Source organism: Acidovorax sp. BLS4, assembly GCF_032929295.1.
In the GTDB taxonomy this organism is placed as follows: Bacteria; Pseudomonadota; Gammaproteobacteria; order Burkholderiales; family Burkholderiaceae_C; genus Paracidovorax.
The window spans coordinates 836,315-1,062,200 of sequence record NZ_CP136797.1; the positions used below are offsets into that span (position 1 = coordinate 836,315).

Here is a 225,886-nt window from a genome sequence, read left to right on the forward strand (position 1 = left end):
GACCCCGATACGCGCGTCATCTGCGCGGCGCTCGAGTCCTGCCGCGATGGCGATCGCCTGCGCGCCGCTCTGCTCAAGGCCGCGCATGCCGGCAAGCCCGTGGTCATCATGAAAGTGGGGCGCACGGAACTGGGCGCGGCCGCCGCATCCACGCACACCGGCTCGCTGGCCGGCGACGACGCGGTGTACGCCACGGTGTTCGAGGAGTGCGGCGCCTGGCGCGCCGCTTCGATCGAGGAGATGCTCGACATCGCCTACCTGCACTCCACCACGGGCCGGCTGCCGCAGAACACCGATGTCGGCGTGGTCACCGGCTCGGGTGGCATCGGCATCCTGATGGCCGACGACGCGGGCGAGCGCGGGCTGCAGCTGTCGCCGCTGCCGGCCGCCGCGCGGGCCGCGGCGCTGGAGCTGCTGCCGTTCGCCGTGGCCAGCAACCCGCTGGACATGACGGCGCAGGTGACCGCCGTGCCGCAGGGCGTGCCGCGCACCGTGGCACTGATGCTGGACCAGGCCGGCTACGGCACCGTGTTCGCCTACCTGGCGCATGTGGGCCTGTCGCCACAGCGCTTCGCGGCCACGCAGGCCGAGCTGATCGCGCTCAAGCAGCGCCATCCGCACCGGCTGCTGGTGCTCGTCATGCTCTCGCGTCCCGAGGTGAATGCGACGCTGGAACAGCACGGCATCGCCGTGTTCGAAGACCCGTCGCGCGCCGTGCAGGCCGTGGCGGCGCTGGCCCACGTGCACAAGCGCCGGAGCGCCCTGCACCTGCCGCCCCCGCCGACCGGGCCTTCCGCACCACTGGGGAACGTGGCCACCGAAGACGGCGCCAAGCGTGCGCTGGCGGCCGCGGGCCTGCCCGTGCTGCCCGAGCGGATCTGCCGCAGCGCCACGGAGGCTGCCGAGGCGGCCTCCGCCATGGGCTACCCCGTGGTGGCCAAGATCGTCTCGCCCGACATCGTGCACAAGACCGAAGTGGGCGGCGTGCTGCTGAACCTGCCAGACGCGCAGGCGGTGGCCGAAGGCTTTGCCGCGCTGATGCAGCGCGCGCAATCGGCCCGGCCCGATGCCCGGCTCGATGGCGTGTTGGTGGCGCCCATGCTCAAGGGGGGCGTGGAACTGATCGCCGGCATCCACCGGGACCCGACCTTCGGACCCATGGTGATGTTTGGCTCGGGCGGCACGGCCGTGGAGCTGTTCAAGGACGTGGCCTTCGCGTCGGCACCGCTCACGCCGCAGCGGGCCCGGGCGCTGATGGAGCGCGTGCGCTCCACACAGTTGCTGCGCGGCTGGCGCGGCGGTCCGCAGTACGACGAACAGGCCCTGGCCGACGCGCTGTGCAGGCTGTCGGAATTCGCCTTCTCTCATGCTGACCAGATCGAGAGCATCGACATCAACCCGCTGGTGGTGCGTGTGCAGGGCGCCGCCTGCCTGGATGCTGTGATCGCCGTGCGCGCTTCCGCGCCAGGGGACTCCCATGGCACCCATTGAAGCGCGCCTGACGGCGCTGGAGGCCGGGTGGCAAGCCCTGGCCGACAAGGATGCCATCCGCGAATGCCTGTACCGCTACAGCCGGGGCATCGACCGCTGCGATGCGGAGGCCCTGCGCAGCGCCTACTGGCCCGACGCTACCGACCGCCACGGCCCCTACCAGGGCAGTGCGGAGGGATTCATCGACTGGGCCCTGGACAAGCTGCCGGGGGGCGGCCGGATGGTGCACCTGCTGGGCAATATCGCGATCGAACTGCGGGGCGAGCAGGCCGCGGTGGAGAGCTACTTCCAGGCCTTCCAGACGGGTACCAGCGCCCAGGGGGAGGCCGCCGAGACCTTTCTGTGCGGCCGCTACATCGACCGCTTCGAGCGCCGCGCGGGCCAATGGCGCGTGGCGGCCCGCACCGTGGTCTACGACTGGATCCGCGAGGCGCCCGCCGCCCCGGGCACCGATGCGCAGCGCTTCGGCGTGCGCATGCCTGTGGGCGCGCACAAGCCGGCGGATGCATGGTATGCACTGCTGTCTGGATTACCCGATGGATAATTTCGACGCCTGATTTTCGTTGGGTTTCAATAATGGCCTGGATAAATAATCCGGGCCATTGGCGCTGGATTTTTTGAATTTCCGGATGGGTTTCTTTGATGGTCGGTGAATACCCGTAATCGATCGGTGCATACCCTGCAATTGCTATGTAGGTCATTGAAATCAATAGGATTTTTTCTTACCATTTTTTAACCGGTCGACAGGTAATTAATGGTTTTGCTGTGGGTGGCCGGTCATGTGCCAACCCTGGCGGGTGGCGATTCATATTGCTGCGTGAGGAGACATTCGATGTCGGAAATATTCAACAAAACAGCCGGCCGTATTCGCCGGGGCATCCAGGGCACGCCATCACGCGTGCTAGTGGGCGCCATGGCCGCCTGGGCCTGTGGCCAAGCGCCGGCGTGGGCGCAACAGGCGCAGAAAGAAGAACTGCGCCAGATCACCACGCCTGCGGGCGGCATGGCCGCCGCCGCATCCAGCGTGACCCTTTATGGACTGATCGACACCAGCATCGCCTATGCCTCCGGCGCAGGCGGGCGCATCACCAAGCTGGACAGCGGGCACATGAATGGATCGCGGTTCGGTTTCCGGGGCTCCGAAGACCTGGGCGGCGGGCTGCGTGCCAACTTCTGGCTGGAGGCGGGCATCAACTCCGACACGGGTGGCTCGGGGCAGAACCAGGGCGCAGGTGCCAAGTTCTTCGGCCGGGGTTCCCTGGTCAGCCTCACGGGCGACTTCGGCGAGGTGCGGCTGGGCCGCACGGTGACCACGATCAGCTCCGAGGCGCAGGCCGTGGGCGATGCGTTCGGTTTGGGGGGCGCCGGCAACCTGCAGGGCATCCAGCCGGCCACAGGCCGCGCGAACAACACGGTCTGGTATCAGTCGCCGTCGTTGTCCGGATTCATCGGCAAGTTCTCGTACTCCTTCGGCGAGCGCACCAGTGCCACGGGCGGCACCCAGGCCGCCAACCAGGCCGCCGTCGCGTTGTTCTATTCCGGCCAGGCGCTCAGCGGCGCGGTGGCGTACACCACCTTGCGCCATCCCACGGACCTGAGCACGGTGCGCTGGCTCAACTCCAGCCTGGCCTACAACTTCGGCGGCTTCAAGCTGTTCGGCTCGTTCGCGACATTCAAGAACCCCGGCGCCGACCTCAGCCCGGCCGTGCATGCGGCACTCGATGGCAATGTGCAGTTGGCGGGCATTCCGACCGTGGGCTACTACGCCGGGCAGGACGACCGCAGCGCCTCTCTGGGTGTGGCGGTACCGTTCGGGTCCAGCACGGTGCTCGCGCAGGTCGTCAAGGTGGATGACCGCGGCCCGCTGAACCGCGATGCCACGCAGTTCGGCGTGGCTTACCTTTATGCCCTGTCCAAGCGCACCACGCTGTATGCGGACTACGGCAAGGTGAAGAACCGCAACGGCGCAGGCTACGCGCTGACGGGCGCGACGTCGCAGGCCGGCCTCGGCGACAGCGGCAACAGCGATGCCGTGCACGTGGGCGTACGCCACGCTTTCTGAGCCTGCGGCCGCGGGCAGGCCCACCTGGTGGGGACGGGGCCTGACGTGATGGCACGCGGAGCAGCAGGATTCCAAGGGCAACGGCCGCGTTGCAGCGCGGGTCGGCTGCCGGGTACCCAGCTCTGGAAGGCCCGGTTTGCAGGCTCGACGGGCCTGCGCACCGGGCTCGCAGGCGTTTCAGCCGGCGGCGGGCCGGCCCCAGCCGCCCATGGGCAGCGAGCCCATGAGCGTGTGCGCCAGGCCACCGTCCACCAGCAATTCGGCGCCATGCACGTAGGCCGCGTCGGGGCCCAGCAGGAAGGCGGCCACGCTCGCCATGTCATCGGCTCCGGCCAGCCGGCGCAGGGGCACGCGCGCTTCGCGCAGCGTGCGGGCCTCGGGATCGGTATAGGCTGCCGCCGTGCCCGGCGTGAGCGTCAGCCCGGGCGAGAGCGCGTTCACGCGGATGCCCTCGGGGCCCCACTCGGCGGCCATCTGGCGCATCAGCATGAGCGCGGCGGCTTTGCTGGCGCTGTAGGCGCCCAGCGGCGGCGTGGCATGGCTGCCCGAGATCGAGGTGATAAACAGCACGGTGCCGCGCGTGGTTTTCAGCGCCGGGTAGGCGGCCTGGGCCAGCAACAGCGGCGCGCGTGTGTTGACGGCGAAGACGCGGTCCCACATGGCCGGGTCGTACGTGGCCAGCGGGCCCGGCGCCGCGAAACCCGCGTTGCTGACCACGGCGTCCAGGCCCCCGAAGGCGTTCACGGCCTGCGCGCACAGGCGGGCCGGAAAGGCCGCGTCGGCCAGGTCGCCGCCCAGCACGAGCGCGGTGCCGCCGAGTTGCCGGATCTCGGCCGCCACGGGCTCCAGCTCGGCCAGGTGCTGGTCCGCCAGAGCGATGCAGGCGCCGCCGTGGGGCGCGGCGTTGCGCGCCAGGCGCAGTGCGATGGCGCGGCCGATGCCCCGCGCGGCGCCGGTGATGATGCAGCGGTTCATGCGGCCTCCGCTGGCGTGGTAACGCCGGGCTGGCCGATGGAAGGGAAAGGAAGGTGTGCCATGGGGTTCAAAGGTTGGAATGAAGGCTTGCGGGAAGGAAAGCGGTCCGCCGTGCGGGCCTGTACCTGTGTCGCGCGCAGGGCTGCCGGTGGTGGCGGTGGCCCGCACAATGGGCCGGCCATGCCATGCATCCGCCGCGTCGTCTCCGGAGCGCTCCCATGCCCGCCAGCACGGTGAAGTCGGCCACGCGCGTGCTGCAGGTGCTGGAACACTTCGCGCAGGTGCGCACGCCCCTGCCGCTCAAGCACATCAGCGAGGCGCTGGGCTACCCCCAGTCGAGCACCACGGTGCTGCTCAAGAACCTCATCGCCATGGGCTACCTGCGCTATGACCGCACCGAGCGCCTGTACTTCCCCACGCCGCGCGTCACGTCGCTGGGCGACTGGATCTCGCAGGCACTGTTCGGCCAGGGACGCGTCTTCGAACTGATGCACGACCTGCACGGCGCCACGGGCGAGACGGTGTCCATCGCCATGCTCAACGACATCTATGTGCAGTACATCCGAGTCATCCAGTCCACGCATGCCATCCGCTTTCACACCGACGAAGGCAGCCTGCGGCCGCTAACGCGCTCGGCCGTGGGCTGGCTGCTGCTCACCGACCGCACCGATGCGGAGGTGGAAAAGCTCGTGCACCGCGCCAACATTGCCGTGCAAGGGCGCGAAGACCGGGTGCCGCTGGAGACCATCGCCCCCGAGGTGGCCGGCGCCCGGCTGCGCAAGGCGCTCTACCTGGAGAACCTGCCGCTGCTGGGCGGCGCCACCATCGGCGTGGTGCTGCCCTGGCGTGTGCAGGGCCGCCTCGTGGTGCTGGGCATGGGTGGCACCATCGAGCGCATGCGGCCCCACCGGGCGCGCTACACCGCGCTCATGCGGCGGCTGGCCCTGCAGCTGGAGCAACCGCAGCCCGGGCCGGGCCGCGCATAGCGCACGCATTGGGCGTGGCGGTGCGGGCGGTCAGCCCGCCACCGCTGCTTCGGCCGGGGCTTCCTGGCCTGTGTGCGGCACCGGCCGCGTCAGGGTTGGGCGCTGGAAGGTGAAGTTGCGGTAGCCGTCCTGCGCGGCGGCCGCGCAGTGCTCGCGGTACTTGGCGAAGCCTCCGGTGAACAGCGTGAGGCCCTGCGGCTTGTCCTTCACGTTGGCGCCCACGTACCAGGTCTTGGCCTTGAGCAGCAGCGAGCGTTGCGACAGCGTGTAGACCAGGTCCATCCAGCCCTGCTCGGCCTGGGCCGTGGGCTCGATGGTGGCCAGGCCCTGGCCCTGCATGTGCTGCATGGCGGCGGCGATCCAGTCCACGTCGTTTTCGCTGATGCGGATGATGTTGGCCAGCGCGGCGGGGCCGTTGGGGCCGGTGGTCATGAAAAGGTTGGGGAAGCCCTCCATCATCAGGCCCAGGTAGGAACGCGCGCCGTCCTGCCACTTGCCGTTGACGGTGCGGCCGTCGCGGCCGACCACGTCGAAGGCCAGCATTGCGCCCGTCAGGCCGTCGTAGCCGGTGGCCAGGATGAGCATGTCCAGCTCGACCTCGCCGGACTGCGTGCGAACGCCCTTCTCGGTGACCTCCACGATCGGATCGTGCAGCAGGTCCACCAGGTGCACGTTGGGGCGGTTGTAGGTCTCGTAGTAGCTGGAGTCCAGGCAGGGACGGCGCGCGAAGATGGGGTAGCCGCGCGGCTTGAGCTGCTCGGCCGTCACCGGGTCCTTCACGACCTCCCCGATCTTGCCGCGCACGAATTGCGCTACATGCTCGTTGGCTTCGGCGTTGGTCATCAGGTCGCAGAAAGTGCCGAGCATGGCCAGGCCGCCGCTCTTCCAGGCATCTTCCAGCAGTTGCTGGCGCTGGCGGGGCGTCACGCTGAAAAACGCGCGGGTGGATTGCGGGCGCACGCCGCCCACGGCGCTGTTGCGCGCGGACTCACGGATGCCGGCGTAGTGACGCTTGACCTCGGCCATGTACTCGGGCGTGAGGTCTTCGTTGCGCATGGGCATGGTGAAGCTGGGCGTTCGCTGGAAGACGAACAGCTCGCCGGCCTCCTTGCCCACCTCCTGCACGATCTGGATGCCGGTGGAGCCGGTGCCGATCACGCCCACGCGAAGGCCTTCGAAGCGCACGGGCTCGTGCGGCCACCTGGCCGCGCGCAGCAGGCGGCCCTTGAAGCGCTCCAGGCCGGGGATCTCGGGGTCCTTGGGGATGGAGAGCGGGCCGGTGGCCATGATGCAGTAAGTAGCCTCGTAGACGGCCCCGCGGTCGGTCTTCACCGTCCACAGCTGGCGCTCCTCGCTCCACACGGCGCTGGTCACGCGCGTGTTGAACTGGATGTGCCGGCGCAGGTCGAGCCGATCGGCCACGAAGTTGATGTAGCGCAGCAGCTCGGGCTGGGCCGCGAACTGCTCCGACCAGGTCCACTCCTGCTCGATCTCGGGCGAGAAGGAGAAGCTGTAGTCGATGCTGGGCAGGTCCACGCGCGCGCCGGGGTAGCGGTTCCAGTACCACACGCCGCCCACGTCGCCGCCGGCCTCGAAGCCCTGGATCTTCAGGCCCATTTCCCGAAACTTGTACACGGCGTACATGCCGCCGAAGCCCGCGCCGACGATGGCGACGTCGATGCGCTGGGGCGGGGTGGGAGCGTTGGCGTTCCCGTGCGGGGTTTGCGTTGTCATGTTGTCTCCTCTGGGGGGCGGCATGGTCCGTGCCGCGGATGGTTTCAGATGGGGTCAGGTCGCCACCGGCGCTGCGCTGGCGCTTGCGGCGTGCGGTCTGTCCTGCGGGAAATGATGCGTTCGCGCCGTGCGCGCATCAAGCAAATGCACGGGTGGGGCCTGCAACATCACATCCATGATTTCCGGGTGCCCGCGCGGCCCGTGGACGCCTGCCTCAGACGGCCAGCGTGCCGCCGTCCACCGGCAGCGTCACGCCATTGACGAAGCTCGCCATGTCCGAGGCCAGGAACACCGCCGGCCCCGCCAGCTCGTGCGGCTGGCCCAGTCGTCCGGCGGGAATGCGCTGCATGAAGCGCGCGAGCCGCTCGGGGTTGGCGCGCGTGGCCTCGGTCATCGGTGTGTCGATCACGCCCGGCGCCAGCGCGTTGACGCGGATGCCATCGGGCGCGAGGTCGAGCGCCAGGGTCTGCGTGAACATCTTCACCGCCGCCTTCGAGGGCGAGTAGCCCAGCGCACCGCCCTGCGCGATGAATGCCGCGCCCGAGGCCACATTGATGATGCTGCCGCGCGTGCGCCGCAGCGCGGGCAGCCAGGCGTGCACTGTGTGGAACACGCCGAAGAGGTTCACGTCCATCGTGCGGCGCAGGTTCTCGGCGGCGCGCGGGCTGTCGATGCCTTCGCGGATGATCACCCCCGCGTTGTTGACGAGCGTGTCCACATCGCCGACCGACTGCGCCACCTGCGTGGCGAGGTCATGGCAGGCCTGGGCGCTGGACACGTCGAGCGCCCAGGCCCAGCCCTCGGTGCCGGCGGCGCGCACATCGCGCAGCGTGTCTGCACAGCGATCGGCCTGCAGGTCGGTCACGATGACGCGCGCGCCGGCCTGGGCGAAGGCCACGGCCACCGCGCGGCCGATGCCGCTGGCCGCGCCCGTGACAAGGGCCAGGCGGCCGGCCAGCAGCCCGGGGGTGGCCGGCCAGGTGGGGGGAAGTGCATGGGCTGGCATGGGGTCTCCCTACAGCGGTGCCGAGCCGCGCTGGCGGCGGCTGGCGAGATAGGCCTGGAACTGGCCGACGATGCCCTTGCGGAACAGCATGACCACGATGACGAACACCACGCCCTGCAGGATCAGCACCCACTCGGCGAACGAGGCGAGGTAGTTCTCCATGGTCACGATGACCATGGCGCCCACCACCGGGCCCAGCAGCGTCTGCATGCCGCCCACGATGCAGATGAGCAGGGCCTCGCCCGAGGTGGCCCAGTGCACGTCGGTCAGCGAGGCGAGCTGGAACACCAGGGCCTTGAGCGAGCCCGCGAAGCCCGCGATGGCGGCCGACAGCACGAAGGCCAGCAGCTTGTAGCGGTTGATGCGGTAGCCCAGGCTCTGGGCGCGCGGCTCGTTGTCGCGGATGGCGCGCAGCACCTGCCCGAAGGGCGAGTGCACCAGCCGGTGGATCAGCCAGAACGCGCCGCCGATGAGCACCGTGACGAAGTAGTACAGCACCAGCGTGTTCTCCAGCGAGAACAGACCCAGCACGGTGGGGCGCGGGATGTTCTGGATGCCGTCTTCGCCGCCCGTGAACGGCAGGCGCAGCGCCATGAAGTACACCAGCTGCGCGAAGGCCAGCGTGATCATCGAGAAGTAGATGCCCTGGCGGCGGATGGCCAGCAGCCCCGTCAGCAGGCCCAGCGCCGCGGCCGCGGCCGCGCCCAGGGCGATGCCGCTCAGGCCCTCCCACCCCCAGACCTTGACCGCGTGCGCGGTGATGTAGCCGGCGGTGCCGTAGAACATGGCGTGGCCGAACGACAGCAGGCCGACGTAGCCGACCAGCAGGTTGACCGATGCCGCCAGCAGCGCGAAGCACATCAGCTTCATGAGGAACATGGGATACACCACGAACGGCGCGGCGGCCAGGCAGGCCAGGGCGGCCAGCAGCAGCGCGTTGTGGGTGCGTCGACTCAGCAGGTCCATGGCGACTCCTAGTGGGCACGGCCGAAGAGGCCATGGGGACGGATGGCGAGCACGAGGATCATCACCACGAAGATGACCACCCCCGCGCCATCGGGATAGAAGACCTTGGTCAGGCCCTCGATGGCGCCCAGCGCGAAGCCGGTGACGATGGAGCCCAGGATGGAGCCCATGCCGCCGATCACCACCACCGCGAACACGACGATGATCAGGTTCGAGCCCATCAGCGGGCTCACCTGGTAGATCGGCGCGGCCATCACGCCGCTCAGGCCCGCCAGGCCCACGCCCAGCCCGTAGGTGAGCATGAGCATGCGCGGCACGTTGATGCCGAAGGTGCGCACCAACGGGGCGTTCTCGTTGGCCGCGCGCAGGTACGCGCCCAGCTTGGTCTTCTCGATGAAGAACCAGGTGCCCAGGCAGACCGCCAGCGCCGCGGCGATCACCCACACGCGGTACAGCGGCAGGAAGGTCACGCCCACGTCGATGCCGCCCGTCAGCGGGTTGGGGTAGGGCTGGCCGCTCACGCCGAACTGCAGGCGGAAGGCGCCCTCCATGAGCAGCGCCACGCCGAAGGTCAGCAGCAGCGCGTACACATGGTCCAGCGCATATAGCCGGCGCAGCATCATGCGTTCGAACACGACCCCGAAGCCCGCCACCACCAGCGGCGCGATGACGAGCGCCGGCCAGTAGCCGATGCCCAGGTATTCGAGCAGCCCCCACGCCACGAAAGCACCCAGCATGTACTGAGCGCCGTGGGCGAAATTGACCACGTGCAGCAGCCCGAAGATGATCGACAGCCCCAGGCTCATCAGGGCGTAGAAGGCGCCGTTGATGAGCCCGACCAGAAGCTGCCCGATCAGTGCAGCCCATGGGATTCCGAATAGCCCGTCCATCGTGTTGTCCGTCCTGCGTTGGGTGAAGAAGGGCTCACAGGCCCAGAAGCGACTCGATGTGTTCGCGCTGCGTGTCGAGTTCGTCGCGGCGGAAGTGGCCCGCCACCTCGCCTTCCTCGATCACGTAGAAGCGGTCGGCCAGCGCGCAGGCGAAGCGGAAGTTCTGCTCCACCAGCAGCACGGTGAAGCCGCGCTCGCGCAGCATGCGGATGGTGGCGCCGATGCGCTCCACGATCACCGGCGCCAGGCCCTCGGTGGGCTCGTCCAGCAGCAGCAGCTTGGCGCCCGTTCGCAGGATGCGGGCGATGGCCAGCATCTGCTGCTCGCCGCCCGACAGGCGGGTGCCCGGGCTGTGCCGGCGCTGCTGCAGGTTGGGGAACAGCGTGTAGATCTCGGCCACGCTCAGGCCGCCGGGCAGCAGCACCGGCGGCAGCAGCAGGTTCTCTTCGGTCGAAAGGCTGGCGAAGATGCCGCGCTCTTCGGGGCAGTAGGCCGCGCCCAGGCGCGCGATGGCCTCGGGCGGCAGGCCCTCGGTGGGCTGGCCGCGCAGCGTGATCCGGCCCTCGCGCCGGCCCAGCAGCCCCATGATGGCGCGCAGCGTGGTGGTCTTGCCGGCGCCGTTGCGCCCCAGCAGGCACACCACCTCGCCCTCGTTCACGTCCAGGTCGATGCCTTGCAGCGCCAGGGTTTCGCCGTACCAGCCGCGCAGGCCGCGCACCTGCAGCAGGGGCTGCGCGTCGTGGGCCTCAGGCATGGGTACCTCCTACGTAGGCTTCGATGACGCGCGGGTCGCGCGAGACCTCGTCATAGCTGCCCTCGGCCAGCACCTGGCCGGCCTGCAGCACGGTCACGCGGTCGCACAGCTCGGCGATGACCTTCATGTTGTGCTCGACCATGAGCACCGTGCGTCCGCGCGCGGCCTCACGGATCAGCGCCACCACCGGGCCGATGTCTTCGTGGCCCAGGCCCGCCATGGGCTCGTCCAGCAGAATCATCTCGGGCTCCATGGCGATGGTGGTGGCCAGCTCCAGCGCGCGCTTGCGCCCGTAGGGCAGTTCGCCGGCGGGCGTGTCGCGCCAGCGCGTGAGGCCCACGCGTTCCAGCAGCTCCAGCGCCCGCGCGTCCAGCGTGCGCAGGACCTTCACGTTGCGCCAGAAGGCGAAGGTGCCGCCGTGGCGCTTCTGCAGCGCCACGCGCACGTTCTCCAGCACCGTCATCTGTCCGAAGACGGCCGAGATCTGGAACGATCGCACCAGGCCCGCCATGGCCACGGAAGCCGGGTCGCTGCGCGAGATGTCGCGGCCGTTGAAGACCACCGTGCCCGAAGACGGCCGCAGGAAGGTGGTGAGCAGGTTGAAGCAGGTTGTCTTGCCCGCGCCGTTGGGCCCGATGAGGGCGTGGACCGAGTGCCGGCGCACCCGCAGGTCCACGTCCTTGACGGCGTAGAAGCCGCGGAACTGCCGGCTGAGCTGGCGGGCTTCGAGGATGAAGGGGGCGTCCATGGCGGGGCGGCCGTTGGGCGGCTCAGAGGAAGGCATGGGTGACGCCGCCGTCCACGAGCAGCGACTCGCCGGTCACGAAGCTGGCGTCGTCCGAGGCCAGGAAGCATGCGGCCTTGGCGATGTCCTCCACCTCGCCCAGGCGCTTCATCGGCGTCTTGGCGATGCGCAGCTTGGCCTTTTCGGCATCGACGTTGATCTTCACGCCCTCGGTGAGCACCGAGCCCGGGCAGATGGCGTTGACGCGGATGCCGCGCGGCCCCAGGTCCACGGCGGCCGAGCGGGTCAGCCCCAGCACGCCGGCCTTCACGCCGCAGTACAGCATGCCCTCGGGCAGCCCCAGGAAGGCGGCCGACGAGGCGATGTTGACGATGCTGCCGCCGGCCTCCATGGCCTCGGAACCCACCTGGATGCCCCAGACCACCGAGTTGAAGCCCGTGCCCACCATGCGATCGAGCATCTCGGGCGTGATGGCGTCGATGGGGCCGTAGCGGACCCAGATGGCGTTGTTCACGAGCACGTCCAGGCGGCCGAAGCGCTCCTTGAGCGCACCCACGGCGTCGCTGAAGCTCGCGCGGCGTGCCACGTCGCCACCGAAGGCCATGGCCTGCAGCCCCTGCGCCTGCAGCTGCTCGGCGGCTTCGTGCGCCATGTCCTCGGCGCGGTCCAGGATGCCGACGGCGGCGCCTTCGGCCGCCATGGCGTCGGCGATGGCACGGCCGATGCCGCGCGCACCGCCGGTGATGAGGGCAACCTTGCCTTCGAAACGTCGGGTGGTCATTGAGGGGTCCTTGTCGAATGGTGAGAGGGGAGGTCGGCGAAGCGGGCTTCCTCCAGCCCGCGCACGCCCGTGCCGTGGATGGCGAACACGGCGCCCGCGTCGGGGTGGTCGCTGCGCAGCAGGTTGCCGCTGTCGCGGATGGAGGTGAGGTAGATCACGTCCAGCCCGGGGCCGCCGAAGCAGGGGCATGTCACGAAGGTCACCGGCAGCTGGATGCGGCGCTCCAGCCGCCCGTCGGGCGTGAAGCGTGCGAGCTGGCCGTTCTGCACCAGCGCCACCCACAGGCAGCCCTCGGCGTCCACGGTGGCGCCGTCGGGCACGGAGCCCAGCGCGCGCGTGTCCACCAGCACCTCGGCCGGGCCGATGTCGCCCGTGGCGGGGTCGTAGGCGTAGCGGCGCACCTGGTGCGTGGGGCTGTCGGCAAAGTACAGCCAGCGACCATCGGGGCTGAAGCAGGTGCCGTTGGCCACGTGGATGCCCGTGTCCAGCGTGCGCACGGCGTGCGCGCCGAGCTGGTAGAGCGCGCCCTCGGGCGCCATGCGGCCCAGCGTCATCGATCCGACCACGAAGCGCCCGTTGCGGTCGGTGCGGCCGTCGTTCAGGCGCATCCGGTCGGCGCCGTGCGCCACCCGCACGCCCAGGGGCGAGAGGGTGCCCGTGTCCGGGTCCAGGTACTGGAAGTCGTCCTCCAGCGCCAGCAGCAGCCGGCCGCTGTCGCACAGCGCGATGGCGCCGATGTGCTGGGGCAGTTGCCACTGCGCGCCGGCCCCGGTGGCCGGCGTGTGGCGCCGCACGATGCCGGCGCGCCCGTCGATCCAGTAGAGCGACTGGGTGCGCGCGTCCCACAGTGGGCATTCGCCCAGCAGGTCCCGCTGCGGGGCCAGGATGTCGATGCGAAGGGCCATGGAAGGGCTCGGGCTGCGTATCGGCCGGGCGCGGGCCTACTTGGCGGCGGCCTTGATGTAGTCGCAGCTGCTCTCGGACAGCGGGCGCCAGGTCTGCTCGGGCGGGATCTCGCCGCGCACCGTGTAGAAGTCGTTGGGGCCCTTGGACTCGGAGGGCTTCTTGACCTGTATGGCGTACACCGTGCGCAGCGCCTGGCCGTCCTCGCGGATCTTCACGTCCTTGGAAAAGAAGTCGTTGATGGGCAGCTCGCGCATCTTGGCCGCGACCTTGGCGCCGTCGTCGGTGCCTGCGGCCTTCACGGCCTGCAGGTAGTGCCAGGCGGCGCTGTAGGCGCCCGCGTGGATGTAGGTGGGCACCACGCCCTTGTTGCGCGCCATGAAGCGCTTGGCCCAGGCGCGCGAGGCCTCGTCGCGGTCCCAGTAGAACGGCAGCGTCAGCTGCAGGCCCTGGGCCACGTCCAGTCCCATGGCCGAGACGCTGTTGATCGTCATGCCGAACACCGTCACCACCTGGCCGCCGCGCGTGATCTTGTATTCCGCGGCCTGCTTGAGGGCGTTCGACAGATCGAGCCCCGCGTTCAGGATCACGATGGCCTGCGCGCCGCTGGATTGCGCCTGCAGCAGGTACGACGAGAAGTCGGTGGCGCCCAGCGGGTGCTTGACCGAGCCCACCACCTTGCCGCCGGCGGCCTGGATGAAGCGCGTCGCATCGTCCTGGTAGGCCTGGCCGAAGGCGTAGTCCACGGTGATGAAATAGAAGCTCTTGATGCCCTGCTTCATCAGGCTCTGCACGCCGGCCTTGGGCAGCGCATAGGTGTCGGTGAGGAACTGGAAGTTCATCGGCGAGCAGGACTTGTTGGTCAGTTCCGCGCTCACCGTGCCCGCGATCAGGTAGGGCTTCTTGCGTTCCTTGAGCAGGCTGGAGATGCCCAGCGCGATCGACGAGGCCGAGCCGCCGACGATGGTGTCCACCTTCTCGGTGTCGAGCCACTTGCGCGCGATGTTCAGGCCCACGTCGGGCTTGTTCTGGTCGTCGGCCACGACCACCTCGACGGGCTTGCCGAGCACGGCGCCGCCGAAATCCTCCGCGGCCATGCGCACGGCCAGCGTGGAGCCGGGGCCGCCGTTGCCCGAGTAGGGGCCGGTCTGGTCGGCCATGACACCGATGCGCACCACATCGTCGCTGATCTGGGCATGGGCCGCTGCGCCGCAGGCGAGGGCCAGGGCGGCAAGGGCGAGGCGGGAGCTGGGCAATGGCATGGGTGTGTCTCCTTGGTGTGTGCGTGTCTTCGGTCGGGACGGATGCATCCAGGGCCCCGCCGTCCGCGGGGTGTGCGATGCCAGCGGCCCGCAGGGGCCGCGGGGCGTGGGCTCAGGTCGCGTCGGTGGGCAGGCGGTGGTCGCGGAACAATTCGCGCAGCCGCGTCTTTTGCAGCTTGCCGGTGGCGGTGTGGGGCAGCGCGTCGATGAACACCACGTCGTCGGGCATCCACCAGCGCGCGATGCGGTCCTTCATGAAGTCGAGGATCTCCGCGCCGCTCACCGACTCGCCCGCCTTGGGCACCACGATGAGCAGGGGGCGCTCCTGCCACTTGCTGTGGTAGGCGCCGATCACCGCGGCCTCCTGGACCTTGGGGTGGCCCACGGCCAGGTTCTCCAGGTCGATGGAGGAAATCCATTCGCCGCCGGACTTGATCACGTCCTTGGAGCGGTCGGTGATCTGCACGTAGCCCTCGGCGTCGATCAGCGCCACGTCGCCCGTGGCGAACCAGCCGTCCGCATCCAGGGCCGCGCCCGGCTCCTGGCCGTAGTAGGCCGACACCACCCAGGGCCCGCGCACCTTGAGATCGCCGGGGGTGCGGTCGTCCTGCGCGCGCTGGCGCCCCTCGGCGTCGAACACCGCGATCTCCACGCCGAAGATGGCGCGGCCCTGGCGTGCCTGCACGGCGTGGCGCCCTTCGGCGGGCAGATCCGCGTGCCGGGGCAGCAGGTTGCCGATGGTGGCCAGTGGGCTGGTCTCCGTCATGCCCCAGGCCTGGATCACGAACGCACCGAAGAGGCGGTCGAACTTCTCGATGATGGCGCGTGGCGCGGCCGATCCGCCCACCACCACGCGTTGCAGCCGCAGCGCCGCGCGCTCGGCGGCGGGCAACGCCTCGGCATGCTGGAAGAAGCCCAGCCACACCGTGGGCACGCCCAGCGAGAGCGTGCACTGTTCGTCGCGCAGCAGCGCGAAGAGGCGCTCGCCCGAGAGGTTGGGGCCGGGCAGCACGAGCTTGGCGCCGCTCATGGCGCTGGCATACGGAATGCCCCAGGCGTTCACGTGGAACATGGGCACGGCCAGCAGCACGCTGTCGCGCGCGCCCAGCCCCAGGCCGTCCGTGGCGCAGGCGGTCCACGAATGCAGCACCGTCGAGCGGTGGCTGTACAGCACGCCCTTGGGGTGGCCGGTGGTGCCCGAGGTGTAGCACAGCGACGAGGCGGTGTTCTCGTCCAGCGCGGGCCAGGCGAAAGCGGCGTCGCCCGCGTCCACCAGGTCTTCGTAGCACAGCAGCGGCGCGGGCAGGTCCACCGCCGGCAACTGGTCGCGCCGGCACAGGGCCACGTAGGCCCTGACGGAGGGCAGGTGCGGCGCGATCTGGGCCACGAGCGGCGAGAAGTCCGGGTCGAAGCACAGGTACTCGTCGGCCGCGTGGTTGACGATGTAGCTGATCTGCTCGGGGAACAGGCGCGGGTTCACGGTGTGCAGGATGGCGCCCATGCCCGAGACCGCGTAGTACAGCTCCAGGTGCCGGTGCGTGTTCCAGGCCAGCGTGCCGACCCGCGCGCCCTGCGGCAGACCGCGGGCGTGCAGGGCGCTGGCCAGGCGCCGCGCGCGGTGGCCCACTTCGCCCCAGCTGGTGCGCAGGCTGGTGTGCGCGTCGACGTGGGAGACGATCTCCACGTCGCCGTGGTGGCGAGCCGCGTGCTCCAGCAACGTGGAGATGAGCAGTGCTCCGGATTGCATCAAACCCTGCATTTGTCTTCCTCTTTCTCTGCGGCGTCGCCCTGATTCCGTGAGCGATCTATTTTTTACATGCCGGCCGGTAAGTGAATTGATGCTAGCAGAACGACTCCGGACCAACAACGCCCGCGCGCTGGGTGAAAACCCTTGCGTCGCGAGGCATTCGACGCCGGGTGGGGACACAGGGAATGTGCGGAGACGGCCGGAAAGTGGCGCATCTCCGCGGTCGTCAAGGGCCTGGCGGCAGCCCCGTCCACTGAAAGTAGCCTGCGCGGCGCAGTTCGCACGCCGGGCAGGTGCCGCAGCCGTAACCCCAGGCATGCAGCGTGTCGCGCACCCCGTGGTAGCAGGTGTGGGAGCGCTGCACGATCAGGTCCACCAGCGCATCGCCGCCCAGCTGGCGCGACATCTCCCAGGTCGCGGCCTTGTCGATCCACATGAGCGGCGTCTCGAAAGTGAAGCGCTGCCCCATGCCCAGCGATACCGCCACCTGCAAGGCCTTGAGCGTGTCGTCACGGCAGTCGGGGTAGCCCGAGAAATCGGTTTCGCACATGCCGCCCACCAGCGTGTGCAGCCCGCGCCGGTAGCCCACCGCGGCGGCGAGCTGGAAGAACAGCAGGTTGCGGCCGGGCACGAAGGTGTTGGGCAGCCCGGCCTCGGTCATCTGGATGGCGGTGTCGCGCGTGAGCGCGGTGTCGCTGATCTGGCCCAGCACCGCGAGATCGACCATGTGGTCCTCGCCCATGCGGCCGGCCCATTGCGGGAACTCGGCGCGCAGCGCGGCCAGCACCTCCTGCCGTGCCTGAAGCTCCACGTGGTGCCGCTGGCCGTAGTCGAAGCCGATGGTTTCCACCCGCTCGAAGTGGGTCAGTGCCCAGGCCAGGCAGGTGGTGGAGTCTTGTCCACCGGAAAAAAGGACCAGGGCGTGGCCGGCTCTCATGGTGTGTTCCTTTGAAGGACGTGGGCGTAAAAAAGCCCCGCGGCGCGGGGCTCTGCGAAGGGGAGGGGCCGGCGCTCAGGCCATGTAGATGGCGATGAAGGCCAGCAGGAACATCAGCACGCCGCCCACCACGGGCAGCACGATGGGCATCAGCGGGACCACGGCTTCGACGCCATCGGGGGCATGGTGGTGTTCGCCAACGTGCGGGGTGGTGGTCGTGTCGTGGGCCATGGGTTCTCCTGGTGGCTGCCTCAAAAAGTGATGAAATTCTAGCGGCAGCCGCCGGGCGGCCGCCACAGGGTTTCGACGGGTGTCACACCAGCTTGCGGTCCGCAGGGGCCGGCGGCACCCACTGGTAGAGCCACGTTTCGGTGATCGGCTCCTTGCCCACGCGCAGAAACAGGCGGATGGTGATGGGCTCGGTGCTGTCGTCCTCGGGCCGGATGTCGAACATCGCGCGCCAGCCGTTCACGGCGTCCAGGGGGCGGGCCGACGTGATCTCGACCTTGCCGCGGCTCACCGTGATCACGGGCTCCACCTTGGCGTCCCGGCCGAGGGCCGCGAGGTTCTCGCCCGCGAAGTCGACCGCGAAGCGCCACGAAAAGTACTTGCGCGGCTGGCCCACCACGCCGCCCAGGCCCGTGCGCGTGGCCACGCAACCGGCCAGCGCGGGACGGGCCGGTGGGTGCGCGCCCCAGTACAGGCGGTAGCCCACCAGCAGCTCTTCGCCCGCCTTCGGCTTGCGCTCGGGGTTCCAGAACGCCACGATGTTGTCGAAGGTCTCGTCGATGGTGGGAATCTCCACCAGCTGGATCGAACCCGCGCCCCAGTCGGCCTTGGGCTCCACCCACAGCGAGGGCCGGCGCTCGTAGAACACGCCGTCGTCCTGGTAGTGGTCGAAGTTGCGGTCGCGCTGCAGCAAACCGAACCCGCGCGGGTTCTGGTCGGCAAAGGCGTTGAACTGCAGGTTCGGCGGATTGGTGAGCGGGCGCCACACCCATTCGCCGTTGCCGCGCCACATCGACAGGCCGTCGGAGTCGTGGATTTCCGGCCGCCAGTCGTTGGCCATGCGGCGGTCGTTCTCGCCGTGCTGGAACATGCTGGTGCAGGGGGCGATGCCGATGCGCTCGATTTCCTTGCGCGGGTACAGCGCGGCGTCGATCTCCATGACCTGCGTATCGCCCGGGGTGATCGCAAAGCGGTAGGCGCCGGCCACGCTGGGGGAGTCGAGCAGGGCGAGCACGACCACGGTGTTGGAGCCCGGGGCCGGCCGCTCCAGGTAGAACGCGGTGAAGTCGGGAAACTCTTCCGGCCGCTGCATGCCGGTGTCGATGGCCAGGCCCCGGGCCGACAGGCCGTATTGCCACTCGCCGCCCACAGCCCGGAAGTAGCTGGCGCCCAGGAAGGCCGCCACGTCGCGCACGGGGTCGGTGTGGAAGTTCAGGCGAAAGCCCGCGAAGCCCAGGTCGGCAGGCAGGTCGCCGGCCTTGAGGCCGCTCTTGCCGTAGTCGAACATGGCCGGGTCATAGGCCAGCTCCTGCGCCTGGCCGTTGGCCAGCTCGTACATGTGCACGGGTTTCTTGAAGAACAGGCCCAGGTGGAAGAATTTGGCCTGGAAGCGCAGCTTCTCGTCGGCCCACAGCGAGTGGTCGGGCCGGAACTGCATGGACTGGTACTGGTCCCAGTCGAGCGACGTGACCGAGGGGGGCAGGGTGCCCTGGTACGGCTCGTACGCCTTGGCGGCCAGGGCGTGGGCCTGGCCCTTGAGCGCGGCGAAATCGAAGGGCTGCGGCTTGCCCAGGGGCTTGAGCGTGGCGAAGGCCTGGGTCCAGTTCAGGCCGAGGGTCCCGGCCGAAGCCAGGGCGGCGCCTCGGCCGAGGGTGCGCAGGAAGTGGCGTCGTTTTGGTTGCTGCATGGGCCAGCAGTGTGCCGAAAACCGCGCGCCATCCCATGCAACGCCGTGTATTCGGCGGGGAATTTCGGCAAAAAACCGCGTTTCTCCTACAAAAAACCCGCGGTTCGGAGCGGACGCCTTTCGGTGCCTCAGATCAGGTCGGCCTCCATGTGGGCCGCGCGCAATTGCTCCAGCACCTGCTGCACGTGCGCCTTGCCGCGCGTCTGCAGCACGAGTTCGATCTCCACGTTCTGGGCAGCCAGCATGGTGAAGGCCCGCTGGTGGTGCACCTCCTCGATGTTGGCGCCGGCCTCGGCCACGGTGGCGGTGATGCGCGCCAGCACGCCCGGAATGTCGCGCGCGCTGACCTTGATGCGGGCCAGCCGCCCGGAGCGCACCATGCCGCGCTCGATGATGGCGGCCAGCAGCAGCGGGTCGATGTTGCCCCCGCACAGCACCAGGCCCACCTTCTTGCCCTGAAAGCGTTCCGGGTAGCGCACGAGCGCTGCCAGGCCCGCGGCGCCGGCGCCCTCGACCAGCGTTTTTTCGATCTCCAGCAGCATGAGCACGGCCTGCTCGATGTCGCCCTCCTGCACCAGCACCAGGTCGTCCACCAGCCGCGCGATCACTTCGCGGGTGAGGGTGCCCGGCGTGCCCACGGCGATGCCCTCGGCGATCGTGGAGGTGCCCTGCGGATGCTGCGTGCCCTTGATGGCATTGACCATGGCCGGAAAGCGCGCGGTCTGCACGCCCACGATCTCGATGCCGGGGCGGATCGCCTTGGCGGCCGTCGCCACGCCGGAGATCAGTCCGCCGCCGCCCACCGCGATGACCAGGGTGTCCAGGTCCGGCACGGCCTGCAGCATCTCCAGGCCCAGCGTGCCCTGGCCGGCGGCCACGGCCTCGTCGTCGTAGGGGTGCACGAAGGTCAGGCCACGCTCCTCGGCCAATGCATAGGCGTGGGCGCGGGATTCCTCCAGCGTGTCGCCGTGCAGCACCACTTCGGCGCCAAAGCCGCGCGTGCGCTCCACCTTCACGCCTGGCGTGAAGCGCGGCATCACGATCACGGCGCGCAGGCCCAGGCGCTGCGCGTGGTAGGCCACGCCCTGGGCATGGTTGCCGGCGCTCATCGCGATCACGCCGCGCTGCTGCTCTTCGGGCGACAGCTGGCTGAGCTTGTTGCAGGCCCCGCGCTCCTTGAAGGAGGCGGTGAACTGCAGGTTCTCGAACTTGAGGAACACCTGGGCGCCCACGATCTGCGAGAGCGTCTTGGATTCCACGCACGGCGTGTCGAGCACATGGCCGCGCAGGCGGGCGGCGGCATCCTGGATGGTTTGGAGCGTGAGCATGGGCGACATTGTGGCGCGTGCCGGGCCGCGCGCCGCCCATGACAACGCCAACGCCGACCCACCGGCGGCGCCGGCGGGCCGGTTCGCCTCCAGCACAGCCCCTTCGGGCCGCAGGCGGCCCCGGGTCCGGGCCCGGCGCAGCATGTCGGCGTTCTTCACTCCGCGTTGCGCCATGCCCCTGTCCGGCCCTTCCCGTGCGCTGTCCGTGCCTGCCGCGCCGCTACTGCAGAGGCCGGCCGATCACGCGCCCGCGACGGTCACCCCGCCGCAGAGGCACACGCTCGGATCGCTGTTGAGAATGCCCTCGGGGGCCTTGGCGATGCGGGCGCCTTCGGTACCCGGGGCCACCGCCGCCGCGCCGATGCCCCCGCTTACCGTGCGGCGCACTCTGGGCGAGTTGCTGGCAATTCCGCCGACGCCTGCCGATGGAGCAGCGCAGGGCGCGCCAGCAACGCCCGTGCAGCCACACTGGGTGCCCACCCCGGACGCGACGGCCGAGGCGCCGGCCGTGCCCTTGCCGGCATGGGCGGATTGGCTGCAAGCGCCTGCCTCCGTCCAGTATCTGCACGCCAAGGCCCTGGCCCCCGGGCAGCGCCAGCGTCTGGCGCGCACCCTGGAGGCGCAGTGGCGAAAGCATCCCGACCTGCAGGCGCCCTCCCAGGAGATGAACCTGTGGATGTCGGTATTGAATGCGCAACTGCGGGCCCGCCGCGATGCGGGACGCCTGGCCCAGGCCGGCCAGCGGGTCCTGTCCCTGCTTCGGGCCTGCGCCCCGCTCGATGGCGCGGCTGCGGTCCGCGACGGCGAGACCCGCATGCGGGGCCCGGAATACCGCGAGGCGTTCAACCATTTCCTGCGGGTCATCGGCGACGAATCGCTTGCGCAGCCCCTGCGCGATGCGGCCGAACGTGCCTTGCAGGCCCATGGCGAGAACGGCGCCACGCTCACGCCGCACCATGCCGAACGGCTGTCCCGTGAGGGCATCGTGGCCCTCGCGGAGCAGGGTTACCGGGCGATCGGTGCCGGGGCCCTGCACAAAGCCACGCCGCCCCATCTTCGATCCGAGTTGCGCGCACCCTTCTCGCTCTGGCTGGAAGCCCAGGAAGCCTTCGATGGCGAGGAAAACGCGCCCGCGTTCGCCCATTTGCTGGAGCGAAGGCTGCCATCCACCCCGGCGCTGCGGAAAGCCCACGGGCCGGGCGCCACCCTCCTGCAGGAAGGGGCGCAGGTGATCCAGGCCATCGCCCGCGACGGCCGGCTCCGGGCGCGGGTGCTGGCCATGGCCGAGAACGCGCTCGGATCGTGCGGCGACAACGTGGCCGAAGGCTTTTCCGCCATCGTGCTCGCGGTGCGCAACCACCAGATGGTCCAGGCGGTGCAAGAGGGCCGCATCGACGCGGCGGGGCTGGACTCCTGGGCGCGGCAGCAGTTCCGGCTGGGAGCGCTGGAGGCGGCTGTGCACCACTTCATCCGGCAGGCGCTGGAAACGCCCGGTATTCCCGAGGACATGGAACGGCAGTTGCGCAGGGAACCCCTGGAGACCATGCTGCACGCCAAGGTCAGCCTGAAGGCCCTGCTGTGGCTGCCGGACAGCGTGCCCTCCGAGATGACCTATGCCGCGCAAAGCGTGCTGACGCCCGGCGACCTGTCGGCCCTGGCCGCGGGGGTGATGGACGCCGAAAGCGACGACCGGCAGCTCACGGCCTACCTGCTGTCCAACGAAACCTGGCGCGTCGGCATGCGGCACCTGCATCGCGAGGCGTTCGCCGCACTCGATGCGGCTTTCGACGAAGACCCGTTCCATGACCGCGATCTGCCGCGCGATGGCGATGCCCACGTGCAGGAGCGCGTGGCCTACAACGTGGCCGCCGCCGAGTTCATGCAACGCCAGCGCGCTGCCGAGGACGCGTTGCTGCTGCAGCGTTGGGGTGGCGTGCCGGGGTGAGCGTGCTCTCTGGCGGTGATCGAAGCGACCACAGGCGGCCCTCGCCCACTGTGGCAGGCGCGTCCGAGCCCGTTTTTAGCGAAAACCGCCGCATGCCGGGAGATTGCATGCCTGTATTGCTATTTAATTGATAGCAATCGGATGGCCGGAGCGATGCCAGCCGGACGCGCGAAGGCCGCGTGGCAACGCGTGGGGCGCCGCCGGCCGGATCACGCCGGAAACGCCCGTTCCAGAATCGCCCCGGTGTCCATCGCTCGGGTGTCGATGGCGCCCACGACGCGGCCTGCGCCGCCGTCCTCCAGCCGGGTGGCAATGAACGCATCCGCCACCGCCTGCGGCGCATGGCGGCGCAGCAGGCAGGCTTGGGCCACCAGCACCAGGCGCTGCACGAGCTGGCGGCCCAGGGGCTCCAGCTGTTCGGGCGGGAGGGCGAGCAGGCCTTGGAGCGGCCGGAGCGCGTCGAGAATGCGCGGCTCGCCGGCCGCGGCGTCGGCGAAGTCCTGCAGCAGCGCCGACGCGGCCTCGGGCTCGCGCGCCAGGGCGCGCAGCACGTCCAGGCACATCACGTTGCCCGAGCCTTCCCAGATCGAGTTGACGGGCGATTCGAGAAAGAGGCGCGCCATCACGCCGTCCTGCACGTAGCCGTTGCCGCCGAAGACCTCCATGGCCTCGCCGGCCAGCCCCACGCCGCGCTTGCAGACCCAGAACTTGGCGGCGGGCGTCATCACGCGCTTCCAGGCGCGGTCGGCCGCGCTGGCCGTGCCGTCGTCGTCGCGCTCGAAAGCCTCGGCCAGGCGCATCAGCAGCGCCAGCGCGGCCTCGCTCTCCAGCGCCAAATCGGCCAGCACGGCGCGCATCAGCGGCTGCTCGGCCAGGGCCCGGCCGAAGGCGTGGCGCTGGCGGGCATAGGCGATGGCCTGCACGGTGGCCTGGCGCAGGATGGCGGCGCTGCCGGCCACGCAGTTCAGGCGCGTGATGGTCGCCATCTCGATGATCGTGGGGATGCCGCGGCCTTCCTCGCCCATCAGCAGGCCCCAGGCGCCGTCGAATTCCACCTCGCCGCTGGCATTGCTGCGGTTGCCCACCTTGTCCTTCAGGCGCTGCACGTGCACCGCGTTGAGCGTGCCGTCGGGCCGCCAGCGCGGCACGTAGAAGCAGGCGAAGGGGCCGCCCTCGCCGGTGCGCGCCACCACCAGGTGCGCGTCGCTCTGCGGGGTGGAGAAGAACCACTTGTGGCCGTGCAGCCGGTATTCGCCGCCGCGCCCGCCCGCGCCGACGGGCGTGGCCACGGTGGTGTTGGCTCGCACGTCGGAGCCGCCCTGCTTTTCGGTCATGCCCATGCCCAGCCAGACGCTGGATTTTTCCTGCGCGGGCCGGTCACGCGGGTCGTGGGTGCGGCTGTGGAGCTTGTCCTCCAGCTGCGCCCAAAGCGCGGGCTCCTTGCGCAGCAGCGGGATCGCGGCCTGCGTCATGGTGGCGGGGCACAGGGTGCCCTGCTCGACCTGGCCGTGCAGGTAAAAGCCCGCGGCCCAGGCGGTCCAGCGGCCGGGCCGGTCGCTGTCGAAGGGCATGGAGACCAGGCCCTGTGCGCGGTAGAGCGCCATGAGCGCGTCCCACGCGGGATGGAATTCGACCCGGTCGATGCGCCGGCCCCGGTTGTCAAAGCGGTGCAGTTGCGGCGTGTGGCGGTTGGCTTGTTCGGCCAGGGCCCCTGTCGCGGCCGTGCCGAGCTGCCGTGCGTAGGCGCCCAGGGCGGGCAGGGCGCCTGGCGCACCCGCGCGGCGCAGCCCGTCCTGCAGCGCGGCATCGGTGGCGAGCAGGTCGTAGTCGGTGCGTTCGGAAAACTGGTTGAAAACTGCGTGGGTGGCCTGGGCCATGGGTTGTCTCCTGCGCGTGGGGGCGCACCGTGCGCCCAGGCCGCCATGGTGCCCCCATTGGCACGGGCCTGCACGCCCTGGCGTGCGGTCAGGAGGCGGGTGCGGCGGCCTCGCGCAGGGCGCGCAGCATGCTGGCCACGGCCGCCCGGTCGGTGGTGTTCTCGCGCCAGTACATCGACACCGAGCCGAAGCCCGACAGCCGCACCGGCAGCACGCGCAGCGCGCCCATGTGCGAAAACCGCAGCGCCGCGCGGTGCGAGGCCATGCCGATCATGTCGCTGTGGCCCAGCAGCGTGAGGTTGAGCGTGACGGAGTTGGACTCCACGCTGCCCTGCGGCAGCGCATGCCCGGCGGTTGCCAGCGCGCCCTCCAGCGCATTGCGGATCGGCGTGCCGCGCGGCCAGACGAGCCAGCGGTAGGCCATGAGATCGCCCCATTCCAGCGCGCGCTCCTGCCGCAGCAGCGGGTGCTGCGGACGCGCCACCAAATGGATGGGCTCCATGTACAGCATCTCGGTGTGGATGTGGGTGTCGTGCAGTTCGGGCGCGGAACGGCCCACCACCACGTCCAGCTCGCCATGGGCCAGCTGCTGCATGAGCACGTTCATGGTGCTTTCGGCCAGCCGGATCTGTGCGCGCGGCAGCCACTCCATCAGGCGCAGCACCGCCATGGGCACCACGTCGGACGCCGAAGCGCCCGAGGTGCCCACCGCCACCAGCCCGCTGCCGCCGTCGCGCAGGGCCTGCATGTCGTCGCGGGCGCTGTCCAGGTGGGCCTCGATGCGCCGGGCATGGGCGATCAGCGCCTCGCCCTGGGGCGTGGGCTTGAGCCCGCGCGCATGGCGCTCGAACAGCACCATGCCCAGGTCCTCTTCCAGTTCCTTGAGCCACTTGGAGAGCGCGGGCTGCGCGGTGTGGAGCAACTGCGCCGACTGGCTCATGTTGCCGGTCTGCGCCAGGCTCAAAAGCATTTGCAGCTGTCGCAGGCGCAGGCGGTGGGTCCAGTCCATGGGGTCGTCGGTGGTGTTGAAGGTATATCCAAAAGATTATGGATAAGACCAATAAATGATTTTACGGACTATCGACGGGTTCGAATAATCCGCCCCATGGACCGGCTGGCAGCGCGCACTCGAGCGCTTTCGCATGGCTGGCCGCAGACACAGGAGACAACGCATGGACACGCCCACCCTGGCATCGCCGCCTGCCGCCGCATCCGCCGACCGGCAGGCCTACTACGACCACATCGCCCGCCATGGCATGGCCCCGCTCTGGGAATCGCTGCACAGCCTGGTGCCGCGCGAACCCCGCCCGCGGGCCGTGCCCGCCTTCTGGAAATACGAGGACGTGCGCCCGCTCGTCATGCAGGCGGGAGAGGTCATCAGCGCCGAGGAGGCGGTGCGCCGCGTGCTCATCCTGGAGAACCCCGGCCTGCCCGGCCGCGCCAGCATCACCTCCACGCTGTATGCGGGGCTGCAGCTCATCCTGCCCGGCGAGGTCGCGCCCAGCCACCGCCACACGCAGTCGGCGCTGCGCTTCATCGTGGAAGGGCAGGGTGCCTACACGGCCGTCAACGGCGAGCGCACCACCATGCACCCGGGCGACTTCATCATCACCCCCTCGTGGACCTGGCACGACCACGGCAACCCGGCGGTGGCGGACGGTGGCGAGCCCGTGGTCTGGCTCGATGGGCTCGACATTCCCCTCATCGGCCACCTGGATGCGGGCTTCGCGGAGAACTACCCCGAAGCGGTGCAGCCCGTGAGCCGGGCCGAGGGGCACAGCTTTGCCGCCTTCGGCCACAACATGGTGCCGGTGCGCCACCGTGCGGTGGAGGGCTCCACTTCGCCCCTCTTCAGCTACCCCTACGAGCGCAGCCGCGAGGCGCTGGACCGGCTGTTCCGCCAGGGCGAGCTGGACGCCTGGGACGGCGTCAAGCTGCGCTACGTGAACCCCGCCACCGGGGGGTGGCCCATGCCCACCATGGCCACGTTCATGCAGTTCCTGCCGGCCGGCTTCCAGGGCCGCACCTACCGCACCACCGACGCGACCGTGTTCAGCGTGGTCGAGGGCCAGGGCACGGCGCGCATCGGCGAGCGCACCTTCCAGTTCGGCCCGCGCGACACCTTCGTCGCCCCCTCATGGGCGCCCGTGCAGCTGGCCGCGACGCAGGACGCGGTGCTGTTCAGCTATTCCGACCGCCCGGTGCAGGCCGCCCTGGGCCTGCTGCGCGAAGAGCGCCTGTGAGCCGCTGCGCATCCTGAATCTTCAATCCCCGTTTGAAAGACATCTCCATGGCCTTCGTGTTTCCCGCTCCTCCCTCCGTTGCCGTGCCCGTTGCAGGCAGCGGCGATGCCTTCGCCGTGCGCCGCGTCTACTGCGTGGGCCGCAATTACGCGGCCCACGCCCGCGAGATGGGGTTCGATCCCGACCGCGAGCCGCCCTTCTTCTTCTGCAAGCCGGCCGATGCCGTGATCCCCGTGGCCCATGGCGAGACCCTGCGCTTGCCGTACCCCTCGCGCACGGACAACTTCCACTACGAGGCGGAACTGGTCGTGGCCATCGGCAAAGCGGGCAGCGACATCGCCCGCGAGAACGCGCTGCAGCACGCCTGGGGCTATGCCGTGGGCCTGGACATGACCCGCCGCGACCGGCAGATGGAAATGCGCCAGATGGGCCGGCCCTGGGAGATCGGCAAGGCCTTCGATGCCTCCGCGCCCATCGGCCCCATCCACCGCGCCAGCGACGTGGGCCACTTCGAGCAGGCCGGCATCTGGCTCACCGTGAACGGCGCGGACCGCCAGCGCAGCGACGTGTCGCACCTGATCTGGTCGGTGGCCGAGACCATCGCCGACCTCTCCACCTGGTTCCGGCTGGAGCCGGGCGACCTGATCTACACCGGCACCCCCGAAGGCGTGGGCCCGGTGGTGCGCGGCGACCGCATGGTCGTGGGCGTGGAACGCCTGGGCGAGCTGCGGGTGGACGTGGTCTGACGCCGTGGAGCCCGCCGTGCAGCTCTACAGCTTCTTCAACAGCTCCACGTCGTACCGGGTGCGCATCGCGCTGGCCCTCAAAGGGCTGCCCGCCGACTACCACGGGGTGAACATCCGCACCGGCGAGCACCGCGCGCCGGACTATGCGGCACTCAATCCATCGCGGGCTGTCCCCCTGCTGGTGGACGGCGACTTCGCCCTGGGCCAGTCCATGGCCATCCTCGACTACCTGGACCAGCGCCACCCCGAGCCGCGCCTGATCCCGCTGGAGCCCCGGCTGCGTGCCCGTGTGCTGGAGCTGGCCCATGTCATCGCCTGCGACATGCACCCCGTCAACAACCTGCGCATCCTGAAATACCTGCAAGGGCCGCTGGGCTTGAGCGCGGCGCAGAAGGATGCGTGGTACGCCCACTGGGCGGCCGAGGGCTTCGAGGCTGTGGAGCGGCTGCTGGCCAGGCACGGTGACGGCGGTGGCCCCTGGTGCTTTGGCGACCAGCCCACGCTGGCCGATGTGTGTCTGGTGCCCCAGGTGGCCAACGCGCTGCGCGCGGGTTGCGACCTCCAACCCCATGCGCGTGCCATGGCCGTGTACGCGCACGCCGAACGGCACCCCGCCTTCATCGCGGCCCGACCGCAGGAGCAGCCTGACTACCAGCCTTGATTTTTTTCTGTGGTCCCCGGCCCATGAGCCACCCCCATCCCTACAAGACGGAGAGAGACAAAATGACCCCATCCATGGCCGCCGGCATTCCGGCGGCAGACCGCGCCGCCTTCGGGCCGCTGCAGCTGCGCGTGACGCTGCTGTGCGCCATCGTCGCCATGCTCGACGGCTTCGATACCCAGTCCATCGCCTACGTGGCGCCGCGCATCGCGGAAGACTGGGGGCTCAAGCCCTCGGAGTTCGGGCCCATCTTCGCGGCGGGGCTCTTCGGCCTCATGGCCGGCGCCTTCCTGCTCAGCCCGGCCGCCGACCGCTGGGGCCGCAAGAAGATCATCCTGCTGTCCACCTTCATCTTCGGCCTGTTCGCGCTGCTCACGGCCTGGGCCACCAGCATGAACGAGCTGCTGGCCTATCGCTTCATCACCGGCGTGGGCCTGGGCGCGGCCATGCCCAACATCATCGCTCTGACCAGCGAATATGCGCCGCAGCGCCTGCGCGCCACGCTGGTCACGGTGATGTTCTGCGGCTTTCCGCTCGGCTCCACGCTGGGCGGGCTGATCTCCAGCTGGCTCATCGCGCATTTCGACTGGCATTCGGTGTTCGTTCTGGGCGGCGTGCTGCCCCTGCTGCTGCTGCCGGTGCTGGCCGCCCTGCTGCCCGAATCGCTGCGCTACCTGGCCGCCAGCGGCGCCGCGCCCGCGCGCTACGAACCCATCGTCAAGAGCGCCTACCCGGGCGAAGACCCGGCCACGGTGATGGCCGGGCTGCGCGGCGAGGCTGCTGGGGTGCAGGCGGGCTTCTCGGTGTTCGAGTTGTTCCGCCATGGCCGCCTGCCCACCACCATGCTGCTGTGGCTGGCGTTCTTCATGAACCTGCTGGTCATGTACTTCCTGGTCAACTGGCTGCCCACGCTGCTCAAAAGCGCCGGCCTGCCGCTGGAGAAAGCCATTCTCTCCACCGCCATGCTCAACCTGGGCGGCGTGGTCGGTGCGCTCGCGCTGGGCCGGCTCATCGACCGCTTCAGCGCCTACACCGTGCTGGGCGCGGCCTACGCCGCCTCGGCCGGTTTCATCGCGCTGATCGCCTTCAGCGGGCAGAACCTCACGGGCCTGCTGGCCGGTGCCGCGCTCTCGGGCTTCGGCGTGGTGGGCGCGCAGATCGGCTGCAACGCGCTGGCCGCGGCCATCTACCCCACCCACATCCGCGCCACTGGCGTGGGCTGGGCGCTGGGCGTGGGCCGCATCGGCGCCATCGTCGGGCCGCTGGCAGGCGGCGCCCTGCTGGCCGCGGCCTGGACGCCTGCGTCCATCATCCTGGTGGCCGCCGTGCCGGCGGTGCTGGCGGCCGCGGCGGTGCTGCTGCTCGGGCGTGTGCGCAGGGACGCCTGAGCCCAGCGCCCATTCAAGCCAGAACGGCCCGCAGCGCACTGGGAGAGCGCACCATGGCATCCAAAAGCATAGCAATGCAGTCGGAGCCAACCGGCGACAGTCAGGCCATGGAATGCGCCATCCGCACGTGGACCACCGATGCCGTTCCTGCCGCGCAGCGGGCGGACTACTGGGTGGGCGCGGTCTGCGACTGCTTCCTCGACATGGAGGTGGAGCCCGGCCAGCGCCAGGCTTTTTCGGCCACGCTGGCCTCCATGCCCTGCGGCGGCCTGCGCGTCAACCGCGTGAGCGGCAGCGCGCAGCGCGTGCGCCGCACCTTGCAGGGCATTCGCCGCAGCGGGGGCGACAACTTCTACTACCTGCTCTGCAAGGAGTCGTCGCCCTGCCACGTCGCGCAGGACGATGCCGGCGCCGCGCGCCTGCTGCCCGGCGACCTGGCACTGATCGATTCGCGCCGCCGCTACCTGCTGGAGTTCCCTGAGGCGGTAGACACCGTCTCCATCCAGATCCCCATCGGCTGGCTGGACACCTGGCTGCCCGCCGCCGACCGCTGGCTGGGCCGGCGTTTGGACGGCGCTGCCGGATGGGGCCGGGTGCTGAGCGCCTACGTGACCCAGCTGCGCACCGAACAGCCCGCCCGCCTGGGCACGCTGCAGGCCGAACACCTGGGCGGTTTGTTGTCGCTGGCCTGCGGTACTGCGCCCGAGGCGCCGCCCCAGCCCGGCCTGCTGCAGCGCATTGAGCATTGCGTGCGCCAGCGCTTTGGCGAGCACGGCCTCACCGCCGCCGCCGTGGCCGATGACGTCGGTGTCTCGCTGCGCACCCTGCACCGCGCGTTGTCAGCGGGCGGCAGCACCTTCGCGCTGCTGCTCATGCGCGAGCGCATGGCAGTGGCGCAGCGCATGCTGCATGCGCCCTCGCATCGGCACCTGACGGTGGCCGAGATCGGCCGGCGCGCGGGCTTCCTGGACCCGTCGCACTTCGCACGCGCCTGCCGCCAGTGGTGCGGCAGAACCCCCGCGCAGGAGCGCTGCGCGCCAACGCAAGCCTTCGACAGTCCGCACTGAAACGGCCTGGATTCAGTCGGGCAACCAGGCAAGGAGTGCCGCAGACAGCGCCGCAGCACAGTGAGGCGGGGCCAATGGCCTGCGCCGTTGGAAAGGCATCCGCACGGCACGCAGCGTCCGCCACGCTGGCACGCATCGGCCATCCACGGCCCGGCAGGCGCGACACCATGGGTCTCCCACCACACAAGGAGACAACGACATGGCGGACACCTACGTTCTGGTCCACGGCGCCTGGCACACGGGCGACACGCTGCAAGCCACCGCGGAGCACCTGCGCGCACGCGGTCACACCGTGCACTGCCCCACGCTGCCGGGCAACCGCGCCGGCGACGGCACGGCCCCGCTGGGCCTGCAGGATGCGATCGACGGGCTGGTGCAGTTCCTCGCATCGAACGACCTGCGCGAAGTGCGGCTCGTCGGCCACAGCTACGGCGGCATGCTGCTGTCTGGCGCCGCCGACCGCGTGCCCGAACGCATCCGGCGGCTGGTCTATGTGAACGCCTTCGTTCCGCTGCCCGGCGAGGCCCTGTGCGACATGGCACCCCCGCACTACCGCGCCATGTTCGAGGGCCTCGCGGCCGCTGGCGGCGGCGGCGTGCAACTGCCCTTCGAAGTCTGGCGCGAATGCTTCATCAACGACGCCGATGCCGATCTGGCGCGCAGCACCTACGCCCTGCTGCACCCGCAGCCGCTGCGCTGCCTGACCGACCCCATCGCCCTGTCGCAGCCCACCGCCGCGCTGGCGCTGGGCAAGTCGTACCTGAACTGCCGCGAAGACACCGCGCTGCCCCACAGCCTGCCTTGGCACCCGCGCCTGTCGGAACGGCTGGGCCTGTTCCGCTACGTGGAGGCGGGCGGCAGCCACGAGGCGCTGTTCACCGACCCCGAAGGCTTCGCGCGCGGCATCGAGCGGGCCGGCCGGGACTGATCGGCAGGCGCCGCTGCTGCGCCAACGTCGCAGCATGGCAACGCGAAGCGAAGACACGGACAAATCAATTCAGGAGACGACACCATGCAAGGCATTGCAAATCACCACATCACCGCGCGCTCTTTCTCTGCGCGGCACGCTTGCCCAGGCGCTCGGGCACGCCAGGCCGCCGCGGCCTTGGCCGTGGCAACCGCTGTCGGCAGCCTCATCGCGGCAGGGCCCGCAAAGGCACAGGCGCAGACCCCGGCATCGCCGGATGCGTCGTCGCCGTCGCCCTGGCGCATCTATGCCGGCCCCGCGCACATCGGCTTCAGCACCTCGGCCAAAGTGCGGGCCGGCGGCCAACTGGTGCCCGGCGCCAGTGCCAAGGCCGACTCCAACGACAGCATCGGCTTCGGCGCCATCTACGACTTCCACCCAGGCTGGAGCGCCGAACTCGCCCTGGGCCTGCCGCCCACCACCGCGCTCAAGGGCACCGGCGCCCTGGCTGGCGCGGGCACGCTCGGCAAGGTGAAGTACGGCCCCGCCGTGCTGTCCGTGCGCCGCCAGCTGTGGGATGGCGGCTCCGTGCGGCCCTACATCGGTGCCGGTATCAACTACACGTTAGTACTGGAATCCCGCGACGGCTTCGTGTCGAGCCTGCATGTGAAGAACGGCATCGGCCCCGTGCTGCAGGCCGGCTTGGAGGTGCCACTGGATGCACGTTGGAGCTTCTTCGTCGATGCCAAGAAGATCTGGCTCAAGACCACGGCCACCGGCACGCTGCCGGCGCTGGGTGGGGCGCCGGCGTATGCGAAGGTGCGGCTGGATCCGTTGGTGGTGACGGCGGGGTTGAGTTGTCGGTTTTGAGGGGGCTTGTGTTGGTTCGGGTGAGCCGGTGGACAAGGCGTATCGGGGGGAGGCTCCGATACGCTACTAATCGCTTTTGAAAGACTGCTTGGCAGCGGTTGCCGTCGTCCGTGTCATGAGGTCGGGCTCACGCTCACGGACTTGAAGCTACCGTTGGTTCATCGGTGGCTGCCATCAGCGATGACAGATATCGAAGGTGAAACGTTTGCCCAGACAGCAATGGGGGGGGCGTTGCGGACGTCTGCAGTTAATGGCGTGGACCCGTTGCTTTCAAGCTCCAGTGGGCATGCGTTTCATCGGCCGGCGCCCTACACCGCTGGCGAATGCTTGCCAGCCGCCTTGGCTGCGGCTTCAACCCAAGCGCCCAGGTTGGACCGTCCGTTATCATTGTTCCAGTAGTAGTGCTTATATCCAGGTACGCGCAGCGAGCAACAGTTGGTGGTGATGCCCTGCATGTCGGCGATCTTGCTGATGTCAATGGTCAGCAAGCCGTTGCCGCGGGCTATGCTTTGATCGATTTCGTACTTCACCCATTTGCTCTTGTGGGTGTTGGCGCCAACCAGCACCACTGTGGCAGATGTGCCGTTCAGCTGGTTGTCGATCCAGGTCTGGATTGCTCGGTTACCTTCGCGTTCAACCTTTTCGAATTCGGCCTTGTCGATGAATCCCGACTTCATTACACCGCCGATGACATTGCTGTTGCGCACATTCATCGCGCGATGTACATCTTCATATTTGAAACTGAAAAATACTTTGCGCGTCATTTGAATTCTCTCTATCTGCTTCGGAGCTATTTATTCAATTGCTTGATGATGTCGGTAATGGTTTTCACCATCTCGCCTGATGGTGTTTTCGGGTCAACAAGCTTCTGGACCATGGGAATCACCCATTGATAGCCACCGTAGTACTTGTCTAGTTCGGCGGAAATTTCGTTCCAAAGCTCCTCGGCCATGAAGCCGGTAGCCGCGACCGGGACGGGTAACAGTTGATGCTCCAGCGCGATCTCGAACTCACGCCGAACGCCGTTGGCGTTGACCACTTTGTCACCATCACGCTTGTTCCCAAAGAAAAACAAAGCGATGCCGGCCAAACTGATCATTCTCTGGCGGTACTGCTCCCACAGCTCTTTCAGGTTGTCGCCATGCTGCGGGAACGGTCGCACGATCAGTTGGGCCTCTGAGTGCTTCTGCGGGTCGCCATAGATGGCCTCTAGGGCGCCGTTGATGACGGCGCTGCCTACGCCCCAGCCAAAACCGTTGACCACTCGACAGTTGGCTCGCACGCAGTTGGCCGCCACGTCGTGGATGAAGTTCTGTGCGTCCTGCCTGGCCCACTCGCCATACTCTTCGGCGCTGCCCGAGAAGAACACGGTCCGCTTCCGGTACAGGGCTTCGATCTTTTTGAGGATGTCATTGATATCCGAATAGTTGTCGACCAGCAGTGTTTGGATACCGAAGCGCTTCAAGTCTTCGATGCGCAGCTCCTGCTTGCGGACTTTGTACTTGAATAGTTCGTCGTCGTCGGCCTCCTGCTTTGCCTCGCGCATGAAGCAGTAGTGGGTGCGCTTAGTGGCACCACCGTGCAGCCGGCTCAGAACGTAATCGAGGTTGGGATCGGTAAAACTGAAACCGATGAAGAGGAAGGTCTTGGACACCAGGTCGCCGCTTAGCGCCGTGATGAAGGGAGCGTGAGTCAGGTAGTACTTCTCGTACTGCTCCTTGTAGATGATGGCGCTCTGGGCCATCTGGACGTCACCATGCATCTTGTAAACAATGGCATCACGCTTAGGCCTACTGAGGGTGAGTTGATCCACCTGAGACTTGATATCCGGCACCCGAAACGCCTTGCGCAGTGCGTCCTCGACGAGTGTGTCGTAATTTGTAGTCCAGAAGCTGTAAATGGGCAACCGAGCGATGATGTCGTGTACCTCGGACGGCTCGGCCTGATCTGAAAACTCCCTAAGAATTTTCTTTGACAGGCCGTCAGCCGTTCGTTTGTTGTTCACATGGAACTGGGCAAGCGAGATGAGGTCATGCTCCTTGGCGACGTCCAGTCCCAGTTCATTCGCGATGTCGCGCAGTAGCTCGGGCCAGTCCACATAGCCGCTGCCCTTGGACATGCCAGCCCCGGCGAAGATCGCTGCGCTGTTGTTGTGCAGATCCTGAACGAAGTCTCTGATGAAGCCATTGATGACGTGTTGTGGCGACATGGTTTAGAAGCTCGTCAGATACTGGGGGGACTGCGATCCTCTGGCGTACCAGTACAGCGCGTTGCCGGCTGAGGCCTGGTCTATCCGACGGTAAAGCTGCAGATATTCATTGCCGTAGTAGTTCCCTGAGGCGTCGCGCGTCGCGATCAAAGCAATCTGTTCGTTGCGCTTGACACCGTCCGCGAACCCAAGTTCCCACGGACACCAACGAGACGCCATCGAGTCGTTAGTGGCGAGAAAGAGGAACACGTCCGCGTCCTTGACCACCGCACGAATGCGATTTGCGGTCGTTCCATCAGGGGCGTCTGGCATGCATGGGTCCTGCCAGTCGATGTAGAGCTCCATCCCTTGCTCTTTAAGCCATTGCTGCAGCCCAAGTGCCATATCACGATCTTTGTGACTGTGGCAAAGGAAGCCTGTCTTCTGTCCATAGTCCCGGGTTCGCTGATTCTTTAAAGAAAGATTGCGTGCTGCAGCAGCTCGCAATTCGTATTGAGAAATTGTCATTTTTACATCCCTGCCACTTCAGGCCACACGCCTCAACACTACAAAACCGATCTACCCTGGAATGCGCTTATTCCGACACGTTCAAGGGACTGCCTTACCGGCAACGCCGTCGCGTAGGACCACAGTTGGTTCCACAGCCATCAGGTGATTTGAAACCCCATCTTTGGTTTCGCACCGCCAGGTGGCCCAGAGCTTTGAGCCAGCGGCATTGGCCCCGCCAATATCAAGCTCGAGAGCAAGCCAGTTCCGGGCAGCCAATACCCGCCTGTTCGACTGCGGAAAAATCAGCATCTCTGCACTGGTGTTTACGTCTAGGTTCTGTGTGATCCTGCCCATGTTGTCCAGGACGTGAAAGAACAGTCGCTCCGCCACAGATACCAGCGACGGGTGCACCACCGCTGTCGATGTGAGCTGCTGAATCTGCGCCCAGTTGTCTTGCGGGCCGACGTCTTTGCGATAGGCCACCCCATGTGCCGCCACATGCACGTCGCCTGAGACGAGGGCCACTCTGAGCTGTTTGGCCTTTGCGGTTGCGAACAGGGTTTCGAGCAGGCGCAGACGTTCGCCCTCATGGTCGTCGTGGGTCCAATGATCTTTCAGATCATCTGCACTGCTATCGAGCACATGGTCGGAGCCGAAGTTGTCGAGGAACGCTTCCGCAAGCGAAAGCTTCGGGTGCACGACCGGGACAGATGACATGAACAGCAGATGCTGACATCCTTCCCCAGGATGTTTGCGCCCGTTCTCTGGAATCTGCTTAAGCCAGTCCTTAAGCGCGCTCCATGTGTCAGGGCCCAGAACCTGTTCATGAGAGCGTTCCGTTCGCAGGTCGGCAACCAGCAACTGCACGGGGCCGATAGCGTGCGCGAAAGTGAAACCGGGTTGTAGGTCCAGTAGAGGTAACGCGAGGGCATCGCCTTTGAGTGCTTTCGACCACTCGATCTTCTTGAAGAGCGGGTCATTCGCTCTGACTTGCACATCGTCCCTCGCCTGCAACTCGGGGAGGTTGTCAGCCACATGTTGCATCTGGAACACCCAGAATGCTCGTCGTGCATGATGGAAGAGTCGTTGAAACAGCGGACTGTGCTGCATCTCGCAGCTGTAGGAACCCCACCCATCAAAGATGTCGTGGTCATCCCACATCATCACTGTGGGAGTCCGCGCTATGGCCTGCGCCGCATCAAGCGGTTTTGTCTTGGTATCCCAATCGCCTCGCTCTTTGGGTAGCCATCTGTCGGCGTACAGCTTGAGGTAGTAGTCCTCAATCTTCGCCTCAAGCTCGGGGCCGACCTGGAATACCAACTGCTCTTCTCTGGGAAGCCCGATCCACCCCTTCAGTTCCTTGACGTCTTCCCAAACAGAGTCAAAGTAGATCTGATCTCCCCCCATCAGCAACAAATGAAAACGCTGTAGACCCTTGTCGTGGGTCCTCGACTCATGCCAAAGCTGCTCCTTGTCGAGCATGTAGCCCGCAGGGCGCACTTGCTTGTCGTGGTTGCACAGCAGATCCGCCCAAACGGCGTTCTCGCCCTTGATCAACTTGCGGATGCTGCTGGGATCCGAAAAGCCATTGCATGACACGTACGCCATGCGAGGTGCATAGCCTTTTCCTGGCACAGTGAAATGCCATACCTCATCTATGTCTCCAATCGTGTACTTGACCTTGCGCTCTTGATTCCCTTGATCCGTCGTCAGGTCGTATCGCAGGTATTGGCGTCCTTCATGCTTGAGCAACACCGTGCTCTTCGGTGCAGCCTTCCCGTCGACAGTGAATTTGGGTGCTTTGTCGCCTTCATCAATGCCGATAAGCGCGCTGACCTTCCACTTTCCTTTTGAGGCCCCCCGAAACGAAAGCACGGGCCCAAGCAAAACCGTTGTTGCCATTGAAGTAATCCCTCTGTGGTCCGGTTTGAATTTCTTTCAAGTCTTCTTACGCTGCTCTTGAGCAATGGCTGTGACGATCCGCGCTCGTGCCTGCGCGCTCAGCCAGATACTTGACTTCGCCTGACTGTTCCAGTCAATCTAGAAATCTCTGCACAGCTTGGCGCGTCTGACTCGGCTCCCGACAGTTCGCCAAGAAGACGAACTGCATTCTCTGGATCTCGTCGGCTACATAGATGCCAAACGGGCCGCTCACCACTGGGGCATAGGGGAAGCCCAACAAGTTGGTTGACTGGGTTTCGGTCACTGTCCGGTGACATGCGATTAGATGCACGAGACCTCCTACCTTCTGCAGTGCGTTGGCAGAAAGATGATCCTGAAGATGGGGCCTCCCGATGGGTTCTCTTGCTGCAGGGATAGTAAATGCGGTAGGAACCCGCATCGACTTTGGTCATTTGCGCGCCAGACCGCTGCGCCAAGGCGTCGCCGACACGCTGACGCATGACCTCGCGCCCACCCGGTGAATACGGCGACAGTCCCATTGAAAATGTCGTCTACGAAGATATCTATGAACGATTGAATGTCGTGACTAAACTGCTCAGAGATCCTGGCCACAAGAAATCCACGTGGCAGGGGCTAAGCCCTTGCCTTCACGGCATCCTTAATCCAACCCTCAATGTTCTCCTTGATATGGTCGTACACATAAGTGCTGGTTGAATACGGCGGATCGTAGACCTTCCCGAGAACTTCCTTTCCATCGACGCTTAACCCCTGAAAGGGGTCGGACCCCTTGGAAGACTGTTTTTCGTCCGAGTCCTTCAAGTTGTGAATGTGAATGGCAAAGACACCCAAGCCGTCCTTCCATGCCTTTTTTATTTCATGCTTTACCCAGCGGCGACCTGCCGTCTTTTCCCCAACAAGCACGACTAGGCACTCCTTGCCCTTCATGTTGTCGGCGATCCACTTTTCGATTGCTGCATCTCCCTTTTTTTCTATCTCCTCCCATTTGTTCGAGTCGAGTAGTGGCTGCTCCTCAATCGACCCAATTTGCTTTATCTGCGAGACTCTCCAGTTGTCCGCTTCGTAGTGAAAGCTTAGAAAACATTTCTTCGCCATGAACTGTGATCTCCAATGGTTTATGGGCACGCCTAGGTTGGGCAAATGCACGAAGTGAAACGAGCCCTAACATTATTATCCAATTGCTTCATTCTCCGCAGCCGGGTAAGTCCTTGCCGATTTACCTAGACACATGCGGCTTTTTGAGGTCAAGGTTCTTATGGCGCTGATCGAGACATCGATGGTAGGCCTTGGACGCCAAGTTCCGAACCCCAGCCGAACTGCGATATCGGTCGCAACAAGAGACCGGATTTGGCGCCCAGCGACCTTCCAGCCCTAGGAGTTAGCGTCAGCAATCAGCCTGTAGGTGACATTGAGCCGCTGTGCTGCACATAAAAACAAGCATCGCCGCATCAATATGTCCAGAGATGTGGTCTAAATCATAAAGGAGCGTGCCATGGACCCCCTCACTGCCCTTCGGCAAACATCTCCACCAACACCCCCCGCAGCCACTGGTTCCCCGGATCCCGGTGGTACTTCGTATGCCAGAACAGATTGATCGCCACCTGCGGCAATTTGGCCGGGTGGGGCGCATAGGCCAGGCCGAAGGGCTCGGCCATGCTCTGGGCCATTTTCTCGGGCACGGTGGCGACCATTTGCGTGGCCTGCAGGATATGGCCGATGGCGACGAAGTGCGGCACGGTGAGCCGCACGTCACGGGCCACGCCCATGCGCTCCAGCAGTTCGTCCACCTTGCCGTGGCCCGTGCCTTCGGAGACGACCACCACGTGTTCCGCCTTGGAAAAATCCGCCAATGTGATGCTGCGGCGCTTGTGCAGCGGGTGGCCCTCGCGGAACAGGCACACGTAGGGTTGGCGGAACAGCCGGCGCTGGAAGAAGCCGGCCTTGAGCTGCGGCAGCAGGCCCGCGGCCAGGTCCACCTTGCCGGCTTCCATGGCGTCCTTCAGGTCGGTGGCTGAATTGCGCACGGTGGTCAGGCGCACGCCCGGGGCCACCTGCGCCAGCCGCTCCAGCAGGCGGGGCAGGAAGTAGATCTCGCCGATGTCTGTCATGCCCACCTTGAACACGCGCCGGCTGGTGGCGGGATCGAATCCCAGCTTGTGGTTGAGGGCGCCGTGGATCATGGCCAGCGCGTACGACACCGACTCCGCCAACTGGTCGGCATAGGGCGTGGGCTGCATGCCCTGGGCCGTGCGCAAGAAAAGCTCGTCGCCCAGCAGGCGGCGCAGCCGCGCCAGCGCGTTGCTCACCGCCGGTTGCGTCAGGCCCAGGTTTTCCGCGGCCTGCGACACCTTGCGCGTGACGAGCAGCTGCTGAAAGACCACCAGCAAATTCAGATCGATGTCTTCCAATTCCATGGGTCACCTTTATTCATCAGGGTGATGCAGTGTATTCACGCCATTCTATTGGCTGATTATCGGATCACAGGAATGATCGGGGCCATAACAACGACCGTGAGTGAGACAACCCGATGGAACTGCATATCGAGCCGCTGGGCCGCGTGCTGCCCGTGGCACCGGGCTCCAACCTGCTGGAAGTGCTGCGCGAGCACCAGATTCCCGTTTCCTACAGCTGCATGGCCGGGCGCTGCGGCACCTGCCGCTGCAAGGTGCTCTCGGGCGAGGTGATCGATGCGGGCCAGGCGCTGCGCATGCCGCCGCTGGGTGGTGGCGAGGGGCAGTACGTGATGGCCTGCCAGACGGTGCTGAGCGAGTCCTGCACCATCGAGATCCCCGAGCCCGACGAGGTGGTGGTGCACACCGCCCGCACGCTCAAGGCCACGGTGACGGCGGTGGAAACGCTCACGCACGACATCCGCCGCCTGCGCCTCAAGCCGGCCAAGCCGCTGGACTTCTCGCCAGGGCAGTACGCGCAGTTGCAGTTCGGCCCGGGCCTGGTGCGGCCGTATTCGATGGCCGGGTTGCCGCACGATGACGAACTCGAATTCCACGTGCGGCTGGTCGAGGGCGGTCAGGTGTCCACCCATGTGGCCCAGGTGCTGGCCGTGGGCGATGCGGTGCGCGTGAGCGGGCCGCTGGGCTCGGCCTACCTGCGCCGCAAGTACGAAGGTCCCATGCTCTGCGTGGCGGGCGGCACGGGGCTGGCGCCGATCCTCTCCATCGTGCACGGTGCGCTGGAGTCGGGCATGCCCAACCCCATCCACGTCTATGCCGGTGCCCGATCGGCGCGCGATGTCTACGGCCTGCCGTGGCTGAAAGATCTGCAGCAGCGGCACCCGCAATTGCAGGTGCATGCCGTGGTGGCCGCGGCCGATGCGGCGCCGGGCCAGCGCACGGGCCTGGTCACCGACGCGATCGCGCAGGACTGGCCCACGCTGGAAGGCTGGCGCGCCTACCTGTGCGGATCGCCGCCCATGGTGGAGGCCGTGTCGCTGCTGGCGCGCCAGCGTGGCGTCGCCGCCGAGCACCTCTACGCGGATGCCTTCTACGCCAGCACGCCGTGAGGCAAGGGCCAGCGCCCCTTCCTGCGCGCCCTCCCTTCTCTTGATTCGCAGCGCCCCATCACAAGCCCCAAGGAGACAACGCCATGAGTACGCCCCACCCCGTCTTCCCATTGCATCCGACCTGGGAAAGCCCCGGCACGCACCGCGTGCCCTTCGCGGCCTACACCAGCGAGGACATCTACCGCCGTGAGCTGGAGCGGTTCTTCTACCGCGGCCACTGGTGCTACGTGGGCCTGGAGGCCGAGGTGCCGAACCCGGGCGACTTCAAGCGCACGGCCATCGGCGAGCGCTCGGTCATCCTGGTGCGTGGCGAGGACCTGCAACTGCACGTGGTGGAGAACGTGTGCGCGCACCGCGGCATGCGGTTTTGCCGGGAGCGCCATGGCAACCGCAAGGAGTTCGTCTGCCCCTACCACCAGTGGAACTACAAGCTCGACGGCGCGCTGCAGGGCGTGCCCTTCCGGCGCGGCGTCAAGCAGGACGGCAAGGTCCACGGCGGCATGCCGGCGGATTTCAAGCTGGAGGAACACGGCCTGACGCGGCTCAAGGTGGCCACGCGCGGCGGCGTGGTCTTTGCCTCGTTCGACCATGGCGTGGAGTCGCTGGAGGATTTCCTCGGGCCGGTGATCCTGGGTTACTTTGATCGCCTGTTCAACGGCCGCAAGCTCAAGATCCTGGGCTACAACCGCCAGCGCATTCCGGGCAACTGGAAGCTGATGCAGGAAAACATCAAGGACCCCTACCACCCCGGCCTGCTGCACACCTGGTTCGTGACCTTCGGCCTCTGGCGGGCCGACAACAAGTCGGAGCTGAAGATGGATGGGCGCCACCGCCACGCGGCCATGGTGTCCACGCGCGGCGAGGCCAAGAAGCAGTCCGACGTGTCCAACGTCTCCAGCTTCAAGGCCGGCATGCAGCTGGAAGACCCGCGCTTTCTCGACATCGTGCCTGAGCCCTGGTGGGGCGGGCCCACGGCGGTGATGACCACGCTGTTCCCCAGCGTGATCCTGCAGCAGCAGGTCAACAGCGTTTCCACGCGCCACATCCAGCCCGTGGGCCGCGATGCCTTCGATTTCGAATGGACGCATTTCGGCTTCGAGGACGACACCGACGAGATGACCGAGCGCCGCCTGCGCCAGGCCAATCTGTTCGGGCCGGCGGGTTTCGTCTCGGCCGACGACGGCGAGGTGATCGAGTTCTCGCAGCAGGGCTTCGAGCAAAAACCTTTCCATCGTGCGCTGGTGGAGCTGGGCGGCCGGGAGGTGGGAGACACCGACCACATGGTCACCGAGACGCTGATCCGCGGCATGTACGAGTACTGGCGCGGCGTGATGGAAAAGGAGGACTGAACCATGGACGTCCAATCCACCGCGATCGAATTCGCCGACTATTTCGCCCTGCAGCAGCTCTATGCCGACTACGCCGCCGCGCTCGACGCAGCGCAGTGGGACCGGTGGCCGGGCTTCTTCACCGAAGACTGCCTCTACCGCCTGCAGCCGCGCGAGAACCACGAGCGCGGCTTGCCGCTGGCCACGCTGTCGTTCGACAGCCAGGGCATGCTCAAGGACCGCGTCTACGGCATCCGCGAGACGCTGTTCCACGACCCGTATTACCAGCGACACGTGATCGGTGCGCCGATCGTGCGCCAGGCCGGTGAGGGCCGCTGGGCGTGCGAGGCGAACTACGCCGTCTTTCGCACCAAGCTCTCGGAGCCCTCCACGGTGTTCAACGTCGGGCGCTACCTGGACGTGGTGGTGCGCACGCCCGAGGGCCTGCGCTTCGCCCGCAAGGAGTGCATCTACGACAGCGAAATGATCCCGAATTCCATCATCTACCCCATCTGAGAGGAGACACACCATGCCAGCAATCGACACCGGATGGACCGAGGCGACCGCGCGCGCCGACCTGCCCGAGGACGACGTGGTGGGCGTGACCGTCGAGGGACGCGACGTGGCGCTCTACACCGTGGACGGCGAAGTGTTCGCCACCGACAACCTGTGCACGCACGGCAATGCGCGGCTGTGCGACGGTTTCCTGGAGGGGCACGAAATCGAGTGCCCGCTGCACCAGGGCCGCTTCGACGTGCGGGACGGCAGCGCGCTGTGTGCACCGCTCACCCAGGGCCTGCGCAGCTACCCCGTCCGTGTGGAGCAGGGAACGGTGTACCTCAAGCTCGCCTGACGCGAGGCGGCATGCGCCGCCGTCTCAGGCGGGCGCCGCCAGCGTGCCGCGCGGCGCCTGGAACTGAAAGCCCTCCACCACGCTTTTCAGCCGGCCGGCATGCTCCAGCAGGCTGGCCGCCGCGGCGGAGGACTGTTCGACCAGCGCGGCGTTCTGCTGGGTCATGTGGTCGAGTTCGGTGACCGACGTGCTCACGCGGCCCAGGTCGCTGGACTGGCCTTCGACCGACGTGCTGATGGTGCCCACCACCTGCGAGGCGCGCCGTGCGCAATCGACCACGTTCTGCATGTTGCGGCCCGCGTCGGCCGCCAGCGTGCTGCCGCGCTCGGCCTGCGCCACCGAGGCGGCGATCAGCGTGCGCACCTCGCGCGCAGCCTCGGCGCTGCGCCCGGCCAGGGCCCGCACCTCGCTGGCCACCACGGCGAAGCCCCGGCCCTGCTCGCCGGCACGGGCGGCTTCCACGGCCGCATTCAGCGCCAGTATGTTGGTCTGGAAGGCGATGCCGTCGATCACGCCCACGATGTCGGCAATGCGGCCGGCGCTGGAATGGATGCCCTCCATGGTGGCCACCACCTCCGTCACCACGCCGCCGCATCGTTCGGCCAGTTGCGTGGCCTCCTGCGTCAGGCGGCGCGCGGCCACGGCCTCCTGCACGCTGTGGCGTACCACGCCGTCCAGCTGCTCCATGGATGCGGCGGCCTCCTGCAGGTGCGAGGCGGTGCGCTCGGTGCGCTGGCTCAGGTCGTGGTTGCCGGAGGCGATCTCGCCCGAGGCCGACGCCAGGCCGGCCGCGGCCTGGTGCACGTCGGCCACCACGCCATTGAGACGCCCCAAGGCACCCTGCAGCGCCCGGGCCGCCGCGCTGCGCACGGCCACGTGGCCCACGTCCAGCGACAGCTGGCCGTTCGGCTGCAGGCGGCACAGCTGCTGCAGCTCGGCCGACTCGATGGCGTCGGCCCGCGTGCGCAGGGCGATAGCGACTTCCACCGCGGTCTGCACCACCACGAAGCTGGCATGGACGAGGATGCGGCCGAAGTCGGGCTCGGTCAGGCAATAGATCGGCAGCCCCGCCAATTGCAGCCGGTCGAACGCGATGTGGTGCACGGCAATCAGCCCCGCCGCGAAGAGGATGGGCCGCCAGTCGCGGTAGGCCAGCAGGAAGGCCAGGAACACGAACACGCCGAAGTGCATTTCGGTGGCGCCCAGGCTGAGCTGGATGTGCAGCGCCACCATGCCCATGCCGGCCACCACCATGGCCAGCCGGCTGAGCAGCGTGCCGCGTGCCAGCAGGTAGGCCAGGGCGGCCAGGCCCGTCAGCCCCAGGCCCCACAGCGCGGCGGTGCCGGGCCGGCCGTGCACCACGCCGATCCAGAGGGCGACGGCCCCGCCCAGGGCGACGATGCCCAGCAACAGGGCGTCAGCCCGGCGGCCGATCGCATGCAGGGCGTCGTGCGCGCCCATGGAGATGTCGTGGATGCCGTCGCGTCGTGCCATGCGGAGTGCTCCCTGCAGTTTCGGTTGGGACAGGCCGCGGGGGCAGGCAACGCAGGGGTTGCACCGGAGAATCGGTATCAGCCATCGGGACGCGGCAGGAAACATGTTGTAACGCAGCAGGCCCGCAGGCGTCAATCGGAACGGCGTGGGAGGGTCCTTCCCGCTCAGGCCGGCAAGGGCGGCGGCGGTGCGGTTGCCGCGCCGCGGTGGCCCGCAGTCCGCTGCGCCAGCCAGAAGACCGGCAGGGCCAGCACCGCGCAGCCCGCCAGCACGGCGAACGCGAGGCCGAAATGCCCCTGTGCCCCGACCACGCTGTTGGCAACGGCGGGGCTCAGCGCGGCGCCCACGCCTTGCAGCGTCATCACCAGCCCCAGCGCGGTGTTGTAGCGGCCGCTGCCGCGCACGTACCGTTCCACCATCAGCGGCGTGGCCACGCCCAGCGCGCCGGCCGCCAGGCCGTCGAGCACCTGCACGGGAATGTTGGCCCAGGCATCGGGGATGGCCCAGGCGATGACGCCCCGCACGGGGAGGGCCAGGATGGCGATGTAGACGAACACCTGCAGGCCCCACCGCCGGCTGCGCGACACCCACAGGGCCACCGGCACCATGGTGAGTTGGGCGACCACGATGGCGACGCCCGTCCACAGCAGCGGGGACGAGTCGGGCACCGTGGCGGCGAGCCGCTGGTTCAGCAGCGGCAGCATGGACGCATTGCCCAGATGAAAGAGCGCGCAGGCCAGCCCGAAGCACCACAGCGCGCGGTGGCCCAGAAACGCGCGAAAACCTTCGGGTGCCACGGCTTCGGGATGGGAGGAGGGGGCAGGCTTGGCACCGTCGGCTTCGGCGCCGCGCGCGGCCACATGGTCGATGTCGCCGGGCCGGATCGCCCGCAGGCACGCCAGCGCACCCACGGCCATGGCGGTCATGACGACGAGCATCCAGGGCGCGCCCATCCAGTGCGCAAAGGCCGCGGCCCCCAGCGCGGACACGATGTTGCCGGCGTGGCTGTAGGCCTCGTTGCGGCCGGTCTGGCGGCGCAGGCCGGCGCTGCGCGCCAGCCCGAGCGTGAGCGCGGCCAGTGCGGCCGCCAGCACGGCGCCGGCCGCGCCGGTGAGCACCTGCGACAGCACGAGCAGGCTGGGCGACCGGGTCAGGAAGGCGACGGCGCTGGCGCCCAGCACCGCCAGCGCGCAGACCGCCACCAGCGCCCGCTTGGCACGCGTACGGTCCGCGAGGGCGCCGGCCAGCGGCGTGGCCGCCATGGCGGCCAGCCCCCCGGCGGACAGCACGATGCCGATCATCGTCTGGTCGATGCGCTGGGTCTGCAGGTAGGTGGCGAGGAACGGACCGAGCCCGTCGCGCACGTCCGCCATGAAGAACGCCATCCAGGCCAGGGCGGTCAGGGAAGCCCCGGCCGCAACGCCCGTGCGGGCGGGCGGCGATGCGGGCGGGGTGGGCGCGGAAAGCGCGCCAGGGGCGGTGTGCGCGGCGGTCATGGCGTCACGGCTTGGCGGGTTTGCCCGGCACGGCTTGGCCGTTGACGGTGTGCGCCTCGATCACGTGGGCACCGGTGCTGCCGCGCAAGGGCCGGGCGGGGCCCTCGGCCGTCACCGCATCGCCCGGCTTCAGGTGCAGCCGGGCAAAGCCATCGGGTCGCGTGTGGACGAAATCGCCCGTGTCCAGCACCACGCCGTTGGGCTCGCCGTGCCGGGCGTGGTGCAGGTGCGCCACATGGCCTTTCACCTGGCGCGGTGCGTCGTCCGGCGCGAACGCCTGGCCGTCGATGGACACCAGCCGCTCGAACGCATAGACCTCGTGCGCGGCCTCGCCGTGGGGTGGCGGTGGCGCCACGGTGCCATCGACGACCACCGTCTGGCCGGCGCGCAGGGCCTCGAAGGACCGTGCCGCACGGTCGTCGTGCTTGCCGAACACGAACTGCGCAGGCACGCCGTCCACGTCGATCATCACGCCCTCCACGTCGCCGCGCGGGCTGTAGAGGGCATGCTGGAACTGGCCTTCGAGGGACCAGACGTCGATCATTTCCTGGGGTTTGCTCATGGTGTCTCCGAATGGGTGAGGAAAGAAGAAACGGGTGTATGGAGCGGGCCGGGCGATGGCTTCATGGGCGCAGTGCCGGGGCGCCGATCGGGCCGCCCAGCATGTCCTGCAGGGTGTCCGGCGTGGCGCCCATCTGCGCCGCTTCCATGCCGGTGCCCAGCGCGTTGCGGGTGCCCCAGCCGCGCACCGCCACGGTGGCGCCGGGCTTGAGCAGCGCCGCGACCGACGTGCCCATGTGGGGCGGAAAGCGCACGACGACGCCGTCTTCCAGCAGCAGGCCATGCGCATCGCCGCGGCTGTTGAACAGCACCTGGGCCACGCGGCCATTGGCCTGCAGGGCCGTCAGGGCTTCGCGTGGGGGCGGCGGGGGGCGCTGGCCGGGGGTGGGCGGCGTGTCCTGCACCGTGCGGCCCTGCGACTGGAAGCTCTCGGCGCGCAGCACGGGCGCGTCGGGACGGTGCCAGCCGGTCACCTCCAACGGGTCGCCGGGGCGCAGCCATGCGGTGAGGGACTCCGACAGGTGGGGCGGGAAGGCGATCTGCGTGCCATCCTGCAGCAGCAGGCCATCCGCCTCGCCGTTCGGGTTGGGCAGCCAGCGCTGCAGCCGGCCGCTCGCGGTCGCGGACTGCTCGGCGGCGGGGGTCTGGGCCAGGGGGCCCGGCCCGCCGGGCGGGGGTGGGGGCAATTGCGCGTGGGCGCTGGCGGCGGCAAGGGCGGCGGCCATCAGGCTGGTGCGGATCAAGGGGTGGAGCGTCATGAAAGTCGTCCTTTCGAGTGGGGATGCGCTTTCTCACTCAAGACGCGTGCCAACGCCAGATTCCTTATGAATCAACCACTTGCGTGCGATGGCGGGCGCGCGCACTGGGTGGAATGGCGACAGGTTGTCCGCTTTTGCGACAGGCTTGCGGTCATTCGATGCCGTATTGCGTGAGCTTGCTGTAGAGCAACTGGCGGTGGATGCCCAACCGCCGCGCGGCGAGCGAGCGGTTGCCCTGAGCCTGCGCGAGCGCGTGTGCCAGCATCTGCCGCTCCAGCCGCTCGATGGCCTGCGGCAGCGATCCCTCCAGCCAGGCGGCGGGCAAGGCGTCGCCCGACCCGGTGCGGTGGCTGTGGCCGGGGTCATCGGGCGGGGTCGGCGATGGCTGCAGCCCCAGGTCGGCGGCTCCCACCACCGGGCCGCGCTGCAGGGCATGGCAGCGCTCCATGGCATTGCGCAGTTCGCGCACGTTGCCGGGCCAGGCGTGGTCCAGCAGCGCACGCGCCGCGCCGGCCGACAGCCGTTTGGCGGGCTGCGGCGCCGCCGCGACGCGCAGGAAATGCTCGGCCAGCGGCACGATGTCGGCCAGGCGCTCGCGCAGCGGCGGCAGCACGATGTGCAGCACATCCAGCCGGTAGCGCAGGTCTTCCCGAAACCGCCCTTCGCGCACGGCCGCCGCGAGGTCGCGGTGCGTGGCGGCCAGCACGCGCACGTTCACCTTCACGGGCCGGTGGCTGCCCAATGGCGTGACTTCGCCCTCCTGCAGCGCGCGCAGCAGCTTGGCCTGCACCTCCGGCGCCATGTCGCCGATCTCGTCGAGCAGCAGCACGCCGCCATCGGCTGCGCGAAAGCACCCGGGCCGCTCGGTGGCCGCGCCGGTGAAGGCACCTTTCACATGGCCGAACAGCTCGCTTTCCAGCAACTCCTTCGGAATCGCCGCGCAGTTCACCGCCACGAACGGGCCCGCCGCGCGCGTGGAATGCCGGTGCAGGGCGCGCGCCACCAGCTCCTTGCCGGTGCCGGTCTCGCCCTCGATCAGCACCGGGGCATCGCTCGCGGCGGCCATGCCGATGCGCTTGTGCACCTCGCGCATGGCTTCGCTGATGCCGATGAGCTCGCCGTCCTCCTGTGCATCGCGCGGCGGCGCGGGAGCGGCGGCCGTGGCACCGGCGTCGGCCTCGGAGCGCAGGGCGCGCTCCAGCACCTCCACCACGGCCGCGCGGCTCACGGGCTTGGTCAGGTGGTCGAACGCCCCCAGGCGCATGGCCTCGATGGTGCCCGAGCCGCTGGCGTAGGCGGTGAGCACCAGCACGGGCGGCAGCCGGGCCATGCGCGCGGCCAGCGCCTGCAGCGTCTGCAGCCCGTCCATGCCGGGCATGCGCTGGTCCAGGAAGATGGCGCTGTAGCGGTGGCGCTCCACCTGGCGCAGCGCCTCGGCCCCGCCACTGGCGCCGTGCACTTCATGGCCCAGGCTCTGCAGGGTTTCGACCAGCGATTCGCGGAAGGCCGCGTCGTCATCGACGACTAAGAGGCGCGCCATGGCAGCTCCAGGATGAAACGGGCGCCGCCGCCCTCGCGGGGCGCGTAGTGCAGGTCGCCGCCATGGGCCAGCGCCACTTCGCGCGCCAGGGCCAGCCCCAGGCCGTTGCCGTCGGCGCGGCCGGTGGCGAAGGGCTCGAACAGTTGCGCCCGCAGGTCTTCGGGCACGCCGGGGCCGTCGTCCTCCACCGTCAGCGTGCACAGGGTGCGTGCCGCATCCACCTGCGCCGACAGCACGGCCTCGCCGCCGGCCGGCGCATGGCGCACGGCGTTGTCCAGCAGGTTGTCGATGGCGCGCGCCGCGTGCACGGGGTCGAACACGGCGTCGGCGGGGGCCTCGCCGCGCAGCGCCAGCCGCACGCCACGGGCTTGCGAGCCCGGGCGGGCGGTGTCCAGCCGTTCCTGCAGCCAGGGGCGGAGCGGCACGGTGCGGGGGTGGAGGTTGAGCGGCTGCACCAGCGAGAGCAGGCTTTGCACCAGGCCCTCCAGCCGGTCGATCTGCGTGACGATGGACGCCAGCGCGTCGGCATGGCGGGCCGGCGGCGCGGCCAGGGCGTTGTCCGCCTTCAGGCGCATGGCGGCGATGGGATTGCGGATCTCGTGCGCGACCGAGGCCGTCATGCGGCCCAGGGCGGTCAGGCGCAGGTCGCGGTGGCGCTGGGCCAGGGCCTCCTTCAGCCGGGCGCGGGCGTCTTCCAGGCGGGTGCCGAACGCATTGAAGCCGTCGACGATGCGGTCCAGCTCGCGGATGCCGGTGCGCTCCAGGTGCGGCACGGCGTCGCCCTGGGCCTGCGCCAGCGCGCCTTCCAGGCGCCGCACCTGGCGCAGGCCGCGCAGCAGCATCCAGCCCAGCCAGGCACCCGAGGCCACCACCAGCAGCGCCAGCACCGCGATGCCGGTGCGCAGGGTGTCCTGTGCGGCGATGGCGCCGGCGTGGGCGCGTGTCATGGTCCACACCGCGGTGCCGGGGTGCGCGGCCAGGGGGCAGGCCGCGACGATCAGCACCTCGCGGCTGCCGCGCACCAGGTTCACGATGGGCTGGCCGGTGCTGCCGGCCTGCTTGGCCAATTCGACGATGAGCGGCTGCTCGGCGGCCGGCACGTCGATCTTGACGCCGCTGCCTTCATAGGTCGGGTAGGCGTAGGCCAGCATGCCGCTGCCGGCGCGCCAGACGCCGCCTTCCACCTGCGGCACTTCCAGCAGCACCACGTGCAGCAGCACGCGCAGCAGGTCGGTCTGGGGGGTGTCGGCCGGCACCGTGGGCACCGACTTGGCGTAGCGCGTGGCGATGTCCTCGCAGGCCTGCGCGGCGCGTGCCCGGCTGGACGCCACCTGGGCGCCCGAGCCCGTCTGGTAAAGCACCACGATGATGGCCGCGACCAGGGCACAGGCGGCCAGCAGAAAGGCCCAGAAAAGAAGCAGTTGGATGCGCAAAGACCGCACGGTAGCCCATCGGAGTGAGGACGGCGGATCGTAAGGGCGAACACGCGGCCGTCCGGTAGGAAAGCGGCGTGTCCTGCATCGCCCGGTGGTGGCCGCGGGCCCGTGCCGGGGCCAGGGGCTTCGAATGGGGGCCGATCCGGCCCCATTGGGATCAGGCGGCTTCGGGGTAGAACAGCTTGCGTGCCGGCACGGGCGCCACGGCCTGGCCGATGGCCGCGATGTGGTCCGGCGTGGTGCCGCAGCAGCCGCCCACGATGTTGACCAGCCCTTCGGCGGCGAATTCGTGCACCAGCCGGCTGGTGACCTCGGGCGTCTCGTCGAAGCCCGTGTCGCTCATCGGGTTGGGCAGGCCGGCGTTGGGGTAGCAGCTGATGAAGGTGTCTTCCGCCACCCGGTTCAGCTCCTGGATGTAGGGGCGCATCAGGGTGGCGCCCAAGGCGCAGTTCAGGCCGATGGCCAGCGGGCGGGCGTGGCGCACGCTGTGCCAGAAGGCCGTCACCGTCTGGCCCGAGAGAATCCGGCCGGAGGCGTCGGTCACCGTGCCGCTGATGATGAGCGGCAGGCGCTCGCCGCTTTTCTCGAAGAACTCGTCGATGGCGAAGAGGGCCGCCTTGGCGTTGAGCGTGTCGAAGATGGTCTCGACCAGCAGCACGTCGGAGCCGCCTTCGACCAGGGCCTCGGTCTGCTCGTAGTAGGCCGCGCGCAGCTGCTCGAAATCGACGTTGCGTGCGCCCGGGTCGTTCACGTCGGGGCTGATGCTGGCCGTCTTGGGCGTGGGGCCCAGGGCGCCGGCCACGAAGCGGGGCTTGTCGGGCGTTGAGTATTTGTCGCAGGCGGCACGGGCCAGCTGCGCCGATTTCAGGTTCATCTCGCGCGCGAGATCGGCCATCTTGTAGTCCTCCTGCGCGATGGTCGTGGCGCCGAAGGTGTTGGTCTCGATCAGGTCCGCGCCGGCGGCCAGATACCGCTCGTGGATGTCGCGGATCACGTCCGGCCGCGTGAGGCTCAGCAGCTCGTTGTTGCCCTTCACGTCGCGCGGGAAGTCCTTGAACCGGTCGCCCGCGCCGTCCGGGCCGCTGTAGCCCTCGCCGCGGTACTGGGCCTCGCCCAGCTTGAAGCGCTGGATCATGGTGCCCATGGCGCCGTCGAGGATGGCGATGCGGCGGGCCAGGATGTCGGGTAGCTGTCGGGCGCGGGTGTAGTGGAGCGGAGTCATCCCCCGATTGTAGGAAGCCGCGTCAACCCTTGCCGTGCCCGGCCACGTCGAGGAAGGTCTGCAGCACCGGCGTCAACGCGTCGCCATGCCACGCCAGGACCCCGACGGTCGGATGCTCCAGGTGGGCGATGGGCACGAACCGCACGCCCTGGACGGCCGCCTGCGCCATCGAGGCCGGCACCAGGGCCACGCCCATGCGCATGGCCACCAGCGCCACCACGGTGAGCCACTGCCGGGTGGCATGGCGCGTGTGGGGGTGGATGCCGGCACGGTGGAAGAGGGCGATGACGTTGTCGTGGTTGGCCGGCGCCACGTCGCGCGCGAACATCACGAAGGTCTCGTCGGCGAGGCTACGCAGGTCGACTTCCGCCTGGCCCGCCAGGGTGTGGTCCTGCGGCAGGCAGGCCACGAAATGGTCCTCGGCCAGCGGCAGGCTGCGCAGCGGCGCTGGCACGACGCTCGCATTGATGAAGCCGGCATGCAACTGCCGGTGCAGCAGGGCTTCGAGCTGCTCGCCCGAGGACATCTCGCGCAGGTTGACCTCGATGCCCGGCGCGCGCTCGCCGAAGGCGCGCACGATGGCGGGCATGTCGCGGTACACCATGGAGCCGGTGAAGCCGATGTCCAGCCGGCCGCGCTGCCCCGCGGCCACGGCGCGGGCCGTCTCGCCGGCGCGGGCCACGCGGTCGAGCGCCACGCGCACCTCGGCCAGGTAGGCATGGCCGGCTGGCGTGAGCGCCACCTGCTTGCTCGTGCGCTCGAACAGCCGCACGCCCAGTTCGTCCTCCAGCGCCTTGATGCCCGAACTGAGCGGCGGCTGCGTGATGGCCAGCCGCTCGGCCGCCCGGCCGAAGTGCAGTTCCTCGGCCAGCACGGCGAAGTAGCGCAGGAGGTGCAGTTTCATGGCGGCGATGATGCCAGCGCGGCCCGCAGCGCCGGCACCGGCTTGCGGCCGTTCAATAGGATTTCGGCAGGCCCAGCACCTTCTCGGCGATGAAGCACAGGATGAGCTGCGGGCTCACCGGCGCCAGGCGCGGTATCCATGACTCGCGCAGGTAGCGCTCCACGTGGTATTCCTTGGCGTAGCCCATGCCGCCGTGGGTGAAGATGGCGCGCTCGCAGGCGTGGTAGCCGGCCTCGGCCGCCAGGTACTTGGCGGCGTTGGCCTCGGCCGCGCACGGCAGGTGCTGGTCGTACAGCCATGCGGCTTTCTGCACCATGAGGTGCGCGGCCTCCAGCTCCATCCACGACAGGGCCAGCGGGTGCTGGATGCCCTGGTTCTGGCCGATGGGGCGGCCGAACACCTCGCGCTCCCTGGCATAGCCTGCGGCGCGCGCCAGCGCCGCGCGGCCCAGGCCCACGGCCTCGCTGGCGATCAGGATGCGCTCGGGGTTCAGGCCGTGCAGGATGTATTGAAAGCCCTGTCCTTCCTCGCCCACCCGGTCTTCCACCGGAATGCGCAGGCCGTCGATGAACACCTGGTTCGAATCCACGCATTTGCGCCCCAGCTTGTCGATCTCGCGCACCTCGACCGTGCGGCGGTCCAGGTCGGTGTAGAACAGGCTCAGGCCTTCGGTGCCGCGGCATTGCTCCACCGGCGTGGTGCGCGCCAGCAGCAGGATCTTGTTGGCCACCTGCGCGGTGCTGATCCAGACCTTCTGGCCGTGCACCACGTAATGGTCGCCCTCCCGCACCGCGCGGGTCTTGAGCTGGAGCGTGTTCAGCCCGGTGTTGGGTTCGGTCACGCCGAAGCAGGCCTTGTCGCGGCCCGCGATCAGCGGCGGCAGCCAGCGCGCCTTCTGCGCTTCGGTGCCGAACACCACCACCGGGTGCAGGCCGAAGATGTTCATGTGCACCGCCGAGGCGCCGGACAGCCCCGCGCCCGTGGCGGAGATCGTGTGCATCATCAGCGCGGCCTCGCGGATCCCCAGGCCGGCGCCGCCATAGGCCTCGGGCATGGCGATGCCCAGCCAGCCGGCGTCGGCCAGCGCGCGGTGGAAGTCCTCCGGAAAGCCGCCTTCGCGGTCGCGGCGCAGCCAGTAGTCGGCATCGAACGGGGCGCACACGCGCTCGATCGCGTCCCGGATCTGGGCGTGTTCGGGAGAGAGGTCGAAATTCATGGGGCGGGCCGGATCACCTTGTCGGGCGATTCGCCGTAGGGCGGGCTGTAGATCACCAGCAGCTTCACGGGGGTGTCGCTGGTCACGGTGAAGACATGCATCTGGTCGGCCGGAAAGAAGCACATGTCGCCCGGCACCATGTCGAAGGCCTCGCCCGCCACTTCGGCGCGGGCCGTGCCTTCGAGCAGATAGCACGACTGCTCGATGCCCGGATGGGCGTGGGGCAGGGCGCCGCCGCCCTTGTGCAGCGTGCCCAGCAGCACTTCCATCTGCCGCGCGCCCACCGTCTCGGGGCCGATCAGGCGCTGGTTGTGCGTGTGGTGGTGGTTGGCGGGCTGGTAGCTGGGCACCTGGGCGGCGCGCACGCGGTACCGGGGCGCGGTGGTGGGGGTGGCGAGGGTCATGCGGGTTCTCCGGTGGCGGCGTGGCAGGCGTTTTGCGCGAGCAGGGCGTCGATCTGGGTGGGGGTGTAGCCGGCCTCGGCCAGCAGGGCGCGGGTGTGTTCGCCCAGTTGCGGCGCAGGCGCCAAGGTGCGGGGCGGCGGGGTGGCCGACCAGCGCGTGGGATGGGCCATGGCGTGCATGGGCCCCTCGGTGGGGTGCACGCTGTCGTGCAGGAAGCCCGTGGCGCGCAGCTGCGGGTTGGTGAGCAGGTCGGCCGGCGAGTTCATCGGCATGTGCGGCACGTCGGCGGCATCCAGCAGCGCCTGCCACTGGGCCGTGGTGCGGGTGCGCAGGATGCGCGCCACCTCGGCATAGACGGCATCGATGTTCGCCGCGCGGGCGCCGTGCGTGGCAAAGCGCGGGTCCTGCGCCAGGCCCTGCGCCTCGCCGATCTCGCCGATGGCCGCGAAGAAGCTGCGCCAGTGCTTGTCGTTGTAGATCAGCACGCAGAGCATGCCGTCGGCCGTCGCATAAGGCTTGCGGTGCGTGGTCAGCAGCCGGGCGTAGCCGGCCTCGCCCTGCGGCGGCTCGAAGGTCAGGCCCGCCATGTGGTCGCCCAGGATGAACTGCGCCATGGCCTCGAACATGGGCACGACGATGGCCTGGCCCTGGCCCGTCTTCTCGCGGGCATAGAGCGCCGCCGTCACCGCGTACACCGCATGCAGCCCGGTCACGCGGTCCGACAGCGTGGTCGGCGCATAGGCCGGCTCGGGCGCGCCGTAGCGCTGCATGAGCCACGGGATGCCGGTGGCGCCCTGGATCAGGTCGTCGTAGGCGGGGCGCGCCGCGTCGGGGCCCTCCTGATCGAAGCCGCAGCAGCTCACGTGGATGAGGCGCGGGTTGCGCGCGGCCACGCTGGCCGGGTCCAGGCCCAGCCGCGCCAGGGCCTGCGGGCGCACGTTGCTGATGAGCACGTCGCAGCGCTCGGCCAGCCGCAGCGCGGCCTCGCGGCCCTCCGGGTGCTTGAGGTCCAGCGCGATGCTGCGCTTGCCCGCGTTGGCATGCAGGAAGATGTGGCCCATGCCGGGGTGGCGCATGGGGCCCACGTGGCGCATGTTGTCGCCATCGGGCGTTTCCACCTTGATGACCTCCGCGCCCAACTGGGCGAGGATCTGCGTGGCGAACGGGCCCATGATGACCGAGGTCAGGTCCAGGATCCGCACGCCCGCCAGGGGGCCGGTGCGTGAAGTGCTATGCGTGTTGTCGGTCATGCCATTCTCCAGAACGTCTGACAGGGGCAGCGGCCTGTGCCACTGGTGCGGTCCGCGCGAGCAGACGCCGCGCAAGGGCCGCCCCGCCGCGCTGGCGTCGTCCCCCTTCCCGCAGCGCGCAGCGATGCGAGAGCAAGGGGGAAGCGGCAACGCCGCTCAGGGGGATGTCGTTCATTCGGGCTGGATGCGGGCCTGCTGGATCAGCGTGCGCCAGTGGGCCAGCTGGTCGGCCACGTAGGTCGCGAACTCCTGCGGCGTCTTGCTGGGCCACACCTGGAAGCCGATCTGCGCGAGCTTGTCCTGCGTGTCCTTTTCGGCCAGCACGGCCTGCAGCTCCGTGTTCAGGCGGTTCACGATGGCCGGCGGCATGCCGGCCGGCCCGAAGATGCCGTTCCAGGACGTGAGGTCGAATCCCTTCACCGTCTGCCCGATCGGCGGCACGCCCGGCAGCAGGGGCGAGGGCTGCGTGGTGGTGATGCCCAGCGTGCGCACCTTGTCGCTGGTGAGCATGCTCCTGCCCGAACCCAGGTCGGCCACGTAGACCTGCACCTGCCCGCCCACCAGGTCCGTCATGGCCTGGGGGCTCGACTTGTAGGGGATGCTCAGCACATCGACCTGGGCGATGTGCTTGATGCTCTCCATCGCCACCAGCGAGGTGCTGTTGGGCGTGGCGTAGCTCAGCTTGCCCGGGTTGGCGCGCGCGTAGTCGATCAGCTCGGCCAGCGTCTTCGCCGGCACGCCGGGGTGCACCGCCAGCGCGAAGGGCAGCTCGCCCACCCGCGCCACCGGCGTGAAGTCCTTGATGGGGTCGTACTTCAGGTGGCTGTAGAGCGCCGGGTTGGCCGAGTGCGACGTGTTGGTCGTCATGAACAGCGTGTAGCCGTCCGGCTTGGCCTTGGCTGCGATCTGCGCGGCCACCTGCGCGTTGGCACCGGGCTTGTTGTCCACCAGCACCGGCTGCTTCAGGCGCTCCGCGAGCTTTTGCCCGACGGTGCGCGCGACCGAGTCCGTGCCGCTGCCGGCCGCGAACGGCACGATCAGGGTGATGGGGGCGTTGGGGTACGGCGGCTGCTGGGCCCGTGCGGGCGCCACGGCGGCGGCCAGGCCGCAGGCTGCCAGCAGGGCCGGGATGAGGTGCTTCATGTCGTTTGTCTCCTGGGTCGGTAGGCCATGCCCCTGTGCCGGGGCTGAAGGCATCTTGTCCGGCGCAGCGATTCGCGTCCAATTGAATAATCGGAGCGATCCATTCGCGTTGCGAATCGTTGGGGGCCGCCGGCCGGTGGTGGGTTCGCGGGGCCGGCGCACAATAAGCGCCTTTCCTGGTGGGCCGCCTGGCGCGGCGGGGCCGGGAAATTCCCATCCAATCGGCCTCTAGTGCATATTCCACTAGGGCGATTTGCTATCAAAAAGAGAGTATTCGATTTTGTCCCCCGCGCATTTCGTTCTGCACGACGTCTTTGGCTATGACCAGTTCCGCGGCCCCCAGCAGGCCATCGTCGAGCACGTGATCGCCGGCGGCGACGCCCTGGTGCTGATGCCCACGGGCGGCGGCAAGTCGCTGTGCTACCAGGTGCCGGCCATCGTGCGGCGCGATGCGGGGCAGGGCGTGGCCATCGTCGTCTCGCCGCTCATCGCGCTCATGCACGACCAGGTGGGCGCACTGCACGAGGCGGGCGTCGATGCGGCCTACCTCAATTCCACGCTCGACTGGCAGCAGACGCAGGAGCTGGAAAAGCGCGTGGCGCGCGGTGACATCACCATGCTCTACGCCGCGCCCGAGCGGCTGACCACGCCGCGATTCCTGGAGCTGCTGGACGGCCTGCACCAGCGCGGGCAACTGTCGATGTTCGCCATCGACGAGGCGCACTGCGTGAGCCAGTGGGGCCACGACTTCCGTCCCGAGTACCGCGCGCTCACCGTGCTGCACGAGCGCTATGCCGGCGTGCCGCGCATCGCGCTCACCGCCACGGCCGATGCGCTCACGCGGGCCGATATCGTCGAGCGGCTGCAGCTCGAAGGCGCGCAGCACTTCGTCAGCAGCTTCGACCGGCCCAACATCCGCTACCGCATCGAAGAAAAGAAGGAGCCGCTCGCGCAGCTGCTGCGCTTCATCGAGCGTGAACACCCCGAAGACGCGGGCGTGGTCTATTGCCAGTCACGCAAGCGCGTCGAAGAAATGTCCGCCGCGCTGGTGGACGCGGGCCTGAAATCGCTGCCCTACCACGCCGGCCTGCCGCCCGAAGTGCGCCAGCAGAACCAGGACCGCTTCCTGCGCGAGGAGGGCATCGTGATGGTGGCCACCATCGCCTTCGGCATGGGCATCGACAAGCCCGACGTGCGCTTCGTCGCGCACGTGGACATGCCCAAGAACATCGAGGGCTACTACCAGGAGACCGGCCGCGCCGGCCGCGATGGCCTGCCGGCCGACGCCTGGATGGCCTACGGCCTGCAGGACGTGGTGAACCAGCGCCGCATGATCGACGAAAGCCCGGCGGGCGAGGAATTCAAGCAGGTCATGCGCGGCAAGCTCGACGCGCTGCTGGCCCTGGCCGAGGCCACCGATTGCCGGCGCGTGCGGCTGCTGGGCTATTTCGGCGAAGTCTATGGCGAGCCATCGAGCACCGCCGGGCCGCCCCAAGGCGCGAGCAGCCCCCTTGGGGGGCAGCGAGGACACGAAGTGCAGAGCGTGGGGGCCACATGCGGCAACTGCGACAACTGCATCAGCCCGCCCGCGGTGTGGGACGGCACGGATGCGGCGCGCAAACTGCTGTCCACCATCTACCGCGTGCACGAGGCCAGCGGCCTGACCTTCGGCACCGGGCACATCATGGACATCGTGCGCGGCAAGGACACCGAAAAGGTCAAGCAGTTCGGCCACGACCAGCTTTCCACCTTCGGCCTGGGCAAGGACTACTCCGAGGCGCAGTTGCGCGGCGTGCTGCGCCAACTGCTGGCCACCGGCGCCGTGGGCCTGCACAAGGTGATGCTGGAGAGCGGCCACAGCTTCGACACGCTCAGCCTCACCGACGGCTCGCGCCCGGTCCTCAAGGGCCAGACGCCGGTGCAGCTGCGCGAATCCACGGCCGCCACGCCGGCCCGGCGCACGCGCCGCGGCGCCGCCCCCCCGGCCGCCGCGGCCAACCTGGGGCCGGACGCTCAGGTGCGCTTCATCAACCTCAAGGCCTGGCGCGCCGAGGTTGCGCGCGAGCACAACCTGCCCGCCTACGTGATCTTCCACGACGCCACGCTGGCCGCGATCGCCGAACGCAACCCGTCCACGCTGGACGATCTGCAGGGCATCAGCGGCATGGGGGCCAAGAAGATGGAGGCGTATGGGGCCGAGGTGCTGCGGGTTTGCGGGCAGGGGGAGAGCACCGTTGGATGACACCCGCCTGACACCGCGGCCTTAATTGATTCAGCTCGTAAGAAGACTGGATCAGGTGTAACGCGCCCGGTACCATCCGCCGGCGTTCGCTCTCGAACGCTGCGCCGGGCGTTGCCATGGCCCCCGGTTTTGCCCGAAGCGCATGGCCTGGCGCGCGCATGCTTTGCCTGTCCTTCCTTGGGGCCAGCGCACCGTGTTTCGTTCTTTTTCTAGGCGGATGTCCATGGTTTCCCCCTCATCGTCATGTCGCAGTGCCTGCCCGTCGGTTGGCGTGCCCGCCGCCACCCGAGCGCTGGGGGTGATGGCGTCCGTCCTGCTGCTGGCAGGGGTGGCCAATGCCGCATCATCCGCACAAAGCGACGTTCCTTCCTCCCGCCAGGTGCTGGAGTCTTTCCCGGTGAATGGCCAGCCGGCGCCTGGGGTGCGGCAGGGCTACGAGCTTTCCCTTGCCGCATGCAAGGATGCGGCCTGTGCTTTCGAGGTTCGCCTGCTGTCCGGGGCCGGTGAGCCGCTGGCCGAAGGCGGTGCGGGTGTGTCGGTACTGGGGGGCACGGCGCTGGAGTGGCCTGCCTCTGCAGCGCCCGCGCAGCCGCTGGACGTCCCGCAGCCCGGGACCGGCCCGTTTCTGGCAAACACCGCCGCGCCCCGCGTCTGGTCGACCGGGGAAGAGGAAGGCACGGTCACCGCGTCGGCGAGCGCCGTGCCGGTGGAGCCGGGCAAGCCCTCTGGTGCGCGCGCCTTGCTGGTCACGCAGATGGCCGGGTTCGACCACCCCAAGCGCCGCCATGCGCTGTACGTGGCTTCGCAGGGCACTCTCAAGACGGCATGGTCGCGCAGCGAACCTCAGGGACCCTACGTGTCCCAGGTCATCGCCACGCCAGGCCATGCGCCCATGTACCTTTCCGTGTTCTTTTCCCCCGATGACGATGCGGCCGACAAGGTGTCCGCCCAGCGCCTGGCGTGGAACGCCAAACGGCAGGTGTTTTCCGAAGAACCGTCTCTGGCCGCCGTGCAAGCGGTGGTGGCGGGTTCGTATCCCACCGTCCGTGCGGCCCGCGCTGCACGCGCCGCGTCGGCCTGTTTCGCGGGATATGGCGTGGTGGACACCTGGCCTGGCAAAGGGCGGGTGCCCCACCGCTACGCGCTGATCGCACTGGCGGTGGCACCCGAGCAGGCCAGTGCAGAGGCGGCGCGCCTGGGGCAGTGCCAGCCAGGCCTGCAGGCACGGCAGCATCTGCTCAGTCGCCTGTCGCCGCGTTCATCCTCCAACCCGTAAGCCCGAACCATCGCACCGAGGGAACACCATGCCGGACATCAAGGACAGCGTCGGAGAAGGCGCCAAGAACCAGGGCCACGACGTGGCACTTCTGCAAGCCATGCTGCGGGTCATCAAGGACGCCAAGAATGCGCCCTACCTCAGCGTGGATTACGACGGCAGCTACGGTGGGCAGACCCGCGCGGCGATCGAACGCTTTCAGATCGACCAGAAGCTGGCACAGAGCCCGGTCGCCAAGGCCGCTGCAGCGAAAGGGCCTGCGGCCGTACCACCCGTGCCGGCTGCGGCGGGCGGAGCCCAGGAGACACTGGGTCTGGTCGCCCCTGGCAGCGCGACGTTGCAAAAACTCAATGCCATGCTGCCGGCCACCCATCAGGCGATGCGCTCTTCCCCCGGCTCCAAGACGGTGTACATCGCGGCCGATGCCAAGGATGCGGCCATCAGCAAGGCGGCGATCGCCAGCGATGCGGAGTACGAGCCCACCTTCCGCGCCAAGCTGTCCAACCTGGTGCAGCAGATGTACGACACCCACAAGATCGTCCTGTGGATCACCCCCACGGGCCGCCGCCGCACCTTCGCCCAGCAGGCGGCAGAAACGCAGACCAATGCCGGGCCAGGGGAGAGCAACCACAACTTCGGTCGCGCGGCGGACATCGGCTTTCGGCGTTTCCAGTGGGTCAAGGGCAACGGCGTGATTGCCACCGATGCCGACTGGCTCAACGGGCTCGAAGCCGCCAAGGCCGGCGAGGCGACCCGCTGGTGGAACGAGCGCGATCTGCTGGCCGCCAAGGAAGGGCTGCTGCCGCTGAACTTCGAGCGGGTGCATCTGCAGGCGTTCGCGCAGAAGGGCGTGAGCAACCAGCGATCGCTGGCCCAGCTGTTGAACGCGGTGTCCGCGAGCAACATGCGCTGGAAAGCGGCCTACCAGGCCGACCTGCAGTCCCAGGGCAAATACTGGGCGAATGTCGGCACGGCGAAAGCCATCTGGGCCGGCAACGCGGCGGTGACGAAATCCGATCTGGCCAAGGCGCGAACGGCGGCCACCGGAAAGCAGGTCAAGGATGCCGACATTGCGCAGGCCGAGGTCGACGCCATGCGCAAGACGCTGAAGGCGGACTTCCAGGCCGCCGATGACAACTGGGTGAAGTGGACCGCCGTGCCCTGATGCACGGGTCCCGGACCGGGCCTCGGTGCCTTGGCCGGTCCGTACCTGCAGGCGTCTTCGCCCCTGCGAAGTTTTGCCGTTCGACAGTCCATGCCCGAGGGGCCCTATCTTGAGAAATGATTTTTCCCTGGAGGGTGCCGCGCGCATCCCCTTGCCCTTCAATCCCGAGTCCGCCAGCGCGATGCCTTCGGGACCGCGCTCTCCACAGGACGTGCTGTCTTGCGTCAAGGTCGCCTCGCACGAGCTTCAGGGTTTCCGGCCCATTGCCGAGAGCATCGAGTGGGACCTGGGCCATCTGCATTGGGCCCGGGCGGGGCTGCTGGCGTTCGCCGAGAACGAAGTGCCGTTCGTGGTGAACAACAGTGGGCGGCTGTCGGAAGACGCGGCCGCGCTGCTGTTCAACCACTGTGTTTCGACCGAGCCGGCCGGTCCGATCCATGTGCTCGAACTGGGCGCGGGCTGCGGTCTGTTCGCGCGCTATTTTCTGCAGGCCTTCAACCAGCTTTGCCAGCAGGAAGGCCGCGCCTTCGACAGGCAACTGGTGTATTTCGTCACCGATGCGTCCGAGCGCACGCTGGCGCAGTGGCGCGAGCGCCGCATGTTCGATGCGTTCGGGGCACAGGTGGTCATGGCGCGATGCGATGCCACCCGGCCGACCGAGATCCGCCTCGCTGACGGAAGGGTCCAGTCGCTGCAGGCGCTGCAGGCCGTGTTCTGCAACTACGTGCTCGACGTGCTGCCCGCCACGGTGCTGCGCCGCCAGGGGGAACGCATCGAGGAACTGCGCGTGCGCACCCGGCTGACCGACAACGCCGACCTGGTGCGCCAGTACACCCCCCTGGGCCTGGAGGAGATCCGGGCCTTGGCGAATGCCCACGATCCGGACCAACGCGCATTGCTGCTGCCGCTGGCGGGCCTGTTCGATTACGAGGTGGACTTCTTTCCGCTGGAGGGCGAACTGCCGCCATTTGCCGGGCAGGCGCTGGAGCGGGCCGATCCGGTGCCGAAGCTGCTGGTCAACCACGGGGCTTTCGGCGCACTGCACACGCTGCAGGGGCAGTTGGTGGACGGGGGCTTCATCCTCATTAACGACTATGGTGCCAGCACGCCCCAGGCAGCTGCGGAGTCGGCGGCGCCCCAGCGCTTCGGCAAGACCAGCGCGATCGGACTGAATTTCCCGCTGCTCGGGCAACTGTTCGACCGCGACGGCTGGCGCGTGGTGGTGCCGGAGGGCGATGCCACGCGCGCCATCCATGCCCGCCTGTTGGTCAAGGCGGAGCAGGAGCGCACCATTGCGGCGTTCGGCAACCGTTTTTGCGCCGATGCGCAGCAGTTCTTCGATGGCCCGGCGCAGGACGCGCGCGGGCACCTGCAGGCCGGCCGGCAGGATGCCGCGCTCGAAAGCTACCGCCTGGCCATTGCGCGCAATCCGCGGGACTGGCGGCTGCTGGGCGAGGTGGCGGAGTTCGTGGGCATCCAGTTGCGTGACTTCGCCGCAGGCATCGAGTTAGCGCGCAGCGCGCTGGACATCAACCCGTGGCTGAGCGCCTGGTTGTGGAACGTCCTGGGCGATTGCCTTTACTGCCTGGAGCGGCATGGCGAGGCCCAGGAGGCGTACTTTCAGGCGCAGCGCATCGATCCGAAGGACGCGCGCACCCAACTCAACCTGGCCTATGCCTGGCAGCAGCGCGCGGATTTCGAGAAGGCGCTCGGCGCGGTGGCGCGGGGCCTGGCCGGGGACGTGCACGGCATCCACGGCCCCCGCCTGCTGGAAAAGCAGGAGCAGATCCTGGCCCAGATGGCATCGCTGCGGGCCACGGAAGGGCAGCGCTCCGCAGAGCGCGCCGCACGGCTGCAGGCGGCTTAGAGCGGCGGCCTGCTTCCCGCCTGGGGGCCCGCAGGCGTGCCGCGGCCCTTGGCCGGTATCCGGTCCTGCAGCATCGTCTGCGTGATCGCGCGGCCCACCTGTTCGAAGGCCTTGCCGGCCTCCTTCATCTCGTCCAGCCCCTCGGCGCAGGCGGCCACCACGATGGCGTTGCGCCCGTTGTCCTGCGGGTCGATCACGCCCATGTGGCAGGCCCGGTGCAGCTGCGTGCCGGTCTTGTGGATGAACCGCACGGTGCGCGGCAGGCCGGCCTCCAGGCGGTAGGCGTCGTAGGTGTCGAACTTCAGGTCCTTGTAGAGCAGCTGCTGGTGCGCCGGCGAAACGAGCTGGCCGCGCACCAGCTTTTCCAGCATGGCGCCGTAGCCCTCCAGCGTGGCGGTGTTGTGGTTCGTGCGGTAGTAGCGGTCGTAGGCCTCGTCCAGGGTCTGCACGCGCAGCGCGGAGGGCGCCACGCCGAGCGTGCGGGCGAGCGCCTGCAGGCGCTTGGGGCCCACGGGGGCGCCTGCGATGCGCACCAGGTCCATGTTGGAGAGCCGGCGCGCGTCGGGGTGGGCCTCGGCATAGACCTGGTAGCGCACTTCGGTGAAGTTGGTGATGCGGCCCACGCCGCGGCCGCCCAGCAGGGCCTGCGCGCGCTGGTTCAGCGTGTCTTCGCCCACCGCGCGGATGAGCATGTTGGCGGCCGTGTTGTCGCTCTCCATCAGCATGCGCTGGAGCAGCGATTGCACGCTGTGGCGCGTGCCTTCGGGCTGCCAGACCACGGCGCCCGAGCCGTCGACCTTGTCGCGCGCCTGCACCACGAGTTGCTGGTCCAGGCGCAGGCGGCCGGCCTCGGCCTCCTGCAGCACGGCGATCGCCACCGGCAGCTTGACGGACGAGGCCAGGTACCAGGGCCGGTCGGCCGCATGCGCGAAGGTCTCGCCGTTATCGAGCCGCTTGACGTACAGGCCCAGTTGGCCGGGCGTGGCCTGTTCGATGCGTTCCACCTGCTGTCGCAGCGCATCGGCCCAGGCGGGCGCGGCGTGGGCGGGCTCAGGGTGGGTCGTCGTCCACGCCAGCGCCAGGAACAGCAGGGCCAGGGTGGCCCCCCGGGCCCGTGGTGCCGGAAGGGGCCGCGGCGCGGCTCGGCACGGTTTGGCAGGGAGTTTCATGGGGTTTTCCATCCGACAACAGGCCCGACTGGCAGAGGGCGATGCCGACCTGCCGAAGCGTGCGGTCGGACCGGGCCGTGGACAGTTCGCCGCGCGTGCAGGCCACCACGATCACGCGCCGGTCTGTCGGCAGGCGCGGCACCGTCACGAGGCCCGAGTCGCATGTTCGGGCGCGCTGCGTGCCGGTCTTGTGGGCGAAGCGCGCACGGGTGGGTAGTCCGGCCTTGATGCGGTTGGGGCCTGTCTTCACGCGTTCCATCACGCCCAGCAGGTAGGCCGTGTGGCGCGGCTCCAGGAGCTTGCCTTCCACCAGCTGCGCGAGCAGTTCGGCGTACGCATCGAGCCGCCCGGAGTTGAGCCCGCTGGCGTAGTAGGCCTCGTAGGCCTCGCCCACCGACAGGGGCCGAAGGCCATCGGCCGGCACCCGCAGCAGGCGTGCGAGGGTGGCCTTCACATCGGCATCGGTGCGCTGCTGGTGGAGCGCGATGAAGTCGCGCCCCGACAGGTGCACGGCCTCGGGCGTGAGCTGGGCGTAGGCCTGGCGCCGCACATCCGCCAGGTGCGTGATGCGCTCGAAGCCGCCCGGCACCACCGACTGCACCAGCGCGTTCACCTCGCGCAGGCCGACGAGGTCGATCAGCATGTCGCTGGCGGTGTTGTCGCTGTACACGATCATCTGCTCCAGCAGCCAGCGCATGCTGAGCGCCGCGCCCACCGGCTGGTTCTTGGCGGGCCCGGCGCCGTCCACGTAGTCGGTGGCGCGCAGGGTGAGCGGCGTGTCCAGCGTGTAGTCGCCGCGCTCCACGCCGCGCAGCACGGCGATGGCCACCGGCACCTTGATGGACGAGGCCAGGTACCAGCGCTCCTCGCCGTGAAAGGAGAAGGACTGCCCCGTGTCCAGGTCGCGCACGTGCACGCCGAAGGCCGCGCTGCTGTGCGCGGCGACGCGGTCCAGCTCGCGCTGCAGGGCCTTGGCCCAGGGCGGCGCAGGGGTGGTCGCCGGGGGCGAGGGGTCGGGGGGCGTGGCGAGCGCGGGCGGCGGCAGCATCAGTGCCGCCCCTGCGGTCCAGGCCAGGGCGATGGGGCGCAAGCGTGCGAAGGCGGTAGAGGGCATGCGTGGCGTGTGAGGACAACCGGGAAGGAATGCGAAGCCGCCAAGGTACACCGGCCCCTGGCCCGGCGGCGTAACACCCCGTGCGGCGTGGGTGTGGGACAGGAGCGCATGGCAGGTGGCGGGCACTGTTTTTATAATCAGTGCCTTCGCGCACTCTCACCCCCACCCCCCTGCACCCGGGCCCCCACCGCCTCCCACCATGCCCGAGCCCACGCTCACCCGTTCCCACCGCACCCGCCTGATGCAGATCTGGCGTTCGGCCGGCTGGCCCTGCCAGGACGCGCTGGAGATCGACCTGCTGGCGGCGCGCATGGTCGCGCTGCACACCGCGCCCGAGGGCCACGCGGTGCTGCGCCTGACGGACGCGGGCATCCAGTGGCTGGCCGAGGCCCGCCAGCGCGGCCTGCGGGCCCTGAGCGCGCACGACCGGCTGGCCCAGCGCTTTGCCGAGCACCTGCTGGGCGCCGGCCGCATCGTCTGGCGCGAGCTGTCGCTGCGCGCCGCCATCGAGCCGGCGCCCCCGGAGGTGGCCCTGGCCTCCGAAGGGCCCGCCGCAGCGCCGTTGGCGGGTCGCGCCGCGGCACCGGGCCGGCTTTGGGCCGACGACGAGGCCGATGCGCCCCCGGCCCGCGCCGCCGCCCAGGTGTGGCGCATGGCGCGGCCCGATCTGTTCTCGGTGCGCAACACCACCGTGCCCGCCTACCTGCAGCCCATGGTGCACGAGGTGAAGGCCAGCCGCGCCGACCTGCTGTCCGACCTGCGGCACGGCGCCAAGCGACAGGCCTACCAGTGGCTGTGCGAGGAGTGCTACTACGTGTTCCCGGCCGGCGTGGCCGCGCCCGAGGAGATTCCCGAGCCGTTCGGCGTGTGGGTGCTGCACGGCGAGATCGACCACGGCCGGTTCGAGCTGCTGCGCCCCGCCCGCCACGCGGGCTGCAGCCTGCCGTTCGCCGTCTGGATGGCGCTGTGCAAGGCCACGCCGCTGCGCAGCGAGGGCGAGCCGGCGCAGGGGCTGCTGGGCGAGGGGCTCGCTGGCCTGGAGGATGCCGACCTTTCGCGGGAGGCGGCCCGGGGCCCGGCGCCGGACCCCTGCGAGGGCACGGCCTGATGTACACCGTGGCCGTGCGCGAGCTGTGCGAGTTCACGGCCAAGCAGGGCGATCTGGACCTGCGCTTCACCCCCGCGCCCACCGCGCTCGAAGGCATCGCCGGCCATGCCACCGTGGCCCAGCGGCGCATGGCGGGCCGGGGCGCGGGCGCCGGCCCGGGCTACGAGAGCGAGGTGGCGCTGGAAGGCCACTACCGCCACCTGCATGTGCGCGGCCGGGCCGACGGGTTCGATCCCGCCGCGGGCCGGCTGGACGAGGTCAAGACCTTCAAGGGCCGGCTGGACCGGCAGCCCGACTCGCACCGCGCGCTGCACTGGGCGCAGGCCAAGGTGTATGGGTGGCTGCTGTGCCAGGCGCGGCAGCTCGCGCGGATCGACGTGGCCCTGGTGTACTTCGACATCGGCAGCCAGCAGGAGACGGTGCTGGTCGAGCCCTGCACGGCCGACGCCCTGCGCGCCCACTTCGAGGCGCAGTGCGAGCGCTTTCTCGGCTGGGCCGAGCAGGAGGCGGCCCACCGCGCCACGCGCGATGCGGCGCTGCGCGCGGCGGTGTTTCCGTTCGGAGGCTTTCGCACCGGGCAGCGGCCCCTGGCCGAGGCCGTGTACCGCAGCGCCACCGCCGGGCGCTGCCTGCTGGCGCAGGCGCCCACCGGCATCGGCAAGACGGTGGGCACGCTGTTCCCGCTGCTCAAGGCGGCGCCGGGCGAGCGGCTGGACAAGGTGTTCTTTCTCACCGCCAAGACCTCGGGCCGGCAGGTGGCGCTGGATGCGCTGGCCCGCATCGCCGCGGCGCAGCCGGTGGCGGACCTGGCCGCTGCGCCGGGGGGCGATGGCGCACAGGCCCCGGCGCCTGCCGGCCGCCTGCCGCTGCGCGTGCTGGAGATGATCGCGCGCGACAAGGCCTGCGAGCACCCCGGGCAGGCCTGCCACGGCGAGTCGTGCCCGCTGGCCCGGGGTTTCTACGACCGCCTGCCGGCCGCGCGCGCGGCAGCGCTTTCGCCCACGGCGGGCGGCGGCGACCGGCCCCTGCTGGACCAGGCCCACGTGCGCGATGCCGCCCTGGCCCACGGCGTGTGCCCCTACTACCTGGGCCAGGAGCTCGCCCGGTGGGCCGACGTGGTCGTGGGCGACTACCACTACTACTTCGATGCCGGCGCGCTGCTGCACGGCCTGGCGCAGGCCAACCAGTGGCGCGTGGCGGTGCTGGTGGACGAGGCGCACAACCTCGTGGAGCGCGGCCGCCGCATGTACACGGCCGAGCTGCTGCCCGATTCGCTCTACCAGGCGCGGCATTCGGACACCGCCGCCCGCGTGCCGGCGGTGAAGAAGGCCCTGGACAAGGTGCGCCGTGCCTGGGTGGCGCTGGACAAGGCGCAGCCGGGGGCCTACACCGTGCACGAGGCCTTCCCCGCCGCGCTGCTGGCCGCGCTGCAGCAGTGCGGCAGCGCCCTGGCCGACCATTTCGCGGAGCACCCCGAGCAGATGGACCCGGCGCTGCAGGCCTTCTACCTGGAGCTGCTGCACACCCAGCGGCTGGCCGAGTGCCTGGACACGCATTCGATGGTGGACGTAACCCGCGCCCCCGGCGGCGCGCCCGGCAGCTCGGTGGTCTGCCTGCGCAACGTGGTGCCGGCACCGTTCCTGGCGCCGCGCTTCGCGGCGGCGCACACCAGCACGCTGTTTTCCGCCACGCTGCAGCCGGCGCGCTACTACGCCGACCTGCTCGGCCTGCCGGCCGGCCATGCCGGCGTGGACGTGGCCTCGCCCTTCCAGGCTGCCCAGCTGCGCGTGGCCGTGGCCCGCCACATCTCCACGCGCTACCCGGACCGGTCCGCCTCGCTCGTGCCGATCGCGGACCTGATGGCGCGGCAGTTCGCTGACCGACCGGGCAACTACCTGGCGTTCTTCAGCAGCTACGAATACCTGCAGCAGGTGGCCGAGGCGTTCGCGCGGCGCCACCCGCAGGTGCCGCACTGGCTGCAGTCGCGCCGCATGCAGGAGGCCGGGCAGCGCGAGTTCCTGGCGCGCTTCACCGAGGGCGGCGAGGGCATCGGCTTCGCCGTGCTGGGCGGCGCGTTCTCCGAGGGCATCGACCTGCCGGGCCGGCGCCTGATCGGCGCGTTCCTGTCCACGCTCGGGCTGCCGCAGATGAACCCGGTGAACGAGCAGATCCGCCAGCGCATGCACGCCCTCTTCGGCGCGGGCTACGACTACACCTACCTCTACCCGGGTTTGCAGAAGGTGGTGCAGGCGGCCGGCCGCGTGATCCGCTCGCCCAGCGACGAGGGCGTGGTGCACCTCATCGACGACCGCTTCGCGCGGGCCGAGGTGCAGCGGCTGCTGCCGGCCTGGTGGGCTGTGGAGGGTTAAGCCTCAAATCGGCCTCCAGCACAGATTCTTCTAGGGCGTATTGCTATTCAATTTGTAGCAAATGATGCCGCGCCGCCGGGGTCATGCGGCCGCGTTCGCCGGGAAGTCCGTGGATGCGGCCAGCGCGCGCCACTGGGCGGTTTCGGCCTGCACGAACGCGTGCTTGTCGGCAATGGCCTGCAGGGTGTCGGTGCCCAGCGGCAGTCGCAGGGGCGGCGCGGGGCTGTCCACCAGTTGCAGGATGGCCTGGGCCAGGCGCACGGGGTCGCCGGGCTGGTTCCGATGGATGCGGCGGGCCGCCTCGCGCACGGCGCCGGCGCTGGCGGCGTAGTCCTGCACGACGAGGGGCGAGACCACCAGCGACGCCGTGTCGAGGAATTCGGTGCGAAAGTAGCCCGGCTCCACCACCGTGGCGTGGATGCCCAGCGGTGCCAGCTCGGCATGCAGGGCTTCGGTCAGGCCCTCGACCGCGAACTTGGTCGAGCAATACACGCCGAAACCCGCACTCGATTGCACCCCGCCCAGCGACGAGATGTTGATCACGTGGCCGGCGCGTTGCGCGCGCAGGGTCGGCAGCACGGCACGGGTCACGTTCAGCAGGCCGAACACGTTGGTGTCGTAGAGGCTGCGCACCTCGTCGGCGGTGGCCTCTTCCACCGCGCCCAGCAGGCCGTAGCCCGCGTTGTTGACCAGCACGTCGATCCGGCCGAAGCGTTCCAGCGCGGCGCCCACCGCCTGGCGGGCCTGTGCCTCGTCGGTCACGTCCAGGGACACGGCCAGCAGTGCGTCGTGGGTGCCCAGCCGCTGGGTGACGGACTGCGCGCTGCGCGAGGTGGCCACCACGGCATCGCCCCGGGCCAGCGCGGCCTCTGCGATGCGGGCACCGATGCCGCGCGAGGCGCCGGTGATCAGCCAGACGCGGGGATGGGAAGACGACGAAGCGGAGGCAGAGGCGGAAGTGGCAATGGAAGCGGTGGCGGTCATGGAAAGGTCCTCGGGTTTCTATTGGCGGTCTGCTCGGTCTGGCAGGCCGGTCGATCCGGCTGCCGTGGGTGGGACTTTAGGCACACCATTGCCATTGCACTAGCCCATAATCCCTCGATTCATACGCAAGCAATACTTGTCAATCGACGGTCAATCAAGGGGGAATGCCATGGCCATCAACGAACTGCGGGCCATCGCCACCTTCGCGAAAGCCGCCGAACTCGGCAGCCTGCGCCAGGCCGCCTCGGCACAGGGCGTCACGCCGCAGGCGGCCAGCCTGGCGCTGGCGCAGCTGGAGGCGCACCTGGGCGTGCGGCTGTTCCACCGCACCACGCGCAGCCTCAGCCTGACGGAGGAGGGCCGCCGGTTTCTCGATGCCGCGCAGCCCGGGCTGGCCACCCTGCAGCGGGCGGTGCACGGCGCGCGGCGCGGGCGTGAGGAGATCGCCGGGCCGCTGCGCATCACCGCGCCGCGGTCGATGATGCTGGAGGTCATCTGGCCCGTGGTGGACGCGTTCTGCCGCCGCTATCCGCAGGTGGAGCCCGATGTGCAGCTGGACGACCGCATCGGCAACTGGGTGGAGGACCGGGTGGACGTGGGCTTTCGCTCCGGCTACCCGCCCGAGGGCGGGGTGGTCGCGCGGCGCCTGATGGCGCTGCAGCTGGTGGTGTGCGCCACGCCGGAGTACCTGGCGCGCCATGGCGTGCCGTTGCGCATCGAAGACCTGGCCGGGCACCGCTGCAGCGGTTTTCGCCACCCCGCCACGGGCAAGCCCATGCCGTGGGAGTTCCGCGTGGGCGAAGAGATCGTGGCCCATGCCGTCGCGCCGGCGTTCTGCGTCAACGACATCGAGCTGGAGGCGCGCGCCGTGCTGGGCGGCCACGCGATCGGACAGCTGGTGGGCACCACCGCCGCGCCGCTGGTGCGCAGCGGCCGGCTGGTGCCGGTGCTGACCGATGTGGTCGCGCACCACCTGGGCCTGTACGTCTACTACGGCAGCCGTGCGGCCCAGCCGGCGCGGGTGCGCGCCTTCATCGACCTGGCGGTGGACATGCTGGCGGACAACCCGGCGTTCGGCCTGAGCCCGCAGGAGCTGGCGGGGGCCAGCGCGGCGCACGCGAAGGTGCTGAAGAAAAGCCGGAAAGCCGCAGTCGCCACTGCCACTGCCACTGCAGCCGCCGCCCCGGCATCGGCGCCGACCCGCTCGGAACAACGCCCTACAGAAACGACTTAACTGGCGCGTGTCTTCGCGCTTGGAGCTCCACCCGTAGAAGCTTCAAGGGGCGGTCTCAAACCTGAAGTGCAACACCTCGATTGAGATGGATTTGCCGTCTCAGTGAATGGTAGCGTCCTGCTGCTGAGCAATGCCTGCATGAACTGCTGGAGCGCCTGATAGGGAGAGCGCCACTCCAGGGTCTGGCGAGGACGGTTGTTCATGAGGTCGGCAATGGAGTCGAGCGCAGCCTGATCGTGGATGCCCAGGTCAGTGCCCTTGGGCAGGAACTGGCGCAAAAGCCCGTTGGTGTTCTCGCAGCTGCCGCGCTGCCATGGGCTGTGTGGATCGCAGAAGTACACGCGCACGCCTGTGGCCTGCGCGAGCAGGCGACTGTGCGGGTGCAGCTTGGGGGCAGGACGCGCTGCATCGCGGCGAGCTTGGCAGGCAGCCTGGGCGGACCGCAAGGCATAGCCGTCGCCAGGGGTGCTGTTGCGTACCAGCTCACGGTACACGGTGCCGGGGCTGCGCCCGAGCAGGCGAGCGATGAATCGCCCGCTCCATCCTTGCTGGACCAGCGAGGCCAGCGTCAGGCGTTCTTCGGGCTGCAGGTGCGTGTATCGCGAAGTCATCTGTGCAAGTTACCTGAGGTTCAGGTGTTGCACTTCGGGTTTAGACCGCCAATCGGTATTTAAATTGTGATTGCTTATTACATTCCGTCACGTGAGTTTTGCTCTGTACATTCAAACGCTTTTGTTGCAAAGGAGATTGAGAATGCGTTTGAAAAGTGTGGTGTTGTCTGGTTTGGTGTGTGTGAGCGCTTTCGTCGGAGCTAATAGCGCATACGCGGCCGGTTATTTTGGAGCAACGAGCAAAACTTCATATGACGGATGGGCTTGCGACCCAGCAACTCCCGGTTATGCAGGATGGATCCACTTATGGCGAGATGATGGTAAATTTTTAGGCGCACTACCATCTGGAATACAACGTGAAACTGCCGTACAGTCAATCTGTGGCGATAGTGGGCTTCACGGGTTTGCGGGGGAAATATCGTTTCCTTCGGAATACCTCGACAATCGGACACACACTGTTCGCGCATACTTCATTCGTGATGACGGGACTAATTTCGAGTTGCAAAACTCAGTGAGTGTGACTTTTGATGGCGGCCCTGTCGCCCCTCCGCCTCCGCCGCAACCAGTAACTCAAAGTGGGTGCAGCGAAACGGGGAGCCCCCCTTCAACTGGATGGGTAGTTACAGGACATAGCAAGGGGGGATGCCCCGGCAGTCAACTCTATTTCAGTTGGACCTATATCGCCGATTTGCCAATTGGAAGTGAGGTGGCAATTTGTTACACGACATTCTCCATTCCTTCCAATTGGCGAATCTCTAGCCAGCCTGATTCCACAGCCAATAGTAAGTGCTATTACAGCACCGGTTTTGGACAGAGTCCGGACCGATACCAGATCATTAAAAGAATTTCTTAACTAAATCCCTGTCCAGTGAGATTTGATCCATAGCCAGGATTCAAAGTGGGCCGTCGGTTTTTACTATCACGAGTTGAGTCAGGTCGTGCGCAGTCGGCACGCCATCAGGCTTTCGTCGTGGTACCGGCCATCGACGCACAGGTAATCGCGCTCGACGCCATACGCCACGAAACCCGCGTCCTGGTAAAGCGCTACGGCCGCCGCATTTGATGCGGTGACGCCGAGGTTGACCTGGCGAACGCCCAGCGGCGCGGCGGCGTATTGCAGGGCGAAGCGCAGCAGGCGCCGGCCCACGGCCTGCCGGCGCGCCTCGGGCGCGACATACATGCCCCACAGGAACGCCTTGTGCGACAACTGGCGCATGTCTTCGCGCTTGATGCCCACGGTGGCGACGAGCGTGCCGCCGTCGAAGGCGCCCAGCACGGCCCGGCCGGGCTGGGGCTGCAGGCGGCGTTCGAAGTCGGCTAGGGGCGTGGCGGCCTCTTCCTCGTAGCTGGACGAAAACGCCTGCGGGCATTCGCGCAGCCCGCGCAGCCGCAGGGCGGCGAACGGCGCGGCGTCGTCGGGGGTGAGGGGGCGCAACTGCAGGTCGTCGAGGTCGGGGGGCATGGAGGGCATGGGTCAAGCGGGGCGGCCGAGAAGGGCCGGGGGGCCGGGCCGTCGCGGCGGCTTCCGGGGGCGGGTGAACGATCCGGTGCGGGGATGCGTTCCGTTATACCAACCTGCACGGCGAAGGCGGGTTGGCGAACCGCCAGAATCGGTGCACAGTTCCGCGAACGCACCGCCCCACCGCCGGCCGAACCCCCACCCCTCACCCCGCTCCACGCCATGTCCGCCTCCATCGATCCGCCCCGCGCGCCGCTCGCCCCGGTGGCGCGCGTGCTGGCCGAAGCGGCGCTGCAGCGGCAGAACACCCTGCTCGGCGTCGATGCCTCGGGGGTGCCCGCGGCGGGCGGTGCCGATGGCGGCACCCCGGTGCCCGGCGCGTTGCCCCTGCCCCCCACGGCGCAGCGCCCGCCCCTGCCCGCGCCGGCCGACCGCGTCAGCATTTCTCCGCAGGCCCGCCAGAGCCTGGAGGGCGCGGCGACCGGGCCGGCGGGCGCGGCATCCGCCGCCCGTGTGGCCGTCCCGGGGCCGGGCGCTCCCGCCACGGCAGCGCCCGCCGCTGGGCTTTCCGGTGCCGCACCGGCACCGGGCGCGGCCGCCGTGCAGGGCCTGCCCTGGCCCACCAGCGGCGTCGGCGCCCCGTTGCGCCAGATGCTCGGCGCGCTGCTGCAGCAACTCACGGCACCCACGGGGCGGCCCCAGCAGGTGGCCGTGGCGCAGCCGTGGCCCGCGGCCCTGGCGCAGGGTGCGGCGGACGATCTGCCGCCCCTGCAGACCTGGCTGGCGCGCCAGGGCGTGGTGGAAACGGCCGATGGCCCGCGCGGCTACGCCCTCACGCTGCGGGTGCCAGCGGCATGGCTGCAGCAGCAGCCGTCGGTGGGCGCGGCAGGGGGGTCGCCCGCGTCGGCGGGTGCCGGCCCGGCGGTGCCCGGCGAAGCCTCGCCGCCGCTCGTCTTCGCGGGCCGCCCGCAGGCGCTGCAGTCGGGGCTGTTCGCGCTGGTGCTGCAGTCGGGCGAGGGCGCGGCGGCCAGCCGCACCAGCGCCCTGCTGGCCCTGGACCTGGCGCCGCACGCCCAGGCGGCGGCCGTGGTGTACGGGCGGGACATGCTGGCCCTGCAGCGCTCCGATCCCTGGCTGCAGATGGCCGCGCTGCAGGCCAGCGGCTGGCGCCCGGAGGACGACGAGGCCGGGCGCAGCGGGCAGGGCGAGGCGTGCGACACGGCGGGCTGCCCCTACGCGGGCCGGGCGCCCTGCGTGCAGCCGTTTTGCGTGGCGCTGCGGGTGTTCGAGGCCGGCGCGGCGCGGCCGGCGGGCGATGCGCCGCAGGGCTCCGGCCCGCCGCCCTGACGGCGTACGGGCATAAAAAAACCGCCAGGCCCGGTGGGGCGCTGGCGGTCCATTCCAGGGAAGGGCGCCGGCCGGGTAGGCCGGCGGACCCTCCTCGGGCCAAGGCGGATCAGGGGTACAGACCGCGCATTTCGCGGGCGTGCAGGATGCGCTGGCACGCCACGATGAAGGTGGCCGTGCGCAGGCTCACCTTGTGTTCCTGCGCCACGTGCCAGATGCCGGCGAAGGCCTCCTGCATGATGCGCACGAGGCGGGCGTTGATCTCGTCTTCGCTCCAGAAGAAGCTGGAGAAATCCTGCACCCATTCGAAGTAGCTCACCGTCACGCCGCCGGCGTTGGCGATCACGTCGGGCAGCACCAGCACGCCCTTGTCGTGCAGGATGTCGTCGGCCTCGGTGGTCGTGGGGCCGTTGGCGCCCTCGATCACGAGCTTGGCCTTGATCTGGCCGGCGTTGTGCTTGGTGATCTGGCCTTCCAGCGCGGCGGGGATGAGGATCTCGCAGTCCACGCCCCAGAAGTCTTCCTTGGCGATCGCATCGGCGCCGCCGAAGCCGCCCACGCCGCCCGTCTTCTTGACGTGCTCCAGCAGGGCGGGCACGTCCAGGCCGCCCTGCTGGAAGATGGTGCCGGTGTGGTCCTGCACGGCCACCACCTTGGCGCCCGCTTCGGCGAACAGCTTGCCGGCGATGCCGCCCACGTTGCCGAAGCCCTGCACCGCGATGCGTGCGCCTTCCAGCGGCAGGCCCGTCAGCTTGGCGGCTTCCACGCCCACGGTGAACACGCCGCGGCCGGTGGCCTCGACGCGCCCGAGCGAGCCGCCCAGGTCCACCGGCTTGCCGGTGACCACGCCCGTGGCGGTGGCGCCGGTGTTCATGGAGTACGTGTCCATCATCCAGGCCATGACCTGGCCGTTGGTGTTCACGTCAGGGGCGGGGATGTCCTTGGAAGGGCCGATGAGCAGGCCGATCTCGCTGGTGTAGCGGCGCGTCAGGCGCTCCAGCTCGCCGCGCGACAGCTTCTTGGGATCGACGCGGATGCCGCCCTTGGCACCGCCGTAGGGCACGTTCACGGCCGCGTTCTTGACCGACATCCAGGCCGACAGGGCCATCACTTCGGACAGCGTGACGTCCTGGTGGAAGCGCACGCCGCCCTTGCCGGGACCGCGGCTCAGGTTGTGCTGCACGCGGTAGCCCTCGAAGTGGGCGATGGTGCCGTTGTCCAGCTCGATCGGCACGTCCACGATCAGGATGCGCTTGGGGCGCTTGAGCGTTTCCACCCAGCGCGCCAGGTTGCCCAGGTAGGGCGTGACGCGGTCCACCTGCTGCAGGTAGTTGCCCCACGGGCCGAGGTCGTCGGCCTGGAGGTAGGAGGGCAGTTCGTGCTGGGTGCGGGTGCCGTTGGTGTTCGACATGAGGGGGTTTCCTTGAAGGAGGGATCAGTTCAGACGACGGAGCTTATGCCTGCCCCCGGCAACTGTCCAAGGCCGGAGTGTTACAGGTTTATGCGCCGAATGCATAACCTGGGCAACGGGTCGCAACGCCGTTTTTCAAGGGCCGGCCGACGGGCGGTCGCGCGGCTCATTCCACCTGGATGCCCGCCAGCGCGGGATCGCCTTCGGGGTAGCGCAGGCCGAGCCGGCCCAGCACCTCGCGCAGCACGGTGGCGATCATGAGGTTGCGGTGGGTCTTGGAGTCGGCGGGCACGATGGTCCAGGGCGCCCACGGCGTGTGCGTGGCGGCCAGCAGGGTGGCGTAGGCGCGCTGGTAGTCGTCCCACTGCTTGCGCGCGGCGATGTCGCCCAGGTCGAATTTCCAGTGCTTGGCCGGGTCGTCCAGGCGCTCCTGCAGGCGCTTGCGCTGCTCGTCCCGGCTGATGTGCAGCATGAACTTCACCACCACGGTGCCGGTTTCGGTCAGCAGGCGTTCGAAGTCGTTGATGTGCGCCAGCCGCTGGCGGTGCTGCTCGGGCGTGATCCAGCCGTTCACCACGGGCACCAGCACGTCTTCGTAGTGGCTGCGGTTGAACACGGTCAGCTCGCCCGCGCCGGGCACCTGCTGGTGGATGCGCCAGAGGTAGTCGTGGGCGCGCTCGGTGTCGGTGGGCGCCTTCCAGCCCACGGCGTGCACGCCCAGCGCGCTCATGCGGCCGAACACCCCGCGCACCGTGCCGTCCTTGCCGGAGGTGTCGGTGCCTTGCAGGATCACCAGGAGCTTGTAGCGCTTGTCGGCGTACAGCAGGTCCTGCAGGGTGTCCAGTTCGAGGGCCAGGGCCTCGACGCGCGCCTTGTCACTGGCCTTGTCGCCCTGGGAGAAGGGCTTGGCCGCGGGGTCGAAGCGGGCCAGGTCCAGGGCGGGCGGGGGGCCGTCTTTCGCCGCTGCCTTGGCCTCGGCCTTGGCGGCCTTGCCGGCCGGCTCCGCGTGGGCCGGCCCGGGCTGCCATGGCGCCAGGCGCCGGGCGATCTCGTCGGGGGTCAGGGGAGCGGGGGCGGGGGCTTTGGCGGCCATGGCGGGTCCTGGTGGGGTGGGAAAGTCCGTAGTGTCGCGCGGGCCGCACAATCATCGCCCGAGCCCTGAACGAGAAAGCCCTTCCATGTCCGTCGATCCCGCCGTGAATTCCGCCGATTCCTCCCCTCCGGTTGCCGGGGTTGCCGCGGTCGCCCAGGCCCTGCTGCAGGCCCGCGCCACCGCCGTGCCTGCCGACGCGCAGCCGCTGGCGGCGGCCCTGCCGGACGCCGATGCCGCCTATGCCGTGCAGGGCGCCGTGGCGCAGGCGCTGGGCTGGTGGTCCACCGGCGTGCCCCGGTACTGGAAGTCCGGCGGCGCGGACCGGGCGACCGTGCTCACCCACGCCCCGCTGCCCGAAGCGGGCGTGTGGGCCCATCCGGCCCAGGCGCAGGCCTGGCCGTTCGCGCTGCGCGGCATCGAGGCCGAGATCGCCCTGCGGCTGGGCCAGGCGGTGGATGCCGCGACTGCGGCCCGGCTGGCCGACGGCGAGGGCGCGCACCTGGTCGACGCGATGGCCGTGTCGATCGAGATCGTGGAAACGCGCTGGGCCCAGGACGGCGCGGTGGCCGGCCTGCTCACGCTGGCCGACCAGCAGTCACACGGCGCGCTGGTGCTGGGCGACTGGGTGCCTTTCGACGCCGGTGCGCCGCCCGACTGGGCGCAGCAGCGCTGCACGGTGCGCATCACGGGCCAGGACGCGGTGGAGCGCCAGGGCACGCATTCGCTGGGCGATCCCGCCTGGCTGCTGGCCGCGTGGCTGCGCCATGCCACGCAGCACTTCGGCACCCTGCCGGCCGGCACGGTGGTCACCACCGGCAACTGGGCCGGTCGGCTGAACGCCCGCCTGGGCGATGCGGTGGAGGTGGCGTTCGACGGCATCGGCACCGCGAGCGTGCAGCTGTAGCCGGTACCTCGGAGTGTTGTGCTATTAAATAAATAGCAATATGCCCTAGTGGAATATGCGCTAGGGCCGGTTTTGGCTCAAAGGCCGCGCGGCCTGCCCGTCGATCAGTTCCACGAAGCGCCGCGCGCCCAGGCCCAGCGGGCGCTCCTTGGACCACACCACGTCCACCCACAGCGCGACGCCGTTGCTCAGGTTCTCGAACGGCATCTCCACCAGCGAGCCCGCCGCGATGCGCGGCTGCACCAGCGCGCGCGGCTGCCAGCCCCAGCCCAGGCCCGCCTCGATCAGGCCCAGCGCGGCCAGGTGGTTGTCGGTGCGCCAGTGGTGGCGCGCGAACACGAAGCGTGGATCGGTCTGCGCCAGATCGCGGCTGGCCACGACGATCTGGCGCGTGGTGGTCAGGTGCTCCTCGCGCAGCAGGGCGGCGGCGGGGGGCTCGCCGCGCTCCGCGGCCGCGGCCTGCGCGGCGGCCAGCACGGGGTGGCCCGGCGCCATCACGGCGACCAGGGTTTCGCTGCCCACCTCCTGAAAGCCCTCGCGCCCGTCCATGCTGGGCCGCTCGAACACCAGCGCCAGCTGCGCGCGCCCGGCGTGCAGCAGCGCCAGCGCATCGGCCTGCGGCGCGGCCAGCACCTCGACCTGCAGCAGCGGGTGCTCCTCGGCCAGGGCCGCCAGCGGGCTGCGCCAGTGGGCGGCCAGCAGCTCGGGCGCGATGGCCAGGGTCAGGCGCTCCTCCAGCCCCTGGGTGAGCGCCAGCGCCTGCGCATTCAACTGCTTGAGCTGCGCCGCCAGCAGCCGCGCCTGGGGCTCCAGCGCGCGGGCCGCGGCGGTGGGGCGGGGCTCGCGGCCGGTGCGGTCGAACAGCGGCACGGCCAGCTCGGCTTCAAGGTGGGCGATGGTCATGCTCACGGCCGAGGGCACGCGCGACAGCGCCCGCGCCGCGGCCGAGAACGAGCCCTGGTCCAGCACGGCCAGAAACACCTGCACGCTGTCGGAAGAGAACGCCATGGGGCCGGAGTATCTATCAATAAAACTGAAACAAGCTGACTTTATGTATCAGCCTGGCACACATACAGTGGCCCCATGTCCACGCACACCGCCCCCGCTACCCACCGCCCCACCGGCCTGCAAGGCCTGCCGCGCCGCGTTCTCTACGTCACCCTGTACGAGCTGATCGCCATCGTGGCCGCCACGGCGGCGCTGGCTTGGCTCACGGGGCAGGGGCCGGGGCATTCGGGCGTGGTCGCCGTGGCGGCCTCGGCCATCGCGGTGGTGTGGAACCTCGTGTTCAACTGGGCGTTCGAGCGCTGGGAGGCGCGCCAGCCGGTGCGCGGGCGCAGCACGGCGCGCCGCATCGCCCATGCCATCGGGTTCGAGGGCGGCCTGGTCTTCACCCTGGTGCCGCTGTTCGCCTGGTGGTTCAAGGTCAGCCTGTGGCAGGCCTTCGTGATGGACCTGGGGCTGATCGCCTTCTTTCTTTGCTACACCTTCGTCTTCAACTGGGGCTTCGACCGCATCTTCGGCCTGCCGGCATCGGCCCAGGCGGGACCGTCCGGCGTTCAGGCCACCACGAAGGCCACCCCCCAGACCGTGGCTCAGTAAGGCAGCGCGAAGCCGTTGCGCCCGGCGTTGATGCGCGTGGCCGTGGGGGTGCCGTTCACCTCCTGCGCGGTGAGCGACACGCTGGCGCCCGGCACCAGCAGGCTGCGGTCGCCGCCGCGGAAGGTCACCACCGGCGCGCCGGGCGGCACGATGACGGTCTTCTCGCCACCCTGGTAGGTGAGCTTCAGCGTGCGGCCCTTGGCGGCCCCGCCGGCGGCATCGGACACGCCTGCCACGTCGGCCACGGTGGCGTTGGTCATGGTGCTCTGGGGCTGCAGGTCGAACGGGCGGTGGCCCTCGCCGGCCCCGCGCGCGGATTCGGGGAACACCGTGACGGCGATGGCGCGCTGGGTGCCGTCCGCCTGGGGCAGCGCGGCCGTGCCGATGAAGCTGCCCGGCTGGATGTCCGCCAGTGCGATCGGATAGACCTCCTGCACCACCAGCGTGGGCGAAAGCGCCAGCGTGACCGTCTGCCCGCCGCGTTCCTTGACGGTGAGCGACGTGGGCGTGGCGGCTTCGATGGTGCCGCGCAGGCGCACGGTCTGGGCGGGGGCAGCGGCGGGGGATACCGCCGTGGGCGCTGCGGCCGGGGCCGTCTGGGCCGTGGCCGCGCCGGCGCCCAGGATCAGGGTGGCCGCCACGAAGAGCGGGGACAGGCGTGCAGGGGCGGGAAGGGGCTTCATGGCGTGGCGCGGCGGCGTGCAGTGAAAGAGGCTGCCCATGATGCCCGAAGCGCCCGGGCCAGGCGTTGCGGGGCGTTTCAGTGCGCCGCGCCGGCGCCGAAGCGAAAGCTCGATGCCGTCACGCCGCCGTACACGCCTTCCTCGTGGTAAACGCAGTCGGCCCGTTCGGCCTCGGCCGCGCCGGCCGCGACCATGAGCGGAATCAGGTGGTCCTCGCGCGGGTGGGCGATGCGGGCCGCTGGCGCGCTCTCCCAGCCCATCAGCCGCGCGGGCCGGTCGTCCGGATCCGTGTGCACCAACGCGTCCTGCAGCCATTGGTCGAACGCCACCGAAGGCGCCCGGCCGGCCTCGCCGAAGCGGCGCAGGTTGTGGTAGCTCAGCCCGCTGCCGACGATCAGCACGCCTTCATGGCGCAGCGGCGCCAGCGCGCGGCCGAGCGCCAGGTGCTGGGCCGGGTCCAGATCGCGCTGCAGCGACACCTGGATCACCGGCACGTCGGCGGCCGGATACATCACCTGCAGCGGCGCGAAGGTGCCGTGGTCGAAGCCCCGCTCCGCATCGAGCCGGCTGGGCAGGCCCGCGGCCCCGATGAGGGCCGCGATCCGCTGCGCCAGGGCGGGCGCGCCCGGCGCCGGGTAGCGCACCTCGTAGGTGTGGGGCGGAAAGCCGTAGTAGTCGTACACCATCGGCGGCCGGGGGCTGGACATCACGGCGAAGGCCTCGTCCTCCCAGTGGCCGGACACCACCAGCACGGCCTGCGGGCGGGTGGCGATCTGGCGCGGGATGTCCTGCAGCGATTGCTCGAGCGCGCGCATGGTGCGGCGCATCTCGGGCACGTACGGCCAGGGGCCGCCGCCGTGCGACAGGAAATAGGTGGGCAGGGGGGAGGAGGGCGGGTGCATGGCGGTGGTCCGTGGGGGTGGGTGGTGCGGTTGAGGGCGAAAGGCGCCAGCGAGGGTGTCAGGCGCCGCGCGGGCGGATCGGCGCGCGCCGGGCGCGGCCCCACAGCACGAAGGTGCACAGCGCCAGCAGCACGAGGTTGAGCGGCACCACCATCGCCTCACCCCGGCTCAGGTGAAAGGCGATGGCGAGCCCCTGCAGCACCACGCAGCACAGGGCCGCCAGCACGGTCAGCCGGGGCAGGATGCGCGTCAGCGCGGGCAGCAGGATGCCCAGGCCGCCCGCGATGTCGATCAGCCCGATGGCCCGCACGAAGGCGACGGGGTACTGCCCCGTCCACGGCATCATCGCGCTCAGTTCGGGAATGGGCGTGGTCAGCTTCACGACGCCCGAGGCGCAGAACACCGCGGCGACCAGCACCTGGGCGATCCAGAGGCCGATGCGCAGCGCCCGGCCCGCGAACGGGGTGGCGGCGGTGGGCGAATACAGGGTGGCGGGCATGGCGGTTCTCCAAAGGGGCCACAGCGCGTGGCGATGAAAGGGAATGGGACTGGACGCAATTTAAGATTTCCCCCAAAGGAAATCGATGGCGTTAGAGTGATGGCATCCTTTCCTTCTTTGGCAACCATGAACCCTGCAGACCTGGAACTGACCGGCCTGCGCGTGTTCCAGGCGATCGTCGAAGCCGGCAGCTTCAGTGCTGCCGCGGACCGCCTGGGCATGGCGCCGCCCATGGTGAGCAAGCACATCGCCCGGCTGGAACGCACGCTGGGCGCGCGCCTGCTGCACCGCACGAGCCGCAGCATGAGCCTGACGGAGGCCGGCACGGCGTTCTACGAGCAGGGCCGGCAGGCGCTGGAACTGCTCGACGCCGCCGCGGCCTCGGTGGGCCACGGGCAGAACCGGCCGCGGGGCGAGTTGCGCATCAGCGCCCCGGTGTGGTGTGCCACTCCGCGCTTTGCCCGGCTGCTGGCCGACTATCGCCGGGCATGCCCCGAGGTGCGGCTGGACCTGCACCTGGACAACCGCATGGTGGACCTCGTCTCGGAGGGGTTCGACGTGGCGCTGCGCATGACCGCCGAGCCCGCGCCCCAGCTGATCGCGCGGCCCCTGTGCCAGATGGCGTTCCATCTGGTCGCGGCGCCCGGCTTCCAGCCCGGCCCCGACGGGGGCGTTGATTCGGGCGGTGCGCCCCGGCCCATCCCGATGGTCATGCCCAACTACGTGCAGCTCGAGCGCCTCAAGAATGCCCTGCAGGAAGGCATGCACCGGCACATCGACGCCGTGATGAAGTCCAGCGACAGCACCCTGAGCTACCACGCCGTGGTGGCCGGCATGGGCGCGGCCTTCCTGCCCGCATGGCTGGTGGACGACGACCTGGCCAGCGGTCGGCTGGTGCAGTTGCCGGGCGATACGGAGTTCGTGGGCACGCTGTATGCGGTGTATGCCAGCCGGCGACAGATGCCGCTCAAGCTGCGCAGCTTCATCGACTTTCTGGCCGAGCGCCTGGGTGGGGCGCCATTGCCGTCCTGACGATCACGCAACGATGACAATGCGCACAGCCGCCGCCGGAGATGCCACCACCCAAGGCAGTCCATTCCAACGCCATGCGATCACCTGGAGCGCGCGATGACAGAAACGAGGACCCTCCCGTCGCAGGGATCGCTGCTGTCGGTGCAGGCCATGGGGCAAGGCCTGCCCGTCGTGTTCCTCCACGCCGCGGTGTGCGACAGGCGCATGTGGGCGGCCCAGATGGGCGCACTGGCCGGCACCTGCCGGGTGATGGCCTATGACCGCCCCGGATTCGGTGACTCGCCCCTGCGCACGGCCGATTCGTCATCGATGGCGGATGGGCTGGCCGTTCTGGAGGGCCTGGGCGTGACGGAACCGGCCGTCGTGGTGGCCTGTTCCCAGGGCGGCCGCATCGCGCTGGAGATGGCGTTGAGCCATCCCTCCAGGGTGCGGGGCCTCTTTCTGATCGCCCCCTCGCTCAGCGGCGCCCCGGCGCCGGCGTATCCCCCCGAGATCGAAAGCCTGCTGCGAGCGCAGCAACTCGCGGAGCAGGCGCAGGACTGGGAGGCACTGAACCACATCAAGGCACGCCTCTGGCTGGACGGCCCCCTGTCGCCCGAACTTCGGGTGGGGGGCGACGCGCGAAAGCTGTTCCTGGCGATGAATGCGATCGCCATCGCGAACAGGCTCCGGGGCGGGGAGACAGACAACGTGCCGGTGTACGGCCGGCTCGCGGAGATCCGGTTGCCTGCCTGGGTGGTCTGGGGTGACCTGGATTTTCCCCACGTTCAGCAGCGCGCCCAGAGGGCCGCAGACCAGATACCGAATGCGGAGGGGATCGCGTTGCACGGCGTGGCGCATCTGCCGTCCCTGGAGCGCCCCAATGCCGTCACGGACTTGCTGAGGCAGTTTTTGGGCGAGATATGAAGCCGGCGTGGCGCGACGCGTGATTTCGGGCAGGTGGAGCGAACGCTATTCGCTTCCTTTGATGATGGCTCCCACCCACTTCGGTCCTTGAAATCCATGGTCCACAAAGCCCCATCTGCTTCCCAGTTCGGTTCGAAGCTTCAGTAGTTCGGGATTCTCCAAATTTTCAGCGGTAACGCGCCAAAAGCCTGCCTCGGCCGCAGGTATGCGCGAGGCAAGCAGAAGGGCCTCACGGCCTGAAAGCGTCACGAGCTCAAGCCGGTTGATGCGGCGAGCACCCGCTGTCAGGTAGGAACGAATGGCGCCAAAGTCATCGAGCGCGTACGTCGACTTTGTTGATTTTCCAGACCAACCCCGCCTGTGAATGACCAGTGTTCTGTTGGTGGTGATCTCCACCTCCTCTTGGGCCACAAGCCAGCTTCTCCACGACAGCAAGGCCGAGACCGCGAAAACAACCACGCCACAACCTGCAGTGGCAGGTCCCCATTCATTTCGCAGAACAACAATGGCATAGAAGAACGCCATGGTCAGAACTGCAAACAAGGTGATCGGTCTTTGGCCGTCACGCCAGCGAGGAAAGCGCAGTCTCATTCAGTTTCTCGTTCGATCAGCCATGTTTTGACGGCACCCAGGTTTCGGATTCACCGCAAGAAAGTTTTGCGAAGCAGGGCTCCGTTGCGCCGTGCAAACTATAGCTTTCGTGCCGGCAGAACGCTTGCGCTCATCATGCTGGAGAACGGTCCCGATGACGCGCTGACCGGTCAACAAGGAACTGGCCTCGGCCACGCAGGGGGCGGAGGCGCGCGATGTCGAAGGGCGCCGTGGCCCGAACCTAGTCCTGCAGCAGCTGCCCCGCCAGCGCCGCCGCGGCGGTGCGCGTTTCCACGCCGAGCTTTTCAAAGATGTGCTCCAGGTGCTTGTTCACCGTGCGCGGACTCATGCCGAGGATGTCGGCGATGTCGCGGTTGGTCTTGCCCTTGGCGAGCCACGACAGCACCTCGGTCTCTCGCGGGGTCAGCGCCACGGGCGGCAACCGCGGCGCGGCGGCGCCTGCGGCCGGGCCCTGGCTGAGCAGCAGCATCGACTCGGCCAGGCCGCTCGCGCCCAGGTGGCGGGCCTGCAACTGGAGGCCGCCGGGCAGGGGTGTGCTGGCTTCGCCCTGCCGCTGGGCCTGCGCCAGCCAGCGCGCGGGGTCGCCCGCAGTGGCGTCGCCTTGCCCGCCGAAGGCGGCCTCCAGCCAGCGCGTGGCCTGCGGCGAGCGCCAGGCGATGCGGTCTTGGCCATCGAGCACGACCACGCCCAGGCCCGCCACGTCCACGGCCTCGCGCGCCAGCCGGGCGGCCTGCGCGTTGGCCACGTGGGTGGCCAGGCGGGCCATCACCTCGGGAATGCGCAGGGGCTTGACCACATAGTCCACGCCGCCGCTGGCAAAGCCGCGCAGGATCTGCTCGGTCTCCGACAGCCCGGTCATGAAGACGATGGGCACGTGCGCCCACGGCGGCGTGGCCTTGATGCGGCGGCACAGCGCGAAGCCGTCGGTGCCGGGCATCACCGCATCGAGCAGCACGCCGTCGGGCACGGTCACCTCGAAGCGCTCGATGGCCTCTTCGGCATCGCGCGCGGCCAGCACGGCATAGCCTTCGCCTGCCAGCGCATCGCACAGCATGCGCAGGGTGTCCAGTGCATCGTCCACCACCAGGATGACGCGGCGCGGGGCGGCGGCCTGCGCGCTGTCAGGGGAGTTCGTCATGTTCGGGTTCTCGCAGTAGGTGGGCCAGGGCGTCGAAGTCGAAGCGGTCCGCGCAGGCCTGCAGCTGCGCCAGCGCGGCGGCATGGCCGGGCAGACCGTCGCGTGCGCCGCGCAGCCGCTCGCGCACGGCGGCGGCCTGGCCCTGCCGCGCCAGGCGGTTCAGGTCTTCGCGCAGGTCGGCGGGCAGGGTGTGGGGCGGCGGCGCGGGGCTGGCGGGTGGCGAGCCCTGCGAGGCAGGGGCCTTGGCCGGCGTGTTGTCGTGCACCCATTCCAGCTGCAGGGCGGCCTGCAGGGCCTGCAGCAGTTCCGATTCGATGATGGGCTTGCCCACGAAACCCTGGCACTGGGCGGCGGCCAGCCGAGCGGGCTCGTTGTCGAACTGGTTGGCCGAGACGAAGACGATCGGCAGCGCCGCCGCCGGGCGCAGCGCCCGCAGCAGGGCGGCCGTCTGCCAGCCGTCGAGGTCGTCCATGGTGATGTCCAGCAGCACGAGGTCGGGGGGCGCCTGCCGCACGATCTCCAGGCACTCGCGGCCGCTGGCGGCCTCGCGCACGGTGAATCCCAGCGGCACCAGCAACCCGGCCAGCAGCTGGCGCTGCAGCGGCTGGTCGTCCACCACCAGCAGCGTGCGGCGCGGCGCGATGTGGCCGATGACGGGCCGCAGGGCCACGGCGTGCGTGGGGCGCCAGGCCGGGTCGGGGGAGATGCCGGGCAGGTACAGCCGCACGGTGAAGGTGCTGCCCTGCCCGTGCCGGCTGGCCACGGTGAGCTGGCCCCCCATGAGTTCGGTGAGCAGGTGCGTGATGGTCAGCCCCAGGCCCGTGCCCGCCTCGCTCGCGCGGCGCCCGGCGCTGCCGCGCTCGAACGGCAGGAAGATGCGCTCCAGGTCCTGCGGCTCGATGCCGATGCCGGTGTCGATCACCTCGATGCGCGAGACGTGCGGGCGAAAGTCCAGGCGCAGGCGCACCTCGCCCTGCTGGGTGAAGCGCACGGCGTTGGACAGCAGGTTGATGAGGATCTGGCGCAGCCGCTTCCCATCGGCCCGGATCCAGTCGGGCATGGTGCCCATGGTCTCCACCACGAAGGCCAGGCCCCGGGCCTCGGCCTGCGGGCGCAGCATGCCTTCGACGTTGCGGATCAGCTCGGCCAGCGGCAGCGGCGCCAGGTCCAGCCTCAGCCGGCCCGCCTCGATGCGGGCCAGCTCGAGCGAGCCGTCGATCAGCGCGTGCATGTGCTGGCCGCTGTGCTGCATGGTGGAAAGCGTCTCGCGCATCCAGCCGTCGGTCTCGGGGTTCTTGAGCAGGATCTGCGTGTAGCCGAGGATGCTGTTGAGCGGCGAGCGCAGCTCGTGCGTCATGCCGGCCACGTAGCGCGTCTTGGCCATGCTGGCGGATTCGGCCCGGTCCTTGGCGGCCTGCAGCTCGGCATCGGTGCGCTTGTGGGCTTCGATCTCCTGCAGCAGCAACTGCGTCTGCCGCTCGGACTCGTCCTGCGCCATGCGCCGGCTGTCGGTGCTGAGCACCACCCACCAGGCGCACACGGCCGCCAGCAGGGACAGCAGGGCGAACACCTTCAGGAACGGGGTGCGCAGGAACTGGGCCGGTGTCTCCAGCCCCTCCTGCACATAGACCACGCCCACCAGGAACGCCATCACCGCGCACAGAGACACCAGCACCATCAGGTACTGGCCGAGGCGGAAGTTCACCCGGGCTGCCCAGGTGCGCGGCAGCAGCAGCGCGGCCACCGCGCGCAACTGGTCGGCCGCGCGCGAGCCGGTCTTGCAGCGGTCGTGGCAGCGCGATTCGAGCGAGCAGCACAGCGAGCAGATGGGCGCGCCGTAGGCCGGGCAGCGGGCCATGTCCTCGGACTCGAACGGGTTTTCGCACACGGCGCAGCGCACGGACTCGCCGGGCTTCCACAGCGTGTCCGGCATGCGGGCCAGGTAGTAGCGCCCGCCGGTGGCCCAGGCCAGCAGCGGCGACAGCGCCATCGACAGCGCCAGCGCGATGAAGGGAGAGAACGCGGCCGCATGGTCGCCCAGCAGGCCGGCGTAGGCGCAGCAGGCCACGGCGGCGGCCAGCACCATGGCCCCCAGGCCCACCGGGTTGAAGTCGTACAGGTGCGCCCGCCGGAACTCGATGCCCCGGGGCGACAGGCCCAGCGGTTTGTTGATGACGAGATCGGCCACCAGCGCGCCCACCCAGGCGATGGCCACGTTGCTGTACACGGCCAGCACCTTCTCCAGCGCGCCGAACACGCCCAGCGTCATCAGCAGCGTGGCGATGCCCACGTTGAACACCAGCCACACCACGCGTCCCGGGTGGCTGCGCGTGATGCGGGCGAAGAAATTGGACCAGGCGAGCGAGCCCGCGTAGGCATTGGTCACGTTGATCTTCACCTGCGAGACCACCACGAACACCACCGTGACCGCCACGGCCAGGCCCGGCAGCCCCAGCGCCTGCATGACCTGCTGAAAGCCGGCCAGGAACATCTGCGTGGGCTCGGCCGCGCGGTGCGTTCCCACCTCGAACTGCAGCGCGGCGAAGGCGAGGAACGCGCCGCCCGCCATCTTGAGCATGCCCATCACGATCCAGCCCGGGCCGGCCACCAGCACCGCGCCCCACCAGCGCCAGCGGTTGGCGGCGGTGCGCTCGGGCAGAAAGCGCAGGATGTCCACCTGCTCGCCGATCTGCACCACCAGGGAGAAGATCACCGCCGCCGCGGCACCGAACATGAGCGGATCGAACTGGCTGCTGCCGCTCTTGAGGCCCGACAGCCCCGCGAAGTCGCGGTACAGCTGCGGCTGCGCGAGCGCGATCCACACGAAGGGCAGCAGCAGCAGGAAGAGCCACAGCGGCTGCGTCCACGCCTGCAGCCGGGAGATGAGCGTGATGCCGCGCATGGCCAGCGGCAGGATCACGAGGGACGACAGCACATAGCACCACTGCAGCGGCCAGTCCACCACCATCTGCAGTGCCAGCGCCATGATGGCGGCCTCCAGCGCGAAGAAGATGAAGGTGAACACCGCGTAGATCAGCGAGGTGATGGTGGAGCCCAGGTAGCCGAAGCCCGCGCCGCGCGTGAGCAGGTCCATGTCCAGCCCGTAGCGCGCCGCGCAGTAGGCGATCGGCAGGCCGGTGAGAAAGATCAGCACGCCCACCGCGAGGATGGCCCACATCGCATTGGCGAAGCCGTAGTTGAGCGCGATGGCGCCGCCGATGGCTTCGAGCGCCAGGAACGACAGCGAGCCGAACGCCGTGTTGGCCACGCGCCATTCGCTCCAGCGCCGAAAGCCCTTGGGCGTGTAGCGCAGCGCGTAGTCCTCCATCGTCTCGTCGGCCACCCAGGCGTTGTATTCGCGGCGGAACCGAAAAATGGTCTGCGGCGCGGTCTGGGGGGTGGGCGGTGCGATCGGGGCCATGCCGGGCCTGCATGCAAGAAACGTTCTTGTCCGCGCCGTGCGCCGGGGCCGGGTGGGCGGCTACGTCAATTGACGTATGGGCGCGCAGCAGGGTTGTCCCTAATCTTGGCCCCAGCGCGGAACCACCGACGCCGTCCAACCACCCCGTATTGCCTGTTGCAAGGAGCGCTCCCATGAAGCACCCCCTCGATCCGAATGTCTCCCCCCTCCTGGCCGCGGATGCGGGCCGCCGCCGGCTGCTGCAGGCCATGGGGGCCGCCTCGGTGGCGGGCCTGCCCGCGTGGTCCTTCGCGCAGCCCACGGCGCAGGTCAACACCACCAAGCTGGCGGTGACGGACACCGAGGTCACCGTGGGCCAGCTGCATTCGGCGACCGGCACCATGGCCATCTCGGAGACGGGGTCGATCCAGGCCGAGCAGCTCGCCATCGACCAGATCAACGCCATGGGCGGCGTGCTGGGCCGCAAGATCAAGGTCATCAAGGAAGACGGCGCCTCCGACTGGCCGACGTTCGCCGAAAAGTCCAAGAAGCTGCTCATCAACGACCACTGCGCCGCCGTGTTCGGCTGCTGGACCAGCGCATCGCGCAAGGCCGTGCTGCCCGTGTTCGAGAAGGAGAACGGCCTGCTGTACTACCCCACGTTCTACGAGGGCCTGGAGCAGTCCAAGAACGTGATCTACACCGGCCAGGAGGCCACGCAGCAGATCCTGTACAGCCTGGAATGGGCCAAGACCGAGAAGAAGGCCAAGACCTTCTTCCTGATCGGCTCGGACTACATCTGGCCGCGCACCTCGATGAAGATCGCGCGCAAGCACGTGGAGAACTTCCAGAAGGGCAAGGTCGTGGGCGAGGAGTACTACCCGCTGGGCAGCACCAACTTCGGCTCGCTCATGAACAAGATCAAGGTGCAAAAGCCCGACTGCCTGTTCGTCGCCGTGGTGGGCGGCTCCAACGTGGCGTTCTACAAGGCGCTCAAGGCGGCGGGCATCACGGGCGACAAGCAGCTGCTGGTGACGCTGTCGGTCACCGAGGACGAGATGACCGGCGTGGGCGGCGAGAACTTCGCGGGCTTCTATTCGTCGATGAAGTACTTCCAGTCGCTGGACAACGAGAACAACAAGAAGTTCGTGGCTGCCTTCAAGGCCAAGTACGGCCCCAATGCGGTGATCGGCGACGTCACGCAGGCGGGCTACCTGGGTCCCTGGCTGTGGAAGGCCGCCGTCGAGAAGGCCAAGAGCTTCGACGTGGACAAGGTGGTGGCCGCATCGCCGGGCATCGAACTCAAGACGGCGCCCGAGGGCTACGTGAAGGTGGACGCCAACCACCACCTGTGGAGCAAGTCCCGCATCGCGCAGGGACTGCCGGACGCCACGTTCAAGGTGGTGGCCGAATCGCCCGAACTTATCAAGCCCGATCCCTTCCCCAAGGGGTATCAGTGACCACCCCCTGAGGCGCTGCGCGCCTTCCCCCTCTCTCGCTGCACGGGAGGGGGACGACACCTTCGGTGCGGGGCGGCCCTTCCTCGGTGTCCCCGGCATGAGGCCGCGCCGGTCGTCAGTCCCGCGCCTGGTGCGGACCGTTGTGAGGGCGGCACTGCCGCATCGGGTTTTTTTCTTTGATGGGCTTGCACGCAGGAGCTGCACCATGACCTTTTCCGAAATGATGAACATCGGCCTGATGCAGGGCTTCGCCGGCCTGAGCCTGTTCGCCGTGCTGCTGCTCATGGGCCTGGGGCTGGCGATCATCTTCGGCCAGATGGGCGTCATCAACATGGCGCACGGCGAGTTCATGACCATCGGCGCCTACACCATCTACCTGGGCTCCACGCTCGCGTCCACGCACGCGCCGCAGTGGATGCCGTTCTATTTCCCGCTGGCCATCGCCGCGGCCTTCGGCTTCGCGTTCATCGCGGGCTGGCTGGTGGAGTGGGGCCTGATCCGCCACCTGTACAAGCGCCCACTCGACACCCTGCTGGCCACCTGGGGCATCAGCCTGGGGCTGCAGCAGTGCTTTCGCACCTTCATCGGCCCCAAGGAAGTGAGCCCGACCCTGCCTGACTGGCTGCTCGGATCGTGGGCGCCCGCCGAGGGGCTGGACATTCCCATCAACGGCCTGTTCGTGCTGGCGCTCACGCTGGTGGTGACGGCGGGCGTGCTGCTTGCGCTGCACAGGAGCCGCTGGGGCCTGCGGGTGCGCGCCACGGTCAGCAACCGGGTGATGGCCAACGCCATCGGCATCGATACGAAGAAGACCGACCGACTCACGTTCGCCATCGGCTGCGGTATCGCGGGGGTGGCGGGCGCTGCGTTCACCACCATCGGCTCCACGGGGCCCACCTCGGGCTCGCTCTATATCGTCGATGCGTTCCTCGTCGTCACCTTCGGCGGCGCGGCGAGCCTGCTGGGCACGGTGGTGTCGGCCTTCGGCATCGCGCAGACGCAGTCGATCACCGAGTTCTTCCTGGCCGGCTCCATGGCCAAGGTGATCACGCTGTCGCTGATCGTGCTGATCCTGATGGTGCGGCCGCAGGGCCTGTTCGCCTCGAAGGTGCGCCGCTGAGCGCGCGCCCACTGCTTTGTCCCCACCCTGCACCCACCGGAGTCGTCCCATGAATGCCCTCAAAGCCTGGATCCTGCGCTACCAGTTGGCCAGCCTGGTGCTGCTCACGGTGCTGCTGGCCGTGGTGCTGCCGCTCGCCCTGGACATCTTCCGGCTGAACCTCGTGGGCAAGTACCTCACGTATGCCTTCGTGGCCATCGGCCTGGTGATGGTGTGGGGCTATGGCGGCGTGCTCAGCCTGGGGCAGGGCGTGTTCTTCGGTCTGGGCGGCTATGCCATGGCGATGTTCCTCAAGCTCGAAGCCTCCGACCCCGTGAGCACCAGGATCCAGTCCACGCCCGGCATCCCCGACTTCATGGACTGGAACCAGATCACCGAGCTGCCCGCCTTCTGGGTGCCTTTCAAGAGCCTGCCGTTCGCGCTGGCGGCCGTGATCGTGGTGCCCACGCTGCTGGCCTGGATCGTGAGCTTCGCCATGTTCAAGCGCCGCGTGGGCGGGGTCTACTTCGCCATCATCACGCAGGCGGTGGCGCTGATCTGCACGGTGCTCATCATCGGCCAGCAGGGCTACACGGGCGGCGTGAATGGCATGACCGACCTGAAGACCCTTTGGGGATGGGACACGCGCACCGACAGCGCCAAGTACATCCTGTACTACGTGTGCGTGGCACTTTTGGTGCTGTCCATCGTGCTGTGCCGCTTCATCCAGACCAGCAAGCTGGGCACGCTGCTGCTGGCCATGCGCGACAAGGAAGACCGCGTGCGCTTCTCGGGCTACGACGTGGCCAATTTCAAGGTCTTCACCTTCTGCCTGGCGGCGGCGCTCTCAGGCATCGGCGGTGCGCTGTTCACGCTGCAGGTGGGTTTCATGTCGCCCAGCTTCGTGGGCATCGTGCCTTCCATCGAGATGGTGATCTACGCCGCCGTGGGGGGGCGCATGAGCCTGGTGGGCGCGGTGTACGGCACGCTGCTGGTGAACGCGGGCAAGACGTACTTCTCGGAGAGCTTTCCCGACTTGTGGCTGTTCCTCATGGCGGGGCTGTTCATCGGCGTGACCATGGCCTTCCCGCTGGGGCTGGCCGGCCTGTGGGAAAGCCGCATCGTGCCCTGGTGGAAGGGCCGCCGCGAGGCCCTGCGCCAGGCGGCGGTGCCCGCGCCGCAGGCCGCCGCGGTACGCAGCGCCGCGGTGGACACCGAGCCGGCGGCACGCGAGCCCGGCCTGCCCGAAGGCACCCGCCGCCAGAGCGCCTGAGCGCACGCAACCGGAGCACCTCCCATGAGCAACACCGACTTCGCCCTGGCCGTGGAAGACCTGACAGTCTCGTTCGACGGCTTCAAGGCCATCGACACCCTCACGCTGTACGTGGACAGGAACGAGCTGCGCGTGATCATCGGCCCCAACGGCGCGGGCAAGACCACGCTGCTGGACCTGATCTGCGGCAAGACGCGCGCCACCAGCGGCAGCATCAAGTTCAAGAACGAGGAGCTGACGCGCATGGCCGAGCACAAGCGCGTGCGGCTGGGCATCGGCCGCAAGTTCCAGACGCCGTCCATCTACGAGAACCTGTCGGTCTTCCAGAACCTGGAAGTGTCCTATCCCACCGGGCGCACCGTGTTCGGCGCGCTGGCCTTTCGCTGCACCAGCGCGGTGAAGGAGCGGGTGCAGGACGTGGCCGACGACATCGGCCTGGGCGGGCTGCTCGCCACCGAGGCCGGCCTGCTCTCGCACGGCCAGAAGCAATGGCTGGAGATCGGCATGCTGCTGATGCAGGAGCCCGAGCTGCTGATGCTGGACGAGCCCATCGCCGGCATGAGCGCGCGCGAGCGCGAGCTCACGGCCGAGCTGCTGCAGCGCATCTGCAGGAACCGCGCGGTGATCGTGATCGAGCACGACATGGAGTTCGTCAAGCGCATCGCGCACAAGGTCACCGTGATGCACCAGGGAAAGATCCTGGCCGAAGGGTCGATGGACAAGGTCCAGAACGACCCCAAGGTGATCGACGTGTACCTCGGCCACTGAGACGCGCCGCTGCCCTTTGCCCACGCCTTGAGTTTTCTGGAGCCCCCCATGCTGAAAGTCACCGACCTGCACGTCGCCTATGGGCAGAGCGAAGCGCTGCACGGCATCTCGTTCGAGGGCCGCGCCAACGAAACCGTGGCCATCATGGGCCGCAACGGCATGGGCAAGACCACGCTGTTCAAGAGCCTGATGGGCGTGATGCCGGTCAAGAGCGGCTGCATCACCGTGGCCGGCCAGGAGGTGACGCGGGACGAGAGCTTTCGGCGCGTGGCCAAAGGCATCGCCTACGTGCCGCAGGGCCGCATGATCTTCCCCACGCTGACGGTGGAGGAGAACATCCAGACCGGCCTGGAGAACTCGAAGACCCGCCAGATCCCCGAAGAGATCTATGCGCTGTTCCCCGTGCTGTGGGACATGCGCCGTCGCAAGGGCGGCAATCTTTCGGGCGGGCAGCAGCAGCAGCTGGCCATCGCCCGTGCGCTGGTGACCGATCCCAAGGTGCTGCTGCTGGACGAGCCCACCGAGGGCATCCAGCCTTCGATCATCAAGGACATCGCCCGCGCCCTCAACGAGATCCGCAAGCTGCGCCAGATCACCATCGTGGTGAGCGAGCAGGTGCTCTCGTTCGCCATGGACGTGGCCGACCGCCTGTTCGTGATCGAAGGCGGCCGCCTGGTGCATGAAACCGCCCGCGCTGACACCGACCAGCAGCGCATCAAGGCCTACCTGTCCGTGTGAACGGCCACTGTCCGCGACGGATTTTTCGTTCCTTCCCTCTCGCCTTCTCTTCCCTTCACTTCCAGGAGCACGCCATGGCTGAAACCCTCATCCACGTCGATCTGAGCCAATCGCCGACCCAGAACGAGAACATCCACAACCGCTGGCACCCCGACATTCCGATGGCCTGCTGGGTGAATCCGGGCGACGATTTCATTCTGGAAACCTTCGACTGGACCGGCGGCTTCATCAAGAACAACGACAGCGCCGACGACGTGCGCGACATCGACCTGACCACGGTGCACTACCTCTCGGGCCCGGTGGGCGTGAAGGGCGCGGAGCCGGGCGACCTGCTGGTGGTGGACCTGCTCGACATCGGCGCCAAGCAGGACAGCCTGTGGGGTTTCAACGGCTTTTTCTCCAAGAAGAACGGCGGTGGCTTTCTGACCGAGCATTTCCCCGAGGCACAGAAATCGATCTGGGACTTCAAGGGCATGTTCACCAGCTCGCGCCACATCCCGGGCGTCAACTTCGCCGGCCTGATCCACCCCGGCCTGATCGGCTGCCTGCCCGACAAGAAAATGCTCGACCTCTGGAACGAGCGTGAGCAAAAGCTCATCGACACCGATCCCACCGCCGGCCTGGCCAACCCCCCCTCGGCCGGCACCGCCCACATGGGCCGCCTGACCGGCGAGGCCAAGGCCAAGGCCGCGGCCGAAGGCGCGCGCACCGTGCCGCCGCGCGAGCACGGGGGCAACTGCGACATCAAGGACTTGTCGCGCGGATCGAAAGTGTTCTTCCCGGTCTATGTCGACGGCGCGGGCCTCTCGGTGGGCGACCTGCATTTCAGCCAGGGCGACGGCGAAATCACGTTCTGCGGCGCGATCGAAATGGCCGGCTGGGTGCACATGAAGGTCACCCTCATCAAGGGCGGCATGGCGAAGTACGGCATCAAGAACCCGATCTTCAAACCCAGCCCCATCGTGCCGACCTACAACGATTATTTGATCTTCGAAGGCATCTCGGTCGACGAGGCGGGCAAGCAGTACTACCTGGACGTGAACGTGGCCTACCGCCAGGCCTGCCTGAACGCGATTGAATACCTGAAGAAGTTCGGATACAGCGGTGCCCAGGCGTATTCGATCCTGGGAACAGCCCCGGTGCAGGGCCACATCAGCGGCGTGGTCGATGTGCCCAACGCCTGCGCCACGCTGTGGCTGCCGACGCAGATCTTCGAGTTCGACATCAACCCGAACGCCAGCGGGCCGGTGAAGATGCTGGACGGCAGCATCGACATGCCGCTGTCGCCCGACCTCGTCTGATTCCCCGCCACCACAGGACACCGCGCCATGCCCACCTACGACTACCAGTGCGCCACGTGTGGCTGCTTCGATGCCCTGCGCAGCCTGGCGCTGCGCAACGAGCCCGCTGCCTGCCCCCGGTGCAGCGCTGCCTCCCCCCGCGTCTTCGCCAGCGCTCCCCGGCTGGCCTGCGTGAGCCCGGAGCAGCGCCGTGCGTTTGACACCAACGAGCGGGCGCAGCATGCGCCGCGCTCCTCCCGCAAGGGTGACGAAGGCAGTTACGGGCGGATGCGCCATCCGGCGGGGTGCGGCTGCTGCGGCTCTGGTAAGCGCAGCGCCACGGTGACGGCGGCGAGCGGAGCGAAGGCGTTTCCGTCCAAGCGGCCCTGGATGATCAGCCACTAGGTGACCGGGACGTAGGCGAGCCGTGGGGTGCCGCCCCATGGCCCACGCATGACCAAAACGACGGGGGCCGCGGCCCACAGAAAGCGCAGCTGCGCTGTTGTCTTACCCCTGGGCGGTGCCTGTTGCGACACATTTCGCCCATGGCAAATCGTGTGGCAAGGTGGGTTGGGCCCTGGCGCCTGTCGGCTTGCGGCCGCCGGGCTGGACTGGCGTGGCTGCCGCTTCTCGCGGCACTGGCCGGCTGTGAAGGCCGTCATGATCTGGCTTCCAGCGGATGCCTGCCGCTGCGTGCGCCGGCCCGTGTGGTGCTGCTGCAGGAATCCGGCCTCTACCAGGTGCGCGATGCGCCGACGCTCGTGCTCTCACCGCATCCGCGCGATACGGCGAACGACCGCTTTCACGGCCTGCAGCGGGTCCGCACGCTGCCGCCCGGGACGCCGCTGGAGATCACGCGCCTGGAACAGGCCTGGGGTTTGGACGTGGGCAAAGGGCGCATCAGTGCGTTCGGCACGTCGCCGCAGGGCGAACCCTTCGAGTACGGTTGGGGTGGCGGCACGCAGATCGGCCGCGCGCCCTGGGAGCCGGCCTCCGTTGCGCCACTTCGGGCGGTGCGGTGCGGCGATTGAACCGCTCACTCAGAAAGACAAAGGAGCACAGATGGCATTTTCTTTTCGCAGCGCTGCATGCATGGCGGTCTTGGCCACAGCGGCCCCGGCTTTCGCCCAGAGCGTTCTGTACACCGCGCGCCCGGCCATCGGGCTGAGCGTGAGCGACAAGATGGCGACCCGCCAGCCGCGTGTGGAGTTCACCGTGACCATGCCGGACGGGAAGACGACCACCGCGACCGCCGAGCCCCAAGGGGGCGGCGAGCGCGCCGGGACCGTGCACTATCCCAGCGATTTCGGCAACGCGGGCACCCGCGTGGGAGATTACACCTGGGTGGCTCGTATCGGCGGCAAGGTGGTGCTCAACGGACGTTTCAGCTATCGGCCGACGCCCGAGGGGCAGCTGCTGTTCGTTCCCCGATAGAGGCGGTCCGATCCGGCGGCCATGAAGAAAAAGCGCCTGCCCACATTGCGGTGGGCAGGCGCTTTCGAAACCGGCCAGCCCTTGTGCAAGGGCCGGCGCTTTCTCACGCGGATCAGGCGGTCACGGCAGCCAGCGCCGCATTCAGCGTTGCGCTGGGCCGCATCACGGCCTCGGTCTTCTTCGGGTCGGGCAGGTAGTAACCGCCGATGTCTGCCGGCTTGCCCTGCACGTCCGCCAGTTCACCGACGATCTTCTGCTCGTTGTCGGCCAGCGTCTTGGCCAGCCCGGCGAACTTGGCGGCCAGGGCCGTGTCCTCGGTCTGCGCGGCCAGTTCCTGGGCCCAGTACAGGGCCAGGTAGAACTGGCTGCCGCGGTTGTCCAGCTGGCCGGTCTTGGGGCTGGGGTTCTTGTTGTTGTCCAGCAGCTTGCCGGTGGCGGTGTCCAGCGTCCTGGCCAGCAGGGTGGCTTGCTGGTTGCCGGTCTTCAGGCCCAGGTCTTCCAGGCTGACGGCCAGGGCCAGGAACTCGCCCAGCGAATCCCAGCGCAGGTGGTTTTCTTCCACCAGTTGCTGCACGTGCTTGGGCGCCGAGCCACCAGCGCCCGTTTCGTACATGCCGCCGCCGGCCATCAGGGGCACGACGGACAGCATCTTGGCGCTGGTGCCCAGTTCCATGATGGGGAACAGGTCGGTCAGGTAGTCGCGCAGGATGTTGCCGGTGACGCTGATCGTGTCCAGGCCGCGGATCACGCGCTCCAGCGTGTAGCGCATCGCGCGCACCTGGCTCATGATCTGGATGTCCAGGCCGGTCGTGTCGTGGTCCTTCAGGTAGGTTTTCACCTTCTTGATGACCTCGTTCTCGTGCGGGCGGTACGGGTCCAACCAGAACACGGCGGGCATGCCGGAGTTGCGGGCGCGGGTCACGGCCAGCTTCACCCAGTCGCGGATCGGCGCGTCCTTCACCTGGCACATGCGCCAGATGTCGCCTTCTTCCACGTTCTGGCTCAGCAGCACTTCGCCCGTCGCCAGATCGACGATGTTGGCCACGCCGGCTTCCGGCACTTCGAACGTCTTGTCGTGCGAACCGTACTCTTCGGCCTGCTGGGCCATCAGGCCCACGTTGGGCACGGTGCCCATGGTCTTGGGGTCGAAGGCACCATGCCATTTGCAGAAGTTGATGATCTCCTGGTAGATGCGGGCGAAGGTGCTCTCGGGGATCACCGCCTTGGTGTCCTTCAGGCGGCCGTCGGCGCCCCACATCTTGCCGCCGTTGCGGATCATGGCGGGCATCGAGGCATCGACGATGACGTCGTTGGGCGAGTGGAAGTTGGTGATGCCCTTGGCCGAATCGACCATCGCCAGCTCGGGGCGGTTCTCGTGGCAGGCGTGCAGGTCGCGCTTGATCTCGTCCTGCTTGCTCTGGGGCAGCGTGGCGATCTTGTTGTACAGATCGACCATGCCGTTGTTCACGTTCACGCCCAGTTCTTCGAACAGCTGCGCATGCTTGGCGAAGGCTTCCTTGTAGAAGATGCGCACGGCGTGGCCGAAGACGATCGGGTGCGACACCTTCATCATCGTCGCCTTGACGTGCAGCGAGAACATCACGCCGGTCTTGTGCGCGTCCTCGATCTCCTTTTCGTAGAACTCGAGCAGGGCCGTCTTGCTCATGAACATGCTGTCGATGATCTCGCCGTCCTTCAGCGACACCTTGGGCTTGAGCACCGTGGTCTTGCCGCTCTTGCCGACCAGTTCCATCTTCACGTCGCGCGCCTTGTCGAGCGTGATCGACTTTTCGCCGTGGTAGAAGTCGCCGTGGTGCATGTGCGAGACGTGCGAGCGCGATGCCTGGCTCCATTCGGCCATGCTGTGCGGGTTCTTGCGGGCGTATTCCTTCACGGCCTTGGGTGCGCGGCGGTCGGAGTTGCCTTCGCGCAGGACCGGGTTCACCGCGCTGCCGATGCACTTGTTGTAGCGGGCGCGGATGTCCTTTTCTTCGTCGGTCGTCGGATTTTCAGGGTAGTCGGGAATCGCATAGCCCTTGCCCTGCAGTTCCTTGATGGCCGCCACCAGCTGCGATACCGATGCGCTGATGTTGGGCAGCTTGATGATGTTGGCGTCAGGCGAGAGCGTCAACTTGCCCAGGGCGGCCAGGTTGTCGGGCACGCGCTGTGCCTCGGTCAGGCGCTCGGGAAACTGGCCCAGGATGCGGCCGGCGACCGAGATGTCGCTGGTCTCCACGTGGATGCCCGCTGGGGCCGCGAAGGTCCGCACGATCGGCAGAAAGGCGGCGGTCGCCAGGGCGGGGGCTTCGTCGGTCAGCGTGTAGATGATGGTCGGTTGCGTCGTGCTCATTCGCTTGCGTTCCTTGGGAAGGGGTGACAGATCAGCCGGTGATTTTCGCGCTTTCTGAAGGCAGTCGGCACAGATGCCCCTCAGCGCCGTTCGGGGCAGGTGCCCACTCGCCCGATCATGGGCATGAAAGGGGTGCCCGCTCGACGCGCTGCTGCAGGCTCACGCGCGCTGTGCCGATGCCCGGGTGACCAGCCAGATGCCGCCGCACACCAGCACCAGGGCCACCGCGTTGCGCCATTCGAGCAGGCTTTCTTCCAGGAACCAGGCCGACAGCAGCGTGCCGAACACGGGCACCATGAAGTTGAACGCGGTGATGAGGCTCACCCGGTTGTGCTTGAGCAGCAGGCTCCAGATCGAGATGGCCAGCGACGACAGCACCACCAGATAGGCCAGCAGCGACGACGAGGCCCAGGTCACCTCGCCCAGCGCGCCGCCCGTGGCATAGCCGAGCGCCAGCAGCACCAGGCCGCCGATGGTCAACTGGTAGGCGGTCATCACGATGGGGTCCATCCCCTGGGAAATGCGCTTGCCGTAGACGCCGCCCAGCGCCAGCACCAGGGCGGCGATCACCACGAAACCTTCGCCCAGCAGGGCGAACTCGAAATCGGTCAGCGTTCCGGCCAGCCCGGCGCCGAGGTTGACCGCCATGACCCCCGCGAAGCCCACGATGCAGCCCCAGGCCTTGGCATGGCTGATGCGGTCGTTGTGGTACAGGAAATGCGCCAGCAACACGCTGAAGAAGGTGCCGGTGGCGTTCATGATCGACGCCTTCACCCCCGTCGTGTTCGCCACGCCGATGTAGAAGAAGATGTACTGCAGCGTGGTCTGCAACAGACCCAGCAGCGCCAATTGTCCCCACGCCCGGGCCGGCCAGCCGCTGATCTGACGGCCGCTGGCGGCCACCCAGGCCAGCAGCGCCAGGCCCGCCAGGGCGAAGCGCCAGCCGGCGAACACGAGCTTGGACGGGGTGTCGCTGCTGTCGATGCCGAACAGCGCGTAGCCATTCTTGATCGCCGGGTACGAGCTGCCCCAGAGCAGGCAGCAAAACAACGCCAGCAGGAAGACGTTCCTGCGTTGCGCTAGTGGGGAGATAGGGGGCGACATGGCTTCTTTCCAGGCGGGGTGGTGCCCCAAAACGGTGAATTTTGCACAAGTTGTACGACAACTCTGCATGTAAATATCCTGACTTGGCCGAATGTGGCCTCTTTTAGAGTATTTTTGCTCCTTATTGTCCGATGACTATCCGAAACCGCAGTGAACTGGCCTCGGGAGCCGATCACAAGGCATGGGCCCAACTCCGACGGCCCTGCGGCGGCATCGCCGTGAGTACGGAAGGACTGCCTCGGCAGTTTCAGGAAACCCTGGCTGCTTTTCAAGCCTTGTCGATAATGCGGCGCAATGCGACTGACGTTCGTTCCGCTCCTCCTGTCCTGCTGCACGCTGGCGGCCGTGTCCGGCTGCACCAGCCCGCCCGCACCCCATGGCGAGGTCAAAGGCGCGTCTGCGAATGGCAGCGAATTGGGGCAGTCCGACGTGAACCGCATGGCGACGCTGGCCATGCGCGAGAACCTGGACAGCCTCTACCGGCTGATGGACAAGCTCTACCGCCGCAACCCTGCCGAATGGCGCAAGACCAGCGCCGTGGGCCGCGAGCAGGCCATGGAGCAGGTCCGCACCACCATCGAGAAGGGCGGGGTGTGGGCGCCCTTGCAGGGGCGGCGCGACATCGCGGCGATGGCTGCGGCCCTGGCGCCCGAATTCGCGGGCGACCGCGTGGCGGCGTTCATCTACGCCACGGCCGACATGCTGATCACCGCGCACGACGGAAAGATCGAGTTCTTCCTGCTCGACAGCCTGGATGCCCAGCACCTGTACAACGCGGCGCGCAATGTGGAGATCGCCGTGTGGATGCTCTCGCAGCGCCGCACCGCGGCGGGCCAGCCGCTGCTGCTGGCCGACGAGATCGGTCCGCAGGGGCGCAATCTGAGCTTCGAGCGCGAGTTCGGCAAGATCATCGGCCGGCTCGACCTGCTGTCGGCGGTGGCCACCGAAAAGTACCGCCGTGCCGCCATCACCTATGTGCAGGGGCTGGTGGGTGGCTCGTTCCTGCAATTCCTGCCGGTGCGCTAGCGACCCACTCGAAATGGCCGGCCGGCGGCGTGCCCTAGCGCCGGCCGCGTAAAATCCGGCCGCCCCCGAGGAGCGTTGCAGCGCCTGCCGATCAACCGGCTCAACCAGGCGTCAGGCTCGGGCGGCGATGGCCCCACTGTCCAACGACGCTCGCCTGTTCCCAACTACCGATTGCGCAGGTGAGCCTGATGTCCGCCCCCCTTATCCCGCCTCCCATGAAGCTCTCGGGCCTCGAACCGGTTTCCATCGGCGAGGGCACGCTGTTCGTCAACATCGGCGAGCGCACCAACGTCACCGGCTCCAAGGCCTTCGCCCGCATGATCCTGAACGGCCAGTACGAAGAGGCCCTGGCCGTCGCGCGCCAGCAGGTGGAAAACGGCGCGCAGGTCATCGACATCAACATGGACGAGGCCATGCTCGACAGCAAGGCGGCCATGGTGCGCTTCCTGCAGTTGATCGCCTCCGAGCCCGACATCGCCCGCGTGCCCATCATGGTGGACTCCTCCAAGTGGGACGTGATCGAGGCCGGCCTGCGCTGTATCCAGGGCAAGGGCATCGTCAACTCCATCTCCATGAAAGAGGGCGTGGAGAAGTTCAAGCACGAGGCGCGCCTCGTGAAGCGCTACGGCGCCGCCGCCGTGGTGATGGCCTTCGACGAGGTGGGGCAGGCCGACACCTACGAGCGCAAGATCGAGATCTGCGAGCGGGCCTACCGCGTGCTGGTCGACGAGGTGGGCTTTCCGCCCGAGGACATCATCTTCGACCCCAACATCTTCGCGGTGGCCACCGGCATCGAAGAGCACAACAACTACGCGGTCGATTTCATCGAGGCCGTGCGCTGGATCAAGCAGAACCTGCCGGGCGCCAAGGTCTCGGGCGGCGTGTCGAACGTGAGCTTCAGCTTCCGCGGCAACGACCCGGTGCGCGAGGCCATCCACACCGTGTTCCTGTACCACGCCATCCAGGCCGGCATGGACATGGGCATCGTCAACGCAGGCATGGTCGGCGTGTACGACGACCTGGAGCCCACCTTGCGCGACCGCGTGGAAGACGTGGTGCTCAACCGCCGCCCCGACGCCGGCGAACGCCTGGTCGAGGTGGCCGAGACGGCCCGCAGCGGTGCCAAGGACGAGAGCAAGCGGCTCGAATGGCGCGGTACGCCCGAACATCCGAAGACCGTGGGCGAACGCCTGTCGCACGCGCTGGTGCACGGCATCACCGACTTCATCGTGGAAGACACCGAAGAGGCCTACAAGGCCATCGTCGCCAAGGGCGGGCGGCCGCTGCACGTGATCGAAGGCCCGCTCATGGACGGCATGAACGTGGTGGGCGACCTGTTCGGTGCGGGCAAGATGTTCCTGCCGCAGGTGGTCAAGAGCGCCCGCGTGATGAAGTCCGCCGTGGCCCACCTGATCCCCTACATCGAGGAAGAAAAGCGCCAGGACGAACTGGCCGGCCGCGACGTGCGCAGCAAGGGCAAGATCATCATCGCCACCGTGAAGGGCGACGTGCACGACATCGGCAAGAACATCGTCACCGTGGTGCTGCAGTGCAACAACTTCGAGGTGGTGAACATGGGCGTGATGGTGCCCTGCCACGAGATCCTGGCGCGCGCCAAGGTCGAGGGCGCGGACATCGTGGGCCTGTCAGGCCTGATCACGCCCAGCCTGGAAGAGATGCAATACGTGGCCTGCGAGATGCAAAAGGACGAGCACTTCCGCATCAAGAAGATCCCGCTGCTCATCGGCGGCGCCACCACCAGCCGTGTGCACACCGCCGTCAAGATCGCGCCGCATTACGAAGGCCCCGTGGTCTACGTGCCCGATGCGTCGCGCAGCGTGAGCGTGGCGCAGAGCCTGCTGGGCGACGGCGCCGACCACTACGTGCAGGAGCTGAACGCCGACTACGACAAGGTGCGCACCCAGCACGCCAACAAGAAGCAGACGCCCCTGTGGCCGCTGGCGAAGGCCCGCGCCAACCGCACGCCCATCGACTGGTCGGCCTACCGCCCGGCCACGCCGCGCCTGCTGGGGCGGCGCATGTTCAAGAACTTCGACCTCAACGAGCTGGCCCGGTACATCGACTGGGGACCGTTCTTTCAGACCTGGGACCTGGCCGGCCCGTACCCTGCCATCCTGACCGACGAGGTGGTGGGCGAGCAGGCCACGCGCGTCTTCGCCGACGGCAAGGCCATGCTGCGCCGGCTGGTGGAGGGCCGCTGGCTGAGTGCCAGCGGCGTGCTGGCGCTGTACCCGGCCAACAGCGTGGGCGACGACATCGAGTTCTACACCGACGAATCGCGCACCGAGGTTGCCATGACCTGGTACGGCCTGCGCCAGCAGACCGAAAAGCATGTGATCGATGGCGTGCCGCGCCCCAGCCGGTGCCTGGCCGACTTCGTGGCGCCCAAGGAAAGCGGCGTGGCCGACTACGCGGGCTTGTTCGCCGTCACGGCGGGCCTGGGCGTGGAGAAGAAGGAGCAGGCCTTCGTCGATGCGCTGGACGACTACTCGGCCATCATGCTCAAGAGCCTGGCCGACCGCCTGGCCGAAGCCTTTGCCGAATGCCTGCACCACCGCGTGCGCACCGACCTGTGGGGCTATGCGGCCGGCGAGCAGTTGAGCAACGACGACATGATCGCTGAGAAGTACCAGGGCATCCGCCCCGCGCCCGGCTACCCGGCCTGCCCGGACCACAGCGCCAAGAGCGAACTGTTCCGCGTGCTGCAGTGCGGCGAGATCGGCATGGGCCTCACCGAAAGCCTGGCCATGACGCCCGCCGCCAGCGTGAGTGGTTTCTACATCGGGCATCCCGAGAGCCAGTACTTCAACGTCGGCAAGATCGGGGAAGACCAGGTGCACGACCTGGCCACGCGGCGCGGCATGGACGAAGGCATCCTGCAGCGCTTGCTCGCACCCAACCTCTGACCGGCGGCGGCGTCACGGCGGTGCCCCCGCCGCGTCACGCGGACGTCACTCTGGCGCCACAGTCGGCGGGAAGAATGAAGGGCTTCATTCCTTCCCTTCTTCCCACGCCATGACCATCCCTCTGCAGCGCTCGCCGCTGCCTCTGATCGGCCGCCCGTTGCCGGGCGCCAGCGCGCTCTTTCTTGCCCTGCTGCTGGCGGGCTGCGGCGGCAGCGGTGGCTCGGATGCCACCGTTCCCGCCGCGGCGGCCACATGCGCCAGTCCGGACACGCACTGCGCGCCCAAGCCCTGAACGGGGCAGCCCCCCGGAACCCCGCTCACGGACAAGAAAGACTCCTCCAAATGACCGTCGATTCCTCCAAACGCAATTTCCTCACGACCGCGCTCGGCGTGGGCGCGGCTTCGGCCACGCTGACCGCCTTCCCTCCAGCCATCCGGCGTGCCCTGGCCATCGAGGCCCACAACGCCACCGGCACCATCCAGGACGTGCAGCACGTCGTCCTGCTGATGATGGAGAACCGCTCGTTCGATGGGTACTTCGGCACCTTCAAGGGCGTGCGCGGCTTCGGTGACCGCTTCCCGATCCCGACGCCCAATGGCCGCAACGTTTTCTACCAGACCTACACCAAGACGTCGCCGGCCAGCACCTATGTGCCCTACCGCCTGGACGAAGCCAAGGGCAACGCGCAGCGCGCCGGCAGCACGCCCCACACCTGGGTGGACTCGCAGGCGGCCTGGGACCACGGGCGCATGTCCCAGTGGCCCGATGCGAAGCTGCCCTTGTCGATGGGCTACTACGAAACGGCGGAGGTGCCGTTCCAGCGCGCGCTGGCCGACGCCTTCACGCTGTGCGACCACTACCACTGCGGCATGCACACCGGCACCATCGCCAACCGGCTTTTCTACTGGACCGGCACCAACGGCCCGAACGGCGTCAGCCCCATCGACGGCTCCAAGGTCCGCGTCGCGGGCCTGAACAACCAGTTCAACGGTGGCAACGACATCGGCGCCTCCACCGACGGCTGGACCTGGACCACCTACGCGGACCGCCTGGAAAAAGCGGGCGTGAAATGGAAGGTGTACCAGAGCCTGATCGACAACTTCGGCTGCAACGAGATGATGGGCTTTCGCCACTGGCGCGCCGAGATCGAGAAGATGCCCGCGGACCGCAAGCCGATCTACGTCGCCAAGACCGACATCACGCAGCCGGTCGATCTGGCCGGACCGTTCTACAACGCCAGGATCGATGATCCGCTGAGCCCGTTGGCCAAGGGCTTCGGCAACACCATGCCGCAGGGCTTTCTCGAGACGTTCCGCGAGGACATCCGCCAGGGCACGCTGCCGGCGGTGTCGTGGATCATTCCACCTTCGGTCTACAGCGAGCACCCCGGGCCGTCGAGCCCCGCACAGGGCGGCTGGTACGTGCAGGAGGTGCTGGACGCGCTCACGGCCAACCCCGAGGTCTGGAGCAAGACCGTGCTGCTGATCAACTACGACGAGAACGACGGCTTCTTCGACCACCTGCCTTCGCCCGCCGCACCGTCGCGCAATCCCGATGGCAGCCTGGCCGGAGCCTGCACGCTGCCCGCCGCCGACGTGGCGGTGGAGTACCACGACTTCCAGCCCGCCACGCCGAGCCAGCCGGCGGCCGACGGCAAGCCCTACGGCCCGGGCCCGCGCGTTCCGATGTGGGTGGTGTCGCCCTGGAGCCGGGGCGGCTGGGTCAATTCGCAGGTGTTCGACCACACCTCCACCCTGCTGTTCCTGGAAAAGCGCTTCGGCGTGGCCGAGCCGCAGGTCAGCCCCTACCGCCGCGCGGTCTGCGGCGACCTGACGAGCTGCTTCAACTTCGTCAACCCCAACAGCGAAACCTTGCCGACCCTCGCGGGCCGCACCAACAAGGTCGCGGTGGACGCGCGGGTGGCGGCGCAGGCCCAGGCTGCCAAGCTGCCCCAGCCCACGGCCACGGCCGATGCCGCCCTGCCGGTGCAGGCCGAAGGCGTGCGGCCCTCGCGGGCGCTGCCCTATGAGCTGCACACCACGGCCCAGGCCAGCGCCGGTGCCGGCACGGTCACTTTGCTGTTCGCCCACACCGGCAAAGCGGGCACCGCGGCGGCAGTGTTCCACGTGTACGACAAGAACCACCTCGACCGGATTCCGCGGCGCTACGTCGTGGAGGCCGGCAAGGCCCTGAGCGGCGTCTGGAACGCCGCAGCCGATGGCGGGCGGTACGACCTGTGGGTGCTCGGTCCCAACGGCTACCACCGCGATTTCATCGGCGACCTGCAGCAGCAGGGGGCCACCGGTGGCCCCGAGGTGCAGGTCTGCTACGAGCTGTGCGAGCCGCCGCAGGTGCGGGTCAAGCTCTACAACCGCAGCAGCAGCGCAATGACGTTCTCCGCCGAGGCACGGGCCTATCGCGGCGACGGGCCCTGGACGCGCAGCGTGGCGCCCGGCGGCGTGGAGGAACTCGCCTGGCCCCTGGGCGACAGCGGCAACTGGTATGACTTCGTGGTGCGCTGCAGTGCGGCGCCTGCATTCCAGCGCCGCTTCGCCGGCCGCATCGAGACCGGCAAGGACTCGGTGTCCGACCCTGCCATGGGCCACGCTGGCTGAGGCTGCAGGCGGACTGGCGAACTGTTCCGACACCTGGCCGCGCGGCCCTGGTGTGCAATGGGCGCCATGTCCCCATCGTTCCTCACGCCATGGATCGAGCGCGCGAAAGCGCTCGCCAGCCCCATCATGCCGCTGGTGCGGGCGGCCAATCTCTGGCTGGATGCGGACGGCCTGCGCATGAGCGCGGCGATGTCGTTCTACGGCCTGCTGAGCCTGGCGCCGGTGCTGCTCCTGCTGGTGGGGGTGCTGGGCTGGTGGATCGACAAGTCCTACCTGGAAAGCACCATGGTCAGCCAGGTGCGCGGCGTGATGGGCGACCGCGTGGCCGAAGTGGTGCAACTGGCGCTGTCCAGCGCGCGGGCGCCGTCGGAAGGGCGGATCGCCTCCATCGTTGGCTTCGTGCTGCTGCTGTCCGGCGCCACCGGCGTGTTCGTGGAGCTGCAGTCGGCGCTGGAGCGGCTGTGGGCACGCGATTCAGCCCCGGTGCCGGAGCAGAAGGCGTGGTGGCGCATGGCTTCGCTGCGGGTGCGGGGGCTGGCCTATGTGCTGGCCATCGGTTTCCTGCTGCTGATCTCGCTGGTGGTGTCCACCGTGATCCACGTGGTGGCCACCTGGGCCAGCGCGCGGCTGCCCATGGCCACGGGCCCGCTGCTGCAGCTGGCGAACGAACTGGTCGCCTTCGGCATTGCCGTGCTCCTGTTCGTGGGGCTGATGCGCATCGGCGGCGGGCAGAAGCCGCCGCTCATCTGCCTGGTGTTCGGGGCGGTGGTGGGCGCCATCCTCTTCACCGTGGGCAAGCAGCTGCTGGCCCTGTACCTGGCCACCGCGGCGGTGGTGTCGGCGTATGGCGCTGCCGGCTCCCTGGTGGTAGTGCTGATGTGGATCTACTTTTCGTCGGCCGTGCTGCTGTTTTCCGCCAGTTGCGCGCGGGCCTTCCAGGAGGTGCGGGAGGAAAACCTGGAAGGGCCGCCGGCCCGGCATCGCTGAGGCGGCCGAGGGGCACTCGCAAACCAGGGCCGCCGTGTCAGGCCCGGGGCGGGGCGGCCTGCAGGTGCGTGCCCAGTTGCAGATAGCGTGCGAGCCGCAGGGCGTTCTCGGGCGCGTGGATCTTCATGGTGTTGTCGAAGAAGCAGAACACGTCGCGTTCGGTCCGACGCGGTGCCGTGTCCGGTGGCGCGGCCGTCTCCAGCCCCTTCGGTGCCTGGCCGTGGGCCCAGGCGCGGATGCGTTCGCCCCACTGCGCGATCTGCGCATCGCTGTAGCCGCTGGCATAGAGCTGCTGCGCGCCGTGCAGCCGCAGATAGAGGAAGTCCGCCGTCACATCGCCCAGTTCGGGCCATCGCCCGCCGGTATCGGCCACCACCAGGGCCACGCGGTGGCGTCGCAGCAGGTCGATGCACTCCGGCGTGCGGTAGCTGGCGTGCCGCACTTCCAGGGCATGGCGCAGGCGCCAGGGGCGGGACGGCTGGAGCAGCTCGCGGCCGTGCATGCGGTCCTCCCGCGCCTGCGCGAGCGTGGCGGCAGCGTCGGTATCGTGCGGCAGCAGGGCGAGAAAGTCCTCCAGCAGCGCCGCATCGAATGGCAGGCTCGGCGGCAATTGCCACAGGATGGGACCGAGCTTGGCGCCCAGCGCGAACAACCCCGACGCCATGAAGTTGGCCACCGCCGCCCGCGCCTCGCGCAGCCGCAGGATGTGGGTGATGTATCGCGGCGCCTTGACGGTGAACACGAAGCCCTCGGGCGTGTCCGCCGCCCACCGGGCGTAGCTGGACGGGCGCTGCAGCGCGTAGAACGAGCCGTTCAGCTCGATCGCGGGAAACTGGTGCGATGCGAAAGCCAGTTCCTTCGCCTGGACCAGATCTTCTGGATAGAACGCGCCCCGCCAGGGCGCATAGCGCCAGCCGGACACCCCAATGCGGATCTGTGCAGCCATCTGCGTGCCTCCTCACGCACACCGGGTGGCATGCGTGGCGCCAGTGTGGTGTGTGGCCGACATTCCCGCCACCGCCTGTCGGCGCGCCTGGTGGTAGGCGCATTCGCACAGACCCTTTGGGCAAACAGCTACTTACTTCGTTTACAGAACGCCCTGCCGTGTGAAGCGGACCCGCGTGTACCCTGCCTTCGAAACACCTGAAAAAGGAGAACACCATGGGTCTCATCGTCCGAAACAATCCCTCCCTCGCGCCGGCGCTCGGCGCCTCCGCAGCTCCCGTCGGGGGCGCTTCCGTCAAATGGCTGTGGGCGGCCGTGGGTGCGCTGGGCGTGAGCGTGCTGGCATTGGGCGCCACCCTGGTCATGCAGCAGCGCGGCGGCAGCGCCCCCGCCGAGTCTGCCGCGCAGGTCGCGCAACTGGCCTCCGGTGCCACGCGCACGCCCGAGGCCGAAGTCATCAATGAACGGGCGGGCGCCCAGCCCGCACGGCAGCCGCAGCCCCTGGCCCAGAACATCGTGAACCGGGCCCCGGCCTCGCCGCAGTACGGCAGCGGGTCGGGCGGTGGGTACGACGCCTCCGCGGACGCCGGCCGGCCGGTGGCCATGCCGGCCCAGGCGCCGGTGTGCAGCACCTGCGGCCGCGTCGAGTCGGTGCAGACGGTGCAGCAGGCCGCTCCCGCGTCCGGCGTGGGTGCCGTGGCGGGTGGGGTGCTGGGGGCCGTCGTGGGCAATCAGGTGGGCAAGGGCTCGGGCCGCGCGGCGGCCACCGTGCTGGGCGCGGTCGGCGGCGGCTACCTGGGCCACACGGTGGAGCAGCGCACCCGCACCACCACGGCCTACCAGATGCGCGTGCGCATGGATGACGGCTCGGTGCGCACCTTCACGCGCTCGCAGCCGGTGGCCGAGGGCACGCCGGTGCGCGTGGAGGGCCGCAGCTTCCGCGTGGACAACCGGCCGCAGGGCCAGGCCGGCTACACGCAGGGCGCGCAGTCGATGCGCGTGGCCAACAACGGGTACTGATCGGCGGGGCCTGCGCAGGCCCCTTGCCTCATCACTGTCCCACGGGCGGCCTTGGCCGCCCGTTGCCATTGGGGGCGGCGGTTCCGGCGCCGCTGGCCACCGGGGTGGTATCTCGTGTTTTGTGCCGCCAGCGCAATCAGTACTAGGGCATCGTGCTATTAATTTAATAGCAGTTGAGAGGGTGGCTTTGTCCACGGGCCGGCGCTGCGTGAGGCCGGTGCCTCGCGGGCAGGGCCGGCCTCTGCCATCCCGGGCCCGCCCGCGCCCGGCGCGTCACTTCATTTCTCGACGAAAGCGCGTTCGATCACGAAGTCGCCGGGCTTCGTGGTGTTGCCTTCCTCGAAGTCGCGGTGCTCCAGGATGGCCTTGAGCGATGCCAGCATCTCGGGGCTGCCGCACAGCATGACACGGTCCACCAGCGGGTCCAGCGGGGGCACGCCCAGGTCGGTGAAGAGCTTGCCGCTTTCGATCAGGTCGTTGATGCGGCCCTGGTTGCGGAACGGCTCGCGGGTCACCGTGGGGTAGTACTTGAGCTGCTTGGACACCGTCTCGCCCAGGAACTCGTGCTGCGGCAGCGTTTCGGTGATGAAGTCGTGGTAGGCCAGTTCCTTGACCTGGCGCACGCCGTGCACCAGCACCACTTCCTCGAACTTCTCATAAGTGTCGGGGTCGCGGATCACCGACAGGAAGGGCGCGAGGCCCGTGCCCGTGGAGATCAAATACAGGCGCTTGGCGGGCAGCAGATAGTCGATGAGCAGCGTGCCCGTGGGCTTTCTGCCCACCACGATGGAGTCGCCCACCTGGATGTTCTGCAGGCGCGAGGTCAGCGGGCCGTCCGGCACCTTGATCGACAGGAACTCCAGGTGCTCTTCGTAGTTGGCGCTGGCGATGCTGTAGGCCCGCAGCAGCGGCTTGTCGTTCACCTTGAGGCCGATCATGGTGAAGTGGCCGTTGGAGAACCGCAGCGCCGGGTCGCGCGTGGTGGTGAAGGAAAACAGGCGGTCGGTCCAGTGGTGGACGGAAAGGACTCGTTCTTCGTTGAATGCGCTCATGGAAATGGTGCAGATTGGGTGTGAGACGAAAGAAGCCTTCAGGGGCAGGGCCGGTGGCGGATGGGCGCATTGCGCGACCTGGGCTGCCCCCTGCCATGCGGGCAAACCCGCACATTGTCGGGCAAACCGGCCCCGCGGCCTTATGGCATCTGCGCATGTGCTTATGCCAGCCGGGCCCGGTGGGGGGCGGCGGGCGCCGGGACGCTCCCGCGATCGGTGGTGCCGGGCGCTTCAGGCGCCGTCGGCCGGGTCCACCGCGTAGCCGCGCAAGAACACGTCGATGGCCCGGCCGATGGCCTGGCGCATCTTCACCTTGGACAGGTTGTCCTCCAGGCCGAAGAGGCGCGGCGTGGCCGTCTCCGACTCCATCAGGGCCATGAAGTGGCGCGCCGCGGTCAGGGGGTCGGCCTGCCGCAGCAGGCCTTTGCGCATCTGGGCTTCCAGGAACGAACCCAGGGCCTGAATGCCCTTGTGGGGGCCCAGTTCGAAGAAACGCTTGCCGATGTCGCTGCGGCCCGATTCGGCGACGAAGGCGCGCTTGGCCTGGATGGCAGGCTCGCTGCAGATCACGGCCAGCATCTTCTCGGCGAAGGTCTTCAGCGCGGTTTCCAGCTCGCTCTCGTCCTGCTCGAGCGCGAGAAAGAACAATTCGATGTGCTGCTTGGCCGCGCCGATGGCGACCTCCAGGAACAGCTCTTCCTTGGAGCTGAAATACCCATACAGCGTGGATTTGGAGCCCCCGACCCGGGCGGCGATCTCCGCCATCGACGCCCCCTCGAACCCCGATTCCGAAAAAACCTGGGAGGCAATTTCCACGATCGCGTCCCGCTTGGCTTCCGTCTTGACGCGCATCTACCGACTTCCGTTTTCTGTATTCATGCGTCCGAGTATTGATGGGCGAAGAATCGAAGTCAAATTTACTTTACCGTACAGTACGGTTTGTATATCATCGGCGCATTGTTCTTTGGAGATTGCCCATGCGACCCGTTCATCGCCCCTTGCTCACGCTGTCGGCCGCAGCTGCCATGGCCTGTCTGCTCGCCGCCTGCGGCAAGCCCCCGGGCAGCCCGCCGGCACCGCAGGGCACGCCCATCGTCGGTGTGATGACCGTGCAGCCGCAGCCTGTGGCGCTGAGCACCGAACTGCCCGGCCGAACCGTGCCCTACCTGGTCGCCGACGTGCGGCCCCAGGTGGGCGGCATCGTGAAGGCGCGCAAGTTCCGCGAGGGCAGCGATGTGAAGGCCGGCGAGGCGCTCTACCAGATCGACCCCGCCACCTACCAGGCCACCTACGACAGCAACGTGGCCGCCCTGGCCAAGGCCCAGGCCAGCCTCAAGACGACCCGGCTCAAGGCCGACCGCTACAAGGAGCTGGTGGCCATCCAGGCCGTGAGCCAGCAGGATTACGACGACGCGGCCGCATCGCTGGGCCAGGGCGAGGCCGACGTGGCATCGGCCCGGGCGAACGTGGAAACGAGCCGCATCAACCTGGCCTATGCGCGGGTCGATGCGCCCATCTCGGGCCGCATCGGCAAGTCCAGCGTCACGCCGGGCGCGCTGGTCACCGCCAGCCAGGCCACGGCGCTGGCGACCATCCAGCAACTGGACCCGATCTACGTGGACGTGACGCAGCCCAGCGCCGCGCTGCTGCGCCTCAAGCAGGCCCTGGCCCGCGGCGATCTGCAAAAGGCGGGTGCCAATGCCGCCAAGGTGCGGCTGATGCTGGAAGACGGCAGCGCCTACCCGCTGGAAGGCAAGCTGGAGTTCTCGGACGTCACCGTGGACCAGAGCACCGGCGCGATCACGCTGCGCGCCGTGTTCCCCAACCCGCGGGCCGATCTGCTGCCCGGCATGTACGTGCGCGCCGTGCTGCAGGAAGGCGTGAAGGAGCAGGGCCTGCTCGTGCCGCAGCAGGCCGTCACGCGCGACAGCACCGGCAAGCCCATGGCCTACGTGGTCGGTGCCGACAGCAAGCTGCAGCGGCGGGCCCTGGAGACCGAGCGCACGGTGGGTGACCAGTGGCTGGTGCGCACCGGGCTGCAGGCCGGAGACCGGCTCGTGGTGGACGGGCAGCAGCGGGCCGCGCCCGGCGCCCTGGTGAAGGCGATGCCCTGGACACCCAAGGCCGCGGCCGCGCCCGTGGCACAGGCCACCGCCCCCGAGGGTGCCGCCAACCCCACGAACTGACGCGCGCGAAAGAACCCCATGGCACGCTTTTTCATCGACCGCCCCATCTTCGCGTGGGTCCTGGCCATCATCGTGATGCTGGCCGGCGCCCTCTCGATCTTCACCCTGCCGATCGCGCAGTACCCCAGCATCGCGCCGCCCGCCGTGGCGATCACGGCCAACTACCCCGGCGCCTCCGCCAAGACGCTGGAGGACACCGTCACCCAGGTCATCGAGCAGAAGATGAAGGGGCTGGACCGGCTCAGCTACATGGCCTCGACCAGCGAGTCGTCCGGCCAGGTCACCATAACGCTCACGTTCGACAACGGCACCGACCCCGATACCGCCCAGGTGCAGGTGCAGAACAAGCTGTCGCTGGCCACGCCGCTGCTGCCGCAAGAGGTGCAGCAGCAGGGCGTCACGGTCACCAAGTCGGCCACCAACTTCCTGAACGTGCTGGCCTTCACCTCCGAAGACGGCAGCATGAACGGCTCCGACCTGTCGGACTACGTGGCCGCCAACGTGCAGGACGCGATCAGCCGCGTGGAAGGCGTGGGCGACACCACCCTGTTCGGCTCGCAGTACGCCATGCGGGTCTGGCTCGATCCGGACAAGCTGGCCAACTTCGGTCTCACGCCGCTCGACGTGAAGACGGCCATCCAGGCGCAGAACGCGCAGGTCTCGGCCGGCCAGCTGGGTGCGCTGCCAGCGGCCGGCAACCAGCAGATCAACGCCACCATCACCGCGCAGACGCGCATGAAGACGGCGCCGGAGTTCGAGGAGATCCTGCTGCGCACCCTGACCAACGGCTCGCAGGTGCGGCTGCGCGATGTGGCGCGCATCGAACTGGGCAGCGAAAACTACAGCACCGTCGGCCGCTACAACGGCAAGCCGGCCGCCGGCCTGGCGATCAAGCTGGCCACCGGCGCCAATGCCCTCGACACGGTCCGCGCGATTGACGCGCGGGTGGACGAACTGCAGAAGTTCTTCCCTCCGGGCATGAAGGTGCAAAAGCCCTACGACACCACGCCGTTCGTGCGCATCTCCATTGAGGAGGTGGTGCGGACCCTGGTCGAGGCCGTGGTGCTGGTGTTCCTGGTGATGTATCTGTTCCTGCAGAACTTCCGCGCCACGCTGATCCCCACCATTGCGGTGCCCGTGGTGCTGCTGGGCACCTTCGGCGTGCTCGCGGCGTTCGGCTTCACGATCAACACGCTGACCATGTTCGCGATGGTGCTGGCCATCGGGCTGCTGGTGGACGATGCCATCGTGGTCGTGGAGAACGTCGAGCGGGTGATGACCGAGGAGGGACTGTCGCCCAAAGAGGCCACGCGCAAGTCGATGGGCCAGATCACCGGAGCGCTCGTCGGCGTGGCCCTGGTGCTGGCCGCGGTGTTCGTGCCCATGGCGTTCTTCAGCGGCTCGACCGGGGTGATCTACCGCCAGTTCTCCATCACCATCGTCTCGGCGATGACGCTCTCGGTGCTGGTGGCGATGGTGCTGACGCCCGCCCTGTGCGCCACGCTCCTCAAGCCGGTGCCCAAGGGCCACGCCATGGCGACGACCGGCTTCTTCGGCGCGTTCAACCGCGCCTTCGATCGCGGCAACCGCGGCTACCAGGGCATCGTGCGGCACATGCTGGGCAAGGGCTGGCGCTACATGGCGCTGTATGCGGTGCTGCTGGCGGCGGTGGTGTTCGGCTTCATGAAGCTGCCCGTGGGCTTTCTGCCCGACGAGGACCAGGGCACGATGTTCGTGCTGGTGCAGCTGCCACCCGGTGCCGCCAACGCGCGCACCGAAGAGGTCATCCACCAGGTGGAGAAGCACTTCCTGGAAGACCAGAAGGATGCGGTGGCGGGCGTGTTCTCGGTGTCCGGCTTCAGCTTCGCCGGCAGCGGCCAGAACACGGGGTTCGCCTTCGTCAAGCTCAAGCCCTGGGACGAGCGCAAGGGCGAGGCGCTGAGCGTGTCGGGCGTTTCGCAAAAGGCCGGCGCGTTCTTCGCGACGATCCGCGATGCGCAGGTGTTCGCCTTCGCGCCGCCTGCCGTGTCCGAACTGGGCAACGCCACCGGGTTCGACCTGATGCTGCAGGACCGTGCCAACCTGGGCCATGCCGCGCTGATGCAGGCGCGCAACCAGCTGCTGGGCGAGCTGTCCAGGGACCCACGCCTGGTGGCGGTGCGCCCCAACGGACTGGAGGACACGCCGGAGTTCCGCCTGGAGATCGATCCGCACAAGGCGGGGGCGCTGGGGCTGTCGATGGCCGACATCAACAACACGTTCTCTGCCGCCTGGGGCAGCAGCTATGTCAACGATTTCATCGACAAGGGGCGCGTGAAGAAGGTGATGCTGCAGGCCGACGCACCGTTTCGCATGCTGCCCGAGGACATCGACCGCTGGTATGTGCGCAACAGCGCCGGCACGATGGTGCCCTTCACCTCGTTCGCCAAGGCCAGCTGGACATCGGGTTCGCCGCGGCTGGAGCGCTACAACGGCGTGCCCTCCATGGAAATCCTGGGTATGGCGATGCCGGGCGCGGCATCGAGCGGCGAGGCGCTGGCGATCGTCGAGGCGGCGGTGGCCAAGCTGCCGCCCGGCATCGGCTTCGAGTGGACCGGGCTGTCGCGCCAGGAGAAGGCCTCGACCGGCCAGACCGGCCTGCTCTATGCGCTGTCGATCCTGATCGTGTTCCTGTGCCTGGCGGCGCTCTATGAAAGCTGGGCGATCCCGTTCTCGGTGATCCTCGTGGTGCCGCTGGGCGTGTTCGGCGCGCTGCTCGGGGCCATGCTGACCTGGAAGATGAACGACGTGTACTTCCAGGTGGGCCTGCTCACCACCATCGGGCTGGCGTCCAAGAACGCCATCCTGATCGTGGAGTTCGCCAAGGAGCTGTACGAGGGCGGCAAAGGCCTGGTCGAGTCGGCCATGGAGGCGGTGCGCATGCGCCTTCGCCCCATCCTGATGACATCGCTGGCGTTCATCCTGGGGGTGCTGCCGCTGGTGCTGGGCAGTGGCGCCGGGGCGGGCGCGCAGCATGCGCTGGGCACGGCCGTGATCGGCGGCATGCTGTCCGGAACCGTCCTCGCGATCTTCTTCGTGCCGCTGTTCTTCGTGTTGATCGTGGGCCTGTTCCGGCGCAAGCCGGCCGCCCCGAACGCCCAGGCCGCGCACGGCGCGCTGCCACACCCTGCTTCGGAAGGTGCCTGACATGTCCCGCTTCCTCCTCGCTCCCCTGGCCCTGGCCGCGGCATCCCTGGCTGGCTGCAGCCTGATGCCGGCCTACGTGCAGCCCGCCGCGCCCGTGGCCGCCACCTTCGCCGGCGATGCCGGCACGCCCGCCGCGGTGCCGGTGGCCGACATCGGCTGGCGCGACGTGTTCACCGACCCCTCGCTGCAGCGGGTGATCGAGATGGCCATCGCCAACAACCGCGACCTGCGCGTGGCGGCGCTCAACATCGAGCGGGCGCGTGCGCAGTACCGCGTGCAGGACGCGGCGCTGTTCCCGACCGTCAACGCCAGCGGCGGCGGCAGCGGCAGCCGCACGCCGGCAGACCTGTCCGGCGCGGGCCGGCCCGTGGTGGCCCACAGCTACAGCGCCACCGTGGGCTTCAGCGCCTACGAGCTGGACCTGTTCGGCCGCGTGCGCAGCCTGAATGCGCAGGCGCTGGAGCAGTTCTTCGCCACGGCGGAAGCCCGCCGCAGCACGCACATCAGCCTGGTGTCCGAAGTGGCGTCGGCCTACCTCACGCTGGCGGCCGACCAGGACCGGCTGCGCCTGGCGCAGGACACGCTCGCCAACCAGAGCAATGCCTTTGCCCTCAACCAGCGCAGCTTCGACCTGGGCGTGTCCTCGGCCCTCACGCTGCGGCAGGCGCAGACCAGCGTGGATTCGGCCCGGGTGGATGTGGAGCGCTACACCGCCCAGGTGGCCCAGGACCGCAATGCCCTGGTGCTGCTGGTGGGCGCCGACGTGCCGCCCGAGTGGCTGCCGCAGGCCCTGCCCAGCGATGCCAGCGCGGCGTCGAACCCGCTGGCCCAGGTTCCGCCGGGGCTGCCGTCGGACCTGCTGCAGCGCCGCCCGGACATCCTGCAGGCCGAGCGCACCTTGCGGGCCGCCAACGCCAGCATCGGTGCAGCCCGCGCCGCCTTCTACCCGCGCATCAGCCTGACGGCGTCGGCCGGTACCTCCAGCGCGGACCTGTCGGGCTTGTTCAAGGGTGGCTCGGGCAGCTGGACGTTCGCGCCGCAGGTCTCGCTGCCGATCTTCGACGGCGGCGCCAACCAGGCCAATCTGGACATCGCCCGGACCGACCGCGACATCGACGTGGCCCAGTACGAGAAGGCGATCCAGACCGCGTTCCGAGAGGTGTCCGATGCGCTGGCCCAGCGCAGCACGCTGGGCCGCCAGCTGGAGGCACAGCAGTCGCTGGTGGACGCCACGGCTGACAGCTACCGCCTGTCGGATGCGCGTTTCAAGCGCGGGGTGGACAGCTACCTGACCGTGCTGGACTCGCAGCGCTCGCTCTACACCGCGCAGCAGAACCTGATCGGCACGCGGCTGTCGCGCTACACCAACCTCGTCACGCTCTACAAGACGCTCGGCGGCGGGTGGGTGGAATCGACCGGAACACCGGTGGCCGCCGTCGGCACCGCGAAACCCTGATGCCCGCCGGGCACCTGACGGGGCCTGAGCGCCTGCCACCGTGGCCAAGCACACCAAGACCGAAGCGGAGCTGACGCGGGCGCGCATCGTCAGCGCGGCGTTGCAGGCCCTCGCCCGGCATGGGGTGCAAGGCGCCGGGCTGGGCGAGGTGGCGCGGCAGGCGGGGGTGTCCCGCGGCGCGATCTACTGGCACTTCGCGGACAAGACCGCGCTGCTGCAGGAGCTGCTCGGCCGCCTGCGGTGGCCGCTGGACATCGGTGCCCGCCTCGATGCCTACCAGAGCGCGGCGCAGCCCCTGTCGCTCCTGCACCGCTGCCTGGCCCGCCAGATCGGCGAGTGCCGTGAAGACCCGGTGCAATGGCCGCTGGTGCAATGGGTGCTGCGCGAAGCCGGTGAGGCAGAGGGGTGGGAGGGCCTGCGACCGCGCGCGGCGGTGGCCCAGGCGGCGGCCGTTCGCCACCTGGAGTCCGCGCTGGCCGTGGCGGCGCGCCGGGGCCACTTGCGCGAGGGGCTGGAGCCGGCCCTGGCGGCACGCTGCCTGCATGCGGTCGGGCGCAGCGTGCTGGCCGAGCCGGTGGAGGAGACCGATCCGGCCGGGTACCGGCGGCATGTGGACGCCTGCCTTGGGTTTCTGATGGACGGCATGGCGCCGGGCAGGCCGCGCGCTGCCCTCGCCCCCAGCCCCTGACGCGGGCTCAGGCAAACGCATCGATGCGCGCTACGTGCGCCTCGATCACCTGCGCCATCCAGTCCATCACCACGCGCACGCGGCGGGGCAGGTGGCGGCGGTGGGCGTAGAGCAGGGTCAAGGCCATCGGCGGGGCCGGGTGGTCGGGCAGCACCTGCACCAGCGTGCCGCGCTCCAGGTGCGCATGCACCCCGATCAGCGGCGCCTGCACGATGCCCAGCCCCGCCAGGCAGGCGGCCTGGTACGCCTCGGCCCCGTTGACGGTGATGGGGCCGGCCATCGGCTGGCGCACGGTTTCGCCCTCGCGCAGGTACTCGAACCCGCCGGACCTCGCGCCCAGCGTGGTCACGTAGTGGATCAGGTGGTGATGCGCCAGGTCCTGCACGGATTGCGGCTGCCCGGCCCGCGCCACATAGCCCGGGCTGGCGCAATTGACCATGCGCAACTGCCCGAGCGGCCGCGCCACCAGGCCCGGCTCCGACACCGTGCCCACGCGCACCACGCAATCGAAGCCCTCGCGCACCAGGTCCACGCGGCGGTCGGTGCTGCTGATCTCGATCTCCAGGCGCGGGTGGCGCTGCAGCAGCTCGGGCAGCTGCGGCAGGACCACGCGGCGCGCGATGCCGGTGGACATGTCGATGCGCACCCGCCCCCGCAGCGCTTCGCCCCCGGGCTGCTGGAACATGGACTGCAGCTCGTCCACATCGGCCAGCAGGTCCTTGCAGCGCTCGTAGTAGGCCTGGCCGTCCTGCGTGAGTTGCACCCGCCGCGTGGTCCGGTGCAGCACCCGGGTGCCGAGCTGGCTTTCGAGCTGCTGAACCGCCACCGACGCGGCGGCTTTCGGGATGCCGAGCGCATCGGCGGCCTGGGTGAAGCTGGACAGCTCCGCCACGCGGACGAACACCAGCATGCGGTCGAGGGGGTTCATTGTCTTTATGGGGTGAACAAACTGATCAATTTTTGCCGATTTATGGGAGGGTGTCTGCTCAATAGACTGCCAAGCATTCCGTTGCCATCCCACTGAAAGGCCTGCCATGACCGCTTCTCTTCCCTCCCCATCCTCCACCGCGTCCTCGCCGGAAGCCGGAGCGCCCATCGCCTTGGTCACCGGCGGCAGCCGCGGCCTGGGCCGCAATGCCGCGCTGCACATCGCCCGGCAGGGCATCGACGTGATCCTGACCTACCGCAGCCAGGCGGCCGAAGCCGAGGCTACCGTGGCTGAGATCGAACGCCTGGGCCGGCGCGCCGTGGCCCTGCCGCTCGACGTCTCGCAGAGCGCCGGCTTCGCCGCGTTCGCCGCCCAGGTGCGCGAGGTGCTGTCGGGCCGCTGGCAACGCGAGCGCTTCGACTTCCTGGTGAACAACGCGGGCATCGGCATCCATGCCGGCTTCATGGAGACGACCGAGGCGCAGTTCGACCAGCTCGTCGACATCCATTTCAAGGGCGTGTTCTTCCTCACGCAAAAGCTGTTGCCGCTCATGAACGACGGGGGGCGCATCGTCAATGTGTCCACCGGCCTGGCCCGCTTCGCGCTGCCGGGGTTCGCCGCCTATGCGGCCATGAAGGGCGCCGTGGAGGTGCTGACCCGCTATCTGGCCAAGGAGCTGGGCCCGCGCGGCATCGCCGTGAACGTGGTCGCCCCGGGTGCCATCGAGACGGACTTCGGCGGCGGAGCGGTGCGCGACAACGCGCAGATGAACGCCTTCATCGCGTCCCAGACCGCGCTGGGCCGGGTCGGCCAGCCGGACGACATCGGCGGCGTGATCGCCTCGCTGCTGCTGCCCGGCAGCCGCTGGGTCAACGCGCAGCGCATCGAGGCGTCCGGCGGCATGTTCCTGTAAGCCTCAGGTCAAGCCGCGCCGCGGTGCAGCACCCGCCGGTACTGCACGGCCTCGGCCACGTGCGCCGGGGCGATGGCCGCGCTGCCCGCCAGGTCCGCGATCGTGCGGGCCACCTTCAGCGCGCGGTGCGTGCTGCGGGCCGACCAGGCCAGCCGGGTCGCGGCGGCCTGCAGAAAGCGAGCGGCCGCATCGTCCAGCGCCAGGTGGGTGTCGATCTGCTGGCCCTGCAGGGCCTGGTTGGGCAGGCCCTGGCGGTCGATGGCCCGTTGCCGGGCCTGCACCACGCGCTCGCGCACCGCCGCCGTGGCCTCGCCGGGCGGCGCCTGCAGCAGTTCGCCCGGGGGCAGCGTGGGCACTTCCACATGCAGATCGATGCGGTCCAGCAACGGGCCGCTGAGCTTGCCCTGGTAGCGTGCCACCTGGTCGGGCGTGCAGCGGCAGGTGCGCTGGCCGGAGCCGAGAAAGCCGCAAGGGCAGGGGTTCATCGCGGCCACCAGCTGGAAGCGGGCAGGGTATTCGGCCCGCTGTGCCGCACGGGCGATGGTGATGCGGCCGGTCTCCAGCGGCTCGCGCAGGGCTTCCAGCGCACTGCGGGCGTACTCCGGAAATTCATCGAGAAAAAGGACGCCATGGTGGGCGAGCGAGATCTCGCCGGGCCGTGGGGGTGAGCCGCCTGTAATCGTCAACGCTATTTGAGAATAGATGCAAATTTCGGGAGCTAAATGAGAGTTTGAAGCACTCACGCTCAACGGTCAGTCGCAAAGGACTCAACTCAGGGACGACGGTGCCAAGTCCAACCATGGTGCGCTCTTGACGCTTATCCGCTTGCCGTATGAGGCAGAATTCGGCCAGGAACGGACGTTCCTCGCTGTGGCTCGATTCAGCCCGAGCAGTCCCCTCTAGCAACCCATGCGACCCCTGTGGTCGTCAGAAACATGCCCGCAGAGCCATCGCCATCAACGCCTGATTCCGGTGGGTATCTCGACTGGATGTGCATCAGTCTGCGTCGCGTTTCCGACGACGACCGCGAGTGTGTCTACCAGTTCAGTAGCAATCTCTACCGTGCCGTCGGGCCGAACCGCAACGAACAGGCCGAAGCCGTCTCCGGGCGGCTGAAGCTTGTCAAGAAGACTGGGAAGTTCGATTTACTTGAGCCGATGCCCGGTGATGGCCAGCGTCGGGTCGCTGACCGTGCAGCTCAGAAGGTCTTCGCGCATTGGAAGGCCGGCGAGCTACCAGAAACCTCGATGTACGTCGCTGGGTAGTTCCTCATACGGCCGATACCAGTCGGTGGCCGTCGGAGAAAGCGGACGCTGGACGTTCGACTTAGGCAGGCGCTTCAGCGGCACTGAAAAGTGCCAATTGGAGAAGCAGGAAACCGAGCTACCTGGCTCTTTCATCTTTAACGGTGGCTGCGTTCAATTGTGCTTCGGGATCACTGTTGGTCAGCGAGACAAGGTGCCCAATTTCCGATGCCTGGTTTGCGAGAAAGACAATTGCGCCAAGTACCTTATCGCTAGGCGCGCGCAGTTCTTGAAGCAAGCATTGACCGAACTCGCGAAGCATTGGCGATGCCGAATTTTCGTACAGTTTCAAACTCCCGGTCTTTCTGATTGACACCGTATTCTCGAGGGTTCATCATTCGAATTCGTGAATAGAGTAGGGTGAATGGCAGTAACAGCGCGAAGAGAATGGTTCCAAGGATCACGCGGACTGTTGTGATCATTGATGCTTAACGTAGAGTTCAGCGGGCTGCGCGGCTGTTTGCGCAGCTCCGCTCGAACGCTGTGCTAGCCGCGTGTGCCATGAAGCACCTGACTTATCCATTTATTCAGATCATCTCGGTCGAGCTTACCCAACTGATAGCAATCCCTTTGGATTCTTTGAATGGCACCGCGTGTTAGATAGGTGCTGGTGACGATGAAAGCCTTGGATGCACCAAACTCATTTCGAGTATCCGCTAACTCCCGAACCACCGACAGTCCAACCTTGTTTCCGGGATTCTTCTTCTTCGCCTGCCAGAGTGTCTTAAATGGGCCGAGCGGCCCGTGATCCTTTACCGCGACTACGTCAACGCCACCGTCTTTGGTTCCTTGCATGAGTTCAACCGTGTAGCCATCTGCCTCTAATAGCTCGGCAATGAGTTTCTCGAATTGTCTCCAGTGCAATTCATCTAGGCTGCCAGGGCGCAAGAGCAAAGACTGAAGAACTGAGTGGCTTGGCGATAACCGAGCTACTTCTACCTGAGATTCTGGAAGCGCAATTACGTCAGATTGAAAAAAGTACTCCGCATCAACTTCGGTACCCCATCCGCCAACTTTGATTGCTTGATACGGCGTAAACAGAGCCAGTGACCGAGAACGCTTATTTGCAGCAAGCAGACGGCCAACATATTCCTCTAAGGGGGGATATGCGTCATGTGCTTCGTCAACAATGACAAGAAAGCTTGCATCCTTGCCCACCTCCAAAATGTCACGACCGAGATCGGAAGTATGCAAATTGTGGGAAGACACAGAAAGTCCAGTTGCCTTTCTAGTCTGAAGATCATCAGCAGAGGTTCCCCAGTTTAAATCGTCGTTTCCAGTCCGACGGCGCCAATATTCTGCGAGAGCGCCGTGATGGCTAATAACGAGTGCGTAATCATTTCCCTGTCGTCGTAGCACCTCACGGGCTGCGTACCGAGCAACTGTCGTTTTCCCCATTCCGTTGCTGGCAACCAAGCGTGTGCGCCGTTTGCCATCCGAGATGAACTGCTCGACAAATGATAATTGCCAATCGGCAAGCTGGATACCGGAATGATCTGAATGCGTCATGGAAGTAAGACCGGGAGACGATTGCCTGTAGCGGCTAACGTAATTTAGACTGCAAAACCTGCAGGGTAAGCTGGGCGATGCGGGTTATTCTGGACACGATTTTCTCCTGAAAGTGACTTGCAGTCTGTGTTTTTGATGGTCTTACTGTGCAGCAACTGTAATCGTCAACGTTGTTTGAGAATAAGATTAAACGAGAATTCAAGTTCTCTAGGTCCTAACAGAAGTCGCAAATGACTCAAGTCCGGAGCGATGTTGAGAGTACGGCTGTCCGTTCTTCCGTTTGGCGTAGGGAACAGAATTCGGCCAGAAGCGGACGCTGTGATGAGAATTGGACCTCGCTACCTGCACAAGCAACATCCCTTCCCCTCTGGTGATGCAGAGAGGGAGGCCCTCGTTACAGCGTTGAAGAGCGCACCGGGGCTCGTCTCAGTTTTCACCATCGAGCCTCATCGAAAGGGAGGTCACCGTGCCGAGCTTGAGGTGGACGGAGCCTCGCTTGCCGCGTTCATAGGTCATATGGACGCGCATGGGTGGCTCGACGCTCTGTAAGCGATGCGATGCCCTAGGCGCTGCGATGACCGCGTTCGGCCAAAAGCAGTCGGTAGCGGCTAGCGGAAACGAAGCTCAACGCTCGAACTAAGGCGCCCGTGGAGGCGACACCGCTTAGCCGCGAAAGTCTATTTACTCCAATGCCTGGAGCGGCCAAGCGGTGTTCACCGCAGTGGGTCGCCGCTTGGGTAGGTTCTCATTGATCTTGCAAAGATTCTCGCTACTTGCAAACGGCAATGCGAACACGCGTCACGGTGCAGCGCGATTTCCATCATAATGAAGGCAGGCGGCCGCCTCGGTTCTCGCGCTCCGAAAAAAGCCTGGTTCTACTTTTTCCGACTCTGATTCCCCCAACGTCCGACTGGACCTATCAGGGGCGTAATGCGCGTGGCCCCTGTAAGGAAAAATCATGTCGAACGAAACAACCCCCGACTACGTCCGCGAGGCGGCATTCCATCTTCGTCATGTTGCCGAGCAGCATGGCCACAAGCTTCGCTCAGCAACTGCACATGAACTGATCGCCGGATATTTCGGCTTCAAGTCCACCGGTGGCTACAAGGAGACTCATTTAATCGAGTCGCTGGTATTTATGCCTGCGCATGGTGCGCCGAAGACCATGATGATTGAGGTTCCTGTGGACGGCGTTCCCTCTCCGGACGAACAATTTCCGCATCACATTGAGCCGAATGTGCCTTCCCTTGAGCGAGCCATCGCCAAGGTTGGTAGCCGTGCTGGTCTTGATGTCAAGGATGCCTTGTGGCTCGCCCGGGGCATTCAGACGGGTTTAGCGCCAGCGTGCATGTCAACCGGTGTGAAATCCATCGACAACCTGCCGGTGTACGACACCGACGACGTGCTGATTGGCTTTGGAAGCTCCGTCGCGGTCAACCGAGGCGAGTTCAGTACATGCCACTGCTGTGGGCCCGATCGCCTGTACCCTTCGAGCGAGATGTACCCAAACGGGCTTTGCCGAGAGCATCGTGACGAGTTCACCCTGGATGCGGAGGAGGCCCAGGACCACGCAGACTTCGCGGAGTACCACCGCAACCGGTAAGGGAAGCTTCCAGAATGAGAGGCCCGCTTGACGGGCCTTTTTTCATCGCTTCATCGGGCGCCAAATCGCAGCCGAAGCCCCTATGCGGTAGGTTTTTAGCGGTCTATGGGAATGGCACCTCGATCCGTTCTCACTGAATCTACGGTTTTCACGGGCATGCATGGCTCTGGGTTTGCAAATCCAATGAGAACCTAATGCTTGAGCGAGGTTTTAGACGACCGGGCGCCGCGACTCGCCGTATGGCTTGTAGTTTTTGTCTTCGTAGAACTGGTCAGAATATCTTGATCCCGATACCTCCGGCAGCAGATCGCGGTACTTTCCCCAGTTTAAAACATGCACCCCATACAGCTCTTTTCCGAACCCCACGTTGAGTCCAGAGGAGTTTCCTGCAGGCCAGTGAGAATAGATCAGCAGTCTTTCGACAAGCGTTATGTGCTTTGTCCAAACAGAGTCTCTTGGCGTCTTGTTATATCCTGAGATGCGGCCGACGTAGAAACACACTCGCGTTGAGTCTTGATTGTGGAAGTTCCAGCCTTCCTGGGAAAGGCGTACGCCAAACGTCTGCTTGTCCGCTTTTCCTATATAGAGCAGTACATCCGATCCATAAACTGGATGCGCGCCATAAACTTGGTAGACACCGTAGTCAATAAACTCATCTTTGAGTCGCTTGGCAGCGTCGTACGAATGTGGGCCATCCCATTCGACGTGCAGATGTGTTGTGATTGGTTCCAAAATCACTCCCGAAGTGGATAGTTCTGTTCTCGGCCGCCTAAGGGGCTAGGTAAGCCGAATGCCGTAGGTGGATCTGCTTGAGCGAAGGGTTATCTTTAAATCTCGGTTCTCTTTGAGTAATGAATTATTAGGTCGTAAAGTTCATTGGCAGCCGATTTTGCTGTAATCGTCAACGCTATTTGAGAATAAAGGCAAATCTCTCGGGGGTTAAATGAAAATTTGTCCGACTGGCCCAATCTGCCATAGCCGTACTCATAAAAGTTGTAGCTAAAGTCACCCGCCTCATTGTTCCGTTGCTGTTCGAAGTCGCCGCGTCTGCCCTGGCGGATTGCCAATGACCCGCTTGAAAGCGCGGCTGAAGGCGGCCTGCGATGTGTAGCCCAGCTGCTCTGCCACCGCGTCGATCGACAGCCGGTCCTGCGTCAACCACTGGCTGGCCAGTCGCATGCGCAGGTCGGTCGCGTAGCGCAGCGGCGGCATGCCGATCGTGGCCTGGAAGCGCTCCGCGAACACGGAGCGCGAGATATGGCACTGTGCGGCCAGTTCTGCCACCGTCCAGTCGCGCCCCGGCTGCCTGTGCAGAGCAAGAATGGCGTGCGCCAGCCGTGGGTCCTGCAGCGCTGTGACTAGGCCCGCGGCGTTGTCGCAACCGCACTCCACCCAGCCGCGCACGATCATTGCCGCTGCCACCTCGGCCAGCCGCGCCAGGATGCCGGCGAAGCCGACACGCCCGGAGCAGATCTCGCCCTTCATTGAAGCGAGGATCGACGGCAGGCCGGGGTAACGCTCGCCCGTGGCATCCACCAGCATCAGCCCCGGCGTCAGCCGGCCGAGGGCCTGCATGCCTCCGAGGTCGAACTCTAGGCAGCCGTAGAAGAAGATTGCGCTGGGCAGGGGGCTGGTGCTGGGGCAGTCATCCACTTCGTAGACGCCGTCGCCGAGCGGCGGCGCGGCGAAGCTGCCGATGTCCTGCACGGACGCGTCCGGGCTCGACAGGAGCTGGTGCGCCCCGCCCTGCGGTAGCAAAACGACATTGCCGGCCGAGAGCGCGTGCAGCGTGCCGTCTTCGGTACGCAGGATGGCGGACCCGACCGCGAGGTAGTGGAAGTATGCATGCCCAGGACGGGCTGCGAAACCGATGCCGAACGTCGGACCAGTCTGCACCCGTCGGTACTGCACGCCGCGCAGGCGCATGCCCGTCAGCAGTTCGCTGATTAGGCCGGAAGAAAGTGCGAAAGGTGGCGGCACTGGATTTCAGGTGTTTGGATCAAAAATTCAAGATAACCCATCATAGATCATCCTGAAGTTCGCGCCTACAGTCGCCACTTCAATGCTTTCAAGGACGTGTGATGAATGATGCTGTTTGCGATCCCGCGCGGCTTTCCGGCCCAAAGTACGCGCCCAGCGGCGCTCCTGCCGAGCCAGCCTGGACGGCGGTGCTCTCGTTGGCAATGGGTGTTTTCGGACTGCTTACGGCGGAGTACCTTCCAGCCAGCCTGCTGACCCCAATGGCGGCCGACCTTGGTGTCTCAGAAGCCTTGGCGGGGCAGGCGGTAACCGTGACGGCCGTCGTAGCCCTGTTCGCTGGCCTGCTGGTGCCGGGTCTGACGCGGGCGCTCGACCGACGAGTCGTGCTGCTGGGCTTCTCGGCGCTGATGGTCGGTTCTAACCTGCTGGTGGCAGCTTCGTCGAGCCTCGCGGTGCTGCTGCTGATGCGGATCCTTCTAGGCATCGCGCTAGGCGGCTTCTGGAGCATGGCGGCCGCGGTAGCGATGCGCCTGGTGCCGACGGCGCTGCTGCCACGCGCCTTGTCGATCATCTTCAGCGGCATCGCGGTGGGGACCGTCGTGGCGGTGCCGCTCGGCAGCTACCTGGGAGGGCGCTACGGCTGGCGCAGCGCTTTCCTCGCGGCGGCCGCGGTCGGAATGGTGACGCTAGCCTTCCAGTGGTTCACGTTGCCGCGGCTCGCACCCACCAAGACCGCACGTCTGCGGACCGTACTGGAGGTGCTACTGCGCCCGGGCATCGGCGTGGGCATGCTGGGCTGCGTGCTGGTGCATACCGGGCACTTCGCGCTTTTCACCTATATCCGACCGTTCCTGGAAAGCACTACCGGCATCGGGCCAGATGGGCTGGCGTTGATGCTGTTGGGCTTTGGCGTGGCGAACTTCGCTGGCACTTTGCTGGCCGGCTGGATGCTGCACCGCAGTGTGCGGGTTACGCTCGTACTGATGCCTGCGCTGGTCGGCGTGGCTGCGCTGGCCCTGGTGGGACTGCCCGCTACGGTGGCCGGGCAGGCGTTGCTGTTAGCGCTTTGGGGCTTGGCCTTCGGCGCTGTGCCTGTGGCGTGGTCGAACTGGGTTGCTCAGGCCGTCCCGGATCAAGCGGAAAGCGCCGGGGGCATGGTGGTGGCGTCGGTACAGTCGGCAATTGCCGCCGGTGCAGCGGCGGGGGGCGCGATGTTCAGCGTCAGCGGCATCGCGGGGGTGTTCGTCGCGGCTGGTATCTTGATGCTGCTCGCGGCGCTCCTGATCGCGCTGCGGGTCAGAGTCAATCCGGCAGGCCAAGAAAGGCGGAACGCCCAGAATTTACATGCTTAAGTTCGAGCCCGCGTTGACTCTTCCCAGCCGACACCGGTCGGCCCGTCCCTGGTCTGCTCGAGAACACAAGGCAAGTACAGGTTGTTGCGGCGATAGGTGCCGCTGATGAACTCCCCATAGACTACTGGCCGATGAGTCATGCCGTATGCAGTGCATCCAGATTCGGCTTGACCGTGGTTGTCACGCGTACCTCCTGATGTGCGACGGCGTGATCCACATAGCCGTCTGGACGTATGAGCAAGGCATGCACGCCTGCCAGTGTTGCCTGGCGATCCGCGGGAACAGCTTTGACCGTAGCGACCCATCGCGCGTCAAGCTGAGGCGTGTAGTTGCCATCCTTGCCTTCCTCGGAGTTCGTGAGTTGTAGCAGCAGCCAAAGGCCACTGCGCAGAAAACTGAACAGCGAGGCTCGGCCACCCTCATCCAGTTGCAACTGCCAGTCAGACAGCCGCCGCCCCGTCCAGTCGGGCAGCAGCGCCCATCCCTGCGGAACAGCGGCGAGCGGGGCAGGGTATCGAACTCCGTAGCCGGACAAATCATGCGCGAGCGCTGCATTGAGTGCGGGGATTTTCATCAGCTCGCTGAACATCTCCCGCAGCGCCTGTCCTGGGGCATCGAACGAATTCATCATGAGCGCGCTCTGCGCCAAGGTGTTCTGGTACAACGCGGCACCCACTGCATGACGCTCCTGGTGGTAGCTTTCGAGCAGCGACTCGGGCGCGCGGCCGTTCACCACGCCCGCCAGCTTCCAGCCCAGGTTCATCGCGTCCTGCATGCCCACGTTCATGCCTTGGCCGCCAGCGGGAAGGTGGATGTGTGCAGCATCACCAACCAGCAGCATGCGATCTTTACGGTAGGCACTCGCCAAACGGGTTTCGTTCGAGAAGCGCGACAGCCACTCCGGCGCATGTAGACCGAAGTCCTGTCCCGCCACTCGGCGGGTTGAATCAGACAACTCTTCGAGCGTGACGGGCCTGGTCAAAGGCACGTCCATCCGGTCGGCATCAATGACGATAACCCGGTACAAGCCGCCACCCAGAGGAACCACCATCAAGCCGCCCACCATGTTGCCCACGCTGAGTCCCGGCGTAGACGGTGGCGCGCTCAGACGAACGTCGCCCAGCATTACTGTCTTCTTGGCGGGCAGGCCGTCGTACGCGATGCCAGCGTGCTGGCGAACCAGACTGCGCGCGCCGTCTGCACCGACCACGTAGCTGCCAGAAATATCGAAAGGCGTGCCGCTTTGTTGCCCCAACACGGAGACGCCATCGGCCACTTCGGCGATGCGCTCCACAGTGGCATTTCTGCGCACGTCAACGCCCAGTTCATGTGCCCATGCCTCTAGCAGTTGCTCGGTCACGCTCTGTGGGATGAAAAGGGTGAAGGGGAAGGCCGTGTCGATGACCGAAAAGTCGAGGCGGGTGCCGAGACCTGCAAAGTGCCCGGTTGGAATTTTCATGCCGGCCGCTAGAAAGCGGTCGGCCACGCCGCGCTGGGCCAGCATCTCCACCGTCCTACCGTGCATGGTCAAAGCGCGCGACTGCGCCACCGGCTTGGCACGGCGCTCCAGTACGGTGACGCGCAGGCCTGCCAGCCGCAACTCGCATGCCAGAGTCAAGCCCACAGGGCCTGCGCCCACCACGATCACATCCACATTGTCATTTTTCATTCACATTCCAATCTAACGGTGTTAGTCATGAGCTTTATGCTAATCTAACGCCGTTAGTCTGTCAAATGGGAAATGCATGAAAATTCAACGTGAAGCAGTAATTGCCACTGCTTTGAGCCTGCTGGACGAGGTAGGCATAGAGGGTCTGACGATGCGCCGTCTTGCCCAGGAACTGGAAATCAAAGCGGCGTCGCTGTATTGGCACTTCACCAATAAGCAGGCCTTGATGGATGGCATAGCGGACGCTTTGATGGAAGGGGTTGCACACAAGCATCTGGCCGAACCCTCCACTTCGACTACATGGTGCATTGCGGTCAGCATGACCGCGCATGAGATCCGCCGCGCGCTGCTCAAGCGACGTGACGGTGCGCGCGTATACGCAGGCACCTATGTCACCACCGGCAACACCCTCCGCGTTGCCGAGGCCTTGATAGGCCCTTTGCGCGAGGCTGGGGCCTCCACTCGCTTGGCGTCTTGGGGGGCCTTCAGCATCCTGTACTACGTGATGGGTTTCGTGATGGAAGAGCAACCGCTGGTTCGTCCGGACGCAGAGCCCTTGAACATCGAGAGTCATCGAGGTTCGTTCGAGGCGCTGGCGGCCCACAGCTATCCCCATGCCTTAGCGGCTATGGGTGATTTGTTTAACCCGGATTTTGATGCGCGATTTGACCTAGGCCTCGATCTGCTCATTACCGGACTTCGCGTGAGGATCGCAGGAGGTTGAGTTGTCACGACTGGTCGCAGCGGATCTGCAGCGAGCGCTGTCGTGGATTAGGAATTCTAGAACGCCCTAGCCTTCATCTTTGTGTTGGCTGCCAAGCCGTTTGCGAGCAGGGGCGGACAAGATGCATGAAGCACTCAATCATCAACGAGCCGCCCGAACCCGCGTGGTTAAGCGCTTAGCTGTGATCGAAATGGGGCTTTACCGTCGTTTTACCGTGAGAAGCGCACGTCTTTTGCTGGCACGAGAGATGGAGCGATTTGCGGAGAAACGACTCTGGAGACACCATCATCAATCGGGTGTAAGGATCACATGCAAGACTTGCGGGCACATTTTCGACGGCAGCGCATGGGAGTGCCCTAAGTGCGGCGCCCCTGCTCCTCCTTATGTCGATAACGGACGTTTGTCAGACTCGGCGCCCATCACATCATGCGGCCGAGAGCCTGGCATCAGTCTGATGCCTATCCCCGGAAGTTAATCCAGCACTTTTACAGTTGAGTCGCAGGCGCTGAGGCCGGTCGACTCGGCTCCGGCAATTCATCGACATTTCAAGCCTAGTTTATGGCCACCGTAGTGGACTACACGCAACTCCAACGAGATGGTCGACTGATGCAACCAGACAGGCCGTCTCTGGTTTCGACCATGGATTGACGTGACTTCCCTGAAAACCTGTCGAAGCTCGGGCTTAAATAGCAGCAAGTCCCCCCAGCGCTCGTGAAGCAACGTCGGCAGGGCGCCGAAACGGGAGTGAATTTAATGAAATGAATAAATTCCAATTTCGGCCAATGTCAGCTTTAGACAAGCGGGAGCGTCGCATTTGGGCCCAGATGCGAAATTCGCATGCTCGATCTCGACGCCCAAACCGGACTTTCGAAACGGAGGGAATTTGGGAATTTAACGGTTGGCGCCAACCCCTTTTGTGCGCGCGCTGGCGACACTCTGCATCGAAAAGGACGCTGCGTTCCAAGCGGCGGCAGGCCCCTTAGGCTCAGGTTCGCATGCGCATGACGTGAGCTGTCCTGCCGAGATCGAGCAGACGCATTTCCGGGCCTGCCCAGTCGACCCCAAAAAACCACCACTGTGACACTATTGGCGGAGTAGGCCACTCAACCACCCCGCCAGACCCCATTTTCCGATGGACTCTCGCTGGTATTCGAGTCTTACGGTTGGCCACGTATATACGTGTTATAAATAGCGCAGTGTGACATCGATGGCGCTCGCATCCCATGGCTGACTCGCTTACTCGCCTGCTCCAGACCATCCGACCATGCTTGAGCACGGAGCTTGTCGCCGCTTTGGTCAAGGACGGTGTGGCGCCAGCGACGGCCCGGCAGCGCGTTTCGCGCTCAACGGAGATCAAGAAGCTCGCCCACCTTGTGTTCCCTCGAGGGGCGCGCTTCGTCTACCTGCAGAGCGACTACGCCTCGCCAGAGTTCTGGCACGAGCTCGTCAAGCGCCTTCTACAGCACAGCGCGTCATACGGCGGCGGTCTTGCCGCTCTCATGGCACGCGGCGGCGTCATGCCGGTCAGGCACTTCCTTATTGCGTGTGGCGCCCCCATGGCCCAGAAGGGCCACATCCCAGCCCAAGGCGTCCTTGACCGCCTCAAGAGTGCGCAATTGGTGAAGTGCTTCGACGCCACGGGGATTGGTGAATGCATCGAGCTTGCTCAGACTGTCGAGGCAACGCCGTGGGAGCTCAACCGTCTGCGCGCACGCCTGAACACAGAAGCTGTGCTACTCAGCGCCGTCAAGGACTGGGCTCGGAACCTGGCACTCGTGAGCTACAACACCGTGGCACTCCGTGACACGGACGATGGTCAGCCGCGGGTGGGCACCTTCAACTGGGATCTGACCGGAGCCTCCTACCTTGGCCCGCTCACGCAGTGGGACAAGGCCGCCAACAAGAAAAAGCCCGGTTATCTCGTCTGCGACGTATTGCTCGGGATCAACGTCGCCGCACACGAGCTCCAGCCGTTCATCAATAAATGCACCTCGCTGCGGGCGCTTGCGAAGGTGGGCCGCTGCATGCAGATCTTTGTAGCGGATGGCTACACGCCGGAGGCCTTCGCGCTTGCGAGGGAGAACGGTGTCGTTCCGGCGACCACGACGAGCCTGTTTGGGCTCGAGGTCGCCAAGGCTCTTCGAGAGCTGACCGACATCCTCAAGGACGCATACCTACGCACGGACTCGTTCGATAGGGTCGCGGCTATCTTCGACAAGCTCAGCCACATCGAGGGCGCTGCCACCAACCTGCGAGGCGCTCTATTCGAGTACATCGTCGCCGATCTAGTACGTCAGCGTGACCCGCACACGTCAATCGAACTCAACGAGATTCTCAAAGATGAAGCCGGCGGCCAGGCCGAGGTCGACGTTCTGGTCTATCACGCCAACCAGTCCGTCCGATTCATCGAGTGCAAGGGCTACAAGCCCGGCGGCACCGTCCCTGACGAAATGGTCGAGGTCTGGCTAAAAGAGCGCATCCCAGTGATGCGACGTTCACCTCAGGCCACTTGGCAGTGGCGCGAGTGCCGGCAAGTCTTCGAGTACTGGACCAGCGGCGTACTGTCGGAGCGGGCCCGCGGGCTAATCGCGGACGAAGCGGCGCGCGTGAGGCGCTACGACTTTCGGGTTGTCGAAAGTGACGAACTGGGGCGCTTGGTTGCTGGCACTAACAGTACCGCCCTCAAGAAGACGTTCCGCCAGCATTTCCAGGCACACCCCCTGAGTGAGATCGAACGCGTCGCCAAGCGGCCACCTCGGCGTCTGGCCATTCCACCCTCGTCCCAACTCTCGACTCGCAACCCGTCGGATTTCGAAATCACGACGCCATTGCTCGGCACACCGACGGCAGACGATGACGCGCCCGATGACGTCGTCGAAAACTCCAATTCCTAGTCGAGGACGCCGACCATTTAGCGACATCTCGAATGCCAATCAACTATCTCGCCGAATTTCCGATCCCCTCGCGGCTACTTCCGGCCAAGCTTCGGGCCCTTCTACATCCAATCGGCTTCGACCCAGATCAACCCGTCGAGGTGGCATCGTGGTTCGAGGAAGAAACTCCGAAGCTTGCTCTGGAATGCGTGCACATGCTCACCGCCGTGGTGCCGGAGGATAAGGCCGAAGGGCTCAGCGTGCTGAATGAAGCTGGCGAAGGTCTTGTGGCCAGCTCCGTACCTCTCGTAGGTGCCAAGGGTTCCTCGAACAAGTTCGACCCTTCTGTTTCAAGCTACGACTACATTGTGGCCGCCTGGGGCGACGGCTCCAGGTTCAGTTTCAACTTGGCCGAAAAGGTCTGGATGGCGCTCGGCCTCAGCGCTCGGTGCGTGGGCAACGAACAGCAGCGCCTTGTCTACGACGATCTCAGCCTGCCGGTTTTCGAAGTCGCGCAGGGTGAGATCTCTGCCCAGTACCACTTCGAGTCATCGAGAAACGTCAACTGGAGCATGCGCAACGAGTACCTCAGAAGGTACCTCTGGATGCGCGGTGCTGTAGGCGCGCGCGCGTTCTACTATCAGGCGAGCCTTGCCGACAGCCCCGAGCTGCGCGAGCTCATGAACGGCCAGGACCACTTCCTCGCGGAGCCTGAAGTCGGTTGGTATCAGATTGATCTGCGTGAAAACGAGGGGCGTCTCCTCCTCCAGGTCTGGGCGACAGTTGTCGCCCTAAGCTGTGAGCAAACTCCCGAGCGAGGGGCTGACGGGCTCGCCTGGCCCGGAATCGATAATCCGGTGACGCATGCTTGGGCGAACGCTCAGCTGCATGGAAGCATCGTCTACCTGGACGACCGGTTTCTTGAGAGATACGAGCAGAACGAGTACTTCGACTCCATGCCGGGTCGGCGAGGCTCGTGCAACCCGTCCTACGGTGGCCAGTGGGAATTCTCTGGGTGCGAGCGCATCGGACGAAACCTGATTCGAGTTCCCATCCGCGAGCTCTACAAACCTAAGCCCGACCGGGAAATCCTGCACGCTCACCGGCATGCAGTGGCACCTTGGCGAGTCGAGGCAGTGGACCACGCAGAGGAGCACATCGCGTCCAAGACTGCGCGGCTCGTCGAGCAATTGCTTGACCTCGCCGACAACCTCGTACAACTCGGAGCGACGGTCGGGGTGTCGGCGAATGTCGACGATGTGCTGAAGTTCTCTCGCGGCGAGATCACGGCCAACTGGTGGCATCGATATCCCCAGCTGAGCCGCCTCGCGCAAGTCGCCCCATTGGAGATGTCGCAGCAAGCCTTTCTGAGCAGGTGCAAGGTTCTGCACGAGACCTGGCAAAGCATCTCCGCCGCGCATCTGAAGCGCCTGCTGAAAGCAGCCGGTTGCCCTGCGAAGGAGGTAGACGGCCTGGCAAGCGCCAAGCTTCTTCAGGGAGTGCTCAATCTCCTCGATGGCCTCGAGGGCGAGCAAAAGGTTGTCACCGCCCTTCGGAGCGCCGAGGAGTCCACGGGATGGAAACACAAGAACGAGCGGCTAGCGCCGCTATTTCTGAACAACGATCTGCGCATCGCCGACGCGCACGAGCTCGGTGGAAACGTCGGTCCGCTGCAAGCCATGGGGTTCGACACGGGTAGCCTCGGGCAAGGTTACGGAAAGGCGCTTGACTTCGTGTTCGACTCCGTTATCCGCGCGTTCGAGGAACTCAACACGACGCTGAGAGGCGCATTGGACCGCTAGCCCCAACATCGTCCTCCTATCTTCTTGATTTTCGGATGTGGGCGTGGAATACGAACCCGTGTCGGGTTCCATCTCAAAAATTCGTTTTAACCAGTGCCGGCTCCCGCAAGCCAGCCCCACACACGCCCACTCCGTGCGGGCACCACAACCAAAATGTCCATTTGGAAATCATCAGACCAGTGGGAAGAGCTCACGCGGAGCTTCAGTCTCCTGCGTGGATTTCCGACTCGCTCCCACGAACAGACGTTTCACTTCAGCTCTCCAGAGAACCGGGCCCCAGTGAACATGCCACAACATGTGCAGGTAGAGATCGACGACTGGTTCGAAGCCCACTTCGGTGTCCGATTCCGCCAGCGATCGATCTTTTCGACCGGATCGCTCGAAGTAGCTCGCAGCTATGCTCGAGACACTGGAGAAGTCCGAGTACTGCGTCCAACAGCCGACTATTGCTTCTGCTGGAGTCCACTATGCGAAGATCTCTATGGTGAATTCCAGGACTCGCCCTATGGCGAGGCGATTCCGATGCTGCTAAAGCGCCTTGATTTCAGGTGCGACGACCTGGCCTCAGCGATTCGCTCAAACAACGAAATCATGCTTGTTTGTAGCGATGTTAGAGCCACGATCTTTCGTCACCCCACCCTCTGACTAGAGCGATATGCCCGGCACAGCTCCACTGCCCTCGTCCGCCCAGCCCCCGATTTCGACGGCGGCCGCTGCTCCTACCTCAATCAACGGCACCAGACTTATCAAGAAACTGGGAGTGAAAACGCTGGGTGGGCGCTTTCGGGCGGATCGCGCCATCGGCAGCTCTATTGGAGGTGCCACATTCTCCGGAACTGATACAGAGACTGGTCACCGAGTCTTCATGAAGTATCTCATCTGCCCGCGAGGCGAAGGTGAGAGAGCGAAGTTCATGACCGAACGAGATGCCCTCGAAAACATCACGCAGTTTCCTTTCGACGACGTTGCGCCAAAGGTCTTGCACTTCGAAGAATTCGATGACATTCAGACCATTGCACTTGTCACTGAATGGGTCGGCGGTGAGCTGCTGTCAACTTGGCTGGAACGAGCGCACCTACTGACTCCGTTGGAGCGCCTCAGTGTCTTTCATCGAGTCGCCTACGCGATGTCCACAGCTACGAGGAACTATCAGCACCGGGACTTTCATCCTGGAAACATCATGCTCCTACCAGAGAGCCTTGTGCACATGGGGCCGCTCGTCAGCCAGATCGACGCCAAGGCGGGAGTCAAGGTGCTCGATTGGGGTGAAGCACTTCCAGTCATCTCCGGCAACTACGATGACGAACCGGATCACAACTTCGTGATGCTCGCCTATGCGCCGCGAATGATTGGAGGCGCACTCACGAGTCTTCCCCCAGAGGTATTTCGCCCTTGGCAAAGGAGCGTTCATTTCGGTGGCAGCTATGAAAGCTGGGGCCTAGGTTTGCTCTTGTACCGGATACTAATGCTGCGACCGCTGGAGGGCTTTGCGAGCATGGGTGAGTACGCCAGCGAGGTGCACAACGGTGGCCTGCGTGCTTTGGTGAGCCGACGCGCGGCTGAGCTAGCTGCCATGGATCTGCCCGGCGGTCTCATTTTGCCGCGGCTGTTCGAGTGGACAATGAAGGAGAAGCCGCAAGAGCGAGCTGCGATGTCGGACATCGGTCGCGTCATGTGGGACCTGCGCTATGAGGAGCTGAAGATCACAGACCATCGTGAACTATCGAGATACTTCGAGAACCCACGCAAGTACGAGCCCAAAGGCGGATGGCGATTTTCGACTTTCCCAGACCTCGACTAGCAAGCCACCCCAACCGCCGTTTTTCTCGAGCCAGGGGAGCGCCGCTGTCACATCTTGGTGATCACACCAGTTGGCGCCGCGGGAGCGGGAGCCGCTGCCACGGGCGCAACCTTGGCGAGTTTGTTAGCAAGCGATGCTTGGGTGAGCCCGCCCAGTTGGGTGTATCCACTCGTGGAGTGGCTTCCACCGGAGGAATGGGTAGTGCTGGAACTCATGTGGCTGCTGGAATGGCTGCTCGAATGGCCCCCGCCCCCTTGGCAGAAGCAATGGTGCAAAGCGACAACGCCGCGACCACGATCAAAGTTTTCTTCATGTTTGTTTTCCCTCTTACGCCGATATTGTCGCCAGGGAATACTGCATCGAAACATTTAGAAACTCAATGGTTGGGCTGCATAATTCGCCCTGGATTTACCTGTTGCAGATTCCGAACGAAATCATACGTGAATGCAAGAACCTCGCGCCTAGGCTTTGCACGCAACAGCGATCGGCTAGAAGCAGACATTGGGAGGGATATGCGGAGGAAGGGATTAAAGGTCTACGAGTGGTTATATAAGTACCGGATGCACCTCTGCATCGCGCTTCTCGTCGTAGCAGGCATGCTGCTCTTGCAGCGGGCGGAGATGCAGGTCATTCCCGAGTCCGAATTGAGTGCAAGGAATGTGGCCGTCAAGTACATTGGCTCCCTTGAAACCGTGGTCAGTCGCAATGGAATCAATCATGGAAGCACTCGGCTTAATGGAGGCTTTGGCATTGGTGTCGACAATGACATTGACCGCGATGAATATCTGAGAAAGCTTAGGCCTGTCATCTACCTCCCTTTTGCGCAAGTGCTCGGCGTCGGACGTGAACAGATTGCTGCCTTGGAGGGGAATGGGCAGCAACTAAGGATCGGGCTCTATCAAGGGGAGATTGTTACCGTGCACAGCCTAACTGGACCTGTGCTTACCTATCAAGCCTACGCCGAGAAGATGGAGGCATGTCGAAACATCTGGCTAGTGGTTGCGCTGCTGACCGCAATTAGCTCAATCCTGCTGTTCCTCGCAACGCTTGTAAGGCATCCATCACTGGACTAAAGCAGTCATTGCAGATGTCGGCTTTGGGCCCGAAGCAGACATCCGAGGAACTACAGTTCTGTCCAGGTCCGATGCTGTTGTCCGCGTTTTCTCGATTGCTTACCCGCCGCGTCGGCCAGCTTGTCGTCCTCAATGATGGTCATCATGAGTCGACCCTTCTCGTCGATGAACCCTAGCATGACATCGTCTCTCAAGAGGCATCGCTCAATGGGGATGTCGCCATAGGGTATTACGGGAGGCAGTGCGGTGAGGCATGCCGCCATGGTCGGCGGCGGAAGGAACGTAGTGGGAACCAGGACCGTATTTCAGTTCGAGCAGGGCGCGACTACGTAAGCCGGTCAAGCCTCAGGGATTGAGACCGCAGGTAAATTTCCAACCGGGCCGAATACTCAGGGTCAGGGATTGGTGTGACCAATTGCATGAGTTCAGTTCCAGCCCGAGTAGTCGTTATTCCTGCTAATTCAATAACTCTCTCTCCAGGGACCTCTGAGACATATCGGTAATTTTTTCCTGCATGGAGAAACGTCACATCGTCATCTACATGTTCAGACATCTCGACCCGCTGACGTCCACTGAACGTCCCCAGAACTAGCCCGTAGTCAATCAAGGTCATTAGCGACCGGTAGTCCAGGCCGTACCTACTTAGGCCGCCTACCTCAACATCCTCACCCAGGGTCATAAGCAGACCGCTGAATACTTGCCCATTTACCTCGAACTGGACTGCAAGGGAACAGAAGCGAGCAAAAATCTCTGCCTCTTGCCTCTCCATCTGACCCAGAATCTTCACGGACCGACGGGAGAACGCTCCAGGCCTCTTCACTTCGTTGGCTAGCAGTTTTCCGAAAACGGTCCGCATGTAGTCGGAGCTCATATTCTCGGCTTCAGCCTCAAAAGTATTCAGCCAGTCATCACTAATCTCCGCTGATCCAACAGGATCACCCTCTAGCCCGGAAGGAGGCAATCGTGCCAATTCTTCGGCCGCAGTGCTGACAATCGCGTCGAGGTTCTTCTGCCTCCCAACTATCCGTTCCGCGTACTTAATGCTTGCAGCCTCTACATAGGCTGGCGGCACCTGAAGCTGACTAGCAATGGCCGCTCCCGAAGTTTTGATTGCGTGAACTCGGGCGTCGGACGTAGCACGAATTTGGGCCGCCTTGCCTTCCATGTAAGCGGCAGGTATTTCCACGGCAGAAGTTGCCAAGCGCCCAAAAGCTTTCCAAAACGTTCTCTGGACTGGGGCTGGTAGTCCGGTCACTTGCCCCAAGATCACCTCAGAAACTTGGCTTAACCTAGATTCGTTTGGTTCCTGCGCGTCGTGCGACGCGGTTTCGTCCACCATATGCTCTTCCATCGTGTAGTTTGCGGTCTCATTCTGCCTAAAAAACCCAACTCGCCCCACCACCCAATCCTGAACGATCTCCCGAATCTCCGGGTCATCCGCCGAGCTGGTCCCCAGGAACGGCCGCGCGGGAATGCTGACCTGGTGTGCTGGAATGGTCACCTGCCGCTCGGCCGCCCGCTTGTGCTTCTTACCGCAAACAGTACCCGCCCAGCCAAGCTGCGGTAGCGCACCATTGCCTGGCGCGCTGGAATCTCAATGGTGCCGCCGAGCTGGCGGATCGCGGCGTATTGGGTGTTGCTGCTCACCTCGACCTCTGCATCGCCCGTGACCTGATAGTGGATGCCGCTACGCAGGTAGCGCACGCACAACTTCTTCTTCGATTAACTTCATGGTGTCCGAGGCCCGCTCATGGCCGTCTGCAGCCCACTATCGTCAGTTGTGAAACCGTATCATGCATAAGTGCGTCAAGAAGAACCGCGATTCGTAATCGGCCGTTTATGCGTTGCCCTGACACCGAGATTGAAGTCAAGCCGCATTGGGCTGTGATCGTTAGCTATCCCCCGGTGGACCTGCTTTGTCCTGAGCAGGGACACTTCGCTTCGCTAACTTCGCCGTTTTGAGCGTCGCGTCCGCCTCTTCAGGGGTAGGCAATGTTTGGTCGTCCACAAGCCTGTGAAACGCCCCGCAATGCGGATCCGAGCACCCGCAGACTACAGCGTGCACCGGGTGATTCGTGCCATTGCGCTTTTGCATGGCATTGGTTCTCTCAGCGCTCTTGATGGTGCTGATCACGGCGTCACGCCCCATGAATTTTCCTGCCATACGCCCCCTGGTTTGATGTCGATGCGCTTCAGCCATTCTGAGCGAATTCCGCGCCAGGGTGGCTGGCGGCGCAAGGCTGGGCTACCGGAATTTGGGTCGCACCCATATACTGTGCTTTCATACAGTATTTGCGATGCTTATTCGGTCTCCCTGCCATGCCAGTTCCTGCCCACACCTCTGGTACCTTCGGCCTAGATGCACTCCCGCGTCACGTGGCCGAGGCGGTGTGGCGCGGTGCGGAAGTCGGCAGTTCGGTCTCCCGCACGGTCCCGACGGGCTTTGCCGCCCTTGATGCCCAGCTTCCCGGGGGCGGTTGGCCGACCCACACGCTGACAGAGCTGCTCATCCCCCAGGCGGCTCTGTGCGAGTGGCGCCTGCTGGGTCCATCGCTCCCTTTGTTCCTCAATGCCGGTGGGCGTGTCTACTTGGTCGCGCCCCCGAAGCAGCCGCACGTTGGCGGCTTGGTACAACTCGGCCTGGCGCCCGACCAGGTCGTCTGGATCCATGCCAGCGCCCCGGTAGACCGCCTCTGGATCACTGAGCAACTCGTCAAGTCCGACCCTGCCGGTGCCGTATTGGCATGGTTGCCTCAAGCCCGGCCAGAGCAGATCCGGCGCCTGCAGATCCACGCCCAGTCCTGCGACGCCCCGGTGTTTCTGCTTCGCCCCATCACCGCGTTGAATGATGCCTCGCCCGCTCCGCTGCGGGTCGCAGTGTCGCTCGCTCCTGGCTGGCAGCTGGAAGTGCGCATCCCCAAGCGGCGTGGCGGGTCGCTGGAGGACGCCTTGTATCTGGAGGCCATGCCTGCCAGCTTGGCGGCAGTCATCCCGCCGCGATTGAGGGTCCCGCAGGCGATCCCTGTCGCACGCTCCCACAAGGAGGCCTCCGATGCTCGGGCATTGGGCCGCGTTGCTACCCATCCCTTTGCCCGCCAGTCCATCCCCCATTGACGTGACTGCTCTCGGCATCTGGGCCTTGCAGTTCACTCCCCGGGTGGCATTGCTGGAGGATTGCGTCGTCGCAGAGGTGTCGGCCAGTGCGCGGCTTTTTGGCGGGATGCAGCCATTGCACGATCTCGTGGAGGCAGGCGCCATGGAACTCGGCGCCCGCATCGCCTGGGCGCCGACGGGCACCGCCGCGTTGGCGCTGGTGCACCATGCCTCAACCCCCGAAGACTGTGACGGGTTTCGCGCTCCGCTGGCCCAGTGGCTGGATCCACTGCCGCTGGCCGCGATCACGGCAGTGGCTGCGCACCATGCCACCTTGGCGCGGATCGGTTGCCTCACGCTCGGGGATGTTCGGGCCTTGCCTCGGGGCGGCCTGAGCCGCCGCTTTGATAAAGCCTTGCTGCAGGCTATGGACCAGGCGTACGGGCTGCGGCCCGAGGTGTACGACTGGATCACACTGCCCGAGACCTTTCACGCCAGGCTGGAGTTGATGTCGCGCGTGGAGACTGCACCGGCCTTGCTGTTCGGCGCGCGGCGCCTGCTCTTGCAGATGGCCGGATGGCTCGCGGCAAGGCGATTGGGCGCCACGGCCTTTACGCTGCGCTGGTGCCACGACGTGATGCGCGCCAAGGATGCAGGCACGGGTGGCGAGCTCACCGTCCGCACGGCGCACCCCACCCAGCATGTGGAACACTTCTCCCGCCTGCTGGCTGAGCACCTGGCCAAGGTGCAACTGCTGGCGCCTGCCGGCGACATCGAGTTGCTGGTCTCGGAGGTGGCGCCCATTGTCGAAGAAAGCCGATCGCTGATCCCGGAGACGATACGCAAGGGCAGCAGCACCGACCTCACGCTCGAACGCATCCAGGCCCGCTTGGGAGAGGGCTGCGTCCGCCGACCGATCCTGTGCGAAGACCACCGGCTGGAGTGGATGCAGTGCTGGGAGAGCGGTGTGCTCAAACGCCGCAAGGCGACGGAGCCTTCGTACGGGTTGCCGCTGCCCACCTGGGTGCTGGAGGAACCACTGCGCCTGATCGAGCGCGACAACCGCCCCATCTACCAAGGCCCTCTACAACTCTTGCTCGGGCCCGACCGGGTCGAAGGTGGCTGGTGGCACCGCGGCGAGGCAGGTGAAGGCGGTGGTGCGAGCGGAGGCGGCCAAGACGCGAAGCCGTTGCACGTGCAGCGTGACTACTGGCTCGCGCTGAGCCCGCACGCTGGCGTTCTGTGGGTATTCCAGCAGCGCCTGGCCGGTGACCAGACGGCGTGGTTTCTCCACGGTCACTTCGCGTGAGGGCGAACGATGAATCGGCCTACCCGCGCGATCCCGGACTATGTGGAGTTGCGCTGCCTGTCGAATTTCAGCTTTCTGCGCGGGGCGAGCTGGCCGGACGAACTCGTGGAGCGAGCCAGGGACCTCGGATACCGGGCCCTGGCCCTCACCGATGAGTGCAGCATGGCAGGGGTCGTGCGCGCCCACGTCGCAGCCAAGGCCGCAGGCCTGCCCCTGATCCTGGGCTCGCAGTTTTGCATCCAGCCGCGCAGTGCCACCGAGGCGCCGGCCACGGTGGTGGTGCTTGCGCAGAACCTCAACGGCTACGGCAACCTCTGCGCGTTCATCACCAAGCTGCGCCGCGCTTCCAGCAAAGGGACCTATCACCTCACGCTGGACCAGATCACCGGCGCGGAGCTCGCCGATTGCCTGGCCTTGCTTTGCCCGGACCGCAAGGCTAGCGATGCGCAACTGGAAGCGCTGGCGTTGTGGACTTTGAAGCAGTTTCGGGGCCGCTGCTGGATCGGGGTGGACCAGCTGCGCCAGCTGGACGATGAGCTTTGGCTGCACCGCATGCGTTGGCTCTCGGAGTTGACGGCCTTGCCGCTGGTGGCGGTGGGCGATGTGCACATGCACGTGCGCTCCAGGAAGCCGCTGCAGGACGTTCTCACGGCCACACGCGTGGGCAAACCGCTCACGGAATGCGGACACGCCCTGCAGCGCAGTGCCGAGCGGCACCTGCGCACCCGGCTGCGGCTGGCGCAGACCTATCCTGCGGACTTGCTGGCCGAGACGTTGCACGTGGCGTCTCGGTGCAGTTTCAGCCTGGATGAGCTCAAGTACCAGTACCCCGATGAGGTGGTGCCGCGCGGCCTGACCGCGGCGCAGTATTTGAGACAAATGACCTATGAGGGCGCCGGCCGGCGCTGGCTGTCTGGCATCCCGGTCCCCGTGCAATCGCAGATCGAGCATGAACTGGCCCTGATCTGCGAGTTGCGCTACGAGCACTATTTTCTGACGGTGTACGACATCGTGGCGTTCGCGCGCTCACGCCACATCCTCTGCCAGGGGCGTGGCTCGGCCGCCAACAGCGTGGTCTGCTATTGCCTCGGGGTGACCGAAGTGGACCCTGCGCGCATGTCGGTGCTGTTCGAGCGCTTCATCAGCCGCGAGCGCAATGAGCCACCGGACATCGACATCGATTTCGAGCACCAGCGGCGCGAAGAGGTGATCCAGTACCTGTACGGCAAGTACGGCCGAGACCGAGCAGCGCTCACTGCCACTGTGATCAGTTACCGGCCCAAGTCGGCGATCCGGGACGTGGGCAAGGCGTTGGGATTCAGCCTGGAGACGGTGGAGGCCCTGGCCGAGGGTCAGAAGTGGTTCGACGGAGAGGACATCCGGCTGGAGCGGTTCGAGGAACTGGGCATGTCGGTGACCGATCTGGCTGTTCGCCAGCTCATCACGCTGACCACCCAGCTGATGGGGTTCCCGCGGCATCTGTCGCAGCACACGGGTGGTTTCGTGCTGACGCGGGATCTGCTGTGCCGCATGGTGCCGGTGGAGAACGCCTCGATGGCCGATCGCACGGTGATCGAATGGGACAAGGATGACCTGGATGCCGCGGGCCTTTTGAAGGTCGACGTGCTGGCGCTGGGCATGCTGTCGGCGATCCGGCGGGCCCTGGACATGATCGGCCAGCGCCGCGGCTGCGTGATGGGGATGCAGGATATCCCGGCCGAAGACAGCGAGACCTACGACATGGTCTGCAAGGCCGACACGATCGGCGTGTTCCAGATCGAGAGCCGCGCGCAGATGAGCATGCTGCCGCGCCTGCGCCCGCGCTGCTTTTACGATCTGGTGGTCGAGGTGGCCATCGTGCGGCCCGGACCGATCCAGGGCGGTATGGTGCATCCGTACTTGAACCGGCGCCAGGGCAAGGAGCCGGTGACCTATCCCAGCGAGGCGCTCAAGACGGCGCTCGGCCGCACGCTGGGGGTGCCGGTGTTCCAGGAGCAAGTGATGCAGATCTCCATCCTGGCCGCGGGCTTCACGCCCGGCGAAGCCGATGGACTGCGCCGCGCGATGGCGGCCTGGAAGCGCAAAGGGGGTCTGGGCAAGTACTACGACAAGATCGTGGACGGCATGACGTCGCGAGGATACGAACGAGCGTTTGCCGAGCAGATCTTCGAGCAGATCAAAGGGTTCTCGGAGTACGGATTCCCCGAAAGCCATGCGGCCAGCTTCGCCTTGCTGGTCTATGCGTCATGCTGGATCAAGCGGCATGAACCGGCCGCGTTCCTCGCTGCGCTGCTCAATAGCCAGCCCATGGGCTTTTACTCCCCGAGCCAGCTGGTCCAGGATGCCCGCCGCCATGGTGTCGAGGTGCGGCCGGTGGACGTGATGTTCAGCGATGTAGAAACCTCGCTGGAGGACCTGCCGGACGTCCCTGCCGTGCGGCTGGGCCTACACATGATTCGTGGCCTGCAGGCGGCGAGTGCGCAGCGCATCATGGCTGCGAGGTGCGAGGGCCCGTTCGATAGCGCTGAGGAACTGGCCCGGCGCGCTAGGCTCGAACAGCACGAGATGAAGCTCTTGGCCGCAGCGGGGGCACTCGCCACGCTGTCTGGCCACCGGCGCCAGCAGGTCTGGGATGCCGCTGCGCTGCACGCTCCGCCCGAGCTGCTGCAGGACGCGCCCGTGGACGAGGACTACCTGGAGCTGCCCGCGGCCCCGGAAGGAGAAGACGTGGTCTGGGACTATGCGTCGGTGGGCCTGACCTTGCGCACCCATCCAATGGCGCTCTTGAGAAAGAAGCTGGACAAGTACCGGCTGAAGACTTCTGCGGAACTGCGGCGCATCCCGAACGGTCGTGTGGTCCGTACGGCTGGGATCGTGACACTGCGCCAGCAGCCGGAGACCGCCAAGGGGACGATCTTCGTGTCCCTGGAGGACGAACACGGCGCCACGCAGGTCATCGTCTGGCGCGGCGTGCGGGACGCGCAGCGCGAGGTGCTGCTGGGCTCCAGATTGCTGGCCGTGAAGGGCCACTGGCAACGCGAGGGCGAGGTGTGCAATCTGGTGGCAGACCGGCTCGCGGATCTGTCGCCGCTGCTCGGACGGCTGGCCACTGAGAGCCGGGATTTCAAATGAGGAACAAGTGATGACGCAGGCGCATCTTTTTGGGGAAGCTCCCATCGAGTCCTCCATCCAAGGGCTGGTCTATCAGACGCAGTTCCTGAATGAGGAGCAAGAGCAGGCACTGATCGCCACCATCCAATCGCTGCCGCTGCATGCGGCGCAATACAAGCAGTACCTGGCACGGCGCCGGGTGACGAGTTTTGGTGGCTCGTACGACTTCGATGCCAACCGGCTGCTGCCGGGTGTGGACCTCGATCCCCGGCTTCACCCGTTGCGGGACCAAGTAGCGCAGTGGGCCGGCGTCGCACCACAGGATCTGGTGCACGCGCTGGTCGCCGAATATGCACCCGGCACGCCGCTGGGCTGGCACCGCGATGTACCGGACTTCGAGACCATCGTCGGAGTGTCGCTTGGCGGGCACGCGCTGCTGCGGTTCAGGCCGTATCCCGACGATCCTGCGACACGCAAGGTCGTGCAGTTGGATGTGGCGCCGCGATCAATCTACAAGATGGCGGGCGAGGCACGGTGGGGTTGGCAGCACAGCGTTCCACCGACAACAGAGCTCCGCTGGTCGATCACGTTTCGCACGCGGATGAATCGAGGCGGTAACAGCGGATGAGCCCTGCACTCCCATCACCGCCCCGTTGTGTGAAAGCACGTGTAAAACCCCCCGCATTCAGCCTCCGGACTGCGGCATCCAAGCCACCCGATGCTCCAATCGGAGTTCTATTTTCTGCAGCCTGATCGAAGTGATTCTGAAAACTTGTTGGTCGCACCGAGTGCGTGTTTCTTGTGCGCTGGTCCTGTCATTGGCTGGCGCGTTCTCCAGTGTTTCATTCGCCCGCACGCCTCAATTCGACAGTGCGGCGCTGCTCACCCCGCAGCCCACCAGCTTCGCTCAGTGTCCGCAGTTCTTTACGGGTGGCAAGCCTCCTGCTATCAAACCACGGCGGGACCTGCGGGAGCTTTGCTACGAGGCGTTTGCGGTGCTGCACAGCGGCGCAACGCGCACACCCGTCTACGTGGCCCAGCGCCTCAATCGCCAGAGCATCGAGGACGCCGATGAAAAGCGCGCCAAGCGGTTCTTTGCGGATGCTCGTTTGCCCAGAGGAGAACGGGCGGAACTGGAGGATTACAAGAACTCCGGGTACAGCCGTGGACACATGGCGCCCGCAGGCGATATGCCAACGCCAACCGCCATGGCGCAAAGCTTCAGTCTCGCGAATATGGTTCCACAGAATTCACAAAATAACGGAGGTGCGTGGAACAAGATCGAGCAGGACACGCGCCACTATGTGCTGCGGGCCAAAGGGGATGTGTATGTGATCACGGGGCCGGTGTTCACGGACAGGGGTCCAACGATTGGTGCGAATCGGGTGAAAGTACCAACGTACCTTTACAAGCTGGTTTATGACGCGACCACGCAGCGGGCCTGGGCGCATTGGCAGGAGAACAGGGCTGGGGAAACGGTCGGGCCGCCAATCAGCTATCAAGAACTGGTCAAGCTAACTGGGATGGAGTTTCTGCCGAAGACGGCAATGCAGCACTGATCTGAGATGCCGCCTATTAGGCTGCTTTGCAGCGATAGCAGCCGGTCGACTCAGCCACTCAAACGCTCCGCTTTCGCCCAACTCCTCTCTAGTGAAAGGCGGGCGCTCAGCACCCCTACACTGGGTTTCAACATCGCGCGATGCAGTTGACGAAATACAAATCCACCGGGAGTTGAAGTTGGGTGCAAAGTTCTCCGAAGACCAAGTCCATGAATACCTCTATCAGCGAGGGCTGGAGACGCTCATAGAGGACGTACCTGAAATTGACGCCGATCCGGAAGCGCTGCCCCCTATGGAAGAAGACGTCGACTTTGAACTCTGGCGCATCCTAAAGGCAAGGGCCGTCGAGAAGATTGAGGCGCTTCACCACACCATCCGATACGGGCGCTTCCTTGGAAGCAAAGTCAAGCTGCCAACTGACAACACTAGACCAATAGAACTAGATCTGTTTGGGGAACATGAGGACGGACTCTTCATCCTCGAACTCAAAGTCGACCGCTCAGCGGAGCGAAACGCCTTCTCGGAGTTGTTGGCATACAGCAACTACATCGCAGGCATTTTTCCACTTTCAGGGCACAAGGACATTGCCAACGTCCTGGTGGCCAACCTCGACAACAAGATCACCAAGCAAGCGTACCTCTATGACTTGCTAATCAACGACCGGAACGTCATCGTCTACAAGCCAGTTTTTTCAGATGGAACACTTCAGAGTTTGAAGTTGCAGTTGCATCTGCCGTCAGATGAAGATTTTCTTCATCTGACGAACGCCCTGCTGTCACACAACGCCATGTCATGCGTTGTAGCATCCTTCAGTGACCTCGAAGGATGGTTTGATAGTGAAGAAGAGCATGGTGACCTTCAGAGCCATACAAAAAAGCACTTATCGGGGCTGAGTGCCTACGCGGCGCAACTTATGGAATCGGAGCACCTTCATGGGTTCTGCTTCATCCGAAAGCCGTGGCGCGAAATTCCCCGACACCACCGAAATAGCCTAATCATCTGTGCGCTCAACCCCTTCCAAATTGCGCCAGAGGATCGAGCGGACGCCATCCTTGAGCAGATTGGCGATAGTGACAGATCGTCATTCTTTGAATCCCCTCTATACGGCTTTCATGGACGGCTTCTGAGGCTAGCTAAGCGCGCAGTGAATGACTGCCTGACGCACAACTACGACTGCGAGTTAGAGATGCCGAGTTGGAGCGCAATGGTGGTATCCGCCCAAGAGGTCGTGTTCACGCACAATTTCGCATTCCAGCCGACAGGTGTACTCCGCGAGGCATACACCTACTACTTGAATCGCGCCTACGCGATAGAGGCTCAAGGCGGAAGTGTCGATGACCATTCGCTCCTCAAGATCAACGAGATCAGGAATTGGTTACGCGCTTGGGAATTCATGGAAATGTGTGGTTTCAGCGGTGACGAAGCTGCAGACTCGGATGTTCATCTCGATTCGGAAGATGAATAGCAGCCACGAAACTGACCCGACCTGCCGGCTCTCACCGTCTGCTGGAAGAACCGCATTCAGCTAGGCCATTAGCCCAACTACCATCGCTAAGTGCTGGCAGCGGATTCTGATAAAGGCTCAATGCGGCAGGCCATGATCACGGAATGAAGCGATGGCTGACTCATGTCGGAACTGCTGGTGTTCTCGCCATCGACGAACCAGACGGCGGCCTCTTCGATGACCATAGCAACCAAGAGTGCTAGCCCAAAGAAGATCTTGGGACCGAATGGTAACAGGATGGGGCGCGCTACGTTGCGCATACCACGCACCAGCGACAAGAGCGTGTGATAGGAATCGATGGGCGACAGCACCTGGTATTCCAGTTGCTTAGTCTTACGTTCGAGCAGCAATTCCTTGTTCTGCACCTGCACCTCACGGAGATATTTCTCCTCGGGAGAAATTGGAACGAAAAGCCAAGTGTCGCTCGGTTCCAGATACTCCGCTGCGCCGATGGCCTTGCCTTTCTCGTAGCCAAGGGCGATGACCAACTCGATCGGGTTGTCCGGCGCGGCCGTCCAGCCTGCAAATTCACTGTTAACCGGTGCAATGCGCCGAATCGCCGTCGACCAGCGCACCGGTGGCTTGACGAAACGCGCTAGGCTGTAGGCAATCTGCAGCTCGACGGGGCCCTCCTTAGCTAAGTCCTTTACTGCGGCAAATAGGTCGCCGATGTGCTGCCGAGCTAGGCAGGACAGGTCGATGAGAATTGATGCAACTCCAGTTGTGTCACGCGCCAGCGTGCGAACCGTCTCACACGTCGCAGCGCAGGATAGCTGCTCGACCTGTTGGCGGCGCAGAGACTTGGGGTCGGTTGGGGCGGGAGTGTCGCAGACGGCGACGACCCGCGAATCACCAGTGGCTATTTCTTCCTGCAGGAGATCAAGAAGGTGGCCTCGGCGCGAACCGGAGTCTGCGGCAATAACCATGAGGGATGGTGCCTTGCTCAGACTGGCGGTTGGGCTTTTACCCTCGATCTGCCTTTGCCTTAAGTTCAGGACGGCTAGTTCGCCCATAGGTCCCCCTGAATCATTTCGTCTGTGAGATTCGTGGACAAATCATCCAGGCTAACCGATGCTTCTGGCTTTGCCTCAAGGATGGTTGTGAGCGACACCGGCTTCGATTTACGCATTGGAAGCTTGAACACCGGCGCAAGCAAGTAGGTCAGGCGGAACTGCAAGCCGCGCAGCGTACGGAACCCGCCGACATCGGCAGCAATCTGGTAGCAGACTATGGCACCATGGTTCACGGCGATTCGCAGGGCATGCTCTACGTCGTCGCTGACGCGCTCATCGACTATGAACGACATAGGTGGGTCTTCGACGAAGGTCGACTTAACAAGCCGGTTGTGGAAATAGTTGCCGATCTTGTACAGAACGTCGTAGATGGGCGTGGAGGTCTTAATGGAGCCAAACTGTTCGTTGGCGACGGATTGCAACATTTCAGCGTAGCGCTGGCAGTTCCATTGCACCCCCGCGGTCTGCTGGGGCGTCGGTACTGGAAACTGGACTTGGTCGCTGTTGGACATGATGCGCGTGATGAGACCGATCAACCAGCGTGGGTTACCCTCGCTGATTGCGGCAATGGACTCCCAGCCTGAGTAGGCCGTGTTAAATGGCTTCACGCCGCGTTTATTTCCAACGCCGCTGCCCTTGTAGGCATTGCGGAAGGCAACTAGCGGCGCTATTTTGCGCAGGGTGTTGCCGTGGGGATCGCTGGACCGCATACCCAACTCACGCGACAAGTCGACCTCCTTACGACGCAGGAACTCCTGAAAAGTCGAGTCTTTCTTAGCCAGCGATTGGAACTGCTCAGCGACCTGTTTCTTATTGCGACCTGTAAGGATGGATAGTCCGATCTGCGCGGCGTCTTCGCTGTCATCCACCACTGCATACGCCGAGGTGCCGAAGACCTCGCTCGGCATCTTGCCGGCGAGCGCGGGGTAGGTGCTGCTGCGCGACAAGAACACCTGCCGGCAGAACTCGCTGGCCTCGGTTTTGTCCGCGTACCAGAGTTGGATTTGCTGAACATCATTGTTCTGGCTCGGTGGGGCGATGGACTGCTGGTCATAGAGCAAGTCCGGGCCGCAAGGAGCGAGCGCCACCTTAAAGAGGAGCTTCTGCGCTCCGCTAGCGCGCATCGCTGCCAGAACGGTCTTTTGCAAGTGCATGGGCGCTACCTCGAATTCGTCGAGCAGCAAGCACCAACGATGGTCCGGGCGGCGATAGGCTAGGTCAAAGGCCTGTAGGGCCTGTGAGGCGGACTCCAACATGTCCATGCCCAGATATTCTTGGGTAGGAATGCCGGGGAGCTTAAGCTTGGCCCGTAGCCTGGCGTCGCGCTTGATGTCCAGCAGCCGTAGCCTTAGAGCGTCGACCAAACTGGCCGTAGACAACGATTCGGGCTGGACTTTCCACAGCGTCCCGATTGTCGCTATCACTTGCTCCAGATCGGGCTGAGTGGGTTCGCTTGTTGCAGACTCGCCTTCAGGCACAAGGCGCGATACGGGGTTCCGCGAGACATGGCGGTCCATGCCGGTCGCCACAGCAAGCAGCACGTGTGTGACAAAAGCTGCCTCAGAGAATAGGATGCCAACGGTCTCTTCCTGGCCTGCTTCCAGCAACGATTCAAGCATCGTGCCCCAGGCGATGTCTGAGGGAACGTAGATGCCGGTGTAACCGACCATCTTCTGGTATGGCTCGGCAGCGACGCTGGTCCATGCCTCCTGGCCTTCTACGCTGAGCATTTTGAACAGCGTGGTCTTGCCGCCGCCTCGCGGGCCTACCAGCACTGAATTCCAAGCACCGGCTAGCTGAGTGAACTTCGTGGACGGCACAAACGTTCTTGCCACGTCGGCATAGGACATCGCCTTGGCGTTGAATGGCTCGAGGAAGGTCTGGCGACTCATGGGGTTGCCTTTTCGAGTTTGGTCCAGCGGCCATCCCTGCTGTCGACTTGGATATGTAAGCTGTAGCGCGAGCGTAGGCGCTCGCGGACCTGATTTCGGGCCTCCGGGGGGAGTAGATCAGCGTCGGGCACTTGGCGAATGACTTCGCTCCAATCCATGGGCAGTGATGACAGCGCAGCGATGTCGGTGATCACGCGACCTGCGTCTCGTGCACCGAAGGCCGCACCATCGTAGATGCCATCGCCGTCCGGTCTGGCCGATTCCCAGCCACGACCTGTGGACCAGTCCCAAGTCTGGAACCGACCTGTCAGCCCGCGAGGTTCAAGGCGGACCTTGAGTAGGTAGAACTGGTTCCTCACAGTGCCCTTGACGGACTCTATATGTATTGCCAAGCTTGCAGCACCGAAAACGATGGGCTGCAGGCCATTACCCGATGCCTGACCCAGCCGAGCCTCATGCTTGTGACCATGCACGACTAGCCAGTCGCCTTGGTCGGCTAGGAGCTTCAGCAGTTCCTGCCCGTTGTCCACGAAGTCGTGGGCGCCGGCTCCGTCCTGGGTGTGCGACTCCGGCGGGTGATGCATGATGGCAATGCTGATCTTCTTCGGATCGCATTGCCTTAGCGTGACCTTGAGTTCGTCGACGGCCGAGGGAGGAAAGGTGCCCCGCTCATGCTCGAAGTCGTCGTGGCCGTGCTCGCTGCAGCTATTCACGATCAGTATCTGGTACCTAGCTGCCGTCAGTAGCAAAAGACCGGCGCCAAAGTAGCGCACTCGGTGATCCCGTCCCTGCAGATGGTCCGTGTCGCTGCGGGTCACCGATGGATAGGGTGGGTGTAGGCACTTAAGCTGCTCGAACGCGCCGTAACCTGCTTTGAGGTTGCGGATCACAGCCTTCTTGAGCGATTCGGACTGGCTGCGTGACGCCACGTCGTGGTTGCCTGTGGCACTGACCACGTGCTCGCAGTTCATGCGCTCGCCTAGGTCGACCAGATGCTTCCAACCAGCAGCCAATGTGATGGCGCTGCTTTGAAAGGCGATGTCGCCCGGGCACAGGATCGCGTCGGCCTTCAGTCCCTGGGAGGCTACCAGCGCGTAGAGTCCCGCCCAGGGGTTAATGTTTGGAGCGTTGCTGGCGAGCTCACCTCCCTTCTTGATCTTGAGATGAGATCCGTGCTCCTCGGTGAAATGCGGATCACCCAGGATTGCAAAAACAGCTTCAACTGTGCCTTCCTCTTGCTCGCAAGCATCCTCCACCACAGGCTCCCTTGGCTATTAGTTTGTCAGGATATTACCTCGCGGCCAGTCGTAGTTGGACAGTAACACCTCATCGGCTGACCTCCGAGCCGCCGTGAAGCCTGCGACGTTGCGCGTGACGGTGAGATCGTGGCGCCGCCACTTCTTAAGCCCCTGCAGCACGGTCATGGCCGGGGAATAAGACAGCAGGACCTTAGCGCCGCGGCGATCAGCCGCCCGCAGCGCAGCGATCAGGCGACGTTCGTCTGCCTCGCGGAAGGCATTGCAGCCGTACTCGCCACGGTCACGCTTATCACCTAAGGCATAGGGTGGGTCGAGGTAAACAAAATCACCGCTCCCTGCCTCGGTCAGGATCTCTTCGAAGTCGCTGCAGCGAAGATCCGCCGCCCTTAGCCGTCCTGCGAACGCCTTGAACGCATCAAGGTTGGGCATAAAGAGGTGACCCTTGCCGCGCGCTACGTTGAATTGGCCTGCACGGTTGGTTCGGTACACGCCGTTGAAGCAGTAGCGGTTGAGGTAGACGAACTGTGCTGCGCGTTCGAAGGCGTTCAGGCGCTCGCGCGGGATCGCGCGGATCACATAGTAGTCGTCTGGTGTGTTGCCCAGCATGGAAGCTTTTTCCCACACAGCGCGTGGGTAGCGTTTCACGATACGGTAGGTCTCGATTAGCGACTCGTTGAAGTCGCCAAGGATCGCTTTACCCGCACCCAGGCGCAAGAACAGAACGGCAGAGCCCGCGAAAGGCTCGATATATCGTTCGGCATCGTGGGGCGCGGCCGCGAGCAAAACTGGAAGCAGCTTTTTCTTGCTGCCAGCCCAGCGAAGTAGCGGCTCAACCGTAGCTGCGGCATCCGAACTCAGCACCAAAGAATTGACTTGCATGACCAAGGATTATGAACATAAACTTGGTTTATGCAACTTTCTCATGTCATTTCTTTTGCCGACGCTGCAGTAGCGTGGATCTGTGACCGTGACAGCCGTCTAAGCGTGTCAACCGAGCGCGCTTATCGAGGCGAGATCAACCGAATGGCGCAGTTTTTTGCGATGAAGTACGGTGGGTTGGCGCTTGGAGAGTTCACCCAGAAGCAGTGGGAAGACTACGTTGGAGAACTACAAGGGGTGCGACAGCATGTCGTCACCTGTCGGGATGAGGCACTCTCTCCGTCGTCTGCTGCGCAAGCGATTAGGATCTGCACGGCCTTTTTGCGTTGGTCCCGGGATGAAGGTTTGCTTTCCTGGGCACCGAAGATGCCCTCGACCTTCGGCGGCAGAAAGGCGGAGCCCAATTCGCGCCGGCCTCTCGTCGACCTTTCAGCCGATGCAGAGCCCCTCCATCCGGCGCTCGAAGCCTTGTTGATAAAGGCGCCTGAGTCCGAAGCTACGCAAGATGTGCTTCGTGCCCAACTTGCCATAGGTCTGGCGTATTGGGGGGGGCTGCGCTCGTCGGAGATCGCAGCACTGCGCTGCGGTGACATCGCAACGAAGGGAAATACCGTTGAACTGCACCATCCGCGACTGGATAGTGTAATAACCATCTTAGGAAACGTCGCAGCTACTTGGCACCAGTATTGCGTGGTTAGGGAAGAGGCGGGCGACGTACTGACCCGAAAAAGTCCCGTGGTCGCGGCTCTCTGCTCGAATGAGCCGATTTCCGCGTGGAGTGTCTGGGCACTGATTGCTCAATACGTCGAAATCGTCACGGGTGTCGAGAAGCTTTATTCGGCGCAGTCATTACGCCGCTCCCGCGTTACAGCTATGGGTGCGAGATGCGCTCCTGATATCGATGAACTGTCGAAATACACCCATCGTTGTCTTGTGGACTTCGCGCCTTCAGTCCGAAACAGGTCCCCGATGTCTCGGAATCCCGTCTTGAGGGCGATACAGTCGGGCGAGTAGGCGCTGTTGATTTACCCCTAATGGCGATTGCCGCCGCTCAGGCCGGCGGATTAGGCAGCTCAGATTAGCCCGGAACTGACTTTGCAACTATTGCCCGCATCACTGAAGAGTGAGAATCGTTTAGACAGCGGCAAATGACTGGGATTTCGCTGTGCCTAACAAAAGCCGCCAAACCTGGGCGGAATACGCTGCATCCTCTGCGATCAGCACTTGAGCCAATAAAATTCTCTGCGTGCCTCGTATAGCTCTGCCTCAGCGCGGAGCCTAGTCTCTCGGTTGGCTGCAGCAGCACGACCTTCTAACTCAGGCAGTTGAAGATCCAAAGACCTGCACTGCAACTTATCTCCGGATGAAAGCCTGGACCTTCGGCGTTCCACATCCATTTGTTCGTGCGACATGCCCGTCAGAGGGCGGAAGCCATCGTCAAGCAGCTTGCGGTGCTCATCACGCTGAACCTCGGCGCCTTTTCGAGTGACGCCGGTCATTTTGTTCACCCCTTGGGTTGGGATGGCATCGATCACCTTTGCTCCCACGCAAGGCTCATGCGAGTACCCCACCTTCCCGTTTTGCTCACAGCGATAAACCGCCTGCTGCGCCTGTGCGGCCAGCGGCAACAGGGCGAGCCATAGAAGTCTTTGCACTTTTGTTCCCTCCACCGGCCATTGTGCAGAAGATCTTCACGATGCTTGCAAGGCTTGCCGGGTTGCAAGTCCAATCACTTCAAGCGGTAGTGCCCACGCTCTCCTTCCGTCAAGCGGCCCATTTGTTTCAGCCGATTGATAGCGACAGCGATTGAGCCTTTCGGAATGCCCGCACCTTCTGCGATCGAGGCTTGCGTCATCTGTGACCAGGCGCTGCGAGTCAGTACTCGCTCGAGGTAAGTCAACACCTTCTCGTCGTTGGAACTGAGCGATTGGGCCTTGAGCACGCCAGATGACTGGGTCTTGGTTTTGGAACTGGCCCGGACGCCTTTGACTGGAGTTGGCTTGACGACTGCATCCTCTGCCTGGGCCTGCTGACCAGGCGAAATCTGAGGTGATCTCCGCAGCGGCAAAGCCTGCAGCAATTGCAAGTCATTCTGAGCCAAAGAGGCGGCAGTTTGATAAGCCGTGCGCAGTTGTTCTTCGATGGCTTGAAGTTCGTGGGACAGGCGGGCCACGGTTCGAAGTTGGGCATAGGCGCGGTCAGCCTCGGCGCTGAATGGCAGGCTTGCTACGGTATCTACCACGCTCTCGGCGCCGGATCGAACCTCCTGAGCCATGGCTTGCTGGGCTGCATAGAGTGATTCACCGGCCTGTTGCAAAAGTGAAAGCGTGGAACGGCTGAGCATGAAGGGCCTCTCAAAAAGCAAAGCACTCACCAGGAGCACACCCTTGGATGGTGCCATAGGGCTTAGAGCACTGACGCCCGCGCGTCGACTTCTGCGACCACGTCCAAGCGATATGTTGCAGAATGTTCTTCCTAAGCACACAGATGCAGGGAGGGGAAATGATCACATCACGCAGCCATCGCGCAACCAGTCTGTTCAGACTTGGCTCGGGGATAAGCACTTCGGGGCAGGCCTTAAGACAGATGCTGGCAGTGCTGTCAGCGTGCCTTCTTTCCAGTGCGGCCCTCGCATTCCAGATCGCCCCGATGGGCTCCGAGTTCGAGGCGCGGTTGACCAACGAATCCGAAGCATCACTGGCGCGAACCGCGGACAGCCTGGGCATCATGATCAAAGGCCGGGTTCACGAAGAGATCACCCAGATTGGGATGGGCTGTCCAGTCGATCCATCCAGCTTGGCTTCCGATAAGACCTGTGGTTTGCGAGATCGCCCCTTTGCCTCTGCGTATGTCATCTACGGCGTTCGATGGAACGACCTGCCGCCCTTTCGGCTGTCGCCGGATGAAGGAAATTGCACTTACCTCGGGAAGTCATGCAATGTGGCGCAGACCATCCGATTCTCTACACAGCCATTGTGCTGGTACTGCCTTTTCAAGGATGCGGAGAAGAAGGCGCAAAGCCGCGCCATTGTGGGATGCAGCAAGGAGAAAGGCGCGCTTCAGGGGAACGTGATGACGCGTTCGCATTTTGGGGATCTGCAATTTCTGCATGCGATGGCGAGCCAGGAAGGCGTGCATCCTGGAGCGACCCGTGCCAAAGTACTCGATTGGCTGGAGTTCGCCTGGAAGGTCTCGTCACGAGAGATCAAGTCCGACACCTTCCTGCGAGACGTGCAGATCCCGACCGTACAAGAACACTTCGGATGCACAGAATGGCGCGTTGTCGACCTCTACATCCTGGGTCAACAAGACAAGCTGGGGCGGTATTTGCACCAAGTGGCCTTTGGTTCGGTGCTCCACACTGTGCAGGATTCGTTTGCTGGAGCCCATGTCTCTCGTGAAGCGCTGCTGCCTGGTGGCATGTGCGCAGATACGACCTACGAGGCCCCGCGCCGGATCCTGGAGTTTCACACCTACGGAGCGCAAGATGGGGCGCTGCATGACGAGCAAGACAGTCGCGAGGCGATGACCAAAGTCAGCGCGGCCGATCGCTGGCCAGATGCCATCGAGGCAACGCGCAATCTGGTGCAGTTCTACGAAGAGCGCGCGGGTTGGACCGATGTCCAGCCCTACATGCAGTGCCTGTTCGAACTGGCCGATGATCGAAGAGATTCGTCGCCAGGAGCGCCGTACAAGCGATCACCCTGAACTGCGGCGCTCTCACTGAGCGTTGTTGGCCCGTTGATGTAGAACTGCACCCGTTTCATCGGGAATGAACGTTCCGTCTTCGAGCAACCGTCCATGGACCACTGAGCCATCGGGAGAGGTCTTCCACGCTCGGTCCGGGTGATCGCCATCGAAGTTGACGAGATGCTGCCCCTGAAGGTGTTTCTTCCGGATCTCTTTACTTTCAGGTCCCACCAGCCAGATCAGAGCGTCGATCAAATCCTTCGGTTTCTCTTGCGTCTTGCTGTTCATCACGCTTTCCTCCAGTCGAGAACCAGTGACCCATCAACACAAACGCCTCAGTGACGAACAGCGTCTGCTGAGCTTGCATCGTTTGGCTCATTAATTGATGAAAAGCGTAGCGAGCAGACCCGGCAGTGTCCAGAGGGGGGTCAACCGACAACGTCCGTCTCAAACCAGCCGAACCCCGGGAATGCGCTTCAGCGTGGCGGAGCATTGCTCCAACATGTCCAGTTGGTACTGCATGCCTCTGACCATGTTCTTGCCAGTGCGTCGCAATATGACGCCACCGCCGATGATGAGGATGCCCACAAAAACAAGGATGAGCGGAATCCCGATGATGATCATGGCGATGCCGCCCCAATGCATCAGCTTGCCCATCTTGCGGGCCTTCTCGATGTGAGCGACGGTGTCCTGCGACCCGCGCGCCTTCATATCAATTCCAAACGTCGGCTCATTCGGTCTGCCGACCGCGACCAGCACGGTCGCCACATCACCGCTCTGAACATGCTGACCGGATACCAGATGGAAGGAGCAGCCTTCCACGCCCTGGGCTGCCCGCAGCTTGGTCAGTAAATCCGCAAACACCGTGACGTTGCGAACACGCCCAGCATCGCGGAATTCAAGGTAATTGAACTTGGTTGCATCCACATCGCTTGTGGATGTGCCAACTTCCAAGAGCTGGTCGTGTACCACCTGTGGTTGCCAAGGCTTGAGGCTCATTCTTACTCCCGTTCAGATCTCAAATGTACGAATCAGTGTGTGTATCAATGAGTATACATAGCAGAGAGTTCCGGACGTGCCAACGCAGAGCCCGTCCACCCCAGCCAAGAAGCGTCGCGTCGAATTCGATCCGCGCAAAAGCCTGGGCCTGCGTATCAAGGAACTGCGTGTGGAGCATGGCCTCACGCAAGAAGAACTGTCAGATCGCAGTGGACTTTTCCGCACCTACATGAGTCGGATTGAGTCGGGGCAGGCGAATCCGACGCTCACCATGCTTCATCAGATCGCTGGAGCGTTTGCGATTGACGTCAGGGATCTGCTGACCCTTCCCCAAAACCAAAGGCCTACTCGTGTTCGGGCGACTGCGACTGTCTCGCGTGGCCGTGTGAACAAGTAGCTCTGTTGTGCTGGCCCAATAGGGCTGTCAGGGGGTGTACCCTCCAGATCAATGCACACTAATCCGTACATTCTTGAAGGGCTATTGTGCTTCGCTTCTGGCGCGAAAGCATGGCGTAAATCTGAATAAATATCTGTGGGCCTCAGGTGAGTATTGGGGCCGCATGCAAAATTTATCTGCCTACACTTGATACGATGCTATCAATTTGAAGTCGCAATATGGCCGGCTATGTGCATACCGTTTTGTGTGGTCCTCTGCCGCTTGCGGTTCGCTCCGCAACGGCGTGATGCGGCGCCAAGGAAGACTTGCGATTTAGGACGTACTCACCAAGAATAAAGTGGTCTGCAACCCAAGATTGAGGCCCCGCATTGATTCCGACTGAGCCAGTAAGACGAATTCCTATATCAACTCGAAGCATTACTGGGCAACTGGGCGGCAACGAGTTCGAGTCGGCTCTGGAGCGAGATCTGCTCATGCAATTGGCTTGGGACAATGAAGTCGCCTCGCGGCTTACCCAACCCGTGAAGATCAAGTATTGGCACGAAGGTAGCCTGCGTACTTATACGCCAGACGTTTTAGTGACGTTCGAAGTCGGGGTCGTTTCGGGATCTCCATTGCTCTGCGAGGTGAAATACCGCAGAGAACTTTCTAGCAATTGGAAAGAGCTGAGACGCAAATTCCGTGCGGCGCGTCGTTATTGCGCTGAACGTGGATGGCGTTTCGATGTGTTCACGGAAGAAGACATTCGCGTGGTGCGGCTAGAGAACATCAAATTTCTATGGCGATACATCCATTCAGATATCAATGCAGAGCATGCGCATCATCTACTAGAGTGCCTGAGGCATAGCAAGCCGCTGGTTCTCGCTGAAATCGTTCGCGCCGTGGGGGCAAAACGGCAACTCGAATACCCTGGGCTGGTCTGGACATTTTGGACGCTGGTTGCCAAGAAGCAGATTGAGTTTGACGTTGATCGGCGCATTGGGACCGATACCTTGTTTTATGTTTCCGGAGGGGGCGTGTGAGCGGCGATGCGTTGAGAGTCAGCGCTGGAGTCAGGGTGGTCAAGGGCGGAGGTGTATTCACCGTCCTGGACTTTGTCGACCTTGAGCATGTCGTACTTCAGACTGCCCAAGGCCAGGAGATAGTGTGCAAGGTTGGCGATTTGCAGCTGCTCTCTCAACAGACTCAGGACGCACGATGCGGCGATCTCAGCGTAATTAGTTCAGAGGCATGGAGCAGGGCATTCGAGGTCTACAGGCACATCAAGCAAGTACTCACGCTGCCTCGCGCTGAAAGAGCCGCTGCAATCAAGAAGTCGGCAGCAGTTCTGGACATGGGGAGTTCCTCCTTCTACAAGTATCTTGCGAAGTACAACGAGAAGGGGCGGATTTCCAGCCTGCTGCGCAAAGGTCGTTCTGATCGGGGAAGAAGTCGAATTCCCGAGAGTGTTTTGCAGATAGTGAATGCTTGTATAGCAGATCACTACCTTACCGAGCACCGAAAGTCGGTTGCAAGCGTATGGGAAGAAATAGACCGTGCGTGCAAGAGCGCGAACCTGAAAACCCCGAATCACACCACGGTTCGCTCCATCATTTACCGGCTCGATCCGGCGACGGTTGAAGCCAAGCGATACACGCGTAAACGCGCTGATGAAAAATTCGCGCCGCTTCTAGGTGCCTTCCCTAACGCGCAGTTTCCTTATGCTGTAATACAGATTGATCACACGCCAATGGATGTGATCATCGTGGACGATACGCATCGCAAGCCAATTGGGCGAGCCCATTTGACCATTGGGCTGGATGTTCGCAGCAAGATGGTGACCGGTTTCGTGATCTCGATTGATCATCCAGGCGCAATGGCCACTGGCTTATGCATCTTGAGGTCGATTCTCCCAAAGGACGATTGGCTAATTGAGCGCAGTATTCCTCAGGAACTGAGTTGGCCATGCTATGGATTCATGAGAACGATTCATACCGACAATGCCAAAGAGTTTCGTGGGTCCATGCTCAAGATCGCTTGCGAAGAGTACGGCATCGTGCGCGAGCTGCGTCCTAGAGGACAGCCGCAATACGGCGGTAATGTCGAGAGAGCTTTTCGGACCTTCATGAAGAAGGTCCATGAAGAATTGCCAGGTACGACGAGGTCGAGTGTTCACGACAAGGTGGATTACGACTCAGAAGGCAAAGCAGTGATGTCCCTCGCCGCACTGGAGCGATGGTTCACCGTCTACTTGCTGGGGTACTACCATCTGCGCCCTCACAAGGGCAACGATGATCTTGCACCGATGGAGGTTTGGAAGCGCGCGCATCTGACGGGTATCGACGGATTGCCTCCGCTGGGACTGCCCCCACCCATTTCGCCAGAGAAGGCGGAGCGGCTTCGCCTTGACCTCCTTCCGTGTTTTGAATCAACTGTTCAGCAATACGGTGTCAGGAGCTGGAGCATCGACTGGTACTCCAACAGCATCCGAAAATTCATTGGGGAAAAGAGCTCTGACGGAGCGGCCCGTAAGTTCATGTGCCGCTTTGATCCAAGCGATCTTTCCCAGATCTGGCTATACGACGATCGACTGAGGCAGTACATACCTCTCCCGTACCGCGTTGCATCCCGTCCCCCAGTCAGCCTATGGGAAGTCAGGTGGGCCAAAAAGCGCTTGAAGGAAGAGGATGCCCCGACGACCAATGAAGCCTTGATCTTCCGATGCATCGATCTGATGCGTGAGATCGTTAAGGAAGAGTCGGAGCACACCAAATCGGCACGCCGCAAAGCCCAGAGGCAGAAGCAGTGGTCTAAACCGAAAAAACAAGCGAGAGAGAAACCGCCGAGTACTGATCCTGTCGAACCGCAAACGGATGACGAGCCGTTGGTCTTCGATGGCCTCGAATTGCTCGACGGGTTTCGCGAGGCCGAATGACGAGTCAAAGACATCTCCTACCGAAGGCGCGTGAACTGCTTGATGCGCAGGCCGGCTCCGAGGAGCGGATTGCGCATATCAAGAAGCCTATCTTCGTTCCATATCCGCGTGGTACCGCGCTCCTGAACGACATGGAGGAACTGCTCAAGGCTCCCAAAAGCAGTCGCCCCCCCAACCTGTTGATCATCGGCAGATCCAACAATGGGAAGACCCAGTTGCTCAGAGAGTTCATGAATCGCCATCGGGCGGATGAGCGGCCCTCTGGCGACACCACGTTTGCTCCTGTCGTCTTCGTGCAGGCCCCGCCAACCCCGAGTGATCGATTGTTCCTGGACCGAACGCTGCGCGTCTTCAACATCGAAGCACGTCGCAGCGCATCGGACAGCGACAAACTCCAATTGGTCTTGGATCAGCTTCGTGCCTGTGAAACCAAAGTCTTGTTGATCGACGAACTGCACTCGATACTCGCAGGACCGGTTCACCGGAGAGAGGCTGTCCTCAACACATTCAAATATCTGTCCAACGAATCAGGCGTTTCCATCGTTGCCGCAGGAACGCTGGCTGCTCGTGACCAACTCCTTGCTGCGAGTGAGCTGGCGAGCCGCTTTGATGTGAAGTCTTTGACCAAATGGTCTTACAAGGGGGAAGATTTCAGGAAGCTGCTGTGGGCTTTTGAAACGGCGCTCCCCCTGCACGAGCCATCAAACCTTCAAGAACCACAAATTGCGAAGGCCATTTTTGGGCTATCCGACGAATGCATCGGCGGTGCAGCTCGCGTGGTTCGTGATGCAGCGATCGCCGCATTGAAGGCTGGACAAGAGTCCATCACTCTCGCAGCCGTTGAGGCGATGCAGCACAGGCGGGATGCTGATAAGGGCGATGGTGAGCGCATCTGACGAACTAAAGCTCTGGCCAAACCACTTCAAGCCGTTGCCTGGAGAGTTGCTTAGCAGTTGGCTGATCCGGTTGGCCCATGCGCATGGCTACAAGGTCGAACAGTTGTGCAGGCTGCTGCTGGGGCCCTTCCAGCCGATGTGGAACCGTGACATCGACAGATGCCTTACGCCGCAATTGCGGGACGCATTGCGTGCAGTGACTGCCGCGACAGATGATCAGTTGTCTGCTGCAACGCTCAACTCGTACGCCGGCTACATCAGTGGGAATGTGAATTCCAACGGCTTGTCGATGTGGATCACTTCACTGGCGGTCTACCATCGCACTAGAAAATTGCCAGGATTGGCCTGCTGTCCGATATGTCTGGCATCTGGCCCAGAGCCGTATTACAGGCGCATTTGGCGACTCTCTTTCGTGACGGTGTGTGTCAAGCACCAAGTGGAGCTCATCAATATCTGCCCGCGCTGCGACTCTCCCTTCAATCCACACCGTGTCGATGTCGGGTCACAAGGGTATGCCCCGCGGAGAGGCTTGCTGGCGAGGTGTGCAGCGTGTGGGTTTGATCTCCGACACCACGTACCCAATAAAGCGGCAAAAGACTTGGTCAATTGGACAGATCTGTTGGCCGGCGCTGCCGAGCGCGGATATCTGGCCTGGCATGGAAATGCCGATCTCCATTCGGTGTTGTTCTTCAACGGTATCCAGCCGGTCACCGAGGCGCTGGTGTCCAAAGTGGTGGGAGTACGGGGCGGGATCGATACAGCTCCCCTGCGAGCTAGAAGAGAGGCCATGGAAAAACTGCGAGAACTGCTTGTATCTAGTCCTGCAGAAATCTGCGGCATCACAAAGTACTACGGCCTTACCTACACAGACTGCATCCGGAAAAAGGAGTCACCACCGAGTTGGCTTCTGAAACATTTTTCCGATCTGAAGCTTCGTCAAAACAGAAGGCAAACGCCCGAAGAGTTCGCGACAATCGCGAGGATATTGGGAGCAAAAGTGGGACGTGTTTCGCCCACCATGGCCAAGCTTTACTTCGGAATAGATGCGACGAGAAAGCTTCCGTCATATTTCTACAGCTCTGTCTCAGACAACGCATTTGAGCAACTCATGGTCTCTCTCGACCATTTGATATCGGAGACATCGGACCAGCCTGGCCGCCTCGCGTTGCTGCAAGACAAGCTGGCCTACAGCTTGGTTCGGATCATGGGTTTGACAGCACCACGTCTTGCCGACATCACGTTGGATGAAGCAGCGCAGTTGCTGCCTCGCAGGAATTTCTTAAGGCACCCTGGTTTTCGTCCAGTACCGACCACCAGCGAAGAGCTGCGCGATCACCTGTGGTGGCACATCCGGAAAATTCGCCCCACGATTGTCGGCGCTGAAAACACCCCGCGCCTTTTCGTTTCTTGCTACACAGGTCGGCCGATGAAAGTGACAGTCTTTGGCACCCGCTTCACAAGAGCCTTGAAGCGCACGCGGCTTGAATCATTGATCGCGGACCTGGGTGCGCTTCGTAGGCGCCCCTCCGACTAAGTCCTTCCGTCTTTCACTTCTATGAGCAACCAATCAACCCAGCAGAACGCTCCTTTCCGCATTGAAAGCCTTGACCTTCCGTTCAGCCCGCGCGTTCGTATCGATTGGTTCGGACCTTTGGAAGGTGGTGCCGAAAAGAGCGTAGTGGTTGTCGTATCCCGATGGAATGGATTTCTTGAGACGATTGGTGACTTTGAGGATCGATGTCTGGAAGTCAGGCTCCCAATTGCCTTTCTGCCTCTGTTGAGAATCGGGGACATCTGGGAAAAAGGCGTGCGTTGCGATCGCATTGAGCGCACCAGAGAGCGGTTCGACTCACTCCAGATCGATGCATCCACATCGAAGACTTTCGCCATACGAGCCAACCTTGCGTCGCCGCCGGAGCCTGCAAATTTTGCCATCCCGTTTTCTCAATACGATGGATACAAAAAGCACCTGGGATCGCAAGTGGTCCGGGTGCAAATCGATAGCACGCGATTTTTGGTCGTTCCGTCCATGGAACTGTTTCGCTTCTACTTTGGAGCATCCGGCTTGCTGCTCAAGACGATGGTCTCTGGCTCGGTGCCACCGCATGAGCTCCTGTCTGGCGCTCGAATTGATCGGCAGACCGGAATTGCAAACATCAATCTTCGGCAAAGGATGCCCAGGATTGCGGGTCCGGTGCTTGCTCGGATCGCACTGGATGATGCAGCTAACTACGCTTTCCGGCAAATCATCAGTTCCGGCCGAACAGCTTCCATCAACGGGGAGCCCTGGTATCCCAGAATGGGATTCCCCATCTCTGGTTCAACGAACTTGGAGGCGCTTGGATTTTGGTTCGAGCAGGGTGATGAGAAGACCTTCGTCGCGCTACAACTGCTGTCTTGCTCCCACCCCTTCCCATTCGAAAAGCTTTTCATTCACTACCAGGATTCCTCTGGAAGTGATGCTCCGCAAAAAGTCACGCTCAATGTGAGGCCCAAAAGTGCTGAAGGAGGCGATCGTCGAACGCTCAACTTGGCGTCGAGACCCATCAGCAAGAGCAGCGGTTTGACGGTATCGATTGATGGTGATGGCGAAGATCCTGAGCCATTTCCGGATCTACTCAACAAGCCCGTGAAACGCGGCGGGGATGTTCAGGTGACCGTCAGGCCAATCGAAGAACTGCCACCCAACTCTGCAAGCTTAGGGGGAGTGCAGGGACATGCTCTCCACGGTGCCGATGCAGTTTCGTCGGGGAGAAAGTGGGCCGTAGAAATCCCCGATCTGCTGCTGCTCCTCATCGCGATGTTGGAAGAAAAAGGGTGGGCTTCAATACCATTTCCGAATGGCACCATTGCGACCAGTTTGATGACTGATGCATTGCCCAGCAAGTCAATTGGACGCTGCAAGGTTTGGTTCGCACCCCTTCAATTCAGACCTGACCAAAAAGCCGAGGCACGCTACCTTGCGTTGGCGGTCCTCGATACCCCGCTGCTCAGAGATCTACCAGAGCTTGCGGCCCTCAATATGCAGGACGGATCTGCCTGGGATCTGACGATACGTACAAAGGACGTTCTGGCCGCTACTCAATGGGGCGCTGCGCAAGGAGACGCGTACGAGCCAACGCATGAAGCAAGATATTTCTCGTCAGCAGAAATTGAAGAGGCCATTTCATCTTCAAACTTGGCAGTACTGTTGTCTGACATAGAGCAGCTGCATGGCCAGGGCCAACCATTGACGGCTGATCTCGACGCGCCCTTGTCAGATTGAAAGCTTGTCTTGTTGGCGACCTCCGGCATAAATACATTTCAAGTTTGAGGCCGGACTATCCAATCGTTAAGCACATCTGGATTTTGGTAGCCACGACGAAGTCAATTCCAGAGTCGAAGGTTGCTAATATGGGACGCTGTTCGTAGCTAGCGAAACAAACACTTTTTGGGAGGCTAGGATGGTCAACTTTGTAGCTTGCAAGAAAAAAGTCAAAAACCGCGGTGCGGCGCCCGAAAACTTCCTGATGGAACTTGTGAAGTGGGCGAAATCTGCCCCAGATGAAGTCTTCATAGAGCGTCCGGGCCACGAGATCTACGCAGAAGTTGCCGAGCAACTAGGACCATATCCTGAGCAGGATTTGACGCACCGAAAAGCAGTTTTGCTCGAAGTATTGCGGGTGCTGGGAGGTTTTGAAAGTTCGTGGAGATGGGAGGAAGGACGCGATGTCACTAATCCCGCTTCAGACAAGCCATGCACGATGGAAGCCGGTATCTTCCAGGTATCCGGTGATTCAATGGGCTTTGACTCTTCGCTCAAGACGTTCGTCAAAGAAAAGATCGGTACCCTTGACTGCGAAAAATTTCGTGCGGCAACCAAGTCTGATCACCTTTTCGCGATCGAGTACTGTGCCAGGCTGCTGCGCTTTACTATTCGTCATCACGGCCCTATTCGGGACCATCACATTGACGAATGGCTTAGCAAGGAAGCTGTCGGTGAGTTTCAAGCGGCCTTGTTGGAGAGCCCGCTTTAAGTTCTATAGGGACGATATATCCTCAAGAAACGCGCCTCAGCCATGCTAAGCGAATTTGAGAGGGCCGCTCACCAGCGATAAAGGTAGTGATTGGCTTTCCCCAGTTTCTTGGACGCTTTACCTAGCCCTTTAAGCGCTGTCGCTCCTCAAGTTGAACCAGGCTTAGGTAGTGCAATTTTGAGTGTTTTTTATAGGTTGTAGAACCACTCGAATTGGGTTTTTCAGACCTTCTCTAGCAGGCTTGATTAGCTCGTAGCTATGATGAGCCCATTAATTTCAACGGGTGAATAATGTTTGGGCACTACTGCTGATTAATGGGGTGACTTCAAATCTTTTTAGATTGGTAAACTGAAGCACTGCCTTGATGGCCTTGGCTGAATCGTTTTGATTTTTGGCATGTATCCTGCACGAGGCATTTGATAATTCAAAGTCAACATACTCTTCGTCAGAGTCGATAATTTTTAAATTATCGCGACCGACGATTTCCTCAAGTAGGGACGCTAGCTGCATACCAGTATGCACAAAAACCCCTGTGTCATCCCACTTTTCATAGCGTACAAAAAAACCGAAAAATTTGGGCCCCATAATTCCCATAATGTCTCCTTATAAAATTAGACAATTTTCATGCGATGCTAGATATAAAATGCGATATGAAGTCCCCGCAGCCTGGGTCTGGGTCAGTGTCGTGGTCATATTTCCAGCCAAAAGTACGAAGAGCTTGGGTGTAGGAGGTTGACTCCCAAATTTGGGAAATCGTCACTTTGTTGGCATATCCGTATGTGTCCGGCCATACTATATTGAAGTGATCGCCATGTTCGTGCATTGGCCCCCCCGATGGGGGATCGTAGAGACGATGGATCGAGTGTCAATAGATGAGCACACGCGCCGGCGCGAGTACACAGGGCTGTTCAAGGAGACGGTGCTGGAGCAAACCCGCCAACCAGGAGCATCGGTGTCCGCCGTGGCGTTGAGTCACGGCCTGAACCTCATGGTGCACCGCTGGCTTCGCGAGGAGCGCCAGCGCGTGGCTCTGGAACGGCTGCAGGGCACATCGGTTGCATTCGTGCCGCTGCAGTTGCCCGCGGTATCTCTGGCGGCTGTCCTGAATGACTCGATTTTGAATGGTACGCAGATCGCTACCAGCGAGCCAGCCCAGGACATCCGCATCGAGATTGGCGAGTGCTATCCACCTTGCTGCAAGGCTCGAACCTTTTCGACGAACTCGAAGAATTTCGCTCGTTGCTCGGGAAATCGACTCTGACCTTCTTGAAAAATTGACTCTGCTGCTTTGAGTTTGCCAAGCTTCATAAGGCACTCTCCTTTGGAGAAAAACGCTGCTAGTCCGTTCGGATTGACTTTCAGCGACTGCTCGAAGTCGCTTAGCGCTTCTTGAATCTTTCCAAGCTCCATGTAGGTAAACGCACGATTGTCAATCGCCTCATAAAAGAGGGGAAACAGGCCGATTGCTTGGGTGTACTCGGCGATCGCATCCACTCTTTTACCCTGATCGCCCAGGGCATATGCGCGCTTGTAGTGGGCATTCGCTTTGCGAACAATCTCCTTCGAGTCCTGGCCCGTAAAAGCAACATAACGAGGGAAATTTGTCAGCTTGAGGTACTCGATGAAGCCAGCCAGTTCATCTCTAGAGGGTGGCTGATTGCCAATGCGCTCCCAACCCTGACTAAAACTACCTGCGTTTATCGGCGCGTGCCAAATTAACACAGGCGTGTTCGTCAATGATTGCATCGTAGGCTTGAACGGCACTGACTTGTACGTCAGACAATGCGCGGCTGCTGATCCATCCGGCCAAAGATCCACCGCCAGAATCCTGATGGCAGACCAACCATTCTTATCCTTCTGAACAATGAGATCGCCCGGTTTGACTAAGAGTTTTTCCTTTGCGTCTTGACGATCGCTGGTTTGAGCAGAGGAGATTCCGATCGCGGCAAAGATGACGGCGCAAAGCGTAGCTAGCTTTCTGAGCATGATTGATGGAGTGCGCATTGAGTTCAGATCGAGTGTATCGACTGCCATAGGTGACTTTTCAGCAGGCGGCTGATTGACCGCTTTTGAACAAGAGTGGTTGCCTGAACCTGGCCCTGACTGCCGCTGATACGATGGCTGCCATCGGCCAAGAGCGTTCGGTCGAACTGGAGGCAGAGATTGGACAAACCACGTAGCAGTACCCCTGAGCCGTATGTCGTAATGCATGCTGCGGGCGCGACTGTTGAGGAGGTTTACAGGCGTGCTAAAAGCGATGGCTTTAAAGATATCGACTGTGCGTTCATAGTTGCAGGCTTGTTTGGCTTGGACTTCCGGCACACGCGACAAATCGGAGTCGCTTTGCGTCACGATGCGGCGACGCCACAATAGGCACTATCGGCCAAGGCGGCCGGTCTGAGGGGCGGGACAATTCGGCCAAAAGTGGTCTTTCGCTGAGAGAGCCAGCGCTGCCTAGTCGCCGTCATGCACGGCTGCTTAGCAAAACCAGTAGCAGTCCGGCGACGTTTAAACCCATGCCGACCACGATGTTTAGCGTCAGTGGTTCTTGATGGCAAACGTCTAAACGCACCTCAAGCGCCTGATCTGCTGCTGGCGGCATATTGCGATTGAGAACAAGATATACCAGCCAGGGGGGGCGGATGCGGGTGATGCGGGATGCGGCAGATGGGTTAAGAGGGGCTGTTATGAAAGCGATCGATGCCGCGGCATCGGGCGTGCCCGATGAGGCGGCTGAGGCGGCGTTGGCGGAGCGGACGGAGGCTCTGCCTCTGGACCGCATGGCGCAGTGGGAGCAGGTGATAAGGTACGCGGTGGATTCATACCGCCGGGCGGTCCCGGTCGGTACGCATTTGCTTCGTCATCGAGGCTCGGCATGGATTGCCTTGTGCAGCGGCAGTGGTTTTGACCGGGAGCATGCGCTGCGTGCCGTGCTGGCCGGGCCTGTGGCGACTGCCTCGTGGACCTTGATGTTGAAGGGTTGGTTGCCACGTGTGGGCCGAGCGACCATTGAAGTAGTTCCTCCCGTGAGTGTCTTCGTGCTGGCGCTAGCGGTGCGTCGGCTGAACGACTGGGTTCCGCAGGTGCGCAGCGCGGCAAGGCAGTGCCTGCCGGCGCTGGCCACTGCCGCTGGATCGAAAAAGACAGCGGAAGCCCTCAGGGCGGTGCTGCCTTTCTGGACAGAGTGGGGCCGCCTGGAGCCGGTGGACCGGCAGGTACTGGATCAGTTGCTGGAGCAACCCGGGGTTGCAGAGGGAATACGGCACATGGTGATCTCCGGAACATCGGGCCCGATGGCCGAACTGCTGGCGCAAGTGTCACGAACGGCGGTGCTGGATGCGCACTGGAGCACGATTGCGCAGGATGCGATTCAGCCCGCTGTGCGTGCGCGGGCCTATCGCGCACTGCTGGTGGGCAAAGTGCTCTGGTTGAAGGAGCGCCGCTGGCAGTGGATCAACAAGGGGCTTTATTTGGGCCGAATGGAAGCGGTCTTCGGGCAGCGACGCCTGGATGCCGCTGCGCCCTTTCTGGAGACCCTGGCGAGTGCTGCCAGCGACCGTTCCGCCTATGTACGACGGGAGGCCGCCGAGGCGCTGTCCCGTGAGATGAAGGCGCTAGGCGCCACGGCGCTGCCCATTGCCTTGCAACTGGCGGCGGACCCAGTCCCATCCATAGCTCAACGGGGCCGCTATGTTCTGGAGCGGCTGGAGCCGGCGGATTGAAGGCGCGTGTGCGGCCGTCAATCGCGTGATGGTGTGGCCAATCTGACCGTACCGCGCGTCACCGTCCGCTAGCGAACGCACCAATGCCATCAGCCCATGCTGAAAGAGCGCAGTTCCGGAGGCTGAGTCGTCAATCTGAAAGGCAGAATTCGGCTAGGAGCCGACATTCCGAGCATGCGTAGTTGGGAGCCTGAAAGCGGTCATCCAGCCTCATCACACGCATTGTGGATGCAAGCCGCTATCGTCGCGGAGCTCAATCGGCTGCGAACGGTGGCTGAAACAAAAGAATCGAACGAGAAGATCATCCGGAGCTGCAGAGAGTTGAAGAATATCTGGCCATGACCCTCAAACTTACGGAAGTCTCTTTTACCGCTGTCGTCATCCGGAAACTCGGACTCCCTCTGATCTTTCTAGGAGTTGCTTTCAATAGTGCTGCGCAGGAGCCTTCGGCGGAAGCGCTGGTGTCTCGTATTCAAGCAGCGATTGTTTCAATCCAAGTGACGTCGACACCCGAAGCCGCACAAGCGAGTAAGGTGCAGTCGTCTGAAGAGTTGGTTCCGGCTCGAATTGTGGCCACTGATGGGCGAACTGTTGGATCGGGAACTCTTGTCTCGGCTGATGGACTCATTCTTACCATTGCGTCTCTTTTTGATCCATCTGGAGAGATTTTGGTTACGACGGAAGGAGGTCGAGAGTACAAAGGGAAGGTCGTCGCCCAAGACCGGCGCACAGGCTTCGCTCTAGTAAAAATCAATGCACAGGGGATGGCTTACTTGGAGGCAAGTAATGCCAGACGTCTCGCCCCGGCAGAGCGGGCGCTAGGATTGGGGAGGACCACGCTAGGTGGCTTCTCTTCCTTAGTTGTATCTGACGGATTGGTCACCCTTGCCTATGACGAACGGATGGATACACCGCCATTTATCCAGACATCCGTTCCCGTTTTGCCAGGAACAGGTGGCGGGCCCCTGATACGACAGAAAACCGGAGAGTTCGTCGGTGTCATCAGTCAACAGTACGTTCCTCGCGTTGGGACGCCCATTACTTTCGCAACGCCAACGAACGTCTACCTTTCGATTGCGGAAGAACTTCTTGAGAAAGGACGTGTCGACCGAGCGGTAATTCATACGCAAGTGAGTCTCTTGAATTCCGAGCAAGCTCGTCTAGCGGGAGTCCCTGCTGGGACGGGCGTGGTGATACATGCGACTCGTAGTGACGGACCAGCGGACCGGGCGGGACTTCTAGTGGGTGACATAGTTCTAGCGGTAGACGGCACTCCGGCGACTTCGATCAATGCGTACGTCCAAGCAATAAGCAGCAAAAAGCCAGGCGTTCCTATTGATCTGAAAGTATTTCGAAGAGGGGCGATGCTAGACATACGTGTGGTTGGCGATTTCGCGCCGTAGTGCTGGCACTGCTAGAGGTTGCAGACGACAAACAGAAGTCGGTCAAAATTGAGTGGACGACTAGTCAACAGTCGGCTATCAGCAGACATCCACCTGGGTCCTCAAATGTCGCTTCCAGAACTTAAACCCGTTCTCCAAAAGATCGACCATATTCGGGACGTCCCGGGTGCTCGCGACGTTTTCGAGTCGGTGCATGAGTGGGTTGAGGCGGCTCAGACTCCTTCTATGGCTCAAAGCGCCTGCTCACGCATCATCACCATGAGCCATCCCCGAGCCTGGGGAGACTGCGTCATCGACGAGGTCACACTTCCTCAAGGATGGATAGCCTACCTACACGAGTTGGCCGAAGTCGCGAATGCGTGTGCCCAACGCGTATTCGAAGCAAATCATCAACAGTCGAAGCCGTAGGAATCCGATGCGTTACTTGCGAACATTGGTGACAGCAGGCGCCTTGGCATCTGCTTGGAGCGCCATAGCCCAGAGTGCGTCACCCCCCGATGCTGCTGACGTCGTGCTCGCCACGCCTGCGTGGATCGAATTCAGAAACCTCGTCGATAAGCACTACGTGGAGCTGGTATCTGGGCCGTCGTTGGAGGGGCACTGCCGGCAGGCCGCTAAGCAGAACCTGGACGTAACCTCATCCCCTGCCTTGGCGACGACGGTCATCGAGGCCTGCCTGACCGCTGCGGCGGCAAGCTTGCGATACAACACTGAATACCTAAGCATCGCAAACCTACGGGAATTCGACGCCGCGGCAACGCAGAAGTTCGTGGGGATTGGGTTGGAGATTACCCAGGAAGACGGCTGGCCCAAGATCGTGAACCCCATTGCTGGCTCGCCTGCAGATCGAGACGGGCTACAGCGAGGTGACCTGATCGTCAGCTTGGAAGGGTCGGCTACCCGGTACATGCCACTTCAAAAGGTCGTACAGCGTATGCGTGGAGAGGAGGGCACCATCCTGAACCTGGTGGTGAACCGGCCCGGCATATCAGAATCGCTGCGCTTCGCTGTGGAACGTGCGCCGATCAGGTCGCGCTCCGTCCGCTCTGCGGTGGTCGCCCCCGGCGTTGGGTACCTGAGGATCGTGCAATTTCGGGCCGAGACGCGAGCGCAGGTCATCGAAGAGGTCGCCAAAATTCGCTGGTCGAATCGTGTGGCGGCCGCAGCGGTACCCACGGATCAACTGGTACTTGACTTGCGCAACTGCAGCGGTGGCTTGCTCGATGCCTTGACCGAAGTGTCGGCGCTGTTTGTTGCGCCAGGTACGCCTGTCGTGCATGTGGAGAGTCGCGTGCCGGGGACGATGAACACAAACGGGTCCATTGATGACGCGTCCGCGAAGTCGCCACCAAATGTTCCGCTGCTTGTGGACTGGCCGCTGCGCCGCTGGCGCCTTGTTGTACTAGTCAACGAAGGAACCGCCGCCGGCGCGGAGAGCCTTGCGGTGCTCTTGCGTCAGCGGAGAAGCGCTATGCTGCTAGGGCAGAAGACCTATGGCTTCGGGGTGATTCAGTCGATTAAGCCAATGAGCGCGGGCGGAGCAGTGCGCATCGCGACTGGCATGATGACGGTGCCGGAGGCACCGCCTTGGCACTCTATCGGGGTTCAACCGGATGTAGAGGTGCCCGCAACGGCCGAAAGCTTCGAGCTTGGTGATGTCGCACGGGACACCCAGTTGCACGCCGCAATTGCGGTGCTGGCTGCGCCAGTGCGCCAGTAGTGCACTACCGTTGTCCTACACGCGGATAAGCTGGGCCTGATGGCAGCGTTTGCCATAGGCTGGAAAGCGTTGAACAGTTAATGCGCAAGGCCGTGGAGGCTGCTTCAGGCGCCGGATGGCCTGAGCTAGGATGCTGCCATCGGCCAGAAGCGGTCTTTTGCCAGGGACTGCTTAGAGAATCTGATCCACGTATCTGACTCGTGTACTTTTGGAAATGTCACCGAATGCACATCGTAAAGATCGACAGAGAGCGACCGGACTTCAGAGTCTTCATTGATTTGCTATTCGGCCCGGGATGGGAAGTCGATACGGAAGGAAATTCCCATCCAGTCAACAGCCGTACTTGGACTTCGCTCTATATGGCAGACCGAACGCACAAAGAGCCTTCGGTGACTATTGAGGCGAGCGAAGACGATCCTGAACTCTTTGAGGTGGAGTCGGCATCGACACGGCTTGAGGAGCTGGCGGCGCTGTACCTTTTCTTGTGTAGCGGCTCTGCAATAGTTGCCCCAGATGGCGCGCTTATCGACGCTCGACGTGTGTCGCTGCAGGCAAGTTACTCCGCCGAACTTCAGCGAGCGGCGCAGGCTCTGTGGCACCAATCTTCCGATAGCAATCCGTATCCGAACTTGACCGCTTTCCGGCGCCCGACTGGAGCGACCTAAGGTTCGCAATGGGCGCTCGACGGCCTAGGCCACGATTGCAGACATCGGCCAACTGCAGACCTTACTTGCAATGAATCCACTGCGTTGGTTGTTGAACCTTAGTGCCTTGGCCGCAGAACGTCGGGGTGGTAAAGGTGCGGACCTGTGGGGCACGGGCGGGGCGGTAGATGATCCTCAAGAGTTTGTGCCAGTGGAAATCGATGGATCGATACTGCTTCTTGAGACAACTAGAGAGATTGAAGTTTGGACGCTCCTGTCGGCCGATAGATGTCGATTCGCTCGTGCAACTCGTTCGAAGGATGGGGCTGTCACCAAACTCACGGTGTTTGAGCGCCGATTGCGAAACGAAGAAAACTCCGAGTGGCAACTGTGGGAAGGTCCGTCTCTTGTGGGTTCGCTGGCTGATGCGCAAGCGCTAGGAAGATCGCTCCTGGACCGGTCCGACACGTAGTTTCCATGTCCGGTTTGGGTAGGGAGTGGCTGGCCGCTTTGGGTCGGAAGCCGGCATTTTCAAGGTCGCCCAGAACTTCCGCTATCGCTGCAAAGCCCACAGCTACAGGCGGATGCTGAGCGACGGCAACGGGCACGAAGCGTTCTTCCGACGCGCTCCATACCGGACCTTGCTAGACCCCGATAATCGACGCATGAATCACTGGAAAGATGTGCTCGCGATCCTGTCCGACGCCGGGCACTTTCTAGCTCACTGGCATCTTCATTCCGGCGTGGCGTTCTACATGTACGTGCCCAGGAGGATGGACATCGGCCCGGAAACGGTCAAGGCTGTTTCCGATGTGCGCTTCGAGGAAATAGCGCGTCTGGACATCATGCGTTCCGTTCGCCTTGGAGGCTTGGACGCAACGAATGACATCGACGCGTGCCGACGTGCCGCTGCTTCGATTCGTGAAGTAGCCGTGGAAGAAGTCGAGGGTGGAATTCAGCTGAGCCTGCGCGGAGCCGAAGTCCGGTAGTGGCCGACTGTTGACTTAGTCATGCCTTTAAGTGTTGCCGCAGCACGGCAGCGCTTCGGTGTCGGACAGCTTGCGAAAAATGCTCACTCCCAGATACTCGACTTAGCGCTCGGATGATGTCAGCATCGACTGGAGCCCCTTGTTCCAGCCATCCAACTGCCAAGCCGGGCCAATAGTCAGAGGTTTCATAGTCAAGGCCCGCAACAACGACTTGAACGACTGGTGCGATGCCCGTGTATGAATCAAGCGGCTGTTCCAAGTGCAAGAGAAGTGTGCGTGTATCCATAAGTATGAATGGCTGCAATTGTCCGATCGCAGTCATTCACGATCCAGTTTCTGAACGGCAGCAACCGCTATTACATCCGTCGTGAAACGCCCTTGTTCTCTCGGAACTGGTCGCCCGATTGCGCTGTGCGCCGCCCATCGGCATGAAACGCCGCTTCTTTGTGCCGCAACAGGCTCATGTCGACCTAAAGCCGTCCAAGAGTGAGCAGTTAAAGGCAGAAGCAGAAGTTGATCGGCTGGACAACAGGAAGCTACGGATTGTGAGCCACAAGTACAGCGTAAAGCGTATCGCTTCACACAGCGAAATGCCCTGAGGACCGAAGTCACTTCGGCTCCGAAATTCTCAAACAATTCTATAAATGATCAAAATTCTCATTTAATTGTCCCGATTCTCAGATAGCGTTCATGTTCACACCGCCGCCGACCAGTGCAATCGCGCTGCAGGTGTGGTGCGGGGCGCTCGTATTTCTGTTGCCCCATCTTTCCGGGCCGAAGCGGCCGGCCAGGCTCGCAATGGCCGCGCTCTCCAGCGCCTCGTCCACCGTCATCGGCGGCAGCAGCCCGGCAAAGCGGTGCGCCAGCATCGATTTGCCCGATCCTGGCGGGCCGACCAGCAGCAGACCGTGGCCACCCGCGGCGGCGATCTCCAGCGCCCGCTTGGCGGCGGCCTGGCCCTTCACGTCGGCCAGATCCGCCGGCGGCGCCGCCGATTGCAGCGGCGACGCCTGCAGCCGCACGAACCCCTCGCCGGCCGGCTCGGCGGGCGCATGGGCGGAGACGGGCAGAAAGTGCTGCACCACGTCGAGCAGGTGGCGCGCCCGGTACACCTCGGTGCCGGGCACCAGGGCGGCTTCCTCCGCGCTGCCGGGCGGCAGCACCATGCGCACGGCCACGCCGGCCGAGCGCAGGGCCAGGCTGGTGGCGAGCGCGCCGCGCACGGGGCGCAACTCGCCGGACAGCGACAGTTCTCCCGCGAATTCATGGCCCGCCAGGCGCGCGCTGTCGATCTGCCCGCTGGCCGCCAGAATCCCAAGCGCAATCGGCAGATCGAACCGGCCGGAGTCTTTGGGCAGATCGGCCGGCGCGAGATTGACCGTGATTTTCTGGTTGTGCGGAAACTCCAGCCCGGCATTCTGCAGTGCCGAGCGCACGCGTTCCCGCGCCTCCTTCACTTCCACATCCGCCAGACCGACCAGCGTGAAGCTGGGCAATCCGTTGGCCAGATGCACTTCGACCGTCACGCACGGGGCCTGCAGTCCCAGCAATGCCCGGCTCTGCACCAAAGCAAGACCCATGGTTGATTTTCTCCCTCGTTGGAAAGCCGGCTGTTCGCCAGCGCCTGAATTTCGAAGGGCGAGGATATCGGCAATCGCGGCCCTTCCGGCACGGCAGCGGTGGCGAACCGGTGCAGAGGGCGCCCAGGCTGGCTGCTCCATGGCGCGGGATCGCTCCATCGGTCGGCCGCCGCGTAGCCGTTGCAATCCTGTTTTGAATGCCTTCATTTGCTGGGGTTAATCAGGACCGGCAAAGCCGGGGATTAATGCCATGGAAAGGTCGGGCCCGAAAAGATAAACAGCGGTTTAATAATGTACAACTCCGTACTTTATTCGCTGCGAATATTATTTTCACTCGAGGAGTTAAATAAAATTTCCTTATGTTGTGTGGAAAACAAGCGTGGCGCGGAGGCCATTGATCGAATCACACGCAAGCAAATGAAACATAAAAACCCCATATTAAAAATGGCAGTGGTTTTTGATCTAGCCTAATACCGTGCTGCACTGCAACATCGAATCAACAACACGGAGGTTTCCATGGACCTGACCACGCGACTCATGCTTCAAAACCGTGCCTGGGCTGACGAAATGACGTCACGCGACCCGGCATTTTTCGAAAACCTGGTGGCCGGCCAGCAACCGCGCGTCTTCTGGATCGGGTGCGCCGACAGCCGCGTGCCCGCCGAAAGCATTACCAATGCCTTGCCGGGCGAGTTGTTCGTGCACCGCAGCGTGGCGAACCTGGTCCGTCCGGACGATCCCAACATCATGAGCGCGCTGCAATACGCCCTCGACGTGCTCCAGGTGCGGTACGTGATCGTCTGTGGCCATGAAGGGTGCGGCGGCGTCCGGGCCGCCCTGATGCCGGCCGACAGCGCGGTGCCGGCGCGCGGAGACTACCTGGCCGAGCACCTTCGCCCGCTGCGGGCCCTGTACCGCCGCCGTGCGGGCGAGATCGACGGCCAGACCGTCCCCGACCCAGACGATGCCGATGAAGTCGCGGCCCGGGTGGGCCGCTTCGTGGAGCTGAACGTGGCCGATCAGGTGCACACGCTGGCGGCCACGCCCCAGGTGCAGCGCGCCTGGCAGCGGGGGCAGTCCCTGCAGCTGCTGGGCTGGGTCTACGCCTTGCGGGACGGGCGCCTGCGCCAGGTGCTGGACCTCGATGCCAGCAGCATCCAGCTGGCCGCGGCGGCCTGACCCGAAGGAGTGCGCACCATGCAAACCACCCTTCGCAACCCGGACGGCGCGTCGGCCGCCGGTCTTCTGGCCCACTGGCGCAGCGACGTGCCGGCGGGCGTCGTCGTCTTCCTCGTGGCCTTGCCCTTGTGCCTGGGCATCGCATTGGCCAGCGGCGTGCCGCTGATGGCGGGGCTTGTCTCCGGCATCGTGGGCGGGCTGGTCGTGGCCTGGCTGTCGGGCTCCCAGCTCAGCGTGAGCGGGCCGGCGGCCGGCCTGGTCGTGATCGTCGTCGATGCGATCGCCAAGCTGGGGAGCTTCGAGGCGTTCCTCGTGGCCGTGATGGTGGCGGGCGCGCTGCAGTGGCTGTTCGGCCGCCTGCAGGCCGGCGATCTGGGCGCCTGCTTTCCCTCGCCCGTCATCAAGGGGATGCTGGCCGCCATCGGGCTGATCCTCATCCTCAAGCAGCTTCCGGTGGCGTTTGGCTTCGTGTCGGGCGAGCAGGCCATGCGCCTGGTGCCCCGCACGATCGACGGCTTCGATGACCTGGGCCGGCTGGTCGGCGCCGTCACCGGCAGTGCGGTGATCATCGCCGCCGGTGCGCTGGCCATCCTGTTCGCCTGGGACTCCCCCTGGGCCAAGCGCCTGCCGCTGATCGGCCGGCTGCCCGGGCCGCTGCTGGCGGTGCTCTGGGGCATCGGGTACCAGGCCGTGGCCATGGCCACCGAGCCGTCCGTGGCGCTGCCCGACCACCAGCGCGTGGCCCTGCCCGAAGGCGACGGCCTGGCCGCGCTGTGGTCGCAGCTCGCCTCGCCCGACTGGTCGGCGCTGGCGCGGCCGGAGGTCTACACCATCGCCTTCACCCTCGCCGTCGTGGCCAGCCTGGAAACCCTGCTGAGCCTGGAGGCGGCCGACCGGCTCGATCCGCTCAAGCGCGTGGCGCCGCCCAACCGGGAGCTGCAGGCGCAAGGGGTGGGCAACCTGCTGGCCGGCCTGCTGGGGGGGCTGCCGATCACGGCGGTGATCGTGCGCACCTCGGCCAACATCCAGTCCGGTGCGCGCACCCGGCTGTCGGCGGTGTTCCATGGCGTGCTGCTGCTGGCGAGCGTGCTGTTCCTGTCGGAGTTCCTGCAGTGGGTGCCGCTGGCCGCGCTGGCTGCCGTGCTGCTGCACACCGGCTTCAAGCTGGCCAAGCCGGCCATGATCGCGGCGGTCTGGCGCGAAGGCTGGTCGGCGTTCGTGCCGTTCGCGGTGACGGTGGGCGCGATCCTGGCGACCGACCTGCTCATCGGCATCCTCATCGGGCTGGCCTGCAGCATGCTCTTCCTGATCCAGGCGAACACGCGCGGCGCGCTGACGATGATCTCCGAGGGCAACGTCCACCTGATCCGGCTCAGCAAGGATGTGTCGTTCTTCAGCAAGGCCACGCTGCGCAACCACCTGAACCGGGTGGAGCCGGGGCATTCGCTGGTCATCGACGGCTGCAACTGCGGCTTCATGGACCGCGACATCCGCGAGGCGCTGGACGATTTCATGGCCCATGCGCAGGAGCGCGGCATTCAGGTCGAACTGCGATCCATGCCGCAGGCGGGCCCCCCCGTCCCTTCGGATGAGCCCCCGGCGCAGTGGCTCAAGGCCCGTTCGGCGCGCTGACGGCGGGAGCGCTTCCTCCAAAAAAACAGCGCGGTCGGCCCGGCCGGGCGGCGGGATGCACCAACGCAGTGTGTCCCGCCGCCCTGTCCCCATGGCGGTGCATGGACGGGCGATCGCGGCGAATCATGGCCTTGGTGGCACTGCAATGGTGCAAAAAGTAACGCGGGCGCATAGCATGTAACCACTTTCGGCATAGCTGCCAGGCCGGCGCCCAGGCCCGGATGGCACCGTGCGAGGGAGATGGCACGGTCCATGCTTGGAGCGTGGACATCCCTAATCAGCCACCCCCGGAGGAACCATGTCCCGTGTATCCATGAAGTCCTTGAGCGTCGCCCTCGTTGCCGCCCTGCCTCTGCTGGCCAGCGCACAACTGACGGGCAACGTCAGCCTGACCACCAACTACAAGTTCCGTGGCCAGGACCAGGACGCCAGCCGGGTCAAGGCCGTCAAGCCCGCCATCCAGGGCGGCTTCGACTACAGCTTCGGCGACAGCGGCTGGTATCTGGGCAACTGGAACTCCAGCGTGGACTGGCTGCCGGGCAATTCCATCGAGATGGATTTCTATGGCGGCTACAAATTCAAGGCCGGCGACGTGGACCTGGACCTGGGCGCGCTGACCTATGCGTACCCCGGCAATTCCGTCGGCAACACCACCGAACTCTACGGCGCGGCCACCTACGGCCCGCTGACGGCGAAGTACTCGCACACCATCTCCAAGGACTACTTCGGCTGGGCCTCCGCCAAGACGACCAGCAACAAGGGCCGCAACACCGGCTACCTGAACCTGGCGTATGCGCAGGAAGTGGCCCCCAAGACGACGCTGAAGGCATCGGTCGGCTTCACGCGCTTCGCCAGCGACATCAAGGACCTGGGCGTGCCCAACTACATGGACTACAGCGTGGGCGGTGCCTACGACTTCGGTTCGGGCCTGTCCCTGTCGGCCGCCGTGGTGGGCGCCAACAAGAAGGCCTTCTTCGGCCCGGTCAACAAGTCGCGCCTGATCGTTGCGCTCACGAAAACCCTGTAAGACAACGGGCGCCGAGGGGTGCCTCCAATGGAGAAAAGCAACATGAAAATGGTGACAGCCATCATCAAACCCTTCAAGCTCGACGAGGTGCGCGAAGCCCTGTCGGACATCGGGGTCCAAGGGATTACGGTGACCGAGGTCAAGGGCTTCGGCCGCCAGAAGGGCCACACGGAGCTGTACCGCGGCGCCGAATACGTGGTGGACTTCCTCCCCAAGGTGAAGATCGAGGCGGCCGTGTCCGACGAGCTGGTGGACCGCGTCATCGAAGCCATCGAGGGGGCCGCGCGCACCGGCAAGATCGGCGACGGCAAAGTCTTCGTGTGCCACCTGGAGCAGGTCGTCCGCATCCGCACCGGCGAGACCGGCAAGGAAGCCCTGTAAGGCCCGGCCCCCCGCGCCTGTCACCAGACACCCAAGAGAAACTGCCATGAAAAAACTGCTTGCTTCCTTCCTGCTGGGGTTGAGCCTGATGGCCTCCGGCACCGCCGTGCTGGCCCAGACGCCCGCGGCATCCGAACCCGCATCGGCCACGGCACCCGCCGCCGCCCCTGCGGCCGCAGCCCCTGCGCCAGTGGCGGCCGCACCCGCACCGGCGGAAGCCGCCGCGGCCGCAGCACCTGCCGCCGCCCCCACGCCCAAGCTCGATTCGGGCGACACGGCCTGGATGCTGACCTCCACGCTGCTCGTGATCCTCATGACCATCCCGGGCCTGGCCCTGTTCTACGGCGGCCTGGCCCGCTCCAAGAACATGCTGTCGGTGCTGGTGCAGGTGTTCGTGATCTTCTCGCTGATGAGCGTGCTGTGGGCCGTGTACGGCTACACCCTCACGTTCGGCGGCGAAGGCACGTTCTTCGGCGGCTTCGACAAGATCTTCCTCAAGGGCATCGCGCCGGACACGCTCTCGGGCGCGCTGCCGACCATCCCCGAGTACGTGTTCGTGGCCTTCCAGGGCACCTTCGCGGCCATCACCGTGGCGCTGATCGTGGGCTCGTTCGCCGAACGCATCAAGTTCTCCGCCGTGCTGATCTTCAGCGTGCTGTGGTTCACCTTCAGCTACATCCCCATGGCGCACATGGTGTGGGGCGGCGGCCTGCTGGGCAAGGACGGCGCGCTCGACTTCGCCGGCGGCACCGTGGTGCACATCAACGCCGGGATCGCCGGCCTGGTGGGCGCCTACATGGTGGGCAAGCGCATCGGCTTCGGCAAGGAAGCGCTCACGCCCCACAGCCTGACGCTGACGATGGTCGGTGCCTCGCTGCTGTGGGTGGGCTGGTTCGGCTTCAACGCCGGCTCCGCCGGTGCCGCCAACGGCGCTGCGGGCCTGGCCTTCATCAACACCGTCCTGGCCACGGCCGCCGCCACGCTGAGCTGGCTGGCCGGCGAGTCGCTGCACAAGGGCAAGGCCTCCATGCTGGGCGCCGCATCGGGTGCCGTGGCGGGCCTGGTGGCCGTCACGCCGGCCGCCGGTTTCGTCGGTCCCATGGGCTCCATCGTGCTCGGCCTGATCGCCGGCGTGGTCTGCCTCTGGGGCGTGGGTGGCCTCAAGAAGATGCTGGGCGCCGACGATGCGTTCGACGTGTTCGGCGTGCACGGCGTGGGCGGCATCATCGGTGCCATCCTGACCGGCGTGTTCGCATCGCAAGGCCTGGGCGGCACGGGTGGCCTGACCCCCGACACGTTCGCCATGGGCGCACAGGTCTGGATCCAGCTCAAGAGCGTGCTGGTGACCATCGTGTGGTCCGGCGTCGTGGCCTTCATCGCCTACAAGATCGCCGACCTGCTGGTGGGCCTGCGTGTGCCGGAAGAAGCCGAGCGCGAAGGCCTGGACATCACTTCGCACGGCGAAACCGCCTACAACCGCTGACCGGCTGAGATCCCTGCCGCGGTGACTGGTGGCATCGCGGCGGTGCGACAACAAGCGAGATATTCCTCCTGGACATTGGGCCCGCCGCAAGGTGGGCCTTTTTTTTGGCCCGCGGCCACCGGCCGCGAATAATGGAAGCAGCAGACCGGCGCGCCAGCGGTGGCGTGCCCGGCCCCTTCCACCGTCTTCCCAGGAGACCCCCCCATGCCCATGGACTGGCGTCCCGCCACTTCCGAGCCCGACCAGTTGGGCGAATCGCCTTTCTGGCACCCCGTCGAATCGCGCCTGTACTGGGTGGACATCGCCGGCCGCGCGCTGTGCCGGCTGCACCCGGCCTCGGGCCGGGCCGAGCGCTGGGCCATGCCGTCCGAGCCCGGCTGCATCGCGCCCGCGCGCACCGCGGGCCAGCCCAGCGGCCTGGTGATCGCCCTGCGCGACACCCTCTACCGCGCCAAGGACTGGGGCGGCCCCCTGGTGCCGGTGGCCCGGCTGCCGATCGATCCGGCCACGGAGCGGGCCAACGATGGCAAGTGCGACGCGCTGGGCCGATTCTGGGTGGGCACGATGCACGAGCCCGCCGCGGGCCCCCGCCAGCCGGTCGCCGCGCTGTACTGCGTGGATGGGCGCGGCGACGGGGCTCCCCTTGTGCGCCGGATGCTGGACGGGGTGGCCACGGCCAACGGCCTGGCCTGGTCGCCCGATGGCGGCACGCTGTACTGGGTCGATACACCCTCGCACGCCATCCGGGCCTGGGCGTGCGATGCCTCGGGCGAGCCCGTGGGCGCGCCGCGCGTGCTGCATGCCTTCGCGCCCAAGCCCGATGGCTGGAAGCCCGGCCAGCCGGGCTACGGCGGCCGGCCCGACGGCGCGGCGGTGGATGCCGAAGGCCACTACTGGTGCGCCATGTACGAGGGCGGCCGCGTGCTGCGGCTGTCGCCCGGCGGCGAGATCGTGGCCGACATTCCCGTGCCGGCGCAGTGCCCCACCATGCCCTGCCTGGGCGGCGACGGGCCAGAGGGCGCCACGCTGTTCGTCACCTCGGCCCGCCAGGGGCGCCCGGCCGACGAACTGGCGCGCGAGCCGCATTCGGGCCACCTGCTGGTCGCTGGCGAGCGCCTGCCGGTGGCCGGGCGGCCGGTGAACTGGTACGAAGAGGGACCGCTGCCCGCCGGCCTCGCCTGAGCACTGGGGCGCCGCGCCGTATGGCCTGCAGCCGGGACGGTGGATTCACGCCCGGCGTTCAAAAAATTCACGGCCGGCCGAGCCCCGCTGGCGAAGGGGGGCCGCTACGATCCACGCCATGGACTCCGCCCTCCGCCAGATCATCGACCGCGTGCGCGACAGCGTCCAGCGCCAGGCCCCCGTGTGCATCCGCGGCGGCGGCACCAAGGACTTCCACGGCGGCGCCGTGCTGCAGGGCGAGCGCCTGGACACCACGGCCCTGTCGGGCATCGTGAACCACGAGCCGAGCGAGCTGGTCGCCACCGTGCGCGCCGGCACGCCGCTGGCCGAACTGGAGGCCGCGCTGGCGGCCCACGGCCAGTGCCTGCCCTTCGAGCCGCCGCATTTCGGCCCGGGCGCGACCGTGGGCGGCATGGTGGCCGCCGGGCTGTCGGGGCCCGCGCGCGCCAGCGTGGGCGCGGTGCGCGACTATGTGCTGGGGCTGGAGCTGGTCAACGGCCGGGCCGAGCTGCTGCGCTTCGGCGGCCAGGTGATGAAGAACGTGGCGGGCTACGACGTCTCGCGCCTCATGGTGGGCGCCTGGGGCACGCTGGGCGTGCTCACCGAGGTCAGCCTGAAGGTGCTGCCCGTGCCGCCGGCCGAGGCCACCCTGCGCTTCGATGCCAACCCGGCCGACGCGTTGCGCCGGCTGCAGGCCTGGGGCGGGCAGCCGCTGCCCCTGAACGCCAGCCGCTGGGAAGGCGGTCCCGGGGGCACGGGCCTGCTCTGGGTGCGGCTGCGCGGGGCCGTGGCCGCCGTGGAGGCCGCCTGCCGCAGCATGGGGGGCGAGCGCCTGGACACCGCTGCCGCGGCGCCCGCCTGGCAGGCCTGCCGCGAGCAGACCCTGCCGTGGTTCGCTGCCCGGGCCGAGCGGCCGGACCTGGCCCTGTGGCGCCTGTCAGTGCCCGCCGCCGCGCCCATGCTGGCGCTGCCCGCCGGTGTGGCGGCGCCGCTGATCGAATGGCACGGCGCCCTGCGCTGGGTGCAGGCCCCGCCGGACGCGGGCGCGGCGCTGCACGAGGCGGCGCAGGCCGTGGGTGGGAGTGCTTCTCTTTTTGTAGCAGGCAAGGCAATCGGTACTAGGGCGTCAGGCCATTTCGATCCGGTATTGCCCGGCACGCTGGCACAGATCCATGCCCGGCTGCAGCAGGCGTTCGATCCGGCGGGCATCTTCAACCCCGGCCGGATGGGCCCGGGGCGGTAGCGCCATGCGGCTGCTGCGGCACCTCACCGGCCGGCACCGGACCCCGTCCACCAACCGGCTGCTCGGCCTGCTGCTGGCCTTCAACGCCGGGGCGGTGAACGCGGGCGGCTTTCTGGTGGTGCACCGGTACACCTCGCACATGACGGGGTTCCTGTCGATGGTGGCCGACAACCTGGTGCTGGGCAACATGGCGCTGGTGCTGGGCGCGGTGGGCACGCTGTGGGCCTTCATGTCGGGCGCGGGCACCACGGCCATCCTGGTCAACTGGGCGCGCCACCACCGGCTGCGCAGCGGCTTCGCGCTGCCGCTGCTGCTGGAGGCCCTGCTGCTGCTGGTCTTCGGGCTGCTGGGCGCCATCACGCTGGAATGGCGCACGCCGTTTTCCGTGCCGCTCACCGTGCTGCTGCTGGCCTTCCTGATGGGGCTGCAGAACGCGGTGGTCACCAAGATGTCTTCGGCGCAGATCCGCACCACGCACATGACCGGCGTGGCGACCGACCTGGGCATCGAGATCGGCAAGATGCTGTACTGGAACCGCAACGGCACGCCACCCGAGGCGCAGGTGCACGCCAACCAGGCGCGGCTGCGGCTGTTCGCCAGCCTGCTGGCCATGTTCACCGTGGGCGGCATCGTGGGCGCGGCCGGTTTCAAGCACGTGGGCTTCATCTGGGTCGTGCCGCTGGCCGCCATCCTGCTGGGCCTGTCGCTGCCGCCGCTGGCAGCCGATTTCGAACACCTGGCCCGGCTGTGGCGCGCCCGCCGCGCGCTGGCCCAGCGCGCGCCGCACGCCGAGCCCCCCGGCCCCTGACCACCCCACCGCCGAGACACGCCATGCAAACCACGCTCGCCCCCGAATTCCAGGGCACGCCCGAAGGGCAGGAGGCCGAAGCCATCCTGCGCAAGTGCGTGCATTGCGGCTTTTGCACCGCCACCTGCCCCACCTACCAGCTGCTGGGCGACGAGCTGGACGGCCCGCGCGGCCGCATCTACCTCATCAAGCAGGTGCTGGAGGGCGAGCAGCCCACGCGCAAGACGCAGCTGCACCTGGACCGCTGCCTGACCTGCCGCAACTGCGAGACCACCTGCCCGAGCGGCGTGCAGTACGGCCACCTGGTGGACATCGGCCGCAAGATCGTGGACGAGAAGGTGCCGCGCCCGCTGGGCGAGCGCGCCCTGCGCTGGGCGCTCAAGGAGGGCCTGCCGTCGCCCTGGTTCGGCCCGGCCATGAAGGCGGGGCAGGCCGTGCGCGGGCTGCTGCCCGAGGGCCTGCGCGCCAAGGTGCCGGCGCCGCGCGACGCCGGGGCGTGGCCCGGGCGCGAGCACGCGCGCAAGGTGCTCCTGCTGGCCGGTTGCGTGCAGCCCGCCATGGCGCCCAACATCAACGCCGCCACGGCGCGCGTGCTCGATGCGGCGGGCATCCAGACCGTCGTGGCGCCGCAGGCCGGCTGCTGCGGCGCGGTGCGGTTCCACCTGAACGACCAGGCGGGCGGCAAGGCGCAGATGCGCGCCAACATCGATGCGTGGTGGCCGTTCGTGGAGCAGGGCGGTGTCGAGGCCATCGTCATGAATGCCTCGGGCTGCGGCGTCACCGTCAAGGACTACGGCCACCTGCTGCGGGACGACCCGGCCTATGCCGCGCGCGCCGCCCGCATCAGCGCGCTGACGCAGGACCTGTCCGAGTGGCTGCCCGAGCTGCTGGCCGGGCTGGCCGGCACGCTGCGCGGCCGCGTGGTGCCGCCGGACACGCTGTTCGCCTACCACCCGCCGTGCACCCTGCAGCACGGCCAGAAGCTGCGCGGCGGCGTCGAGACGCACCTGAGCGCCCTGGGCTTTCGGGTGCGGGTGGCGCGCACCGAGGCGCACCTGTGCTGCGGCTCGGCCGGCACCTACTCGGTGCTGCAGCCGGAGCTGGCCTATCCGCTGCGCGACCGCAAGCTCGCGGCGCTGGGCGAGGCGTTCGGCGAGCCGCCGCCCGGGGCCATCCTGTCGGCCAACATCGGCTGCATCACCCACCTGCAAAGCGGCACGGCGCTGCCGGTGCGGCACTGGGTGGAAGTGCTCGACGAGGCGCTGTCGCCCGCCGCGCGCTGACCCCGCCGGCCCCGAGGCTGGCATGATGGTGGGTTTTGACCGCCGCGCTGACGCGCACCAACCGCGTTTTCCTCTGCCATGACCGACTCCGTGACCGCACAAGAACAACAGAACCACGTCCCCGCGCCGGCCTCCACCTCGGCGGCCGCGACCGACGCTTCCAGCGCACCGGCCGCGACCGGCGCCGCTGCCGCCACGGCATCGCCCGCGGCCGATGGCCCGCAGGCGGGCGAAGGGCCGCAGGAGGAGGCTGCGCCGCGCGCCGACCGCCCTGCCTCGCGCCGCGGCGGCCGCAACCGCCGCAAGCCCGGCGGTGCCCCGGTCGCCGAAGGCGCCGCGCCCGCAGCGCAGGCCGCGCCCCGCAACGGCAAGGGCGCCGGCCCGCAAGGCTCGCAAGGCCCGCGCCGCACGCATCCCGCGCTGGAACAATTGGCCGCGCTGTACCCGCACCTGTTCGGCGCGCAGTTCCTGCCGCTCAAGCGGGGCATCTTCCAGGACCTGCAGGCCGCCCACCCCGATCTGTTCGAGCGCGATGCGCTCAAGCTCGCCCTGGGCATCCACACCCGGTCCACGCGCTACCTGCAGGTGGTGGCCGAAGGCCGCCAGCGCCACGATCTGCAGGGCCATGCCGTGGAGGCCATGGCCCCCGAGCATGTGCACCACGCGCTGCTGGAAGTGTTCCGCCGCCGCAAGCCCCGCGACGGCGAGGACATGACCGCCAAGCTGCGCCGCCGCATCGCGCAGGCCTACGAGGCCTCGGGCCTCACCCGCGAGGCTTACGACGCGCTGGTGCGGGGCCGCGACGAGGCCGCCAATGCCCTGCTCGACGAAGCCTTCGCCGAAGTGGCCGAACGCGACGCCAAGGCCGAGGCGCTGCTGCGTGCCTTCGAGGCCAGCGGCAGCACGGTGGCGCAGTTCGCCGACATGTACGGCATGGACCCGCGCACGGCCGAACGCTCGCTGCACCGCGCGCGCCAGCTGCGCGCCGCGCCGGTGGCGGCTGCGGCCGCACCGGCCGCCGACGCGCCGTCCGAACCCCCGGCCGAGCCCGCCGCCTGAGCCCGCGCGGCCGGGCCGGCGCAGCCTCCTGACACGACGCTGTCAGGAGGGCCCCCGCACCATGGCGTCCTTCGCAACAACGACCGAAAGGACCTTTCCGCCATGAGCTCTTCTGCCCCCGCTTCTTCCGTTTCCGCCATCAGCTGGTTCGAGATCCCCTGCGCCGACCTCGGCCGCGCCCAGGCCTTCTACGAACAGGTGCTGGGCCGGCCCATGCAACGCCAGACGATGGGCGGCGATCCGCTGGCCGTCTTCGCCTACGACCGGCCGGCCACCGGCGGCTGCCTCATCGAAGGCCCGAGCCGCCGCATGGCGCCCGATGCCGGCGTGCGCATCTACCTCGACTGCGCCCCGGGCCTGGACGCCGCCGTCGGGCGCATCGCCCCGGCGGGCGGGCGCGTGATCGATGCCTGCATCGAGCTGCCGAACGGCATCGGCTTCATCGCCCACCTGTGCGACACCGAGGGCAACACCGTCGGCCTGCACGCCATGGCGCGCTGAAGGGGCGGGCCGCATGACCCCCACCCTGGAAACCTTCGGCGCCTTCACCGTCGCCGGCATCGCCACGCGCACCTGCAACCGCCAGGAGCGCGACCCTGCCCAGGCCCGCATCGGCCCGCTGTGGCAGCGGTTCGCCGCCGAGGGCGTGGCCCAGCGGGTGCAGCAGCCCGGCCTGGCGCCGCCCCGCGTGATGGGCGTGTACAGCCGGTATGCGTCCGACCACGATGGCGAATTCGACGTGCTCGCGGGCGTGGCCCTGGACGGCGCCGGTGCCGCGCCCGTGCCCGGCCTGGAGCGCGTGCAGGTGCCGGCCGGCCTCTACCTCGTGTTCCGCCGGCAGGGCGCGCTGCCGCAGGCCGTGATCGACACCTGGGGCGCGGTGTGGGCGCACTTCGGGCAGCACCCCGTGCCGCGCCGCCGCTTCGACGTCGATTTCGAGGCCTACGAAGGCCCCGACCAGGTGGCCGTCTGCATCGGCGTGCAGGGCTGACGCGCCCTGTGCGGGGCAGGGCACAATCCTCGCCCACGCCCCGATCCCCCCCGATTGCCTCACCCATGCGCCGTGCCGACCGACTGTTCCAGATCGTCCAGCTCATCCGGGGCCGGCGCCTGTCCACGGCCGACTTCCTGGCGAAGCGGCTGGAGGTCTCGGCGCGCACCATCTACCGCGACGTGGCCGACCTGCAGCACCAGGGCGTGCCCATCGAGGGCGAGGCTGGCGTGGGCTACCGCCTGGGCGCGGGCTTCGACCTGCCGCCGCTCATGTTCAGCCAGGGCGAGGCCAACGCCCTGGTCGCCGCCGCCCGGCTGGCGCAGTCCTGGCTGGACACCGGCCTGGCCGGCGAGGTGGAAAGCGCCCTGGGCAAGATCCTCTCGGTGCTGCCGCCCGCGGCGCGTGCGGCCGCCGAGGCCCAGGCGCTCTATGCCCCGGCCGTGGCGGTGGACCCGCGCACCCAGGCGCTGCTGCGCCCGCTGCGCGAGGCCGTGCAGTCCCGCCACGTGGTGCGGCTGCACTATGCCGACGAACAGGGGCGTCCCAGCGAACGCCGGGTGCGGCCGCTGGGGTGCTTTTACTGGGGCAAGGTCTGGACGCTGTCCACCTGGTGCGAGCTGCGCGACGACTTTCGCGGTTTTCGCGTGGACCGGATCGTCTCGCTCGACGTGCTGGATGAGCGCTTCACCGTGGAGCCCGGCCGCTCGCTGGCCGACATGCTGCGCCAGGTGTGGGGCCGCCCCGGGGTCGGGCCCGGCGGCGGCTGAGGGCCGCCCGCCGGCAGGCCCTGCTGCGGCCCTTGGCCGCCCCGGCGGCTGTCAGCGCGGCAGTTCCAGCTCGGGCGGGGTGCACAGGCGCCCGTTCCAGCAGGCCCCCAGGACCAGGGTCCGGGCGCCCGACGCGCTTTGCATCAGGCCGCGCAACAGGCCGTTGCGGTCCACCGTGAACTGCTCGGCGCGGTAGGCCTCGCTCGTGGGGCCGCTGGGGGCCGTGCAGGTGCGCGTGCCTTCCGAGTCCAGGCCCTCGCCCGACAGGCGGTAGGTGCCGCGGTACTCGCAGGCCGTCAGCAGGTCCGCGGTCCGCGTGTCCATGCGAAAGATGCCGTCGCGCACCACCATGTCGATGCCGGTGGCGGTCGGGGTGGGTGACCAGAATGGGTACGCCTGGGCGGAAAAGGCCTTGTTGAAACGCACCAAGTGGTCTTCGTAACGGAAGCGCGAGATGCGGCGCGGCGTGTCGAAGGGCAGCGTGATGGTCGCGGTCGTGGGGCTGTCGAACACGATGGTCGCTGCGCCCATGGTCGTGGCCACTTCCGCTGGGCGGATGGCGCCGCCGATCACCGGGCCGTTGCGGAATTCGGTCAAGGGCACCGTGAACTGGGCGTTGGTGTCGCGGTTCGCGGTGCTGCCCTGCATGAACAGCGAAGAGCCGTCGGTGCGGTAGCCCAGGTAGGACAGCACCAGCGCGCGGCTGCCGTTCTGGGTGTCGATCTGCAGGCTGCGGCCCGGTCGGCCATTCAACTCGCCGTCGAAGGCCCAGATGCCGGGCTGCACCACGATGTCGGAAGGCGAAGCGCCCCATGCGCAGGTGCCGGGGCTGCCGAGAATGACGGCGCCCGCATGGCAGGCGCCCATGAAGAAGGATTCGATCCCATCCTTGCGCAGCGTGCCGGTGGCCAGGCCATAAGCGTCGACGGCGAACTGCTCGATCCGGTACGGACTGCGCTGCTGGGTGCCGGAGGGGTCCACGCAACTGGCGGTGCCGTCGGATTCGATGCCCTGTCCGCGCTTTTGGTAGGTGCCCGAGTAGGAGCACAGGCGGCCGTCGGACGTGCTCAGCTGGCTCATCAGGAAATTGCCGTCGCGCAGTTCGACGCGGTAGGAGGCGATGGGCGTCTGTGACAGGCGGGTGGAATAGGTCTGCAGGGTGTACTGCCCGCTGCTGCCACCTTGCACCGCGGATCCATACGTGAAGCGCGAGATGCGGCGCGTCACGTCGCCCGGCAGCGTGACGGTGCCGGAGGTGGGCGAGTCGAAGGCCAGCTGGATCTCGCCCGGGCTGCCCGCCACTTCGCCATTGCCCGCACCGGCGCCGATCACGGGCGGCCCGTTGCGGAACTCCTGCAGGGGGCCCCGGAAGGCCGAGCTGTCGCCGCCGCGCAGGCCGCTGGCCTGCAGGAACACGGACGACCCGTCGGCGCGGTAGCCCAGGTAGGACACGATGAGGGCGCGGCCCTGCTCGGTATCGATCTGCAGGCTGCGCCCGGGCTGGCCGTTCAGCTCGCCGTCGAAGGCCCACAGGCCCGGCTCCGGCTCGGCATTGGGCGGGGTGGTGGTCTGCGCCCAGGCCGACGAGGCCAGGATCAGGCCCCCGGCGCAGAGCGCGAGTGTCTTGGTCATTGCGAAACGGGACATGCGGGAAGTTCCTCCTTGGATTGGAATCAGGGTGCCGTGGCCTGCAACAGGCCCGACGCGAAATGCCTGCAAGCCCCGTCGAGGCGGGCGGCAGTTCTGCGAAAAAAGCGGGGTCTGGCTGGCGGATGCCATCCGCGACCTTCCGGGAAAGGCGGTCCGTTGCCCCCATCACCCGGTTTTGGATTTGCTCCTGTTTTTGTAGCAACATGCCCTGGGAAATCATGCGCTACAGGCCTTTTTCTCCAAAAAAAGTCCGTATCACCCGCCTTCAGCGTGATCTTCACCGCCGCAGGACAAGGCCTGCGAAAAGTCCCTTCCGGCATATGCAATGGGTGGCGAAGACCCGTAATAGATACAAATTCAACGGGCTTGCCAATCCCCCAAGGGTGGGGGTGGCACTTCGACAGGACGCCCCGAGTGGGACGAAAGGCGCCGCAGTGCGGGGTTGCGCCCCTTTTCGCAGATTCCACATTTTTCTACGTATTGAAACCTCTTTGACCGATGGTTTCGCCCGAGTGCCGCTCAGGCGGTTACTTTCGGCGCGTGCATGCCGCCATGCACCGGTGCGCAAAAAATCCAGGCCTCGCGGCGCAGCCCCCCGCTGCGCGGCCGGCGGCCACAACGCAAAACAGCGCCGTTTCCCATCCAGACGAGGAGACCACAACGCATGCAGAACGACGATCCGAAAGACCGCGCCGCCTTCGACTCGGCCATCCAGGCCCTGAAGGCGGAGATCGCCAACGCCGGGGCGCACCTCTCGCTGGATGCCTCGGCCCGGCTGGCCTACACCCGGCAGATCCAGGCCATGGCCAACGACCTGCAGTTCGAGGCGATGAGCGGCCGCATCACCTGGGCCCAGGCGGCCGAGCAGGCCCAGGTGGCGCGCAACACCATCATGGAGATCATCCGCGGGCGCAGCACGCCGGTCGGGCGCGCCATGGCGCAGAGCCTGAAGGCCGAGGGCAAGACGCTCAACGAACTCATCGCCCGCAAGGCCCAGCAGATCCATGGTCCCACCGTGCAGTTCGACCGGCTCACCGCGGCGCAGCAGAACGCGGTGTACGGCGAGATCGTCCAGTCCGCCGGCCGTTCCAACCCCAAGGTCACGCAGACCATGCGCGGCCTGTCGCGCGCGGGCCGGGGGCTGATCGTGCTGTCCATTGCGCTGTCGGTCTACAACGTGGCGACGGCCAACGACAAGGCCGCCGCCGCGGGCAAGGAGCTTGCCGTGACCGGGGCGGGGATCGGCGGCGGCATCGCCGGGGGCGCGCTGGCGGGTCTGGCCTGCGGGCCCGGCGCGCCAGTGTGCGTGACCGTCGGGGCGTTCGTGGGCGGCGCGCTGGCGGCCTTCGGCGTGGATTTCCTGTGGTGAGCGGCGGGCCGGCGATGCGCATCCTCACCCCCGCTGACATTTCCCTGGCACCCTTGCCCGCCGAGGGCGGCGAGGCCCCGATGCAAAGCCGGGTGGTGCAGGGCGGCCTGCCCCTGCAGGCCCGCGTGGACGGGTTGGTGCTGGAGGCGGCCTTCGAGTGCCGGGGCTTTCACCTGCTGTTCACCACCGACGATGTGCCGCAGGAAGACCTGCTGCACATCACGCTGTTCGATGGCCAGTGGCAGCCGCTGGACGCGGCCACCATCGGCGGGGCCTACACCACGGGGAGTTTTTCGCTGATCGGGCTGGAGGGCGAGCACACCGTGCGGTTCCGCTTCATCGGCGACACCGACTGGAGCGTGGAGATTTTGCCCAGCCCGGGCTTTCGCATGCCGCTGGTCTCGGAGCCCCGGGGCGTCACGCGGGCGCTGGGGTTCTCCAGGCACTTCGTGGTGCGCGGCGATCCGCAGCCGCAGGGCCGCTAGGAAGGCATCGGCCCGCCGATCGCTCGGTCCATCAGCCGGCCAGCGCGGCGGCGATGTCCGGCGCCATGGACTGCGGCGTATCGCGCGGGCCGTAGCGGCGCAGCACCTGCCCGTCCCGGCCGATGAGGAACTTGGTGAAGTTCCACTTGATCGCCTGGGTGCCCAGCAGGCCCGGGGCCTCGGCCTTGAGCCAGCGGTACAGCGGGTCGGCGTCGGCGCCGTTCACGTCGATCTTGGCCATCATCGGAAAGCTCACACCGTAGTTGAGCTGGCAGAAGCTGGCGATCTCGTCGTTGCTGCCCGGGTCCTGGCGGCCGAACTGGTTGCAGGGAAACCCCAGCACGGCCAGCCCCTTGGGGCCGTATTGCTGGTGCAGGGCCTCCAGCCCGGCGAACTGCGGCGTGAAGCCGCAGGCGCTGGCCGTGTTGACGATGAGCAGCAGCTGCCCCGCGTACTGCCGCAGGGGCACGGTCTGGCCGTTCATCTGCCGGGCCTCGAAGTCGTAGACGCTGGTCATGGCGGGCATCCCTTGCAAGAAAGGTGGATGGATCGGATCGATCGGGCGCCGCCACGCCGGCAGGGCGTTCACCGGGTCTTGGCGGCAGCGGCATTCTCGCCGGAGAAGTACGGAATCATCATGCGGTTGCCGTCGGCGCCGGTGTCGCGGATGTATTCGAGCGAGAACTGCTCGCCCAGGCGCCGCAGCTCGCGGCGCAGCTCGAAGTCGGGCGTCTCCACCTTGATGCCGTTGCGCGCCAGCTCGGCGATGGAGGCGGTGGACGCGGCGCTGCTCGCGTTCCATCCGCGCACCTGGGCCTGGGCGGCGGCCTCCTCGACGATCTTGCGAGTGCCTTCGGGCAGGGCCAGCCACTGGGCCTTGTTGACCAGCACGAGGTTCTTCGGGTACCAGGCATGCACGTTGTAGAAGTATTTGATGGGCAGATCCCACACCTTGTTCTCCACGCCCGTGACGGGAGAGGTGAAGAGCGTGTCGATCTGCCGGTCCAGCACGGCCTGGTTGATGCCCTTGGTGGGCACGTCCACCGGCGTGGCGCCCATCAGCTGGGCGATGCGCACGGTGCTGGGGCTGTAGCTGCGCATCTTGGCGCCGCGCAGGTCGCTCACGTGGCGGATGGACCGCGTGGTGAACAGACCCTGGGCCGGCCAGGGCACGGCGTACAGCGGCACCAGACCCTGCCGGTCCAGCGCCTCCTGCAGCACGGGGCGCTGCGCCTTCCACAGCCGCAGCGCGTCGTCGTAGCTGTCCACGATGAAGGGAATGGCGTCGGCCCCGGCCAGCTTGGTGTCGGCCGCCAGCGAGCTGAGCAGCACCTCGCCCGCCGCGATCTTGCCGGCGCGCACCTGGCCGGCGATCTCGGACAGCCGGGCCACGCTGTTGTCGGGGCGCACGTCGATCACCAGCGCGCCTTTCGTGCGGTCGTTCACCTCCTGGGCGAACTGCTGCAGGTTGACGGTGTGGAACACGTCGGGCAGGTAGCCCGTGGCGAGGGTCCACTTTGCCTGCGCCGACGCGGCGCCGGGCAGCGCCAAAGAACCGAGCGCCATGAAGAGCGCGCACCATGAACGACGTTTCATACCGAATCTCCGAAAGCGCGCAGCGCCGGCCTGCGGATGCATGACAACGGCGTACGCTGGTGACGTAACTTGCAATGACTATACCGGCGCCCCGCGGGCGCGCAAGCACCGGCCGGGAGAGCCCTGTTTTCCATGGCGGCCAAGGGCGTTTGGGCCCCGGCCCTGCGGCGGGGCGGCCCCTGCGCGGCGGCCCGCCGGGCGCTCAGCGCCGCAGCGATGCGAGGAGGGCGGCGAACACGATCAGGCCCCCGCCCAGCAAGGTGCGCGGCTGCAGTTGCGCGGCCGACAGCAGCACCGACGACACGCTGGCGAACACCACCTCCGACAGCAGGATCACCGCCGTGGTGCCCGCCGCCAGCCGCGACGCCCCGTACTGCAGCGCCCCGTTGCCCAGCCACAGCGCCACCGCCAGCAGGGCGGCCGTGGCGACCCAGGTGGCGTTCACCGGGGGAAACGGCTCCACCACGCCGGCCTGCAGCCCGATGCAGGCCACCACCAGCGCCATCAGCATGCAGCCGCCGAACATGACGAACATGCGCGCCTGTCCCGGCACCGCATGCAGCCGCCGCAGCGTGACGTTGGTCAGCGCGAAGAGGAAGCCGCCCGCCAGCGCCAGCCCGTCGGCGAGTGACAGGTTCTGCAGCAGCCGGGACGGCGAGGTGCCCTCGGGCAGCAGCACCAGCACCACGCCGGTGAAGGCCAGCGCCAGCCGCAGCAGCGCCATGGGCGTGGGCCGCTCGCCCAGCACCCGCCAGGCCAGCAGCAGGCCCCAGACCGGCATCAGATAGAACAGCAGGACCACGCGCACCACGTCGCCCACGGTCACCGCCCAGTTGAAGGCCACGTTGTTCAGCCCCGAACTCAGGGCCAGCAGCCACAGCTGCGGGTGCTGGCGCACCTGTGCCCACAGGCCCGGGCGCAGCGCCAGCAGGCCGGCCAGGATGGCGCTGTACATCACGGCGGTCGCCCACAGCGGGTGCAGCCCCGCCCCGTGCATCACCCGGAACGGCCACCATGCCAGGCCCCAGACGAAGGCATTGAACAGCAGGGCGAAATAGGGCAGCGGCGATGGCATGGAGCGTCGTGGTGCGGCAGGGGTGCCTCCGCTTCGCAGTCGGATGGGCACGGAAAAAGAGGGGCCGCAGCATCGGCATGATTTTCTGCCCCCGGACGAAGGCAGTTCCATGTCCGGCTGTGGTTAAGTTGTACTTTCCACTGCGCAGGCCGGCAGACGGGCGCACGTGGCGCCCGGGGCGCGCCGCGGCAGTCAGTGGTGGTGGTCGTGCCGCGCCAGGTGCAGCAGGTGGTCCACTTCTTCGCGGTAGCGCACGCAGTTGTGCTGGTGCCAGCGGCGGATCAGCCACATCACCCCGGCCACCACGAGGCCGAACGCGGTGATGGCGCCGAACACCGACAGCCCCATCTTGAGCGACAGGCTGTAGAACGCGCCCAGCGCCAGGATGCAGGCCTGCTCGTTGAAATTCTGCACCGCGATGGAGCGGCCCGCGCCCATGAGGTTGTGGCCCCGGTGCTGCAGCAGCGCGTTCATCGGCACCACCAGGTAGCCGCCCAGGCCGCCCAGCAGGATGAGGAAGGGAATGGCGACCCAGATGCTCTTGATGAACACCATCAGCACCAGCAGCAGGCCCATGGCGATGCCCAGCGGGATCACCTTGGTGGCCATGTCCAGCCGCATGCGCATGGAGGCCACCACCGCGCCCACGGCCGTGCCGATGGCCACCACCCCGGTGAGGGCCGAGGCCTGGGTGGTGTTGTAGGAGAGCGCGGCCGCGGCCCAGGCCAGCACGATGAACTTGAGGTTGCCGCCCGCGCCCCAGAAGAGGGTGGTGGTGGACAGCGAGATCTGGCCCAGCTTGTCGCGCCACAGGCGGTTGTTGCAGGCCCAGAAGTCCGGCAGCATCGCCAGCGGGTTGGAGGGCAGCGGGCGCATCTCCACGCCGGTGTGGGGAATGCGGGTGTTGAACCACGCGGCCACCAGGTACAGGGTGATCAGCGCGGCGATGGCGGCCTCGGCCGCGGTGTCCACGCCGGTGTCCACGAAGGGCAGGTCCACCGACAGCAGCAGTCCGGCGATGGCGGGCCCCACGAGCTGGCCGCCCAGCAGCACGCCCAGGATGATGGAGGCGATGGTCAGCCCCTCGATCCACCCGTTGGCCTTGACCAGCTGCGAGGCCGGCAGCAGTTCGGTGAGGATGCCGTACTTGGCGGGCGAGTAGGCCGCGGCGCCCAGGCCGACGACGGCGTAGGCGATCAGCGGGTGCGAGCCGAACAGCATCATGAGGCAGCCCACGACCTTGATCGCGTTGCTGAAGAACATGACCTTGCCCTTGGGCATCGCATCGGCGAAGGCGCCCACGAACGGCGCGAGCACCACGTAGAACAGCGCGAACATCGGCACGAGCGCCGCACGCTGCCATTCCGGCGACCCGTTGGTGCGCAGCAATTCCACGGCGGCCACGAAAAGTGCGTTGTCGGCCAGCGAGCTGAAAAACTGCGCCGACATGATGGTGTAGAAACCGCGCTTCATCGAATGGCTGTTGGGTGCATCAGTTCGCCTGATGCCCTGTTAAATATCGGAACCCGCTGCAAGTGACTGGCGGTTATATCACGCGGTTTCTAGAGGGCGATGCCAGAATTCCTTCCTTTTCGCTCCGCAGATCCACCCCATGCCGCGTCCCATCCAAGCCACCATCCACACTGCTGCACTGCAACACAATCTCGAGCGCGCCCGCGCCAGTGCGCCGGACGCCCTGGCCTGGGCGGTGGTGAAGGCCAATGCCTACGGCCACGGCATCGAGCGCGTGTTCGAGGGGCTGCGCGCGGCCGACGGCTTCGCGCTGCTGGACCTGTCCGAGGCCGAGCGCCTGCGCGCCCTGGGCTGGCGCGGCCCCATCCTGCTGCTGGAGGGCGTGTTCGAGCCGCGCGACCTGGAGCTGTGCTCGCGCCTGGGGCTGTGGCACGCGGTGCATTGCGACGAGCAGATCGACTGGCTGGCCGCCCACAAGACGCAGGCGCCGCACCGCGTCTTCCTCAAGATGAACACCGGCATGAACCGCCTGGGCTTCACGCCCGAGCGCTACCGCTCGGCCTGGGCGCGGCTCAATGCGCTCACGCAGGTGGACGAGATCTCGTACATGACCCACTTCAGCGACGCCGATGGCCCCCGCGGCATCGCGCACCAGATGCAGGCCTTCCAGGCCGCCACGCAGGACCTGCCCGGCGAGAAGAGCGTGTGCAACAGCGCGGCCACCCTGCGCCATGCGGTCGATGCGCGCGTGCGCGGCGACTGGATCCGCGCCGGCATCGTGCTCTACGGCGGGGCGCCGGACTACCCCGAGCACGACGCCGCCCACTGGAGCCTGCAGCCGTCGATGACGTTGTCGGCCCGCGTGATCGCGGTGCAGCACGTGCAGGCGGGCGACACGGTGGGCTACGGCTCCGCCTTCACGGCCGACGCCCCGCTCACCATCGGCGTGCTGGCCTGCGGCTATGCCGACGGCTACCCGCGCCACGCCGGCACCGGCACGCCCGTGCTGGTGAACGGGGTGCGCACGCGCGTGGTGGGCCGGGTGAGCATGGACATGATCACGGTGGACCTCTCCCCCGTGATCGCGGCGGGCGTGGAGGCGGGCTTCGGCGCCGAGGCCACGATGTGGGGGCGCGCCGCCAGCGGTGCCGTGCTGTCGATCGACGAGGTGGCGCATGCCGCCGGCACGGTGAGCTGGGAGCTGATGTGCGCCCTGGCCCCGCGCGTGCCGGTGGCGGTGGCCTGATGCGCCCGGGGCAGCGCGCGCCGGCCGCCCGATCCGGCAAGGGCTCGACCTGGCGGCGGGTGCAGGCGCCCGACCGCGAACTGGTGCACACCCTGCGCCAGCGGCACCGGCTGCACGTGCACGGCTGGTGCATCGGCGCCTTCATGATGGCGTTGATGTGGGCCACCTCGCACACCCAGAAGGTGATGGGCGTGGACTCGCTCGCGCTGCGCTACGGCATCACGCTGGGCGTGGGCTACGTCGCCTACCTGCTGGTGCTGCGGGCCTGGGCGGCCTGGCTGGTGCGGCCGCCCCGCCAGCGGGACGACAGTGGGTGGACCGACGGCATCGACCTGCCGTCCGACATCGACCTGCCGACCGGCGGCGCGCGGGTGCCCGTGCCGCGCAGTGGGGGCGGCGGCGACTTCGGTGGCGGAGGGGCGAGCGGCGATTTCGGCGAGGGCGTGGGGAGCGGCCTGGGCGAGGGTTTGAGCGACGTGGCCGGCGGGGCGCTGGAGGCTGCCAGCGGTGCGGACGAGGGTGCGGTGGTGATCGTGCCCGTGGTGGCCATCTTCCTCATCGGCGCGGCCATCGTGCTGGGCGCGGGAGCGCTCGCGCTGCTGTACTTCGGCTTCGATGTGCTGCTGGCCGTGGCGGTGGAACTGGCGTTCTCGTACGCCACCGCGCGCGCCGCGATGGGCGTGGAGCGGGCCGGCTGGCTCTCGGCCGCGGTGCGGCTGACCTGGAAGCCGCTGCTCGGCGCACTGCTGTGCGCGGTGGTGCTGGGCGCGGCCATCGACCGCTTCGTGCCGCAGGCCAACTCCCTGCCCGAAGCCGTGCGCCTGCTGCGCGCGCGCTGAAGCCCGCGGGGGCCGGGTTCTACTTCGGCGCGTGCAGCAGCCGCAGGAACGCCTGGGCCGGCGGGCTCAGCGGCCGGTCGGCCCGCACCAGGCTGCCGTAGGCCTCCAGCGTGTGCTGGAAGCGGTAGGGCAGCACGTGCAGCAGGCCGTGCTCTGCATCGCGCTGCGCCACGGCCTCCGGGATCACCCCGATCAGTTCGGAGCGCCGCACCAGGTTGATGGTGGTGAGGATGGAGCCGGTCTCGATCAGCCCCTGCGGCAGCGCCGCGCCGTGGTCCTTGAACTCCTGCGCGATCAGGTCGCGCATGGGGCTGCCGGCCGGCTGCAGCACCCACGGAAAATCGAGCAGCGCCGCGAAGCCCACGCGCGCCTTGCCCGCCAGGGGATGGCCGTTGCGCACCACCACCGCCAGGCCTTCGCCGTCGATGGGCTGGAAGGTGCAGTCCCGGCCCGAATCGCCGGAACGCCGGCCCACGACCACTTCGAGCACGCCCTCGCGCAGCTGCGCCAGCAGCCGGTCGCTCGTGTCCACGGCGATCTCCAGCGCCAGCAGCGGGAACACCGCCTTCAGCCCGAGCAGCGCGTCGGTCAGCCGACCCGGCGAGGCCGCCATGATGCTGCCGACCGACAGCTTGCCCGCGCTGCCCAGCCGCATCTCGCTGAGTTCGCGGTTCAGCGCTTCCATGCTGCCGCGGATGCTGCGAAAGTAGCCGGTCACCCGCTCGCCCGCGGCGTTCAGCCGCAGGCCCCGGCCCACCCGGTCGAACAGCGGCTGGCCGAGGGCGGCCTCCAGTTCGTGGAGCATCTTGGTCGCGGCCGGCTGGCTCAGGCCCAGCGCGCCCGCGGCCGCGCGCAGCGTGCGGTGCTCGGCGATGGCCAGCATCAGCGCGACCTGCCGCATGCGCAGCCGGTTGAGCAGCTGCGGGGTGCTTTCCTGCGGATCGATGGAGCCCATGGGGGATGGCCTGTGTGAGGGGTGGAAGGCAACGCGACGGGCCCCTGAATTTACCCGGCCGCGGGGCCTGCATAACGTTAGAACCACAAAGTCGTTCGCCACGCGGAGGGCCGCGGGCATAGTGGCCGCACTCTTCGTTGCTTCAGGGCCTTTGCACCATGCGCTTTTCGCTTTCCTTCGCGGCCACCCTGGCCGCTGCCGCCTTCACCGTGGCCACGCCGCTGGCCGCGCAGGCCGCCACCTTCCGCTTCGCCCGCTCGGCCGACGTGTCCTCCTGGGACATCCATGCGCAGAACGTGGGCGTGAACAACGCGCTGCATTCGGCCGTGTACGAAACGCTGGTCGAATACAACAGCAAGACCTTCAAGCCCGAGCCGCAGCTGGCCACCGCCTGGAAGCGGGTCAGCCCCACGCAGCTGCGCATCACGCTGCGCCAGGGCGTGAAGTTCAGCGACGGCTCCGCCCTCACGGCCGACGACGTGAAGTTCTCGCTGGAGCGCGCCAAGGCCAAGACCTCCAACTACGCCGTGTACACGCAGGGCATCGACCGCGTGGACGTGGTGGACGCGAACACCGTGGACATCTTCTCCGAGGTGCCCAACCCGGTGCTGGTCAACCAGCTGACCGAGCTGCGCATCATGAGCAAGCCCTGGGCCGAGAAGAACAACGCCACGGCGCCGAAGGACATCAAGACCAGCGACGAGCCCTACACCCACCGCAACACGCTGGGCACGGGCCCGTTCGTGCTCAAGTCCTGGGCGCCCGACCAGCGCCTGGTGCTGGCGGCCAATCCCCACTGGTGGGGCAAGGGCCAATTCGGCGGCAACGTGACCGACGTGGTCTACACGCCCATCAAGTCCGATGCCACGCGCACGGCGGCGCTGCTGTCGGGCGAGGTGGACTTCGTGCTCGACCCCAGCCTGCAGGACGTGCCCCGCATCCGCCAGCAACCGCAGCTGAAGGTGCTGGACGGCGCCGAGAACCGCACCATCTTCCTGGGCCTGGACCAGTTCCGCGACGAGCTGCAGAACTCCAGCGTGAAGGGCAAGAACCCGCTCAAGGACGTGCGCGTGCGCAAGGCGCTCTACCAGGCCATCGACATCAACGCCATCCAGCGCGTGGTGCTGCGCGGCCTGGCCCAGCCCACCGGCGCGATCATCGCGCGGCAGGTGAACGGCTGGACCCCGAAGGCCGACGTGCGCTGGCCCTACGACCCGGCCGCCGCGCAGAAGCTGCTGGCCGAGGCCGGCTACCCGCAGGGCTTCGACGTGGACTTCGCCTGCAGCGCGGGCCGCTACATCAACGACGAGCAGCTGTGCCAGGCCATCACCGCCCAGTGGGCCAAGGTGGGCGTGAAAGCCAGGCTGCGCTCGCTGCCGTTCGCCACGTACTTCCCGATGATCCAGCGCAACGAGGCCAGCATCTACCTGCTGGGCTGGGGTGTGCCGACGTTCGACGCGTTCTATTCGCTGCAGTCGCTGATCCGCTCGCCCGGTGTCGGCGGCGACGGCAACTTTAACCTGGGCCGCTTCAGCGACCCGCAGCAGGACGCGCTGATCGAGCGCATCAAGAAGGAAACCGACGCTGCCACGCGCAACAGCCTGATCGAGCAGGCGCTGGTGCAGGACCACCAGCTCATCTCGCACATCCCGCTGTACAACCAGGTGATCCCCTGGGCGGCCTCGCAGAAGGTGGAGATCATCCACCGCGCGGACAACCGCATCGACTGGCGCCTGCTGAAGGTCAACTGAGCCGCCAGGCCATATCGTTGCCGGTCATCGCGCCCGGCCTTCACGAACCGCCCCGCGGGCCGCCCGGCCCCGGGGCTTTTTCTCGAGGGGCGCCGCCTCGCGCGGCACCCGCCCCCCGCAGGACATCAATCCAACGACCGCTGCACCGCCGGCCGCGCCGCCACGCGCTGCGCGTGCGCATGCACCTTGGGGAACCGGGCGATGTCCACGCCATCGCTTTGCAGCCATCCACCGATGGTGAACAGGTAGCCGTCGCTCACCGAATAGGCGTCGCCCAGCACCCACGGCCCCTGCAGCTGCTGCTCGATCAGCGCGAAGCATTCGGTCATATTGGCGCCGACCTTGCGCTGCATCGCGGCGATGGCCTCGGGCTCGTCGGCCCAGCGGCTGGCGCGGGGCCGGTGGGCATGGGCCACGTGCACGGTGGAGGCGAGGTAGCTGTTGAACTCCTGCATCCGCGCGAACCCGTGGGGATCGGTGGGCGCCAGCCGCGCGTCAGGGAACCGCTGGGCCACATAGGCCAGCAGCGCGGGCGTCTCGGTCAGCACGCCCTGCTCGGTGACCAGGGCCGGCACGCGGCCCTTGGGGTTGATGGCCAGGTACTCGGGCGTGCGCTGCTGCTGCGCCTTGAAGTCCATGCGCTCCAGCGCGTGATCGGCGCCGGCTTCGTTCAGCGCGATGCGAACGGCCTGCGCGCAGGTGCCGGGGGCGTAGTAGAGGGTCAGCGAGGCCATGGGGGCTCCAGTGGGTTGGCGATGGGAAAGGAATGGCCGCCGCCTGCGGCCTGGTGGTTCCAAGCCAAAAACCGCGGGAAGGCAATGGGTACTAGGGCGTCTTGCTATGGTTTTTGATATGCCCGTCCGTGCGTATCAGTGCAGGCCACGCACCCGCGCCATCAGCCGCACCAGGCCCAGCAGGGCGTCGGTGTGCGGCGTGGGCACGGCGGTGAGGCGGCCCAGCTCGTGCACCGCGCCCACCAGGGCGTCGATCTCCAGCGGCTTGCCGGCCTCCACGTCCTGCAGCATCGAGGTCTTGAACGCGCCCAGCTTGCGGGTGACGGCGTGGCGGTCTTCGGGCTGCTGGTCGATCGGCAGGCCCAGCCGTTCGCCGATGGCCTTGGCCTCGCGCATCACGTCGGAGATGAAGGTGCGCACCAGGTCGTCGTCGAGGATGCGGTCGGTGGTGGCGCCGGTGAGGGCGCTGATGGGGTTGACCGTCAGGTTCCCCCAGAGCTTGAACCACACGTCCTGCTGGATGCGGGAGGACACTTCGGCCTCGATGCCGCCGCGCCGCAGCGTGTCGGCCAGTGCCTGCAGCCGCGGCGTGGGCGCGCCGGCGGGCTCGCCCAGGATGAGCCGGTTGCCGAAGTGGTGGCGCACCACCCCGGGCGCATCGAGCGAGCAACTGGTGTGGACCACGCCGCCGATCACCTGGCCGGCCGGCACGGCACGCGCCATGGCCCCAGAAGGGTCTACGGACTGCAGCGCCTGGCCTTGTGCGGGGCCGCCGCAGCCGTCGAGGAACCACCACGGCACGCCGTTCATGGCCGTGAGCACCAGCGTGTGGGGGCCGATCAGCGGCGCGATGCGGGCGGACACGTCGGGCAGGGCCGGGGCCTTGACGGCCAGCACCACCAGGTCCTGCACGCCCAGGGCGGCCGGATCGTCGTGCGCGCGCACCGGCGTGGCGTGCACGGAACCATCGGGTTGAACGAGGCGCAGGCCCTGCGCATCGAGGGCCTGCCGCGTGGCGCCGCGCGCCACCATGGACACATCGCCGCCTGCTCGCGCCAGCGCCACGGCGAGCCAGCCGCCGATGGCGCCCGCGCCATAGATACATGCCTTCATCGAAACATCCGCCTCTGCAGGGACCGGCCGAACGGCCGCGAAGCGGTGGATGTTAAGCGCTCCCCGCGGCGTGCGCCGGGGGAGGCGGCAGGGGCGCGGTCAGCGCGCGATCACTTGGCGTCGCTGGCCGGCTCGGAGGCCGCGGTGGCCGGCGCCGGCGTGCTGCCGCCGAACACGGCGCCGCCGGCCGGGGCGGAGGAAGACGGGGTGGAGGACATGCCGGCGTCCGACGCAGGCGTGGCAGGGGCGGGGGTGGCGGGGGTCGTCGGCGCCGGGGTGGTGACGGGTGCGGTGTTGGTGGGCGTGTCGGCTGGCTTGTTGCGGTCGCAGGCGGTGAGCGCCAGGGCGGACACGACGATCAGCGGGGCGGCGGCGAGCCAGCGGCGGGAAGGGGTGGCCGAAGCGTTCATGCTGGTTGGGGTCATGGGTGGTATCTCCTTGAATGAATGGCGTGCGGCGGACTGCCGCTGGAATGGGCATGCTAGGCAGGCTCCAGCAGGCGCGAGGTAGGATAGGGTTGACATCGCAATTGCTTACTTTCAGGCCGCGCACCCCCGCTGGCGCCCGGCTTGGGGCCGCAGCGGGCCGGCCTGCCGCCGGGCATGCCGCCCCGCTGCGATCCCCCCTGCTGCCCCGTTTTCCGATCCCTGCCATGGCCAAAGAAAAAACCCTCTTCACCTGCTCCGAGTGCGGCGGCACCAGCCCGCGCTGGCTGGGCAAATGCCCGGCCTGCGGTGCCTGGAACACCCTGGTCGAAACCGTGGCCGAGGCCGGCCCGGGCAAGAACCGCCTCAGCGCGCCGCAGTTCTCGGGCCTGGCCCAGGCCCAGGCGGTGATGCCGCTGGCCGCCATCGAGGCGACCGACATCGCCCGCACGCCGAGCGGCATCGACGAGCTGGACCGGGTGCTGGGCGGGGGCATCGTGGAGGGCGGCGTGGTGCTGATCGGCGGCGACCCGGGCATCGGCAAGTCCACGCTGCTGCTGCAGGCGCTGGATGCGCTGCAGCGCGTGGGCCTGCCCACGCTGTACGTGACGGGCGAGGAAAGCGGCGCCCAGGTGGCGCTGCGCTCGCGCCGCCTGGGCCTGGACCACAGCCAGGTGAACGTGCTGGCCGAGATCCAGCTGGAAAAAATCCTCGCCACCATCGATGCCACCCAGCCGGCCGTGGCGGTGATCGACTCGATCCAGACGGTGTACTCCGACCAGCTCACGAGCGCCCCCGGGTCGGTGGCCCAGGTGCGCGAGTGCGCGGCGCACCTCACGCGGGCGGCCAAGGCCTCGGGCGTGACCATCATCCTCGTGGGCCACGTCACCAAGGAGGGGGCGCTCGCCGGCCCGCGCGTGCTGGAGCACATGGTCGATACGGTGCTGTACTTCGAAGGCGACACGCACAGCCAGTTCCGCCTGGTGCGCGCCATCAAGAACCGCTTCGGCGCGGTCAACGAGATCGGCGTGTTCGCCATGACGGAAAAGGGCCTCAAGGGCGTGACCAACCCGAGCGCCATCTTCCTGAGCCAGCACAGCGAGCCCGTGCCCGGCAGCTGCGTGCTGGTCACGCTGGAGGGCACGCGGCCCATGCTGGTGGAGATCCAGGCGCTGGTGGACGAGGGCGGCCCCAGTCCGCGCCGGCTGTCGGTGGGGCTGGACCGCGACCGCCTGGCCATGCTGCTGGCGGTGCTGCACCGGCATGCCGGCGTGGCCTGCATGGACCAGGACGTGTTCGTGAACGCCGTGGGCGGCGTGCGCATCAGCGAGCCCGCGGCCGACCTGGCGGTGATGCTGTCCATCACCTCCAGCCTGCGCGGCAAAGCACTCCCCCGCGGGTTCATCGCCTTCGGCGAAGTGGGCCTGGCCGGCGAGGTGCGCCCGGCCCCGCGCGGGCAGGAGCGGCTCAAGGAGGCGGCCAAGCTGGGCTTCAGCGTGGCCGTGGTGCCCAAGGCCAATGCGCCCAAGAAGCCCATCGAGGGCATCACCATCCATGCGGTGGAGCGGGTGGAGGAGGCGATGGAGGTGGTGCGCGGCATGGGCTGAAGGCGGCCCGCCGGGCGGCGATGCCGCGCCTACGCACCATCCACACCCGGCCCCGGCGGCCGCCATAGGACAATCTCGCCCCATGAATCTGCGCAACCTCTTCATTCCCGTCGGCATCGCGGTGCTGGTCTTCGCGGCCCACCGCTCCTATGGCTGGCAGGGCGTCATGGCGGTCGGGGGCGGGCTCGTGATGTGGGCGCTGCTGCATTTCACCCGGCTCATGAACGTCATGCGCAAGGCGGCCGACCGGCCCATCGGCCATGTGGGCAGCGCCGTCATGCTCAATGCCAAGCTGCGCAAGGGGGTCAATCTCATGCACGTGGTGGCCATGACGCGTTCGCTGGGCGAGCCGCTGTCGGCCGACGGCGAGGAGCCCGAGCGCTACCGCTGGACCGACGGCACGCAGTCGCACGTGACGTGCGAATTCCGGGCCGGCAAGCTGGTGGAATGGGCGCTCGTGCGGCCCGTGCCGCAGGAGGATGCGCCCCAGGCGCCGGCGGATGTGGCGGCCCCTGCCCGCGCAGACTCGTAAAATCGCGGGTTTTGCGACTTCCAGCAATTCCAAAGGAACCCCATGAGTCCCGTAGCTCCCTCGATGGCCGACCGTGACGGCAAGATATGGATGGACGGCCAGATGGTCGATTGGCGCGACGCCAAGATCCATGTGCTGACCCACACGCTGCACTACGGCTGCGGCGCCTTCGAAGGCGTGCGTGCCTACAAGACGGCCGACGGCACGGCGATCTTCCGCCTCGAGGAGCACACCGAGCGCCTGTTCAACAGCGCCAAGATCCTGCGCATGACCATTCCGTTCACCCGCGACGAGGTGAACGAGGCCCAGAAGGCCGTGGTGCGCGAGAACCAGCTCGAATCGTGCTACCTGCGCCCGCTGACCTGGATCGGCTCGCAGAAGCTGGGCGTGTCCCCCAAGGGCAACCAGATCCACCTGATGGTGGCGGCCTGGGCCTGGGGCGCCTACCTGGGCGAAGAGGGCATGAAGCGCGGCATCCGCGTCAAGACCAGCAGCTACACGCGCCACCACGTCAACATCACCATGACGCAGGCCAAGGCGGTGAGCAACTACACCAACTCGATCCTGGCCAACATGGAGGCCCTGGACGACGGCTACGACGAGGCCCTGCTGCTGGACGCCTCCGGCTTCGTGTCCGAGGGCGCGGGCGAGAACGTCTTCATCATCAAGAACGGCGTGGTGTACACGCCCGACCTGTCGGCCGGCGCGCTCAACGGCATCACGCGCAACACCATCGTCCACATCTGCAAGGACCTGGGCCTGGAGCTGGTGCAAAAGCGCATCACCCGCGACGAGGTGTACATCGCCGACGAGGCCTTCTTCACCGGCACCGCCGCCGAAGTGACGCCCATCCGCGAACTCGACCGCCTCGCCATCGGCAGCGGCTCGCGCGGCCCGATCACCGAAAAGATCCAGAGCGCCTTCTTCGACATCGTGAACGGCCGCAATCCCCAATACGCCCACTGGCTCACCAAGGTCTGAAGAACATGTCGCAAGCCATCGTCGAACTGGTCGCCAAAGACCTCAACCCCCAGGGCGGCGTCTTCTGCCCCAGCCCCAAGGCGGACATGAAGATCTGGAACACCCACCCCAAGGTGTACCTGGACGTCGCCCACACGGGCGAGGCCAAGTGCCCCTACTGCGGCACGGTGTACCGCCTGAAGGCGGGAGAACGCGTCCACTCCGGCCACTGATTGATGCCGGCTGAACGCGGCAGCGCGGCCCGCCCCACGCTCACGGTGGCGGTGCTGACGCTGAACGAGGGCCACCGCATCGAGGCCTGTCTGGCGAGCGCCTCGTTTGCCGACCAGATCGTGGTGGTGGACAGCGGCAGCACGGACGACACCGTGGCCGTGGCGCGGCGCCTGGGTGCCCAGGTGCATGTGTATCCCGACTGGCAGGGCTTTGCCGTGCAGCGCAACCGCCTGCTGGCGCATGCCACGGGCGACTACGTTTTCTTTCTCGACGCCGACGAGGTGATGGGCCCCGACTTCCGCGAGGAGCTGCAGGCCATCGTGCGCTCGGGCGAGCGCGCGGTGTGGAAGATCCGCTGGCGCATGGTGGCCTTCGGCCACGAATTGCGCTACCTGCGCACCACCTCGACCGTGGAGCGCCTGTTCCGGCGCGACATGCTGCGCGAGTACGTGGGAGTGGTCCACGAGGAGGCCGTGCTCACCGAGCCCGGCGTGCCGCGCCACGTGATGCGCGCGCGGCTGCTGCACCACTCGCGCGAGACCGTGCGCGGCAGCCTGGAAAAGCTCACGCAGTACGCCATGCTGGGCGCCGCCAAGCGCGCGGCGGCCGGCAAGCGCGGCGGCGTGGGGCGCGGGCTGGCCTCGGGCGCGAGCATGTTCGTGCGGCTGTACGTGCTGCGGCTCGGTTTCCTGTGCGGCGGTGCCGGTTTCCTTTACTGCCTGTTCGTGGCCCTGGAAGCGTTCTTCCGGTATGCCGCGCTGGAGTACGACAGCGACCGCCTGAGCGAGAGCGTGCGCCGGTGAAACCTTCGGATGTCTTCGCACGCCTGTCCGGCGTGGCGGCTTTCATGGTGCCCGGCCTGGCCCTGTGGCTGCGCTCGGGCTATTCGTGGGGCGCGGTGGTCCTGCTGCTGTGCAGCCTGGCCACGGCCGGCGTGTGGCTGCGCCGGCCCCCGGGCCGCGAGGCCTGGTGGCTGTTCGCCTCCATCGTCGCCATGGGCTTCGTGTGGGCCCTCGATTTCGACCCGGCCCAGGGCGGCTGGTCCAACCTGGACCGGCCGTCCAAGTACCTGCTGGCACTGCCCTGCCTTTTCTACCTGCTGGCCTACCCGCCGCGTGCGGTCTGGCTGTGGTGGGGCCTCGCCGTGGGGGCGTGCGGCGCGGGGCTCATCGGCATCTACCAGACCGGCGTGCTGCACCTGCTGCGCGCCAACGGCTACACCAATGCGATCCAGTTCGGCGGCCTGAGCCTGCTGCTGGGCCTGATGTGTTCGGCGGCCCTGCTCGTGCAGTGGGGCCGCTGGGCACCCTGGCAGCGCGTGGGCTGGGTGGTGTGCATCCTGCTGGGCTTCGAGGGCTCGCTGCTGTCGGAGTCGCGCGGGGGCTGGCTCGTGCTGCCGCTGGCGCTGCCCGTGTGCGCGTGGCTGCAGGCCCGCTGCGGCCAGCGCCGGCTGGCGATGGTCGGGGCGGCGCTGATCCTGGCCGGCATGGCGGGCCTCATGGCGCTCAAGGCGCACGACGTGCGCTCCCGCGTGGACGAGGCGCGCCAGGAGATCACCCAGTACGAATCCAAGGGCGATGCGGCCAGCTCGGTCGGGCAGCGGCTCGCGCACTGGAAACTGGCCTGGTCCATGGGCCTGGACCGGCCGCTCACCGGCTGGGGCCGCTACGGTTACGAGGCCGAGAAGCAGCGGCGCGTGGCCGCGGGGCAGGCCCATCCGTTCGTGCTGCGGTTCAGCCATGCGCACAACGAGGTGCTGGACATCTTCGCCAAGCGCGGCCTGCCCGGCGTGGCGGTGCTGCTGATGTTCTATGCGGTGCCGCTCGCGCTTTTCTGGCCGACGCGCCGGCGCGTCTGCCGGACCACGGAGCACGGCACCATGGACCCCCAGGTGCTGTGCCTGCGCATGGTGGGCGTGCTGCTGCCCATCGCCTACATTGGCTTCGGGCTCACGCAGGTGTTCCTGGGCCACAACAGCGGCACCATGTTCTACCTGTTCATGTGCATGCTGGTGCTGGCCATCCTGCAGGGCCGCGAGCGCGATGCGCTGCGGCGGCGGGCGGCGCCGGCCGCCGTGCCGCAGGGCCCCAGCCGGCCCGCCGCTGCCTCCTCCTGACCGCCAAGAAGGTTTCGCCATGCACGTGCTGCTCGTCAACAACTCCCCGATCCCGGTCTACGGCTATGGCGGCACCGAGCGCGTCATCTGGGACCTGGGCCAGATGCTGGTGCGCCTGGGTCACCGCGTGAGCTACCTGGTGCCCGAGGGCTCCACCTGCGACTTCGGCGCGGTGCTGCCCATCCGGCCCGATGCGCCGTGGGATTCGCAGATTCCCGCCGACGTGGACATCACGCACTTCCAGTTCAACCCCCGCACCGAGATCGGCACGCCCTACCTGGTCACCGAGCACGGCAATGCCCGAAAGCCCAAGCCGCTGCCGCGAAACACCGTGTTCCTCTCGCGCGACCATGCGGCGCGCTACGGCTCCACCGAGTTCGTCTACAACGGCCTGCAGTGGGAGAGCTACGGCGCCGTGGACTTCGCCCGGCCCCGCGACCACTACCACTTCCTGGGCAAGGCCGCGTGGCGCGTGAAGAACGTGAGCGGCGCCATCCGCGTGGCCCAACTGGCGGGGGTGGAGCTGGACGTGCTGGGCGGCGACCGCATCAATTTCCGCCGGGGCTTCCGGTGGACGCTGTCGCGCCGCATCCATTTCTTTGGCATGGTGGGCGGCGCGCAGAAGACCGAGCGGCTCAACGCCTCGCGCGGGCTGATCTTTCCGGTGCGCTGGCACGAGCCCTTCGGCCTGGCCGTCATCGAGAGCCTGTACTTCGGCTGCCCCGTGTTCTCGACGCCCTACGGCGCGCTGCCGGAACTGGTGCCCGCCGAATGCGGCGTGCTGGCGGACAACGCCAGTGCCCTGGCCGAGGCGGTGCGCGCCAACCGCTTCGACCCCCGCGCCTGCCACGACCATGCCGTGCGCCACTTCGGCGCCGAGCGCATGGCGCGCGACTACCTGCGCATGTACGAGCGTGTGCTGGCGGGTGAGACGCTCAATGCCCAGGCGCCCGTGATCCAGGGCGAGGCCCGCTCGCTCGCCTGGCGCAACTGAGCCGGGGCGGGCGCGGCGCCGCGCTGCGCTCAGACCGCCGCGTGAACCGTGAACCCCATCGGCACCGGGCCGAAGTCCTGGATCACCTTCAGTCCCAGCGACCGGGCGGCCTTGGCGGTGGTGATGCAGCCGTCCGTGCGGCCGTGCCGGCATTCCACGGCGGCCTGCGCATTGCTGTTGACGAAGCACAGCTCCGTGCCGGGGGGCGCCAGCTGCTGCGGCGCGGGATGGGTCGAGATGGTGCGGGGCGCCTCGCCCGTGCGCGATGCCAGGATCATGTTGAAAGTGGGCATCACGAAGACATCCACCATCTGGAAGCGGTTCAGGTTGGAGAACACGAGCTTGTGCAGGTCGGGATACGCCACGCACCCCAGCACCGCGATGGCCGGGTCGTCATGGAGCGACTCCGCGGCGATCTCGAAGGTGGGGTGCAGGTGCACGGTGCCTTTGCGGCCGTTGCGCCGGAACCATTCGTGGGCTGCGGCTTCGCAGTTGGTGCCGGCCGGCCCGAGGGTGTGGATGACCCGGATGTCTTTGACTGCCATGGTGGAACGGGGTGGATCGGTGAGCAAAGTGGACCCCTCGGTCGTATATTCCGTTGGGCGGAATGCAGGATAAGGGAAACCGCCTTCCGAAGCCACCTGGATCCCGGGGCCAAGCCGCAGAACGAACGAAACAGATGTGACCATGCGCAACAGCGGGCGCATTCGCGTGATGGCGTCCCCGGGGGGTATGCCGACGCTCGCGTGGCGCGTGCCGCGCCCTCGCAGGGAGGTCAGACGCTCGCCAACGGCAGGCTGAGCACGAAGCAGGCGCCGCTCTCGCCATCGGGGCGGTCCTCGCAGCGCACCGTGCCGCCCGAGCGTTCCGCGATGGACCGCACCAGCGCGAGCCCCAGGCCCACGCCGCCGGCGCGCTCGCTGGCGCCGGGCAGCCGGTAGAAGGGCTCGAAGATGCGCTCGCGCTGGGCCGGCGGCACGCCGGGGCCCTGGTCGCACACGCGCACTTCGGCGTGGGTGCCGGTGCGCTGCAGCCCCACCGTGATGTCGCCCTGGCTGTAGCGGCGGGCGTTTTCCAGCAGGTTGCGCAGGGCGCGGCGCAGCAGCTTGGCCACGCCGTTCACCTCCAGGCCGTCCGCACTGGCGGCGCCGGCTTCCAGCTCGGCATCCACCCGCACGCACTCCTCGGCCGCCAGGCCCAGCAGGTCCACCAGTTCGATGGTGCCCATGTCCGCCTCGCGCGCGTCCAGGCGGCTGGCGAGCAGGATCTCGTCCACCAGCTGGTCCAGCTCGGCGATGTTGCGCAGGATCTCGTCGCGGAACGCCGGGGACGGGGCCGAGCCCTGCATCAGTTCCAGCCCCATGCGGATGCGCGTGAGCGGCGAGCGCAGCTCGTGCGAGGCATTGGCCAGCAGCGACTTGTGGGATTTGACGAGCGTCTCGATGCGCGCGGCCGCGGCGTTGAACTGGCGCGCCAGATCGGCCACTTCGTCATGCCCGGTCTCGGCCACGCGCACGGACAGATCGCCTTCGCCGAAGCGCTGCACGCCGCGCTGCAAGGTCTCCAGCCGCTGCAGCAGCCGCCGGATGATGGGGAACACGCCCACGGCCACGGCCACGCCGACGAGGCCCAGCATCCAGAGGAAGCCGAACGGCGGGCGCGTCCAGAACGCCACCTCGCCGCGCCGGTCGGGGCCAGGCGGCTTCGGGCGCGGCGCCATCTGCAGCGAGAACACCTCGCCGCCTTCGGCCTCCACCCGGAACTCCAGCCCCTCGGCCGGCCCGTTCGGGATGCGCGTGGCCAGCCCGCGCAGCACCGGCTCGCCGCGCCCGTTGATCAGCACCATCTCGCGGGCGGGCGGGGTGGGTGGCGTCTGCGCGTTCTGGTCCGAGGCGATGCGCCAGGCCCATCCCACGGCCAGGGTGAGCACGGCCACGCCCACCACCACGGCCAGCCAGATGCGCAGATAGAGGCGCCGGGAAAACGGGTTGGACATGGGTCAGTCTTGCTGCTTGGCGAACACATAGCCCACGCCGCGCACCGTGAGGATGCGGCGGGGGTTCTTGGCGTCCTGCTCGATCGCGGCGCGGATGCGGCCCATGTGCACGTCGATGGAGCGGTCGAAGGCTTCCAGCTCGCGGCCGCGCACGGCCTCCATGATCTGGTCGCGCGTGAGCACGCGGCCCGCGCGTTCGGCCAGCGCCACCAGCAGGTCGAACTGGTAGGAGGTGAGCTCGGCCGCCTGGCCGCTCACGGTGACGGTGCGCGCGTCGCGGTCGATCTCCAGCGAGCCGAAGCGCAGCACCTGCGCGGCGGGCGTGCCGCCGTCGGTGCGCCGGCGCAGGATGGCGCGGATGCGGGCGAGCAGCTCGCGCGGCTCGAACGGCTTGGGCAGGTAGTCGTCGGCGCCCAGCTCCAGGCCGATGATGCGGTCCATCGGGTCGCCCTTGGCGGTCAGCATGAGCACCGGCACCTGCGCCGCCGGCCCCTGCAGCGAGCGGATGCGGCGGCACACTTCGAGCCCGTCCATGTCCGGCAGCATGAGGTCCAGGATCACCAGGTCGGGCAGGGGCCCCGCATCGCCCCCCTGCAGGCGCGCCATGCCGCTCTTGCCATCGGCCATGTGCGTCACTTCCAGGCCCGACTGGCCGAGGTATTCCCCCACCATCTGGGCGAGGCGGAAGTCGTCTTCGATCATCAACAGTTGAGAGCTCATGGCGGGTGTCCTTGGGGGAGGCTTCATCGTCGCGCCGGGGGGCGTCGTTGCGTTGAAGTCCCCGTAAAGTTAGGTAAACCAGGGGCATGCCCCCAGCCAGGGCCATTTTGCGGCCGCGCAGGCCGGGCCGGCGTGGCGTGCTCCATTTGCTACTGAATTGATAGCTTCGACGGCATGAAAATCAACGGCGTGGGGGCATTTCGATCCTGGACGCCAGCGCCACCAGCACCAGCACCGGCAGTCCCAGCAGCGCCGTTCCCACGAAAAACTCGGTGTAGCCGAAGGCGTCCACGAAGCGCCCCGAAAAGCCCGCGATCCACTTGGGCGCCAGCAGCATCATGGAGCTGAACAGCGCGTACTGCGTGGCCGAATACTGCACGTTGGTGAGGCTGGACAGGTAGGCGATGAACGCCGCCGACGCGATGCCCCCCGCCAGATTGTCGGCCGACACCACGAAGACCAGCCCCGTCACGTCGTGCCCGCGCAGGCCCAGCCAGGCGAACAGCAGGTTGCTGCAGGCGCTGAGCACCGCGCCCAGCATCAGCACGCGCATCACGCCCAGGCGCATGGACAGCACGCCGCCCACGAAGGCGCCGGCCAGCGTCATCAGCACACCGAACACCTTGGTGACCGCGGCGACCTCATCCTTGGTGTAGCCCATGTCCACGTAGAACGGGTTGGCCATGATGCCCATCACCACGTCGCTGATGCGGTACACGGCGATGAGCGCCAGGATCAGCGCCGCCTGCCAGCGGTAGCGCCCGATGAAGTCCGCGAACGGATCGACCAGCGCGCCGCGCAGCCACTCGGCCGGGTTGCGCGCGGGCGGCAGCGGGCGCGGCACGGGCTCGCGCGACAGCAGCACGGTCGCGGTGCCCACCAGCATCGAGGCGGCCATCGTCAGGTAGGCGGCCTGCCAGGCACCGTGCTGGTAGCCGGCGAGGCCGGGCAGTTCGGCGCGCGCGGCCACCCACAGCACGCCCGCGCCGGCCCAGATCATCGCCAGGCGGTAGCCCGTCTGGTAGGTGGCGGCCAGCGCCGCCTGGCGGTCGGCGTCGGCCGATTCGATGCGGAAGGCGTCCAGCGCGATGTCCTGCGTGGCCGAGCCGAACGCCACGGCCAGCGCGCACCACACCAGTGGTTCGAGCGCCATGCGCGGGTCGTTGAACGCCATGCCGACGAGGCCCGCCATCACCATCGCCTGCGACACCACCAGCCAGCCGCGCCGGCGCCCCAGCCAGCGCGTGAGCAGCGGCAGCGGCATGCGGTCCACCAGTGGCGCCCACACCCACTTGAACGCGTAGGCCAGGCCCACCCAGCTCAGGTAGCCGATGGTGGTGCGGTCCAGGCCCGCCTCGCGCAGCCAGAACGACAGCGTGCCCAGCACCAGCAGCAGCGGCAGCCCGGCGGAGAACCCCAGCGCCAGCATGCGCAGGCTGGCCGGTTCGAGGTAGACGAGCCAGGCCTCGCGCCAGCTGCGGCGGGGGGCGGTGGCGGGGGCGTGGTCTGGGGGCATCGGAAGGGGTGGGCGGGTCGGGCCGGGTAGGGGGATCGCAGGGATTATCCGCACCCCTTCCCCGGGGCGCGTCGGCCGCGCGCGCGACGTGCCGCTACGATGCGCGCCATGGGCCCTGCCGCCGTCCTCCATCCCACCTGCTCGGTGCGCTGCTACAGCGGCGAACACGCCGCGCATGCGCACGGCCACGCACAGGTGCTCTACGCGCTGCACGGGCGCATGGAGCTGGAGGTGGCGGGCCGCGCCGCCTTCGTGGACACCACCTGCGGCATGGTCATTCCGGCCGGCACGGCGCACGCGTTCCTGGCCCCGCCCGGCGCGCGGATGTTCGTGATCGACGCGCCCGACCAGCCCGGCGTCGCGCGCGTGCGGCGCTTCGCCATCGCGCCCGAGCACCGGGCCTTCGCCGCCAGCGACGATGCCGCGCTGCGGCTCGCCCAGATCCTGCAGGCCCCGCGCGTGCTCGCGCGCCGCGCCATCGCCCCGGAGCGGCTGGAGCGCGCCGTGCGCGCCGCCCTGCACGAGGACTGGCCCACGGTGCGCATGGCGGCCCTGTGTTTCCTGAGCCCGCAGCGCTTTCATGCCCGCTGGCTGGCGCTGACCGGCCGCACGCCCCAGGCGTGGCTGCGCGGCGAGCGCCTGGACATGGCCGCTCGCGAGCTGGCGAACGGCCTGCCGCTGGACACCGTGGCCCTGCGCACCGGCTACGCGAGCGCGAGCGCCCTGGCCTATGCGCTGCGCCGCGACCGGGGCACCGGTGCACGCGCCCTGCGCGCCTGAAACCGATTGCTATTATTTTTTATAGCTATATGCCCTAGTGATCATTGCACTGGAGGCCGATGGGGCCCATAGCCTGCTTCGCCGCACTTCGAGTGTCGCTCGACATTTGCTTTGGCCGTACGCGACACCATGGCGGCATGACGACCTATTCCCCCCATTCGACCCGCGGCATCGCTCTGGTGCTGCTCGCCTCCACGCTCTGGGGCACCACCGGCACGGCGCAAAGCCTGGGCGCGGGCGGCCTGTCGCCCTTCTGGGTGGGGGCCGCGCAGCTGGCGGTGGCCAGCGCCTTCTTCTCGGTGCTGCTCATCGCTGCGCGCGGGCTGGCGCGCCACCGCGCGCAGCGGCGCGGCCCGGCACCGGGCCCCACCCCCTCGGACCGCCTGCCCGCGCATTGGCTTGCGCTGGCGTCGGCCGGCGTGGCGGGCTACAGCATCTGCTTTTATGCCGGCGTGCAGCGCACCGGCGTGGGCGTGGGCACGGCGGTGGCCATCGGCAGCGGCCCGATCTGGGCGGGACTGATCCAGGCCGTGCTGCTGCGCTCGCCCCTGATCGGCCTGTGGTGGCTGGGCACCGCCGTCAGCGTGGCCGGCGGCGTGCTGATGGTGCTCAGCAAGGGCGCGGGGGCCGGGCCGTCCTGGCCGGGGCTGGCGCTGTGCCTGCTGGCCGGCCTGTCGTACGCCAGCTACGCGCTGGTGAACAAGCGGCTGGTGGCGCGGGCCTCCACCGGCTGGGTCAACTTCTGCGTGTTCACCGGCGCCGCGCTGCTGGCGCTGCCCATGGCATGGCTGCTGGCCGGCGTGCCGCAATGGAGCCTGCCGTCGCTGGCCGTGGTCGTCTATCTGGGCGTGGTGGTGTCCGGCCTGGCCTATGTGGCGTTTTCCAGCGGACTGCGCCACATCGCCGGGGCGACCAGCGTCACGCTGACGTTGGTCGAGCCGGTGGCCGCCTTCGTGCTGGCCGTGGCGATCGTCGGGGAGCGGCAGCCGCTCGCCGCCTGGAGCGGCCTGGGGCTGGTGCTGCTGGGCCTGCTGGTGGTGATCCGCGCGGAGCTGCGCCGGTAAGATCGCAGGGCGACCGGCGCCTCGCATTGGTGCGCTGAAAAAGGGCCCAGGGATGGCTTCCGGCTGACAGACCGGGCCCCCGGCCTGCGGCTAGACTGCCGCCCATGTCGCACCTGCCCGCCCCCGATCCCCGCGCTCCGGCGCCTGCCGAGACCGATTCCGCCACGGCCTGTTGCCGGTTCTGCAGTCTGCGCGGCGGTGCCTGGAACGCCCGCCGCGGCTTCCTGCTGGCGGCCGGGGCCGCCGTCGCGGGGCCCGCGCTGGCGCAGGTGGACGTGGGGTCCGCCTCGGGCATGCGCAAGCTGGTGCCGGCCGAGACGATCGAGACCGCCGCCAACCAGCAGTACAGCGAAATGATGGGCAAGGCCAAGGCGCAGCGCGCGCTGGCCGGCCCCGACAATGCGCAGCTGCAGCGCCTGCGCGCCATCGCCCAGCGCCTGATCCCCTACACCGCCCAATGGAACGACCGGGCCCGCCAGTGGCAGTGGGAGGTCAACCTGATCGGCAGCAAGCAGATCAACGCCTTCTGCATGCCGGGTGGCAAGATCGCCTTCTACACCGGCATCCTGGACCAGCTCAAGCTCACCGACGACGAGGCCGCGATGATCATGGGCCACGAAATGGCCCACGCGCTGCGCGAACACGCCCGCGCCCGCCTGGCCAAGACCCAGGCCACCAGCGTGGGCCTGTCCCTCGGTGCGCAGCTGCTGGGCCTGGGCGACCTGGGCAACGCGGCGGCCAACCTGGGCACGCAGCTCATCACGTTGAAGTTCAGCCGCGGCGACGAGACCGAAGCCGACCTGGTGGGCCTGGAACTGGCCGCCCGCGCCGGCTACAACCCCGACGCCTCGGTGAGCCTGTGGCGCAAGATGGGCGAGGCCACCAGCGGCCAGGGCGGCATCGCGTTTCTCTCCACCCACCCCAGCGGGCCGGAGCGCATCCGCCAGCTGGAGCAGAACGTGCCGCGGGTGCAGGGGCTGTACCAGGCGGCGCGCCGGGGGTGAGCCGACCGGGGTCGGCGTGGGGCGCGGATCAGGTCCCGCCCACGTAGGGGTTGCTCTTGCGCTCGCGCCCGAAGCTGCTCTCCGGCCCGTGCCCCGGGATGAAAACCGTGCCGTCGCCCATCGGCCACAGGCGCTGCGTGATGCTGTCGATGAGCTGCTGGTGATTGCCCTGGGGAAAGTCGGTGCGGCCGATGCTGCCGGCAAACAGCACGTCGCCCACGAAAGCCCGCTCGATCTGGGGCGCGTGGAACACCACGTGGCCCGGCGTGTGGCCGGGGCAGTGGCGCACCGACAGCGTCTCGTTGCCGATCTGCACCGTGTCGCCATCGTCCAGCCACCGCGTGGGCGTGAAGGCCTCCGCAGGCGGAAAGCCGAACATCGCGCTTTGCTGCGGCAGCCCGTCGATCCAGAACTGGTCCCCGGGATGCGGCCCGACGATGGGCAGCACCCGGGTGCGGGCCAGCTCGCCCGCTCCGCCCGCATGGTCGATGTGGGCGTGGGTGAGCCAGATCTGCTCCAGCTTCAGCTGCCGCCGCTCCGCCTGGGCGAGGATGGCCGGCAGGTCCCCACCGGGATCGATCACCGCGGCCAGAAGGGTTTCGTCGCACCACACCAACGAGCAGTTCTGCTGGAAAGCGGTGACGGGTAATGTGAAATATTGCAACATCGTGTAAGTTAGTATTCAGGCTTCACGGCGATGATTTCGGGTTCGCGCTTCAGCATTCATCGGAGGGCTGGCGCCATTGTCGTCAATGCGAAAGAGAGAGGGAGCGATGTTCAAGAAGCTGGTGGCTGCGGCCTTTGTTTTCGGTGCGGGCGTGGCCCATGCGTTCATCCCCCAGGCGGGGACGTGGGTGGTGACCTCCGAGGTCAACGGCAAGCCCGGCCGCGGCTTCGGCATCGACGTGCAGAACGGCACGCTGGTGATGCAGATGTATGCGTACGAGAACACCGGCAAGTCCACGTTCTACCTGGCCGTGGGCAATGTGGTGGACAACCAAGTCACGGCCGATCTCAAGTCCTATGAAGGCGGCCGTTTCCTGGGCAGCGAAGACCGCTCGGGCACTGAAAAGGGCAACGCGGGCGCGGTCAAGATCCGCTTCGTCGACGGCGTGAGCGGTTTCATCACCTTCCCCGGCGAGAGCGAAAAGGCCATCTCGCGCTTCAACTTCGGTTACGCGGCCGTACCGCAAAGCCTGAAAGGCAGCTGGCTGTTCACGACGTACTCGCCCACGCTGGGCTGGGGCGTTGAGACTCCCACGTTCACAGCCGTGGGCAATGCCACCAGCACCGGTAGCGGGACGATCTCCGCGCCGTCCAGCAACCTGATGTGTGAACACCAGGTCAGCGGCGGTCTGGCGGGCTTCGTGTTTTGCGTCAAGTTCTTTTCCAACTCCAGCACCACGCAGCACACCTATCTCTTCAAGTACAGCGTGAACGAGGGCGAGGGCGACTGGTATCCCAACAACGGCAAGACCGGCTATGGCTTCTACGTCAAGCGCCTGGTGACCGATGACGGCCAAGTCGCAGGGCTGATCCGCAAGGACGAAGAGGCCTTCGTAGCGCCGGAGCAGGCCCAGGCCTTCGCGGCCGAACTGGCCGCAGCCGCTCACCGCTGACCGACCCATGCCCGCAACGGGAGACGGCCGCCCGGCGGGGCCGGTTCCCTGCAAGCGGGTGGATGCCCGCCGCACGCCGCGCGCTGCGCTTACAGCACCATGTCGTACCCGATCGTGATCGGCGCATGGTCCGAAAACTTCTCGGTCTTGTAAATATGCTCGGTGCGGGCCAGGGCGGCGATGGCCGGCGTGGCCAAGTGGTAGTCCAGCCGCCATCCGACGTTGTTTGCATACGCTTGCCCCCGGTTGCTCCACCACGTGTAGGCGGTGTCCGTGGCGTCTGGTTGTAACTGACGGTAAACGTCTATCAGCCCGCCGCCTTCATCAGTTATGTGCAACAACTTTGTCATCCACTCGCGCTCCTGCGGAAGGAAGCCGCTGTTCTTCTGGTTGCTGCGCCAGTTCTTGAGGTCGATGGCCTGATGGGCGATGTTGATGTCGCCGCAGAGGATGAACTCGCGCTCGCCCTTGGTGCGCATGAGGTGGGGATGGAACTCGTCGAGGAACCGGAACTTGGCCAGCTGGCGCTCTTCGCCCGAGGAGCCGCTCGGAAAGTACGCGCTGATGATCGACAGCTTGCGCGCGGGCGTGTCGAAGCGGGCTTCCACGTAGCGGCCCTCGGCATCGAACTCCTGCGAGCCGTAGCCGATGCGCACGTCGCTCGGCTCGTGGCGCGAGTAGATGCCCACGCCCGAGTAGCCTTTCTTGGCCGCGAAGTGAAAGTGCCCTTTCAGGCCCGCCAGGTGCTCGAAGCGGCCCAGCATGTCGGCCGACTGCGCCTTGATCTCCTGCACGCAAATACAATCCGGCCGCGTTGCGGCGATCCATGCCTCCACCCCCTTGGATGCGGCGGAGCGGATGCCGTTGAGGTTGAGGCTCGTTAATTTGAAAAGGGGTGAATCCATGGTGACAGACAAGGCGCAATCGGTGGAACAGGACCGCCTGGCGCAGGACTTCGTGCAATTCGCCGTGGAAGCGGGGGTGCTGCGCTTCGGCGAATTCAAGACCAAGGCAGGCCGCTTGAGCCCGTATTTCTTCAACGCCGGGCTGTTCGATGACGGCGCCAAGATGGGCAGGCTGGCCGAATTCTATGCAAAAGCCCTGCTGGCGAGCGGCATCGAGTTCGACATGGTGTTCGGTCCCGCGTACAAAGGCATTCCGCTCGCGGCCACGGTGGCCGTCGAACTGGCACGGCACGGACGCAACGTGCCCTTTGCCTACAACCGCAAGGAAGCCAAGGACCACGGCGAAGGCGGCACGCTGGTGGGTGCCCCGCTGCGCGGCCGCGTGCTGATCGTGGACGACGTGATGTCCGCCGGCACGGCGGCGCGCGAGTCGATCGCGCTGATCCGCGCTGCGGGCGCCCAGCCCCATGCCATGGCCATCGCCCTCGACCGGCAGGAGAAAGCGACCGAGAACGGCCAGGACGTGGAGCACAGCGCCGTGCAGTACGTGCGCGACCATCTGGGCATGCAGGTATGCACCATCGCCAAGCTGGCAGATTTATTGCAGTATTTGGCCCAGAGTGGGGAGCCGGGTGTGCACACCCACCATGAACACGTGCTGGCATACCGCCAGCGCTACGGCGTGCAAGGGGGGTAGTTCGTTTGAGCAAGACGGCCTGGAGATTCGGCTGGTGGGTGATCGCCCTCTCGGGCCTGGCGGGCACGCCGGCCGGGGCGCAGCCGAGCGGCTCTCCGACCGCCGGCATCTACACCTGCGTGAATGCCCAGGGCCGTCGCCTCACGGCGGATCGGCCCATCGCCGAGTGCGTGGACCGGGAGCAGCGGGTGCTGGGCCCATCGGGCACCGAGCGCCAGCGCCTGGGCCCCACCCTCACCGACCAGGAGCGCGCCGCCCTGGAGGCCCAGCGCCGCAAGGAGGCCGAGGAGCGCGCCCGCATCGCCGACGAGCGCCGCCGCGAGCGCGTGCTGGTGGCCCGCTACCCCGACCAGGCCTCGCACGATGCTGAGCGCGCCGCGGCCATCCAGCAGGTCAACGAGGTCACGGCCGTCGCCGAAAAGCGCGTGGCCGACCTGCAGCGCCAGCGCAAGGCGCTCGATGCCGAAATGGAGTTCTACCGCCGCGATCCCAGCAAGGCGCCCATGCTCCTGCGCCGCCAGATCGCCGAGCAGGAAGACGCGCTGGCCGAGCAGCAGCGGTTCATCGCCGGGCAGGAGCAGGAAAAGCGCCGCGTGCACCAGCGGTTCGACGCCGAACTGGTGCAGCTCAAGAGCCTTTGGGCGGGGCAGCGCCCCGCCATGCCTTCACAGTAAAGGCACCCTTCCCCGGTGGCCGGGGCAGGGCGGCGTCAGGAAGACGCCGCCGCGAGCCGGGCGCGCAGCAGATCGTTCACCTGCTGCGGATTGGCCTTGCCCTTGCTGGCCTTCATGGCCTGGCCCACGAGCGCGTTGAAGGCCTTATCCTTGCCCGCGCGGAACTGGGCCACATTGTCGGGGTTGGCGGCGATCACATCGTCGATGATCTTTTCCAGCGCGCCGGAGTCGTTCATCTGCTTGAGGCCCTTGGCCTCGATGATCGCGTCCACGTCGCCCGCAGCCGCATCGCTCCACAGCGCCTCGAACACCTGCCGGGCGGCGTTGTTGGAGATCGTGCCATCGGCGATGCGGGTGACCAGTTGCGCCAGTTGGGCGGCGCTCACGGGGGCCGCGGCGATGTCGCTCTCGCCGGCATTCACCCGCCGCGACACCTCGCCCATGATCCAGTTGCTGACCAGCTTGGGTTGCTGGCTGGCCTGCGCCGCCGCTTCGAAATACGAAGCCATCGCCTTCGACTGGGTCAGCGTGGTCGCGTCGTACTCGGGCAGGCCGTAGTCGGCCACGAAGCGCGCGGCCATGCTGCGGGGCAGCTCGGGCATCAGCGCGCGCTGCTCGTCCACCCATTGCTGCGAAATCTGCAGCGGTGGCAGGTCCGGATCGGGGAAGTAGCGGTAGTCGGCCGCGTCTTCCTTGGTGCGCATGGCGCGGGTCTCGCCCGTGCCGGGGTCGAACAGCACCGTGGCCTGCTGGATCGCGTGGCCGTCCTCGATCTGCTCGATCTGCCAGCGGATCTCGTAGTCGATCGCCTGCTGCATGAACTTGAAGCTGTTCAGGTTCTTGATCTCGCGGCGCGTGCCCAGCGGGGCGCCGGGCTTGCGCACCGAGACGTTGGCGTCGCAGCGGAACGAGCCCTCCTGCATGTTGCCGTCGCAGATGCCGATCCACGTCACGATCTTGTGCAGCTCCTTGGCGTAGGCCACGGCCTCTTCGGACGAGCGCATGTCGGGCTCGGTCACGATCTCCAGCAGCGGCGTGCCGGCGCGGTTCAAATCGATGCCGCTCTGGCCGATGAAGTCCTCGTGCAGCGACTTGCCCGCGTCTTCTTCCAGGTGGGCGCGCACGAGCTTCACGGTCTTCTTCTCGTCGCCCAGGAAGAACGACACCTCGCCGCCCTGCACCACCGGGATCTCGAACTGGCTGATCTGGTAGCCCTTGGGCAGATCCGGATAGAAGTAGTTCTTGCGGGCGAAAACGCTCTCCGGCGCAATGGTGGAGCCCAGGGCCAGTCCTAATTTGATGGCGCAGGCCACGGCCTCGCGGTTCATCACGGGCAGGGTGCCCGGCAGGGCCAGGTCCACAGCGCAGGCCTGCGTGTTGGGCGCGGCGCCGAAGGCGGTGGGCGCGCGGCTGAAGATCTTGGATTTCGTCGCAAGCTGGGTGTGGGTTTCGAAGCCGATGACGACTTCGTAGCCGTGGATCAATGGGGCGGTCATGTTCAGAGGCCTCCCGGCGTGCGGAGGTGGAAATCGGTGGCTTGCTGCAGGCGGTGGGCGGCATTGAGCAGCCGGGCTTCCTGGAAGTAGTTGCCGATCAGCTGCAGGCCCACGGGCATGCCGTCCTCGCCGAAGCCGGCGGGCACGCTCATGCCGGGCAGGCCGGCGAGCGAGGCGGGCAGCGTGAAGATGTCTGCCAGGTAGTCGGCCAGCGGGTCGTTGCCGTGCTCGCCGAGCTTCCACGCCACCGTGGGTGCCACCGGGCCGGCGATGAGGTCGCACGACTGGAAGGCATTCTGGAAGTCGTCGGCGATCATGCGGCGGATCTTCTGCGCCTGCAGGTAGTAGGCGTCATAGTAGCCGTGCGACAGCACGTAGGTGCCGATCATGATGCGGCGCTTGACCTCGTCGCCGAAGCCCTCGGCGCGCGTCTTCTTGTACATGTCCACCAGATCGGTGTAGTCGCTGGCGCGGTGGCCGAACTTCACGCCGTCGAACCGCGAGAGGTTGGACGAGGCCTCGGCCGGCGCGATCACGTAGTACACGGGAATGGACAGCTCGGTGCGCGGCAGGCTGATGGGCACCAGCTTGGCGCCGAGCTTCTCGTATTCCTGGAGCGCGGCGTCCACCGCGGCGCGCACGCCGGGCGCCAGGCCCTCGCCGAAGAACTCGGCGGGGATGCCGATGCGCAGCCCGTCGATGCCGTCGTTCAGCTGGCGGGTGAAGTCCTGCGCCGGCCGGTCGAGCGAGGTGGAGTCGCGGTCGAGGTCCGGGCCGCAGATGGCCGACAGCAGCAGGGCGCAGTCCTCGGCCGAGCGGGCCATGGGGCCGGCCTGGTCCAGGCTGGAGGCGAAGGCGATCATCCCGTAGCGCGAGGCGCGGCCATAGGTCGGCTTGATGCCCGTGATGCCGCAGAACGAGGCGGGCTGGCGGATCGAGCCGCCCGTGTCGGTGCCCGTGGCGGCAGGCGCCAGGCGCGCGGCGACCGCCACGGCGCTGCCGCCCGACGAGCCGCCCGGCACGCGGCTGGCGTCCCAGGGGTTGCGCACCGGCGCGGGCGCATCGAAGCCCACGGGGGCCACGGCGGAGTTCTCGTTGGCCGAGCCCATGGCGAACTCGTCGCAGTTGAGCTTGCCCAGCGTGACGGCGCCGGCCTGGGCCAGTTGGCCGACCACGGTGGCGTCGAACGGCGACTGGTAGCCGGCCAGCATCTTCGAGCCGGCCGTGCTGGGAAAGTCGCGCGTGACGAAGATGTCCTTGTGGGCGATGGGCACGCCGGCCAGCGGGCCCGCCGTGCCGGCCGCGATGGCCGCGTCCTGCGCGCGGGCCTGCGCCAGGGTGGCTTCTTCGTTCACGGCGACGTAGGCGCCCAGGTTCTGGTGGGCGGCGGCGCGCGCCAGGAAGTGCTGGGCGGCTTCGACGGCGGAGACGCGGCGCTCGCGCAGTTCGGTGGCCAGGGCGGCCACGCCCAGATCGTGCAATGCGGTGGTGGAGTGGGTGGTCATCGGGGCGCCCTCATTCGATCACCTTGGGCACCAGGAACAGGCCGTTCTCCACGGCCGGCGCGCTGCGCTGGTTGGCTTCGCGCTGATCGGGTTCGCTGGCGATGTCCTCGCGCAGGCGCAGGGCCACGGCCTGGACGGCGGCGACCGGGTGCGCGAGGGGGGCGATGCCGGTAGTATCCACAGCCCGCATCTTCTCGACGATGCCGAAGAAACCATTGATCTGCGTGAGCATGCGCTCACTGTCGTCCGAACTCAATTCGAGCCGCGCCAGATTGGCGATGCGGCCGATGTCCTGGGGTGTCAGTGCCATAGGGGAAGGGGGGTGGGAAACCGGATGTAAAGCTGAAATCCGGGCCATGCCGGAGGGAGTTATTCACAGGGGATGCGGTATTATCCCGGCTTTGCCGCAATACCCTCCCAACTGCCGGTCATTGTGCGAAAAAATCCAATAAACACCCCCTAATATCACCCGGCGATGGCAGGCCGACGTGCATGCCGTGCCTGAGAGGATTTTTGAATGTTCGGAGCTTTCCGTCGGTACTTCTCCACCGACCTTGCGATTGACCTTGGCACCGCCAACACCCTGATTTTTGCCCGCGACAAGGGCATCGTGCTCGATGAACCCTCGGTCGTCGCCATCCGCCACGAAGGCGGCCCCCACGGAAAGAAAGTCATCCAGGCCGTCGGCCGCGAAGCCAAGGCCATGCTGGGCAAGGTGCCCGGCAACATCGAAGCCATCCGTCCGATGAAGGACGGCGTGATCGCGGATTTCGTGATCACCGAGCAGATGATCAAGCAGTTCATCAAGATGGTGCACCCCCGCACCCTGCTCACCCCCAGCCCCCGCATCATCATCTGCGTGCCCTGCGGCTCCACCCAGGTGGAGCGCCGCGCCATCAAGGATGCGGCCGAGGCCGCCGGTGCCACCGCGGTGTACCTGATCGAAGAGCCCATGGCCGCCGGCATCGGCGCCGGCCTGCCGGTCTCCGAAGCCTCCGGCTCCATGGTGGTCGACATCGGCGGCGGCACCACCGAGGTGGGCGTGATCTCGCTGGGCGGCATGGTCTACAAGGGCAGCGTCCGCGTGGGCGGCGACAAGTTCGACGAGGCCATCATCAGCTACATCCGCCGCAACTACGGCATGCTGATCGGCGAGCCCACGGCGGAGGCCATCAAGAAGAACATCGGCTCGGCCTTTCCCGGCTCCGAAGTGCGCGAGATGGAAGTCAAGGGCCGCAACCTCAGCGAAGGCGTGCCGCGCAGCTTCACCATCTCCAGCAACGAGGTGCTGGAGGCGCTCACCGACCCCCTCAACCAGATCGTGTCCGCCGTCAAGAACGCGCTGGAGCAAACGCCCCCCGAACTGGGTGCCGACATCGCCGAGCGCGGCATGATGCTCACCGGCGGCGGTGCCCTGCTGCGCGACCTGGACCGCCTGCTGGCCGAGGAAACCGGCCTGCCGGTGCTGGTCGCCGAAGACCCCCTGACCTGCGTGGTGCGCGGGTGCGGCATTGCGCTGGAGCGCATGGACCGCCAGGGCAGCATCTTCACGAGCGAGTGACACGCCCGGCCCTGGCGCGAAGCCGGGGCCCTGGAAAAAGACATGGATCAACCGCTGGCCGTCCTTCTTCCGCTCCTGCCGGGCGTGCAGGGCTGCGGGCGGGCCACCGCTGCCGCGCACTTGGCGCCGCCCCCGGCCGCTGCCTGGCCGGTTGTCGCCTGATCCCACGGCCTGCCTGCCCATGCCCCTCGGTACGCTCGAACGGTCCGCGCCGCCCTTCTTCAAGCAAGGGCCCTCGCCGCGCTCCCGACTTGCCCTCTACAGCGCCCTGGCGCTGTTTTTGATGGTGGCGGATGCCCGGTTCCAGGTGACCGATCCGCTGCGCAAGGCCGTGGCCGTGGCGCTCTACCCGCTGCAGTGGACCATGCTGCAGCCGGTGGAGTTCG

At 66.4% G+C, this 225,886-nt stretch carries 199 protein-coding genes, 4 pseudogenes and 1 riboswitch (2 of these 204 cut by a window edge); of the genes and pseudogenes, 110 read left to right on the top strand and 93 right to left on the bottom strand.

Annotated features, from left to right (window positions below; genetic code table 11):
• From R1Z03_RS03970 to R1Z03_RS03980, 3 genes are all read left to right on the top strand, one after another.
• Positions 1–1,491, top strand: partial view of an acetate--CoA ligase family protein gene (locus R1Z03_RS03970; RefSeq protein ID WP_317357059.1) — the 3' portion only. The gene continues 621 nt to the left of window position 1, outside the view; only the last 1,491 of its 2,112 coding nucleotides appear in the window; its start codon lies beyond the left edge, outside the window; the stop codon is at positions 1,489–1,491.
• Complete coding sequence (locus R1Z03_RS03975) at positions 1,478–2,035, top strand: nuclear transport factor 2 family protein (RefSeq protein ID WP_317357061.1); 558 nt, start codon at positions 1,478–1,480, stop codon at positions 2,033–2,035. Before R1Z03_RS03970 ends, R1Z03_RS03975 begins: the two co-directional genes overlap by 14 nt.
• Before the next feature lie 288 nt (positions 2,036–2,323).
• Complete coding sequence (locus R1Z03_RS03980; RefSeq protein WP_317357063.1) at positions 2,324–3,553, top strand: porin; 1,230 nt, start codon at positions 2,324–2,326, stop codon at positions 3,551–3,553.
• A gap of 177 nt (positions 3,554–3,730) precedes the next feature.
• Here the strand turns inward: R1Z03_RS03980 and R1Z03_RS03985 are convergent, their stop codons facing one another.
• The gene (locus R1Z03_RS03985; protein WP_317357065.1) at positions 3,731–4,528 is read right to left on the bottom strand and encodes an SDR family oxidoreductase; all 798 of its coding nucleotides are present in this window, start codon (positions 4,526–4,528) and stop codon (positions 3,731–3,733) included.
• A gap of 218 nt (positions 4,529–4,746) precedes the next feature.
• Between R1Z03_RS03985 and R1Z03_RS03990 the strand changes: the two genes are divergently transcribed.
• The gene (locus tag R1Z03_RS03990) at positions 4,747–5,514 is read left to right on the top strand and encodes a helix-turn-helix domain-containing protein (RefSeq protein ID WP_317357067.1); all 768 of its coding nucleotides are present in this window, start codon (positions 4,747–4,749) and stop codon (positions 5,512–5,514) included.
• 30 nt (positions 5,515–5,544) lie between these two features.
• On the opposite strand, the gene R1Z03_RS03995 is transcribed toward R1Z03_RS03990, so the two are convergent.
• From R1Z03_RS03995 to R1Z03_RS04065, 15 genes are all read right to left on the bottom strand, one after another.
• Positions 5,545–7,248, bottom strand: a complete 1,704-nt coding sequence (locus tag R1Z03_RS03995) for an NAD(P)/FAD-dependent oxidoreductase (RefSeq protein WP_317357069.1) — start codon at positions 7,246–7,248, stop codon at positions 5,545–5,547.
• A gap of 214 nt (positions 7,249–7,462) precedes the next feature.
• Positions 7,463–8,254 carry an SDR family NAD(P)-dependent oxidoreductase gene (locus R1Z03_RS04000; RefSeq protein WP_284410345.1) on the bottom strand — a complete coding sequence of 264 codons (792 nt, stop codon included), beginning with the start codon at positions 8,252–8,254 and terminating at the stop codon, positions 7,463–7,465.
• A gap of 9 nt (positions 8,255–8,263) precedes the next feature.
• Positions 8,264–9,220: a branched-chain amino acid ABC transporter permease gene (locus tag R1Z03_RS04005; protein ID WP_317357072.1), complete on the bottom strand. Its 957-nt coding sequence runs from the start codon at positions 9,218–9,220 to the stop codon at positions 8,264–8,266.
• An 8-nt stretch (positions 9,221–9,228) separates the two neighbouring features.
• Positions 9,229–10,110: a branched-chain amino acid ABC transporter permease gene (locus R1Z03_RS04010; RefSeq protein WP_317357074.1), complete on the bottom strand. Its 882-nt coding sequence runs from the start codon at positions 10,108–10,110 to the stop codon at positions 9,229–9,231.
• 34 nt (positions 10,111–10,144) lie between these two features.
• On the bottom strand, positions 10,145–10,864 hold the full coding sequence (locus R1Z03_RS04015) for an ABC transporter ATP-binding protein (protein WP_284430387.1): 720 nt from the start codon (positions 10,862–10,864) through the stop codon (positions 10,145–10,147).
• Positions 10,857–11,612 (bottom strand): ABC transporter ATP-binding protein, encoded by a 756-nt coding sequence (locus R1Z03_RS04020; protein WP_284410349.1) that lies wholly within the window; start codon positions 11,610–11,612, stop codon positions 10,857–10,859. Before R1Z03_RS04020 ends, R1Z03_RS04015 begins: the two co-directional genes overlap by 8 nt.
• A gap of 22 nt (positions 11,613–11,634) precedes the next feature.
• On the bottom strand, positions 11,635–12,390 hold the full coding sequence (locus R1Z03_RS04025; protein WP_317357078.1) for a glucose 1-dehydrogenase: 756 nt from the start codon (positions 12,388–12,390) through the stop codon (positions 11,635–11,637).
• Entirely contained in the window at positions 12,387–13,295 is a 909-nt protein-coding gene (locus tag R1Z03_RS04030; RefSeq protein WP_317357080.1) for an SMP-30/gluconolactonase/LRE family protein, read from the bottom strand. Before R1Z03_RS04030 ends, R1Z03_RS04025 begins: the two co-directional genes overlap by 4 nt.
• 36 nt (positions 13,296–13,331) lie before the next feature.
• Positions 13,332–14,555: an ABC transporter substrate-binding protein gene (locus R1Z03_RS04035; RefSeq protein ID WP_272566105.1), complete on the bottom strand. Its 1,224-nt coding sequence runs from the start codon at positions 14,553–14,555 to the stop codon at positions 13,332–13,334.
• Between the two features lie 112 nt (positions 14,556–14,667).
• Positions 14,668–16,314 (bottom strand): long-chain-fatty-acid--CoA ligase, encoded by a 1,647-nt coding sequence (locus tag R1Z03_RS04040; RefSeq protein WP_317357083.1) that lies wholly within the window; start codon positions 16,312–16,314, stop codon positions 14,668–14,670.
• 214 nt (positions 16,315–16,528) lie between these two features.
• On the bottom strand, positions 16,529–17,239 hold the full coding sequence (gene queC, locus R1Z03_RS04045) for a 7-cyano-7-deazaguanine synthase QueC (protein ID WP_317357085.1): 711 nt from the start codon (positions 17,237–17,239) through the stop codon (positions 16,529–16,531).
• 75 nt (positions 17,240–17,314) lie between these two features.
• Positions 17,315–17,470: a hypothetical protein gene (locus R1Z03_RS04050; RefSeq protein ID WP_272549895.1), complete on the bottom strand. Its 156-nt coding sequence runs from the start codon at positions 17,468–17,470 to the stop codon at positions 17,315–17,317.
• A gap of 82 nt (positions 17,471–17,552) precedes the next feature.
• Complete coding sequence (locus R1Z03_RS04055) at positions 17,553–19,154, bottom strand: glucan biosynthesis protein D (protein ID WP_317357087.1); 1,602 nt, start codon at positions 19,152–19,154, stop codon at positions 17,553–17,555.
• A gap of 128 nt (positions 19,155–19,282) precedes the next feature.
• Positions 19,283–20,482 (bottom strand): threonine ammonia-lyase, encoded by a 1,200-nt coding sequence (locus R1Z03_RS04060; protein ID WP_284410354.1) that lies wholly within the window; start codon positions 20,480–20,482, stop codon positions 19,283–19,285.
• Between the two features lie 240 nt (positions 20,483–20,722).
• Entirely contained in the window at positions 20,723–20,869 is a 147-nt protein-coding gene (locus R1Z03_RS04065) for a hypothetical protein (RefSeq protein ID WP_317357089.1), read from the bottom strand.
• A 70-nt stretch (positions 20,870–20,939) separates the two neighbouring features.
• Between R1Z03_RS04065 and R1Z03_RS04070 the strand changes: the two genes are divergently transcribed.
• Positions 20,940–22,427, top strand: coding sequence for an NEL-type E3 ubiquitin ligase domain-containing protein (locus R1Z03_RS04070; RefSeq protein WP_317357091.1), 1,488 nt, complete (start codon positions 20,940–20,942; stop codon positions 22,425–22,427).
• A gap of 209 nt (positions 22,428–22,636) precedes the next feature.
• Here R1Z03_RS04070 and R1Z03_RS04075 read toward each other — a convergent pair whose 3' ends face one another.
• Positions 22,637–24,304, bottom strand: coding sequence for an acyl-CoA dehydrogenase family protein (locus R1Z03_RS04075; RefSeq protein WP_317357093.1), 1,668 nt, complete (start codon positions 24,302–24,304; stop codon positions 22,637–22,639).
• Between the two features lie 88 nt (positions 24,305–24,392).
• On the bottom strand, positions 24,393–25,313 hold the full coding sequence (locus tag R1Z03_RS04080; RefSeq protein ID WP_317357095.1) for a LysR family transcriptional regulator: 921 nt from the start codon (positions 25,311–25,313) through the stop codon (positions 24,393–24,395).
• A gap of 163 nt (positions 25,314–25,476) precedes the next feature.
• Between R1Z03_RS04080 and gtdA the strand changes: the two genes are divergently transcribed.
• The 7 genes from gtdA (at position 25,477) to R1Z03_RS04115 (ending at position 32,186) form a co-directional block, all read left to right on the top strand.
• Positions 25,477–26,547 carry a gentisate 1,2-dioxygenase gene (gene gtdA, locus R1Z03_RS04085; protein WP_317357097.1) on the top strand — a complete coding sequence of 357 codons (1,071 nt, stop codon included), beginning with the start codon at positions 25,477–25,479 and terminating at the stop codon, positions 26,545–26,547.
• Positions 26,548–26,594: 47 nt separating this feature from the next.
• Positions 26,595–27,293 (top strand): fumarylacetoacetate hydrolase family protein, encoded by a 699-nt coding sequence (locus tag R1Z03_RS04090; RefSeq protein ID WP_317360232.1) that lies wholly within the window; start codon positions 26,595–26,597, stop codon positions 27,291–27,293.
• 16 nt (positions 27,294–27,309) lie between these two features.
• Positions 27,310–27,954, top strand: coding sequence for a maleylacetoacetate isomerase (gene maiA / locus R1Z03_RS04095; RefSeq protein WP_317357099.1), 645 nt, complete (start codon positions 27,310–27,312; stop codon positions 27,952–27,954).
• A 62-nt stretch (positions 27,955–28,016) separates the two neighbouring features.
• Positions 28,017–29,342, top strand: coding sequence for an MFS transporter (locus R1Z03_RS04100; RefSeq protein ID WP_317357101.1), 1,326 nt, complete (start codon positions 28,017–28,019; stop codon positions 29,340–29,342).
• Between the two features lie 53 nt (positions 29,343–29,395).
• Positions 29,396–30,409, top strand: a complete 1,014-nt coding sequence (locus R1Z03_RS04105) for a helix-turn-helix domain-containing protein (protein WP_317357104.1) — start codon at positions 29,396–29,398, stop codon at positions 30,407–30,409.
• A gap of 199 nt (positions 30,410–30,608) precedes the next feature.
• Entirely contained in the window at positions 30,609–31,337 is a 729-nt protein-coding gene (locus tag R1Z03_RS04110; RefSeq protein WP_317357106.1) for an alpha/beta hydrolase, read from the top strand.
• Positions 31,338–31,520: 183 nt separating this feature from the next.
• Positions 31,521–32,186, top strand: a complete 666-nt coding sequence (locus R1Z03_RS04115; protein ID WP_317357108.1) for an OmpW family outer membrane protein — start codon at positions 31,521–31,523, stop codon at positions 32,184–32,186.
• Positions 32,187–32,494: 308 nt separating this feature from the next.
• Here the strand turns inward: R1Z03_RS04115 and R1Z03_RS04120 are convergent, their stop codons facing one another.
• From R1Z03_RS04120 to R1Z03_RS04145, 6 genes are all read right to left on the bottom strand, one after another.
• On the bottom strand, positions 32,495–32,950 hold the full coding sequence (locus R1Z03_RS04120; RefSeq protein ID WP_317357110.1) for a TIR domain-containing protein: 456 nt from the start codon (positions 32,948–32,950) through the stop codon (positions 32,495–32,497).
• Between the two features lie 26 nt (positions 32,951–32,976).
• On the bottom strand, positions 32,977–34,395 hold the full coding sequence (locus R1Z03_RS04125) for an SIR2 family protein (RefSeq protein ID WP_317357112.1): 1,419 nt from the start codon (positions 34,393–34,395) through the stop codon (positions 32,977–32,979).
• Between the two features lie 3 nt (positions 34,396–34,398).
• A complete protein-coding gene (locus tag R1Z03_RS04130; RefSeq protein ID WP_317357115.1) occupies positions 34,399–34,902 on the bottom strand; it encodes a toll/interleukin-1 receptor domain-containing protein in 504 nt (167 codons plus the stop codon).
• Positions 34,903–34,983: 81 nt separating this feature from the next.
• Positions 34,984–36,786 carry an alkaline phosphatase family protein gene (locus R1Z03_RS04135; protein WP_317357117.1) on the bottom strand — a complete coding sequence of 601 codons (1,803 nt, stop codon included), beginning with the start codon at positions 36,784–36,786 and terminating at the stop codon, positions 34,984–34,986.
• Positions 36,787–37,419: 633 nt separating this feature from the next.
• Positions 37,420–37,899, bottom strand: a complete 480-nt coding sequence (locus R1Z03_RS04140) for a TIR domain-containing protein (RefSeq protein ID WP_317357119.1) — start codon at positions 37,897–37,899, stop codon at positions 37,420–37,422.
• 407 nt (positions 37,900–38,306) lie between these two features.
• On the bottom strand, positions 38,307–39,218 hold the full coding sequence (locus R1Z03_RS04145; RefSeq protein ID WP_317357121.1) for a LysR family transcriptional regulator: 912 nt from the start codon (positions 39,216–39,218) through the stop codon (positions 38,307–38,309).
• 113 nt (positions 39,219–39,331) lie between these two features.
• Here R1Z03_RS04145 and R1Z03_RS04150 point away from each other — a divergent pair, with 113 nt between their 5' ends.
• The 4 genes from R1Z03_RS04150 to R1Z03_RS04165 all read left to right on the top strand — a co-directional run bounded on the left by R1Z03_RS04150 (position 39,332) and on the right by R1Z03_RS04165 (position 42,505).
• Entirely contained in the window at positions 39,332–40,324 is a 993-nt protein-coding gene (locus R1Z03_RS04150) for a 2Fe-2S iron-sulfur cluster-binding protein (protein WP_317357124.1), read from the top strand.
• Between the two features lie 83 nt (positions 40,325–40,407).
• Entirely contained in the window at positions 40,408–41,673 is a 1,266-nt protein-coding gene (locus R1Z03_RS04155) for an aromatic ring-hydroxylating dioxygenase subunit alpha (RefSeq protein WP_317357126.1), read from the top strand.
• Positions 41,674–41,676: 3 nt separating this feature from the next.
• Positions 41,677–42,168 (top strand): aromatic-ring-hydroxylating dioxygenase subunit beta, encoded by a 492-nt coding sequence (locus R1Z03_RS04160; RefSeq protein ID WP_317357128.1) that lies wholly within the window; start codon positions 41,677–41,679, stop codon positions 42,166–42,168.
• A 13-nt stretch (positions 42,169–42,181) separates the two neighbouring features.
• Positions 42,182–42,505 carry a non-heme iron oxygenase ferredoxin subunit gene (locus R1Z03_RS04165; protein ID WP_272566083.1) on the top strand — a complete coding sequence of 108 codons (324 nt, stop codon included), beginning with the start codon at positions 42,182–42,184 and terminating at the stop codon, positions 42,503–42,505.
• Positions 42,506–42,529: 24 nt separating this feature from the next.
• Here the strand turns inward: R1Z03_RS04165 and R1Z03_RS04170 are convergent, their stop codons facing one another.
• The 12 genes from R1Z03_RS04170 to R1Z03_RS04225 all read right to left on the bottom strand — a co-directional run bounded on the left by R1Z03_RS04170 (position 42,530) and on the right by R1Z03_RS04225 (position 55,929).
• Positions 42,530–43,999, bottom strand: coding sequence for a methyl-accepting chemotaxis protein (locus R1Z03_RS04170; protein WP_317357131.1), 1,470 nt, complete (start codon positions 43,997–43,999; stop codon positions 42,530–42,532).
• A gap of 164 nt (positions 44,000–44,163) precedes the next feature.
• Positions 44,164–45,495 (bottom strand): MFS transporter, encoded by a 1,332-nt coding sequence (locus tag R1Z03_RS04175; protein WP_317357133.1) that lies wholly within the window; start codon positions 45,493–45,495, stop codon positions 44,164–44,166.
• A 4-nt stretch (positions 45,496–45,499) separates the two neighbouring features.
• The gene (locus R1Z03_RS04180; RefSeq protein ID WP_317357135.1) at positions 45,500–46,057 is read right to left on the bottom strand and encodes a hypothetical protein; all 558 of its coding nucleotides are present in this window, start codon (positions 46,055–46,057) and stop codon (positions 45,500–45,502) included.
• 61 nt (positions 46,058–46,118) lie between these two features.
• Positions 46,119–46,814, bottom strand: a complete 696-nt coding sequence (locus R1Z03_RS04185) for a hypothetical protein (protein ID WP_317357137.1) — start codon at positions 46,812–46,814, stop codon at positions 46,119–46,121.
• Positions 46,815–46,965: 151 nt separating this feature from the next.
• Positions 46,966–48,354 (bottom strand): sigma-54 dependent transcriptional regulator, encoded by a 1,389-nt coding sequence (locus tag R1Z03_RS04190; RefSeq protein ID WP_317357140.1) that lies wholly within the window; start codon positions 48,352–48,354, stop codon positions 46,966–46,968.
• Positions 48,339–49,796 carry a HAMP domain-containing sensor histidine kinase gene (locus R1Z03_RS04195; protein WP_317357142.1) on the bottom strand — a complete coding sequence of 486 codons (1,458 nt, stop codon included), beginning with the start codon at positions 49,794–49,796 and terminating at the stop codon, positions 48,339–48,341. Before R1Z03_RS04195 ends, R1Z03_RS04190 begins: the two co-directional genes overlap by 16 nt.
• Before the next feature lie 151 nt (positions 49,797–49,947).
• Positions 49,948–51,012 carry a homocysteine S-methyltransferase family protein gene (locus R1Z03_RS04200; protein WP_284430360.1) on the bottom strand — a complete coding sequence of 355 codons (1,065 nt, stop codon included), beginning with the start codon at positions 51,010–51,012 and terminating at the stop codon, positions 49,948–49,950.
• Positions 51,013–51,034: 22 nt separating this feature from the next.
• On the bottom strand, positions 51,035–51,916 hold the full coding sequence (locus tag R1Z03_RS04205; RefSeq protein WP_272566074.1) for a LysR substrate-binding domain-containing protein: 882 nt from the start codon (positions 51,914–51,916) through the stop codon (positions 51,035–51,037).
• A 52-nt stretch (positions 51,917–51,968) separates the two neighbouring features.
• Entirely contained in the window at positions 51,969–53,132 is a 1,164-nt protein-coding gene (locus tag R1Z03_RS04210; RefSeq protein WP_284425274.1) for an acyl-CoA dehydrogenase family protein, read from the bottom strand.
• A complete protein-coding gene (locus R1Z03_RS04215) occupies positions 53,129–53,536 on the bottom strand; it encodes a cupin domain-containing protein (RefSeq protein WP_317357147.1) in 408 nt (135 codons plus the stop codon). The genes R1Z03_RS04210 and R1Z03_RS04215 overlap by 4 nt, the downstream gene beginning before the upstream one ends.
• On the bottom strand, positions 53,533–54,786 hold the full coding sequence (locus tag R1Z03_RS04220; RefSeq protein WP_284425276.1) for a CaiB/BaiF CoA-transferase family protein: 1,254 nt from the start codon (positions 54,784–54,786) through the stop codon (positions 53,533–53,535). The genes R1Z03_RS04215 and R1Z03_RS04220 overlap by 4 nt, the downstream gene beginning before the upstream one ends.
• Positions 54,787–54,957: 171 nt before the next feature.
• A complete protein-coding gene (locus R1Z03_RS04225; protein ID WP_284430357.1) occupies positions 54,958–55,929 on the bottom strand; it encodes a tripartite tricarboxylate transporter substrate binding protein in 972 nt (323 codons plus the stop codon).
• A gap of 280 nt (positions 55,930–56,209) precedes the next feature.
• Between R1Z03_RS04225 and R1Z03_RS04230 the strand changes: the two genes are divergently transcribed.
• The 4 genes from R1Z03_RS04230 to R1Z03_RS04245 all read left to right on the top strand — a co-directional run bounded on the left by R1Z03_RS04230 (position 56,210) and on the right by R1Z03_RS04245 (position 62,479).
• Positions 56,210–58,171: a RecQ family ATP-dependent DNA helicase gene (locus R1Z03_RS04230; protein ID WP_317357151.1), complete on the top strand. Its 1,962-nt coding sequence runs from the start codon at positions 56,210–56,212 to the stop codon at positions 58,169–58,171.
• Positions 58,172–58,442: 271 nt separating this feature from the next.
• A complete protein-coding gene (locus R1Z03_RS04235) occupies positions 58,443–59,447 on the top strand; it encodes a hypothetical protein (RefSeq protein WP_317357153.1) in 1,005 nt (334 codons plus the stop codon).
• A gap of 28 nt (positions 59,448–59,475) precedes the next feature.
• Entirely contained in the window at positions 59,476–60,612 is a 1,137-nt protein-coding gene (locus tag R1Z03_RS04240; protein WP_317357155.1) for a M15 family metallopeptidase, read from the top strand.
• Between the two features lie 109 nt (positions 60,613–60,721).
• Positions 60,722–62,479, top strand: coding sequence for an SAM-dependent methyltransferase (locus R1Z03_RS04245; RefSeq protein WP_317357156.1), 1,758 nt, complete (start codon positions 60,722–60,724; stop codon positions 62,477–62,479).
• Here the strand turns inward: R1Z03_RS04245 and R1Z03_RS04250 are convergent.
• Both R1Z03_RS04250 and R1Z03_RS04255 read right to left on the bottom strand, forming a co-directional pair.
• On the bottom strand, positions 62,476–63,648 hold the full coding sequence (locus R1Z03_RS04250; RefSeq protein ID WP_317357158.1) for a serine hydrolase: 1,173 nt from the start codon (positions 63,646–63,648) through the stop codon (positions 62,476–62,478). The two genes, R1Z03_RS04245 and R1Z03_RS04250, sit on opposite strands and share 4 nt — an antisense overlap.
• Positions 63,530–64,696, bottom strand: a complete 1,167-nt coding sequence (locus R1Z03_RS04255) for a serine hydrolase (protein ID WP_317357160.1) — start codon at positions 64,694–64,696, stop codon at positions 63,530–63,532. The genes R1Z03_RS04250 and R1Z03_RS04255 overlap by 119 nt, the downstream gene beginning before the upstream one ends.
• 265 nt (positions 64,697–64,961) lie before the next feature.
• Between R1Z03_RS04255 and R1Z03_RS04260 the strand changes: the two genes are divergently transcribed.
• Both R1Z03_RS04260 and R1Z03_RS04265 read left to right on the top strand, forming a co-directional pair.
• Positions 64,962–65,870, top strand: coding sequence for a hypothetical protein (locus tag R1Z03_RS04260; protein WP_317357162.1), 909 nt, complete (start codon positions 64,962–64,964; stop codon positions 65,868–65,870).
• Positions 65,870–68,239 carry an ATP-dependent DNA helicase gene (locus R1Z03_RS04265; RefSeq protein ID WP_317357164.1) on the top strand — a complete coding sequence of 790 codons (2,370 nt, stop codon included), beginning with the start codon at positions 65,870–65,872 and terminating at the stop codon, positions 68,237–68,239. Before R1Z03_RS04260 ends, R1Z03_RS04265 begins: the two co-directional genes overlap by 1 nt.
• An 81-nt stretch (positions 68,240–68,320) precedes the next feature.
• Here R1Z03_RS04265 and R1Z03_RS04270 read toward each other — a convergent pair whose 3' ends face one another.
• Entirely contained in the window at positions 68,321–69,223 is a 903-nt protein-coding gene (locus R1Z03_RS04270; protein WP_317357167.1) for an oxidoreductase, read from the bottom strand.
• A gap of 169 nt (positions 69,224–69,392) precedes the next feature.
• Here R1Z03_RS04270 and R1Z03_RS04275 point away from each other — a divergent pair, with 169 nt between their 5' ends.
• Complete coding sequence (locus R1Z03_RS04275) at positions 69,393–70,457, top strand: LysR family transcriptional regulator (protein WP_317357169.1); 1,065 nt, start codon at positions 69,393–69,395, stop codon at positions 70,455–70,457.
• Between the two features lie 181 nt (positions 70,458–70,638).
• Here R1Z03_RS04275 and R1Z03_RS04280 read toward each other — a convergent pair.
• The 3 genes and pseudogenes from R1Z03_RS04280 to R1Z03_RS04290 all read right to left on the bottom strand — a co-directional run.
• A pseudogene (locus R1Z03_RS04280) lies at positions 70,639–70,822 on the bottom strand (IS30 family transposase); the annotation flags it as partial.
• A gap of 117 nt (positions 70,823–70,939) precedes the next feature.
• Positions 70,940–71,068: pseudogene (locus tag R1Z03_RS04285) on the bottom strand (helix-turn-helix domain-containing protein); the annotation flags it as partial.
• A gap of 931 nt (positions 71,069–71,999) precedes the next feature.
• Positions 72,000–72,530, bottom strand: a complete 531-nt coding sequence (locus R1Z03_RS04290) for a GNAT family N-acetyltransferase (protein WP_317357171.1) — start codon at positions 72,528–72,530, stop codon at positions 72,000–72,002.
• 219 nt (positions 72,531–72,749) lie between these two features.
• Between R1Z03_RS04290 and R1Z03_RS04295 the strand changes: the two genes are divergently transcribed.
• Positions 72,750–73,874, top strand: coding sequence for a hypothetical protein (locus tag R1Z03_RS04295; RefSeq protein ID WP_317357173.1), 1,125 nt, complete (start codon positions 72,750–72,752; stop codon positions 73,872–73,874).
• Between the two features lie 109 nt (positions 73,875–73,983).
• Here the strand turns inward: R1Z03_RS04295 and R1Z03_RS04300 are convergent, their stop codons facing one another.
• Positions 73,984–75,285: a Glu/Leu/Phe/Val dehydrogenase gene (locus tag R1Z03_RS04300; protein ID WP_317357175.1), complete on the bottom strand. Its 1,302-nt coding sequence runs from the start codon at positions 75,283–75,285 to the stop codon at positions 73,984–73,986.
• Between the two features lie 166 nt (positions 75,286–75,451).
• On the bottom strand, positions 75,452–76,378 hold the full coding sequence (locus R1Z03_RS04305) for a PPK2 family polyphosphate kinase (protein WP_317357177.1): 927 nt from the start codon (positions 76,376–76,378) through the stop codon (positions 75,452–75,454).
• A gap of 85 nt (positions 76,379–76,463) precedes the next feature.
• Between R1Z03_RS04305 and R1Z03_RS04310 the strand changes: the two genes are divergently transcribed.
• Entirely contained in the window at positions 76,464–77,282 is an 819-nt protein-coding gene (locus tag R1Z03_RS04310; RefSeq protein WP_284430345.1) for a fumarylacetoacetate hydrolase family protein, read from the top strand.
• Between the two features lie 60 nt (positions 77,283–77,342).
• Here the strand turns inward: R1Z03_RS04310 and R1Z03_RS04315 are convergent, their stop codons facing one another.
• A complete protein-coding gene (locus R1Z03_RS04315) occupies positions 77,343–78,290 on the bottom strand; it encodes a LysR family transcriptional regulator (RefSeq protein ID WP_317357181.1) in 948 nt (315 codons plus the stop codon).
• A 117-nt stretch (positions 78,291–78,407) separates the two neighbouring features.
• Between R1Z03_RS04315 and R1Z03_RS04320 the strand changes: the two genes are divergently transcribed.
• Positions 78,408–78,884 carry a PACE efflux transporter gene (locus R1Z03_RS04320; RefSeq protein ID WP_317360236.1) on the top strand — a complete coding sequence of 159 codons (477 nt, stop codon included), beginning with the start codon at positions 78,408–78,410 and terminating at the stop codon, positions 78,882–78,884.
• Here R1Z03_RS04320 and R1Z03_RS04325 read toward each other — a convergent pair.
• The 3 genes from R1Z03_RS04325 to R1Z03_RS04335 form a co-directional block, all read right to left on the bottom strand.
• Positions 78,878–79,567 carry a hypothetical protein gene (locus R1Z03_RS04325; protein ID WP_317357183.1) on the bottom strand — a complete coding sequence of 230 codons (690 nt, stop codon included), beginning with the start codon at positions 79,565–79,567 and terminating at the stop codon, positions 78,878–78,880. The two genes, R1Z03_RS04320 and R1Z03_RS04325, sit on opposite strands and share 7 nt — an antisense overlap.
• A gap of 77 nt (positions 79,568–79,644) precedes the next feature.
• Positions 79,645–80,469, bottom strand: coding sequence for a class III extradiol ring-cleavage dioxygenase (locus R1Z03_RS04330; protein WP_317357185.1), 825 nt, complete (start codon positions 80,467–80,469; stop codon positions 79,645–79,647).
• A 58-nt stretch (positions 80,470–80,527) separates the two neighbouring features.
• Complete coding sequence (locus tag R1Z03_RS04335) at positions 80,528–80,968, bottom strand: DoxX family protein (protein ID WP_317357187.1); 441 nt, start codon at positions 80,966–80,968, stop codon at positions 80,528–80,530.
• Positions 80,969–81,094: 126 nt separating this feature from the next.
• Here R1Z03_RS04335 and R1Z03_RS04340 point away from each other — a divergent pair, with 126 nt between their 5' ends.
• Both R1Z03_RS04340 and R1Z03_RS04345 read left to right on the top strand, forming a co-directional pair.
• Positions 81,095–82,000, top strand: coding sequence for a LysR family transcriptional regulator (locus R1Z03_RS04340; protein WP_317357188.1), 906 nt, complete (start codon positions 81,095–81,097; stop codon positions 81,998–82,000).
• Between the two features lie 96 nt (positions 82,001–82,096).
• On the top strand, positions 82,097–82,906 hold the full coding sequence (locus R1Z03_RS04345) for an alpha/beta hydrolase (protein WP_317357189.1): 810 nt from the start codon (positions 82,097–82,099) through the stop codon (positions 82,904–82,906).
• A gap of 45 nt (positions 82,907–82,951) precedes the next feature.
• Here the strand turns inward: R1Z03_RS04345 and R1Z03_RS04350 are convergent, their stop codons facing one another.
• The 3 genes from R1Z03_RS04350 to R1Z03_RS04360 all read right to left on the bottom strand — a co-directional run bounded on the left by R1Z03_RS04350 (position 82,952) and on the right by R1Z03_RS04360 (position 88,077).
• On the bottom strand, positions 82,952–83,497 hold the full coding sequence (locus tag R1Z03_RS04350) for a hypothetical protein (protein ID WP_317357191.1): 546 nt from the start codon (positions 83,495–83,497) through the stop codon (positions 82,952–82,954).
• Positions 83,498–83,738: 241 nt separating this feature from the next.
• Complete coding sequence (locus R1Z03_RS04355) at positions 83,739–84,656, bottom strand: response regulator (protein WP_317357193.1); 918 nt, start codon at positions 84,654–84,656, stop codon at positions 83,739–83,741.
• Positions 84,640–88,077: an ATP-binding protein gene (locus R1Z03_RS04360; protein WP_317357195.1), complete on the bottom strand. Its 3,438-nt coding sequence runs from the start codon at positions 88,075–88,077 to the stop codon at positions 84,640–84,642. The genes R1Z03_RS04355 and R1Z03_RS04360 overlap by 17 nt, the downstream gene beginning before the upstream one ends.
• 173 nt (positions 88,078–88,250) lie before the next feature.
• Between R1Z03_RS04360 and urtA the strand changes: the two genes are divergently transcribed.
• The 9 genes from urtA (at position 88,251) to R1Z03_RS04405 (ending at position 96,108) form a co-directional block, all read left to right on the top strand.
• Positions 88,251–89,516: an urea ABC transporter substrate-binding protein gene (urtA, locus tag R1Z03_RS04365; protein WP_272549824.1), complete on the top strand. Its 1,266-nt coding sequence runs from the start codon at positions 88,251–88,253 to the stop codon at positions 89,514–89,516.
• A 205-nt stretch (positions 89,517–89,721) separates the two neighbouring features.
• Complete coding sequence (gene urtB / locus R1Z03_RS04370; RefSeq protein ID WP_284394685.1) at positions 89,722–90,636, top strand: urea ABC transporter permease subunit UrtB; 915 nt, start codon at positions 89,722–89,724, stop codon at positions 90,634–90,636.
• A 49-nt stretch (positions 90,637–90,685) separates the two neighbouring features.
• A complete protein-coding gene (gene urtC, locus R1Z03_RS04375; protein WP_317357198.1) occupies positions 90,686–91,888 on the top strand; it encodes an urea ABC transporter permease subunit UrtC in 1,203 nt (400 codons plus the stop codon).
• Positions 91,889–91,912: 24 nt separating this feature from the next.
• Positions 91,913–92,656 (top strand): urea ABC transporter ATP-binding protein UrtD, encoded by a 744-nt coding sequence (urtD, locus tag R1Z03_RS04380; protein WP_284410467.1) that lies wholly within the window; start codon positions 91,913–91,915, stop codon positions 92,654–92,656.
• A gap of 48 nt (positions 92,657–92,704) precedes the next feature.
• Complete coding sequence (urtE, locus tag R1Z03_RS04385) at positions 92,705–93,394, top strand: urea ABC transporter ATP-binding subunit UrtE (protein ID WP_284405725.1); 690 nt, start codon at positions 92,705–92,707, stop codon at positions 93,392–93,394.
• A gap of 74 nt (positions 93,395–93,468) precedes the next feature.
• The gene (gene fmdA, locus R1Z03_RS04390) at positions 93,469–94,695 is read left to right on the top strand and encodes a formamidase (RefSeq protein WP_272566030.1); all 1,227 of its coding nucleotides are present in this window, start codon (positions 93,469–93,471) and stop codon (positions 94,693–94,695) included.
• 27 nt (positions 94,696–94,722) lie between these two features.
• Positions 94,723–95,079, top strand: coding sequence for a zinc ribbon domain-containing protein (locus tag R1Z03_RS04395; RefSeq protein WP_317357202.1), 357 nt, complete (start codon positions 94,723–94,725; stop codon positions 95,077–95,079).
• 140 nt (positions 95,080–95,219) lie between these two features.
• Entirely contained in the window at positions 95,220–95,705 is a 486-nt protein-coding gene (locus R1Z03_RS04400; RefSeq protein ID WP_317357204.1) for a hypothetical protein, read from the top strand.
• A 31-nt stretch (positions 95,706–95,736) separates the two neighbouring features.
• On the top strand, positions 95,737–96,108 hold the full coding sequence (locus R1Z03_RS04405) for a hypothetical protein (protein ID WP_317357206.1): 372 nt from the start codon (positions 95,737–95,739) through the stop codon (positions 96,106–96,108).
• A 112-nt stretch (positions 96,109–96,220) separates the two neighbouring features.
• Here the strand turns inward: R1Z03_RS04405 and R1Z03_RS04410 are convergent, their stop codons facing one another.
• Positions 96,221–98,458, bottom strand: a complete 2,238-nt coding sequence (locus tag R1Z03_RS04410) for an NADP-dependent isocitrate dehydrogenase (protein ID WP_317357208.1) — start codon at positions 98,456–98,458, stop codon at positions 96,221–96,223.
• Positions 98,459–98,617: 159 nt separating this feature from the next.
• Positions 98,618–99,562: an EamA family transporter gene (locus R1Z03_RS04415; RefSeq protein WP_317357210.1), complete on the bottom strand. Its 945-nt coding sequence runs from the start codon at positions 99,560–99,562 to the stop codon at positions 98,618–98,620.
• 294 nt (positions 99,563–99,856) lie between these two features.
• Here R1Z03_RS04415 and R1Z03_RS04420 point away from each other — a divergent pair, with 294 nt between their 5' ends.
• The 5 genes from R1Z03_RS04420 to R1Z03_RS04440 all read left to right on the top strand — a co-directional run bounded on the left by R1Z03_RS04420 (position 99,857) and on the right by R1Z03_RS04440 (position 107,118).
• Positions 99,857–100,588 (top strand): hypothetical protein, encoded by a 732-nt coding sequence (locus R1Z03_RS04420; protein WP_317357212.1) that lies wholly within the window; start codon positions 99,857–99,859, stop codon positions 100,586–100,588.
• 61 nt (positions 100,589–100,649) lie between these two features.
• Positions 100,650–100,747: riboswitch (S-adenosyl-L-homocysteine riboswitch) on the top strand.
• A gap of 11 nt (positions 100,748–100,758) precedes the next feature.
• Positions 100,759–103,515: a methionine synthase gene (gene metH / locus R1Z03_RS04425; RefSeq protein ID WP_317360238.1), complete on the top strand. Its 2,757-nt coding sequence runs from the start codon at positions 100,759–100,761 to the stop codon at positions 103,513–103,515.
• 109 nt (positions 103,516–103,624) lie between these two features.
• Positions 103,625–103,807, top strand: coding sequence for a hypothetical protein (locus R1Z03_RS04430; protein ID WP_284394674.1), 183 nt, complete (start codon positions 103,625–103,627; stop codon positions 103,805–103,807).
• 50 nt (positions 103,808–103,857) lie between these two features.
• Positions 103,858–106,131: a phosphocholine-specific phospholipase C gene (locus tag R1Z03_RS04435; RefSeq protein ID WP_317357214.1), complete on the top strand. Its 2,274-nt coding sequence runs from the start codon at positions 103,858–103,860 to the stop codon at positions 106,129–106,131.
• A 66-nt stretch (positions 106,132–106,197) separates the two neighbouring features.
• Positions 106,198–107,118: a YihY/virulence factor BrkB family protein gene (locus R1Z03_RS04440; RefSeq protein WP_372588232.1), complete on the top strand. Its 921-nt coding sequence runs from the start codon at positions 106,198–106,200 to the stop codon at positions 107,116–107,118.
• A gap of 37 nt (positions 107,119–107,155) precedes the next feature.
• Here the strand turns inward: R1Z03_RS04440 and R1Z03_RS04445 are convergent, their stop codons facing one another.
• Positions 107,156–108,064, bottom strand: coding sequence for a DUF72 domain-containing protein (locus R1Z03_RS04445; protein WP_284426993.1), 909 nt, complete (start codon positions 108,062–108,064; stop codon positions 107,156–107,158).
• Positions 108,065–108,279: 215 nt separating this feature from the next.
• Between R1Z03_RS04445 and R1Z03_RS04450 the strand changes: the two genes are divergently transcribed.
• A complete protein-coding gene (locus R1Z03_RS04450; protein WP_317357216.1) occupies positions 108,280–109,083 on the top strand; it encodes a glycine zipper 2TM domain-containing protein in 804 nt (267 codons plus the stop codon).
• Positions 109,084–109,361: 278 nt separating this feature from the next.
• Here R1Z03_RS04450 and R1Z03_RS04455 read toward each other — a convergent pair whose 3' ends face one another.
• Positions 109,362–110,135, bottom strand: coding sequence for a ferredoxin--NADP reductase (locus tag R1Z03_RS04455; RefSeq protein ID WP_272549805.1), 774 nt, complete (start codon positions 110,133–110,135; stop codon positions 109,362–109,364).
• Positions 110,136–110,366: 231 nt separating this feature from the next.
• Positions 110,367–110,987 carry a TetR/AcrR family transcriptional regulator gene (locus R1Z03_RS04460; protein WP_284394670.1) on the bottom strand — a complete coding sequence of 207 codons (621 nt, stop codon included), beginning with the start codon at positions 110,985–110,987 and terminating at the stop codon, positions 110,367–110,369.
• Between the two features lie 125 nt (positions 110,988–111,112).
• Between R1Z03_RS04460 and R1Z03_RS04465 the strand changes: the two genes are divergently transcribed.
• Genes R1Z03_RS04465 through R1Z03_RS04480 form a run of 4 tightly spaced genes read left to right on the top strand, consistent with a single transcriptional unit; the run spans position 111,113 to position 117,651 of the window.
• The gene (locus R1Z03_RS04465; RefSeq protein WP_317357219.1) at positions 111,113–112,321 is read left to right on the top strand and encodes an efflux RND transporter periplasmic adaptor subunit; all 1,209 of its coding nucleotides are present in this window, start codon (positions 111,113–111,115) and stop codon (positions 112,319–112,321) included.
• An 18-nt stretch (positions 112,322–112,339) separates the two neighbouring features.
• Positions 112,340–115,507: an efflux RND transporter permease subunit gene (locus R1Z03_RS04470; RefSeq protein ID WP_284405739.1), complete on the top strand. Its 3,168-nt coding sequence runs from the start codon at positions 112,340–112,342 to the stop codon at positions 115,505–115,507.
• Position 115,508: 1 nt separating this feature from the next.
• Complete coding sequence (gene adeC / locus R1Z03_RS04475) at positions 115,509–116,963, top strand: AdeC/AdeK/OprM family multidrug efflux complex outer membrane factor (protein WP_317357222.1); 1,455 nt, start codon at positions 115,509–115,511, stop codon at positions 116,961–116,963.
• 40 nt (positions 116,964–117,003) lie between these two features.
• Positions 117,004–117,651, top strand: a complete 648-nt coding sequence (locus R1Z03_RS04480) for a TetR family transcriptional regulator (protein ID WP_317357224.1) — start codon at positions 117,004–117,006, stop codon at positions 117,649–117,651.
• Positions 117,652–117,658: 7 nt separating this feature from the next.
• Here the strand turns inward: R1Z03_RS04480 and R1Z03_RS04485 are convergent, their stop codons facing one another.
• The gene (locus tag R1Z03_RS04485) at positions 117,659–118,579 is read right to left on the bottom strand and encodes a LysR family transcriptional regulator (protein ID WP_317357226.1); all 921 of its coding nucleotides are present in this window, start codon (positions 118,577–118,579) and stop codon (positions 117,659–117,661) included.
• A gap of 106 nt (positions 118,580–118,685) precedes the next feature.
• On the opposite strand from R1Z03_RS04485, the gene R1Z03_RS04490 reads away from it, so the two are divergent.
• Complete coding sequence (locus R1Z03_RS04490) at positions 118,686–119,492, top strand: SDR family oxidoreductase (RefSeq protein WP_317357228.1); 807 nt, start codon at positions 118,686–118,688, stop codon at positions 119,490–119,492.
• A gap of 8 nt (positions 119,493–119,500) precedes the next feature.
• Here R1Z03_RS04490 and R1Z03_RS04495 read toward each other — a convergent pair.
• Positions 119,501–120,190: pseudogene (locus R1Z03_RS04495) on the bottom strand (ATP-binding protein); the annotation flags it as partial.
• A 237-nt stretch (positions 120,191–120,427) separates the two neighbouring features.
• Between R1Z03_RS04495 and R1Z03_RS04500 the strand changes: the two are divergent.
• Positions 120,428–120,757: a hypothetical protein gene (locus R1Z03_RS04500; RefSeq protein ID WP_317357230.1), complete on the top strand. Its 330-nt coding sequence runs from the start codon at positions 120,428–120,430 to the stop codon at positions 120,755–120,757.
• 525 nt (positions 120,758–121,282) lie between these two features.
• Here R1Z03_RS04500 and R1Z03_RS04505 read toward each other — a convergent pair.
• Positions 121,283–122,305 (bottom strand): restriction endonuclease, encoded by a 1,023-nt coding sequence (locus tag R1Z03_RS04505; protein WP_317357232.1) that lies wholly within the window; start codon positions 122,303–122,305, stop codon positions 121,283–121,285.
• 958 nt (positions 122,306–123,263) lie between these two features.
• On the opposite strand from R1Z03_RS04505, the gene R1Z03_RS04510 reads away from it, so the two are divergent.
• On the top strand, positions 123,264–123,908 hold the full coding sequence (locus R1Z03_RS04510) for a hypothetical protein (RefSeq protein ID WP_317357234.1): 645 nt from the start codon (positions 123,264–123,266) through the stop codon (positions 123,906–123,908).
• A 210-nt stretch (positions 123,909–124,118) separates the two neighbouring features.
• Here the strand turns inward: R1Z03_RS04510 and R1Z03_RS04515 are convergent, their stop codons facing one another.
• Both R1Z03_RS04515 and R1Z03_RS04520 read right to left on the bottom strand, forming a co-directional pair.
• Positions 124,119–124,640: a hypothetical protein gene (locus R1Z03_RS04515; protein ID WP_317357236.1), complete on the bottom strand. Its 522-nt coding sequence runs from the start codon at positions 124,638–124,640 to the stop codon at positions 124,119–124,121.
• A gap of 282 nt (positions 124,641–124,922) precedes the next feature.
• Entirely contained in the window at positions 124,923–125,834 is a 912-nt protein-coding gene (locus tag R1Z03_RS04520; protein WP_372588266.1) for an AraC family transcriptional regulator, read from the bottom strand.
• Between the two features lie 155 nt (positions 125,835–125,989).
• Here R1Z03_RS04520 and R1Z03_RS04525 point away from each other — a divergent pair, with 155 nt between their 5' ends.
• Entirely contained in the window at positions 125,990–127,240 is a 1,251-nt protein-coding gene (locus R1Z03_RS04525) for an MFS transporter (RefSeq protein ID WP_317357240.1), read from the top strand.
• A 136-nt stretch (positions 127,241–127,376) separates the two neighbouring features.
• On the opposite strand, the gene R1Z03_RS04530 is transcribed toward R1Z03_RS04525, so the two are convergent.
• Positions 127,377–128,909, bottom strand: a complete 1,533-nt coding sequence (locus R1Z03_RS04530; RefSeq protein WP_317357242.1) for an FAD-dependent oxidoreductase — start codon at positions 128,907–128,909, stop codon at positions 127,377–127,379.
• 76 nt (positions 128,910–128,985) lie between these two features.
• On the opposite strand from R1Z03_RS04530, the gene R1Z03_RS04535 reads away from it, so the two are divergent.
• The 5 genes from R1Z03_RS04535 (at position 128,986) to R1Z03_RS04555 (ending at position 137,182) form a co-directional block, all read left to right on the top strand.
• The gene (locus tag R1Z03_RS04535) at positions 128,986–129,633 is read left to right on the top strand and encodes a TetR/AcrR family transcriptional regulator C-terminal domain-containing protein (protein WP_317357244.1); all 648 of its coding nucleotides are present in this window, start codon (positions 128,986–128,988) and stop codon (positions 129,631–129,633) included.
• 1,268 nt (positions 129,634–130,901) lie between these two features.
• Complete coding sequence (locus R1Z03_RS04540; RefSeq protein WP_317357246.1) at positions 130,902–132,527, top strand: hypothetical protein; 1,626 nt, start codon at positions 130,902–130,904, stop codon at positions 132,525–132,527.
• Positions 132,528–132,559: 32 nt separating this feature from the next.
• On the top strand, positions 132,560–134,308 hold the full coding sequence (locus R1Z03_RS04545) for a hypothetical protein (protein ID WP_317357248.1): 1,749 nt from the start codon (positions 132,560–132,562) through the stop codon (positions 134,306–134,308).
• A gap of 655 nt (positions 134,309–134,963) precedes the next feature.
• Positions 134,964–136,109 (top strand): hypothetical protein, encoded by a 1,146-nt coding sequence (locus tag R1Z03_RS04550; protein WP_317357250.1) that lies wholly within the window; start codon positions 134,964–134,966, stop codon positions 136,107–136,109.
• A 239-nt stretch (positions 136,110–136,348) separates the two neighbouring features.
• On the top strand, positions 136,349–137,182 hold the full coding sequence (locus R1Z03_RS04555; protein ID WP_317357252.1) for a hypothetical protein: 834 nt from the start codon (positions 136,349–136,351) through the stop codon (positions 137,180–137,182).
• Between the two features lie 325 nt (positions 137,183–137,507).
• Here R1Z03_RS04555 and R1Z03_RS04560 read toward each other — a convergent pair whose 3' ends face one another.
• Together R1Z03_RS04560 and R1Z03_RS04565 are read right to left on the bottom strand one after the other, a co-directional pair.
• Entirely contained in the window at positions 137,508–138,521 is a 1,014-nt protein-coding gene (locus tag R1Z03_RS04560; protein ID WP_317357254.1) for a DUF2806 domain-containing protein, read from the bottom strand.
• A gap of 158 nt (positions 138,522–138,679) precedes the next feature.
• Positions 138,680–138,886: a hypothetical protein gene (locus R1Z03_RS04565; RefSeq protein ID WP_317357256.1), complete on the bottom strand. Its 207-nt coding sequence runs from the start codon at positions 138,884–138,886 to the stop codon at positions 138,680–138,682.
• Between the two features lie 615 nt (positions 138,887–139,501).
• Between R1Z03_RS04565 and imuA the strand changes: the two genes are divergently transcribed.
• The 6 genes from imuA to R1Z03_RS04595 all read left to right on the top strand — a co-directional run bounded on the left by imuA (position 139,502) and on the right by R1Z03_RS04595 (position 147,719).
• On the top strand, positions 139,502–140,296 hold the full coding sequence (gene imuA, locus R1Z03_RS04570) for a translesion DNA synthesis-associated protein ImuA (protein WP_317357258.1): 795 nt from the start codon (positions 139,502–139,504) through the stop codon (positions 140,294–140,296).
• Complete coding sequence (locus tag R1Z03_RS04575; RefSeq protein WP_317357260.1) at positions 140,235–141,584, top strand: DNA polymerase Y family protein; 1,350 nt, start codon at positions 140,235–140,237, stop codon at positions 141,582–141,584. Before imuA ends, R1Z03_RS04575 begins: the two co-directional genes overlap by 62 nt.
• A 9-nt stretch (positions 141,585–141,593) precedes the next feature.
• Positions 141,594–144,716, top strand: a complete 3,123-nt coding sequence (locus R1Z03_RS04580) for an error-prone DNA polymerase (protein WP_317357262.1) — start codon at positions 141,594–141,596, stop codon at positions 144,714–144,716.
• A gap of 10 nt (positions 144,717–144,726) precedes the next feature.
• The gene (locus R1Z03_RS04585; protein WP_317357264.1) at positions 144,727–145,323 is read left to right on the top strand and encodes an alpha-ketoglutarate-dependent dioxygenase AlkB; all 597 of its coding nucleotides are present in this window, start codon (positions 144,727–144,729) and stop codon (positions 145,321–145,323) included.
• 130 nt (positions 145,324–145,453) lie between these two features.
• The gene (locus R1Z03_RS04590; protein ID WP_372588233.1) at positions 145,454–146,254 is read left to right on the top strand and encodes a DNA/RNA non-specific endonuclease; all 801 of its coding nucleotides are present in this window, start codon (positions 145,454–145,456) and stop codon (positions 146,252–146,254) included.
• Positions 146,255–146,432: 178 nt separating this feature from the next.
• Positions 146,433–147,719 carry a hypothetical protein gene (locus R1Z03_RS04595; RefSeq protein WP_317357266.1) on the top strand — a complete coding sequence of 429 codons (1,287 nt, stop codon included), beginning with the start codon at positions 146,433–146,435 and terminating at the stop codon, positions 147,717–147,719.
• Between the two features lie 86 nt (positions 147,720–147,805).
• Here R1Z03_RS04595 and R1Z03_RS04600 read toward each other — a convergent pair whose 3' ends face one another.
• Genes R1Z03_RS04600 through R1Z03_RS04615 form a run of 4 tightly spaced genes read right to left on the bottom strand, consistent with a single transcriptional unit; the run spans position 147,806 to position 152,801 of the window.
• Positions 147,806–148,771, bottom strand: a complete 966-nt coding sequence (locus R1Z03_RS04600) for a hypothetical protein (RefSeq protein ID WP_317357268.1) — start codon at positions 148,769–148,771, stop codon at positions 147,806–147,808.
• Positions 148,759–150,663 (bottom strand): hypothetical protein, encoded by a 1,905-nt coding sequence (locus R1Z03_RS04605; protein WP_317357270.1) that lies wholly within the window; start codon positions 150,661–150,663, stop codon positions 148,759–148,761. Before R1Z03_RS04605 ends, R1Z03_RS04600 begins: the two co-directional genes overlap by 13 nt.
• Positions 150,660–151,919 carry a metallophosphoesterase gene (locus R1Z03_RS04610; protein ID WP_317357272.1) on the bottom strand — a complete coding sequence of 420 codons (1,260 nt, stop codon included), beginning with the start codon at positions 151,917–151,919 and terminating at the stop codon, positions 150,660–150,662. The genes R1Z03_RS04605 and R1Z03_RS04610 overlap by 4 nt, the downstream gene beginning before the upstream one ends.
• A gap of 18 nt (positions 151,920–151,937) precedes the next feature.
• A complete protein-coding gene (locus R1Z03_RS04615) occupies positions 151,938–152,801 on the bottom strand; it encodes a Dam family site-specific DNA-(adenine-N6)-methyltransferase (protein WP_317357274.1) in 864 nt (287 codons plus the stop codon).
• A 30-nt stretch (positions 152,802–152,831) separates the two neighbouring features.
• Here R1Z03_RS04615 and R1Z03_RS04620 point away from each other — a divergent pair, with 30 nt between their 5' ends.
• Positions 152,832–153,815: a hypothetical protein gene (locus tag R1Z03_RS04620; protein ID WP_317357276.1), complete on the top strand. Its 984-nt coding sequence runs from the start codon at positions 152,832–152,834 to the stop codon at positions 153,813–153,815.
• 203 nt (positions 153,816–154,018) lie between these two features.
• Here the strand turns inward: R1Z03_RS04620 and R1Z03_RS24920 are convergent, their stop codons facing one another.
• Positions 154,019–154,471 carry a DUF4124 domain-containing protein gene (locus R1Z03_RS24920; protein ID WP_372588234.1) on the bottom strand — a complete coding sequence of 151 codons (453 nt, stop codon included), beginning with the start codon at positions 154,469–154,471 and terminating at the stop codon, positions 154,019–154,021.
• A 59-nt stretch (positions 154,472–154,530) separates the two neighbouring features.
• A complete protein-coding gene (locus tag R1Z03_RS04625) occupies positions 154,531–155,145 on the bottom strand; it encodes a hypothetical protein (protein ID WP_317357278.1) in 615 nt (204 codons plus the stop codon).
• A 158-nt stretch (positions 155,146–155,303) separates the two neighbouring features.
• Between R1Z03_RS04625 and R1Z03_RS04630 the strand changes: the two genes are divergently transcribed.
• Positions 155,304–156,509, top strand: coding sequence for a hypothetical protein (locus R1Z03_RS04630; protein WP_317357280.1), 1,206 nt, complete (start codon positions 155,304–155,306; stop codon positions 156,507–156,509).
• Positions 156,510–156,521: 12 nt separating this feature from the next.
• On the opposite strand, the gene R1Z03_RS04635 is transcribed toward R1Z03_RS04630, so the two are convergent.
• Both R1Z03_RS04635 and R1Z03_RS04640 read right to left on the bottom strand, forming a co-directional pair.
• A complete protein-coding gene (locus R1Z03_RS04635; protein ID WP_317357282.1) occupies positions 156,522–156,779 on the bottom strand; it encodes a hypothetical protein in 258 nt (85 codons plus the stop codon).
• A 159-nt stretch (positions 156,780–156,938) separates the two neighbouring features.
• Positions 156,939–157,490 (bottom strand): hypothetical protein, encoded by a 552-nt coding sequence (locus R1Z03_RS04640; protein WP_272565963.1) that lies wholly within the window; start codon positions 157,488–157,490, stop codon positions 156,939–156,941.
• Positions 157,491–157,566: 76 nt separating this feature from the next.
• On the opposite strand from R1Z03_RS04640, the gene R1Z03_RS04645 reads away from it, so the two are divergent.
• The 7 genes from R1Z03_RS04645 to R1Z03_RS04675 all read left to right on the top strand — a co-directional run bounded on the left by R1Z03_RS04645 (position 157,567) and on the right by R1Z03_RS04675 (position 165,713).
• Entirely contained in the window at positions 157,567–157,887 is a 321-nt protein-coding gene (locus R1Z03_RS04645) for a helix-turn-helix transcriptional regulator (RefSeq protein WP_317357285.1), read from the top strand.
• Between the two features lie 368 nt (positions 157,888–158,255).
• The gene (locus tag R1Z03_RS04650; protein WP_317357287.1) at positions 158,256–158,909 is read left to right on the top strand and encodes a TnsA endonuclease N-terminal domain-containing protein; all 654 of its coding nucleotides are present in this window, start codon (positions 158,256–158,258) and stop codon (positions 158,907–158,909) included.
• Positions 158,906–160,801, top strand: coding sequence for a Mu transposase C-terminal domain-containing protein (locus R1Z03_RS04655; protein WP_317357289.1), 1,896 nt, complete (start codon positions 158,906–158,908; stop codon positions 160,799–160,801). Before R1Z03_RS04650 ends, R1Z03_RS04655 begins: the two co-directional genes overlap by 4 nt.
• Positions 160,798–161,697 (top strand): TniB family NTP-binding protein, encoded by a 900-nt coding sequence (locus R1Z03_RS04660; RefSeq protein ID WP_317357291.1) that lies wholly within the window; start codon positions 160,798–160,800, stop codon positions 161,695–161,697. Before R1Z03_RS04655 ends, R1Z03_RS04660 begins: the two co-directional genes overlap by 4 nt.
• Complete coding sequence (locus tag R1Z03_RS04665) at positions 161,684–163,231, top strand: TniQ family protein (protein ID WP_317357293.1); 1,548 nt, start codon at positions 161,684–161,686, stop codon at positions 163,229–163,231. The genes R1Z03_RS04660 and R1Z03_RS04665 overlap by 14 nt, the downstream gene beginning before the upstream one ends.
• Positions 163,232–163,252: 21 nt before the next feature.
• Entirely contained in the window at positions 163,253–164,962 is a 1,710-nt protein-coding gene (locus R1Z03_RS04670; protein WP_317357296.1) for a hypothetical protein, read from the top strand.
• Between the two features lie 178 nt (positions 164,963–165,140).
• On the top strand, positions 165,141–165,713 hold the full coding sequence (locus tag R1Z03_RS04675) for a hypothetical protein (protein WP_317357298.1): 573 nt from the start codon (positions 165,141–165,143) through the stop codon (positions 165,711–165,713).
• Between the two features lie 276 nt (positions 165,714–165,989).
• On the opposite strand, the gene R1Z03_RS04680 is transcribed toward R1Z03_RS04675, so the two are convergent.
• Positions 165,990–166,307: a hypothetical protein gene (locus R1Z03_RS04680; protein ID WP_317357301.1), complete on the bottom strand. Its 318-nt coding sequence runs from the start codon at positions 166,305–166,307 to the stop codon at positions 165,990–165,992.
• Positions 166,308–166,895: 588 nt separating this feature from the next.
• Entirely contained in the window at positions 166,896–167,747 is an 852-nt protein-coding gene (locus tag R1Z03_RS04685) for a tetratricopeptide repeat protein (protein ID WP_317357303.1), read from the bottom strand.
• A 653-nt stretch (positions 167,748–168,400) separates the two neighbouring features.
• Between R1Z03_RS04685 and R1Z03_RS04690 the strand changes: the two genes are divergently transcribed.
• From R1Z03_RS04690 to R1Z03_RS04715, 6 genes are all read left to right on the top strand, one after another.
• Positions 168,401–169,435, top strand: coding sequence for a hypothetical protein (locus tag R1Z03_RS04690; protein ID WP_317357305.1), 1,035 nt, complete (start codon positions 168,401–168,403; stop codon positions 169,433–169,435).
• Positions 169,436–169,773: 338 nt separating this feature from the next.
• Complete coding sequence (locus tag R1Z03_RS04695; protein ID WP_317357307.1) at positions 169,774–170,838, top strand: S1C family serine protease; 1,065 nt, start codon at positions 169,774–169,776, stop codon at positions 170,836–170,838.
• A gap of 355 nt (positions 170,839–171,193) precedes the next feature.
• Positions 171,194–172,558, top strand: a complete 1,365-nt coding sequence (locus R1Z03_RS04700) for a S41 family peptidase (protein WP_317357309.1) — start codon at positions 171,194–171,196, stop codon at positions 172,556–172,558.
• Positions 172,559–172,782: 224 nt separating this feature from the next.
• Entirely contained in the window at positions 172,783–173,223 is a 441-nt protein-coding gene (locus R1Z03_RS04705; RefSeq protein WP_317357311.1) for a hypothetical protein, read from the top strand.
• Between the two features lie 644 nt (positions 173,224–173,867).
• A complete protein-coding gene (locus tag R1Z03_RS04710; RefSeq protein WP_317357313.1) occupies positions 173,868–174,191 on the top strand; it encodes a hypothetical protein in 324 nt (107 codons plus the stop codon).
• Between the two features lie 428 nt (positions 174,192–174,619).
• Positions 174,620–174,790 carry a hypothetical protein gene (locus R1Z03_RS04715; RefSeq protein WP_317357315.1) on the top strand — a complete coding sequence of 57 codons (171 nt, stop codon included), beginning with the start codon at positions 174,620–174,622 and terminating at the stop codon, positions 174,788–174,790.
• Between the two features lie 99 nt (positions 174,791–174,889).
• Here R1Z03_RS04715 and R1Z03_RS04720 read toward each other — a convergent pair.
• Positions 174,890–175,771, bottom strand: a pseudogene (locus R1Z03_RS04720) (YifB family Mg chelatase-like AAA ATPase); the annotation flags it as partial.
• A 516-nt stretch (positions 175,772–176,287) separates the two neighbouring features.
• Between R1Z03_RS04720 and R1Z03_RS04725 the strand changes: the two are divergent.
• The 13 genes from R1Z03_RS04725 (at position 176,288) to R1Z03_RS04785 (ending at position 188,809) form a co-directional block, all read left to right on the top strand.
• Positions 176,288–176,950, top strand: a complete 663-nt coding sequence (locus R1Z03_RS04725; RefSeq protein ID WP_284427002.1) for a carbonic anhydrase — start codon at positions 176,288–176,290, stop codon at positions 176,948–176,950.
• A gap of 18 nt (positions 176,951–176,968) precedes the next feature.
• Positions 176,969–178,582 carry a SulP family inorganic anion transporter gene (locus R1Z03_RS04730; RefSeq protein WP_317357317.1) on the top strand — a complete coding sequence of 538 codons (1,614 nt, stop codon included), beginning with the start codon at positions 176,969–176,971 and terminating at the stop codon, positions 178,580–178,582.
• Positions 178,583–178,880: 298 nt separating this feature from the next.
• Entirely contained in the window at positions 178,881–179,609 is a 729-nt protein-coding gene (locus R1Z03_RS04735) for a TorF family putative porin (RefSeq protein ID WP_272565959.1), read from the top strand.
• A 42-nt stretch (positions 179,610–179,651) separates the two neighbouring features.
• On the top strand, positions 179,652–179,990 hold the full coding sequence (gene glnK / locus R1Z03_RS04740; RefSeq protein WP_092744562.1) for a P-II family nitrogen regulator: 339 nt from the start codon (positions 179,652–179,654) through the stop codon (positions 179,988–179,990).
• Between the two features lie 46 nt (positions 179,991–180,036).
• Positions 180,037–181,473 carry an ammonium transporter gene (gene amt, locus R1Z03_RS04745; protein WP_284430317.1) on the top strand — a complete coding sequence of 479 codons (1,437 nt, stop codon included), beginning with the start codon at positions 180,037–180,039 and terminating at the stop codon, positions 181,471–181,473.
• Between the two features lie 210 nt (positions 181,474–181,683).
• Positions 181,684–182,655, top strand: a complete 972-nt coding sequence (locus tag R1Z03_RS04750) for an SMP-30/gluconolactonase/LRE family protein (RefSeq protein WP_317360244.1) — start codon at positions 181,684–181,686, stop codon at positions 182,653–182,655.
• Positions 182,656–182,773: 118 nt separating this feature from the next.
• Positions 182,774–183,898, top strand: a complete 1,125-nt coding sequence (gene glcE / locus R1Z03_RS04755; RefSeq protein ID WP_317357321.1) for a glycolate oxidase subunit GlcE — start codon at positions 182,774–182,776, stop codon at positions 183,896–183,898.
• Between the two features lie 4 nt (positions 183,899–183,902).
• A complete protein-coding gene (locus R1Z03_RS04760; protein WP_284430315.1) occupies positions 183,903–184,706 on the top strand; it encodes a YoaK family protein in 804 nt (267 codons plus the stop codon).
• 23 nt (positions 184,707–184,729) lie between these two features.
• Positions 184,730–185,989: a glycolate oxidase subunit GlcF gene (glcF, locus tag R1Z03_RS04765; protein ID WP_317357323.1), complete on the top strand. Its 1,260-nt coding sequence runs from the start codon at positions 184,730–184,732 to the stop codon at positions 185,987–185,989.
• 78 nt (positions 185,990–186,067) lie between these two features.
• Complete coding sequence (locus tag R1Z03_RS04770) at positions 186,068–187,048, top strand: ProQ/FINO family protein (protein WP_317357325.1); 981 nt, start codon at positions 186,068–186,070, stop codon at positions 187,046–187,048.
• A gap of 102 nt (positions 187,049–187,150) precedes the next feature.
• Positions 187,151–187,549, top strand: coding sequence for a VOC family protein (locus R1Z03_RS04775; RefSeq protein ID WP_317357327.1), 399 nt, complete (start codon positions 187,151–187,153; stop codon positions 187,547–187,549).
• Between the two features lie 13 nt (positions 187,550–187,562).
• Positions 187,563–188,039 carry a GyrI-like domain-containing protein gene (locus tag R1Z03_RS04780; protein ID WP_317357329.1) on the top strand — a complete coding sequence of 159 codons (477 nt, stop codon included), beginning with the start codon at positions 187,563–187,565 and terminating at the stop codon, positions 188,037–188,039.
• 65 nt (positions 188,040–188,104) lie between these two features.
• Positions 188,105–188,809 carry a YafY family protein gene (locus R1Z03_RS04785; RefSeq protein ID WP_284430311.1) on the top strand — a complete coding sequence of 235 codons (705 nt, stop codon included), beginning with the start codon at positions 188,105–188,107 and terminating at the stop codon, positions 188,807–188,809.
• Positions 188,810–188,860: 51 nt separating this feature from the next.
• On the opposite strand, the gene R1Z03_RS04790 is transcribed toward R1Z03_RS04785, so the two are convergent.
• Positions 188,861–190,456 (bottom strand): hypothetical protein, encoded by a 1,596-nt coding sequence (locus tag R1Z03_RS04790; protein WP_317357331.1) that lies wholly within the window; start codon positions 190,454–190,456, stop codon positions 188,861–188,863.
• A 667-nt stretch (positions 190,457–191,123) separates the two neighbouring features.
• Here R1Z03_RS04790 and R1Z03_RS04795 point away from each other — a divergent pair.
• Complete coding sequence (locus R1Z03_RS04795; RefSeq protein WP_317357333.1) at positions 191,124–191,828, top strand: hypothetical protein; 705 nt, start codon at positions 191,124–191,126, stop codon at positions 191,826–191,828.
• 14 nt (positions 191,829–191,842) lie between these two features.
• Complete coding sequence (locus R1Z03_RS04800; protein ID WP_284430308.1) at positions 191,843–192,313, top strand: hypothetical protein; 471 nt, start codon at positions 191,843–191,845, stop codon at positions 192,311–192,313.
• A gap of 31 nt (positions 192,314–192,344) precedes the next feature.
• Here R1Z03_RS04800 and R1Z03_RS04805 read toward each other — a convergent pair whose 3' ends face one another.
• From R1Z03_RS04805 to lplT, 4 genes are all read right to left on the bottom strand, one after another.
• A complete protein-coding gene (locus R1Z03_RS04805; protein WP_317357335.1) occupies positions 192,345–192,830 on the bottom strand; it encodes a glutathione peroxidase in 486 nt (161 codons plus the stop codon).
• Between the two features lie 68 nt (positions 192,831–192,898).
• Complete coding sequence (locus R1Z03_RS04810) at positions 192,899–193,909, bottom strand: TRAP transporter substrate-binding protein (protein WP_317357338.1); 1,011 nt, start codon at positions 193,907–193,909, stop codon at positions 192,899–192,901.
• Between the two features lie 202 nt (positions 193,910–194,111).
• Entirely contained in the window at positions 194,112–194,984 is an 873-nt protein-coding gene (locus R1Z03_RS04815; protein WP_317357340.1) for a DMT family transporter, read from the bottom strand.
• Positions 194,985–195,176: 192 nt separating this feature from the next.
• Positions 195,177–196,457: a lysophospholipid transporter LplT gene (gene lplT / locus R1Z03_RS04820; protein WP_272565936.1), complete on the bottom strand. Its 1,281-nt coding sequence runs from the start codon at positions 196,455–196,457 to the stop codon at positions 195,177–195,179.
• 139 nt (positions 196,458–196,596) lie between these two features.
• On the opposite strand from lplT, the gene alr reads away from it, so the two are divergent.
• Both alr and R1Z03_RS04830 read left to right on the top strand, forming a co-directional pair.
• Positions 196,597–197,703: an alanine racemase gene (gene alr / locus R1Z03_RS04825; protein ID WP_317357342.1), complete on the top strand. Its 1,107-nt coding sequence runs from the start codon at positions 196,597–196,599 to the stop codon at positions 197,701–197,703.
• Positions 197,703–198,542 (top strand): hypothetical protein, encoded by an 840-nt coding sequence (locus R1Z03_RS04830; RefSeq protein WP_317360246.1) that lies wholly within the window; start codon positions 197,703–197,705, stop codon positions 198,540–198,542. The genes alr and R1Z03_RS04830 overlap by 1 nt, the downstream gene beginning before the upstream one ends.
• Positions 198,543–198,561: 19 nt before the next feature.
• Here the strand turns inward: R1Z03_RS04830 and R1Z03_RS04835 are convergent, their stop codons facing one another.
• Positions 198,562–199,497, bottom strand: coding sequence for a LysR family transcriptional regulator (locus R1Z03_RS04835; protein ID WP_284410533.1), 936 nt, complete (start codon positions 199,495–199,497; stop codon positions 198,562–198,564).
• A 158-nt stretch (positions 199,498–199,655) separates the two neighbouring features.
• Here R1Z03_RS04835 and R1Z03_RS04840 point away from each other — a divergent pair, with 158 nt between their 5' ends.
• Positions 199,656–201,248: an ABC transporter substrate-binding protein gene (locus R1Z03_RS04840; RefSeq protein ID WP_317357344.1), complete on the top strand. Its 1,593-nt coding sequence runs from the start codon at positions 199,656–199,658 to the stop codon at positions 201,246–201,248.
• A 125-nt stretch (positions 201,249–201,373) separates the two neighbouring features.
• Here R1Z03_RS04840 and R1Z03_RS04845 read toward each other — a convergent pair whose 3' ends face one another.
• The 3 genes from R1Z03_RS04845 to R1Z03_RS04855 all read right to left on the bottom strand — a co-directional run bounded on the left by R1Z03_RS04845 (position 201,374) and on the right by R1Z03_RS04855 (position 203,520).
• Positions 201,374–201,982 (bottom strand): glutathione S-transferase family protein, encoded by a 609-nt coding sequence (locus tag R1Z03_RS04845; RefSeq protein ID WP_284430302.1) that lies wholly within the window; start codon positions 201,980–201,982, stop codon positions 201,374–201,376.
• Positions 201,983–202,117: 135 nt separating this feature from the next.
• Positions 202,118–203,095, bottom strand: coding sequence for a 2-dehydropantoate 2-reductase (locus R1Z03_RS04850; protein WP_284410538.1), 978 nt, complete (start codon positions 203,093–203,095; stop codon positions 202,118–202,120).
• A 110-nt stretch (positions 203,096–203,205) separates the two neighbouring features.
• The gene (locus tag R1Z03_RS04855) at positions 203,206–203,520 is read right to left on the bottom strand and encodes a hypothetical protein (RefSeq protein ID WP_317357347.1); all 315 of its coding nucleotides are present in this window, start codon (positions 203,518–203,520) and stop codon (positions 203,206–203,208) included.
• A gap of 227 nt (positions 203,521–203,747) precedes the next feature.
• On the opposite strand from R1Z03_RS04855, the gene radA reads away from it, so the two are divergent.
• The 7 genes from radA (at position 203,748) to R1Z03_RS04890 (ending at position 209,963) form a co-directional block, all read left to right on the top strand.
• Complete coding sequence (radA, locus tag R1Z03_RS04860) at positions 203,748–205,127, top strand: DNA repair protein RadA (RefSeq protein ID WP_284394641.1); 1,380 nt, start codon at positions 203,748–203,750, stop codon at positions 205,125–205,127.
• Between the two features lie 82 nt (positions 205,128–205,209).
• Positions 205,210–205,659, top strand: a complete 450-nt coding sequence (locus tag R1Z03_RS04865) for a glycerate kinase (RefSeq protein WP_272565926.1) — start codon at positions 205,210–205,212, stop codon at positions 205,657–205,659.
• Between the two features lie 42 nt (positions 205,660–205,701).
• A complete protein-coding gene (locus tag R1Z03_RS04870) occupies positions 205,702–206,640 on the top strand; it encodes a branched-chain amino acid transaminase (RefSeq protein ID WP_272565924.1) in 939 nt (312 codons plus the stop codon).
• A gap of 5 nt (positions 206,641–206,645) precedes the next feature.
• Positions 206,646–206,852 carry a zinc-finger domain-containing protein gene (locus tag R1Z03_RS04875; protein WP_272549760.1) on the top strand — a complete coding sequence of 69 codons (207 nt, stop codon included), beginning with the start codon at positions 206,646–206,648 and terminating at the stop codon, positions 206,850–206,852.
• A gap of 3 nt (positions 206,853–206,855) precedes the next feature.
• A complete protein-coding gene (locus tag R1Z03_RS04880; RefSeq protein WP_284405764.1) occupies positions 206,856–207,656 on the top strand; it encodes a glycosyltransferase family 2 protein in 801 nt (266 codons plus the stop codon).
• Complete coding sequence (locus R1Z03_RS04885) at positions 207,653–208,969, top strand: O-antigen ligase family protein (protein WP_317357354.1); 1,317 nt, start codon at positions 207,653–207,655, stop codon at positions 208,967–208,969. The genes R1Z03_RS04880 and R1Z03_RS04885 overlap by 4 nt, the downstream gene beginning before the upstream one ends.
• A gap of 19 nt (positions 208,970–208,988) precedes the next feature.
• Positions 208,989–209,963, top strand: coding sequence for a glycosyltransferase (locus R1Z03_RS04890; protein WP_272565920.1), 975 nt, complete (start codon positions 208,989–208,991; stop codon positions 209,961–209,963).
• A gap of 29 nt (positions 209,964–209,992) precedes the next feature.
• On the opposite strand, the gene R1Z03_RS04895 is transcribed toward R1Z03_RS04890, so the two are convergent.
• From R1Z03_RS04895 to R1Z03_RS04910, 4 genes are all read right to left on the bottom strand, one after another.
• Positions 209,993–210,508: a hypothetical protein gene (locus R1Z03_RS04895; RefSeq protein WP_284405767.1), complete on the bottom strand. Its 516-nt coding sequence runs from the start codon at positions 210,506–210,508 to the stop codon at positions 209,993–209,995.
• Positions 210,509–210,738: 230 nt separating this feature from the next.
• Entirely contained in the window at positions 210,739–211,959 is a 1,221-nt protein-coding gene (locus R1Z03_RS04900; protein WP_317357357.1) for an ATP-binding protein, read from the bottom strand.
• Positions 211,960–211,962: 3 nt separating this feature from the next.
• The gene (locus tag R1Z03_RS04905; protein WP_272549751.1) at positions 211,963–212,679 is read right to left on the bottom strand and encodes a response regulator transcription factor; all 717 of its coding nucleotides are present in this window, start codon (positions 212,677–212,679) and stop codon (positions 211,963–211,965) included.
• Between the two features lie 181 nt (positions 212,680–212,860).
• A complete protein-coding gene (locus R1Z03_RS04910; RefSeq protein ID WP_317357360.1) occupies positions 212,861–214,195 on the bottom strand; it encodes an MFS transporter in 1,335 nt (444 codons plus the stop codon).
• A gap of 108 nt (positions 214,196–214,303) precedes the next feature.
• On the opposite strand from R1Z03_RS04910, the gene R1Z03_RS04915 reads away from it, so the two are divergent.
• The 3 genes from R1Z03_RS04915 (at position 214,304) to R1Z03_RS04925 (ending at position 217,043) form a co-directional block, all read left to right on the top strand.
• Entirely contained in the window at positions 214,304–214,975 is a 672-nt protein-coding gene (locus R1Z03_RS04915) for a helix-turn-helix domain-containing protein (protein WP_284430296.1), read from the top strand.
• Between the two features lie 137 nt (positions 214,976–215,112).
• Entirely contained in the window at positions 215,113–216,039 is a 927-nt protein-coding gene (locus R1Z03_RS04920) for an EamA family transporter (protein ID WP_317357363.1), read from the top strand.
• A 104-nt stretch (positions 216,040–216,143) separates the two neighbouring features.
• On the top strand, positions 216,144–217,043 hold the full coding sequence (locus R1Z03_RS04925) for a M48 family metallopeptidase (RefSeq protein WP_284430294.1): 900 nt from the start codon (positions 216,144–216,146) through the stop codon (positions 217,041–217,043).
• A gap of 28 nt (positions 217,044–217,071) precedes the next feature.
• Here R1Z03_RS04925 and R1Z03_RS04930 read toward each other — a convergent pair whose 3' ends face one another.
• Positions 217,072–217,710, bottom strand: a complete 639-nt coding sequence (locus R1Z03_RS04930; RefSeq protein ID WP_284430293.1) for an MBL fold metallo-hydrolase — start codon at positions 217,708–217,710, stop codon at positions 217,072–217,074.
• A 106-nt stretch (positions 217,711–217,816) separates the two neighbouring features.
• On the opposite strand from R1Z03_RS04930, the gene R1Z03_RS04935 reads away from it, so the two are divergent.
• Positions 217,817–218,662, top strand: a complete 846-nt coding sequence (locus R1Z03_RS04935; RefSeq protein ID WP_317357367.1) for a hypothetical protein — start codon at positions 217,817–217,819, stop codon at positions 218,660–218,662.
• Between the two features lie 89 nt (positions 218,663–218,751).
• On the opposite strand, the gene R1Z03_RS04940 is transcribed toward R1Z03_RS04935, so the two are convergent.
• On the bottom strand, positions 218,752–219,567 hold the full coding sequence (locus R1Z03_RS04940) for an exodeoxyribonuclease III (RefSeq protein WP_272565908.1): 816 nt from the start codon (positions 219,565–219,567) through the stop codon (positions 218,752–218,754).
• On the opposite strand from R1Z03_RS04940, the gene pyrE reads away from it, so the two are divergent.
• Both pyrE and R1Z03_RS04950 read left to right on the top strand, forming a co-directional pair.
• On the top strand, positions 219,566–220,264 hold the full coding sequence (gene pyrE / locus R1Z03_RS04945; RefSeq protein ID WP_284407823.1) for an orotate phosphoribosyltransferase: 699 nt from the start codon (positions 219,566–219,568) through the stop codon (positions 220,262–220,264). The two genes, R1Z03_RS04940 and pyrE, sit on opposite strands and share 2 nt — an antisense overlap.
• A gap of 5 nt (positions 220,265–220,269) precedes the next feature.
• Complete coding sequence (locus R1Z03_RS04950; protein ID WP_372588235.1) at positions 220,270–220,938, top strand: DUF4124 domain-containing protein; 669 nt, start codon at positions 220,270–220,272, stop codon at positions 220,936–220,938.
• A 35-nt stretch (positions 220,939–220,973) separates the two neighbouring features.
• On the opposite strand, the gene gatB is transcribed toward R1Z03_RS04950, so the two are convergent.
• The 3 genes from gatB to gatC are packed head-to-tail and all read right to left on the bottom strand — an operon-like array spanning position 220,974 to position 224,249.
• Complete coding sequence (gene gatB, locus R1Z03_RS04955; RefSeq protein ID WP_317357371.1) at positions 220,974–222,434, bottom strand: Asp-tRNA(Asn)/Glu-tRNA(Gln) amidotransferase subunit GatB; 1,461 nt, start codon at positions 222,432–222,434, stop codon at positions 220,974–220,976.
• A gap of 2 nt (positions 222,435–222,436) precedes the next feature.
• Positions 222,437–223,939 (bottom strand): Asp-tRNA(Asn)/Glu-tRNA(Gln) amidotransferase subunit GatA, encoded by a 1,503-nt coding sequence (gatA, locus tag R1Z03_RS04960; RefSeq protein WP_317357373.1) that lies wholly within the window; start codon positions 223,937–223,939, stop codon positions 222,437–222,439.
• A gap of 10 nt (positions 223,940–223,949) precedes the next feature.
• Positions 223,950–224,249: an Asp-tRNA(Asn)/Glu-tRNA(Gln) amidotransferase subunit GatC gene (gene gatC, locus R1Z03_RS04965; protein ID WP_284394626.1), complete on the bottom strand. Its 300-nt coding sequence runs from the start codon at positions 224,247–224,249 to the stop codon at positions 223,950–223,952.
• A gap of 207 nt (positions 224,250–224,456) precedes the next feature.
• Here gatC and R1Z03_RS04970 point away from each other — a divergent pair, with 207 nt between their 5' ends.
• Complete coding sequence (locus tag R1Z03_RS04970; protein WP_092745880.1) at positions 224,457–225,500, top strand: rod shape-determining protein; 1,044 nt, start codon at positions 224,457–224,459, stop codon at positions 225,498–225,500.
• A 181-nt stretch (positions 225,501–225,681) separates the two neighbouring features.
• A protein-coding gene (gene mreC / locus R1Z03_RS04975) for a rod shape-determining protein MreC (protein WP_272565891.1) crosses the window boundary here: on the top strand, positions 225,682–225,886 show its 5' end (the start). The gene runs 713 nt beyond the window's last position; the window shows 205 of its 918 coding nt (coding positions 1–205); the start codon lies at positions 225,682–225,684; its stop codon lies beyond the right edge, outside the window.

Excerpts from the sequence above, each read along its gene's own strand:
- R1Z03_RS04460 (WP_284394670.1), bottom strand. The coding sequence starts at position 110,987 with ATGCGCGTCAAGACGGAAGCCAAGCGGGACGCGATCGTGGAAATTGCC.
- R1Z03_RS04470 (WP_284405739.1), top strand. The coding sequence starts at position 112,340 with ATGGCACGCTTTTTCATCGACCGCCCCATCTTCGCGTGGGTCCTGGCC.
- urtB (WP_284394685.1), top strand. The coding sequence starts at position 89,722 with ATGACCTTTTCCGAAATGATGAACATCGGCCTGATGCAGGGCTTCGCC.
- R1Z03_RS04545 (WP_317357248.1), top strand. The coding sequence starts at position 132,560 with ATGCCAATCAACTATCTCGCCGAATTTCCGATCCCCTCGCGGCTACTT.
- R1Z03_RS04145 (WP_317357121.1), bottom strand. The coding sequence starts at position 39,218 with ATGGAATTGGAAGACATCGATCTGAATTTGCTGGTGGTCTTTCAGCAG.
- R1Z03_RS04105 (WP_317357104.1), top strand. The coding sequence starts at position 29,396 with ATGGCATCCAAAAGCATAGCAATGCAGTCGGAGCCAACCGGCGACAGT.
- R1Z03_RS04415 (WP_317357210.1), bottom strand. The coding sequence starts at position 99,562 with ATGTCGCCCCCTATCTCCCCACTAGCGCAACGCAGGAACGTCTTCCTG.
- R1Z03_RS04875 (WP_272549760.1), top strand. The coding sequence starts at position 206,646 with ATGTCGCAAGCCATCGTCGAACTGGTCGCCAAAGACCTCAACCCCCAG.
- R1Z03_RS04795 (WP_317357333.1), top strand. The coding sequence starts at position 191,124 with ATGCAGAACGACGATCCGAAAGACCGCGCCGCCTTCGACTCGGCCATC.
- R1Z03_RS04890 (WP_272565920.1), top strand. The coding sequence starts at position 208,989 with ATGCACGTGCTGCTCGTCAACAACTCCCCGATCCCGGTCTACGGCTAT.
- R1Z03_RS04675 (WP_317357298.1), top strand. The coding sequence starts at position 165,141 with ATGGTCAACTTTGTAGCTTGCAAGAAAAAAGTCAAAAACCGCGGTGCG.
- R1Z03_RS04030 (WP_317357080.1), bottom strand. The coding sequence starts at position 13,295 with ATGGCCCTTCGCATCGACATCCTGGCCCCGCAGCGGGACCTGCTGGGC.
- R1Z03_RS04060 (WP_284410354.1), bottom strand. The coding sequence starts at position 20,482 with ATGCTCACGCTCCAAACCATCCAGGATGCCGCCGCCCGCCTGCGCGGC.
- R1Z03_RS04770 (WP_317357325.1), top strand. The coding sequence starts at position 186,068 with ATGACCGACTCCGTGACCGCACAAGAACAACAGAACCACGTCCCCGCG.
- R1Z03_RS04035 (WP_272566105.1), bottom strand. The coding sequence starts at position 14,555 with ATGCCATTGCCCAGCTCCCGCCTCGCCCTTGCCGCCCTGGCCCTCGCC.
- R1Z03_RS04220 (WP_284425276.1), bottom strand. The coding sequence starts at position 54,786 with ATGACCGACAACACGCATAGCACTTCACGCACCGGCCCCCTGGCGGGC.
- R1Z03_RS04405 (WP_317357206.1), top strand. The coding sequence starts at position 95,737 with ATGGCATTTTCTTTTCGCAGCGCTGCATGCATGGCGGTCTTGGCCACA.
- R1Z03_RS04585 (WP_317357264.1), top strand. The coding sequence starts at position 144,727 with ATGACGCAGGCGCATCTTTTTGGGGAAGCTCCCATCGAGTCCTCCATC.
- R1Z03_RS04855 (WP_317357347.1), bottom strand. The coding sequence starts at position 203,520 with ATGACCCCAACCAGCATGAACGCTTCGGCCACCCCTTCCCGCCGCTGG.
- R1Z03_RS04120 (WP_317357110.1), bottom strand. The coding sequence starts at position 32,950 with ATGACGCGCAAAGTATTTTTCAGTTTCAAATATGAAGATGTACATCGC.
- R1Z03_RS04080 (WP_317357095.1), bottom strand. The coding sequence starts at position 25,313 with ATGGACTGGACCCACCGCCTGCGCCTGCGACAGCTGCAAATGCTTTTG.
- R1Z03_RS04450 (WP_317357216.1), top strand. The coding sequence starts at position 108,280 with ATGGGTCTCATCGTCCGAAACAATCCCTCCCTCGCGCCGGCGCTCGGC.
- R1Z03_RS04170 (WP_317357131.1), bottom strand. The coding sequence starts at position 43,999 with ATGGCACGACGCGACGGCATCCACGACATCTCCATGGGCGCGCACGAC.
- R1Z03_RS04800 (WP_284430308.1), top strand. The coding sequence starts at position 191,843 with ATGCGCATCCTCACCCCCGCTGACATTTCCCTGGCACCCTTGCCCGCC.
- R1Z03_RS04310 (WP_284430345.1), top strand. The coding sequence starts at position 76,464 with ATGTCCGTCGATCCCGCCGTGAATTCCGCCGATTCCTCCCCTCCGGTT.
- R1Z03_RS04550 (WP_317357250.1), top strand. The coding sequence starts at position 134,964 with ATGCCCGGCACAGCTCCACTGCCCTCGTCCGCCCAGCCCCCGATTTCG.
- queC (WP_317357085.1), bottom strand. The coding sequence starts at position 17,239 with ATGAGAGCCGGCCACGCCCTGGTCCTTTTTTCCGGTGGACAAGACTCC.
- R1Z03_RS04830 (WP_317360246.1), top strand. The coding sequence starts at position 197,703 with ATGCGCCCGGGGCAGCGCGCGCCGGCCGCCCGATCCGGCAAGGGCTCG.
- R1Z03_RS04355 (WP_317357193.1), bottom strand. The coding sequence starts at position 84,656 with ATGACGAACTCCCCTGACAGCGCGCAGGCCGCCGCCCCGCGCCGCGTC.
- R1Z03_RS04600 (WP_317357268.1), bottom strand. The coding sequence starts at position 148,771 with ATGGGCGAACTAGCCGTCCTGAACTTAAGGCAAAGGCAGATCGAGGGT.
- amt (WP_284430317.1), top strand. The coding sequence starts at position 180,037 with ATGAAAAAACTGCTTGCTTCCTTCCTGCTGGGGTTGAGCCTGATGGCC.
- R1Z03_RS04750 (WP_317360244.1), top strand. The coding sequence starts at position 181,684 with ATGGACTGGCGTCCCGCCACTTCCGAGCCCGACCAGTTGGGCGAATCG.
- urtD (WP_284410467.1), top strand. The coding sequence starts at position 91,913 with ATGAGCAACACCGACTTCGCCCTGGCCGTGGAAGACCTGACAGTCTCG.
- R1Z03_RS04910 (WP_317357360.1), bottom strand. The coding sequence starts at position 214,195 with ATGCCCCCAGACCACGCCCCCGCCACCGCCCCCCGCCGCAGCTGGCGC.
- R1Z03_RS04250 (WP_317357158.1), bottom strand. The coding sequence starts at position 63,648 with ATGAAACTCCCTGCCAAACCGTGCCGAGCCGCGCCGCGGCCCCTTCCG.
- R1Z03_RS04150 (WP_317357124.1), top strand. The coding sequence starts at position 39,332 with ATGGAACTGCATATCGAGCCGCTGGGCCGCGTGCTGCCCGTGGCACCG.
- R1Z03_RS04330 (WP_317357185.1), bottom strand. The coding sequence starts at position 80,469 with ATGCACCCGCCCTCCTCCCCCCTGCCCACCTATTTCCTGTCGCACGGC.
- R1Z03_RS04025 (WP_317357078.1), bottom strand. The coding sequence starts at position 12,390 with ATGACCACCCGACGTTTCGAAGGCAAGGTTGCCCTCATCACCGGCGGT.
- R1Z03_RS04345 (WP_317357189.1), top strand. The coding sequence starts at position 82,097 with ATGACAGAAACGAGGACCCTCCCGTCGCAGGGATCGCTGCTGTCGGTG.
- R1Z03_RS04705 (WP_317357311.1), top strand. The coding sequence starts at position 172,783 with ATGCACATCGTAAAGATCGACAGAGAGCGACCGGACTTCAGAGTCTTC.
- R1Z03_RS04880 (WP_284405764.1), top strand. The coding sequence starts at position 206,856 with ATGCCGGCTGAACGCGGCAGCGCGGCCCGCCCCACGCTCACGGTGGCG.
- R1Z03_RS04575 (WP_317357260.1), top strand. The coding sequence starts at position 140,235 with ATGCTCGGGCATTGGGCCGCGTTGCTACCCATCCCTTTGCCCGCCAGT.
- glnK (WP_092744562.1), top strand. The coding sequence starts at position 179,652 with ATGAAAATGGTGACAGCCATCATCAAACCCTTCAAGCTCGACGAGGTG.
- R1Z03_RS04510 (WP_317357234.1), top strand. The coding sequence starts at position 123,264 with ATGTCGAACGAAACAACCCCCGACTACGTCCGCGAGGCGGCATTCCAT.
- R1Z03_RS04865 (WP_272565926.1), top strand. The coding sequence starts at position 205,210 with ATGAATCTGCGCAACCTCTTCATTCCCGTCGGCATCGCGGTGCTGGTC.
- lplT (WP_272565936.1), bottom strand. The coding sequence starts at position 196,457 with ATGAAGCGCGGTTTCTACACCATCATGTCGGCGCAGTTTTTCAGCTCG.
- R1Z03_RS04840 (WP_317357344.1), top strand. The coding sequence starts at position 199,656 with ATGCGCTTTTCGCTTTCCTTCGCGGCCACCCTGGCCGCTGCCGCCTTC.
- R1Z03_RS04305 (WP_317357177.1), bottom strand. The coding sequence starts at position 76,378 with ATGGCCGCCAAAGCCCCCGCCCCCGCTCCCCTGACCCCCGACGAGATC.
- R1Z03_RS04465 (WP_317357219.1), top strand. The coding sequence starts at position 111,113 with ATGCGACCCGTTCATCGCCCCTTGCTCACGCTGTCGGCCGCAGCTGCC.
- R1Z03_RS04725 (WP_284427002.1), top strand. The coding sequence starts at position 176,288 with ATGGACCTGACCACGCGACTCATGCTTCAAAACCGTGCCTGGGCTGAC.
- pyrE (WP_284407823.1), top strand. The coding sequence starts at position 219,566 with ATGGTGACAGACAAGGCGCAATCGGTGGAACAGGACCGCCTGGCGCAG.
- R1Z03_RS04275 (WP_317357169.1), top strand. The coding sequence starts at position 69,393 with ATGGCCATCAACGAACTGCGGGCCATCGCCACCTTCGCGAAAGCCGCC.
- R1Z03_RS04210 (WP_284425274.1), bottom strand. The coding sequence starts at position 53,132 with ATGAATTTCGACCTCTCTCCCGAACACGCCCAGATCCGGGACGCGATC.
- R1Z03_RS04810 (WP_317357338.1), bottom strand. The coding sequence starts at position 193,909 with ATGAAACGTCGTTCATGGTGCGCGCTCTTCATGGCGCTCGGTTCTTTG.
- R1Z03_RS04485 (WP_317357226.1), bottom strand. The coding sequence starts at position 118,579 with ATGAACCCCCTCGACCGCATGCTGGTGTTCGTCCGCGTGGCGGAGCTG.
- R1Z03_RS04015 (WP_284430387.1), bottom strand. The coding sequence starts at position 10,864 with ATGCCTGAGGCCCACGACGCGCAGCCCCTGCTGCAGGTGCGCGGCCTG.
- R1Z03_RS04925 (WP_284430294.1), top strand. The coding sequence starts at position 216,144 with ATGTCGCACCTGCCCGCCCCCGATCCCCGCGCTCCGGCGCCTGCCGAG.
- R1Z03_RS04350 (WP_317357191.1), bottom strand. The coding sequence starts at position 83,497 with ATGAGACTGCGCTTTCCTCGCTGGCGTGACGGCCAAAGACCGATCACC.
- R1Z03_RS04835 (WP_284410533.1), bottom strand. The coding sequence starts at position 199,497 with ATGGGCTCCATCGATCCGCAGGAAAGCACCCCGCAGCTGCTCAACCGG.
- imuA (WP_317357258.1), top strand. The coding sequence starts at position 139,502 with ATGCCAGTTCCTGCCCACACCTCTGGTACCTTCGGCCTAGATGCACTC.
- glcE (WP_317357321.1), top strand. The coding sequence starts at position 182,774 with ATGGACTCCGCCCTCCGCCAGATCATCGACCGCGTGCGCGACAGCGTC.
- adeC (WP_317357222.1), top strand. The coding sequence starts at position 115,509 with ATGTCCCGCTTCCTCCTCGCTCCCCTGGCCCTGGCCGCGGCATCCCTG.
- R1Z03_RS04775 (WP_317357327.1), top strand. The coding sequence starts at position 187,151 with ATGAGCTCTTCTGCCCCCGCTTCTTCCGTTTCCGCCATCAGCTGGTTC.
- urtE (WP_284405725.1), top strand. The coding sequence starts at position 92,705 with ATGCTGAAAGTCACCGACCTGCACGTCGCCTATGGGCAGAGCGAAGCG.
- R1Z03_RS04225 (WP_284430357.1), bottom strand. The coding sequence starts at position 55,929 with ATGAAGCACCTCATCCCGGCCCTGCTGGCAGCCTGCGGCCTGGCCGCC.
- R1Z03_RS04905 (WP_272549751.1), bottom strand. The coding sequence starts at position 212,679 with ATGAGCTCTCAACTGTTGATGATCGAAGACGACTTCCGCCTCGCCCAG.
- R1Z03_RS04240 (WP_317357155.1), top strand. The coding sequence starts at position 59,476 with ATGCCGGACATCAAGGACAGCGTCGGAGAAGGCGCCAAGAACCAGGGC.
- alr (WP_317357342.1), top strand. The coding sequence starts at position 196,597 with ATGCCGCGTCCCATCCAAGCCACCATCCACACTGCTGCACTGCAACAC.
- R1Z03_RS04505 (WP_317357232.1), bottom strand. The coding sequence starts at position 122,305 with ATGACGCATTCAGATCATTCCGGTATCCAGCTTGCCGATTGGCAATTA.
- R1Z03_RS04895 (WP_284405767.1), bottom strand. The coding sequence starts at position 210,508 with ATGGCAGTCAAAGACATCCGGGTCATCCACACCCTCGGGCCGGCCGGC.
- R1Z03_RS04670 (WP_317357296.1), top strand. The coding sequence starts at position 163,253 with ATGAGCAACCAATCAACCCAGCAGAACGCTCCTTTCCGCATTGAAAGC.
- R1Z03_RS03975 (WP_317357061.1), top strand. The coding sequence starts at position 1,478 with ATGGCACCCATTGAAGCGCGCCTGACGGCGCTGGAGGCCGGGTGGCAA.
- R1Z03_RS04935 (WP_317357367.1), top strand. The coding sequence starts at position 217,817 with ATGTTCAAGAAGCTGGTGGCTGCGGCCTTTGTTTTCGGTGCGGGCGTG.
- R1Z03_RS04185 (WP_317357137.1), bottom strand. The coding sequence starts at position 46,814 with ATGACGCTCCACCCCTTGATCCGCACCAGCCTGATGGCCGCCGCCCTT.
- R1Z03_RS04615 (WP_317357274.1), bottom strand. The coding sequence starts at position 152,801 with ATGCAAGTCAATTCTTTGGTGCTGAGTTCGGATGCCGCAGCTACGGTT.
- R1Z03_RS04560 (WP_317357254.1), bottom strand. The coding sequence starts at position 138,521 with ATGGTGGACGAAACCGCGTCGCACGACGCGCAGGAACCAAACGAATCT.
- R1Z03_RS04190 (WP_317357140.1), bottom strand. The coding sequence starts at position 48,354 with ATGGCGCGCCTCTTAGTCGTCGATGACGACGCGGCCTTCCGCGAATCG.
- urtC (WP_317357198.1), top strand. The coding sequence starts at position 90,686 with ATGAATGCCCTCAAAGCCTGGATCCTGCGCTACCAGTTGGCCAGCCTG.
- R1Z03_RS04700 (WP_317357309.1), top strand. The coding sequence starts at position 171,194 with ATGCGTGTGCCCAACGCGTATTCGAAGCAAATCATCAACAGTCGAAGC.
- R1Z03_RS04270 (WP_317357167.1), bottom strand. The coding sequence starts at position 69,223 with ATGACCGCCACCGCTTCCATTGCCACTTCCGCCTCTGCCTCCGCTTCG.
- radA (WP_284394641.1), top strand. The coding sequence starts at position 203,748 with ATGGCCAAAGAAAAAACCCTCTTCACCTGCTCCGAGTGCGGCGGCACC.
- R1Z03_RS04165 (WP_272566083.1), top strand. The coding sequence starts at position 42,182 with ATGCCAGCAATCGACACCGGATGGACCGAGGCGACCGCGCGCGCCGAC.
- R1Z03_RS03995 (WP_317357069.1), bottom strand. The coding sequence starts at position 7,248 with ATGACAACGCAAACCCCGCACGGGAACGCCAACGCTCCCACCCCGCCC.
- R1Z03_RS04360 (WP_317357195.1), bottom strand. The coding sequence starts at position 88,077 with ATGGCCCCGATCGCACCGCCCACCCCCCAGACCGCGCCGCAGACCATT.
- R1Z03_RS04690 (WP_317357305.1), top strand. The coding sequence starts at position 168,401 with ATGAAAGCGATCGATGCCGCGGCATCGGGCGTGCCCGATGAGGCGGCT.
- R1Z03_RS04920 (WP_317357363.1), top strand. The coding sequence starts at position 215,113 with ATGACGACCTATTCCCCCCATTCGACCCGCGGCATCGCTCTGGTGCTG.
- R1Z03_RS04630 (WP_317357280.1), top strand. The coding sequence starts at position 155,304 with ATGATCACATCACGCAGCCATCGCGCAACCAGTCTGTTCAGACTTGGC.
- R1Z03_RS04295 (WP_317357173.1), top strand. The coding sequence starts at position 72,750 with ATGTCCGCCTCCATCGATCCGCCCCGCGCGCCGCTCGCCCCGGTGGCG.
- R1Z03_RS04000 (WP_284410345.1), bottom strand. The coding sequence starts at position 8,254 with ATGCCAGCCCATGCACTTCCCCCCACCTGGCCGGCCACCCCCGGGCTG.
- R1Z03_RS04850 (WP_284410538.1), bottom strand. The coding sequence starts at position 203,095 with ATGAAGGCATGTATCTATGGCGCGGGCGCCATCGGCGGCTGGCTCGCC.
- gtdA (WP_317357097.1), top strand. The coding sequence starts at position 25,477 with ATGGACACGCCCACCCTGGCATCGCCGCCTGCCGCCGCATCCGCCGAC.
- R1Z03_RS04290 (WP_317357171.1), bottom strand. The coding sequence starts at position 72,530 with ATGCCCCCCGACCTCGACGACCTGCAGTTGCGCCCCCTCACCCCCGAC.
- R1Z03_RS04160 (WP_317357128.1), top strand. The coding sequence starts at position 41,677 with ATGGACGTCCAATCCACCGCGATCGAATTCGCCGACTATTTCGCCCTG.
- R1Z03_RS04255 (WP_317357160.1), bottom strand. The coding sequence starts at position 64,696 with ATGCTGCCGCCGCCCGCGCTCGCCACGCCCCCCGACCCCTCGCCCCCG.
- R1Z03_RS04680 (WP_317357301.1), bottom strand. The coding sequence starts at position 166,307 with ATGGGAATTATGGGGCCCAAATTTTTCGGTTTTTTTGTACGCTATGAA.
- R1Z03_RS04075 (WP_317357093.1), bottom strand. The coding sequence starts at position 24,304 with ATGGCCCAGGCCACCCACGCAGTTTTCAACCAGTTTTCCGAACGCACC.
- R1Z03_RS04335 (WP_317357187.1), bottom strand. The coding sequence starts at position 80,968 with ATGCCCGCCACCCTGTATTCGCCCACCGCCGCCACCCCGTTCGCGGGC.
- R1Z03_RS04265 (WP_317357164.1), top strand. The coding sequence starts at position 65,870 with ATGTACACCGTGGCCGTGCGCGAGCTGTGCGAGTTCACGGCCAAGCAG.
- R1Z03_RS04535 (WP_317357244.1), top strand. The coding sequence starts at position 128,986 with ATGAAAATTCAACGTGAAGCAGTAATTGCCACTGCTTTGAGCCTGCTG.
- R1Z03_RS04635 (WP_317357282.1), bottom strand. The coding sequence starts at position 156,779 with ATGAACAGCAAGACGCAAGAGAAACCGAAGGATTTGATCGACGCTCTG.
- R1Z03_RS04930 (WP_284430293.1), bottom strand. The coding sequence starts at position 217,710 with ATGTTGCAATATTTCACATTACCCGTCACCGCTTTCCAGCAGAACTGC.
- R1Z03_RS04900 (WP_317357357.1), bottom strand. The coding sequence starts at position 211,959 with ATGTCCAACCCGTTTTCCCGGCGCCTCTATCTGCGCATCTGGCTGGCC.
- R1Z03_RS04100 (WP_317357101.1), top strand. The coding sequence starts at position 28,017 with ATGACCCCATCCATGGCCGCCGGCATTCCGGCGGCAGACCGCGCCGCC.
- R1Z03_RS04815 (WP_317357340.1), bottom strand. The coding sequence starts at position 194,984 with ATGCCATCGCCGCTGCCCTATTTCGCCCTGCTGTTCAATGCCTTCGTC.
- R1Z03_RS04455 (WP_272549805.1), bottom strand. The coding sequence starts at position 110,135 with ATGAGCGCATTCAACGAAGAACGAGTCCTTTCCGTCCACCACTGGACC.
- fmdA (WP_272566030.1), top strand. The coding sequence starts at position 93,469 with ATGGCTGAAACCCTCATCCACGTCGATCTGAGCCAATCGCCGACCCAG.
- R1Z03_RS04135 (WP_317357117.1), bottom strand. The coding sequence starts at position 36,786 with ATGGCAACAACGGTTTTGCTTGGGCCCGTGCTTTCGTTTCGGGGGGCC.
- R1Z03_RS03990 (WP_317357067.1), top strand. The coding sequence starts at position 4,747 with ATGCCCGCCAGCACGGTGAAGTCGGCCACGCGCGTGCTGCAGGTGCTG.
- R1Z03_RS04440 (WP_372588232.1), top strand. The coding sequence starts at position 106,198 with ATGTCCCCATCGTTCCTCACGCCATGGATCGAGCGCGCGAAAGCGCTC.
- R1Z03_RS04660 (WP_317357291.1), top strand. The coding sequence starts at position 160,798 with ATGACGAGTCAAAGACATCTCCTACCGAAGGCGCGTGAACTGCTTGAT.
- gatA (WP_317357373.1), bottom strand. The coding sequence starts at position 223,939 with ATGACCACCCACTCCACCACCGCATTGCACGATCTGGGCGTGGCCGCC.
- R1Z03_RS04445 (WP_284426993.1), bottom strand. The coding sequence starts at position 108,064 with ATGGCTGCACAGATCCGCATTGGGGTGTCCGGCTGGCGCTATGCGCCC.
- gatC (WP_284394626.1), bottom strand. The coding sequence starts at position 224,249 with ATGGCACTGACACCCCAGGACATCGGCCGCATCGCCAATCTGGCGCGG.
- R1Z03_RS04050 (WP_272549895.1), bottom strand. The coding sequence starts at position 17,470 with ATGGCCCACGACACGACCACCACCCCGCACGTTGGCGAACACCACCAT.
- R1Z03_RS04200 (WP_284430360.1), bottom strand. The coding sequence starts at position 51,012 with ATGACTCCGCTCCACTACACCCGCGCCCGACAGCTACCCGACATCCTG.
- R1Z03_RS04180 (WP_317357135.1), bottom strand. The coding sequence starts at position 46,057 with ATGAGCAAACCCCAGGAAATGATCGACGTCTGGTCCCTCGAAGGCCAG.
- R1Z03_RS04010 (WP_317357074.1), bottom strand. The coding sequence starts at position 10,110 with ATGGACGGGCTATTCGGAATCCCATGGGCTGCACTGATCGGGCAGCTT.
- R1Z03_RS04325 (WP_317357183.1), bottom strand. The coding sequence starts at position 79,567 with ATGAAGCCCCTTCCCGCCCCTGCACGCCTGTCCCCGCTCTTCGTGGCG.
- R1Z03_RS04735 (WP_272565959.1), top strand. The coding sequence starts at position 178,881 with ATGTCCCGTGTATCCATGAAGTCCTTGAGCGTCGCCCTCGTTGCCGCC.
- R1Z03_RS04130 (WP_317357115.1), bottom strand. The coding sequence starts at position 34,902 with ATGACAATTTCTCAATACGAATTGCGAGCTGCTGCAGCACGCAATCTT.
- R1Z03_RS03985 (WP_317357065.1), bottom strand. The coding sequence starts at position 4,528 with ATGAACCGCTGCATCATCACCGGCGCCGCGCGGGGCATCGGCCGCGCC.
- R1Z03_RS04760 (WP_284430315.1), top strand. The coding sequence starts at position 183,903 with ATGCGGCTGCTGCGGCACCTCACCGGCCGGCACCGGACCCCGTCCACC.
- R1Z03_RS04580 (WP_317357262.1), top strand. The coding sequence starts at position 141,594 with ATGAATCGGCCTACCCGCGCGATCCCGGACTATGTGGAGTTGCGCTGC.
- R1Z03_RS04500 (WP_317357230.1), top strand. The coding sequence starts at position 120,428 with ATGCCCGCAGAGCCATCGCCATCAACGCCTGATTCCGGTGGGTATCTC.
- R1Z03_RS04780 (WP_317357329.1), top strand. The coding sequence starts at position 187,563 with ATGACCCCCACCCTGGAAACCTTCGGCGCCTTCACCGTCGCCGGCATC.
- R1Z03_RS04005 (WP_317357072.1), bottom strand. The coding sequence starts at position 9,220 with ATGGACCTGCTGAGTCGACGCACCCACAACGCGCTGCTGCTGGCCGCC.
- R1Z03_RS04020 (WP_284410349.1), bottom strand. The coding sequence starts at position 11,612 with ATGGACGCCCCCTTCATCCTCGAAGCCCGCCAGCTCAGCCGGCAGTTC.
- glcF (WP_317357323.1), top strand. The coding sequence starts at position 184,730 with ATGCAAACCACGCTCGCCCCCGAATTCCAGGGCACGCCCGAAGGGCAG.
- R1Z03_RS04695 (WP_317357307.1), top strand. The coding sequence starts at position 169,774 with ATGACCCTCAAACTTACGGAAGTCTCTTTTACCGCTGTCGTCATCCGG.
- R1Z03_RS04715 (WP_317357315.1), top strand. The coding sequence starts at position 174,620 with ATGAAACGCCGCTTCTTTGTGCCGCAACAGGCTCATGTCGACCTAAAG.
- R1Z03_RS04490 (WP_317357228.1), top strand. The coding sequence starts at position 118,686 with ATGACCGCTTCTCTTCCCTCCCCATCCTCCACCGCGTCCTCGCCGGAA.
- R1Z03_RS04915 (WP_284430296.1), top strand. The coding sequence starts at position 214,304 with ATGGGCCCTGCCGCCGTCCTCCATCCCACCTGCTCGGTGCGCTGCTAC.
- R1Z03_RS04205 (WP_272566074.1), bottom strand. The coding sequence starts at position 51,916 with ATGAAACTGCACCTCCTGCGCTACTTCGCCGTGCTGGCCGAGGAACTG.
- R1Z03_RS04870 (WP_272565924.1), top strand. The coding sequence starts at position 205,702 with ATGAGTCCCGTAGCTCCCTCGATGGCCGACCGTGACGGCAAGATATGG.
- R1Z03_RS04300 (WP_317357175.1), bottom strand. The coding sequence starts at position 75,285 with ATGTCGAACACCAACGGCACCCGCACCCAGCACGAACTGCCCTCCTAC.
- R1Z03_RS04315 (WP_317357181.1), bottom strand. The coding sequence starts at position 78,290 with ATGGCGTTCTCTTCCGACAGCGTGCAGGTGTTTCTGGCCGTGCTGGAC.
- R1Z03_RS04625 (WP_317357278.1), bottom strand. The coding sequence starts at position 155,145 with ATGCTCAGCCGTTCCACGCTTTCACTTTTGCAACAGGCCGGTGAATCA.
- R1Z03_RS04410 (WP_317357208.1), bottom strand. The coding sequence starts at position 98,458 with ATGAGCACGACGCAACCGACCATCATCTACACGCTGACCGACGAAGCC.
- gatB (WP_317357371.1), bottom strand. The coding sequence starts at position 222,434 with ATGACCGCCCCATTGATCCACGGCTACGAAGTCGTCATCGGCTTCGAA.
- R1Z03_RS04685 (WP_317357303.1), bottom strand. The coding sequence starts at position 167,747 with ATGGCAGTCGATACACTCGATCTGAACTCAATGCGCACTCCATCAATC.
- R1Z03_RS04620 (WP_317357276.1), top strand. The coding sequence starts at position 152,832 with ATGCAACTTTCTCATGTCATTTCTTTTGCCGACGCTGCAGTAGCGTGG.
- R1Z03_RS04110 (WP_317357106.1), top strand. The coding sequence starts at position 30,609 with ATGGCGGACACCTACGTTCTGGTCCACGGCGCCTGGCACACGGGCGAC.
- R1Z03_RS04040 (WP_317357083.1), bottom strand. The coding sequence starts at position 16,314 with ATGCAGGGTTTGATGCAATCCGGAGCACTGCTCATCTCCACGTTGCTG.
- R1Z03_RS04530 (WP_317357242.1), bottom strand. The coding sequence starts at position 128,909 with ATGAAAAATGACAATGTGGATGTGATCGTGGTGGGCGCAGGCCCTGTG.
- R1Z03_RS04710 (WP_317357313.1), top strand. The coding sequence starts at position 173,868 with ATGAATCACTGGAAAGATGTGCTCGCGATCCTGTCCGACGCCGGGCAC.
- R1Z03_RS04555 (WP_317357252.1), top strand. The coding sequence starts at position 136,349 with ATGGCCCCCGCCCCCTTGGCAGAAGCAATGGTGCAAAGCGACAACGCC.
- R1Z03_RS04430 (WP_284394674.1), top strand. The coding sequence starts at position 103,625 with ATGACCATCCCTCTGCAGCGCTCGCCGCTGCCTCTGATCGGCCGCCCG.
- R1Z03_RS04790 (WP_317357331.1), bottom strand. The coding sequence starts at position 190,456 with ATGTCCCGTTTCGCAATGACCAAGACACTCGCGCTCTGCGCCGGGGGC.
- R1Z03_RS04525 (WP_317357240.1), top strand. The coding sequence starts at position 125,990 with ATGAATGATGCTGTTTGCGATCCCGCGCGGCTTTCCGGCCCAAAGTAC.
- R1Z03_RS04730 (WP_317357317.1), top strand. The coding sequence starts at position 176,969 with ATGCAAACCACCCTTCGCAACCCGGACGGCGCGTCGGCCGCCGGTCTT.
- R1Z03_RS04420 (WP_317357212.1), top strand. The coding sequence starts at position 99,857 with ATGCGACTGACGTTCGTTCCGCTCCTCCTGTCCTGCTGCACGCTGGCG.
- R1Z03_RS04805 (WP_317357335.1), bottom strand. The coding sequence starts at position 192,830 with ATGACCAGCGTCTACGACTTCGAGGCCCGGCAGATGAACGGCCAGACC.
- R1Z03_RS04055 (WP_317357087.1), bottom strand. The coding sequence starts at position 19,154 with ATGCAGCAACCAAAACGACGCCACTTCCTGCGCACCCTCGGCCGAGGC.
- R1Z03_RS04395 (WP_317357202.1), top strand. The coding sequence starts at position 94,723 with ATGCCCACCTACGACTACCAGTGCGCCACGTGTGGCTGCTTCGATGCC.
- R1Z03_RS04215 (WP_317357147.1), bottom strand. The coding sequence starts at position 53,536 with ATGACCCTCGCCACCCCCACCACCGCGCCCCGGTACCGCGTGCGCGCC.
- R1Z03_RS04640 (WP_272565963.1), bottom strand. The coding sequence starts at position 157,490 with ATGAGCCTCAAGCCTTGGCAACCACAGGTGGTACACGACCAGCTCTTG.
- R1Z03_RS04520 (WP_372588266.1), bottom strand. The coding sequence starts at position 125,834 with ATGCGCCTGCGCGGCGTGCAGTACCGACGGGTGCAGACTGGTCCGACG.
- R1Z03_RS04785 (WP_284430311.1), top strand. The coding sequence starts at position 188,105 with ATGCGCCGTGCCGACCGACTGTTCCAGATCGTCCAGCTCATCCGGGGC.
- R1Z03_RS04140 (WP_317357119.1), bottom strand. The coding sequence starts at position 37,899 with ATGGCGAAGAAATGTTTTCTAAGCTTTCACTACGAAGCGGACAACTGG.
- R1Z03_RS04090 (WP_317360232.1), top strand. The coding sequence starts at position 26,595 with ATGGCCTTCGTGTTTCCCGCTCCTCCCTCCGTTGCCGTGCCCGTTGCA.
- R1Z03_RS04940 (WP_272565908.1), bottom strand. The coding sequence starts at position 219,567 with ATGGATTCACCCCTTTTCAAATTAACGAGCCTCAACCTCAACGGCATC.
- R1Z03_RS04340 (WP_317357188.1), top strand. The coding sequence starts at position 81,095 with ATGAACCCTGCAGACCTGGAACTGACCGGCCTGCGCGTGTTCCAGGCG.
- urtA (WP_272549824.1), top strand. The coding sequence starts at position 88,251 with ATGAAGCACCCCCTCGATCCGAATGTCTCCCCCCTCCTGGCCGCGGAT.
- R1Z03_RS04260 (WP_317357162.1), top strand. The coding sequence starts at position 64,962 with ATGCCCGAGCCCACGCTCACCCGTTCCCACCGCACCCGCCTGATGCAG.
- R1Z03_RS03980 (WP_317357063.1), top strand. The coding sequence starts at position 2,324 with ATGTCGGAAATATTCAACAAAACAGCCGGCCGTATTCGCCGGGGCATC.
- R1Z03_RS04175 (WP_317357133.1), bottom strand. The coding sequence starts at position 45,495 with ATGACCGCCGCGCACACCGCCCCTGGCGCGCTTTCCGCGCCCACCCCG.
- R1Z03_RS04400 (WP_317357204.1), top strand. The coding sequence starts at position 95,220 with ATGGCAAATCGTGTGGCAAGGTGGGTTGGGCCCTGGCGCCTGTCGGCT.
- R1Z03_RS04155 (WP_317357126.1), top strand. The coding sequence starts at position 40,408 with ATGAGTACGCCCCACCCCGTCTTCCCATTGCATCCGACCTGGGAAAGC.
- R1Z03_RS04970 (WP_092745880.1), top strand. The coding sequence starts at position 224,457 with ATGTTCGGAGCTTTCCGTCGGTACTTCTCCACCGACCTTGCGATTGAC.
- R1Z03_RS04435 (WP_317357214.1), top strand. The coding sequence starts at position 103,858 with ATGACCGTCGATTCCTCCAAACGCAATTTCCTCACGACCGCGCTCGGC.
- R1Z03_RS04125 (WP_317357112.1), bottom strand. The coding sequence starts at position 34,395 with ATGTCGCCACAACACGTCATCAATGGCTTCATCAGAGACTTCGTTCAG.
- R1Z03_RS04605 (WP_317357270.1), bottom strand. The coding sequence starts at position 150,663 with ATGAGTCGCCAGACCTTCCTCGAGCCATTCAACGCCAAGGCGATGTCC.
- R1Z03_RS04845 (WP_284430302.1), bottom strand. The coding sequence starts at position 201,982 with ATGGCCTCGCTGACCCTCTACTACGCCCCCGGCACCTGCGCGCAGGCC.